This is a genomic window from Arthrobacter pascens, from assembly GCF_017052465.1.
In the GTDB taxonomy this organism is placed as follows: domain Bacteria; phylum Actinomycetota; class Actinomycetes; order Actinomycetales; family Micrococcaceae; genus Arthrobacter; species Arthrobacter pascens.
The window spans coordinates 1-230686 of record NZ_JAFHKT010000152.1 but is presented as its reverse complement, the minus strand read 5'-3'; the positions used below and the strand labels follow the sequence as shown (position 1 = coordinate 230686).

Below are 230686 nucleotides of genomic sequence, written 5' to 3'. Positions count from 1 at the left end.
CAGGACCCGCCCAGCGACGACATCTGCTACGCCACCACCAATCGCCAGGTGGCCATCAAGAAGATTGCACCCCAGGCGGACCTGGTGATCGTGGTCGGTTCGGCAAACTCCTCCAACTCCGTGCGTCTGGTGGAAGTCGCGCTCGAGTACGGGGCAAAGGCTTCCTACCGCGTCGACTTCGCCAATGAGGTGGACGAGGCCTGGTTCGAAGGTGTGGCCACGGTAGGCGTCACGTCCGGCGCCTCCGTGCCCGAGGTGCTGGTCAAGGATGTTCTCCGGCTCCTGGCCGACTACGGCTACGGCGCCGTCGAAGAGGTCGTCACCGCCGAAGAGGACTTGCTCTTCTCCTTGCCCAAGGAACTGCGCGCAACCCTCAAGGAAGCCGGCGACGTCTCCCGGGCCCTCGGCGGCCGGCGTTCGAACTAGCCAATAACCATCTAACCAACTAGCCAACGCGCCTCAGGCGGGCGAGCCCTAGGCGGCGTCTTCCTCCGAGGCCTCCTCCCGTCCACCGGCCGACCGCTCCCGGGCCTGCAGTTCGGGAGCGGATACCGAGCGCGGCGTGACCTGGACCGCGGAGGGCGTGGCAAGCCCCGTGGCGTCGAGGGCATTGAGTTTTCGCGCCGTGGGGAGGACCCGCGCCTCGAGGGTGCCCACCATGGAGTTGTACCGGTCCACCGAGGACTTCAGGGAGGACCCCAGCTTGCTGACATTTTCCCCCAGGGTTCCCATCCGTTCGTAGAGCTGCCGGGCCAGTTCGAACAGTTCGCGGGCACTGTCCGTCAGCACATCCTGCCGCCAGGTGAAGGCGACGGATTTGAGGACGGCCAGCAGCGTGCCGGGCGATGCCAGGACCACGTTCCTGGACAGCGCGTGGTCCAGCAGCCCCGGATCGGCAGAGAGCGCCGCCGCGAGGATGGATTCTGCCGGCAGGAAGCAAATGACCAGCTCCGGGGAGTTGCCGGATATGTCCCAGTACTTCTTGCTGCTGAGCGCATCGACATGGGCCTTGAGCGCCTTGGCGTGTGCTGCCAGCAGGGCCTGCTGGCTTGACCGGTTCCCGGCCGTGTCCCTGTCGGTCTGGCCAAGATCCTGGGCCTCGAGGTAAGCGGACAGCGGGACTTTGGCGTCGACCACGAGCTGCTTGTCACCGGGCAGCTGAACCACAAGGTCCGGGCGGACGGAAGCGTCAGCTCCCGCGCTGTGGAGCTGTTCGTGGAAATCAACGTGGCGCAGCATCCCGGACGCTTCAACCACCCGGCGCAGCTGGACCTCACCCCACTGGCCGCGCGCGCTGTTCGAGCGAAGCGCCGCTTCGAGGGCATGCGTTGACCTCATGAGCTGTTCGTCCGAGAGCCTGGCCTCCTGCAGCTGCTGGGCGAGTTGCCCGTACTGCTCCAGCCGGTCACGTTCCAGCAGGGAGACCTGCTGCTGAACGGCCGTCAGCTTCTCAGCGACGGGCGCCAGAGCCCGCAGGACACTGCCCTCCTGCTGGCGTGATTCACCCAGTTCCCGGTTCTGCACGGCGAGCAGCTTCCGCTCGGCCTCGGCCGCAGCGTATTGGGCGGTGACCGCCGAGAGCCGCGCCGAAACGCCGTCGAAGTCCGCTTCCAGCGCCGCGGTCCGGCGGCGCAAAACCGTGTAAGTGAAGGCTGCCCCCGCGAGGGCGCCGAGCAACAGCATCAGGAGGGCCAAAATGACTGCAAAAGAATCCATGCCTTCACTGTGGCACGCAGGTGTGACATTTTTGCCGAAGGCAGCGGCGGCGGAGGGGCCGGAATGTGCAGGGGCGGACGCCTGACGCCTCGTCCGTAGCAGCGGGCGCCCGCGCAACGGGTAGAATCAATGTCCGTGGCTCTTACTATTGGCATCGTCGGACTGCCCAACGTCGGCAAATCAACCCTTTTCAACGCACTGACCCGCAACCAGGTGCTGGCGGCGAACTATCCGTTCGCCACCATCGAACCGAACGTCGGCGTCGTGAACCTGCCCGACCCCCGGCTTCAGCAGCTCGCTGACATTTTCGGCTCGCAGCGGATGCTGCCGGCGGCGGTTTCCTTCGTGGACATCGCGGGCATCGTCAAGGGCGCCTCCGAAGGTGAGGGCCTGGGCAACCAGTTCCTTGCCAACATCCGCGAGGCGGAGGCCATCGCCGAAGTGGTCCGGGTGTTTGACGATCCCGATGTCGTCCACGTCGACGGCAAGGTCGATCCCCGCTCTGACATGGAGACGATCAACACCGAGCTGATCCTCGCGGACCTGCAGACCATCGAGAAGGCCATTCCCCGGATCGAAAAAGAGGTCAAGATCAAGAAGCGGGACGCCGCTGAACTCGCCGCCATCAAGGCCGCACAGGCGGTCCTGGAGCGTGGCGACACCATCTACTCCTCCATCAAGAGCGACAAGCTGGAGATGGAGCACCTCAAGGAGCTTGGGCTCCTGACCGCCAAGCCGTTTATCTTTGTCTTCAACGCCGACGAAGGCATCCTCGGCAGCCCCGAGAAGCAGGAAGAGCTGCGCGCCATGGTTGCGCCCGCTGACTGCATCTTCCTCGACGCCAAGCTGGAGTCCGACCTCGTGGAACTGGACGAGGCCGAGGCCCGGGAGATGCTCGAGATGAACGGGCAGGACGAGTCGGGACTCGACCAGCTTGCGCGGGTCGGGTTCCATACGCTGGGACTCCAGACGTACCTGACGGCAGGTCCCAAAGAGACCAGGGCCTGGACCATCCACCGGGGGGACACCGCCCCGCAGGCGGCAGGCGTGATCCACTCGGACTTCCAGCGCGGCTTCATCAAAGCCGAAGTGGTCTCCTTCGATGACCTCATCGACGCCGGATCCATGGCCGAGGCAAAGTCCCGCGGCAAGGTCCGCATCGAAGGTAAGGAATACGTGATGGCCGACGGCGACGTCGTCGAGTTCCGCTTCAACGTGTAGTTAGGCGTGTTGTCCCTTGCAGACAAAGGGACCAGGCTAGGCCAGTCCGCACAGGGTCCGCAAGAATGCTGAGTGCGTCGTCCATCATGGCGCCGGCAGCGGCCCTTGTGGGGTATTCGGCGGTGGGCCAGAGGTGAGCATACGTGTTGAGTGTCATTGTGGCCTTGGAGTGCCCCAGCGCCCTCTGCACGGTCACTACATCACAGCCGGCCGCGATAAGACCCAGGCTTCCTACCGGAGTAACCGCGCGTTTATGGCCTCCAGTCCTCCTTGTAGTCGGGGTGCGATGTCGCTCATGTTCTTCATCCTGCCATCCGCGCCGCGCCTACACGCGTAACTCGTCGCTAGAGGGCCACGATCTACGCCATGAACGACAACGGCGAGTTCTACACCGTCAAGGAAGTGGCGGCGACGTTCCAACTGACGCCGAACACTGTCCAGTGTATCTGGCTGCAATGGCCTATTCGGGTGCCCCGTTCACTGCAATTGCGTTGAGCGACACCCACAGTGCGCGGAGGAAACCCTCGCTGTCTGGACGGAGAACGGCAGACCTCACACTCCGCCCATCCCAGCGCTCGACCAGTAGGATCCCGCCTTTAAAACGAGTCACGAACACGTCATCAGCCACCCACGCCACGCCATCCTTAAAACCGAACATTGCCGCTGGCAGCATCCCTCGACAGCCCATCACGACAGGCACAGGGATGTCGGCACTTCCGTGATCCTCTTGGTCTCCGCCCATAGCCCGAACTTAAGTGACGGGTGGAGACCAAGACATCAGTACTCAGTACTTGTCTTTCCCCGGCATGAGCACTCGGCTACTCAGGCGGATCCGACAGTGGAATCGACCAGATGAGGGTCCTCACTGAATAACCAGGAAACCCTCGTCAGCTAACCGTGCTGACGAGGGGGGTCCTCCGTGGGGCTAAGCTGCCAGTTCATCCAAAATCCGGATCTCGGTCTTCTTCGCTTCGAGGCGCAGCGCCGCATTATCTGCTGATCGGTCCGGCGTTCATGATCCGGTTGATGCCGGCAACGTCGCTAGTCGTGAAGCTGATGGTGACCCCCTGCCGTGTGTGCGGCCAAGACTGCAAAGCCCGGTAAACCGGCGTCGGCGTGATGCCAAAAGTACGGGCGACATCGGACACAGCAAGGTACGTTCCGCTTCAACGTGTAGGCGGCGATGAAACGTCAGTTGGAGTGGCTGGGGCTGGCGGCGTTGCTCCTGACAGGGCGCCGAACCACACGATGATGCTCTGGCCGACGGCGAGGGTCGTCCCGAGCATTGCGAGTACCGCTTAGAGGTTTGGCTGGTCTACAGCGGAACCCACCTCACGGGAGTGTCTCATGCCCTCAGCCTAGAGGACCAAAGAGCAAAATAGGCGCGCGCTCCACTTGAACATCAGGGTGGCCGCGCCGACTTCAGTGATTGAGAATTAACAACCGAAAGCCTTGGTCCCTTGGATCGGGGCTTTCGCTGTGATTGGCATGCGTAACTGCTGACCCAAACCACTGAGGCAAAGCCTGCCTCGGAACGTCCAGCAGTTCCTGCTAGGTTGCATCTCGATAACAACCTTTACTGAGGGGCAACTTTCGGTCCGCAGCCACGGCCTTCGGGTCTAGGCTACTTCCCATGTGAGACATGCCACATGCTCACTGGGGGGATGTGGCATTATGGCCGGCGTCTACAGCGGCGGTCCTTTCCACACTAAAGAGACATAGGAGGCGGAATGCGATTCGGTCGTATTTCCAAAGCAATAGGCGTCGCCGCGGCAGCGGCGCTGGCACTCAGCGCCTGCGCAAACACCAACACCGGGACAACCCCGACGAGCAACGCGGCGGGCAAGCAGGGGGGAACCGCCACCGTTGTCGAGGTGAACGCATTCAACACATTCAACCCCAACACGGCTGACGGCAATACTGACATCAACTCCAAGGTCAGCTACGCGACCCACTCCGGCTTCTATTACATCGACAACCAGCTCAATGTCGTCCGGAATGAGAAGTTCGGCAAGATGGAAAAGACTTCCGATAACCCGCTCACGGTCAAATACACCATCAACGAAGGCGTTAAATGGTCCGACGGCACGCCCGTCACCGCGGCGGACCTCCTTCTGCAGTGGGCCGCGTTCTCGGGGTACTACAACGACGCCGACGCGGAAGGAAAGGCAGGCACCTCCTACTTCTCGTACGCCGGTGACCCGACGGGCCTCGCCCTCACCGACTTCCCGGAAATCGGTGACAACAACCGGTCCATGACCCTGAAGTACTCCAAGCCGTTCGCGGACTGGGAGATCGCCCTCGGCGGGCCCGGCATCGACATCCCGGCGCACGTTCTGGCGAAGAAGGCCGGCATGGCCGACACCCAGGAGTTCATCGACCACCTCAAGGGCATGCCCCGCGGTGATGCCAAGGCCCCGAAGCCTGTTGACAGCAAGCTCAAGGCCATGTCCGATCTCTGGAACACGGGCTTCGACTCCAAGACCCTGCCGAGCGACCCGAGCCTCTTCCTCTCCAACGGTCCGTTCATCGTCAAGAGCGTCAACCAGGACCAGTCCCTGACCATGGTCAAGAACAAGGACTACAACTGGGGCCCTGAAGCCAAGCTCGACGAAATCACCGTCCGCTACATCGGTTCCGCACCGGCCCAGGTCCAGGCGCTGAAGAACGGCGAGGCTGACATCATCGCCCCGCAGGCGTCCGCCGACACCCTTGAGCAGCTCAAGGCGCTCGAGAGCCAGGGCGTCACGGTGGAGCAGGGCAACCAGCTTTCCTACGACCACATCGACCTGAACTTCTACGGTGTACTGGCCGACAAGAATGTCCGCGAGGCGTTCATGAAGACGGTTCCCCGCAAGGACATTGTGGACAAGATCATCAAGAAGCTGGATCCGGAAGCCAAGCCGCTGGACTCACAGCTCTTTGTTCCCGCCCAGCCCGCCTACGCGGACTCCGTGAAGGAAAACGGCTCGGCTGCCTACCAGGATGTGGATATTGACGCAGCCAAGCAGCTGCTGGCCGGCAAGACTCCGGAAATCCGCATCATGTACAACAAGGACAACCCGAACCGCGTCGACGCGTTCTCGCTGATCCGTGAATCCGCGACCAAAGCGGGCTTCAAGATCGTCGACGGCGGCCTCGGTGCCTCCGACTGGGGGAAGGCGCTAGGCAAGGGCGGCTACGACGCCGCCATCTTCGGCTGGATCAACCCGGGCGTCGGCGTCTCCGGCGTACCGCAGATCTTCCGCACGGGCAACGGTTCCAACTTCAACAAGTTCACCGATCCCGAGGCTGACAAGCTGATGGACGAACTGATCGTCACCACCGACCGCGGCAAGCAGGACGACCTCACCCGGCAGATTGACCAGAAGATCTGGGCTTCCGCGTACGGTCTCCCGCTGTTCCAGTCCATTGGTGTGGACGCTTACAGCGACCGCATCACCGGCGTAAAGTTCATGCCCAACCAGACGGGTGTCTGGTGGAACTTCTGGGAGTGGGCCGAAAAGTAAGCCGATGACCACAACTGCAACAAGCTAGCTGAGGCGCCGGGATCAAGCACCATGGTCCCGGCGCCTCGTGGCGACATCCACCGCCGGTGCCGGCAACACGACAGGCGGGCACGGCCAACCCTGCGACCGGTCCGGGCGATCCCCGGGCCCGAATACTGAGGTTCTATCACGATGGTGACCTACATTGTCCGGCGGCTAGTCACCGCGGCACTCATTCTTCTGGGCGCGTCCTTCCTGGTGTATCTGCTCACCGCCGCGTCCGGTGACCCGCTCGCGGAGTTCCGCGCCAGCAGCTCGCCCAACAAACAGCAGCTGATGGATTCACGCTCCGCGCTCCTTGACCTGGAAACCCCTGCGCCGCTGCGGTACTTCAAGTGGCTCGGCGGCGCCGCCCAGTGCCTCGTCCCCTTTGCCGGCACCTGTGACCTGGGTAAGAACATCGCCGGCCAGCCCATCACCGATGCGTTGGGGCACGCCCTGGTCCAGACCCTCACGCTCGTGACCGCGGCCACCATCCTGGCGATACTCATCGGCATCACCCTCGGCATCATCACCGCCTTGCGCCAGTACAGCAGCCTGGATTACGGCGTGACCTTCATGGCGTTCCTGTTCTTTTCCCTTCCCATCTTCTGGGTCGCCGTGCTGCTGAAGGAATTCGGCGCCATCGGCTTCAACAACTTCCTTAGGAATCCGGAGATCCCCCTGCCGGTGGCCATCGGAGTGGGTGCGGTGTTCGGGCTGGTGGCCATCGTCGTCGCGGGAGGCGATGCAAGGCGCCGGGTGCTGATGGGCGGAACGGTTTTCGCCGCTGTATCGGCCATCCTCGTCTACTTCTCGGTCACCCTCTGGTTCAAGACCCCCGGGCTCGGCCCCGTGGTCATCGCCATTGCGGGAGTCGGCCTCGCCTTTGCCGTGACCCTGCTGACCGCAGGGCTGAGGAACAGGAAGGCTCTGCAGTCAGCGCTCATTGCGGTAGGCGTGGGCGTTGTTGCCTACTTCGTCATCCAGCCGCTGCTGAGCCAGGCAACGTTCCTCATGATCGTGCTGCTCGCGGTGGCCACTGTCCTCGTGGGCATGGGGATCGGCTACCTGGTGGGCGGGTATGACCGAGGCCAATCCATGCGTGCGGCGGCCATCACATCCTTCCTTCTGGGCCTCCTCATCGTCCTGGACAGGTTCATGCAGGCCTGGCCGGCGTACTTCAACAACAGCAGGGTCCGCGGACGCCCGATTGCGACCATCGGCGCCGGCACCCCGAACATCGAGGGCGACTTCTGGATCCTCGGGCTCGACTCGTTCACCCACCTGATCCTGCCCACCACGGCGCTCATCCTGATCTCCCTGGCTGGCTACACGAGGTTCACCCGCGCTTCCATGCTTGAGATCATGAACATGGACTACATCCGGACAGCGCGGGCCAAGGGCCTCTCCGAACGGACCGTGGTCATGCGGCACGCGTTCCGGAACGCCCTCATCCCTGTCGCCACGATCGTCGCCTTCGACATCGGCGGGCTCATCGGCGGCGCGGTCATCACCGAGACGGTGTTCTCCGTCCGCGGCATGGGATTCCTGTTCCTCGACGGCATTCTGCATGTGGACCCGAACCCCGTCATGGGCGTCTTTATCTGCGTCGCCATCACGGCGATGGTGTTCAACCTCATCGCAGACCTTGCCTACTCCGCACTGGATCCACGAGTAAGGGTGAAAGCATGAGCCAGCCGAGCCAGCAGGACGAAATCGTCGCCGAACAGGCCAACCTGAAGGGACAGCAGGCCGCCGGCATCGAGCCCGTCATCGAGGCCAGGGGACTGAGCCAGGGGCAGATTGTCCGTAAGCGGTTCCTCGGCCATTCCGGCGCAATCGTGGGCCTGGTCGTCTTTGCCATCATCTTCCTCATGGCCTTCACGTCCGTGGGATATGCGGGAATCCCGGGATGGTGGAAGTACACCCACGAAGCCGTTTCGCCGCTCGCCAATGACGGCGCCCCGACGGCCTCCCTGTGGCCGCTGGCATGGGGGGAGCATCCCTTCGGCCAGGACCGGATCGGCCGGGACCTCTTCGCCATGACCATGCGAGGTGCGCAGCAGTCCATCACCATCATGGTGGTCATCGGCCTCATCGCCGGGCTGATCGGCGTGGCCGTGGGCGCGCTGGCAGGTTACTTCCGCGGCTGGACCGAAGCCATCCTCATGCGCCTCACCGATATCATCATCATCATTCCGGCGCTGCTGCTGGCCGCCGTCATGGCCCAGTTTGCGGGGCGGAGGGACGAAGGGAGCTGGTTTGCCTCGTTTGCCAGCACCAACGGCGTGCTGGCTCTTGGTATCTTCCTTGGCCTGATCAGCTGGGTGGGCCTGGCCAGGCTGATGCGGGGTGAGTTCCTGACCTTGCGGGAACGTGAATTCGTCGACGCCGCGCGGATATCCGGCGCCAGCAACGCCCGGATTATCTTCAAGCACATCCTGCCCAACGCCGTCGGCGTCCTGATCGTCAACGTCACGCTGACCATGTCCGCGGCCATCCTCACCGAGACCGCACTGAGCTACCTTGGCGTGGGCGTGAAGTCCCCGGACACCTCCCTTGGCCTGCTCATTTCACAGAACCAGGAAGCCTTCACCACCCGTCCGTGGCTGTTCTGGTTCCCCGGCCTGTTCATCGTCCTCATCTGCCTGAGCATCAACTTCATCGGCGACGGGCTGCGGGACGCGTTTGATCCGCGGCAGAAGAAGTTCAATCCCAAGAAAGCCCGGGACACGGGCAGCCCCCTGGCGCCAGGGCAGACCCCGGTCGCCGCCCAGGAGGGCAGCGCGGGGGACAGGGCCGCCGGGGGCGGCGCCGCATCCGGCGACAAGGGAGCCTGACGTGGTCTGCGCCCTACAGCAGGGCCACGCCCCAGATGCTGAACGCGACGAGCGCCGCGGTGGCGCCCAGCTCCAGCCAGCGGACCGTGACCGTCACCGGGGTGTCCTCGGCGTTTCCGGCGTCGAAGGCACCGGATTCGACCTGTTGCTGCCAGCGGGCGCGCACCAGCCGTGCCGCCTGTCCCGAATCGGTGCTCTTAAGATCACCGGGCCGGACGGAATGCCCGGGTCCGTAGGTGCTTCCTGGCAGGCCCTGGAGGTCCTCGGGGCGGGCATTGCGTCCGCCCCAGATTCCCGGCGCCGGCGCAGCCCAGGCACCGTAGCTGCGGGACGGCGTGATCAGCGTCAGGGCGTAGCGCGTGTCCACCTGCACGAGGGCCGCCCACGGCACGGTAACGGACCGGAACGGGTTCTCGAGCCTGACGCCGGCGTCGTGGACCACCACGGACGGGCGCCAGAACAGGAGCCAGCCGAGATAGGCGACAAGCAGCAGCGGCCCGATTCCGGTCATCGCTCCTGCTCCGCCGGTCAGGGCTGTACTGATGAGACCAACGCCGGCTATCAGCCAGGCCAGCCCGGCGAACCACTTATTCGTGCGGGCCTTGAAGATCGCAGCGTTTTCGGCGTGCGGCGCAGTGCTCATGCCCCCCATAATTCAGGATTCGGAGCCGCGGCACTAATCTCAGGTGCCCAGCCGGCCCGCGTGGAAGGAAAATCCCCAAATGTCTGACTTCATCAGCACCGGTCCCGCCATGGCTCGTTCCGGAAACAAGGGCCCGGTGGTCCTTGAGGTGCGCAACCTGAGCGTCGACTTTGGCGTGGACAAAGCGTGGGTGCCTGCCGCCGTCGGCCTCGACTACGAAGTCCGCGCCGGTGAGGTGCTGGCCATAGTGGGCGAATCCGGTTCGGGTAAGAGCGCCAGCTCCATGGCCCTGCTGGGGCTGCTGCCCAGCAACAGCCGCGTCTCCGGCAGCGTGAAGCTGTCCGGAAAGGAGCTGTTGGGCGCGGACGCTTCCAACATCCGCAGCGTCCGCGGCAAGGATGTGGCCGTCATCTTCCAGGAGCCCATGACCGCCCTGAACCCCGTGTACACCGTGGGCGCGCAAATCGTGGAAACGATACGGCTGCATAACGAAGTCTCGCCGGACCAGGCCCGGGAACGGGCACTCCAGATGCTGGACCTCGTGGAACTGCCCGATCCTGAGAAGGCGTTCAAGTCCTACCCGCACCAGCTGTCCGGCGGCCAGCGGCAGCGTGCGATGATCGCCCAGTCACTCTCCTGCGACCCCAAACTGCTCATCGCGGACGAACCCACCACCGCCCTCGACGTCACGGTGCAGGCCGAAATCCTCGACCTCATGAGAAACCTCAGGAACAAGCTGGACAGTGCGATCGTCCTCATCACCCACGACATGGGCGTCGTGGCCGACCTCGCCGACCGGATCGCGGTGATGCGCCGGGGGCTGATCGTCGAAACCGGCACCGCGGACCAGATCTTCCACAACCCGCAGCACCCCTACACGCAGGCACTCCTTGCGGCGGTCCCGCACCTCGGGCAGGGCGGCGCCGGGTCAGAGACGGACGTGGACGTGACTGCCGCACTGGCGGCCGCCACGCACGCGGAACTCGAATCCGTGGACCACGAGGAACTGGCCCGACGGGAGCGCGAGAATGCCGAGGCGCTGGCCGCTGCCGCGGCCGCGAGGCCTGCAGGTGAACCAGTCCTCGAACTCACGGACGTGGCCATCGAGTACCCCAAGCAGGGCCGCGTGCCGGCGTTCCGTGCCGTGGAAGGCGCCAACCTGACGATCTACCCCGGCCAGGTCGTGGGGCTCGTGGGGGAGTCCGGCTCCGGGAAGACCACCGTCGGACGGGCAGCAGTGGGCCTGCTGCCCGTCGCCGCCGGCACGATGCGGGTGGTAGGCCAGGATATTTCCGCGGCCAAGAAGAACGGCCGACAGCTGCACAACGTGCGGCGCCACATCGGGATGGTCTTCCAAGACCCGTCGTCCTCCCTGAACCCGCGCCTGCCCATCGGCGAAAGCATCGGCGAACCCATGTACCTTGCCGGCGTGGCGAAGGGCGCTGACCTGCAGAAGCGGATCGAGGCCCTGCTGGACCAGGTGGAACTGCCGCGCTCATACCGCAACAGGTACCCGCACGAGCTGTCCGGCGGTCAGAAGCAGCGGGTGGGCATTGCGCGTGCCCTCTCGCTGAAGCCGAAGCTGATGGTGGCGGATGAGCCCACCTCCGCGCTCGACGTGTCCGTCCAGGCGAAGGTGCTGGAGCTGTTCCAGAACCTGCAGCGTGAGCTGGGCTTCGCCTGCCTCTTCGTGACCCACGACCTCGCGGTGGTGGACGTGCTGGCCGACAGGATCTGCGTGATGCAACGGGGACGGATCGTGGAGCAGGGGACCCGTGACCAGATCCTCCGGAACCCGCAGGAGCCGTACACGCAAAGGCTGCTGGCGGCCGTACCCTTGCCGGACCCGGAACGGCAGCGTGAGCGCCGCGAACTGCGCGCCCAGCTGCTGGCCGCGGGCGTGGAGTAGGTAGCCGGCGGACCTAGCCGGCAGGCCTAACCGGGGCCGAGGCCGAGGCCCGCGAGCCGGCCGCCCAGCAGGGCTCCCAGGGCGCGGTGGCCGTCGTCGTTCATGTGGACGGCGTCGGCGAGCTGGTTCTCCAGCCCGTAGCGTGTCAGCCAGTCGCCGACGCTGACGAAGGGGATGCCGTGCTCGGCTGCCACGGTCCCCAGCAGCGCGTCTACTTCTGCGCGCCGGCCGCCGCCGTTTCCGGCGCCCTTGCCGAGCGTGCCCACCATGGCGAGTTTGGCACCCGGGTAGCGCTGCTTCAGGGTGGTGATCAGGCTCTCGGCGTTGGCGGCGATTTGCTCGTCGCTGGCTCCCTGCTTGGCGTCGTTCCCGCCGCCTTCGATGACGACGAGCGGAGGAAAGCCGTAGGGCAGGTGCCAGTCGCCCCGCTGCAGGGCATCGACGTAGTTGCCCGTGGTCCCGTTCGAGGCCACAAAGCCCGTTCCCCCCTTGCCGCAGAAGAAAACGTCGTAGCCGAGTCCCGCCAGGGCGCGGCGCGGCCAGCTTGCCTCCGGCTCGGACTGCGAGTCACCGATCAGCAGGGCCGTGCGGCCAATATTGTCGATGATGACTTCGTCCCGGCCGTTGGCAGGGTTCCGGAAGAGGGCTCCCGCCGGCAGGCCGGAAGGATCCACTGCGGTGAAGTCGCCGGTGGCCGGCGAACCGGCGGCGACCGCCTCGCCCGGTGCTGCCGCGGGCGCCGCAGCGCCGGTTACAGATGGGCCGCCCGTGCCGGCAGCGGGCTGGGACGGCAACCCGCACGCACCCAGCAGCAGGGTGGCGGCAATGACAGGGGCAATCAGGACAGCCCGCGCTGAGGCTTCTAGCATCCGTGGACTCCTGGCCTGTTGCATAGTGTTCAAGCAATAGTGAGGGATCAGTTCGGGAAAAGCCAGTGATTCTGCCCACGTGACGCGGCCGCGGACTCACGATTTGGTAACGGGGCGGGGTGCGGTTTCCTGGCGGTTTTAGGCCAATAAATGGCAGAGCGGCTAGACTGGCAATAGGTGCCCTGTGTTAAAGGGTCTGATCCGTCGTGCGTTCCGGTTGGAAATGTCGCGATACAACAGCTGACTTCACCACTGAATCGAGCAATAACGCATGTCTGAAACCACCACCAACACTGCGGTAGCCACTGCATCTCGCAGTGACCTCCGCAACGTCGCGATTGTGGCCCACGTTGACCACGGCAAGACCACCCTGGTCGACGCCATGCTCAAGCAGACCAACTCTTTTGCCGCTCACAACCACCTCGAGGACCGGGTCATGGACTCCGGCGACCTTGAGCGTGAAAAGGGCATCACCATCCTCGCCAAGAACACCACGGTTGCCTACAACGGCCCGTCGTCGGGCGGCGAGACCATCACCATCAACGTCATCGACACCCCCGGCCACGCCGACTTCGGCGGCGAGGTGGAGCGCGGACTGTCCATGGTTGACGGCGTCGTGCTTCTGGTTGACGCTTCCGAGGGCCCGCTGCCGCAGACCCGCTTCGTGCTCCGCAAGGCCCTCGCCGCGCACCTGCCGGTCATCCTCCTGGTCAACAAGACCGACCGCCCCGACGCGCGCATCGAGGAAGTCGTCCACGAGTCCATGGACCTGCTCCTGGGCCTGGCCTCCGACCTCGCCGACGAAGTTCCGGACCTCGACCTGGACAAGATCCTCGAAGTTCCGGTCGTCTACGCTGCAGCCAAGGTTGGCCGCGCCTCCCTCGAGCAGCCGGCCGACGGCACCGCTCCGGAGAACGAGGACCTTGAGCCGCTGTTCAAGGCCATCATCGAGCACATCCCGGCACCGACGTACAACCCGAACGGTGTCCTGCAGGCGCACGTCACCAACCTGGACGCCTCACCGTTCCTCGGCCGCCTGGCTCTGCTCCGCATCTACAACGGCACCCTGCGCAAGGGCCAGACCGTCGCCTGGGCGCGTGCCAACGGCGAACTGAAGAACGTCAAGATCACCGAACTGCTGGCAACGAAGGCCCTGGACCGCGTTCCCGCCGAGTCCGCCGGCCCCGGCGAGATTGTCGCCGTCGCCGGCATCGAGGAGATCACCATCGGTGAGACCCTGACCGACGCCGACAACCCGCAGCCGCTGCCGCTGATCACCGTGGACGATCCCGCGATCTCCATGACCATCGGTATCAACACCTCGCCGCTGGCCGGCAAGGTCAAGGGCGCCAAGGTCACCGCCCGCCAGGTGAAGGACCGCCTGGACAAGGAACTGATCGGTAACGTCTCCATCAAGGTTCTCCCCACCGAGCGTCCCGACGCCTGGGAAGTCCAGGGCCGTGGCGAGCTCGCGCTGGCCATCCTCGTTGAGCAGATGCGCCGCGAAGGCTTCGAGCTGACCGTCGGCAAGCCGCAGGTTGTCACCCGGACCGTCGACGGCAAGATCCACGAGCCGATGGAACACATGACCATCGACGTGCCGGAAGAGTACCTGGGCGCGGTCACGCAGCTTATGGCCGCCCGCAAGGGCCGCATGACCAACATGGCCAACCACGGCACCGGCTGGTGCCGGATGGAGTTCATCGTTCCGGCCCGTGGCCTGATCGGTTTCCGCACCAAGTTCCTCACGGACACCCGCGGCGCAGGCATCGCGTCCTCGATCTCCGAGGGCTACGAGCCCTGGGCCGGCCCGATCGAGTACCGCACCAACGGTTCCATGGTTGCCGACCGCGCCGGTGTGGTGACCCCGTTCGCCATGATCAACCTGCAGGAACGCGGCTCCTTCTTCGTGAAGCCCACCTCCGAGGTCTACGAAGGCATGATCGTCGGGGAGAACTCCCGCGCCGACGACATGGACGTGAACATCACCAAGGAAAAGAAGCTCACCAACATGCGTGCCGCTTCCTCCGACACCTTCGAGAACCTGACGCCCCCGCGCGACCTGACCCTTGAGGAATCGCTCGAATTCGCCCGCGAGGACGAGTGCGTGGAAGTCACCCCGGAGTCCATCCGCATCCGCAAGGTGATCCTGGACTCCAACGAGCGTGCCAAGGCAACGCGCGCCCGCGCCAAGGCATAACCGCAGCAATCCGCCCAAGTACGGATATCGCGTGAATAAGAGAGCTGCCGGCATGGCAGGCGGTCTGGCCGCCGCCGTGCCGGCAGCTCTTTTTGCTGCCTTCGCCGGTACGGCCCTGCACCGCCATCAGCTGCTGGCCGCCGACGTCGTGCTGCCCTGGGGCGCGGTAGCCGCGCTGGTGCTGCTGGGTGCCCTCCAGGTGCTGGTGGCGGCGGCGTTCCGTTCGCTCATGCCGACGGCGGCCACGGGGGTTCTCTGCTACGTCCTGGTGGGCTGGTGGTCGGCCATGGCGCCCGGAAAGCGTCTGATTGCCGGGGATCCGGCCGGGAACATCTGGGTGTACGGGATCGCCGCCGTCACCGTGCTGATGCTGGCCTGGTGCCGGCGGTACCGCCGGCACCAGGCCGCTCCGGCCCCCGGGGTGCCTGTCCCGGCCGCCGCCGCGGGGGCACACGACTAGTCAGCCGTTGGATCCCGGTGGTGGGCGATCATCAGGGAGGTGGCCTCGCCGTCGTCGTCCGCCGGAAGGGCCATGTACTCGTCCAGCACCGCGCGGAGCTTGCCCAGCATTTCCTGCCGCCGGGCGGCGTTGAACTTCACGCCCAGGCGCCACACCTCGATGTCCTCCGGCGGCAGGTCCCGGGTTTCCTGCACGAAGGTCTCGATGAGGATGGGGGCGACGTTGTCCACGGACGTACTCCAGGACTTGCGGCTGGCAATATAGGGCACCTCAGCCGCGCCCCGCCGCCCCTTCCGGCGCTCCTCTGCCAGCAGGAATCCGGTCCGCACCAGGGTGCGCACATGGTGAAGGCTGGAGGCGGGGTTGATGCCCAGCAGTTCGGCGATTTCCTTGTTGGTACGTGCCTGGTGGAGGCACAGCCGCAGGATCCGAAGCCTGATCGGGGAGCTGAGCGCACGGCCCTTCGCCACCAGGTCTGCGTCATCGCTTTCCGGGGCGGGTTTCATAGCGCCAGTCTAGCCAGCAAAAAGTGATTGACATATATCAATCACCACTGGAAACTGATGCGGTGACAGCCGACCCGACCGCCGCAGGTCAAGCATCCAGATCGCTGTTGCTGGACCGTAACTTCACCACTTTCTGGGCCGGGCAGGCGATGAGCCAGTTCGGCGCCCAGCTGGGGCAACTGGCCTTTCCGGTCCTCGCCGTGTCCATGCTGCATGCCACGGAGTTCCAGGTGGGTGTGCTCAACGCCGCCGGCCTCGCCGCGTTCCTCATTGTGGGCCTTCCGGCCGGTGCCTGGGTGGACCGGTGGCTGAAGCGCCCGACCATGATCCGCGCCGACCTCGCCCGGATGACGGCAATGGCTGCGGTGCCGCTGCTGTGGTGGGGCGGAGTGCTTGAGATCTGGCACCTCTACGTCATCGCGGCGATCGTTGGCACGGCGACTGTGTTCTTCGATGTCTCGTACCAGAGCTACGTTCCGGTCCTCGTTGCCCCCGGACAGGTCAACCAGGCCAACTCCAAACTCGAAGGCACGGCCCAGATAGCCAGGATCGGAGGACCGGCCGCCGGTGGCCTCCTGCTGGCGGTGGTCACGGCTCCCGTGCTGTTCGTGGGCGAAGCCGTCGGCTACCTGCTGTCCGCCACCTTCCTCGCCCGCACCCGTGACCGGGAGGTGGCCGCCGAAGTGGATGACAGGCGTCCGCTGCGCGTCGAGATCAAAGAGGGGCTCGCGTTCGTGATCCGGCATCCGCTGATCAGCCGCATCGCGGCCTGTACGGCGGCCATGAATTTTTGCGGCATGATGATTTTCACCATGATGCCCGTGCTGATCCTGCGGAACCTTGGACTCGGGGCGCAGGGGATGGGGCTGGTCATGGCCGTGGGCGCGGCCGGCGGGCTGCTGGGGGCGGTTGCGGCTCCGCGGGTGGCGGCCCGGGTGGGGGAAGGCACGGTCATACCGCTCTGCGCAGTTGCCAGTTCTGTTTTCCTGGTGCCCCTGCCGCTGGCGGCCATGGCCTCCGAGCCGGGGGTTTCGCTGGCACTGCTGCTGCTGTCCGAACTCTGCTTCGGCTTCGTGGTCCTGATCTACAACATCATGCAGCTCAGCATGCGCCAGCGCGTGTGTCCGCCCCGCCTGCTGGGAAGGATGAACGCGTCCATCCGGTTCGTTGTCTGGGGAGTGATGCCGCTGGCCGCGCTGGCGTCCGGTGTCCTTGCCGAGCACCTCGGCCTCATCGCGGTGATCTGGATCGGAACGGCGGGCAGTTTCCTGGCGGCCGCACCGGTGGTGTTCTCGCCGTTGCTGGGAATGCGCACGTTGCCGAGCCAGGTTGAGGGCTCCTGAGCGGACGGGTGCATCTCTCAGCCAGCGGCGCGCGGGCTGCGCCGCGCCGGCCGGGGCGGCACCTGTTTGGCGGCCACCACCAGGTCGAGGTGAATCACGACGTCGGCAGTGCGGGTGCGCACGGTGCAGGCGGTCGCGCTGCACTCCAGGAGGTCTCCCAGCGCGTCCGTGAACCCGCCGTCGATCCTGTAGCGCACCACCACCCGGGTCCCGGGGGAGGTGGCGGCCAGGAATTCACGGGCTGAAGGTGTCGTCGGACTCACCGGTTCATCGTATGCCGCGTCCCGAGTGTGACGCGCCGCTTCGTTCGCGGAGCGGTGCTGGGAGATAATAGGCTCTGAAGTCGATAGTCCGGCATGCAGGCCGGAAGCACCAGCCGGCCAGCCGCCGGTACCAACGTGGAGAGGCAAGGGACGTGACGTACGTAATCGCGCAGCCGTGTGTAGATGTCAAGGACAAGGCATGCATTGAGGAGTGCCCCGTCGATTGCATCTATGAAGGCGAGCGTTCCCTCTACATCCATCCGGATGAGTGCGTCGACTGCGGCGCATGTGAGCCTGTCTGCCCGGTCGAAGCCATCTACTACGAGGATGACACCCCGGAGGAATGGGCTGACTACTACAAGGCCAACGTCGAGTTCTTCGACGAACTGGGCTCGCCGGGCGGTGCCGCCAAGGTCGGCAACACCCACACGGACCACCCCATGATTTCAGCGCTGCCGCCGCAGAACCAGGATCACTGAGGCGCGTAGGTGACAACAGCTGTGCGCAGTTTCGGCCTGAGCCTGCCCGACTACCCTTGGGAGGCCATGGCGCCGTATGTCGCCAAAGCGGCCGAACACCCCGGCGGAGTGGTGAACCTGTCCATCGGAACGCCCGTGGACCCGACCCCCGCGGTGATCCAGGACGCGCTCCGCGCCGCAGCGGACGCCCCCGGCTATCCCACGGTCCACGGGACAGCGGCGCTCCGGGAGGCCATTGCAGCCTGGTTCGCACGGCGCCGCGGCGTGGAAGGCCTTGACCCGCACGATGTCATGCCAACCGTCGGTTCCAAGGAACTGGTGGCATGGCTGCCGTTCCTGCTGGGACTGAAGCCGGGCGACGTCGTGGTCCGCCCCACGGTGGCCTATCCGACCTACGACATCGGAGCCACCTTTGCCGGCGCCACCGCCGTGGCCGCGGACGATCTCGATGAACTGGACGCGGCCACCCGCTCGAGGGTCCGCCTGGTCTGGGTCAATTCACCGGGCAACCCCACGGGAAGCGTCCGGGATGCCGCCTCGCTCCGGAAAATCGTTGGCCAGGCCCGTGAAGTCGGGGCCCTGGTTGCCTCGGACGAATGCTACGCGGAGCTTGGCTGGGGCGAATGGGACCTTCAGCGCGGCGGAGAAGCGGTGCCCAGCATCCTTGACCCGCGTGTCACCGGCGGTTCGCATGACGGGCTTCTCGCCGTGTACTCGCTGAGCAAACAGTCCAACCTCGCCGGCTACCGGGCCGCATTTGTGGCGGGCGACTCGGCCATTATGGCCAACCTCGTGAACAGCCGGAAGCACGCCGGCATGATCGTGCCGTATCCGGTTCAGGAAGCGATGCGGGTTGCGCTCGGGGACGACGCGCACGTGCAGGCGCAGAAAGACCTGTACCGCGGCCGCCGTGAGCGGCTTGTTCCGGCCCTCGAAAGCTTCGGGCTCAGGATTCACGAATCGCATGCCGGGCTCTACCTCTGGTCCACAGCGGGGGAAGCCACCTGGGACACGATCTCCCGGCTGGCAGAACGCGGCATCGTTGCCGGGCCGGGCGTGTTTTACGGGGACGCCGGAAACGGCTACGTGCGGGTGGCGCTGACCGGTTCCGACGAACGGATCGATGCCGCCGTGGCCCGGCTGGCCGAAACCGCGTGACCGGCGCCCGTTCGGGGCCCATGCCCGGCGCCGGGGGTCGGTAATCCACGGACCATAGCCGCGTAACAATGGATGTGACACGCGCCACAACTCGCGTGTTTTGGGGGTCTTTTGGGGCTCCCGGATTAGTGGCAGGGTGAAAGTGGCGGTAACTTTTAACTGACTATCAATGGTGGCTTTCTACAAGAAGGCAGCACGGCCGTTGGACGTCCCGCCGGTGCGGGGGTCCCCGCGCGGCTCACCTGATGTTGGATCAAGCTTTCTACAGAGGCCCAGAAGCCTCATGAAGGGGACTCCATGACTGAGACCACCAGCGCAACCTTGCGCCACGCAGGCGGCGAGCTCGAGCTCCCGCGCATCAAGGTTGTCGAGGGAAACGAAGGATACGACGTTTCCAAACTGCTGAAGCAGACCGGCGCCGTCGCCTTTGACCCTGGCTTCATGAACACCGCTGCCACGACGTCCGCGATCACCTACATCGACGGGGACGCAGGTATCCTGCGGTACCGCGGCTACCCGATCGAGCAGCTCGCACAGCACTCCAGCTTCCTCGAAGTCTCCTACCTGCTGATCTACGGGAACCTGCCGACTCCCGCGGAACTGGAGTCATTTGACCAGCGCATCCGCCACCACACCCTGCTGCATGAAGAGCTGAAGGGCTTCTTCAGCGGCTTCCCGCGCGATGCCCACCCCATGCCGGTGCTCTCCTCGGCCGTGTCGGCGCTGTCCACGTTCTACCAGGACTCGCTGGACCCCTTCAACGCCGAGCAGGTGGAGGTCTCCACCATCCGCCTGATGGCCAAGATGCCCGTCATCGCCGCCTACGCACACAAGAAGTCCATCGGCCAGCCCATGCTGTACCCGGACAACTCCCACAACCTTGTGGAGAACTTCCTGCGCCTGAGCTTCGGCCTCCCCGCGGAGCAGTACGAGATGGACCCGGTCATCGCAAAGGCCCTGGATCTCCTGCTGATCCTGCACGCCGACCACGAGCAGAACTGTTCCACCTCCACTGTGCGCCTGGTTGGCTCCTCCAACGCCAACCTGTTCGCATCGGTCTCGGCAGGCATCAACGCGCTCTTCGGCCCCGCCCACGGCGGCGCCAACGAGGCAGTGCTGAAGATGCTCCGCCAGATCCAGGCCGACGGCACCAAGCCCGAGGACTACATGGAGAAGGTCAAGAACAAGGAAGACGGCGTCCGCCTGATGGGCTTCGGACACCGCGTCTACAAGAACTATGACCCGCGTGCCAAGATCGTCAAGGCGACGGCCCATGAGATCCTCAGCAAGCTCGGCGGCAACGACGAACTGCTGGACATCGCCATGCGCCTGGAAGAGAAGGCGCTCAGTGATGACTACTTCATCCAGCGCAAGCTCTACCCGAACGTGGACTTCTACACCGGCCTGATCTACAAGGCCATGGGCTTCCCGGAGAAAATGTTCACCGTGCTGTTCGCGATCGGACGCCTGCCGGGCTGGATCGCTCAGTGGCGCGAAATGATCAGCGACCCCACCACGAAGATTGGCCGTCCGCGCCAGCTGTACACAGGATCGCCGGAGCGCGACTACCCGGCCAGCTAAACGGTCCGGAGACTGCAACGACGGCGGCGGCCGCCCACCCTCTAGGGTGGGCGGCCGCCGTTTCTGTGTCCGCCGGTCGAGCCGGTGGGGCTGCTGCGCGGCGGGCCTGCAGGTCTCGCCAGCACATGCGTGCTAAAAACGAGGAGTGCCGAAAATTGTGGATCCCGCCGCCCGGCGCCGGGAGATCGTCGATGCTGTCTGCCGGATCATTGCTTCTGACGGGCTGGAGCGGGCGTCCCTCCGTGAAGTCGCGGACGAGGCAGGGCTGGCGGTTGGCTCGGTGCGGCACTACTTTTCGAGCAGCGAGGAGCTGCTGCATTTCTCCTTCGCGGCCGTCGTGGACCGCATCGTGGCACGACTGGACAGTGCTTACGCTGACCTTGCGGCGACCCCCGCCGGCAGTACGGAACACCATGCGGCCGTTTTAACCCTGCTGGGCGAATTCCTTCCGCTGGACGAGGAACGGGCACTGGACGCCTGCGCGTGGCTGGCCTTCAAGAACGCTGCCAGGATCCGGCCTTTCCTGGCCGGGGAAGCGGACCGGAGCCACCGGACGGTGGCCGCCGTCGTCGGGCAGCTGATCACCCGCCTGATGGATGACGACGGCGGTGACCGGCAGCAGCTGGTCACCGAAGCCGAGCGCCTCCTCGCCACGCTGGATGGCCTGACGATGCATGCGCTCCTGCAGCCGGGATGGATGACCCAGGAAATGTGCCGGGACGTGCTGGAGTCCCATGTGGCAGGGCTGGGGAGGACCGCCGCCGCCAGCCATTAACGTCCCCGGGCTGGGGGAATAGACTGGAGCCGGATAGAGCGGGTAGCACGGGGCGAACATCAAAAAGCCAAGGAGGCATGCGGATGCAGCACACAGGCGGTCCAGGCTGGCGGATCACCATGGACACGTCGGGGCCCATGCTCATTGCCCTTTACATACGTGACGTCGCCGGGCTGGACGGCGCGGGCTTCCCCGCGCTCTCCCATGCAGCTCCGAAAATCAGGCACGCGGACCATTCGCACCTGACCGCAGAGGTGGGCGGGATCAGCGCCCTCAAAACCGAATGGGAAGCCTGGTGGGAGCAGCTGCTGAAAGCGCATCCGCAGATGTCCCCGGAGATGTCGCCGCCGGGATTTCGGTCCTTCGCCAATTCCCCGGCCCTGCGGCGGGTCCTGCAGGCACACTTCGGCGCCGCCCTGACCTGGGCGCGCGAACGCCGCACGGAGTACGCCGAGCTGGAGGCCGAACGGGTTGCCGGCGGCTCTGCGCACCTCTTGGAGGACATCGTGGAGGACCGGCTGCTGGAAGTGGGCAGGAACTCACGGGACTTCGACCTGACCATCATCGAACTGCCCCTCGACGAGCAGCGGGCATGGTTCCTGGAACCGGACAAAATCATCATGAGCCACGACCTGCTGCAGCAGCCGGAGGTGTTCCGCAGCTACGTGCAGCCGGTAGTCGAAATGCTGGTCTGAGCAGGACGTTATCCCGCCGGAGCCTCGGCGAACGTTACCGCCACGGTGCCACCGCCGCCGGCCGACTCCTGCCACCCTTTGCGCATCTGCCGGTTCCAGCTCATTCCGTCGACGTCGACCTGCACCACGGCAAACTCCTTGGCGTTCGCCACCGCCCAGTGCGCGAGTGACCATGCCATGTCATCCGTGGCTTCCAGCGTCAGCGTCGAGCCGGCCGCCGAGGAGGGAATGCTTCCGTACTCGGACTGCAGCTCCTCGAGCAAAGCCGCCGGGTCGCCCGGCTGCTCAGGCGAGCGAAGCGTGCAGTCCAGCGCGGCGTGGGTCTGCCCGCTCAGGGCAGAGGCGAACGAGCGGCCCATCGCCTCGTGCTGGGCGTACGCGCGGGGATACGCTGAGCGCTGCACCCGCTGCGCGGCCTGCGTGACATCCATCCCTTCGTAGCCCGGCACCTTCACCAGCGCGTCGTAGAAGGCATTGGTCGCGTAGTGCGGATCCATGACCTGCTCCGTGGTGCCCCAGCCCTGGGACGGGCGCTGCTGGAAAAGCCCCCGGGAGTCCGGTCCGGCGAGGTCGCCGTGGTCGATGTTCCGCAGCTTGGACTCCTGCATGGCCGTGGCCAGTGCGATGCTGGCGGCGCGCGGCGGCAGTCCCCGCCGAACGGAGATGGCCGTGATCAGGGCGGCGTTTGCAGCCTGGTCAGTGGCGAGTTCCGCCTGCTGCGATCCAACGGCGGCTGTGCACCCTTCCATGATCAGCCGCTCCGAACGTTGCAGCAGGGCCGCCGCGGTGTAGATGCCGCCGCCGACAAGCGCAACGGTGAGCGCCCCAACGATCGCTCCGCGCAGCTTGCGTCGGCGTGTCACGTGGATAACTCCCTCAGGACCGGTGCCGGCCGGCAATAGTGCCGGCCGGCCCCGGACGGTCAGTTGGCATGCAGGGCGTCGTTGAGCTCCACCGTCTGGCCCTTGCGGGGGAGTACTTCCACCTCGCCGGAGGTGGAATTGCGGCGGAACAGCAGGTTCGGGACGCCCGAGAGCTCCACGGCCTTGATGATCCGGCTGGTGTCCTCGCCGTCGGCGTCCTGGCCGCCGACAACACGCACGCGGGTGCCGGCCGTGATGTAAAGCCCGGCCTCGACGACGGAATCGTCGCCGATGCTGATGCCCACGCCCGAGTTCGCGCCCAGCAGGACCCGCTGGCCCAGGGCAATCTTTTCCTTGCCGCCGCCGGAAAGGGTGCCCATTATCGATGCGCCGCCGCCAACGTCGGTGCCGTCGCCGGCCACCACACCGGCGGAGATACGGCCCTCCACCATGGAGGTGCCCAGCGTTCCAGCATTGAAGTTGACGAAGCCCTCGTGCATGACCGTGGTGCCCTCGGCGAGGTGGGCACCCAGGCGGACGCGGTCGGCGTCGGCAATGCGCACGCCGGCCGGTACAACGTAGTCCACCATGCGCGGGAACTTGTCGACGCCGAAGACCGTCACGGCGCCACGCTTGCGCAGTTTGGCGCGCGTCAGCTCGAAACCGTCCACCGCGCACGGACCGAAGTTGGTCCACACGACGTTCGGCAGCTTGCCGAAGATGCCGTCAAGGTTGATGGTGTTGGGGCGGACAAGCCGGTGTGAGAGCAGGTGCAGGCGAAGGTAGGCGTCTGCCGTGTCTGCCGGTGCTTCATCCAGGTTGATCTGGACGAACACCACTTTCTGCTCGGTGCCGCGGTCGGCGTCGGTGCCGGCAGCGGCGATGTCGGCGAGCGTTTCATCGGCGTTTTCGATGGCGCGGAGCGCTTCGGCTGCCACGCCGAGGGCGGGCGCCGGGAACCAGACGTCCAGCACCGTGGCGTCACCAATGCGGGTGGCGACGGTGGCCACCCCGAATCCGTAGGCCGAGCGGGAATCATCGGACAGTGTCTGGGCAGCGGGCACTGCGGAAGAAGCGGTTTCAGTCATGGCCCAAGTCTATCGAGCCGATGCGCAGCCGCCGAAACGCGCCCCGGGGATAGAGTTGGATGGTGATTGCCGAAACCGCACCCGTAACCCTCGACCTCCGCCAGGACGTGGCGCTGCTGACAGCCGCGCTGATTGACATCAACAGCGTGTCGGGCAATGAAACGGAGCTGGCCGACGCTGTCGAGCTGGCCCTCCGGCAGCTCCCCGGCCTTGACCTGGTCCGCGACGGGGACGCCATCATCGCCCGCACATCCCTCGGACGTCCCGAGCGGGTCATCCTCGCAGGTCATCTGGACACGGTGCCGTTGCCGGTCACCGGCGGATCGCTGGGGACGGTGCCGTCCACCTGGCCTTCCGGGGTAGCAGGCGACGGCGTCCTGTACGGCCGCGGCGCCACTGACATGAAGGGCGGCGTGGCGGTCCAGCTGGCGCTGGCGGCGTCCCTGTTCGACGGCGGCGCGGAGCCATCCAAGGACGTCACCTTCGTCTTCTACGACCATGAGGAGGTGGAGGCCGTCAAGAGCGGTCTCGGCAGGCTGGTGCGCAACCACGGGCCGCTTCTCGAAGGCGATTTCGCGATCCTCCTGGAGCCGACGGACGGCACCGTGGAAGGAGGCTGCAACGGCACCATGCGGTTCGAGGCCACCACGCTGGGTGAGGCCGCACACTCGGCGCGCGCCTGGATGGGAAGCAATGCCATCCACGCCGCCGCGCCCATCCTTGAACGCCTCGCGGCCTATCACCCGCAGACCATCACTGTGGACGGTCTGGAGTACCGCGAAAGCCTGAACGCCGTGAGGATCCAGGGAGGCACGGCGGGCAACGTGATACCGGACCGCTGCGTCGTCGAGATCAATTACCGCTTCGCACCCGACAAAACGCCCGATCAGGCCGAGGCCCATGTGCGCGCACTGCTCGAGGGTTTCGACGTGGTCCGCACCGACGCAGCAGCAGGGGCGCGGCCAGGCCTCAACCACCCGGCCGCCTCCTCTTTCGTGGCCGCCGTGGGGGCCGAGCCCAAACCCAAATACGGCTGGACCGACGTCGCGCGTTTCAGCGAACTGGGCGTCCCGGCGGTGAACTTCGGGCCGGGCGATGCGTTGCTGGCGCACAAGGACAACGAGCACGTCGAGGCTGAAGCCGTTCGGGCCTGCCTGCGGGCGCTGCAGAAGTGGCTGGCCTGACGCCCGGAACCCCATTAACGCAGAAGGTCCGCAACCGTCAGGTTGCGGACCTTCTGCGTAGGATCCCGGAGGCTACTTGATGACGGTGGTCACGCCCGCGGTGGGGGCCTTCGCCACGCCGCCCGCAGCCTTCTTGGAGCCGTGGCGCTCAATCCAGATGGCGAGACGCGACACAGCCAGGTTGATGGCGATGTAGAGCGCCGCAGCAACGAAGAACACGGGGAACAGGAACTGCGGCCCCAGGAAGTCAGCCATCACCTGCACGGCGCGCAGGAGCTCGCCGTACGCGACGATGTAGCCCAGTGAGGTGTCCTTCAGGAGGACCACGAGCTGGGCCACCAGGGACGGAAGCATGCGGCGGATGGCCTGCGGCAGTTCGACGCTGAGCCGTGACTGGAAGCTGGTCAGGCCGATCGCCAGACCCGCCTCGCGTTGTCCCTTGGGGAGGGACTGGATGCCGGCGCGGATGATCTCGGCGAAGATCGCCGCGTTGTACAGGACAAGCCCGGCCACGACCGCGATGAAGGGACTGGTGGCGAACACCAGCAGGACAAACAGCATCATCAGCACCACGGGCATGCCACGGAAAAATTCCAGCACGATTCGGGTGGGAACCCGGATCCATGCAACGTCCGAGATGCGCATGAGGCAAAGCAGGAGCCCCAGCGGGAAGGCGATCACCGCTGCGATGGCAGCAGCACTCAACGTGGCGCCCATGCCGTTGAAGATCAGTGACCAGACATCCGCCTGCCCGAAGATGGCCCATCTCCGCGCCTCGAAGATTCCCTGCTGGGCGAGGGTGACAAGGGCAAGTGCGAGGAGGCCGCCGATGAGGATGACACCGATGACCGAGCCGATCAGTGAGATTCTGCGGGCTTTGGGCCCCGGGACGTCGTAGAGAACGGAAGTCATCGCGCGATCGCCACCTTTCGTTCGACCTGGTGAGCGATGTAGCCCAGCGGCACAGTGATCAGGAGATAGAAGAATGCAACGCCCGCGAGGACCCACATGACGGCGTCGCCGTGGTCATTAGCCAGCTGCTTGCCGTAGCCGAACAGTTCCAGCACAAAGAATGCGCCGGCCACGGACGAGTTCTTGACCAGCGCGATGAGGATGTTGATCATCGGCGGGATCACCGTGCGCAGGGCCTGGGGCAGGATGATCAGGGACAGCACCTGGCCGAAGGTCATGCCGATGCTGCGCGCAGCCTCAGCCTGGCCCACAGGAACGCTGTTGACGCCCGAGCGCACTGCCTCGGCGATAAAGGCGGCCGTGTAAGCGCTGAGGGCGATGATGGCGGCGATTTCGAACTGCTGGAACGTGACGCCAAGCCGGGGCAGCACAATGGCGGCAAAGAAGAAGGCGATGGTCAGCGGAGTGTTACGCACCACCTCCACGTAGGCCATGCTGAATCCGCGTAGCGCCGCTACCGGGGACACCCTGGCGGCCGCCAGGAGCGTGCCCACGACGAGGGCAATGATGCCGGAAACGACGGCCAGGAACAGGGTTCTGAGAAAGCCGTCCCAGTACTGCGGGAGGCTTTCAATGATGACGTCCATAGGGTCCTTCAGCTGCGTTTGTGGGGAATGTGCGGTAAATGGAAGCGGCGGCCACCGGTGCCGGGGAATGCCCGGTCACCGGTGACCGCCACGCCTGTTCTAGTAGCGGTCGATGGCGGGAAGTTCAGGTGCCGTCTTGATGACCGCACCGGCTGTGTCCTCCCAGGCCTTCTTGTAGGATCCGTCCTTGGCGAATTCCTCAAGCTGGTCATTGATCCAGTTACGGAAGACGGTGTCGTCCTTCTTCAGGCCGATGCCGTAGGGCTCCTTGGTGAAGGTCTCGTCCGACGCCAGCTTGAAGGCATCCGGCTCCTTGTTCACGAAGCCGGCAAGGATCACGTTGTCCGTGGTGATGGCCTCCACCTGCTTGTTGCGCAGCGGCTCAAGGCAGGCGGAGTACGTGGCGGCCGGCACCAGGACGGCGCCGTACTTCTCCACGATCGTGCCGGCGGGGGTGGAACCGGTCACGGAGCAGACGTTCTTGCCCTTGACGTCCTCAGGCTTGGTGATGGACGTATTGTCCTTGTTCACCATGAGCGCCTGTCCCGCTTCGTAGTACGGACCGGCGAAGTCGACCTCTGTCTTGCGCTTGTCATTGATGGTGTAGGTGGCGACGATCAGGTCCACCCTGCCCTGCTTGATGAACTGCTCGCGGTTGGCTGAGACCGTTTCAACCCATTCGATCTTGTCCGCGGGGATACCGAGCTTGGCTGCGAGGAGCTTGCCGATTTCCACGTCAAAGCCGACGGGCTTGCCGTCCAGGCCCTTCTGGCCGAACAGGGGCTGGTCAAACTTGGTGCCGATGGTCACCTTGCCCGCGGAGGAGAGCTTCTCCATCGTGGAGCCTGCGGCGAAACTCGGCTTCTCCACGGGAGAAGGGTTGGTGCCGGTGCCGGTGCCGCCGCCGCCGCAAGCGCTCAGAGTCAGCGCCAGGGCTGCGGATGCTGCTACGAGAAGGGATTTCCTTCGGGTCAAAAATGCCTTCATGACATTCCTTTCATTGGGCGGCCGAAGACGGCCAGGTGCGAACCTGGGGGGTTCAGTGAGTGAGGAGCTTGGACAGGAAATCCTTGGCCCGGCTGCTCTGGGGATTGGTGAAGAATTCTTCAGGCGTGGCATCCTCCACGATCTGGCCGTCCGCCATGAACACGACGCGGTCCGCGGCCTTGCGGGCGAAGCCCATCTCGTGGGTCACCACGATCATGGTCATGCCCTCCTTCGCCAGCTGGATCATGACGTCCAGGACTTCGCTGATCATCTCCGGGTCCAGCGCCGAGGTGGGCTCGTCGAAAAGCATGACCTTGGGCTTCATGGCCAGTGCGCGTGCGATGGCCACGCGCTGCTGCTGACCACCGGAGAGCTGGGCCGGCAGCTTGGGTGCCTGGTGGCCGACTCCGACGCGCTCCAGGAGGGCCATAGCGTCCTTGTCAGCCTCCGCCTTGGACATTCCCTTGACCTTGATGGGCCCAAGGGTCACGTTCTCCAGGATGGTCTTGTGCGCGAAAAGGTTGAACGACTGGAAAACCATTCCGACGTCGGCGCGGAGGTGCGCGAGCTCCTTGCCTTCCTCTGGCAGGAGCTTTCCGTCAATCGAAATTTCGCCGTCGTCAATGGTTTCGAGGCGGTTGATTGCTCTGCACAGTGTGGACTTGCCCGAGCCTGACGGCCCGATGACCACAACGACCTCGCCCTTGCGGACCTGGAAGTTGATGTCCTTCAGAACGTGCAACTGGCCGTAGTGCTTATTGACGGCATTCAGGGAGACGAGGGCATCGCCGGGCACTTGAGTAGTCATGACTACGAATCTAGCGAACATTTGCCACATATGACGGCAATCACTCCAACTTCCTGCTGATCGTAATTCAAGAGATACCTGCAGGTCAGCAGGTTAGCCTTGGACGATGAGCATCAACGCAGATCCGTCTAAATCCACCCAGCCCCGCCGCAAAGGGCCCCTCGAACTGCGCCGCAAGCAGGCTGCCGTGGAGATGTCGGACCAGCGGCTGCTTGATACCAAGGGACCGGGCCACTTCATCCATACCGACCCGTGGCGCGTCATGCGGATCCAGAGTGAATTCGTTGAAGGCTTCGGCGCGCTGTCCGACCTCGGACAGGCCGTCAGTGTTTTCGGTTCGGCACGCACCAAACCGGGCAGCATGTACTACGAAATGGGCGTTGACGTGGGACGCAAGCTGGCGGAAGCGGGCGTTGCCGTCATCACCGGCGGCGGTCCGGGATCCATGGAGGCCGCCAACAGGGGAGCGGTGGAAGGCAACGGGGTCTCCGTCGGCCTCGGAATTGAGCTCCCGTTCGAGCAGGGCCTGAACCAGTGGGTGGACCTGGGCATCAACTTCCGGTACTTCTTCGCGCGGAAGACCATGTTCGTCAAGTATGCCCAGGGCTTCATCGTCCTTCCCGGTGGCCTTGGCACGCTGGATGAGCTGTTCGAGGCAATGGTCCTGGTCCAGACGCAGAAGGTGACGTCGTTCCCCATCGTCCTCCTCAGCTCAGCCTTCTGGGGCCCCATGATCGAATGGATCAAGGGCACCCTGGTGGCGGAAGGCATGGTGTCCGAGAAGGACCTGGACCTGATTCAGGTGGTGGACACCGCGGAAGAAGCCGTCGACCTGGTCCTCCACGGACACGTCCGCCCGCCCTCGACCAACGGAGACCAGCGGCCTGAGTAGCGGCGGCACCAAGGTCTGGCACCATGGGTGATGTGAGTTTCTTCCTTGTCTTCCTTGCGATCGTCCTGATCGGCGTCACGGCTGTCATCGGGACGGACCTTGGGGCTCGGATCTTCCGACGAAATCGCCCCGGCAGCACGGTGTTCGACGACGGCTTCGACGAGCCGGTAGCCTCGCTGCCGCCGGTCCTGCTGCCCGCCGAGGCCAAGCCGGCCGACGTCGATCATGTCCGGTTTGCCCTCGGGCTGCGGGGCTACCGGATGGATCAGGTGGACCAGGTTCTTGATGAGCTCAGGGATCAGCTGGCCTTCAAGGATGCTGAAATCGCCGGGCTGCGCGCCCACCTTAGAGGCCAGGCCCCCGGCGGTGCAGCAACGGACGATGCAGTAAAGCACGGTTCTGCAAAGGACGGCTCGGTTAAGGACGGTGCGGCAACGCAGGAGCCTGCGGCGCCGGAACGCAGCCGCGTGGCAGAGGAGCAGCCTTGACCGGTGCTGCCTCCGGTCCCGGCCCCCGTCCCGCCGCGGACAGCAGTGAACGAACGCCGGCCGGAACCCTCGAAGCCCGCTCTTCGTCTGTGGTGACAGGTGCGCTGAGCACGGCGGCGGCCCGTCTCTGGGCGGTGGCCGCCAGTTGGCCGTGGTGGGTCCAGGTCGTGATGATCTATGCGGCTGCCAGGCTCGTCAGCGCCTGCATCTTCATGTCGGCCGCGCTGCACCAGGGCGTCAACCCATGGTTCCCGGCCAAGCCCGATTACTGGCACTTCATCAACATCTGGGACGCCCGCTGGTACGGCGAGGTCATCGCCAATGGCTACCCTTCAACGCTCCCGGTCGACGAAGCGGGGAACGTGCAGGAAAACGCCTGGGCGTTCTATCCGCTCTTCCCGCTGCTGGGACGGACGGTCTCGGCCGCCACGGGCATCATCCCGGCCGTCTCCCTGACGCTGATCGCAATGCTCGCGGGCCTTGGTGCATCGCTGGTGATTTACGCGTTGTTCCGCCACCGGGCGGCGCATGTACCGACGCTCTGGGCTGTGGCCCTCTTTGCCTGCTTTCCCGTCTCCCCGATACTGCAGGTTCCGTACGCCGAATCGCTGAACCTCCTCCTGCTCGCGTCGGCGCTCCTGCTGGTACTCCGCCGGCAGTACCTGGCTGCCATTCCCGTGGCCGTGCTGATGTGTCTGTCCAGGCCGACAGGCGTTCCGTTCGCAGCCATGGCCGGGATCCTGTTCCTTTACCGTCTCTGGGAGGCGTGGCGTGGCGGCAGGCAGCAGGCCGCAGCCGGTTTCCAGCCAGGAACGCCGGCCCACAGCCCGCGTGAACTGTGGTCGCTGGCCGGGCTGACCGCTGCCGTCGGGGCGGCTGCGCTCCTGTGGCCGGCCATCGCCTGGGCAGCAACCGGCGACATGGAGGCGTACACCAAGACCGAAACCGTGTGGCGCGGGCACGACCTCGTGCCGTTCAAACCCTGGTTCGACACCGGTGTGCTCCTGTTCGGGCCGGTGCTGGGCCTTGCGGCACCGTTCGTTTTCGTTGCCGTGTTCGCCCTGTTCATGCTGTCGCGTCCCGTGCTGCAGCTGGGCGTAGAGCTGCGGCTGTGGTGTGCCTGCTACATGGGGTACCTAGTGGTGTTCCTGCACCCGCAGACCAGCACCTTCCGCATGCTGCTGCCGCTGTTTCCGCTGGCCCTGGGTGCGGCACTGGTCTCGCGGTCGAGGGCCTACCGCGGAGCTGTCCTGGCCATGTTCGTCCTGCTGCAGATCGTCTGGGTGGCCTGGCTGTGGGCCTGGGCCGAGCTGCCCGGCGGCGGGGACTATCCGCCCTGACAGCGTTTGCCATGCCTGTGCCGCCGCCGCGGGAATCCGCGCCGCATCGAATATCCATCGATTAGCTACAGACGGGTAATTACAGGATAATAGGAGCTAAGCAAGGACAAGAAGCATTCGAAGAGTTCAGTCTTGGCGGCTGCCGAACCGGCCGCCATAGCGGCTTGTTTGACCATGCGGACTCAGCCCGTCCGGGCTGCTCAGTCCTGGGACTACTGGAGGGGATTTTCCTCATGGCGGCTATGAAACCACGCACCGGCGACGGCCCTATGGAAGTAACCAAGGAGGGCCGCAGCCTGATCATGCGTGTGCCGCTCGAAGGTGGAGGGCGGCTGGTGGTCGAACTCAATGCCGCGGAGGCGGCGAACCTCAAGGAATGCCTTGTAGGCGTTACCGAATAGATTGCCAGGCAGGGCCTGCAGCCGGAAGGCTGTGCGCCCTGCCTTACTTCTTAACCGCGACCCTACTTCTTAACCGCGACCAGCAGGCCGTCGCCGGTGGGCAGCATGGCGGAAGCGAGCCGGTCGTCGTCGCGGACGGCCTTGCCCACCTGGCGCAGCACCACCGTGGTTGCGTCGCGGGCGGCCGGGTTGGAGACGCGGTCCTTGTCCAGGGCGTCGTTGACGATCAGGAGGCCGCCGGACTTGAGCAGGCGTACGGCCTGGTCCACGTAGCGCGGGAAGTTGGGCTTGTCCCCGTCGACAAACACAAGATCGTACGCGGCGTCTGTCAGCCTGGGCAGGACGTCCCCCGCCCGGCCGGAAATGGTGCGGGTCCGGTTCGCGGGGCTGCCGGCTTCCTGGAAGGCCTCGCGTGCGGCCTTGAGGTGTTCGACATCCACGTCGATGGTGGTCAGCACCGCCTGAGGACCCAGCCCGCGAAGCAGGCAGACGCCGGACACCCCCGCGCCTGTGCCAATTTCGACGGCAGTCTGGGCCTTTGATGCAGCCGCCAGCACGGTCAGCACGGCCCCGACGCCGCGGCCGATGGGCGTGACACCCAGTTCGAAGGAACGTTCCCTGGCGCGCAGCAGGACCTCATCCTCGGCAGGCAGATCTTCTGCGTAGGACCAGCTCGTGGACTTATCGGCGCTCATGGGTTTTCGCTTTCTGGGCGGCGGGTGGATGTTTCTTACAGCGTACTGTGTCCGGCGGCGTGTCGCGGGAAGGTGACGGGCGGACGGGCTGTGATGGCGGATACCAGCGGGCTCCGGAATGGCAGCGCCGGTGACCTGCTCCGGCACCGGGCCTGTTGCCGTTGCGCCTACGGCTAAAGGGGGCCCCACGGTCAGGAAATTCCCAGCGAAATTTGAAATGATAATTATCCGCTCATCCAAGTGGTGATCGGCGCCGAACCAATGATGTAAACCGCATCAGGCGTTAGTACATCCACGAGGGGAGTGGACGATGTCAGGATCAGTTGTGGCACCTGTCCCTGCAGTTGAAGAGCCAGGGGCTGACTGGGTCATGCCCACCTGGGAAGAAGTGGTAACCAACCACTCAGCCAAGGTCTACCGGCTGGCGTATCGTCTCACCGGCAACAAGTACGACGCCGAGGACCTCACCCAGGAGGTGTTCGTCCGGGTTTTCCGTTCCTTGGAGAATTTCAAGCCGGGAACGCTCGACGGCTGGCTGCACCGCATCACCACGAACCTGTTCCTCGACCAGGCCCGGCGCAAGAGCCGGATCCGCTTCGATGCGCTGGCGGAGGACGCCGAGTCCCGCCTGCCCGGGCGCGAGCCGGGACCCGAGCAGAGTTTCGAGCTCAACAACCTGGACCTCGATGTCCAGGCTGCGCTGGAGGAGCTTCCCCCGGACTTCCGGGCAGCCGTGGTGCTCTGTGACCTGGAGGGCCTGTCCTACGACGAGGTTGCCGAAGCGCTGGGGGTGAAGCTCGGGACGGTCCGTTCCCGCATCCACCGTGGCCGCACCATGTTGCGTGAAAAGCTTGCCCACCGCGATCCGCGGCCCCAGCAGTCCCGCAAGCCGCGGCTCAAGATGCCCCGCATCGCCAGCGTTCTCTGATCGGCGCCATGCGTCCACTGAATCGTTTGCTGCTGGTCGTCAGGAAATCGGCCGCGTCGCTGCCGATAGCAGGACGGCGGCACCCGGGCACCCCCGAGCACGTCCGCCGGTGCGCCGACTGCGCCGCCGCGGTCCGCCGGCAGCGCGAGTACCTTGAACGACTTCGGAAAGCGGCTGTCCCGGCAGCCAGCGATGAGCTGACGGCGCGGCTGCTGCTCCGCACGCGGGAACTCGCCATGGCACCGGCCGCGCCGGCGCCGCAGCCACGCCCGTTCAGGCTGGCCGGCTTGGCCGCCGGCGGCGTTGCCATGGCGGCTGCCGGTGCCGTCATAGCGGGCGCGTACATCTCCGCAGGGGAACCGCGGCAGTATGCGGCTGCTGCTTTCTCAGGACAGGCCGGGCCTTCCGCGGACGCCGCCGGCAGCGGCGGGACGGCGGCCGGGGGCAGCCCCGGGGCAGTGTCGGCAGACCCGGCAGCGGATGCGAGCGTGGCGGCCCTGCGTTCGCACGGCTGGGCCTGCCCCGATCTCCAGGCCATGGGCTTTCACATCGTGTCGGCCACGTCAAAGGTCTACGCCGGACGGCCGGCCGTTGAGCTGCGCCTCTCGGATGGAAAGCACACGGCAACCGTCCTGGAACAGCACTCCGCACCGGCAGCCGGCAGCCCGGAGGCGCCCGCCTCGCCGGCTGAGCCCGTCAACCCGCTGACGGGACACTCCGCCGGCAGCGACGGCTTCGTGGCAGTAACCGCCGCCGTTACCGCAGGTGCGGGCAGGCTCTGGATCAAGGCCGCCGCGCCGTGGAGCGCCATTTACCAGACCGGCAGGAGCACCTTCACCTACGTGTCGGACCTGCCCGCGAACGCTGCAGACGATGCCGTCGCGGCCTTGGCAGCGGCCGGAGGCACAGCGGGCCAAGGCGCCGCGGACCAGGGCGCAGCGGACCGGAGTGGCGCGCACCCGGTTGGCCTGGACTACGGCGCCGGTGCGGCCTCCCGTCCGGACACACCCCGCGCCGGCGACGAATCAGTGGCGGAAAGGCTGGAACGCGGACTGCGCAAACTGGCCCTGCATCTGGACAAGATGACCGGGCACCTGGCGCGGTGACGCGGCGCTGCTCCGCCAGAACGGCGGCCAAATCGTCAGTGCCGCGCTGGAGAGGGTAATCTTCCTAAAGTGTTTGGAATCAACGGCCCGGAGTTTCTCCTACTGCTGCTCATCGGCATTATGGTGATCGGCCCCCAACGGCTGCCCGAATACACCCAGAAACTGACGAACCTCGTCCGGGAAGTGCGGCGGATGGCGTCCGGCGCGCGGGAACAGATCAAGGAAGAAGTCGGCATCGACATCGATGAAGTCGACTGGAGGAAGTACGATCCCCGCCAGTACGATCCCCGACGCATCATCAAGGAAGCCCTGCTCGAAGACACCACGAAGGCCGTCAGCCCCGGCGGGCCAGCGAGCGCTGCTGCGGCCGGAGCGGCCGTGTCAGGGGCCGTGGACCAGTCAGCTGCGACGCGGCCGGCCCGAACCTTTGAACGGCTGTCCGACGGCGAGGCCGCACCGTTCGATACGGAAGCCACCTAGGCTCCGCGCACCAGGGTTACCGGGGCTGCAGGCCCAGTGATATTCCCGTCAGGCCGCGCGGCCTGGATGCCAGTTTGTCCGCGATGCCGGCCAGCGCTGCCGCAGCGGGCGTCTCGGGGCGGCCCAGGACGATCGGCTGTCCCGAGTCCCCGCCTTCCCGCAACAGGATGTCGAGCGGGATCTGTCCCAGCAGCGGCACAGGCGTGCCCGTCGTGGCGCTGAGCCGTTCGGTGAGCAGTTGCCCGCCGCCGCTTCCAAACAGCTCCATCCGCCCGCCGTCGGGCATTTCGAGGTGGGACATGTTCTCGATGACGCCGGCCACTGTCTGCCCGGTCTGGGTCGCAATCGCTCCGGCGCGTTCGGCGACGTCGGCGGCCGCCGCCTGCGGGGTGGTGACCACAAGGATCTCGGCCTTGGGGAGCAGCTGGGCCACGGAGATGGCGATGTCCCCGGTGCCCGGGGGCAAGTCGAGGAACAGGGCGTCAAGGTCGCCAAAGTAGACGTCGGTGAGGAACTGCTCCAGCGCACGGTGCAGCATGGGACCGCGCCAGGCCACCGGCTGGTTGCCGGTGACGAACATGCCGATGGAGATGACCTTCACGCCGTACGCCACCGGCGGGAGGATCATGTCGTCCACCCGGGTGGGTGCCTGTGTAATGCCCATCAGCGCAGGTACGGAGAAGCCGTAGACGTCCGCGTCCACGATCCCCACACGCAGGCCCTGGGCGGCCAGCGAGCAGGCCAGGTTGACCGTCACCGATGATTTGCCCACGCCGCCCTTGCCGCTGGCCACGGCGAACACCTTGGTCAGCGATCCCGGCTGGTTGAACGGGATTCCCCGCTGGCCCCCCGGGCCGCGGAGCTGCTCCTTCAGCGCATCGCGCTGGGCCTGCGTCATCACCTTGAGCTCGACGTCCACGGCGGTGACACCGGGAACGCCCAGCAGGGCCGCCTCCGAATCCTTCGTGATGGTGTCCCGCAGGGGGCAACCGGCGATGGTGAGCAGCACGGACAGGTGCACCGCGCCGTCGTCGGAAATTTCCACCGAATCAACCATGCCGAGCTCCGTGATGGGACGGCGCAACTCGGGATCGATAACGGTAGCCAGGGCAGCGTTTACTGCCGGGGCGAGGGACGTGCTCATGCTGTGGATGCTCAGCTTTCCGGGGTGGTGGGGTGCGGCTCGGCTGACCGGCCCTGGCGGGGCTTGTCCTGCTTGACCTTGGGGATCTGCTGGGTCCGCGGACTGCGCTGCCGCTTTTCCTTGAGCTTCTCCCGGACCAGCTCCCGCGGCGACTCGTGGCTGCCCTGCCCGGACGCGTCGTGGCTGCGGAGTTCCTCCTGCGCCTCAACCAGGTCCTCCAGGAGGCTGCGCAGTTCGGCCCGGACGTAGTCGCGGGTGGCCACTTCCCGCAGCGCGATCCGCAGCGACGCCAGCTCCCGGGTCAGGTATTCGGTGTCGGACAAATTGCGTTCGGCGCGCTGGCGGTCCTGCTGGAGCGAAACACGGTCGCGGTCATCCTGGCGGTTCTGCGCCAGCAGCAGCAGAGGCGCCGCGTAGGAGGCCTGCAGCGACAGCATCAGGGTCAGGAGGGTGAAGCCGAGCTCCACCCTGTCGAACTGCCAGTCGGTGGGCGCGAACGTGTTCCAGACCAGCCAGAACAAACAGAACACGGTCATGTACAGCAGGAACTGCGGCGTGCCCATGAAGCGGGCAAACCCCTCTGTGGCATGGCCGAAGGCATCGGGATCCGGCTTGAACTTGGGCAGGATGCGCTGCCGGCCGCTCAGCGGAGTGTCCAGGCTGCCTTTGCCGGCCGCCTTGTCCCGTCCCCGTGGGCCGGAGCCCTTTGCCGTCATATCAGCCAATGCGGCCTCCAAGCCTTCTGATCGGAGCCTCGCCGTCATTGGCCCGCCAGTCATCCGGCAGCAGGTGGTCCAGGACGTCGTCGACGGTCACTGCCCCCACCAGCCGCCCGGCCTGGTTGACCACCGGAAGGGAGTTCAGGTTGTAGGTGGCCAGGGTGCGGGCGACTTCGCTGATATGGGCCTGGTCCGAGAGCGGTTCCAGGTTCTTGTCGACCAGGTTGCCCAGCGGTTCGAACGGTGGGAAACGCAGCAGCTGCTGGATGTGGACGACCCCCAGGAACCGGCCGGTGGGGGTTTCCAGCGGTGGCCGGGCGATGAAGATGGAGGAGGCGAGGGCAGGGGACAGCTCTTCGCGGCGGACATGGGCAAGGGCCTCGGCCACGGTGGCCTCGGGCGGCAGGATGACGGGAACGGGGGTCATCAGGCCGCCGGCGGTGTCCTCGTCGTATTCGAGGAGGCGGCGCACGTCCTCTGCGCCTTCCGGTTCCATCAGCTGCAGCAGCTCCTCGGCCTGGGCGGACGGGAGTTCACCCAGGAGGTCTGCGGCGTCGTCGGGGTCCATCTCCTCCAGGACATCGGCCGCGCGCTGGACGTCGAGTGCGGAGAGGATCTCCACCTGGTCGTCTTCCGGCAGCTCCTGCAGGACGTCGGCAAGCCGTTCGTCCTGGAGTTCGCTTGCGACCTCGAACCGCCGCTTGTCGCTCATCTCCTGCAGTGCCTCGGCGAAGTCGGCGGGCTTGAGGTCCTCGTGGTTGGCGACGAACTGGGTGGCGGCCTGGGGCTCGGTCTTGGCGCCCTGGTGTGCGTCCGCCCAGTCGATGATCATGGTTTCGTTGCGCCGGAGCCTGCTGAGCGGGGCCAGCGAATGGCCGCGCCGCACGAACAGCTTGCTGACGAACCAGTCGCCCGAGCGGTGCTGGTCCATGGCGATGTCCTCGATGGTGGCGTCGCCGCTGCCGTCACGCAGCGTCACGCGCCGGTCGAACATCTCCGCAACCACGAGGGTCTCGGCGCCGCGCTGTTCGAAGCGCCGCAGGTTGACCAGCCCGGTGCAGATGACCTGCGTCTGGTCGATGGACGTAATCCGGGTCATGGGAACGAAGACCCGCTTCTTGCCGGGCACTTCGACGACGATGCCCACCACGTGTGGTGCTCCGCGGGTTCCCCGGGAGAGCACGACGACGTCGCGAAGCCGCCCCAGGCGGTCGCCCAGGGGGTCGAAGACGTCCAGTCCCAGAAGGCGCGCCACGAAGACGCGGGTAGGATTTGTGCTCACCCCTACAGGCTACCGAGTCTGCTCTCTTTTAGCTGAATTTCAGCTCGCACACATCCTTATGGGCAAGAATGGGTGTATGTCAAACATTTTTGGTGGCCCCAAGGGCGTCCCGAACGGCTCCGACGAAGCGCGGACTGTCCCCACCGGGGACACCGTCGGCACGTATACCTCCTACCTGGACGCCCAGAAGGCTGTCGATTATCTTGCCGATCAGCAGTTCCCGGTGCACATGGTGTCCATCGTCGGCAATGACCTGAAGATGGTGGAGCGGGTGACGGGACGGCTCAGCTATCCCCGCGTGGCCCTCTCGGGTGCCCTGAGCGGCATGTGGTTTGGCCTCTTTGTCGGTGTCATGCTGTCGTTCTTCACCCCGGCCGGAGGGACGTTCTCGATCATCAGCTCGGTCCTCATGGGCGCGGCGTTCTTCATGCTGTTCGGGATCGTCACCTACGCCATGCAGCGTGGAAAGCGTGACTTTACGTCCACCAGCCAGGTGGTGGCGACCAACTACGACGTCGTGGTCTCCTTCGAGGCTTCCCACGAGGCCCGCCGGCTGCTGCAGCAGCTGCCGATGACACCGTCGGACGCCACCGCCGGCGCAGGGCGGTCGAACTATACCGGTCCGTCGAACTACACGGGGCCGTCTAACTACACCCAGGGTGACTACCACAACCAGCCGTACCAGCAGCCTGGCCAGTACCAGCAGCCCGACCAGCACGAGCAGCCCGGCCGGCACCAGGGTCCGTACCAGGGCCAGGCGCCCCAGCGGCCCGCGGGCTGGAACGACCCCTACGGCCAGCGGACCCAGGATGTCCAGGGACACAACCCCGAGGCTCAGGGCGCACCGGTTCCGGGTGCAGCACCCCAGTATGGGGCCGTCGAGGGCCAGCCCGGCCAGCCCGGCCAGCCCAGCCGCGCTCCGGAGGGCGCCGGGGCCCCGGACGCCGAGCAGCGAGCCGGCCAGCGTCCCGCGACTGTCCGCTACCCCGACCTGCCGGATGGCCGCCCGCAGTACGGCGTGCGCGTGAACGACGCCAACCAGCCGCCGGAAACCAAGGACGAACCGCAGCGGTAGCGTGGCGCCAAACGAAAGGGCCACCGGAGAAATCCGGTGGCCCTTTCGTTTGCCCTTTTTGCGCTGGACGCTGTGCCGCTGCGGCAACCGCCCAACCCGGCGCCGGCTAAGCCTTGCCGTTGGCCTCGTGCCAGATGCCCGCCATCCACGCTTCGACGTCGTCGGCGGTGCGGGGGAGCGCGGCGCTGAGGTTGACGGGGCCCTCGGCGGTCATCAGGATGTCGTCCTCGATCCGGACGCCGATTCCGCGGTACTCCTCCGGGATGCCGAGGTCCTCGTTCTTGAAGTACAGGCCCGGTTCGATGGTGAAGACCATGCCTTCAGCGAGCACCCCGTCGAGGTACAGCTCCCGCTTGGCCTGCGCGCAGTCGTGGACGTCGAGGCCCAGGTGGTGGCTGGTGCCGTGCGGCATCCAGCGCCGGTGCTGCTGCCCCTCGTCACTGATCGCCTCCGCGACCGGAACAGGGAGCAGCCCCCATTCGGCAAGCCGCTCCGCGAGGACGGTGGTGGCGGCGGTGTGGATGTCCCGGAAGCGCGTGCCGATCCGCGCGGCAGCAAACCCGGCGTCAGCGGCGTCGAGGACGGCTTCGTAGATCTTGCGCTGGATGTCCGAGAACGTGCCGGTGGCGGGCAGCGTGCGGGTGATGTCCGCGGTGTACAGGGAATCGGCCTCGACGCCGGCGTCCAGCAGCAGGAGATCGCCGGCTTTGATCTTGCCGGTGTTCCTGGTCCAGTGCAGCACCGTGGCGTTGTTCCCGGCAGCGGCGATCGTGTCGTAGCCGAGCTCATTGCCCTCCTCCCGGGCGCGGGCGAAGAAAGCACCCTCCACGACACGCTCTCCGCGGAAGTGGGTCAGGGCGCGGGGAAGGGCCTTAACCACTTCGGCGAAACCTTCCACCGTGGCGGCCACGGCTGTCTGCAGCTGCTCGACCTCCCAGCCGTCCTTGATCAGGCGGAGCTCGGACAGGGCCTCGGACAGCTTCTCGTCGAGGGCATCCAGCACACCGAGGTCCAGGTTGTCCGGGTCCTTGGCGGTGTTGTAGCGCGCGGTGTCCACGAGCGCGTCGATGTTCTCGTCCACCTTGCGCACCAGACGGATCGAAATGCCGCCGATTTCCGGTGCACCCACGTTCTTGGTGACGGCCGTTTCCAATTCATCGACGTGGGCCGTCGGAAGGCCGAGACGGGCTTCGAACTCGGCCAGCGTGGGGCGGGCACCGATCCAGAACTCGCCCGACCGCGAGTCGGCGTAAAACTGCTCGGAGTCCCGTCCGGCCAGCGGGCGGAAGTAGAGAGTGGCGCGGTGGTTGCCGCCGTCGTCCCCGGTACCTTCCTCGACGGGCTCGAAAATGAGGACGGCGTCAGGTTCGTGGTCCAGGCCGAGGCCCGTCAGGTGCGCGAAGCCCGAGTGGGGCCGGAAGCGGTAGTCGCAGTCGTTGGAGCGGACCTTGAGCGGCCCGGCCGGGACCACCAGGCGTTCACCTTTGAACTGGCCGGAGATGATGCGCCGACGGCGGGCGGCGTGGTCGGCAACGGCGTCCCGTTCGGGGGCCACCTGCGGGGACGGTGCCCAGTTGCTGGCCATAAAGGCCTTGAAGGCCTCGGAACTGGGCCGCTGCGAGCGGTTGTTGACCCGCTCCTCGAGAGGCTGGGAGGCTGTCTTTTCACCGTTGTAGGTGTTGTCTGCGTCGTTCACCGTCCCATCGTCTCACCAGCCCTGCGGCTGAGGCCAACACCGGCCCCGTCCAGGCCGCGGATGCCCGCCCATCTACTAGGCTGGGCTGGTGAAGATAGATCTGCACGCCCACTCAAATGTTTCGGACGGCACGGAGGCGCCGGCTGCCGTCATGGCTGCCGCTGCGGCGGCGGGGCTGGACGTCATCGCACTGACCGACCACGACTCCACCGACGGCTGGGCCGAGGCGGCCCGCGCGGCGGTCGACAACGGCGTGGCCCTGGTGCCCGGCATGGAGATCTCCTGCCGGACGGCGCAGGGCATCAGCGTGCACCTCCTCAGCTATTTGCACGACCCCGCCCACGCGGGCCTGCTGGAGGAGATCACCAAGGCCAAGGATGCGCGGCTGACACGGGCCGAGCGCATGGTGACGCTGCTCGCCGAAGACTATCCGCTGAGCTGGGACGATGTGATTCACCACGTGGCGCCGGGGGCAACCCTGGGACGGCCGCACATCGCCGACGCGCTCGTTGCCGCCGGCGTGGTATCAGACAGGTCCGAAGCCTTCACCTCGATCCTGACCTCGCATTCGCGGTACTTCGTGCAGCACTACGCGCCCGAACCGGCGCTCGCCGTCGAGCTTGTCCGTGCGGCCGGAGGTGTCCCCGTCTTTGCCCATCCGGTGGCGTCGTCACGCGGGCGCGTCGTGGGGGAGCGCACCTACCGGGAAATGATCGATGCCGGACTCGCCGGCCTCGAAGTGGACCACCGCGACAATTCCGAGGAAGGCAGGGAATTCCTGCGCGGGCTCGCGGCCAGGCACGGACTGCTCATTACGGGCTCGTCGGACTACCACGGCACGGGCAAGCCGAACCGGCTGGGGGAATACCTGACGGCGCCGGAGGTCTTCGCCCAAATCGAGGAGCTCGGCACCGGCACCGCGGTTATCCGTTGACCCGCGACTAGTCGCGCGGGTAGGACGCAAACTCGGCGTGCGCGCCGAGCCGCTTGGCCATGACGTCGATGGCCGGCTGGTTCTGGTCGACGCACACGAACCGCCGGCCCATCTTCGCTGCCACGGCACCGAGCGTGCCCGAGCCGGCGAAGAAATCCAGGCACCAGTCACCCGGGCGGCTGGAGGCAGCCACGACCCGCCGCACCAGGCCCTCGGGCTTCTGCGTGGGGTAGCCGGTCTTCTCCTTGCCCGTGGGGGACACGATGGTGTGCCACCAGACGTCCGTGGGCAGCTTGCCCAGCTCACGCTTCGCGGGCGTCACGAGCCCCGGGGCCATGTACGGCTCCCGGTCCACCTCGGCGCTGTCGAAGTGGTACTTGGCCGGGTTCTTGACGTAGACGAGGATGTTGTCATGCTTGGTGGGCCAGCGGTATTTGGCGCGTGCGCCGTAGTCGTAGGCCCAGATGATCTCGTTGAGGAAACACTCGCGGCCGAAGATGGCGTCCAGCATGACCTTCGCGTAGTGCACCTCGCGGTAGTCCAGGTGCAGGTACAGGGTGCCGTCGTCGGCCAGCAGGCGCCAGGCTTCCACCAGCCGGGGTTCAAGGAAAGACCAGTAGTCGCTGAACGCGTCATCGTAGCGGTGCAGGGCGCCTTTGATGGTGTCGTAGGAGCGGCCCTTGAAACCGACACGGTCGCCGTCACCGACGGCGTTCAGCACCATTTTGGTTTCCTGGCGCTGCTGGGCCCGGCCGGTGTTGAACGGCGGGTCCACGTAAATGAGCGTGAAGGCGCCGTCCGGCAGCGTGGGGAGGAATTCCGCGTTGTCCGCGTGTACCACCAGGTTGCTGCCGTCCGGCGCCCAGACAGGTTCAGTCATTGAGGCTATGAGGCCTCGGTGCTGCCCGGCTGCGAGCCCGTTGATGCGGACTCGCCGCCTGCCACGACCTCGCCGTTGCGGCGGCGCGTACGGGTGCGGTTGCGCCGGGCGCGCGGGGGCTGGTCCCCGCCCGCTGCGGCGGAGCCGGCTGCAGCTGCCGAAGCCGCGTCAGGTGCCGTGCCGGCGTCGGCAGCGGTATCAGAGGAACGACGACGGCGGTCCCCGGACCGTCCGCCTGCTTCGCCGCTGCGGCGGCTGTCGGAGCGCCCGCCGTCGCGTCCGCCCTCGCGCCCGCCGGAGCGGCTGCTGTCGCGTCCGCCGCGGGTCACCTTCTTGCCGGTCTCGCCGAGGTCCTCCAGGACCTCGGCGTCCACGCCGGCCAGCGTGCGCTTGCTGCGCGGGAGACGGCCCTTGGTGCCTTCCGGAATGTCCAGGTCCTCGAAAAGGTGCGGCGAGGAGGAGTACGTTTCGATGGGCTCGGGAACACTCAGGCCCAGCGCCTTGTTGATGAGGCCCCAGCGCGGCATGTCGTCCCAGTCCACGAACGTCACGGCGGTGCCCTTGTTGCCGGCACGGCCGGTGCGGCCCACACGGTGCAGGTAGATCTTCTCGTCCTCGACGCACTGGTAGTTGATAACGTGCGTGACGTCATCAACGTCGATGCCGCGGGCGGCAACGTCAGTGGCAACGAGGACGTCCACCTTGTTGTTGCGGAAGGCCCGGAGAGCCTGTTCGCGGGCGCCCTGCCCGAGGTCGCCGTGAATGGCTGCGGCGGCAAATCCGCGGTCAACGAGTTCCTCTGCGACCTTGGCCGCCGTCCGCTTGGTCTTGGTGAAGATAATGGTGCGGCCGCGTCCGCGGGCCTGCAGGATGCGGGCGACAACCTCGGTCTTGTCCATGCTGTGCGCACGGTAGATGAGCTGGCGGATGTCGCGCTTGGTCAGGCCCTCATCGTCCGGGTCGGCGGCGCGGATGTGGGTGGGCTGCGTCATGTACCGGCGGGCCATGGCGATCACAGGGCCGGGCATCGTGGCGGAGAACAGCAGCGTCTGGCGGACCGGGGGAGTGCCGGCAATCAGGGTCTCAACATCGGGCAGGAAGCCAAGGTCCAGCATCTCGTCGGCCTCGTCGAGGACCACGATCTTGACGTTCTTGAGCACCAAGTGCCGCTGCTTGTAGAGGTCAATCAGGCGGCCGGGCGTGCCGACAACGACCTCCACTCCCTTCTGCAGCGCTTCGATCTGGGGCTCGTACGCACGGCCGCCGTAGATGGTGGCGATCCGGGCGTTGCGCTTGCGGGACGCGGTCTGCAGGTCGTTGGCAACCTGCACGGCGAGTTCGCGGGTGGGGACAATGACCATGGCCTGCGGGGCGCCGGGCGCGGGCAGCTTGCTGAAGCCCTCATCGTCCGGGCCCACGACGCGCTGCAGGGCGGGAATGCCGAAGCCGAGGGTCTTGCCGGTGCCGGTCTTGGCCTGGCCGATGATGTCGTGGCCGGACAGGGCCACGGGCAGGGTCATCGCCTGGATGGGGAAGGGATGGGTGATGCCGGCGTCGGCAAGGGACTCGACGATGTCGGGGCGCACGTTGTAGTCCACGAAGGACTTCTCCGCGATCTCGTGCGGCTTCTCGTCCGAGATGATGGTCTCTTCGGGCTCGATGGTTTCGGTTCCGGAGTCATCGGAGAGCAGTTGGTGCGTATGCAATTCACTCACAGTGGAGTTTCCTTATTCATTTGGGCATTGGCGCCGCATGCTCAACGGCCGGCCAAGGGGCCGATCCGGAGCACGCTCTGCGCGCAAGCGGTTCCAGTGGAAGCCGATCGCGGGCTATCTAAATGCTGGCACTGGGGACCAACGGGTCTGTCTCAAGATCGCGTAGGGGCGGGCTTGTTGATTCAAAATAAACGAAATCAACGACCGGGCATCCATTTCTACCTCTTCAGTCTAACCGGGAAAACAGGTTTCCCTGACTGGAGCGGCTGCGGAGGGCGGGACCGGGAGTCAGTCGACCAGCTCGAGGTGCACTTCCCGTGTGGCGATGTCCGAGGAAATCAGCCGGACCCGCACCCGCGTGCCGGGTTCCATTTCGCCGGCGCAGCGGGCGGTGACCGCCGGCTCGGCAATCTGGACTATGCCGGACGGGCCATTGCCGTTGGAGCTCTTGCCGTTGCCGTTGCCGTTGGTGGTGCTGCCGTTGCCGTTGTTCTTGGCGGGTTTCGACCCGGAGATCACCACGGCGTCGAACTCCTGGCCGATGTGGTTGATGAGCAGCGCCGCCTCCACCGTGTCCAGCGCCAGGCGCTCCATCTTGGCGGCGAGCTGGTCGGAGGTTGCCATGATGTCCGGCAGGGACGGCAGCGCCTCCCGTGCCCACGCGGGCACGGGGCGGTTGTTGCTCAGCGCCTCGCAGATGACCAGGACGAAACGGTCGATTAGCCGGCGCAGCGGTGCCGTGGTGTGGGCGTACGCCGTGCCGATGGCGGACTGGATGGCGTCGTCCGGAACCGCTCCGTCAAAGTACGTGTAGCCGGCCCCGCGGAAAAGCATGCCGGCCGAATGCATGATGGCCAGCTGCCGGTGGTCGGTGGGATCCAGCGTCCGCAGGTACTCGCCGTAACTGACCTTCCCGTCCCACGGTTTACCCAATGCGGCCGTCTGGCGCCGGAAATGGCCGAGGGACCGCTCGTCCGGGGCCGGCATCGTACGGAGGATGCCCACCTTGCCATCGAGCATCAGCGAGGCGGCGGCCATGCCGGTCATGAGGGAAATCTGGGCGTTCCAGTCCTCCACGGGAAGCTGCGGCGCCGCCACAATCCGGTAGCCGCCGTCGGGAAGCTGCACGATCTCCTGCTCAGGCATGTTCAGGCTGGCGCCGCCGCGGGCACGCTCGAGCTCAACGCGTTTGAGCCCCACTTCGCGCAGGAGCTGCAGCAGGGGTGAGGCGGTCCCGGCATCCAGCTCTGCCTGGACGCCCTTGTAGTTGAGCTTGGCCCGGCTGCGGACCATGGCCCGCCGCACCAGTACGGAAACGACTTCGGCCGCGGCATCGAGCTCGAACTCCCAGACGAACGCCGAACACAGCTGACCGGCCAGCAGGCTTCCCGCGTTCTCGCTGATCACCTCCGGGTGCAGGGGGATGCGGCCGTCCGGAGCGTAGAACGTCTGTCCGCGGCGGCGGGTTTCGGCGTCGAGGGCACCGCCGGGAACCACGAAGGACGGAACGTCAGCGATGGCGTACAGGATCCTGTAGCCCTCCCCGGACCGTTCGATGAAGAGGGCCTGGTCGAGGTCCGTGGACGACGGCGGATCGATGGTCAGGAATTCGACGCCGGTCAGGTCGAGCCCCGGGAGCCGGCGCTTCGCCACGGCCGCCTCCGCCTCCCTGAGCACGTGGTCGGCGAACTGCCCGGGGAGTTCCAGCTCGGTCCGCAGCGCACTCAGGGCCTCGGCCAGGGCGTTGGTCTGTTCGTGGACGCTGGGGGACAGGCGATGATGTGGCACGAAAATCAGGTTAGTCCGATTTCCGCAGTTAGTCTTGGGTTATGGGCACATCCTCGGCTGACACCGCTCGCTATGACCGCTTCGTCGCTGACCTGTTCGGTGTGATGGCGTACGGCGAGCTTTCCGCCTTCGAACGGCTCTCGTCCGACGCCCGCTACTCCCCGACGCTCCATGACCGCGCCGTGCTCGGCCGGATTGCCGTCATCGAGTTCCAGCATTACGAGCTGGTGAGTAAAAAGCTGGCGGACATGGGCGTGGACGTCGAGGACGCGATGCTGCCGTTCCAGGCAGCCGTGGACCACTTCCATGAACGGACGCGGCCGGCGGACTGGTACGAATCCCTGATGAAGGCCTACGTGGTGGACACGGTGTCGGCCGATTTCTACCAGGCCGTGGCCCGCTACGTGGATCCCGGAACCAGGGAGCTGATCCAGCAGATCCAGGCGTCCGAGGACGCAACAGCCGTGCTCAGGGAGCGGCTGCGGGTGGCCCTGGCGGACGACCCCCGGCTCGCCTCCCGGCTGGCGTTGTGGGGACGGCGGCTCCTGGGCGAGGCGCTCACCCAGGCCCAGCGCGTGGGCTACGAAAACGCCTTCCTGACGGAACTGATCACGGCAGCTGACAGCGGTGCGGATGACGCTGCCGCCAGGGAGCGCGTGCAAAGGCTCACCGCGGAGCTTGCGGAGAACCATTCCAAGCGGATGGTGCAGCTCGGGCTGAGCGGCTAGCCCCCAACCTGCGCTGCGCTGCCGGAACGGGTGCCCGCGCCCGGTGCCCCCGCGTCAAGCGCTGCGAGCAGTTCGGCCGCGGCAGCCGTAGGGTCCGGAGCCTCGGTGATGGCCCGCACCACGACGATCCGGCTGGCTCCCGCCGCCACCACCTGCTCGACGTTGGCCAAGTCAATCCCGCCGATGGCGAACCACGGAAGACGCCGGATGCTTTCCTCGTCGGCACTGCCGACAGCCCCGGCTGCATAACGGACAAGGTCAAGCCCGACGGCGGCACGGCCGGGTTTGGTGGGAGTGGCCCACACCGGGCCGACGCAGAAGTAATTAAGGCCTTGGGGTGCCTGTGCGGCCGCGATGGCGGCATCAACCTGGTCGGGGGAGTGGGTCGACAGTCCGATCGCCGCGGAGTCGTTCAGCAGCGTCCGTGCCGAGTGCAGCGGCAGGTCCTTCTGGCCGATGTGAAAGACAGGTGCCCCGGCCAGTGAGGCGATGTCCGCCCGGTCGTTGACGGCCCAGAGCCGGCCGTGCCTGGCGGCGGCCTGGCGCAGGACTGCCAGGAGTTCGAGTTCCTCGGCCGCCTCGATGTTTTTGTCCCTCAGCTGGATGATGTCCACTCCGCCGGCAAAGGCAGCATCGACGAAGTCGGCGAAGTCGCCGCGCTCCTTACGGGCATCGGTGCAAAGGTACAGGCGGGCTTCATGGATATCAGGCGCGGTCATGGCAACCAGCCTAGTTCCTCTAAACTGGGCTGGTACCGCGGGAGCCCGCTGCAGCTGTCACAAAAGGCGCAGGGCTGAGAGGGCGTCAGAGCCGACCGCTTGACCTGATCCGGTTAGTACCGGCGTAGGGAAGGAATTCCATGAACCTTGGATCCGGCGGGAAGACCTCTGCCGCAGCACGGCTCCACGCCGACGTGGCCGTGATTGGCGGCGGCGTTATCGGCCACGGAATCGCCTGGGAGGCGAGGCGCTCGGGACGCTCCGTGGTCCTCATCGACAAGGCGCCCGGGACAGGTGCCAGCTGGGCCGCCGCGGGGATGCTGGCCCCGGTCAGCGAACTGCATTACCAGGAGGAGGAACTCCTGGAGCTCATGCTCGAGTCCTCTGCGCGGTGGCCCGAATTCGCGGCGGCGCTCGCCGGTGGCGGCGCCGGCCGCGACGCAGGGTACCTCGCCACGCCGACCATCGCCGTTGGCGCGGATCCCGCCGACCGCCGCGCACTGATGGACCTGCGCGAAGTCCAGCGGGCCGCCGGCCTGGCAGTGGAACCGCTGACTATCCGTGAGGCCCGGCTGCGGGAGCCGCTGCTTAGCCCGGGCATCTCCTGCGCACTGGACATCCCGGCCGACCACCAGGTTGATCCGCGGAAGCTGGTGGCTGGCATCGCCGCTGCACTGGCCTGCCACGCGCCCGGTTCGCGGACCGCCGTGGCCGGCGCTGAAGACGGCTACGCGGTCCGCGACAACGCCGCCGGGCTGCTCTGGGACGGCGGACAGGACGGCGGACAAGACGGCGGGCGGGTCAGCGGTGTCCGGCTTGCGGGAGGCGGCGCCGTGCTGGCCGCCGAAACGGTGGTGGCCAACGGTCTCGGGGCCGCCTCGCTGGACGGACTGCCGGAGGGGCTGAGACTGACCCTGCGCCCCGTGTACGGCGACATTCTCAGGCTCAGGGTTCCGGAACGGCTCCGTCCGCTGCTGACCGCCACGGTCCGGGGCATGGTCCGCGGAATCCCGGTCTACCTGGTGCCGCGGCAGGACGGCACCGTGGTCATTGGTGCCACCCAGCGGGAAGACGGTCAGGCCGCACCCAGCGCCGGCGGTGTCTACCAACTGCTCAGGGACGCCCAGGCCCTGGTGCCCGCAGTGGCCGAACTGGAGCTGATCGAGGCAACGGCCAGGGCACGGCCCGGCACACCGGACAACGCGCCCCTGCTGGGCCGCGTGGCTGCCGGGCTCATCATCGCCACCGGATTCTTCCGGCACGGAGTCCTGCTGACACCCGCCGCCGCCGTCATCTGCCGCGAGCTGATGGACGGCGTGAAGGACAGTCGCTGGGATGCCTTCCGTCCCGGGCGGTTCTCCACCGAACGCACCGCTTCGAACACAGTCACATTTGACCAGGACAAGGAACCCGCATGAACATCACACTGAACGGCAACGCCCACGCCATGGGGGCAGGCGCCTCCGTCACCACTCTTGTCAGCCAGGTCACCGGCCGGAAGCTGGCTGCCAACGGGCAGGCCGCCGACGGCCAGCGGCTCGGGGTGGCAGTGGCACGCAACGCGGAGGTGGTGCCCCGCAGCCAGTGGCACAGCACAGCACTCGCCGAGGGCGACGAGATCGAGCTTGTCACGGCAGTTCAGGGAGGATGAGGACGATGACTGAAACAACCACGCAGGCTGATACCGCAACGCACGCCGCTGACCGCCTCGTCATTGACGGCGTCGGACTGACCTCGAGGCTCATCATGGGCACGGGAGGCGCCCCAAGCCTGGACGGACTGGGGGCGGCGCTCCTGGCGTCCGGCACCGAACTGACCACCGTGGCCATGCGACGTTATTCGCCGGCGGAGGCGGGGTCCCTGTTCCAGCTGCTCCTGGACCACAACATCCGCGTCCTCCCGAACACCGCCGGCTGTTTCACAGCCCGCGACGCCGTCATGACGGCGGAGCTCGCGCGCGAGGCCCTGGAGACGGACTGGGTCAAACTCGAAGTCATCGCCGACGAACACACGCTCCTGCCGGACGCGGTGGAACTTGTGGAGGCCACCGAACAGCTCGTCAACCGTGGATTCAAGGTCTTCGCCTACACCAACGACGATCCCGTTCTGGCACTGCGTCTTGAAAACCTGGGCGCCACGGCGGTCATGCCGCTGGGCTCGCCCATCGGGACCGGGTTGGGAATCCTCAATCCCCACAACATCGAGCTGATCGTCTCCCGCGCCTCCGTGCCGGTAGTCCTGGACGCCGGCATCGGCACGGCCTCGGACGCCGCCCTGGCCATGGAACTGGGCTGCGATGCCGTGCTCCTGGCCACTGCCGTGACCCGGGCGCAGAACCCGGCACTCATGGGGGAGGCCTTCAAACACGCCGTTATCGCCGGTAGGCTGGCCAAAGCGGCCGGGCGGATACCGCGCCGCGAGCATGCGCTGGCGTCATCGGCCATGGAAGGCCGGGCGGAGTTCCTCTAGCCCGGACACCCGCGGTAGACCGGTCGGCAGGGCAGGCCCACCCACGAACCCCGCCAAGGAGGCAGCCGTGGCCGCCAGGGACGACATCCTCACCCGACCCCAGATCGACGCGGCGCTCGCTGACCTGCCGGACTGGCGTTACCGCCTCGGCGGCCTGGTCACCGTCTTCAAGACGCCGACGGCGGCCGGCGCGCTTGGGCTGATTGCCGCCGTCGGGCGCGTTGCCGAGGAACGTGACCACCATCCCGACCTGGACTGGCGCTATAACCGGGTGTTCATCCGGTTCAGCTCCCATGACGTCGGCGGGGAGGTAACGGCGCGTGACACCGGCGCTGCCGCCTCCGTCAGCAAAGCCGCCGCGGCGGCAGGCGCGGAGGCCCAGCCCGGCCTCTACCGGACGGTGGACATCGGCATCGACACGCCGGACGCGGACGGGATCTCCGAGGTCTGGCGCGTCGCGCTCGGCTACCGCAGGGGCCGGTTCGGGAATCTCGTCGACCCGTACGGCCGTGGACCGGGCGTGTCCTTCGAGCAGGCGCCGGCGGCGGACGGGAACCGCCTCCACCTGGACATCCACCGGTCCAAGGCAGAGTCCGGCGCTGCCCTGGAGAAGACGGCGGCCACCGGCGCCTTAATGAACAGTGACCACGCACCCGAACGGGTGGTGGTCACTGATGCCCAAGGAAACCGGTTGTGCCTATGCACCGAAGAAGGCCACGGACCCGACCTCTAGAGATCGGGCCCCGCATCGGGCACCGGGGACTAATCGCTCGGAGCCCAAGCCGCCCGGCCGGTCAACTGCCGGCAGGGCTGGCCGCTATTTCTTCAGGGCGGCCGTGAGCCGTTGTGTGTCCCGTTTGGTGCGCAGCCTGCCCAGGTAGCCAGCCACCGCCACGGCCGCTGCGGAGCCGGCCACCATCGGAAGAATCCACGGTATCCAAGTCAGGCCCGGCTGGTAGCCAAGGCCCGCCGCCATGCAGATAATCCAGGCAAGCATTCCCACGACCGTGGCCACGCCTGCCGGCAGGAACATGCCGTACTTGGCATGGCGCCGGTCATTGGCCCAGACGATGAAGCCCGCGGCCACGGTGACCAGTACGACGATAACGAGGGACAGCACTGCTGGTCCTAGAGTGCGCCGAAGCCGACCCGGCGGACTTCCTCCGCGCCGATCTCCACGTAGCCCAGGACGTTGGCCGGCACAATGATCTGGCGGCCCTTCTCATCGCTCAGGCGCAGCTCGGTGCCTTTGGCGAGGGACTCCGCCACGACCTTGGCCACCGCGTCAGCATCCTGGGCCGATTCCAGCACAATTTCGCGGCCGATGTTCTGAATGCCGATCTTTACTTCCACAGCAAGGCCTCCCAGCCAATCAATGTTGATGCACCTACAAAGGTAGTTCTCCCTTTGTAGTCTAGGTCTCCTTGGGGAAACGAGAGATTCCGCGCCAAGCTAAACGGTAGATGAGGTCGCTGGCCACATCCAGGTCAAGGTTTCCGTCCGTTTCGAGCCAATAGCGGGCACTTACCTGCGCCATGCCGGCAAGTCCCCGCCCCAGGAGCTGCGCTTCCAACGGCGGCAGCTTGGTGTCTTCGGCGATGACACGTGCAATGGCGTCGGCAAAGGCCTTGTTGAAGGTCTCCAGGCGCGAGCTGACGTCGGGATCGTTGATCAGGTCTGATTCGAAGACCAGCCGGTGCGCCTGGTCGTCGCTGTCGATGAAGCGGTAATAGGCCCGCATGACGGCCTGGACCCGCTCCTTGTTGTCCGAGGTGGAGTTCAGCGCCCCCATCATGAGGTCGGTGAGGACGCCGAGGTGGCTGTCCAGGAGCGCCAGGTACAGCTCACGCTTGGAAGGAAAGTGCTGGTAGAGCACCGGTTTGCTCACATGGGCCGTTTCCGCGATCTCATCCATGGCGGCGCCGTGGTAACCGTTGGCAACGAAGACCTCCTGGGCGGCAGCCAGCAACTGGGCACGGCGTTCATCGCGGGGCAGCCTGGCCGACCGCTGCCCGGCCGGGCGGGATGCGCCCGCAGGCGGGTGCGCACCCTGAGGGCGATCAACCGGTGCATCGTGAACCACTGTTGGCCTTCTTTCCATTTCAGTTAACTTCACTTTACCCGGAGGTAATATGACCCAGCGGTATCTTCAGGCATACATTGAAGTATGGCTTCTCTGTCCACCGCAAATGCAACCCGCACTTCACCGGCCCCCCTCGTCGATCCGGCGGCCGGACTTACGCCCGAAGAGGTGGAGCGGTACTCGCGGCACCTCATCATTCCGGAGATCGGCGCACTCGGCCAACGCCGGCTGAAGAACGCCCGCGTCCTGGTGATCGGAGCCGGCGGGCTCGGCTCGCCGGCCCTCCTCTACCTTGCCGCTGCCGGCGTGGGGACCATCGGGATCATCGACGACGACGATGTTGACCTGAGCAACCTGCAGCGCCAGATCATCCATGGCGTGGCAGATGTGGGGCGGCCCAAGATCGAGTCGGCGCGGGATGCCATCGCCGCCCTGAACCCGCTGGTGGACGTTCGCCTCCACGATGCCAGGCTGGACTCCTCCAACGCACTGGAGCTGTTCTCCGGATACGACCTCATCCTTGACGGGGCCGACAACTTCGCCACCCGCTACCTGGTCAACGATGCCGCGGCCATCCTCGGGAAGCCCTACGTCTGGGGCTCGATCTTCCGTTTCGACGGCCAGGTCAGCGTGTTCTGGGAAAAGCACGGCCCCACCTACCGCGACCTGTATCCGGAGGCTCCGCCGGCGGGTTCGGTCCCGTCCTGCGGCGAGGGCGGCGTGTTCGGGATGCTGTGCGCGGCGGTCGGATCCCTGATGGTGACGGAGGCCGTCAAGCTGATCACCGGCGTCGGGCGTTCCCTGCTCGGCCGCGTGGCGCTCTACGACGCCCTGGGCGGCAGCTGGCGCGAGATCAGGGTGGCGAAGGACCCCGCAGCCCCTCCGATTACCGAACTGACGGACTACGAGGCGTTCTGTGGCATCACCCCGCCGGCAGCCACCGACGCGGACCACTCCGTGACTGCCACGCAACTGGCCGAGATGCTGGCCTCCCGCGACGCCGGGACGAAGGACTTCGAGCTTGTTGACGTCCGGGAATCGGGCGAGTTCGACATTGTCAGGATCGACGGCTCCGTCCTCATCCCGCAGGGCAGGATCCTGTCCGGGGAGGCGTGGGCCGAGCTGCCGCAGGACAGGGACATTGTCTTCCACTGCAAGTCGGGGGCGCGGTCCGCCGCCGTGCTTGCTGCGGCCAGGAAGGCCGGCTACCAGCGCGTGAGCCATCTCGACGGCGGCATCCTCGCCTGGGTGAGGGACGTGGAGCCGCAGAAGCCCGTTTACTGACGGGAGCAGCACGCGGGGGAAAGCGCTCACGGCCGCTGCATGCTGCTCGCCAGCGGCGGCAGAGACAGCCCCTGTGTCCGGTCCTGCCACGGATCGGTGTACTCCAGCTCTATGCCTGCGGAGCCGGAGGGTGCCAGATAGCTGATCCAGTGATGGTGCATCGCCCCCGGCGGGATCGTGCCGGTGGTGCGGTCCGCGTCCTGGGGAGTGACCGTGGTGGCCGAGGAGGCCAGTTTCAGGCGGAGCTGGCCCGGGCTGAACAACACCGGCTCCGGACCCGAGTTACTCAGCTCCACCTCGACCAGGACGACGTCGCCCCACGTCAGGTTCACCGGCTGGGGCCACCCCGCCTCCGCCGGAGCTCCGCCGTCGTGGCCATGGGAGCCGGTGACGGCGGTGGCCAGGCTCGCGGTCCGCTGGAAGGTTCCCGCGGCACTCCCGGCCGATGCAACGGGCCCGCTGAGATGTGCAGCAGCGGCTGCCACGGACCGGAAGGCCTGGCGGCCCTGCGCATCCAGCCGGGCGAGGCGGCCCGCCCTGGTGACGGACAGGGAACCAAAGGCCGTGTCCATGCGCGCGGCTGCATGGGGCGAGCTGCGGGACACCGCCCCGTACGTCCCGCCGGCAACCAGCAGGGCGGCGCCGCCACCGACAATCAGTCCGAACTGACGGCGGCTCAGGACCGGGACGGAAATCGTGCGGAAATCAGGATTCACTGCTCGCACCCCCAATAGGATTCACAAGTTCCATCCATGCTCCGCAAGGAACCTAGGGAAACCTTGCAGGATCCTTGGGGCGCGGCTCTGGAACCGGGGACTGGCCCGGAGAGGGGGGTGGGGACTGCGCCTTAGGCGGAGTTCCTCCGGGAGTCCGCTTCGGGAAGCCCCGCGGGGGCAAGCTGGGTGTGGTCGACCGGGCATTCGGCCTTGGAAGCGGCGGCGGGCTGCTCCACTGTGATGCCGTACAGGGTTTCCAGCGCGGCAACATAGTCGTCCTGCTGGCCGTTGGCGGCAAGCTCCCGGGCCCGGACCGTGGGGACGTGGAGCAGCTGCTTCACCATGCGGCGCAGGGCGAATTCGACTTCCTCGGCCGCGGCGGTGCAGCCGTGACGGGCCCGCACCTTCTCCATCTCCGCATCCAGCACATTCATGGTGTGGCGGCGGAGCGCCACGATGGCCGAGTCCACAGACCGTGCCTCGCGCTCCTGCTCAAAAGCCTGCGCGGCGCCGGACACGATGCTGCTGGCCTGGGCCAGGGATTCGGCCTGTTCCTCGGGAGCGGCCAGTCGGACGGATTCCAGCGTGAGGAGCTCGACGCCGTCGAGTTCTCCCACGGCCGGATCAAAATCGTGGGTCAGCGCCAGGTCGATGGCGATCAGCGGACGGGTGGAACCCGATCGCACTTCGGCGAGTTCCGCTGCCTCCACCCTGGTGTCCGATCCGCTGCAGCCGATCATGACGTCGGCGGCGGCGACGGCGGGGTGGAGGGTATCGCCGTCGAGCGCGGTTCCGCCGCGCGTTGCCACGAAGGTGGCCGCGCGGCCGGAGGACGAAAAGACGGAGATGTCGCGGCAGCCGCGCTCGCGCAGGAGGGCCATGGTGGCTCCTGCATAAGCGCCGGTGCCGAACACCACAACTTTCTTCGTGGTCCAATCGGGGTCTTCAGAGAGATCGGTCGCGAGGTCAAGCGCCACGGAGACGATGGACAGGCCGCGGGATCCGAGCGCGGTCTGCGCGCCGACGTCCTTGGCCGTCTTGGACGCGGCCTGGAACAGCCTCACCAGGCCGGAGCTGGCCGTGCCCTCGTGCTGCGCCGTGATCAGCGCCCGCCGCACCTGCCCGGCGATTTCACGTTCGCCGACGACGGCGGAGTCCAGGCCGGAGCTGACCGCAAAGAGATGTTCGCTGACCTCGGGGCCCGTCCGCGTATTAAAGGAGCGCGACACGAGCTGTTCGCTGAGGCCGCTCATCTCGCTGATCTGCCCGACCAGCGCGGCGCGGGCGGCTTCGACGTCGTCCGCGTGCGCTGCCTCGCCATAGATTTCGTAGCGGTTACAGGTGGCAAGGACAACCGCACCCGTCACTGCCGGCGATCCGGCGAGGGCGGATGTTGCTATGCCTGAAGAACCGTTGCTTAGTTGAGCGACGGTTTCGAGGTCGATGTCGGCGTGTGTAGCCACCAGTGAAAAAAGAACCACAGCAGGACAATCATAGCTTTTTCGCAGCCGCGTAGAACAACCCTTGGCCGGGATGCCGCGTCCGAGGTCCTGTGATTCCCGCCACGCAGCCAGTCCGGGGCCCTGGGATGACAGGCTGTCGTTATCTTTTGGGGGCGATTTTGGGCACAATCAAAGGCATGACTTCTAGCGCTGCAACATCAGATGGCACGGTTCTTGACGCTGGCCATCCGCTCAAGGACGGGCGCACTGCCGACTCGCCGCTCATCACTGCATACCGTGGCGGCAAGCCCAGCCGCAGGCCGGTGTGGTTCATGCGCCAGGCCGGCCGGTCGCTGCCGGAATACCTGAAGGTGCGCGAGGGCGTGGCCATGCTTGACTCGTGCCTCCGGCCGGAACTCGCTTCGGAGATCACCCTCCAGCCTGTGCGCCGCCACGACGTTGACGCGGCTATCTTCTTTTCCGATATCGTCATTCCGCTCAAGCTGGCCGGCGTCGGCGTGGACATTGTTCCGGGCGTGGGCCCCGTGCTCAGCAAGCCCGTGCGCACCGCTGAAGACGTCGCGGCGCTGCCCACGCTCACCTGGGAGGCGCTGGAGCCGATCCGCGAAGCCGTCCGCCTGACGGTGGCCCAGCTAGGCAAGACGCCGCTCATTGGGTTTGCCGGAGCACCCTTCACCCTCGCCGCCTACATGGTCGAGGGCAAGCCGTCCCGCGACCACCTCGGTCCGCGCACCATGATGCATGCTGACCCGGAGACATGGACGGCCCTGGCCAACTGGGCTGCCGACGCCTCGGGGTTGTTCCTGCGGGCACAGCTGGAAGCGGGAGCCTCGGCAGGGCAGCTGTTCGATTCCTGGGCCGGGTCCCTCGGCCTGGCTGACTACACCCGCTTCGTGGCACCGGCGTCGGCCCGGGCGCTTGACCACGTCCGGCACCTGGGCGCACCGCTGATCCACTTCGGTACCGGAACGTCGGAACTCCTGGTCGCGATGCGCGACGTCGGTGTCGACGTCGTTGGCGTCGACTACCGGCTGCCGCTTGAGGAAGCCAACCGCCGGCTGGGCGGCACGGTGCCCCTGCAGGGCAACATCGATCCGGCCCTCCTGTCCGCCCCGTGGGAGGTGCTGGAAGCCCATGTCCGGGAGGTCATCGCGTCCGGTTCCTCTGCACCAGGCCACGTCCTGAACCTTGGCCACGGCGTGCCGCCGGAAACTGACCCGGACGTGCTGACACGCGTCGTGACGCTGATCCACTCCATCTCCCCGGAGTAGGACATGGAGGCGGGAACCCCTCCGGCGGCCGGACAAACAGCCCTGGTGGTGGGCGGCGGCATCTCGGGCCTCCTTGCGGCACGGGAACTTGCCCAGGCCGGAGCGGCCGTCACGCTGCTGGAAGCCACCGACTCGTGGGGCGGCTGCGTCGGCCGGCATGAGGTCGCCGGACTGACACTGGACAGCGGTGCCGAATCGTTCGCCACGCGCTCCGGCGCAGTGGCCGACCTCGCCCGGGAGCTGGGTCTCGCCGAAGCCATCGTCGCCCCCCACCCCGGCGGTGCCTGGGTGCAGCTGCCGGACGGCCCCCGTGAGCTTCCCAAGACCGGCATCCTCGGCATTCCGGCAAACCCCTGGGACCCGGAGGTGCGCCGCTCACTGGGGATCGCCGGATCCCTCCGGGCGTCGCTGGACAGGATCCTGCCCTCCTCCGTGGGAACCACTGCCGACGTCGCAAGTGTCTCCGCCCTGGTCCGGGCCAGGATGGGGCGGCGCGTCCTCACTCGGCTCGTCGAACCGGTGGTTGGCGGTGTGCACTCGGCCGACGCCGCTCTCCTGGATGTGGACATGGTCGCTCCCGGCCTCCGCGCCGGAATCGCCCGGCACGGGTCGCTGGCGGCGGCCGTGGCCGCACAGCGCCGGGCGCCGGCAGAAGGTGCCCGGGGCGCCAAGGCAGGCTCCGCCGTCGCCGGGCTGAAGGGCGGCATGCACACCATGGTGTCCGCCCTTGTGGCGGACCTGCGTCGCCGGGGCGTGGAGATGGTCACCGGAAGCCAGGCCCGCTCGGCCATGCGGACCCCGGATGGCTGGCGGATCGCTACGGGCAGCGGCAACCTCCCTGCGACGACGTACGACGCCGGCGTACTGGTGGTCGCGCTCGACGGCCCCGCAGCCGTCGGACTGCTTGAGGAGGCGGTGCCTGCCCTGGCCGGCCACCGGCCGGGCCCCGGACCGGAAGTGAAACTGGTGACGCTCGTCGCCGACCTTCCGGAGCTGGACCGGCGCCCGCGCGGAACGGGGATCCTGGTGGCTCCGCAGACTCCCGGAATCCGGGCCAAGGCGCTTACGCATGCGACGGCCAAGTGGGACTGGCTGGCTGCGGCAGCGGGACCGGGCCGGCATGTTGTGAGGCTTTCGTACGGCCGCCGCGACAGCGCCGCGGCTGGCGGGGAGGGCCGAGGATCCCACGACGCGGCTGGCTTGCCGGATGCGGCCTTGCTGGAACTCGCCCTCCATGACGCCTCCGCCCTGCTGACAGTGCCAGTGACCGCGGACAGCCTGGTGGGCTGGGACGTGGTCTCGTGGGCCGGCGCCCTTCCGTTCGCCGCAGTGGGGCACCGGCAAAGGGTTGCCGAAGTGCGCCGGATCTGCGGCGACAGCAGCGGACTCGTGCTGGTGGGCGGCTGGCTCGCCGGAAACGGACTGGCCGCCGTGGTGGCAGACACCAGGAAGCAACTGCGCCGTTTTCTGGAGTAATCCACTGCTCCGGCGCCACAGTCCGGTCCTTAGTAATAGCGAGCATTGGCGCCCGCAATACCCGCTCGCCCTGCCGGAAGCAAGTTTTTCATCCCGGCGTTTTGTGTCTAGGGTCGAAACTATGGTCGATCAGAAGTCCGAGAATTTTCGTACGCTGACCGGTAACCATGGGGGACTTCGGCGTGGCACGGCAGCAGCTGCGCTCGGAGCGGTACTGGTCTTATCCGCAGGCGTCCCTGCATCCAACGCTGCAGTGCCGGCATTGCTGGCCGACACAGATGGCGCGCCCGCTCCGGAACCGGCTGTGAGCCAGCTCAGCGCCACCGTGTCCGGGACCCTCAGCCTCGACGCCTGGGCAGGTTCCGTCCTTGGCGATGAGGACGACGACGAGTCGTCCGCCTCGCCCACGCCGACGCTGTCCCCGACGGTCTCACCCTCCGCCACCCCGTCGCCCATCGTTCCGGTGCCGACGCTGCCTAAAACGCCCCTACCGACGACACCGCCGGCGCCCACCCCGACACCTTCGCCCTCCAGCACATCCACGTCCGGCCCGTCCCAGACGCCGTCGCCGACGCCCACCGAGGCCCGGCCTGGCTACTCACCGGCGGCCACCGCTCCCGTGCCTGCCGGGCAGGGCACGCCGGCGGCCGGGCCCGGAGGGGCAACCCAGCCGGCAACACAGCCGGCACCGGCAGTGCAGCCTGCGCCGGCGGCCCCGGCAACCGTCCCGTCAGCCGAAAGCCCGGTGCCCGCTGCGGCGGGGGGTGCCTCAGTGGACCGCAGGACGGACGGCACATTGGATGCGGCTGCCGCCCGGCCCGGTGCCGCCGGCATCGCGTCCGGCGTCTGGGGCTCGGCGCGCCTGTCCCGTCCGATGAACATGGGAACAGTGGACTACCGGTATTCGGCGGTCAAGCCCAACAGTGCCATTCTTGGCTCCTCGCAGACCGGCCCGGTTTCGCCGCTGGTATGGGTAGGCGCCGGGCTCGTGCTGCTTGCCGGTGCAGCCGGCCTGGTGGCATACAAAATGCGCAAAGCCCTGTAGCCCCGTAACGAAGCGACGAACAGTCCGCCGAGATCCGACCCTGTGAAATACCCCACTTCTACACGCTGTAGAAGTGGGGTTTTTCGACTTGGGCGCATGGAACGGGCAGTATGGTATCCATGAGCCACACTCCTGCCGAATCTGTCACCAAAACCGAAGAATCAGCCGAGCAGTTCTTCACCCTCTGGACCGTATTCAAGCGCTCCGCCGAGGTCCTCCGCAGCGCAGATGCCGCCGAGGATTTCGATGCCCTGGTTGCGCGCCTGGCCGAGGGCGGGGTGACCTACCGCGGAAGCTATGACGTCTCCGCCATGCGTGCCGATGCCGACGTCATGGTCTGGCTGCACGGGCCAAAGCCCGAGGCGCTGCAGCAGGCGATCCGGGATATCCGCCGGAGCAAGCTGTTCGCCGGAACCGAACTCGTATGGTCCGCCATGGGCGTGCACCGGGAAGCGGAGTTCGCCAAGAACCACACGCCGGCCTTTTCCCGCGGGGTGGCGCCGGCCGAATGGCTCTGTGTCTACCCGTTCGTCCGGTCCTACGAGTGGTACCTGCTGCCCGAAGAAGAGCGCGGCAAGATGCTCCGGGACCACGGCATGCTGGGCCGCGACTTCCCGCAGGTCATTTCGAACACCGTGTCCTCGTTTGCGCTCGGGGACTGGGAATGGATCCTCGGGCTGGAAGCCCCCGAACTCGTCGACCTGGTGGACCTGATGCGCCACCTGCGGTCCACGGAGGCCCGCAACCACGTACGCGAGGAAATTCCGTTCTACACCGGCCGGCGCATTACCGCGGGGGAGATTGCCGAGGTACTGGCATGAGCCCGCTGGATCCCCAGGAGTCTGGCATTGCGGTAAACCCCGTGACGGAGGCCGGCAGGATGGCCCCCAAGAATTATGACGCGGTTCTCCTCGCATCCTTCGGCGGCCCAGAAGGGCAGGACGATGTCATCCCCTTCCTGCGCAATGTGACACGCGGCCGCGGCATCCCGGATGAGCGGCTCGAAGAGGTATCCCACCACTACCGCGCCAACGGCGGCATCAGCCCGATCAACCAGCAGAACCGCGAACTCAAGGCGGCGCTGGAGGCAGAGCTGGCCCGCCGGGGCATTGGCATGCCGGTGCTTTGGGGCAACCGCAACTGGGATCCCTACATCCCGGAAACCCTCCAGGACGCCTACGACGCCGGCCACCGCAAGCTGCTCATGGTCACCACGAGTGCCTACTCCTGTTACTCCAGCTGCCGCCAGTACCGCGAAGACATCGGCATGGCGCTGACCGAGACGGGCCTCGACGGCAAGCTCGAGGTGGACAAGGTCCGGCAGTACTTCGACCACCCCGGTTTCGTCGAGCCCTTCATCGAGGGGACGGCCGCCGGGATTGCCGACGTCCGTGCCCAGCTCGCCGCTGCCGGAACGCCGGACGCACCCGTCCACGTTCTCTTTGCCACGCATTCCATCCCCACCCGCGACGCCGACGCCGCCGGAAAGTCCCCGGATGAGCCCCGCGAATTCGCCGAGGGCTCTGCCTACGTCGCGCAGCATCTGGCAACGGGCACCGAAGTCATGCGCCGGGTGGAAGAGGAATCCGGCCTGTCCGCGCCCTGGTCCCTCGTGTACCAGTCCCGGTCCGGCGCTCCCCACGTGCCCTGGCTCGAGCCCGACATCAACGATGCCATCGAGGACCTGTCCAAGCAGGGGGCCAAGGGCATCGTCATCGTTCCGCTGGGCTTCGTCAGCGACCACATGGAAGTGGTCTGGGACCTTGATACGGAGGCGCTGGAGACCTGCGCTAACCTTGGGCTCGCGGCCACCCGTGTTCCGACGCCGGGCACCCACCGCCGTTTTGTCAACGGACTGGTGGACCTCATCTGTGAACGTACTGTGGCGAACAACATCGGGGACCGCCCGGCAGCCACTCCGCTGGGTCCCTGGTACGACGTTTGCCGTCCCGGCTGCTGCGCCAACTTCCGCGGCGAAAAGCCGACCATCGCCGGCGCTGACACCACCGTGGGAACCGGCCACGACCCCTACCCATCAGTGAGGCAGGACACGCAGTGACTGTTCGGATCGGCACGCGGGCAAGCAAGCTCGCCCTTACCCAGACGCAGCAGACCGCTGACCTGCTGGCCGCCGTCGGGGGCTTTCCCGTGGAACTCGTGCACATCAGGACCGAGGGGGACGTCCTCAAGGGATCGCTGTCGCAAATGGGAGGCACGGGCGTGTTCGTGGCGGCGCTCCGGGACGCCCTGCTGCGCAATGAGTGCGATGTTGCGGTGCACTCCCTGAAGGATCTCCCCACGGGCCCGGCTGTCGGCCTGGCCCTTGCGGCGACTCCGCCGCGGGTGGACGTCCGCGACGTCCTGTGCGCCCGCGACGGCCTCAAACTGGCCGACCTTCCGAAAGGTGCACGGGTGGGCACCGGATCACCCAGGCGCGCCGCGCAGCTCCGGGCTGTCCGTCCCGACCTGGACATCGTGGACATCCGCGGCAACGTGGACACCCGCCTCGGGCGCGTTCCTGGCCTGCCGGGCAACGCCACCGACGAGGTGGTGGCCGGCAAGTCCGGTGACCTGGACGCGGTTGTCCTCGCCGCCGCGGGCCTGGAGCGCATCAGCAGGCTGGACACCGTCACGGAATACCTGGACACGGACATTATGCTGCCGGCCGCCGGCCAGGGGTCCCTGGCCATCGAATGCCGCACGGCTGATGCCCCCCGCCAGGCAGGCTCCACCGCGGGATCGCAGGGCGTCCTCGCGCAGGCACTCGCGGCGCTTGATGACCAGGACACCCGGCTGGCCGTTACCGCGGAGCGGGCGCTGCTGGCGCGGCTCGAGGCTGGATGCGCAGCCCCCGTGGGCGCCTACGCCTACCGCAAGGGCAGCATGCTGCACCTCGAAGCTGTGGTCTGCGCCGTCGACGGCACGGCAACCGTGCGCGACAAGCGCGCCACGGACGGCCTGACTGAAGTCGGTGCCACACTGCTGGGCATTGAGCTGGCCGAGGTCCTCCTGGCCGCCGGGGCCGCCGACATCGCGGACCTGACGGCGTCCTGAGAGGCCGGCAGGGAACGACTTCATGGGACAGAGGGGCGAAGGTCCGGCCACCGGCCGTGCCGGGCACCGGCACGGGGCGGAACGCACAGCGACGGAACCGACGGGCCCGCGGCCGCTCGAGGGCGACCGCATTCTGGTCACCCGCAGCCCCGACCGTGCCGGAACGTTCGTCGCGCAGCTGCGGCTCGCCGGCGCCGATCCGCTCCTGCTTCCGCTGAAAGACTTCGAACGCGCGTCGGACCAGGCAGCCCTGGACGAGGCCTTCAATGCCCTCGGCTCCGGGCAGTATGCCTGGCTCGTGGTCAGCAGCGCCACCACGGTCCTGGCGCTGCAGATCAAGGCCGCCGAGCGGCAAGTGGCCTTGCACCAGTGGATTCCCGCCGCCACGCGCGTCGCTGCGGTAGGCCCGTCCACCGCGAACGCCCTTGAGGACGCCGGAGTGGCAGTCCACCTGGTACCGCAGCACGAACATTCCGCGGCCGGTCTCGCCGGGGAATGGCCCGCAGGTCCCGCCACGGTGCTCCTGCCCCAGGCGGACATTGCCGCCCCCACCCTCGCCCTCGGCCTCAGCGCCAAAGGGGCGGACGTGAGGACAGTCGTGGCCTATCACACGGTGGATTACCCGGCGGAGCCCGGCCGCCGGCTTGCCGCACCGGGAACGTCCGGCGGCGTGGCGAAGACGCTCACGCCGGCGGAAGCCAAAGCCTGCATATCCGACGGCGGGATTGCCGCCGTCGTCGCTGCTTCTCCAAGCGCCGCCCGCCGCATCCATGCGGCGCTTTCCCCGCTGGGCGCCTGCCGCTTTGTCGCCGTCGGCAAGACAACGGCCGCCGCAGCGGAAGCGCTCGGGCTGACGGTCGCCGCCACGGCAGTCGAAGCCACACCTGCGGGGCTTGTCGCTGCCGTGGTCCGGGCCGTTCATCCCGGGACAGCACCCAATCCCGACATCCATTCGTCAGCATCAGGCACCCAGTGAAGGACAGGACATGAGTTTTCCGAACCACCGCCCGCGGCGGCTCCGCACCACCCCCGCGATGCGCAGGCTCACTGCCGAGAACCGGCTCGCCCCCGCGGATCTGATCCTCCCCGCCTTCATCCGCGAAGGCCTCTCGGAGCCCAACCCGATTGCCTCCATGCCCGGCGTCGTGCAGCACACCACTGAGACGCTGAAGCGTGCCGCGTCGGAGGCCGTGGAACTGGGCGTGGGCGGAATCATGCTGTTCGGCATTCCGGCGCAGCGCGACGCCGAGGGCACCGCCTCCCTCGATCCGGACGGCGTCCTGAACAAAGCCATCCGCGACGTCCGGGCCGAGGTGGGCGACGACCTGGTGGTCATGAGCGACGTGTGCCTGGACGAATTCACCGACCACGGCCACTGCGGCGTCCTGGACGCCAACGGGTATGTGGACAACGACGCCACGCTGGACATCTACGCCAGGATGGCGGTGGCCCAGGCCGACGCCGGGGCGCACGTGCTGGGCCCGTCCGGCATGATGGACGGCCAGGTAAGCGTCATCCGGCAGGCACTCGAAGACGCCGGGCACGTCAACACGGCGGTGATTGCCTACGCTGCCAAATATGCGTCGGCGTTCTACGGACCGTTCCGGGAAGCGGTGGACTCCCAGTTGAAGGGGGACCGCCGGACCTACCAGATGGACGCCGCGAACCGGCGCGAGGCCATCCAGGAAGTGGAGCTTGACCTAGCCGAAGGGGCCGACATGGTGATGGTCAAGCCCGCCATGAGCTACCTCGACATCCTGAGGGACGTTGCCGAGATGAGCCCCGTGCCCGTGGCCGCGTACCAGATCTCGGGGGAGTACGCCATGATCGAGGCGGCGGCCGGGAACGGCTGGATCGACCGCCGGGCGGCCATCACGGAGTCCGTTCTGGGCATCCGCCGCGCAGGGGCCAACATGGTCCTCACGTATTGGGCGAGCGAGCTGGCCGGCTGGCTGAAGGAATCCTGATGAGCGAAACGCCGGAGGATTCTTCCACCCAGGATTCTTCCACGAGGGCTTTTTCCACCCAGGCGGGTCCCACCGAACCGGTTGGGCCCGGCCGGATCCTGCTGGGGGTGAACACCTTCGGGGACACCGGAACCGGGGCGGACGGACGTCCGGTGCCGCACGCCCAGGTGCTGCGGCAGCTGCTTGAACAGGCAGAGCTGTCCGACGCCGTCGGACTTCACGCCTTCGCCGTGGGTGAGCACCACCGCCGGGATTTTGCGGTCTCCGCGCCCGAGGTCTTCCTCGCGGCCGCCGCCGGGCGGACCAGGCAGATCCGGCTCGGCTCGGCCGTCACGGTGCTGAGCTCCGACGACCCCATCCGGGTCTTCCAGCGCTTCGCGACGCTGGACGCGCTCTCCAACGGGCGGGCTGAGGTGATGCTGGGCCGGGGCTCGTTCGTCGAGTCCTTTCCGCTGTTCGGCTTCGACCTGGCGGACTATGACGTCCTCTTCGAGGAAAAGCTTGAGCTGTTCGACAAGGTCCGGGCGCAGAAACCCGTGCACTGGGAGGGCCGCACCCGGCCGGCCCTGAGTGGGCTGAACGTTTATCCGCACCTTGAAGGCCACCTCCTGCCGACCTGGATCGGCGTGGGCGGCACACCCGAATCCGTGCTGCGGTGTGCCGAGTACGGCTACCCCATCATCTTCGCGATCATCGGCGGGCAGCCGAGGTCCTTCGCGCCGCTGGCCAACCTCTACCGGGAAGCCATGGCCAAGTACGGCCATTCCATGCAGCAGATGGCCACGCACTCGCCCGGACATGTGGCCGCCACTGACGAAGAAGCACGCGAGGAATACTTCCCGCACTGGCTCGAGCTACGGAACCGGATCGGCGCCGAACGCGGCTGGGGCCCGGCGAGCCGCGGCGAATTCGACGCAATGTGCACGCCCGAGGGGGCCCTGTACGTCGGCTCTCCCGAAACCGTGGCGCAGAAGATCGTGAGGCTGAAACACAACCTCGGCGTGGACCGTTTCGATCTCAAGTACAGCAGCGGGTCCCTGCCGCACGCCGCCATGATGCGCTCCATTGAGCTGCTGGGCACGGCCGTGGCACCCCGCGTCAACGAACTCCTGAAAGAATAGGACGCATGACTTCCACCATGCCTCACAATGAGGAACTCTTCGACCGCGCCCGCCAGCTGATGCCGGGCGGCGTGAACTCCCCTGTCCGTGCGTTCGGCTCTGTGGGCGGAACCCCGCGGTTCATGGTCTCGGCCAGGGGCCCGTACCTGACGGATGCCGACGGCAACGAGTACGTCGACCTGGTCTGCTCCTGGGGCCCGGCGCTGCTCGGCCACGCCCATCCGGCCGTCCTCGAGGCCGTGCACGCAGCGGTGGACCGCGGGCTGTCCTTCGGCGCGTCCACCCCGGACGAGGCCAACCTTGCGGCAATCGTCAAGGAACGCGTTTCCGCGGTGGAGCGGATCCGGATGGTGTCCACCGGCACCGAGGCCACCATGACGGCCATCCGGCTGGCCCGTGGCTTCACCGGCCGCAACCTCGTGATCAAGTTCGCGGGCTGCTACCACGGCCACCTGGACGGCCTGCTCGCCTCAGCCGGCTCTGGTGTGGCCACGCTGGCCCTGCCCGGCTCTGCCGGGGTCACGGCGGCGACGGCCGCCGAAACACTGGTCCTGCCGTACAACGACCTCGGCGCCGTCGAGGCCGCCTTCGCCGAGCACGGCCCCAACATCGCTGCCGTGATCACCGAAGCGGCCCCTGCCAACATGGGCGTGGTCACCCCGGGCGAGGGCTTCAACGCCGGGTTGTCCCGCATCACGGCCGCCCACGGCGCGCTGCTGATCGTGGACGAGGTCCTCACCGGCTTCCGCACCGGCTACGCCGGCTACTGGGGCCTTACGGGCGGCGCCGCGGATGCCACGGAACAGTGGACCCCTGACCTGCTCACCTTCGGAAAGGTGATCGGCGGGGGCATGCCGACGGCGGCCCTCGGCGGCCGTGCGGACGTCATGGACTACCTCGCGCCGATTGGCCCGGTCTACCAGGCCGGCACGCTCTCCGGCAACCCGGTGGCCATGGCCGCCGGCGTGGCCACCCTCACGCACGCCACCCGCGATGTTTACTCGTTTATCGATGCGCGGTCGCTTGAGCTGTCCTCGGCCCTGTCCTCGGCACTGGACGACGCCGGCGTGGACCACTCGATCCAGCGCGCCGGAAACCTGTTCTCGGTGGCCTTCGGCACCTCGGAGCACGGCGTCCACAACTACAGCGACGCCCAGAAGCAGGACGTGTTCCGGTATGCGCCGTTCTTCCACTCCATGCTGGACTCCGGCGTCTACCTCCCGCCGTCAGTCTTCGAGGCCTGGTTCCTCTCGGCTGCACACGACGACGCCGCAATGAACAGGATCTTCGACGCACTGCCCGCCGCCGCGCAGGCGGCCGCCGCAGCGAAGGCCTGACCCGCCGTCGTCCGTCCTGGTGCCGGCCGCCAGGACGGCCGGGTGGCAACAAAAAACTCCGGACCCGCGAGGCGGGTGCCGGAGTTTTTTGTCGTCTCCCGGTGTAGCGGGCAGACGCGGCTTTCCTAGAAAGCCGGGGTTACATCACCGTTGGGCCATTCCTTCTCGATGAAGGCCTTGACCTCGGGGGAGTGGAGGAGTTCGTCCAGCTTCTTGATGCGGGCGTCGTCCTTCGACTCCTCCCGCCAGGCCAGGAAGTTGGCGTACGGGTTGTTGTCGGTGGACTCAACAGCCAGCGCATCCTTGGTGCTGAGGCCCGCCTTGAGGATGAAGTTGCCGTTGATGAGCGCAAGGTCCACGGAAGGGTCCTTGAGGTCGTTGATCAGCAGTTCCGGCTGGTTCTCGGAGAACTTGAGCTTCTTGGGGTTCTGCTCATCGGTCAGCGCGATCACGGAGGTGTCGTCCTTGATGTCCTTGACCAGGCCGGCCTTTTCGAGGACACGGAGGGCGCGGACCTGGTTGGAGGGATCGTTGGTGATGGCGATCTTCGCGCTGTCCTTGATCTCGCTGATGTCCTTGACCTTCTCGGAGAAGGCGGCGTACGGCTCGATGTGGACGCCCTCGCCGTGGCCGAACTTGTAGCCCTTGGTCTTGACCTGGTCGTCGAACCACGGCTTGTGCTGGTAGTAGTTGGTGTCCAGCGAGCCGTCGCTCAGCGCGGTGTTGGGCGTCTGGTAGTCCTCGATCTCCTTGATGTCCAGCTTGAGGCCGGCCTTCGGGGCGAGGTCCTGGTTGATGAATTCCAGGATCTTGGCCTGCGGCACCGGGCTCGCGCCGACGCTGAGCGTCGCGGGCTTGGCCGGATCCAGCGTCTGGGTCTCGGCGCTAGGGGCGGACGAACCGCCGCATGCGGTCAGCGTCAGGGCAGTGACGATGCCCGTCGCCAGGAGGGTGAGTGATTTACGCATCGGATGCGTTCCTTTCGAAATAGCCTGGAGCCCGACGGCGGTGCCGGGGGATCCGGTTCAGATGCAGTGAGCGGCTACTCGCTGCGTTGAAGATTTGGCGGTGGCCCGCCGTCCGGCGGGTTGTCCCCGTCTAACGGTGGTCAAGGCTCCGGGAGATCCATTCACCGGTCAGCTGGATGACCTGCACCAGCACGATGATGAGCACAATGGTGACGAGCATGACCGTGACGTCGAAACGCTGGAACCCGTAGTTGTACGCGAGCTTTCCCAGTCCGCCGCCGCCGACCAGGCCGGCCATGGCGCTGTAGCCCACCAGGGTCACCACCGTGGTGGTTGCGGCCGCGACAAGGGCCGGGAGGGATTCGGGCAGCATCACCTTGTTGATGACCTGCATCCTCGTGGAGCCCATGACCTGTGCGGCATCAATCTTGCCGTGGTGGACATCCCGCAGGCACGCTTCAACGAGACGGGCGAAGAACGGAATGGTCCCGATGGACAGCGAAACGGACGCCGCGACCGGTCCGAGGCTCGTGCCCACCAGCAGCCGGGCCAGCGGGATCAGTGCCACCATCAGGATGGCGAACGGGATGGAGCGGGTGATGTTGACGACGATGTCGCTGACGATCCGGTTCACCACGGGCATGGGACGGAGCCCGCCCGGTGCCGTGGCGTGCAGGAAGACGCCGAGCGGAAGCCCGACCAGCACAGTGAAGAAGCCGGAGATCCCCACCATCTGGAGCGTTTCTACGATCGCCTCGGGAAGGGCCTTGGCCAGGACGGGGTTGCTGAAGATGTCGTTCACTTGGAGTCTCCCGTCTCGACGGCAAAGTCAGCCGTGTCTGAGGCGAAGTCCGACTCGTCGGACCGGTCGGTGGCGTCCGCCAGTTTCGCGCTGATGCCGCGGTCGCGGAGATACCCCAGCACAGCGTCGTAGTCCGCGTGGTCAGCCAACTGGACCCGCAGATGCCCGAACTGCTGTCCGCCGAGCGTCTCCACGCTCCCGGCGAGGACGTTCAGGTCGATGTCGAAATGCCGCGCGACGCTCGTGAGCACAGGCTCCTTGGCGCTTTCGCCGGAAAACAGGATCTCCAGCACGGGGCCGGCCTGGAGGGCTCCCTTGATCGGTTCCGACGCCGGCAGGGGCAGGAGCGCCCGAGCGAGTTTGCTGTCGAGTTCCGCAGCGACGTCGGCCAGTTCGCCGGCTTCAACCACGCGGCCCTTGGCCAGGAGGGATACCGATCCGCAGACACGCTTCACCACGTGCATCTCATGGGTGATGATCAGGACGGTGAGCTGCAGCCGCCGGGTCAGGTCCTGGATGAGGTCCAGGATCTCGTCGGTGGTGGCCGGGTCGAGCGCTGACGTCGGCTCATCGCAGAGCAGGACGTCGGGATCGGACGCGAGTGCCCGGGCGATGCCCACGCGCTGGCGCTGGCCACCGGACAGCTGTGACGGGTAGGCGTTTTCGAAACCCTCCAGGCCCACGAGCTTCAGGAGTTCCGCCACCTTCGTCCGGACCGTGTCCTTCGGTGTCTTGACGAGCTCCAGGGGATGCGCGACATTGCCTGCCGCGGTCCGGGAATCCATCAGGTTGGCGTGCTGGAACACCATGCCGATCCGGCGTCGGGCCGCACGGATCTCGGAGTCCCTGACGGAACTGAGTTCCGTGCCATCAATGTTCACAGAGCCGGACGTGGGGCGGTCCAAGAGGGTCAGGCACCGGACCAGCGTGGACTTACCGGCCCCGGAATGGCCGATGATGCCGTGGATGGAGCCTTTGGGGACGGAAAGCGAGACCCCGTCGAGGGCCACTACTTCCTTTTTCCCCTGACGGTAGACCTTGCGCAGGTCTGTAACTGTGATCATGTATCCTCAGGCGGTAGGGGCCGGGCAGGGCATAGCACAAGCGCGCTTCTGAACTAAATTATGTCAGCGCTGGGATATGGCAGCCAGTTCCGAAGATTCTTCGGAACTCACACATGTTTGACGCATGATCGGGAGCCGCCCATGGGCGCTGGCCGCGAGATGCGCACTGTATCCGCCTGTCCGTGAATCGCAGCCGGGCGGCTTGGCTCCCGTGTCGACCCCGGGCACTGTGATCTTTGTCCCAGCTGCCGGGCGGAATAAGGCTAAAAGTCGCCCCGGCTGGCATCTTCCGGAGGCAGGACGGGCCAGTCGCCCTCGATGACCGCGGCCGGTTTGGTCTTGCGGAGGTATTGCTGGAAGTCCGCCGCCTGGCTGACCGCCCAGTCGACCTGCAGCTGATGCAGCTGGCTGGCCGGAAGCTTCAGCTTCGGGAACTTGCCTGCCATCGCGTCCAGCATCCGGAGCGTGGCCAGGGCATCCGCGGCGGAGGTGTGGGCGTTTTCGAGGTCGACGCCGTATTCCTCGCAGAGTGCTGTCAGCGTGCGTTTGCCCTTGCGGTAGCGGTCCACCTGCTTGTTCATGATGTACGGATCGAGAACGGGAAACCTGCTGAGCTGAGGGACGCCGTAGCGGGCGGATTCGGCCGCCAGGACGGTGAAGTCATAGCTGGCGTTGAAGGCGATCACCGGCACCCCCGTATCAAAGAGCTGCTGCAGTACGGCGGCGACTTCCCGGGTGACCTCCGCGGCAGGCCGGCCGTTGCTGCGCGCATGCTCGGTGGTGATCCCGTGAATGTCACTGGCCTCCGTCGGAATCTCGACCCCGGGGTCCGCCAGCCACTCATGTTCCTCGATGACACCCCCGGCCGCGTCCACCACGGTCACGGACGCTGTCACGATCCGGGCGGCGCGGGAATTCCGGCCCGTCGTTTCAAGGTCGAAGGCGGCCCGGGGGAGGGTGTTCCAAGTGCTCATGGGACCCACGCTACCGGGTGGCACCGACAGTTTTTTGCACGTGCCGTGCGTGTCCGCGGGGGCGGGCTGCCGCCGGATCCGCGGTCGTCGGCACGGACGGCTCACCGATAGTCTGAAGCCATGCGGACGGAGTATGTCGAGGCGGTGTTGGCTGTGGTGGAACTCATACCGGCTGGCTCGGCCGTCGCCTATGGGGATGTCGCAGAACTGATCGGGTCCGGGGGTCCGCGGCAAGTGGGTTCGGTCATGAGCCACTATGGCAGCGGAGTGCCCTGGTGGCGCGTGCTCAGGGCAAACGGCCAGGCCCCGGAGGGCTTGGAAGCTGAAGCACTGCAGTACTACGTGCAGGAGGGCACACCGCTGCGAGGTGACTTCCAGCGCTTTGCCAGGACAGGCGAGGGCCGCTGGCGCGTTGACCTGGCGGCCGCCCGGTGGGCGCCGTCCGACGCCGACTTCGACACCTTGGACGCCATCGCCGAACGGCTGGAAGCGTCGCTGCGTAAATTGTCAGCGGCAAATGATGGAATGTCTGAGTGACCGCAACTATCCAGCAGCCCGCCGAGCTGTTCCCAGACGCGCCGTTTCCCGGGGCAACGGAGCACCGGGAGTCCTACGCAGCATCCCAGCCGCTCGCCGGCGCCGGTCTCCGCCTCTTGCCGCCGCGCCAGGTCCACAGCGCCGTTCCTGTGCTTTCCGAAGACCAGGTCGCGGCGGTGGAAGTACCGCAAGGCTCTGGTCCCGTGCTGGTCCCCGGAGCGCCGGGCACGGGCAAGTCGACCGTCCTCATCGAAGCGGCAGTCCGGCGCGTGGAGATGAATGCCGCGGACCCGGAGCGGATCCTGATCCTTGCCCCGGGCAGGCTGGCCGCGGACACCCTGCGTGACCGCTTCACGGCACGGCTGAACCGAAGCCTGAGTACCACTCCCGCGCGGACCTGGGCGTCCTACGCCTTCGATCTGATCCGGCGCGCCAAGGCTGAGGGGATCTTGCCGCTGCCTCGTGCGCCGCGCCTGCTGTCCGGCCCGGAACAGGACCTCATCATCAAGGAGTTGCTGGACGGCCACGCCCTCCCGGGGCTGGGACTGCCCTGGCCGGCAGACCTGAACGCCGCCCTGTCCACCCGCGGTTTCCGGCAGGAAGTCCGGCAGCTGTTTGACCGCATCATCGAATCCGGACGAACGCCGCAGGACCTGGAACGCCTCGGGCATGAGTGCGGCCGGCCGGACTGGATCGCAGCCGCTGCCCTGTATGCCGAATACCGCGATGTCCTGGACCTCCGCATGCCTGAAGCCTTTGATCCGGCCGGCATCATCACGGCTGCGCGGCAGCTGTTCCAGGATTCAACCGATTTCCTGGCGGCGGAGCGGGAACGCCTCCAGTTGATCCTTGTCGACGATATTCATGAAGCCAATCCTGCGGTCTTTGAGCTGTTGGCTGACATTGCCGGCGGCAAAGAGGTTTTTGTCACATCCTCCCCGGACACCGTCGTCCAGGGGTTCAGGGGCGCGCGGCCGGACCTTGTGGCAGAGCTGCCGCGCCTGCTGGCGGGCGGTGACAGCGGCGGAGTTGTGGAACGGCCGCTGCGGTATTCACACCGGCACCAGCCGGCGGTGGCGCAGGCCTGGATGGGTGTGGCCAGCCGGATCGCCCTGCGCGCGGGCGGACAGCTGGCGCGGCGTCTCGATGCACCCGACACCGGCCAGCGCCCTGGCGGGGAACCGGCTGGGCATGCACGCCGGAGCACCGGAGGAACTGTCGAGGCGCACCTGTTGCCCTCCGCGGTTCACGAGCTGCGGTACGTGGCCCAACGGATCCTCGAAGCCCAGATTAACGATGGCCGCGAACTCGGGGACATGGCTGTGATTGTCCGCAACGGCGGCCAGCTCAGCCAGCTCCAACGCTATCTGTCCGGCCAGGGCATTCCGGTGCGGATTCCCGTGGCGGAGTCCGCGGTCCGGGACGAAGTAGCTGTGCGCCCGCTGCTCGATGCCTTCGCCGTGGCCCTTGACCCTGACCTGTTGACGCCGGAATCGGCGGTATCGCTGTTGACCTCGCGGATCGGTGGAGCCACCTCCCTGGAACTCCGCAGGCTCCGCCAGTCGCTGCGCCGGGAGGAAATCCTCGGCGGCGGCGGACGCTCCAGCGACTCCCTGCTGGTGGAGGCTCTCACCGAGCCCGGCGCGCTCGCTTCCCTGGGCATCGAGGGCCGGTCGGCCCGCCGTGTCGCGAGGATGATCGACGCGGGGCGCCGTGCAGCAGCCGAAGCCGGTGCGAACGCCGAAACCGTGCTGTGGGCGCTGTGGAGTTCCACCGGCCTGGCAGGGTCCTGGACGGCGGCTGCACTGTCCGGGGGGCTCGTGGGCGCGAGGGCGGACCGCGACCTGGACGCCATGATGGCGCTGTTCCACACGGCCGAACGCTACGTCGACCAGATGCCGGGTTCCGGTCCGGTGCAGTTCCTTGAGTACTTGCTCAGCCAGGAGTTGCCAATGGACACCCTGGCGGCGCGTGCGCAGGTCGATGACGCCGTGGAACTGATGACACCTGCCAGCGCTGCCGGGAGGGAGTGGCCGGTGGTCATCGTGGCAGGACTTCAGGAAGGCGTCTGGCCGAATACCCGGCTGCGCGGCGAGCTGCTGGGCAGCACACTGTTTGCCGACGCCGTGGAACATGGCGTGGAGTACGCGCTCCAGCTCGACCCGCTGAGCAGGCTCCGCGAGATCAGGTACGACGAACTCCGGAGTTTCTCGACGGCGGTGTCACGCGCCAGGGAAATCCTGATTTGCACTGCCGTGGCCTCGGAGGATGAACAGCCGTCCTCGTTCCTGGACTACGTCGCTCCGCTGCGGCCGGACCAGGACGGGAGGGGATTCACCTCCGTGGAGCGGCCACTGACGCTCCGGGCACTGGTGGCGGAACTCCGCCAGTACGCCCAGCTTGACGGAAGGTTTCCTGCGGAGTCTGACGAGGCCGTTAGGGTCCTCGCACGCCTCGCAACCGCAGATCCTCCGGTTCCCGGGGCACACCCCCATACCTGGTGGGGGCTGGCGCCCCTGACGTCCGAGGAGCATATTGTGCCGCCTGGCGGCACCGTCTACGTGTCGCCCTCGAAGGTGGAGTCCGTCCAGAAATCGCCATTGGACTGGTTCATCCAGGCTGCCGGCGGCGAGGCAGCCACCGACTTCTCCAGGAGCCTGGGCACGCTGGTGCACTCCATCGCCCAGGACATTCCGGACGGTTCGGGAGCCGAATACCTCGCCGAGCTCGTCCGGCGCTGGCCCGCCCTGGGCATGAAGGACAACTGGGAAGGAAAACTGGACTTCCAGCGTGCTGAATCGATGGTGCGCAAACTTGCGCAGTACATCCTGGTGATGCGCAGCGAAGGCCGGCGGCTGGCCGGTGTGGAGCAGGACTTCGAGGTGCAGCTGACCCGGGCCGCGGACGGGCCTGACCCTGACCAGGAAGCCCGTTCCGCCGTACTGCGCGGCCAGGTGGACCGGCTGGAAATCGACTCCCAGGGGCGGCTGGTGATCGTTGACCTCAAAACCGGCAAGCGGCAGCCGGGGAAAGCCGAGCTCGGCCGGCACCCGCAGCTCGGCGCCTATCAGGCGGCGGTCCTGGCGGGGGGATTCGACGGTCCGGATATTCCTCCCGGCGCCCAGCCGGGAGGGGCCGTGCTGGCGCAGCTGGGCACCACGGCGAAGAGCCCCGGGGTCCAGCACCAGGATCCGCTGGACCCCGGGGACAACTGGGCGATGGACATGGTGACGGAGGCCGCGGACGTCATGTCCGGACGTGAATTCGAAGCACGGCACGATCCCTCAAAGGGCGGCTTCGGCGGCCACGGCTGCAGGCTTCCGGAAGTCTGCCCCCTCTGTGCCCGGGGAAAGCAGGTCACAGAATGAGCGCCCTCCCCGAACTCCCTGTCCTCCCCGAACTCCCCGTCCCCAGGTTCAGCCCGGAGGAGCTCTCGGGCCTGCTGGGGGAGAAGAACCTGCCCACGGCGGAACAGTCGGCCATCATCTCCTCGCCGCTGACCCCGCGGCTGGTGATTGCCGGTGCCGGGTCGGGCAAGACCGCCACCATGGCGGACCGTGTTGTCTGGCTGGTCGCCAATGGCTGGGTCAAACCCGAGGAAGTCCTCGGCGTCACCTTTACCCGGAAGGCCGCCGGCGAATTGGCGAGCCGCATCCGGGCCAAGCTTGGTTCGCTGCAGCGGATCGCGGCAGCCGACACGGGCCACTCGGTCTTTCCGGCCGGGATCCTCAGCACGGACGCCCTGGAACCGAAGGTGTCCACCTACCACTCCTTTGCCAGCGGCATCGTGTCCGACTACGGCCTCCGGCTGGGCATCGAGCGCGACGTCGTTCTGCTGGGCGGGGCCCAGGCCTGGCAGCTGGCGAGCGAAGTCGTCGAATCGTTCGACGGCGAATACTCCCACTTCCGGGTGGCCAAGTCCACGCTCGTCAAAGCCGTCATCCAGCTCGCGGGCGAATGCGCGGAGCACCTCCGGGAACCGGCCGAGGTCCACGACTGGCTGATGGAGCGGCTTGCCGGCTTTGAAGGCCTGCCGTACCTTGACGGCGCGAAGAAAAACCCCACCCAGGCCGCCGCCGAGCTCGGCGCGATGCTGCGGACGAGGGCCAGCGTGGCCGACCTCGTGGGCCGGTACTCCGAGGCCAAGAGGGCGCGGGGCGCACTGGACTTCGGCGACCTCGTCGCCCTGGCCGCGAAAGTGTCCCGGGAGGTCCCGCTTGCCGCCGACATGGAACGGCAACGGTACAGGGTGGTGCTGCTGGACGAGTTCCAGGACACGTCGCACGCGCAACTGGTCCTCTTCTCGCGGCTCTTCGGCGACGGGCATGCTGTCACTGCCGTGGGGGACCCCAACCAGTCCATCTACGGATTCCGCGGCGCGTCGGCCGGCCAGCTGTTCCACTTCGTCAGCGAATTCCCCGTCAAAGTCGCGGGGCAGGCATCAGGAGCCGGCGCCCGGTTCAGCCCGGCCCCCGTGTCCTACCTGACCACTGCGTGGCGGAACGGGCGCAACATTCTCGCGGCGGCCAACGTCATTTCAGCGCCGTTGAGCGCCGCGGCCGCGGCGGCAGGACCCGCCGGCCAGCGGACGTCGGCGGCCGCCGTCGAGGTTCCGCCGCTACAGCCCAGCCCGGCCGCATCCCAAGGGCGGGTGGTGATGGGACGGTTCGACACCGATGAAAACGAAGCGGCAGCGATTGCCCGGGACCTCCTGAAGTTCCGGGTGACCGATTTCGAAAAGCAGTCCGCCGCCGCGCCCGTCCCGCCTGCCATGGCGGTGCTGTGCCGCCGGCGGGCCCAGTTCGAGTGCATCCGCAAGGAATTCGACGCCAACGGGATCCCCTACGAAATCGTGGGACTCGGCGGCCTGCTGGACACTCCGGAAATCGTCGACCTCGTCTCGACACTGCGTGTCCTCGCCGATCCTGCACGGTCAGACTCCCTGATGCGGCTGCTGGCCGGCGCCAGATGGCGGATCGGCCCCGCAGACCTCATGGCGTTCCGTGACTGGGCGTCCTATCTCGCGCGCCGGCGCGGCCAAAATGCGGCCGATGCTGCCATCGCGGACGAGGAGCCAGGGTCCTCCGATGACGTCGTCATCGAGGGGGACCTGACAGACGCTTCGAGCCTCGTCGAAGCCCTGGACTGGTTGCCCAGGGACGGCTGGACGTCCGCGCAGGGGCGAAGCCTGACGGCGGCGGCCCTGGAACGCCTGCACAGGCTGGCCACCGAGCTGCGGCACCTGCGCGCGCTCATCGGGGACGACCTCACCACGCTCCTCGGCGAGGTGGAACGCGCCATGCTGCTGGACATTGAGGTCGCTGCCCGGCCCGGACTCAGCATCCACCAGGCCAGGCGGAACCTTGACGCGTTCCAGGACGCCGCCGCGGGCTTCCTGCAGACCTCGCACCGCGTGGATATCCTCGCCTTCCTGTCCTGGCTTGAAGCGGCGGCAGCAGAAGAGGGCGGCCTCGATGTACCGCCGTCCGACGTCAACCATGAAGCCGTCCAGCTGCTCACCGTCCACGCCTCCAAGGGACTTGAGTGGGATGTCGTATTCGTGCCGGGCCTGAATTCCGGGGCTTTCCCCAGCAGCCGTGACTCCCGGTGGAGCAGCGGTTCGGCTGCCTTGCCCTGGCCGCTCCGCGGGGACCGCGCTGACCTTCCCCAGTGGGATCTGGACCAGCCGGACCAAAAGGGGTGGCTCGACGCCGAGAAGGACTTCAAGGCGGCCGTGCAGGCACACGGGGAAGCTGAAGAGCGGCGGCTCGCCTACGTGGCGTACACGAGGGCAAAGCACGTGCTGTGGATTTCCAGCGCTGCCTGGGTCGGTGCCCGCGGGGGAATGGCCGAGATGTCGCCTTTCCTTGCCGAGCTTGCGCCCCTGGCGGGCATTGGCGAAACGGCAGGTGCAATAACGGCAGGCGGCACCGCGGCGGAAATCCATCCCGACTCCGTGGACGAAGCCTCGCTGCCGCAGGAAAGCCCCCTGACCCGCGACCTGGAAGTGGCCACCTGGCCGTACGATCCCCTGGAGGGGCCCGTTGACCCCCGAACGGGGACGCGGCTCCGGCTAGTCCCGGGACGGCGCACCGCAATGGACCGCGCCGCCTCCCGCCTGCTGCAGGAAATTGCCCTCCAGCGTTCCCAGACGGTCCAGGGCGCAGCCGCTGCGGAGGCTGCGGGCGGCAACAGCCGTGAACTCCGGCCGCTGGCTGCTGACTGGTCGCGGGAGGCCGCCCTGCTGCTCGAGCGGCGCGCCCGCCGGGCAAGCAGCCGCGACGTGCACCTGCCGGGACACATTTCCGCTTCCACGCTGGTTGCCCTTGACGAGGACCCCGCAGGAGTACTGCAGCGGCTCAGGCGTCCCGTCCCCCGGGAACCCGGAATGTCCGCCCGGAAAGGCACGGCATTCCACGCGTGGGTGGAAGAGTACTTCGGGACGTCCGGCATGCTGGACATCGATGAAGCCCCGGGATCCGATGACCATATTGACGAGGCATACGGCCTTGAGGACATGGTTGCCACGTTCAAGGAATCCGCATGGGCGCACCGGTCGCCAGCCCACGTCGAAGTGCCTGTCGAAACCCGGATCGGCGACGTCGTGGTCCGCGGCCGCATCGACGCCGTGTTCCGGGACGCCGACGGCGGCTGGGATCTCGTTGACTGGAAGACCGGGCGCCGGCCCTCGGCGGGGCAGCTGAAAACCAAGAGCGTCCAGCTCGCGGTATATCGGCTTGCCTGGGCCAGGCTCAAGGACGTTCCCGTTGACGCCGTTCGGGCCGCCTTCTACTACGTGGCTGACAACCAAGTGGTGCGCCCGCACGACCTCGCATCCGGCGAAGAACTTGAGTCCATCGTGGCCGCCGCCCTCGCCGATCCGGAGGGGTAGGAGGGGCAGGCCACCGGCGGGTACTCCGGAGACGGCAGTGCCGGGCCCAGCCCGGCACTGCCGCTCAGTTGGCCTTGGAGTCGACGATCGTGAGCGCCGTGGTGGACGTGTCGTCCGCCGAAAGCGCGGGCCGGTGCACTGCCGTGCTGTCTGGCGCTGCCGCGTTGTCAGAATCGGCTGCGTTGTTGGGCCCAGCCGGGCTGTCCGTGCTCTGCTGGCCGGGTTCCTCGACGGGAATGGGCGTGACATGCACCGCGGGCACCTGCTGGGAGACATCGGTGGCGGCGAAATCATTGGCGGCGGCGTCGGCTGGAGCCGGATCCGGGATGGGTTCGACGGAGACTGCGCCGGGTCGAGCTGCTGCCGGCCCGTCAGCCCCCTGCCCGGCAGGGAACGCGGCGGGACCTGTCGGCGCGGGCGGCGCCGACGGCTGCGGCAGGGGCTCCACGCTAATCGGCTGTCCGCCGTGCTCGGCGATGTCGTCCGCCAGGGTGTTGAGCATGGACTCCGCTTCGGCGATCATGCCGCGGTCGTCAGCCGCGATCCCCTTGACGAGGTATTGGGCCAGGGCGAATTCCGCCGAGAGAGCCGCCCGCCGGAGCAGGTGGATGTCCGGGGCGTCCCGTCGCTGCTCCCTGTAGTGGCGCACCACCGCATCCACGAAGTCCTGCTCGTTGGAGGCGACGAGCCACGCAAGGTCGTCGGCGGGATCGCCGATCCGGAGGTCCGTCCAGCCGGTGACGGCAGTGACCCGGTCCTCCTCGACCAGCAGGTTGTCCTCGTGAAGGTCGCCGTGGACCACACAGGGGTTGAAACGCCACAGCGAGACGTCTTCCATGGCGTGTTCCCAACGGCGGAGCAGCAGCGGCGGGATTTTTCCTGTGGTTGCCGCCATGTCGAGTTCATTGAGCCTGCGCTGCCTGAACTCATTCGGCGTGTAACTGGGCAGGTCCGCATTGCTGACCAGCGCACGCGGAAGGTCATGGATGGCAGCCAGCGCGGTGCCGATCTCCTTGGCGAGCTCCTGCGAGCCTGAGGTGAGCTCCTCGACCGTGCGCGTGGCGCCGTTCAGGTGGGAATACACGAACGTTGTCAGGTTCTCCTGCCGGACCGTTCCGGCCACGGTAGGCATCAGAAAAGGCAGTTCCGCCCGGATGGCCGGGGCGAAAGCACGGAGCACCAGGAATTCCGTCTCAAGCCGGGTGCTGGCTTCTGCATGCCGGGGCGAGCGCACCCGCCAGCGCTTGCCTTCGGAGTCGAGGAGGAGTGCCGAGTCGAAGTCCGCGGGGTCGTCCGGGGCGGAACTCACTGCGGTCGGGCTCAGTCCGGGGACTGCCGCGGTTGCCACAGCTGCCAGTTCGATCGGTTCTCTTCTCACGCTTCCACGGTAGATTGACTCGCGTCCAAGACAACGATGTGTCCCGGCGAGTCTTGAGATCCGGCGGAAATAACAGCGTTCCGGAGCAGGTGGGGTCCTCCAAAACCGCCTGGGGAAATGTGAATTGTCACCCCGAGTCAGTACGGTGGATACATGAGTCATGCGGAGGCCGCTGCGCCTGTTATTCAGCCATCCGGCAAGGCGCGGCAAAATCACCTGCCAGCGGGTGATCTCCCCGCGAATCACTTGTTCGACACCGTACTTCCCGTGCATCCCGCCCTCGTGAACCGCGGGTCCGTGGAGCGGATGAAACCGGGCCTTGTCGACGAACTGCTGGCATCGGGCCAGGCAAAAGCCATGGTGCTCTCCGGCCGGCAGGCCCTTGTCCATGACGATGCACTGGTGCTGGCGGATGCCACGCAGCTGCGGGGACGGCTTCGGGACGTGGACTCGGGGCCCTCGCTCGTCGTCTACCTCGGGGCAGCCCTCAGTTCCAGCGCGCTGCCGGAGGGAACCAGGATCCTTCTTTTCATCCTGCCCGCACCGGTGGATCCCGGCACCGCGGGACTGCCCGCGGATGCCTCGTGGGAAGGCTTCCGGGACGTCGCCGCCCGGCTGGACGCCACCCACACGGCCCTCTTTGTCGAGGCCAGCGCCATTTCCAACTGGCATGCCTCCCATACGCATTGCCCTAGATGCGGTACTCCCACCAACGTCGAGGCGGGCGGCTGGGTCAGGCGCTGTCCGGCTGACAACTCCGAGCACTATCCCCGCACCGATCCCGCGATCATCGTCACCGTGGTGGGCCCGGACGGCCGCCTGCTGCTCGGCGGCGGAGGGCCCCTCGATGCCAAGAATTACTCCACGCTGGCGGGATTCGTGGAACCGGGAGAGGCCCTTGAGCAGGCGGTGGTCCGCGAAATCCACGAGGAAGTGGGCGTGCGGGTGAAGGCGTGCCAGTACCTGGGCTCCCAGTCCTGGCCATTCCCCGCCTCCCTCATGCTCGGCTTCACCGCCGTCACGGATGACACCGACGCACAGCCCGACGGCGTCGAGGTCACCCGTGCGCGCTGGTTCAGCCGGGACGAACTCCAGGCGGCCGTGCTGAGCGGAGAGATCGTCATTTCCACCAGACTGTCCATCGCCCGGTCCCTCATCGAGCACTGGTACGGCGGAGTCATCCAGGACCGGCCCGCAGACGCGTGACGCTGGTAACAGCGCCAGGGCAGCCTGCCTGCCCCTCTCTCGCCGTCGCCCGTCACCGGCGCGGTACACCATCCCTCCTTCTACTGAGCAGCAGACGTGACTATAGAAATTCCTGACGACAATGCCTCCCTGGAGGACCGCATCCTGGGCGGCCTCGACGCCGAGCAACGTGAGGTGGCCAGCACCCTCGCCGGGCCGCTGTGCGTCCTTGCCGGGGCCGGCACCGGCAAGACCCGTGCCATCACGCACCGGATCGCCTACGGCGTACACTCCGGGGTCTACAGTCCGCAGCGGCTGCTGGCCGTGACGTTCACCGCCCGGGCCGCGGCCGAAATGCGCAGCCGGCTGCGCGACTTGGGCGTAGGCAACGTCCAGGCCCGGACTTTCCATGCCGCGGCGCTGCGCCAGCTTCAGTTCTTCTGGCCCCAGGCAGTGGGCGGCACGCTGCCGAACCTGCTAGACCACAAGGCGCAGATGATTGCCGAGGCAGCCCGGCGGCTCCGCCTGAGCACGGACCGAGCTTCCATCCGGGACTTGGCCTCCGAGATCGAGTGGGCCAAGGTTTCCATGCTCACGCCGGCCAACTACCTTGAGAATGCCCAGGACCGGGGAAACCCGGGCGGCTTCGACCTCACCGCCGTCGCAAGGGTGTTCCAGTCCTACGAGGACGTCAAAACCGACCGCAACGTGATCGACTTCGAAGACGTCCTGCTGATCACCGTCGGCATCCTGCAGGAGGACCCCAAGGTGGCTGCCACGGTGCGGGAGCAGTACCGGCACTTTGTGGTCGACGAATACCAGGACGTGTCCCCCCTGCAGCAGCGGCTCCTCGAGCTCTGGCTGGGCGGACGGGACGAGCTGTGCGTGGTCGGCGACGCGAGCCAGACCATCTATTCCTTCACGGGCGCATCGCCCAAACACCTCTTGGGGTTCAAGGCCATGTACCCCAACGCCAATGTGGTCAAGCTGATCCGCGATTACCGCTCCACGCCCCAGGTCGTCCAGCTGGCCAACGATCTCCTCGCGGGCCGTCGCAGCGGAGGGCCGGTCGCTGATGCCGCCTGGGCGGCGCCGCTGAAGCTGGTTGCCCAGCGGGACGCGGGCCCCTTGCCGCAGTTCACCGAGTGCTCGGACGACGAAGCCGAGGCCGCGACGGTGGCGCAAAAGATTCGGGCACTGCTGGATGCCGGTGTTCCGGCGAGTGAAATCGCGGTCCTTTTCCGCACCAACGGGCAGTCGGAAGCCTACGAGCAGGCCCTGGCCTCGGCGGGCATCGGCTACCAGTTGCGCGGCGGCGAGCGCTTCTTCGCGCGCAAGGAGGTCCGTGACGCCATCCTGCAGCTGCGGGCTGCCACACGGGCAGTGGCCGAATCGTCGCCGCAGCCCCTGGGCCAGATCGTCCGGGACATCGTGGCGTCCCTTGGCTACACGGACTCCGCCCCGCACAGCGGCGGGGCCCTGCGGGAGCGCTGGGAATCGCTGGCTGCCCTGGTGGCACTGGCGGATGAGCTGGCTCTGAGCCGGGGGAGCGGATTCAGCCTCGCGGACTTCGTCAACGAACTGCAGGAACGCTCGCTCGCCCAGCATGCGCCCACCGTGCAGGGGGTCACGCTGGCCTCGCTGCACGCAGCGAAGGGCCTCGAATGGGATGCGGTTTTCCTCGTGGGCCTCTGCGAAGGCCTGATGCCCATTTCCTTCGCGGATACTCCGGAGGCAGTGGACGAGGAGCGCAGGCTCCTTTACGTGGGCATCACCCGCGCGAGAGAGCATCTGGCGCTGTCGTGGTCCACGGCGCGGACGCCGGGAGGTCGGGCCAACCGCAAACCCTCCCGCTTCCTGGACGGCCTGCGGCCCGACTCCGTGGCAAGCTCCGCCGCAAGGGGCAAGGGTCCTGCGCCGCGCCGCAAGGCAGCTGTCCCGGCGTCCTGCCGGGTCTGCGGCAGCATGCTGTCCACCGGAGCCGAGCGGAAGGTGGGGCGCTGCAGCCAGTGCCCGCCCACATACGAGGAGCAGACCTTCTCCGCGCTGCGGGAATGGCGCCGCGAAGTTGCGCTGTCCGCCGACGTGCCGGCCTTCGTCGTCTTTACCGACGCGACCCTGACAGCCATCGCCGAGGCCCGGCCCACCTCCCTGGAAGAGCTGGCACGGCTGGCAGGGGTCGGCCCGTCCAAACTGGAGCGTTACGGCGAAGCCGTCCTGACCGTCCTCGCGGAAAGCGGTGCCCTCTGATGGCGGACGTGCAGTTGAAAACGCACGACGGCGCGCCCGTCGTCGTCCGCCGGTCGGCCCGGCGGCGGCGCACGGTGGCCGCGTTCTGGGAGGACGGCACGGCCGTCGTGGCCATCCCGGCAAACTTCAGCAGGGCGCAGGAAGCCGAATGGGTGCGCCGGATGCTGGACAAACTAAAGGTCCAGGGCGACCGAAGGTCCAAAGGCGGGCGGCGTCCTGCGACTGATGCCGCCCTTGCCAGCCACGCGGCTGATCTCTCGGCACGGTATCTCGGGGGCAGGGCCGCACCGACGTCCGTGCGCTGGGTCAGCAACCAGAACTCGCGCTGGGGTTCGGCGACCCCTGCCGACGGGTCCATCCGGCTCTCGGACAAGCTCCGGCCCATGCCGCAGTGGGTCATCGATTACGTGCTGCTCCATGAACTGGCACACCTGCTGGTCGCCGGACACAACGCTTCCTTCTGGCGGCTGCTGGAGGCCTACCCTGAAACCGCGCGGGCCAAGGCCTTCCTGGAGGGCGTATCTTTCGCCACGTCGCGCGGATTAACTGCCGACGGGCCAGTCCCAGGGGACTGACCCGTCGGCAGTGGCGAGCGGCTGCCCTACTGGCCGCCGTCGTTCTTCTTTGTACCGTCGTCGTCCTTCGTCCCGCCCTCTGTCCCGCCCTCTGTCTCGGGCTCTGTTCCTGCCTCGGGGGCGTCGAAGCCGCCATCCAGCAGCTTCACCAGGGCGTCATCCACTTCGCTGTCGCTGGCCTCCGCCAGCTGGCGGCGTTCGCTGAAGCCCTTGGGGTCGTCCAGGTCCTCGGCGGTGGGCAGCAGGTCAGGGTGCTTCCAGATGGCGTCGCGGCCCTCGATGCCGCGTTCCTGCTTGAGCGAGGCCCACAGCGTTGCCGCTTCCCGGAGCCGGCGCGGGCGCAGCTCAAGCCCCACCAGCGAGGCGAAGGCATGTTCGGCCGGACCGCCGGTGGCGCGGCGGCGCCGGACCGTCTCACGGAGCGCCGCGGCGGAGGGGAGGACCTTCTCGGTGGCCGCTGCGGTGAGTTCATCAACCCAGCCTTCAACGAGCGCCAGCGCGGTTTCCAGCTTCTGCAGGGCCTGCTCCTGCGCCGGCGTCCGCTTGGGCATGAAGACCCCCTGTGACAGGGCCTCCTGGATGCCCTCCGGGTTGCTCGGGTCCAGGTCCCGGGCCAGCTCCTCGATGCGGGATGTGTCAATGTGGATGCCACGGGCGTAGGCCTCGATGGCGCCCAACAGGTGCCCCCGCAGCCAGGGGACCTGGACGAACAGGCGGGCGTGGGCGGCTTCGCGGACCGCCAGGAACAGGCGGATGTCGTTTTCCGGCAGGCTGAGTCCCTCGCCGAATTTGGCCACATTGCCGGGCAGCAGCGCCATTTCCAGGTCGGCCAGGGGAACGCCGATGTCCGTGGAACTGACCACCTCGGCGGAGAGGGCACCGATGGCCTGTCCCAGCTGCATGCCGAAGATGGCGCCACCGATGTTCTGCAGCATCGAGGAGGCGCCGCCCATCATGGACTTCATTTCCTCCGGCATCTGCTCGGTCATGGCAGTGGAGAGCGCGTTGGCGACGCTGTTGGCTACCGGCTCGGTGAGCCGCTTCCACGTCCCGAGCGTCTCCTCGACCCACTCAGCCCGGGACCAGGCCTTGCCGATCAGGCCGGTGGCGGGGAGGTCTGTCACCTGGTCCAGCCACAGCTCAGCCAGCCGCAGGGCCTCGTCCACCTCCCTGGACTGGGCCGCTGTCACCGACGGGTCGGTGCTGCTGGCGGCCACCCGGCGGGCATTGTCATGGGCGAGCTTCCAGTTCACGGGACCCTCGGAAGGGGCGCTCATCATGGCCTGGACCTGCGAGAACATCTGAGCCAAGAGGTTGGGGTCATCCGGGAGCCCCGCGGCCTTGGCCAGTTCGGAGGGGTCGATGTCGCCCATGCCCTTGCCGCCCATGAGGTTCTGCAGCATCTCCGCCAGCGGATCCTTCGGATTTTCGTCGCCGTTAGACGGATTGAGTGGGTTGGAGGTCATGATCCCGCCGATCGTCGGTGTGACTATTGATCACCTTCACGCTACCCCTGCGCGAGAGCGGCTGTCTGCCCAAAGGCGGTCCGTTCGCTGTAGGCAAAGAGCTTTAGCTGCGCCCGGACGCGTAGTGTTAGTAGTCGGAATGTTTGCAGGCTCCAGCGGGCTGTCCGCCTGCTGCAGCCCCAGCACTGTGTAGGCCGACAGCGTAAGACGACTGCGCAGGTTGACCGCAGTGCGGAGAGGTCCTTCAGTGACGATAACCAAGGGCGACCAGCCCTCAGACGAGTCCGCGGCTCCTGCTGCCGGCGGCGAATCGGCGGACCCGGCCGGGTCACGCCCTGCCACAGCGCGTGATCCCCGCGTTTCCGCGATGACGCTGTCAGGGCTCATTGCCCTGGTCCTCGGTGTCACGGCCGCCGTGCTGCCTGTCCCGTACGTCGTAGAGTCACCGGGACCCACGTTCAACACGCTGGGCCAGGACAACGGCAAGCCCGTCATCAGCATCACGGGGCGCGATACCTACCCGGCGGAGGGGAACCTGAATCTCACCACCGTCTATGTCGACGGCGGCCCCAACGGCCCGGTCAGCGTTTTCGAAGCCTTCTCGGCATGGATCGACGGATCAAAGGCCGTCTATCCGCAGGAGCTGATTTTCCCCACGGGCGTCACCAAGGAGCAGTCCCAGCAGGAGAGCGCGGTGGCCATGACCACGTCGCAGGAGAATGCGGTGGCTTCGGCACTGAAGGAACTCGACATACCCTTCGGGCAGAAGCTGGAGGTCGCTGAACTCTCGGAGGGCTCTGCCTCGCAGGGGAAGCTGAAGCCCGGCGACGTCTTCACGTCCATCAACGGCAAGCCAATCACCTCGCTCTCCGTTGTCCAGGACGAATTGGCTGCCGGAACGGGCAAGCCCGCCGTCATCGTCGTGGAGCGCGAGGGCAAGGCCGTCACGGAAACCGTGACCCCCGCCCGGAGCGATTCCGGAAGGTTCATCCTGGGGGTCCTCCTCAAATACCGCTTCACCTTCCCGTTCGACGTTAAGATCTCGCTGGAAAAGGTCGGAGGCCCGAGCGCCGGAATGATGTTTGCCCTGGGCATCATCGACACCGTTACCCCCGGGGACCTCACCGGCGGCAAGCACATCGCCGGAACCGGAACCATCTCCCCGGACGGCGTGGTGGGACCCATCGGCGGCGTCGCGGTCAAGATGCACGGCGCCCGGGCGGACGGCGCCACGATGTTCCTCGCCCCGGCGGCAAACTGCGCCGAAGTTTCAGGGCATGTCCCAGAGGGCCTGCAGGTGGTCAAAGTCGAAAACCTGGACGAGGCGAAGCGCGCGGTGGAATTGGCTGCGAGCGGAGGGGACACATCGGGCCTTCCGGCCTGCGCAAACAACTAGACTAAAGGCAGGAACTAAGGCCCGCCGCCGCTCGTGGCATTAATTGACAGCCGCTGCGCGTGGCGGGCCGAGCAAGCTGACACGTGCTCTGCGCCGCTGGTGCAACGCGCCATGCATGTTGTCCCCGGAAACTTAAAAATATGATCAGCAAATGACAAAGCTATGAGGTACCGAGTTTGTCCCGTCCTGCCAGCCCCACCCCGCCCGGAAGACTCCAGCCAAAGCGCGGTGCCTTGACGCCGACGCTCATTGTCGTTGCGCTGGTCGTCGTCGGCTTCATCTTCTTCGCCAACGTGTGGACGGACGTCCTCTGGTACCAGCAGTTGGGCTTCTTTGAAGTCTTCCTGACGGAAAACGTGGCAAGAATCAGCATCTTCGCCGCGGGTTTCGCCGTCATGTTCGCAGGCGTGTTCTACGCCATCCGGATCGCGTACCACGCCCGCCCGGTGTACGCCCCGGATTCCGAAATCCGGGACAACCTCAACCGCTACCAGGCTCAGCTTGAACCGGTGCGGCGGGTGGTCATGATCGGACTCCCGGTGCTGTTCGGGCTCTTCGCCGGAAGTGCCGCCTCAAGCCAGTGGCAGAAGGTGCTGCTGTTCTTCAACCAGGAAGCCTTCGGCCAGAATGACCCGGAATTCGGGCTGGACATCAGCTTCTACCTGATGACCCTGCCGTTCCTTGGCTTCATCGTCGGATTCCTCATCAGCGTGGCGGTTGTTGCCGGCATCGCGGGCATCCTGACCCACTACCTCTACGGCAGCATCCGGATCATGGAACGCGGGATCTTCACCAGCCGCGCCGCGCAGATCCATCTGGCCGTGACAGGCGCCTCGTTCCTGGTGCTGCTGGGCATCAACTTCTGGCTGGACCGCTACGCCGCCGTCCAGAACAACAGCGGCCGATGGGCAGGTGCGCTCTACACGGACGTCAACGCCGTCATTCCCACCAAGTCGATCCTGGCTGTCGCCGCGATCCTCGTCGCTATCCTGTTCATTGTTGCCGCTGTCATCGGCAGGTGGCGGCTGCCGCTCATCGGTACGGCAATGCTGGTCATCACCTCCATCCTCGCCGGCGGTGTCTACCCGTGGGTCATCCAGCAGTTCCAGGTGCGTCCGTCGGAACAGACCCTCGAAAACGAATACATCAAACGGAACATCGGCATGACCCGGGCGGCCTACGGCCTCGACCAGGTGCAGGTGGACCGCTATAACGCCACCACGAATGCCGCCTCCGGTGCGCTGGCAAAGGACGCGCAGACCACTGCCAATATCCGCCTGCTGGATCCGAACCTCATTTCGGATGCCTTCTCGCAGCTTGAGCAGTACCGTCCCTACTACCAGTTCCCGAACTCGCTGAACGTCGACCGGTATCTGGTCGACGGCAAGGTCCAAGACACCGTCATCGCCGTGCGTGAACTGAACCCGGAGGGATTGAGCCCAGACCAGCAGTCGTGGCTGAATACCCACGTCGTTTACACGCATGGCTATGGTGTGGTTGCGGCGAAGGGCAACAAGTTCACCGCCGACGGCAAGCCGGAGTTCCTGCAGTCGGGGATTCCGTCCACCGGTGTCCTGGGCAACGATGAAACGTACGAACCCAGGATCTACTTCGGCGAGGATTCCCCGGAGTATTCGATCGTGGGGGCTCCAGAAGGCGCCCCGCACCGCGAGCAGGACCGTCCCTCTGGCAAGGACACGGGCGGTGAGACGCAGTACACGTTTACGGGCAACGGCGGCCCGAACGTCGGCAGCTTCCTCAACCGCGTGCTGTACTCGATCAAATTCCAATCCTCGGACCTGCTGCTGTCCGATGGTGTGAACCCGGCCTCGCAGATTCTCTACGAACGCAATCCCCGCGAACGCGTGCAGAAGGTGGCACCGTACCTGACGGTCGACGGGAACGCCTATCCCGCCGTCGTTGACGGCCGCGTCAAGTGGATCGTGGACGGCTACACCACCAGCCAGTACTACCCGTACTCCCAGCAGGAACAGTTGTCGGATGCCACCACCGACTCGCAGACCGCTGCGCAGCGCACCGTGGCTCTGCCCAACACATCGGTGAACTACATCAGGAACTCCGTGAAGGCCACCGTCGATGCGTACGACGGGTCCGTCACGCTGTATGCCTGGGATGACCAGGACCCACTGCTGAAGGCCTGGCAGAAGGTTTTCCCGTCGTCATTGAAGCCGTACTCCGAGATGTCTGCCGCCATCATGAGCCACGTCCGGTACCCCGAGGATCTGTTCAAGGTGCAGCGCGAGCTGCTGGGCCGCTACCACGTGACTGACCCGGTCAGCTTCTACAAGAACGACGACGCCTGGAGCGTTCCGAACGACCCCACAGTTTCGGAGGACGTCAAGCAGCCGCCGTTCTACATGTCCCTGCAGATGCCCGGCCAGGAGAAGCCCGCATTCCAGCTGACGTCGTCGTTCATCCCGCAGGTGGTTGACGGCAACGCGAGGAACGTCCTGTACGGCTTCCTGGCGGCCGACTCGGATGCCGGCAGCCAGAAGGGTGTGAAGGCCGAGTCCTACGGAAAGCTCAGGCTCCTCCAGGTCCCGCCGGAAGCACAGGTGCCCGGACCGGGCCAGGCGCAGAACAAGTTCAACTCCGATCCGACCGTTTCGCAGGCACTTAACCTGCTCCGCCAGGGTGCCTCGGATGTCTTGAACGGCAACCTCCTCACGCTTCCTGCCGGCGGCGGTCTGCTGTACGTCCAGCCGGTATACCTCCGGTCGACCGGCGAGACCTCGTACCCGACCCTCCAGCGCGTGCTGGTTGCCTTCGGCGACAAGATCGGCTTTGCCCCCACCCTGGACGAGGCCCTCAACCAGCTCTTCGGCGGTGACTCCGGAGCCGCGGCCGGTGACTCTGCCAACAACGGGCAGACTCCTCCGGCGCCGGGCGGAGGAGGAACCCCTGCCCCGGGCACAACCGACGCCCGCGCCGAACTGAAGGCTGCCTTGGCGGAAGCCAACGCCGCCATCAAGGCCGGACAGGAAGCACTGGCCAAGGGCGACTTCGCGGCCTACGGCGAGCAGCAGAAGAAGCTGAACGCGGCACTGCAGAAGGCCATCGACGCCGAGGCGAAGATTGCCGCCACCACTCCGGCTTCGGAGGAGTCCCCGTCGGCGACGCCGGCGCCGACCCCCAGCAGCTGACGTGGTGGGCGGCTGCGGCTTAGCAGCCTGGCACCCGCCCGGACGGCAAGTGCCAGGACGCTGAGCTGAGGCCCCGGGCACCAGGGCTGAAGGCCCGCCGACCGCTCCCGTAAGGGGAGCGGACGGCGGGCCTTCCTCATGGGCCTGAAAGCCGCCTGGCGGAGAGGCGCGCTGCCGAGACACAGATCACGTCTCCTCGATTTGGCCTGCTGTTCACCGGACGGTAGAGTTGTTCTTGCGACGCGGGGTGGAGCAGTTCGGTAGCTCGCTGGGCTCATAACCCAGAGGTCACAGGTTCAAATCCTGTCCCCGCAACTGAGAGAAGGCCCGGATCACCGTCAGGTGGTCCGGGCCTTTTGCTGTCTGGTGACGGGGCCGGGCTGGCTGTACGGGGCGTGGCATTTACGGCCGCGAAAGTAGGGTAGAGTTGATCAAGCGACGCGGGGTGGAGCAGTTCGGTAGCTCGCTGGGCTCATAACCCAGAGGTCACAGGTTCAAATCCTGTCCCCGCAACCACAGAAGAAGCCCTGGCCGGTGATGAACCGGCCGGGGCTTTTCGCTTCCCGGTAGCTTTTGTTCACGTTCTGGCAGTTCCTAGTATTCTCTTTCGCAGGGCCCGGAGTGTTTCGGCCGGGGCAGTTGCCCGTCTCAGTCATTCTCGAGAGGAATGTAGTTTCGATGTCCACAACGAAGAACAAATCCGGCACGGCGAAAGGCAAGCGGTCCAGACTGTACTGGACGGTGCCGGCGGTCCTCGTGGCCGCAGTGCTGGTGGTTCTGCTCGCAAAGTGGGCCACGGGCCTTTCCGGTGTCCAGTCCTTCCTGACGGACTACCCGGGACATTCCGAACTCCCCGAGGGCGCACCGGTCGGCTTCCCGGCCTGGCTCGGCTGGCAGCACTTCCTCAACGCCTTCCTGCTGCTGCTCATCATCCGCACGGGCTGGCAGGTGCGGACAACCACGCGCCCCGGCGGCTACTGGACGCGGAACAACAAGGGCCTCATCAAGACTAAGAACGCCCCCACCAAGATCTCCCTGGAACTCTGGTTCCATCTGACCCTCGACGCCCTGTGGATCCTCAACGGCCTGGTTTTCGCCGTGCTGCTCTTCGCCACAGGCCAGTGGGTGCGGATCGTGCCCACCAGCTGGGACGTCTTCCCGAACGCCCTGTCGGCCGCCCTGCAGTATGCGTCGCTGGACTGGCCCACCGAAAACGGCTGGGTCAACTACAACGCCCTGCAGCTGCTGGCGTATTTCGCCACGGTCTTCATTGCCGCCCCGCTCTCCTTCATCACCGGCTTGCGGATGTCAGCGGCCTGGCCCAAGAAGGCGGCCGGGCTGAACAGGGCCTTCCCGATCGAAGCGGCGCGCGCCGTCCATTTCCCCGTGATGGTCTATTTCGTCGGGTTCATAGTGGTGCACGTGTTCCTCGTGCTGGCCACGGGGGCTCTCCGGAACCTCAACCACATGTACGCCGCGAGCGACGACGCCGGCTGGACCGGCGTCTGGATCTTTGCCGCGTCCGTCGCAGTGATGATCGCGGCCTGGTTCCTGGCCAGGCCGCTGTTCCTGCGCCCGATTGCTTCCCTGATGGGGAAGGTCACCAGCCGCTGACCGCAGACGCCGTACGCGTCCGTCAGCCCTCCTTCAGCTGCTGGTACGCGTCCAGGGCCCTGGCACGTGACTCCTGCAGCCCCACCAGCGGCGCAGGATAGGCATCCGCTGCCGTGCTGTCCTTCCACGGCTCATGGACGGCTTTGTCGTCCAGATCAGCCAGTTCGGGGATGAACCTGCGGAGGTACCGTCCGCGGGAATCAAACTTCTTGCTCTGGGTGACGGGGTTGAAGATCCTGAAGTAGGGCGAGGCATCCGCCCCGGAGCCGGCCACCCACTGCCAGTTGGCGGGGTTGCTCGCGGCATCGGCGTCCACGAGTGTGTCCCAGAACCACGCTTCGCCCAGGCGCCAGTCGGCCAGCAGGTTCTTCACTAGGAAGGATGCCGCGGCCATGCGGACGCGGTTGTGCATCCAGCCCGTCTGCCACAGCTGACGCATGCCGGCATCAACGAGCGGATAGCCGGTGCGGCCCTGGTGCCACGCCGTGAGTTCGGCGTCGGACGGCGTTTGCCAGGCAAAGCGGTCAAATTCGCGGCGATAGTTGTCCGTGGCGAGGCCAGGGTTCTCATAGAGCAGGTGCCAGCAGAATTCCCGCCAGCCAAGCTCGCTTCGAAAGATGCCGACGTCGGCAGGAGCGTTCCGTGGATAGCGTTGGCGAAGTGCCTGCCAGACCCGGAACGGGCTGATTTCACCAAACCGGAGGTGCGGGGAGAGCCGGCTGGTGCCTTCCACCCCCGGCAGATCCCGTCCGGTCCCGTACTCCTCGACGGGTCCGTCCAGGAAATCCTCCAGCCGCAGGCCTGCGCCCCGTTCCCCGGGCGTCCAGGTTTCCGCGAGCCCGGTGCTCCAGTCGGGCCGGCGGGGGAGCAGCCCCCAGCTATCGAGGCTGTCACTGACGGGCAGCGAACCGCTGGCATCATGTGCCGGCTGGGGGAGGCGCTGCGGGGCATCAGCGGGCATCCTTGGCTCCGCGCCGGCCAGGCACGACCGCCAGAACGGCGTGAAAACCTTGTACGGTCCGCCAGTGCCCGTCCGGACGGTCCACGGCTCGAAGAGAAGGTTCGCCTGGAAGCTGGTGGCGGTGATGCCCTGCCCGGCGGCCCATTCCTTGATGCCGGCGTCCACGGTCCGCTCGGCAAGCCCGTAGCGCCTGTTCCAGAGGATCGACCCTGCGTCCGTCTCCTCGGCCAGGCCACGGAGTTCGGCGGAGGCGGCACCGCGCCGGAGCAGCAGGCGCGAACCCTTGGATTCCAGGTCTGCGGAAAGCGCGGCCAGCGAATGATGGAGCCACCATTTGGCCGCGCCGCCCAGCGGACGGATGCCGGGGGAGTCTTCGTCCAGGATGTACACCACAGTCATCCGGTCCGGGCCTGCAGCTGCCGCCGAAAGGGCTGGGTGGTCGTCGAGGCGAAGGTCGTCCCGGAGCCAGACAATCGTGGAAGACATGGCTCCACGCTACATGCCGCGGATACGAAGAAGGCCGGGATCCACGGGATCCCGGCCTTCTTCCTGCGTCCGCTGACGCAGCTACAGCTAGGAGTTCTTACAGCTTGTCGAAGTCAGCCTCGTCGACGGTCGAACCAACGGCTGCCGAACCGGAAGCCGCCGTCCCGCCGGCACCGATGGCCGGCTTGGCCCCGCCGGACTTCAGCGCAGCCAGGCGGGCATCAATCTCGGTCTGCTCGCCAAGGTCTTCAAGCTGGTTGAACTGCGCGTCGAGGCTGGACGCGGCGAGCTCCTGCTGGCCGAGCACTTTCGCTTCCTCGCGGCGGATCTTTTCCTCAAAGCGGCCCACCTCGCTGGTGGGATCCATGATGTCAATGCTCTTGAGGGCGTCGTGAACCTGCGACTGGGCGGCTGCGGTCTTCGAGCGGGCCACCAGCTCATTGCGCTTGCTCGTAAGCTGGTTCAGCTTGCCCTTCATCTGGTCCAGGCCGGTCTTGAGACGGTCCACAACGTCCGTCTGTGACGCGATGCTGGGCTCGGCGGCCTTGGCCTCGTTTTCAGATGCGATCTGCCGCTGCAGCGCCACCTTGGCCAGGTTGTCGAACTTCTGGGCGTCAACCGTGTCGCCGGCGCTGCGGTACTCGTCGGCCTTCCGCGAAGCCGCCAGGGCCTTGTTGCCCCAGTCCTGGGCGTTCTTCACGTCCTCGTTATAGTCGGCCTGCAGCATCCGAAGGTTACCGATGGTCTGCGCCACTGCCGACTCCGCCTCGGCGATGTTGTTGGAATAGTCCCGCACCATCTGGTCGAGCATCTTCTGCGGGTCCTCGGCCTGATCGAGCAAGGAGTTGATGTTCGCCTTTGCGAGCTGCGCCATGCGGCCAAAAATGGACTGCTTAACCATGGTGTTACCTTTCGTCCTGCTCAGTTTTCCCACTGAATCCGGTGATCAGTTGATGTACCGCTTTTACCCGCCGGCCGGAAGGTCCGGCCGGCGTCGTCTTTGTTCTGGCTAGAAGTCCCCGCCTCCGCCGAAGTCGCCGCCCCAGTCTCCGCCGCCGGAATCTCCGCCTCCAAAGCCGCCGGAATCACCGCCCCAGCCTCCGCCGTCGCTGTGGCCGCCGCCCCAGCCGCCGCCGCTTCCGCCGTTCAGGATGGAGTTGATCAGGATGCCGCCCAGAATGGCGCCGCCGAGGCCTCCGCCTCCGCCGCCTCCGAACATGCCGCCACGGCCGTACCCCTGGTTGGCGTAACCGCCAAAGTTGTCGACGTCGGACTGGGCCAGCTGGGCCGCCTGCGCAGCCAGTGCGTGGGCCTGCTGCGCATACGTCAGTGCCGTGACGGGGTCATTGCGTGAGATGGACAGCGCGTAGTCGAGATTGCGCTGTGCTTCGGCGAGGCGTGTCCTGGCTTCCGTTCCCACGCCGCCCCTCCTGGCGGTGATGTAGTCCGAGGTGGCGCTGATCTGTGCCTGCGCGGACATGATGGTCTGCTGCAGTGAGGCCTGCGCACGGCGGGACTGCTCCTGCTGGTCACGTATGCCGCCCAGCGAACGGTCCAGCGACTGGTGGGCTGTTTCCACCCGTTCAAGGGTGGCGATCGGGTCAATCCGGCCACCCTGAATCTCGGCTTTCACCTGGGCGAGTGCGGCCTCGACGCCGGCCACGGGCCCGGCGAGCTCCGGATGGGCACCGGACTGGATGATGGCTTTCGCCTGGGCCAGGTCCTGGGAGGTGTCCACGACGGCAGTCTCAAGTCCCTGCCGGGCCTCATCCAGGCTGCCGGACACCTTCGAAATGGCGTCCAGGAGCACATTGGTCTGGTGCAGGCTCTCCTCAGCAGCGCGGACCGCGACTGCGGCCAGGCTTCCCTCACCCGCATCCAGCTTCTCGCGTGCGGTGCTGCTTGCGTTCTGCACGAACGCGAGGCGCTCCTTGGCCTGCGTGATGTTGTCCGCCACCTGGACGAGTGCGCTCTCGGCGTACTTGCCGCGCAGCTCCGCGAGCGTACGCTCAGCGTTGGTGATCTTTGCGTCGGCAGCGGCCGCGCCGGAATCAACGGCGGCCAGCGCCTGCGGGGCGTTCTTTTCGAGCTCACGGAGGGAATCGAAGTCCGCCTTCTGCTCCTGCAGGGATGCCAGGGCTGCCTCGGACCGGCGGATGATCTCGCCCAGCCAGGTGCGCTGCTGCTCTTCGGTGTCGGGGATGTGGTCGTCCAGCTGCTGCTGCAGCTTGAACGACTCGGACATGTGGGCCTTGGCCTCCTGGAGTGCCTTCGTGAAGTTTCCGACGGCGGCCTCGCCGTACTGCGCCTCGGCGAAGCCCAGTTCCTGCTCGCTCGACTTGATGGCGTCGTCGGCTTCGATGAGGAGCGAACCGCTCTTGCGGCGGAGTTCCTCAACGCTCAGCGAGGCGAGCGGATCGAGTTCGGCGCCCTGCGGACCGTAGCTGCCGCTGGAGGCCAGGGCGGCCTTCTTGCGACGGTTGCGGAGGTAGAGATACGTTCCCGCTCCGCCGGCGGCCACCACACCCACACCAACGAGAACCGCCGTGCCCGCACCAGCGCCAGACGGAACGTTTCCGCTTCCGCCGCCGGCGGCGTCACCGATGGCGGCCGCGGTGTCGATGGCGGCCTGGGCGTAGTCACCGTTGCGAAGCTGGGGATCGACCGCACTCTTGATGACGGACTCGCGCTGTGCGTTGGTGATCTTGCTGTTCGACGGTTTGCTCAGCTGGTATTGCCGGGTGTCAGTCGCGACGGTCAGCAGCATGGCGTTCGGGCCCAGGCTCGCCTTTTTGGCAACATCGGCGGCCCATGCCACCCGGTCCGACGGGTTCTCGAATTTCTTGACGTACACGACATGCAGCGTCATGGCGTGGTCGGTGCCGAGCTTCTTAATGGCCGTTTCGACGTCGGCCTTCTTGCCGCCGAGTACACCGGCGGTATCGACAATCTTGGAGACAGGATCGAGTGTGACCGGATTCTCGGCCCAGGCTGCTGAGGCAGGAAGCGCCAGCATTCCAGTCAGGCCGATCACGGCGAATACACGTTTCAACATTGACCGCATGGCAACCCTTCAGCACGCCTGCGACTGGTTCAGGATGAAACAGCCGTCCAGAATGCAGCAGCGCCCCCACGCCGGGTGTAAAGCCGCAGGTCGCTGTGGCAATTCTTCTTGATTCTATGGTGCACCAAGGGGGCCGTCCACGGCCGGGAATATGCCACCAGCGAAAAGCGCTGCCACCCTTGAGCGGACGGCCGCACCGCAGGGCCCAGCGCGTTCAGGAAGCTCCCAGCAAACGTCCGCCCTAGTTTCAGTCGCATCGTCCATAGTTAATACAGACGAGGATGAAAGGAAATCCAATGACTGAGAACCCAGCACCGGGGTCAGCTCCCGAGAACCGAGATCCTGCAGGGCGGCCCGCTGATCCAACGGCTCGGCCGGAGCGCCCGGAGGGTCTCCAGCGGGGGGAAAGCCAGCCGGAAGGCGGGACGGCCAGCGAAACCGAGCGCGTGCCGGCGCAAGAGCCGGGCACCCAACAGCAGGGCACCCAGGACCAGTCCGCCCCAGCCGGGCACGGCCAGGAAAACCCCACCCTGCGCATGGACCGTCCGGGCGACGCGGGGGATGCGCCGGGCAGCAACGGGCAGCATGAGCCCCACACCGGAGCGCGTCCCGTATACCCCCAGCATGCTCCGTTCTACGGCCAGCACTCCGGACCTGCCACCCAGCAGTTCGCCTCCGCGCCGCAGCATTCACCCCAGCACGCCGGAGAACACAGCCACCAGCCGGTCCACGCCCAGCACGCCGTCCACTCCGCATTTCAGGACAACCGGGCCAACGCGCCCAAGCGCAAGGCCACCTTTGGCGTCGGCACCCTGGTTGCCAGCATCCTCGCCGCCGGCCTCGTGGGCGGCGGTGTGGCAACCGTGGGATCCGGTAATTTGTTCGACGGCGGGACCGCGCCGACAGTCAGCACGGGAAACCAGCCCGAAACCGTCATCATCAACAACAAGGATGACGTCAACGCCATCACGGCGGCGGCAACGAAGGCATCGCCGAGCGTTGTCACCATCAAGGCCACCAGCGGCAGCGACGGCGGCACCGGCTCCGGCGTCATCATCGACGACCAGGGGCACATCCTGACGAACACCCACGTGGTGACGCTGGACGGCACGGTCGCCAACGCGGACATTGAAATACGCACCAACGACGGCCGGGTGCTGTCCGCGAAACTCGTTGGAACGGATCCCCTGTCCGACCTCGCCATCATCAAGGTGGACAATCCCTCAGGACTCACCCCCGCCACGCTGGGCGATTCGAGCAAGCTGAATGTCGGCGACACCGCGGTGGCCATCGGCTCGCCGCTGGGCCTGAACGGCACCGTCACCGACGGCATCGTCTCCACCCTGAACAGGACCATCAGCGTCGCTTCCTCGGCAGCGCCCAAGGACGGCCAGGACAGCTCCCAGGGCGGCGGCCAGGGCTTCGAGTTCGCTCCCCCGGGGCAGGGACAGGGCCAGAGCTCGGCGAACAAGGGCTCAATCGCCATCAACGTGATCCAGACAGATGCGGCCATCAACCCGGGCAACTCCGGCGGTGCACTGGTGAACAGCAAGGGCGAGATCATCGGCGTCAACGTCGCCATCGCTTCGGCCGGCGGCAGCTCGGCGGCGACCGGGACGGGCAACATCGGAGTCGGTTTCAGCATCCCGATCAACCACGCCAAGCGCGTCGCCCAGGAAATTATCGACAACGGCAAGGCCTCGCACGGCCAGCTCGGAGTCAGCGTCAAGGAGAAGTCCTCCTCGGATTCCACGTCGGGCTTCTCCATTGGCGCGGATGTCGCCACGGTCGAGGCTAATTCCGCGGCCGCCAAGGCAGGCATCAAGGTCGGCGACGTCGTCACACGCTTCAACGACCTTGCCATCAGTGACCCGAACCAGCTGACCGCAGCAGTCCGCGAGCAGCCGGCGGGTGCCTCCGTGAAGATCACCATCCAGCGCAACGGCCGCGAACAGCAGCTGGATGTGACACTCGGCGCCGCAGCCGAACAGTAGGCAAACCCCAACTAAACCTCAACTCCGCAGCACACACGACGGCGGGACGCACCGGGAAGGTGGGTCCCGTCGTCGTCTCCTGCTCAGAAACCGGCGCTGTTCTGACACAGGCGTTAACACGGGACGGCGCCGGCACGCCCCGATATGGTTAGCTAGGAGCTACCCGTACCCCGGGCGTTCCGCGGCCATGACCTCACCCGGCTGGCTATCCACAAGCATGGAAGGCTGCTGTAAATACAGTGGAAGAGACATTGAAGATCATCGTCCTGGTCAAGCATGTGCCGGACGCCCAGTTCGACCGGCACCTCAGCGGCGAGGGCCACACGACAGACCGCGACGAGAGCATCCTGTCCGAGCTGGATGAGTACGCGCTGGAGGCCGCGCTGCAGCTGATCGAGGCGCGCGGCGGCAGCAAGGCAGGCAATAAGGTCATCGCCCTCAGCATGGGGCCGGCCGGGGCCGTGAACGCCATCAAGAAGTCCCTGCAGATCGGAGCCACCGAGGGCGTTCATCTCACGGATGAAGCACTGACCGGTTCGGACGCCGCCGCCACGTCCCTGGCGCTCGCGGCCGCGGTCCGGCATCTGGGCGGCGACGGCCCGGTGGACCTGGTCCTCACGGGCATGGCGTCCACCGACGGTGAAACATCCCTCGTGCCGGCCCAGCTCGCCGAGCGCCTGGGGCTTCCCCAGGTGACGTTCGCTTCCTCACTGGAGGTCGACGGCGGAAGGGTCACCGCACGCCGTGACGCAGACACCCACTCCGAGACCGTCGAGGCGTCCCTGCCCGCAGTGGTTTCGGTGACGGACCAGATCAACGAACCCCGCTACCCCAACTTCAAGGGCATCATCGCTGCCAAGCGCAAGAGCATCACCACGCTTTCGCTGGCTGACGTCGGCGTCGATCCGTCCCAGGTGGGCCACGCCGGGTCGTGGACCACCGTGACGTCGGCCGAGGAACGGCCGCCCCGCACGGCAGGCACCATCATCACGGACGAAGGCGACGCCGGCATCAAGCTGGTGGACTTCCTGGCCGCCCAGAAGCTGCTCTAAGAGGGATCACAACACATGGCAAACGTACTCGTATTCATTGACAACCCGGGCCAGGTCCTCAAGAAGAGCAGCCTGGAACTCCTGACCATCGCCCGCTCCCTCGGGGAGACTGCCGTCGCAGTCAACGGCGAACTGCACGACGACGCCGCCACCACCCTGGGTGCCTACGGCGCCGCCGCCGTCTACCGCCCGTCCGCCGATGACCTGGACGACTACCTGGTGGCCGCCAAGGCGGCCTTCGTGGCGGCGGCAGTGGACAAGTCCGGCGCCACGTCGGTGCTGCTGGACAACTCGCCCGAGGGCAAGGAAATCGCGGCCCGGCTCGGAATCCGCCTGAGCGCCGGCGTGATCACCGACGTCGTCGCAGTCGACGCCGACGGCACCGCCCACAAGTCGGTGCTGGCAGGGTCCTACGCCACCGCGGCAAAGGCCACCACGCCCGTCAGCGTGTTCTCGGTCAAAGCCAACAGCGTGAACCCGGAACCGGCCGCAGCGCTTGCCACGCCCGAAACCGTGACGGTGGACGTTCCTGCCGATGCGGCCGCCACGGCTGCCCGGATCACCGCCCGCGAGCAGAAGGTCGCGAGCGGACGCCCCGACCTCACGGATGCCCGGATCGTGGTGGCCGGCGGCCGCGGCCTGGACGGGGACTTCACCCCGGTCGAGGAACTGGCGGACGCCCTCGGTGCAGCGGTGGGGGCCTCCCGCGCAGCCACCGATGCCGGCTGGATCAGCCACGACGCCCAGGTGGGCCAGACCGGCAAGGTTGTCTCCCCGCAGCTCTACATCTCAGCGGGAATCTCCGGCGCCATCCAGCAGAAGGCCGGCATGCAGACGGCCAAGGTGATCGTTGCCGTGAACAAGGACGCCGAATCTCCGGTTTTCGAAATCGCGGACTTCGGCATCGTCGGTGACCTCTTCAAGGTACTCCCGCAGGCCACTGCAGAAATCAAGAAGCGCAAGGGCTGAATCCTTGACCGCCCACGCTCCAGCGCAGAGCCCGTTCAACCCGGACAAGCACCGGGTTGAGCGGGTGCTCTGTTTCGCGGCCCACCCTGACGACATCGACTTTGGTGCTGCCGGCACCGTCGCTGCCTGGACCGCCGCCGGCGTCGAGGTCAGTTACTGCATCATGACCGACGGCGATGCGGGCGGGTTCGATCCTGCCCACCGGGAAGAAATCATTGCCCTGCGGGCTGCCGAGCAGGAACGCGCGGCAGCACTTGTCGGGGTCACGGACATCCACTACCTCCACGAGCGGGACGGGTTCCTCGAACCAAACCATCTGGTGATGTGGGGAGTCGTGAAGCTGATCCGCGAACTCCGTCCCGACGTCGTGCTGTCCATGCATCCCGAGCGAAACTGGAACCGCATCCAGAAGAGCCACCCCGACCACCTTGCCGTGGGCGAGGCTGTCACGCGTGCCATCTACCCCGCCGTTGAAAACCCCTACGCGTACCCTGAGCTCGCCGAGTCCGGGCTGGAGGCCTACAAAGTTCCCTGGCTCTGGCTGTTTGCCGGGCCGGAGGAACGGGAAAACCATTTCGTCGACGTCACCGAGCATGTGGAAAGCAAACTGGCGGCGCTGCACGTCCACGTCAGCCAGCATCCCGATGCCGCCGCCATGGAGAACACGGTGCGGAACGGCATGGTGCTGAACGCACAGCGGGCCGGCCTGCCCGAAGGGCGAAGCGCCGAGGCCTTCCATGTCGTAGCCGTCAACGGCCCGGGTACGATCGCCGGGTTCTAGGCTAAAGCGTCAACACGGCGCCTGCCCAGGTGCTGCGCGCCGCTCACGTACTGAGCGGCGCCGCAGCGACCGTGGCGGATGTCGGGGCAGACGAGCCGCCGGCCGGTTCCACAGTGATGCCCAGCGAGGCAGCGGAACTGATGCCCTTGACGACGGCGGGCTTGGACAGTGCCTCCGCATCCATCAGCCCCTGGGAGACCGGAGTGGACCCGTCCTTGGGAATCAGCCACATCTGGTACACCTTGCCCGGGGGAGGTGCCGGCACGTCCTTCATCCGCACCACCAGGGCGTCCTTCGACGGCGATATGGACACCGTGGCGGTGCCGCCGCCGCTGACGTCGACCGTCGCCTGGCGCACGTCCTGCGCCTGGAGGACCTGTGTCAGGGGATCATTCTGGTTGGCCATGTAGGCGCCGACGCCCACGCCGCCCAGGGCGATGACGGCGGCGGCAGCAACGCCGATGAGCCAGTTCCGCATGCCGGAGGCCCGGCGTCGGACGTCGCGGCGTTCCCGGGCGGCAGCAAGATCATCCGCCGCGGGCGGCTGCGCCGCCTGTGCCTCATAGTGCTCCGCGGCAGGGTTGACCGGAAGCTGGGCGACTATCCGCCCGAACAGGTCCGCCGGAGGTTCCTCCTCGGCGGTAAACGCGACGGCCAGTGTTTCCCTGGCCTGGCGGACGCGTTCGTTGAAGGATTCCCGCTCCGCCTCCGGAGCGGTCTTAACGTACTCTTCGATGGCGCTCCGCTCCGCGTCGCTGACGGCGTCCAAGGCATAAACCTCGGCAAGTTCCACAGCGCGGCCGGCGGTCAGGTCAGTGGAAATGTCGGCAGCGAACGCCCGCGGCAACCGGCGGCCGTTCGGATCGTGCGATTCGTTCATTTCAACTCACCCCCAAGCAATTCTTCAGTCGGATCAGTCCGTCGCGGATGCGGGACTTGATGGTAGGTATGGCAGCGCCGAGCTTTTCGGCGACTTCCCGATACGTCAGTCCGCCGTAGTAGGCCAGCCGCACCGACTCCTGCTGTGTCTCGGTAAGCGTTCCCAGGCACCGCACCACGGCGTCGGCTTCCAGCCGGCTGTCCACTTCATCAGCCACGGAGTCATGGTCGATGTCCTGGTTGCCGGCACCGTACCTGGCCTCTCGGTCATTGGAAGACTGCGAGGATCTCACCTTGTCCACGGCACGGCGGTGGGAGATGGTCATGAGCCATGCCAGCGGGCTTCCGCTGGCGGCGTCGAATTTGGCGGCATTCTGCCAGACCTGCAGGAAAACCTCTTGTGTGGCGTCTTCGCTGAGCTCCGGATCAATCAGGACGCGCCTGGCCATGCCGTACACCCGGCGTGAGGTCAGCCGGTAGAACTCGGCGAATGCAGGCTGGTCACCGTTGGCGATGCGTTCCAGCAATGCTGCCAGCTGGCGGTTAAGATCGACGGCGGTGCCCGGCGGCGCTGGGGCGTCGAAGTTCGGCGCGTTGGGAGTTTCCATCACAGTCAAGCATAGGTCGCCGGACGGCCCCTGGGCGCACATTCCGGGGACGGCAGCACTGTTTCGGGCAATACCGGATGCTGGCCTGCCCGCACGCACTGTTCTCACCTGTCGCTCCTCATCCCCGGGATTTGACCTCAGCAGTGATTCGCTGCGGGCTGCGCATCGGATGGGTGCCCCCATGCGGGAATATGAATTGCCGGGCCGGTGCGGGCCGCCTGTCAGACCTGTGCGCCGGCGAAGCCCTGCTGGCGCCACGCCTCGTACACGGCGATGGACGCCGCATTCGCCAGGTTCAGTGACCGCAGCGAGGGCAGCATGGGCAGCCGCACCCTCGAGGTTACGTGGGGATCGTTCTTGACGTGCTCCGGCAGGCCCACCGACTCCGGGCCGAACAGCAGGACGTCGCCCGGCCGGTAGGCGATGTCCGTATACGACTTTTCGCCATCGGAGGTGAAGGCAAATACCCGGTCCGGCTGCAGGGCCTTCCATGCAGACTCGAGGTCCGGATGCACGGTCACGACGGCAAGATCGTGGTAGTCGAGCCCCGCCCGGCGCAGCTTGGCATCCGAGAAGTCGAAGCCCAGCGGTTCAACGAGGTGGAGTTCGGCGCCGGTAATGGCGGCAAGCCGTATTGCGTTGCCGGTATTGCCCGGGATTTCAGGGGTGTGGAAGAGGATGCGGAACACCGTTCCATCCTAGTGCCGGGCGCCTAGTACCGGGGCGCCTAGTACCGGGACGGGGTTTTGTCCGGTGCAGTCTCAGTGCATCCCCCGCAGCAGCCTGGCCAGCACCGGGACATTGACAGTGTTCGGGGCCGGACCGGCAGCGAGGAACTGCTTCAGTCCCCTGGCGAGCCCCGCGGCGTTGACCACCTGCATCACGTCGGAGGAGGCGCGGGACCGGCGGTGGTGGTCAATGACCGGCTCGTGAAGGTTGCCGTCCGGGCTGTGGACCACCGTCCATCCGGTCACGTTCAGTTCGGGGAAGATGTCCTGCATCGCCCAGACCACCTGCGTCAGCTGCGGGGGAGCGATGGACCGGCTGCCGTGCTTCAGGGTGGCACCGTCCCAGGCGTAGGCGCCCTTGGGCAGGAGCATGGATCCGATAAGAGCCAGCCGGTAGCCGGACAGCAACGCGTGGTCGATGTGGCTGTTGTCTGCCGGGGACTGCAGCCCGTTGATGAGCCGGGCTGCCGGAATGGCCGGAAGAACCTGCCGACTGATCAACTGGACAGTGCGCATCTCGCGCTGGATCCGGGCCTCGGCCCCGAAGATGCCGCGCTTCCTTGGCATCCCGTGGACCTGCTGGCTGGCTACGTCAAAGGGGATCAGCGGGACGGCCCCGGGCAGGTCGAACGGAGGCACGTAGACAGGATCGTCGCCGGAGGTGTTCCGTGGAGTGCCGGGCCGGTGGATCGTCGCAGAGGCATGGCTTCCTGCCGCCGGTGCATCAAAATGGGCCTCGTCCGCGCCTGCCCTGCTCCGGTGCCGGGGACCCGTGGCGTACGAACGGTCGTAGGCAGCCCTTCGCCGCGGATCGATCAGGGTTTCATACGCAAGCGTGACCTGCCGGAAGGTGGCGGCGTCACCGCCGTGGTCCGGATGCGAGACCCGTGCCGCCCTGCGGTAGGCAACCTTGATCTCTTTGTCCGTTGCGGTCACGGGGACGCGGAGTACCTCGTAGTGGGAGCTGTTTCCCTCGGTCAAGCAAGGTCCTTCGGTTGAATGTTGCCGGCGCGCACGCCGCCGGGTCTGCCAAGCATATCGGGCGGCAATGCCCGACTAGTCAGACAACGTCCGTGCCTGTCTCCCTGGTTCCCTGCCGGCCAGGAAGGGGCGGCCGGCGCCGTCTAGACTCTTCGAAGGACCGTGGCGCCCGGGCTTCTGCCGGATGCCAGTCGCATACGTAAATTTGTGAGGTGGAGATGGCAGGGGTAGGCGAACTGGGCCGGACCGGCCAGACAGGCAGGGGGGACGGGCAGACCGGACTGGCGCGTTCCACCCGGGTAGTGCTGGCCGCCGTCGCTGCCGCAGTGCTGGCCGGCTGCAGCGTGGGCGTCCCTGATCCCAGTGTCCGGCAAACTACACCGGCCACCCCCCAGCCGGCTGCTCCCACCGTCACCCCCGGTCACGACGCCGGCGCCGTCGCCGCGCGCAGCATGCCATTTTCCGCCGGGGCCACGTTGGCCCGCGGTGTTCCGGTGCAGGTGTCCGAAGGGCTGGCGGCAGCGCCGGGGTGGCGGAGTGCCGGGAACTCCGCCGGAGGCGCCAGCGAATACCGGAATTCCGGAGGCTGCCTGGCCGCGGCCAAGGTTCGGACTAACCAGTGGCCGCTCGTGGCAGGCAACGACCGGGAATCGACGGAAAAGCTCTTCGCCTATCTCGATCCCACGATCCTGCCGAAGTACCTGAAACCGGCGGTCCTCCGCTGGGGTGGGGAGCCGGGCAAGCCAGGACCTACCGTTGACGTCCTGGTCTTTGAGCGTGCGGCCCTGCCCAAGGGCAAGGCCGCCATGCTTGCCAGGGTATTCGGGCAGGCGGGTTCATCCGTCTTCGTGACGGTTGCCTGCCCATCGGCGTCGGCCCTTACCGCCGCCAGGGGAGACGTTGAGCGCTGGCTGGCCGTCGTGCCGCCTGCGGAGTAAGGGCCGGGCCCACCCCCTGCTGCGCTACTTTCCAGCGGCCGTGGCGAGCCGGTTCAGTGCGACTGCGCCCACGAAGAGGCCGAAGTCGCGCAGGGCAACGTCATAGAAGTTGCCCAGGATGAGCAGGTTCACGATGATCCCCACCAGCCAGGCGGCCACCACCAGCGAGCCGATCCGCGGACGGACGGCAACCAGGATTCCCGCGAGGATCTCAATGATCCCCACCGCATACATGAAGGTCTGCGCCGACACCGGGATCACCGACGTCGCCACCGGAGCGAGATACGTTGTCCAGTCGGTGAGGAGGTTGGCGAATTTATCGAGGCCAAAGAGGATGGGCGCCACCGTGAAGACGGTGCGCAACAGCAGGAACGCCTGACGGGTCGGCTCCGGCGCCACAGTTTGGCTCCCCGCAGTTCCGGTCAATGCTGACGTTTTCATGACACACACTCCTTCTAAAAGTAGATAGTTTGATTTTAGATCTCTGCCAGCTATTTAGCAATGAATCTTGTTTTTAGAGATACGCTGGAGTCATGACCCGTGAACCAGGAGCGAAGTTGTCGTGGGCGGAACGGCTGGCTGCGCTGGCGTCGCTGGGGGATGCTACCCGGCGGCGCCTCTTTGAATACGTCGCCTCGGCCCAGTCGGCGGTCGGTCGTGACGACGCCGCAGGCGCGCTGGATCTTCCGAGAAGCACGGCGTCGTTCCACTTGGACCGGTTGGTGCGGGACGGCCTCCTCGCCGTCGAATTCAGGAAGCTCGGCGGCAAGGCCGGGCCCGGTTCGGGCCGGCCAGCCAAGCTGTACCGTCCCGCACTTGAGGAAGTGGGCGCGTCCGTCCCGGACCGGAGCTACGATCTGGCGGGGGAGCTCCTGGCGTCGGCGATCGAGTCATCGATGTCAGGCCGAGGTCCCGTCGGCGAGGCGCTCGTTGCCACGGCCTACGCCCGCGGGCAGGCTGCCGCCGGCGGGGGAGTGTCGCTGGAGCAACTGCTGACACGCGTCGGCTACCGTCCCGCTCCCGACGGTCAGGGAGGAATGGTCCTCCTGAACTGTCCGTTCCACCGGCTGGCGGAGGGCCACGCGGACGTCGTGTGCGCCATGAACGGCGCTTTCCTCAGCGGTGCCGCGTCCGCCTGCGGGGTGCCGGAAGAGAAGGTGGAGGAGGACCGGTCCGCCGGACGCTGTTGCGCCAGGATCAGGCCCTAACCAGAGCTTTGTAGAATTAACCCGTGCCTGCTTACCTGGATCATGCTGCCACCACGCCCATAGCCGCCGAGGCGCTGGCTGCGCTGACCCGCGAGTTGGCTCGGACCGGAAACCCGTCATCGCTGCACGGCGCAGGACGGCGGGCACGCCGCTCCGTCGAAGACGCCCGGGAAACCCTTGCCGCGGCCGCAGGCGCCCATCCGTCGGAGGTCATCTTCACCTCGGGCGGAACCGAGGCCGACAACCTTGCGGTCAAGGGACTTTACTGGTCCAGGCGCAGCGAAGACCCGGGGCGGCACCGGATCCTCTGCTCCGCCGTCGAGCATCACGCCGTTATGGACACGGTGGAGTGGCTGCAGCGGCACGAAGGTGCCGACGTCACCTGGCTGCCCGTGGACTCGAACGGGGTGCTGGACCTCGGCGTCCTCGAAGCCGAACTCCTCCGCGATCCACAGTCAATCGCCCTAGTGACGGTCATGTGGGCAAACAACGAGGTGGGCACCATCCAGCCGGTGCAGCGAATCGTCGAGCTGTCCCACGCCGCAGGCGTGCCTGTCCACTCCGACGCCGTCCAGGCATTCGGTTCCATTCCGGTGGACTTCAAGGAGTCCGGCCTGGACGCCATGTCCATCTCCGGCCACAAGATCGGCGGGCCAGTGGGTGTGGGCGCACTGCTGCTGGGACGTGCGGTGAAGCTCACGCCGGTCCAGCACGGCGGCGGCCAGGAGCGGGACGTCCGCTCCGGCACCCTGGATACAGCATCCATCGCGGCTTTTGCCGCCGCCGCCCAGACAGCGGCGAAGAACCTGGCCGCGGAGTCCGCCCGGATCTCCGGCCTGAGGGACCGGCTGATCGCAGGCGTCCACGACGCCGTCCCGTCGGCTGTGCTGCGTGGAGCACCCGGGCCGGGCAGGCTGCCCGGGAACGCACACTTCACCTTCCCGGGCTGCGAAGGTGATTCACTGCTCTTCCTCCTGGACCTTGCCGGCGTCGAATCGTCCACCGGCTCGGCCTGCACGGCTGGTGTGCCCCGCCCGTCCCATGTACTGCTTGCGATGGGACTGGACGAAGAAACAGCCCGCGGAGCCCAGCGTTTTACGCTCGGCCATCCCTCGACCGACGCGGACGTCGACGCACTCCTGGCGGCCCTGCCCGAAGCGTACACCCGTGCCCGGCAGGCAGGAATGGCAGGCCATGAGTCGTCTATCCAGACGGCCGGAACCGTGGCGCGTCAGGATTCCGGCATCAGCTGATCGAAGGGCACCGCCGGGTCGGACAGCGCTGCGGCTGCGACGTCCGAGCGGGCTGAGATGAGTGCTTTGATGGTCTTCTGTGCGCTTGGCTTACTGGACTTGGGCCAGTTGACGCTCATCCCGGCCACCACCTGTCCCTTCCGCTGCCAGAAGGCCACGAATTCTTTCGATTCCAGGGACCCGCGGATGACTGGCGCGGCATCTGCTGCGAGCGAGGGAAAGCCGGAATACTCCATGCTGACGTCATACTGGTCGGTGTAAAAGTACGGGACGGCGTCCAGAACGGCGTCCTGGCCGAGCATGGCTTTGCCCGCCACCTTGCCCCCGTTGAGGGCGTTGGCCCAGTGCTCGCTGCGGTAGTGCTCCCCGGTGAACGGGTGCAGGGCGTTCGCAACATCGCCGGCCGCGAAGATGTCCGGTGCGCTCGTCCTCAGCGAGGCGTCCGTCAGGATCCCGTTCCGGAGCTCCAGCCCGGCCGCGCCTGCCAAGGCAGTGTCCGGCACCACGCCTACGGCGATGACCACGATGTCCGCCGGCAGCCGCTCGCCCGAATCGGTGAGGACCCCCGTGACTTTGCCCGCGTGGCCGGTGATTTCGCGTGCCGAGCCGGGCAGCACGAACCGTACGCCGTTGCCCTCATGCAGCGTCCGGAAGAACCGGCCCAGCTCAGGCCCTATGGCACCTCCGAGCGGTACCTCCTCCAGCCCCAGGAGGGTGACGTGGTTGCCGTAGCTGCTCGCCGCGGCCGCCAGCTCCATGCCGATCCAGCCGGAGCCGATCATGACAACGTTGCGGCCGCCGTCTGCGAGCTGCTCCCGCAGGTGCCGGCTGTCATCGAGCGTCCGGAAAGTGCTGACGCCGTCGAGCCCGCTGCCTGGCAGCTTCAGGGGCCGGGGGAGCGCGCCCGTGGCGAGCAGCAGGGCGCCGTACCCCTCGGACGTGCCGTCGGCGTACCGGACGGTGTGTCCGGCGGGGTCCACTTCGGTCACCGGAACGCCCAGCCGGAGGGTGACATTGTTCTCCGTGTACCAGGTCTCCGGCACGACCTCCACGGCGTCCTCCCCGGCTTTGCCCAGCAGGTATTCCTTGGACAGCGGCGGCCTGATGTAGGGGTGGTGGGACTCCGCTCCGGCGATGATGATGTCGCCGTGGAAACCTTCGGTGCGCAGCGTGCGGGCGGCCGTTGCCCCGGCCAGCCCCGCGCCGGCAATAACGATGTTCTCAGGGGACATTGTCCGCTCGATTCGTCAGGCAGGCCACGCGGCCCGGCACTCTAAAACCAGTTCTTTTGACGTTAGAAGAGTACAGAGTGGCCGTCAAGGCAATTTAGGTCAGATTCCGCCGGGCGATAGAATAAGGAGGCGTGCAGTGCAACTTGTTTCGCCGCACTGCTCCCAAGAGCGGCAGGGACACCCCGCCGCCCCCTATATCAGCCCACAGAAAGCATCAATGCGAGTTCTAGCAGCCATGAGCGGCGGAGTTGACTCCGCCGTTGCCGCCGCCCGCGCCGTCGAGGCGGGGCACGACGTCGTCGGGGTCCATCTGGCGCTGTCCCGGATGCCCGGCACCCTGCGTACGGGAAGCAGGGGCTGCTGCACCATCGAGGACTCCCGCGACGCCTGGCGTGCCTGCGACGTTTTGGGCATCCCGTACTACGTGTGGGACTTCTCCGAGCGGTTCAAGGAGGATGTGGTCCAGGACTTCATCGACGAATACGCCGCGGGCCGCACCCCGAATCCCTGCATGCGGTGCAACGAACGCATCAAGTTCGCTGCCCTGCTGGAGAAGGCCATCGCCCTCGGGTTCGATGCCGTGTGTACGGGGCACTATGCCAAGGTGATCAACGACGCCGACGGCAACCCCGAGCTGCACCGCGCCGCTGACTGGGCCAAGGACCAGAGCTACGTACTGGGCGTGCTGACGCATGAGCAGCTCAAGCACTCGATGTTCCCCCTCGCCGATACTCCGTCCAAGGCCGAGGTGCGGGCAGAAGCCGAACGGCGCGGGCTCTCCGTGGCCAACAAGCCGGACAGCCATGACATCTGCTTCATCCCCGACGGCGACACCGCCGGCTGGCTTGCGGAGAAGATCGAGATGACCTCCGGTGACATCGTGGACGAGTCCGGATCCAAAGTGGGCGAGCACCCCGGGGCCAACGCCTTCACCGTGGGACAGCGCCGCGGCCTGAAGCTCGGCCGGCCAGCCGCCGACGGAAAGCCCAGGTTCGTCCTCGAAATCCGGCCCAAGGAGAACAAGGTAGTTGTCGGGCCGGAGGCTCTCCTCGCCATCGACGAGATCCGCGGCATCAAGGTTTCCTGGGCCGGGCTGCCCATCGGCGAAGTGGGCACGGGTGCCGACTTCGACTGCTATGCGCAGGTCCGCGCGCACGGCGATCCCGTTCCCGCGAGGGCACGGGTGGAGCGCGTTGCCGATGACGGCGGCGTGGAACGAGACAGCCTCGTGGTCACACTGACTGAGCCGCTCCGGGGGGTTGCTCCCGGCCAGACGGTGGTGCTGTACCAGGGCAGCCGGGTCCTTGGCCAAGCCACGATCGACGCCGCCCGCTCGCTGCAGCGCGCCGAGCTGAAGTAGCCCACTGATTTGAAATAACCAGACCCCATTTCGGACCACAGGACGGCCGGCGGATTTTCCGCCGGCCGTCTTTCGTACCCGCGAGTAGGTTCCGAGCCTCCCTATGGTAAATTTTGTGTCTCATCTCACAAGATGCAACGTTTCACCGGGCAACCGTCTGATTCAATCAAGGCATCAGGCCAGCGCGCCGCCCGCACTATTCATGCCGGGCTCCGCGCGTCTTCATCGAACAGAAAGTTCACAGATGGCAATGAACAACAAAGCCGTGCGGAGCGCTATCGCGTTCGCGGGCATGTCCGCTTTCGCACTGACTGCCTGCACGGGCCCGTCCGGTGGCGGAACGTCCACCGGCGAAGCCGGCGGTGGCACCATCACCTACGGGACCACCGACAAAGTAGTCAGCCTTGACCCGGCCGGTTCCTACGAGGCCGGATCGTTCATGGTGATGAACCAGATTTACCCGTTTCTCCTGAACGCCAAGCCGGGGAGCGCTGACGCGTCCCCCGACATCGCGGAATCGGCATCATTCACGAGTCCCACGGAATACACCGTGAAGCTCAAGCCGGACCTCAAATTCGCCAACGGCCACGCCCTGACGTCCTCGGACGTCAAATTCTCCATCGACCGGGTGGTCAAAATCGCCGACCCCAACGGACCGGCTTCGCTGCTGGGCAACCTGAAGTCCGTCGCGGCCAAGGATGATTCCACTGTGGTCTTTACGCTCAAGGCAGGCAACGACCAGGTCTTCCCGGGCGTTCTCGCCGCCAACTCCGGACCGATCGTCGACGAAGAGGTCTTTCCGGCAGACAAAGTCATGAGCGATGACGAGATCGTCAAGGCCAGGCCGTTCGCAGGCCAGTACACCATCGAGAGCTACAAGAAGAACGAACTCGTAAGCCTCAAGGCCAACCCGGACTACAAGGGCCTGCTGGGCAAGCCTGCCAACGACGGCGCCAATATCAAGTACTACGCCGACTCCAACAACCTGAAGCTGGACGTGCAGCAGGGCAACATCGACGTTGCCGGCCGAAGCCTCACCGCCACCGACGCCGCCGACCTGGAAAAGGACTCCAAGGTCAAGGTGCACAAGGGCCCGGGCGGCGAGCTCCGCTACATCGTGTTCAACTTCGACACCATGCCCTTTGGCGCCAAGACATCCAACGCCGATCCCAAGAAGGCCCTCGCGGTACGCCAGGCCATGGCCCACATCGTTGACCGTGAGGCCCTTGCCACGCAGGTCTATAAGGGCACCTACCTGCCGGCATATTCGGTGGTGCCGGATGGTTTCGCCGGAGCGGTCCAGCCGCTCAAGGAGATGTACGGCGACGGCACCGGAAAGCCCAGCCTGGACAAGGCCAAGAAGGCCTTCGCCGATGCCGGGATTTCGGGCACCGTCAACATCAAACTCCAGTACAACCCGGACCACTACGGCAAGTCCTCCGGAGACGAATACGCCATGATCAAGGAACAGCTGGAGAAGTCCGGCCTGTTCAAGGTTGACCTACAGTCCACGGAGTGGGTCACCTACTCCAAGGCCCGCACGGCGGACGCCTACCCGGTGTACCAGCTGGGCTGGTTCCCCGACTACTCCGACGCCGATAACTACCTCACGCCCTTCTTCGTGCCGGGCAACTTCCTCAAGAACCACTATGAGAACCCGGCCGTCACGGACCTGGTGAAGAAGCAGCTCACCACTGTGGACAAGGCCGAACGCGAGAAGGTCCTTGGGGACGCCCAGACGGCCGTGGCCCAGGACCTCTCCACCCTGCCGCTCCTCCAGGGCGCGCAGCTCATGGTTGCCGGGGCCGACGTCAAGGGCGTTGAGCAGACGCTCGACGCGTCCTTCAAGACCCGGCTCGGAGTGATCTCCAAGTAGGTCCGTCCCTGCAGGATTCAGCCAGCCAACGGGGCGGGGCGCCAACCCGGCGTCCCGCCTCCGCGGCCACTGCATGCATGGCCGGCTCCGGCCGGGACCGCAGTGCACCCAAGACTTAGGTAAGTATGACAACTCTCATTGAGGCGCCGCCCAGCGACGCCGACGGACTGCTACCGTCCAAAAAGAAAACTGGCGGCGGGGGACTCGGCCAGTACATGATCATCAGGTTCCTCCTGATCATTCCCACCATTTTCATCCTGGTCACCATGGTGTTCTTCCTGATGCGGATCACCGGCGATCCCATCACGGCTGCGCTGGGTGGCCGGCTTCCCCCGGACCAACTGCAGGAGCGCATCCACGCCGCGGGCTACGACCGCCCCGTGTTCGTCCAATACTTTGAATATCTTGCACAGCTCGTTACGGGCAACTTCGGCACCACGCTCTCGGACAACCGCCGGGTGGTCGAGATGCTGGCCACCTACGGTTCGGCCACGCTGGAACTGACCGTCAACGCCCTCATCGTCGCGCTGCTCGTCGGTATTCCGTTGGGCATGGTTGCGGCTCACCGCAGGGACCATGCCCCCGATGCGGTGCTGCGTGTCTTCGCCATCCTCTGCTACGCCACCCCGGTGTTCTTTGCGGGGCTGCTGCTCAAGCTCACCTTTTCGGTGTGGCTTGGCTGGCTTCCGGTGGCGGGACGTGCCAGGACTTCCAGTGAACTGGCCCTCACGGGGCTGCAGGCGCCAACCGGGATCTATTGGCTGGATGCGGTCCGCAGCGGGAACATGGCCGCGCTGGGAGACGTCATGGCACATGCGGTCCTGCCTGCGGTCGCCCTGGGGCTGCTGACGGCAGGAATTTTCCTCCGGCTCGTCCGGACCAATGTGATCGGCACCCTCGGCAGGGACTATATAGAAGCCGGACGGTCGCGGGGCGTCAGTGAATACCGTCTCGTCACCAAGCACGCCTTCAAGCCCGCCCTCATCCCCATCATCACGGTGATGGGGCTGCAGATCGCGGTGCTCCTGGGAGGCGCCGTGCTCACGGAAACCACCTTCGAGTGGAAAGGCCTGGGGTACCAGCTGGTCAACTACCTGACCGCCCGGGATTTCGTGGCGGTGCAGGGCATCGTGGTGCTCCTGGCCGTCATCGTGGCCGTCACCAACTTCATCGTGGACATCGTGGCCGCGCTGATCGATCCCCGCGTGAGGTACTGATATGAGCACGAACACTCCTGTGGAGGCCACCGTTGACCGCAGGGCGCCCCTGATCAAGAGGCTTCCCGTCATTTCGCATTTCAACAAGAGCGTAGGACTGCAACGCGGCATGCTGGTCACGGGCCTCGTCCTGACCGGAATTTTCCTCCTGACAGCCCTCTTCGCGCCGCTTATCGCCCCCTACGGTTACTCGCAGCTGTCCGACGCCGCCGGCAGCTTTCCTGCGCAGCAGGCACCCGGCGGGAAGCACTTGCTGGGCACGACCGTTGGCGGGTACGACGTCTTTTCCCGCGTTGTGTGGGGCTCCCAGACCGCCGTACTCGTCATTGTGGCGGCCGTGGTGCTGTCCATCTTTGCGGGCGTCATCCTTGGCCTGGTAAGCGGCTACCTTGGCGGCTGGCTGGACCGCGTCCTCGTGGTCATCGCGGACGCCATTTACGCGTTTCCGTCGCTGCTCGTGGCCATCGTCATGGCGATTGTCATCAGCGGCGGGCAGTCGAGCCTGTTCGGCGGGGTGCTTGCGGCGGCCATCTCGATCACCGTGGTGTTCATCCCGCAGTACTTCCGCGTCATCAGGGCGGAAACCATCCGGCTCAAGGCGGAGCCATTCGTCGAGTCGGCCAAGGTGGTGGGTGCCTCCAATATCCGCATCATGAGCAGGCACATCTACAAAAATGCCACGCGGACACTGCCCCTGATCTTCACGCTCAACGCCTCCGAAGCGATCCTCACGCTGGCAGGGCTGGGCTTCCTGGGCTTCGGCATCGAGCCCAGCTCGGCCGCCGAATGGGGCTTCGACCTGAAGCAGGCGCTCGCAGACACAACCTCCGGCATCTGGTGGACGGGCGTGTTCCCCGGTCTCGCGATCGTCTGGACCGTCCTTGGCCTCACGCTCGTCGGGGAAAGTATCAACGACCTCAACGATCCCCGCCTGCGCGGCCGCAGGAAGGCAGCTTCCGGCGCCGGCGGCCCGGACTCGACCGCAGCCGCCCAGGCGGCCCCGCAAGCAGAATCGAGAGTACTTTGACCATCAACCTGGGTCCGTTCACGGACCAACCCAAGCCGGTGGGGCAGCCCGTTCTGGATATCGACAACCTCAAGGTCACGTTCGCCACCGACGCCGGCGACGTCCACGCGGTCAAGGACGTCAGCCTCGAAGTACGGGCCGGCGAGGTGCTGGCCATTGTTGGCGAATCCGGCTCCGGCAAGACCGTCACAGCCAAGGCGATCCTCGGCCTGTTGCCGGAAACAGCCACCAGCGGCGGCGCCGTGCTCATCAACGGCAACAACATCATCAGCATCAGCGCCGCCAAGCTTCGGCAGGTCCGGGGACGCGACGTGGCGATGGTGTTCCAGGAGCCGTCAACGGCGCTGAACCCCGTCTTCACCGTTGGCTGGCAGATCGCTGAGGGTATCCGTGCGCATGGAGGCGGCCCCGGCGGCAAGCGTGTCTCCGCCAAGGAGGCGAAGGCCAGGGCCATCGACGCACTCCGCAAGGTGGGGATCCCCGATCCGGAGCACCGCGTGAACTACTACCCGCACCAGTTCTCGGGCGGGCAGAAGCAGCGCGTGGTCATCGCCGCGGCGCTTGCCCTGAACCCCGGCCTGATCGTGGCGGACGAGCCTACCACCGCACTGGACGTCACGGTCCAGGCAGAGATTCTGGAGCTCCTGCGGGATTTGCGGGACAAGTACGGGACGTCCATCGTGCTCATCACGCACAACATGGGCGTCGTGGCTGACCTGGCCGACCGCGTGGTGGTGATGTACCAGGGCGACGTCGTAGAAGAGGCTTCGGCCAAGTCGCTGTTCGCCGAACCCCGGCAGGCCTACACCAAGAAGCTGCTGGCAGCCGTTCCCCACCTTGGCCGTCATTCGGCCTCCGAAGGAATGGTGGAGCGCGCTCACCAGGGCGGAAAGGTCCTGGTCGAGGCCAAGGGCCTCACCATCGAGTATCCCGGCCGGCTGGGCACCCCCTCCTTCAGGGCCGTGGATGGCGTCAGCTTCACCGTCTCAGAGGGCGAGGTCTTCGGCCTCGTGGGGGAATCCGGCTCCGGCAAGACCACCATTGGACGGGCGATCGCGGGCCTGAACCGGACTACCGGCGGCAGCCTGAACGTACTGGGCTACGAAATGCTGCACCTGAAGGAGAAGACGTTCAAACCGCTCCGCAAGGAAATAGGTTTCGTCTTTCAGGACCCCGCAGCATCCTTCAATCCCCAGCTGACCATCGGGGACTGCGTGGCTGAGCCGCTCATCATCCACACGAACCCAACCCCGGCCCAGGCGCGCAAGCGCGTAGGGGAACTGCTCGAATCGGTCCAGCTGCCGGCGTCGTATGCCGACCGCTTTCCGCACGAGTTGTCCGGCGGACAGCGCCAACGGGCGTCGCTGGCCCGGGCGCTGATCCTGAACCCGAAGCTGCTGATCGCGGATGAGCCGACGTCTGCCCTGGACGTTTCGGTGCAGGCGAAGGTCCTCGAGCTGTTCAAGGACATCCAGCAGGAGTTCGGTTTCGCGGCGCTGTTCATCAGCCATGACCTTGCCGTCGTGGACATGCTCTCGCACTGGGTGGGCGTGCTGTACAAGGGCAAGTTGGTGGAGCAGGGGATCGGCAACCACGTGATGGGAGCACCGCAGCACGACTACACAAGGCGGCTGATCGCGTCGCTTCCGGTGCCTGATCCCACCGAGCAGGCGAGGCGCAGGGAAGACCACCGGGCCTTGCTGGGCATCTAGTCCCGGAGCAACATTTAGGAGTGACAAGGGAGTGCCCACCCTGGCGCCGGCGGGGGTGGGCACTCTCCCGTTCTGCGGACATGGGGGCGGCGCTAGGCGGAAACCACCTTGATGTTGAACGGGCTGTTGCCCTGCGTCATGAAGATCCGCAGCCACAGCGGCAGCCACATTTCCATTCCGCGTGCTGCATCGAGGGAGCCCAGGTCCCGGATGTGCTCCGGCCGCCAGCCGAATTCCGCGAGCAGCCCCCGCACCACTTCCTTGGCGTCCGCGTCGTCGCCGGCCAGAAAAGCATCATGGTCACCGCCGGCCAGCCGCTCCGGAGCCACCATGACGTCGGCACGCATGGTGTTCAGGGCCTTAACCACCCTGGCGGTGGGAAAGTCCCGCTGGATGGTTTCCGCCAGGCTGTCCGTATTCGCTATGGAGAGCGACGGCGGGAACCCCGCCGAATGATCCAGCGGATTGGCCACGTCAATCAACACCTTGCCGTCGAGGTTCCTGGTGCTCGCGGCCGCCAGCACGTCGAGGGACACCGTGCCCGGTGTTGCGTTGATCACCACCTCCCCATCCGCAGCTGCATCGAAAAAAGTGGCGGCTTTGGCCAGCGGCCCGGCGCCGGCAGCCCAATGCACGGCTGCCTCGTTGGTGGCAGTCCGGGACCCCATGGTGACGGCGTGCCCAATCTCCACGAGTTTTCCCGCCAGGGTCCTGCCCGCAACGCCCGTACCCAGCACTGCGATCCTCATGTCCAACCTCCGTCATCGGTCTGTTGCGGAACACTTACATTGTCCGTCCGGCGCCGGCGCGGAGGGCAGCTTAACACCGGCAGAGATTCCAGCCGTGCCCATAGACTGGAATCATGACCGAGCTAAACCATGATCTGCCTGACAGTGAGTCCTACCATCCCGCCGCGAGTTCGCTGGCCGGGCATGTGGATCCCGCAGTGATGGCGGAGCTGTTGTCGATCCGGTCCAGCATCGACAACATCGATGCAACCCTCGTGTATCTCCTGGCGGAACGCTTCAAGGCAACGCAGAAGGTGGGGTTCCTGAAGGCCGCGCATAGGCTCCCTGCGGGGGACCCCGGCCGCGAAACGGCCCAGATCGCCAGGCTGCGGCGGCTCGCCGAAGACGCCCAGCTGGACCCCGCCTTCGCGGAGAAATTCCTCAACTTCATCATCGGCGAGGTCATCCGTCACCATGAGGCCATCGCCGAGGATCACCATAATGCCGCCGGCCGGGGGCCCGGAGGTGACGGTGGCGGGCCGGCCAGCTCCGCCGCAGGCCCGACGACGCCGCTCAACGCCTAAGCCGTGCCTGCAGCAGAAGAGCCCCAGCAGCGTGAGGTCACAGCCACCGCGCTCGGACCATGGCCCGGGCAGGATCCGGTTGAAGCCACCCGCAGCATCCGCGGCGAACTTGGCAGCCCGCACCTTCCGTATCTTGCCGAACTGCCCGGCCGCGGAGTGGGCGCCGACGCCATCGGCCGTACAGCGTCCCTGCTGGTTGAGATGGCAGTGGACGTGCAGCCGCACGGCTGGCGCATTGTTGACCGTCCGGGGCGGGACCTTATCCGGGCGAAGTCGGCGCTCTCCACTGACATCAACGTGCTCGCGGACGTCGCCGGCGAAGAGGACAATCCGGCTCAGGACTTCAAGGTCCAGCTGCGGGGGCCGTTGAGCCTGGCGGCCGGGCTCCACCTGCACAACGGTGAGCGCGCGCTGATTGACTACGGTGCCCGTCGCGATATTGCTGCTTCCCTTGCCGCCGGAGTGGGGGAGCACCTGGCCCGGGTGGGGGCTGCTGTTCCCGGCGCCCGGCTGGTAGTCCAGCTTGACGAACCGGACATTGCCTCCGTGCTGGGCGGCACCATTCCTACGTCCAGTGGCTACCGGACGCTGCGTTCGGTCCCAGGCCAGGAGGTGTCGGAGCTTTGGCGCGTTGTGGTTGACGCCCTCCGCGCAGCCGGCGCCACCGAGGTGGTCATTTCCGTGCCCGAAATTGAGGCGCCCATTGATCGGATCCTCGCGGCCGGTGCAGACGGCATCGCCGTCCCCCTCAAAGCGCTCACGTCACGCCAGTGGGAGCAGTTGGCGGAGGCCGTTGAGGGAGGCAAACGACTGTGGGCGGGCGCCCTGGCCGTGGACAACCCCGCGGCGGACCTCGCGAAGGCCGGCGAGGTTGCCGACGCGGTGTGGCGTCCCTGGCGGCAGCTCGGCCTACCTGCGGCGGCGCTGTGCACGCTCAGGATCACCCCGTCCGGGGGCCTCGACGGATTCACGCCCGCGGGCGCCACCGCAGTGCTCACGCGGCTGACCCACGGTGCCGACGCCCTGAACCAGCTTGCGCTGGGCTGAACAACCCGCCGCGACGTCAGCTCCGCTGTTCCCAGCGATCGGGAGCGGCATATCCAGGCAGGAAGCCCGGCGTCGCATTGCCCTCCGCATACGATTCAAGCCGGTATTCGAAGTGCCCGGCATAGACCAGCACCAGTCCGACCTGCGGCTGGATCACTTTCACCTGGATGCGGTGACGGCCACGGTCCCCGTCTGACGGCTCCCACCACTGCTCGGCATAGGCCTTCGCGTCGAGTGCAGCAGGCAGGGGCAGGCGGAGCGGACCCAGGAACAGCCGGGATGCTTCGGAGACGCCGCGAAGCCTGCCCTCCGGGGTTGCGCTCAGGTTGAGGTCGGTGACCAGCCGGCGGTACCTGCCCACATAGTCAACGAGCCTGGCCTGCCCGCCGGAGACACCGGACGCCGCCGAAGACACGCTGGTGGTGTCCTGGAAGATCCTGGTGCGGCCGGGAAAGAAAATCTCCCGCCGGGCGGTCAGGCTGGAACGGCCGAACGGGTCAAGATGCGCGTGGTTTTCGATCCGGAACGGCACGCTTTCGCCGTATTCGGGGAAAAAGGCCTGTTCTCCTGCCGTCATCCGGAGCAGCGGCCGCAGCCATTGTTGCCGGCACCCAACGACGTCAAAGGTGCCTTCGCCCACGCCATATGTGCCTGAACCCGGGGCGAGCGAAAAGTAGTCCTGGAGTTCAGGCTGCAGCCGGGCGAACCCGGCGCCCATCGCCTGTTCGTAGATCGGCATGGTCATTGGAACCTCCTGGTGGGCTTGGCGTGTCCTGCTGCATCCTAGCGGGCTGCCCCGCGGCCCGGGTCGCGGGGCTGTGCCACAGCCCCGCGACGCCATGCCGAGAATGCCGTCAATAGGACAAAGCAAGGGCAATAAGGGAATATATAACTATGAAGGCACGCATTCTGGTAGTGGACGATGACGAGGCATTGGCTGAAATGATCGGCATTGTTTTGCGCAATGACGGCTTTGAGCCGGTCTTTTGCGCGGACGGCGGGCAGGCCCTGGATATCTTCCGCTCCTCGAAGCCGGACCTGGTGCTGCTGGACCTGATGCTCCCGGGGACAGACGGCATCGAGGTATGCCGCCAGATCCGGTCGGAGTCCGATGTCCCGATCGTCATGCTGACTGCCAAGTCGGACACCTCCGACGTCGTCCGGGGACTGGAATCCGGTGCCGACGACTACGTGCCGAAACCCTTCAAGCCGGCTGAACTGGTGGCCCGCGTGCGGGCCCGGCTCCGGCCCGGCGATCAGAAGGCTCCGGAGACGCTCCGCATCGCGGACGTCACCATCGACGTCGCGGGCCACGCCGTGAGCCGCGGCAGCGAGCGGATCTCACTGACACCGCTGGAGTTTGACCTGCTGGTCGCTCTGGCGCGCAAACCCTGGCAGGTTTTCACGCGCGAGCTGCTGCTCGAACAGGTTTGGGGCTACCGCCACGCAGCGGATACCCGGCTGGTCAATGTCCATGTCCAGCGACTGCGGTCGAAGATTGAACGTGATCCGGAAGCGCCGGAAGTAGTATTGACGGTTCGTGGTGTCGGCTATAAAGCAGGTTCCTGAACCCCAGGGCCAGAATCCCTCCGAAGCCCCCGAGGGCCCCGGCGGATCCGACATGCCGCGCGGCACCGACGGCCCCCACGCGCAGGCTGCCCACCCAACTCCCGAGCACATCGCTCCGGAGCATACCGACGCCCTTTCAGGCGGACTGGCCGGGTTGCCGCTGAGGGTGCGGATCTGGAAACGGCGCGCCCTGATCGTCTCGCTGCGCGTCCTGCGGCTCGTGCGTACCGGGCTGGACAGGGTCTTTCCCGGGATCCGGTTCCTGCTGCGCACCCTCCAGCGCAGGTGGCGGCGTTCCCTGCAATTCAGGACAGTCCTGACTACCCTGCTGCTGTCAATAAGTTCCTTTGCGATCGTGGGGGCGTACCTCTCCAACCAGATTGCCAACAACCTCTTCCAGGAGCGGCTGACGCAGGCGGAGTCGGAGACCCGGTACAACGTCAAGCAGGTGCAGGATACGTTCGACGGCGCCCAGGTCACCGACCAGTCCAGCGTGATCACCCTCGTCTACGACACGCTGAATGCCGTCGAAGGCAGAGGATCTGTGATCCAGCGGCGCTACGTCTTTGAGGCGATGCCCGAGCAAACCAAGCCCCGGAACCGCTGGGTGGAGTCCCGGGCTTCGGACCAGCTGACCGTCAGCGTCATTCCCAAGGATCTTCGGGCCGCCGTCCAGGATTCGGGTAAGGACCAGTTCTGGGCGTCCATGCAGTTTCCGGTGGGCACTGAGGACCGTCCTGGCATCGCCGTCGGCAACAAGGTGACATTCAACGGCACCGTCTACGAGCTCTACCTGATCTACGACCTGGACACCGCCCAGCAGACCCTGGACGAGATCCAAAACGTCCTGTGGGCTGGCGGCGCCGCCCTGATCATCATGATTGGCGGCATCGCGTGGTACGTCACGCGGAATGTGGTCAGCCCCGTCAGCCATGCTGCTGTAGTGTCCGAAAAGCTCGCGGCCGGGCAATTGCAGGAGCGGATGGTGGTCAAGGGTGAAGACGAAGTGGCGCGGCTCGGGGCATCGTTCAACCACATGGCGGCCAGCCTCCAGGAGCAGATCACCCAGCTTGCCACGCTGTCGCAGATGCAGCAGCGCTTCGTCTCCGACGTTTCCCACGAGCTGCGGACGCCGCTGACCACCGTGCGAATGGCAGCTGAGGTGCTGTACGACGCCCGCGACGATTTCGACCCTATTAACAAGAGGTCCGCGGAGCTGCTTTACAACCAGGTTGAACGCTTCCAGTCCCTGCTCGCCGATCTGCTTGAGATCTCCCGCTTTGACGCCGGCGTTGCCATGCTGGACGCGGAGGCCACGGATATCGTGCAGCTCGTTTCCCACGTCATGGAGGGCGCCGCGCCAGTGGCCGAGGAATACGGTTCGGCCATGACGCTGAACGCCCCGGAGGGAAGCACCGTGGTGGAGATGGACGCCCGGCGGATTGACCGCATCCTCAGGAACCTCGTGCTGAACGCCCTGGAGCACGGTGAGGGGAAGCCGGTGAACATCTCGGTGGCGTCCAACGCGACGGCGGTGGCCGTCACCGTCCGGGACCACGGCATAGGCATGACCCCGGCGGAAGCGGCGAGGGTCTTTGACCGTTTCTGGCGCGCGGACCCTGCCCGGGCGAGGACCACAGGAGGCAGCGGCCTCGGCCTGTCCATCGCCACAGAGGACACCAAGCTGCACAGCGGCTGGCTCCAGGCCTGGGGAAACAAGGGTGTGGGCTCCAACTTCCGGCTCACCCTTCCCCTGAAACAGGGCGGCACGATCACGAAGTCACCGCTGCAGCTTGAACCCGCGGATGTCGCCCTGCCCGGTGCCGTTGACCGCACCGTCCTCGTACTGGGCAACCCGGACACGGACGGGGTCCCCGAGGGGCGGCAGGGAACGGCTGCGCCCCGCGACACCGACGTCGCGCCTGCCGGCGATGTTGCACCGGAAAGAGCCGCCACGGGGGAGAGGTCGTGAGGGTGAGGCCGCCGGTGGTGCGCCGCTTAGGAGCGGCGATCGTCGCCGTCGTACTTCTTTTCGTGGCATCGTGCGCCCAGATCCCCCGGTCTGGTCCGGTGGGAAAGAGCACCGATGAGAGCGCGGGTAACCCCAACGCGCCGGTCTTCTTCCCCGTTGCGCCGCGCACCGGATCCAGCCCCGAAGCGGTCATCGAGGATTTCTATCTGGCGGGCAGCGGCTACGAGGATGACTACGCCGTGGCACGCCAGTACCTCACCCAGGCGTCGTCGGTCGCTTGGAAGCCCGACCAGCGCACGCTGGTCTTCCGTTCCGAGCGGGTGGTGAGGACCGGCGTCGAGGGGGTCTTCAACTACGAACTGGATGTTGCCTATTCCGTGGACGCCGACGGCGTGGCCACCCAGATGCCGGAAGGAACCAAGGAGAGCATCCCCGTCACCCTGGCCCAGGTCGACGGGGAATGGAGGATATCCAAGCTTCCGGACGGCACCGCCATTCCCGAAGAGACGTTCAAGGTTATCTACGGCGCGTATCCCATCTACTTTTACGACCCCACGTTCACCTATGCCGTCCCCGACGTGCGCTGGTTCATCAAGAAGAAAACCGTCAAGTCGATGACGAGCGCCCTGCTGGGCGGGCCTGCACCGTATCTCAAGGGCGCCGTGGTCAGCGCCTTCCCGTCCGGAATGAAGCTGGCGCGGGAATCCGTGCCCGTTGTCTCGGGAGCGGCACAGGTGGATCTGTCTGCCAAGGAACTCACCGAAGCCTCCACTGAAGACAGGCTGAGGATGCAGACCCAGCTGGCGCTGACGTTCCGCAGCCAGCCGGATGTCATCAACGTGGAGCTCAGGGCCAATCAGGACCTGGTGCGCGTTGAGGACAACGGTTCGGTGCTGCCGCCGGTTCAGAACAGGAACGTTCCGGCCCGCCAGGTCGCCATCAGCAACAACGAGCTGGTGCGCTACGAAAACAACAGAATCTCGCCGCTGCCCGACATGCAGTCCGTTGCGGGGCTTAAGCCGCGGGCGCCGGCCGAATCGCCGGTCTCGCAGTCCGTGGCATTCCTGGACAGCACCCGGAGCACGTTGTATTCCATGGTTCCGGGGCAGGCCCCGCGTGCCCTGATCACCCGGCGCACGCTGTCCCACCCGTCGTTCGGCCTGCAGGACTGGGTCTGGACCGCCGGTCCCGGCGCGCAAGGAGTCACCGAGCTCACGGCATTCCGGCCCACCGGAATAGCCCAGGGTTCCACGGTGCCGTCCGTGACGCTGACTCCGTCCTGGCTGGCAGGCCGTACCGTGAAGGATTTCCGCATCTCCCGCGAGGGCGTGCGCGCGCTGGTCGTTTCCGAACAGAACGGTGTGACCCGGGTGCAGGTGACCGGCATCATTCGAAGCGCAGACGGGACCCCCAAGGAGCTGACCTCGCCGATCACCCTGCAAACGAGCGCCAGCCCGGACCAAGGTGTCTGGGTCAGCGACACGACGGTGGCGGTGATGGAGGGTTCGGCCTCGGCGAACGTCGCTCCGGAACTGCTTTCCCTCACTTCCACCCAGCCACAGAAGCTCGCTCCGTGGCGCGGCCTGGTGTCCCTCAGCGCCGGGAACGGATCCGAGGAGATTTACGCCCAGTCCGCGGACGGCATCTTCCAGCGGCTGGGTAACGGCTGGTCACCACAGCTGAAGGGACCCACGGATCCCTCGTTCCCGGGCTGATTCTTTCCGGGGTTTTCCACAACGGCGCGGGGGCGTCTTCCATGGCTTCCTTCTCCAGGCAATGCTTGCTGCGTGGAGACCCGACGTGCGGAACCCGTCCGCGGCGCGGCAGGGGACCCTGACCTGGTGCCCCAGCCGCTCAGACGTGCCAAGCACCGCAGTGAACACCGGCGGCGGCTGCTGAGGGCGGCGGATCTGTTGACTGAAGCGGCGGCCGACGTGCTGGCGCTGGCCGTGCCCGTCGAGTGCGTGTGCTGCGGTAACGAGGACAGGGCCATCTGCTCCGGCTGTGAGAGGCAGGTCCGGCTGCTCACCCGGCTGCCGTTCCGGGCCGAGTCCTCGGCTCCGGCCCTGATGGGCACTGACGGCTCCGTCCTGTTGCCGGTGGTGGCGGCGGGCATCTACCGCGAGGAGCTGGCGCAGTCGGTGCTCTCCTTCAAACGCCATGGCCAGGGCCCCCTGACTGCGTCGCTGGCCATGGCGCTGGGAAGGGCGATCCGCGCCGCCGTGGGCGGGGGCCGGGACATCTGGCTGGTGCCGGTCCCCAGCAGCAAGGCCGCCTACCGGAAACGCGGGTTCACGCCGGTCCTCCTTTTGCTCCGCCACCTCCATCGCCACCGCGTCCTCGACGGCCTGGAATGCCATGACGTCCTCCGGAAAATCAGGGCGCCCGCGGCGGCCACAGGCAGTTCCAGCGGACAAAAGGGGCTGAACCGAGGGGCGAGGGCCAGCAGGGTACGCGGCTCGATGCGGGTTGGCTGGGCCGCAGGCGGAAGCGGGCTCGCGGGGCGTCCCTGCATTATCGTCGACGACGTCCTGACCACCGGTTCGACGCTCGCCGAGGCCGCCCGGGCACTGCACCAGGCCGGGGCGGTGGTGCGCGGCGCCGTGGTCCTGGCGGCCACCCGTGCGCCCGACGCAGCACCTCCACGGGGCCCCAAGCCGGGTACCGGAGTCATAGAAAAAAATAAAGGGCGAAAGGATGAATAACTCGTTGCTATGAACTAACGTCGGGTATGGGTACCAAGATCAGTTGTACCTTTCGATAGCGGCTCGGAAAGGGGCTCGACTGTCAATCAGATCGTCCCCACGAAGTGCCGCCGTCGTGTCACCGAAGTCATTTGGAGGGCACCATGGAGTTCATGATCAGCGGACGAAATCTGACGGTCTCGGACCGATTCCGCGAATACGCCGGCGAGAAGATCTCAAAGATCGAGTCGCTTGGGGACAAGGTTCAGCGGGTGGATGCGAAGGTTTCCAAGGAAACGAATGCGCGCCAGACCGGCGACCAGCTCACAGTTGAAGTGACAGTCCTGGGCAGGGGCCCCGTAATCCGTGCCGAAGCAAGCGCCGCAGACAAGTTCGCCGCGTTCGATCTCGCCTACAACAAGCTGCTGGAACGGCTCCGCAGGGCAAAGGACCGCAAGAAGGTCCATCACGGGCGGCACACGCCCAAGGCGGTACGCGAGGCGACGGCATCCCTGGAGCCCGCCAGCGCCAATGAGCCTATTTACGTCGAAGCGAGCAACCGCGCCGAGCCTGCGCCGGAGCCGGCCGAGAAGTCGCCCTACGACGTCGAAAATGACATTCCTGCCGGAGATTCTCCGGTTTTGATCCGCCGCAAGGTATTCCCGGCTTCCTCCCTCACACTGGACGACGCCGTGGACAACATGGAGCTTATCGGGCACGACTTCTACCTCTTCGTGGACAAGGCCACGAACGCGCCCTCAGTTGTGTACCGCCGCCGCGGCTGGACGTACGGCGTCATCACCCTGGACCACTACTGCGAGCCCGGCGAGAACACCTTCGAAGAGAAGATCCACGCCTACCGCTCTGATGATGCGGCCGCAACCGCCTAGGATGGTGCCCTTACAACGAAAGGGCTGACATGGTTGCAACGCTGAGCCTTACACAGGCCCGGCGGATCGCCCTGGCAGCCCAAGGACTGGACAAAGGACGGCCCACCGGACCCGTGACCTCACGGACGGTGGGCCGGACCTTTGCCCGGATCCAGCTGGTCCAGATCGACTCAGTCAATGTCCTGGCCAGGAGCCACTTCCTGCCTTTTTTCTCCAGGCTGGGCAACTATGACCGCGCCATCCTGCAGCAGATGGCGGGCAGGCATCCGCGGCGCATGGTCGAGTACTGGGCCCATGAGGCGAGTTTCATCCGGCCCGAACACTTCCGGGACCTCGTGACGTGGCAGAACCGCACCTGGGTGGGAGCGTCGGCCATGGATCCCGCGCTGCGCTCCGGCGTGACCCGACTCGTGCTGGAGGCCCTGGCCGCCGGAAAACCCATGACGGCAGCGCAGCTTACAGCGACCATCGGCCATGTGGAGGACCGCAAACACGGCAACTGGGGCTGGAACTGGAACGCGGTCAAGCGCGTCCTGGAACACCTGTTTGAAGAGGGCGTCGTCGCTTCCGCATCGCGGACGGACCAGTTCGAGCGCCGGTACGCCCTGACCAAAGACGTGCTTCCGGCCGCGGCCTTGGAGGCGGCCCCTGATCCCCAGGCGGCCATGGACAGGCTCATCGACGCAGCGGCGAAGGCGCACGGCATCGGGACGGTGCGCTGCCTTGCCGATTATTTCAGGGTACCGATGAAGGCTGCGGCCGTATCCATCCAGCATCTCGTCGATAGTGGACGTCTGGAGCCGGTCACTGTTCGCGGCTGGGACCGTACAGTGTTCCGCCACGTCGATGCCCGGCTGCCGCGGACCGCAACGGGCAGGGCCCTGCTGAGCCCGTTCGACTCCCTGGTTTTCGAGCGGCGAAGGCTGGAGGAGCTATTCGGGTTCCACTACCGGATCGAGATCTATACCCCTGAGCCGAAGCGCCGGTTCGGCTATTACGTTCTGCCTTTCCTGCTGCGTGACCGCATCGTGGCCAGGGTCGACCTGAAGACCGACCGCGCCGGCGGCAGGCTGCTGGCCAAGGCATGCTTCGGCGAGCCGGACGCTCCGGCAGACACCGCCGTCGAGCTCGCCGCCGAACTGCTCCTGATGGCCGAGTGGCTGGGACTTGACGAGGTAATCGTGTCACCGGCCGGAGACCTCGCCGCGGCAGTGGGCTCGGCCATTCACGGCGTAGGACGGCAGTATCCGCTCTGAGGGAACAGGACTACCTCCTTTGCGTCTCTCCCGTAGACTGAACACGCCAGAATTCGGCAGCATGAGACTGGGAGCAACTTCACGTGGCATCACTAATCGAAAAACTTCTCCGCACAGGTGACAAAAAAACCCTGAGGCAGCTGCGGAACTATGCCGATTCCATTAACGCCCTTGAAGACTCATTCAAAACATTTTCCGACGCAGAGCTCCGGGAAGAAACAGATCGGCTCCGGGCGCGCCACCTGGGCGGCGAAAAACTCGATGATCTCCTGCCGGAAGCTTTCGCCGCCGTCCGCGAGGCGTCCTCACGAACCCTTGGCCTGCGCCACTTCGACGTCCAGCTCATGGGTGGTGCTGCACTCCACCTCGGGAACATCGCCGAAATGAAAACCGGTGAAGGAAAGACGCTCGTCGCCACGGCCCCTGCCTACCTCAATGCCCTTGCCGGAAAAGGCGTGCACGTCGTCACGGTTAACGACTACCTGGCCGACTACCAGTCCGAGCTGATGGGCCGCGTCTACCGGTTCCTGGGACTCACCAGTGGCTGCATCCTTTCCAACCAGGACCCGGCCATCCGCCGGCAGCAGTACGCCGCGGACATCACCTACGGAACCAACAACGAATTCGGCTTCGACTACCTGCGCGACAACATGGCCTGGGACAAGTCGGAACTCGTCCAGCGCGGGCACCACTTCGCGATCGTGGACGAGGTCGACTCCATCCTCATTGACGAAGCCCGGACCCCGCTCATCATCTCCGGTCCGGCGCAGGGGGACACCAACCGGTGGTACAGCGAGTTCGCCAAAGTGGTGCTGCGGCTGCAGGCGGAGAAGGACTATGAGGTCGACGAGAAGAAGCGCACCGTCGGCGTCCTCGAAAGCGGCATTGAAAAGGTCGAGGACTACCTGGGCATCCAGAACCTCTACGAATCCGCCAACACCCCGCTGATCGGCTTCCTGAACAACGCCATCAAGGCCAAGGAACTGTTCAAGCGCGACAAGGACTACGTCATCCTTGACGGTGAGGTCCTCATCGTCGATGAGCACACTGGCCGTATCCTCGCAGGCCGGCGGTACAACGAGGGCATGCACCAGGCGATTGAGGCCAAAGAAGGCGTCGAGATCAAGGCCGAAAACCAGACGCTCGCCACCGTTACGCTGCAGAACTACTTCCGCATGTACCAGAAGCTCTCAGGCATGACCGGTACGGCAGAGACGGAAGCCGCTGAGTTCATGAGCACGTACAAGCTCGGAGTCGTTGCCATCCCCACCAACCGGGACATGCAGCGGAACGACCGGCCGGACCTGGTCTACAAGAACGAAACCGTCAAGTTCGATGCCGTGGTCAAGGATATAGCCGAGCGCCACGAACAGGGCCAGCCCATCCTGGTCGGCACCACCAGTGTCGAGAAGAGCGAGTACCTTTCGCGGCTGCTGGCCAAGGAAGGCATCCGGCACGAGGTGCTGAACGCCAAGAACCATGCCCGGGAAGCGGCGATCGTTGCACAGGCCGGCCGCAAGGGCGCCGTGACGGTGGCCACCAACATGGCCGGCCGCGGTACGGACATCATGCTCGGCGGCAACGCCGAATTCACCGCAATCGCGGAACTCTCCAGGAAAGGGCTGGATCCTGAGGAGAACTCCGAAGAGTACGAGGCCGCGTGGCCGCAGGCGCTTGACGCCGCCAAGCAGGCCGTCAAGGAGGAGCACGAGGAAGTGCTGAACCTCGGAGGGCTTTACGTGCTGGGCACCGAGCGGCACGAGTCACGCCGGATCGACAACCAGCTCCGCGGCCGTTCGGGGCGCCAGGGCGACCCCGGCGAATCGCGCTTTTACCTCTCGCTGACTGATGACCTCATGCGGCTGTTCAACTCCGGGGCAGCCGAGCGCCTCATGAACAGCTCGGTACCCGATGACGTGGCCCTCGAATCCAAGCTGGTTTCCCGTGCCATCGCCTCGGCCCAAGGCCAGGTAGAAGGCCGGAACGCTGAACAGCGCAAAAACGTCCTGAAATACGACGACGTTCTCAACCGCCAGCGCGAAGCCATCTACGGCGACCGCCGCCGGATCCTCGAGGGTGACGACCTGCACGAAAAGGTGCAGTTCTTCCTGGAAGACACCATTAATGCGCTCATCGACGAAGCAACCGCCGAGGGCAACGGAGACGACTGGGATTTCGACCAGCTCTGGACGAACCTCAAGACGCTCTACCCCGTTACGGTGACCTCGCACGATGTGATCGATGAGGCAGGCGGAAAATCGCGCATCACGGTCGAGTTCCTGAAGGAAGAGATCCTCTCCGACGCGAAGCTGGTGTACCAGGCCCGCGAGGAGGCAATTGGCTCCGAAAGCATGCGCGAGCTCGAGCGGCGCGTTGTCCTCTCCGTCATTGGGCGGAAGTGGCAGGAACACCTGTATGAGATGGACTATCTCAAGGAGGGCATCGGACTGCGCGCCATGGCTCAGCGTGATCCGCTGGTGGAATACCAGCGCGAAGGCTTCACCATGTTCCAGGCCATGATGGAAGCCATCCGCGAGGAAAGCGTTGGATTCCTGTTCAACCTTGAGGTTGAAGTCACTCCCGCCGAGGACGTGGTGGTGGCCGATGCCGCCGGCGGCCACACCGAACATCACGAGCCCCAGATCCGCGCCGCCGGCCTGGAAGCGCCGGAAAAGCCGGCGCAGCTGCAATACACGGCGCCCGCGGAAGGCGGCGGGACCCAAACCCGCGTCGAAGGCCGGGCCTCAGGACGCTCCGGGAATCCGGCGAAGGCCGCCTCGCAGGCCCGCCGCGACGGCAAGAAGAAGCGCTAAGGGCCGAACGTACTGACGACAAACAGCAAGGGACCCGGGCAACGTGCCGGGTCCCTTGCTGTTTGCGGATCCTTCGCCGCTGGATGCTCACCCGATTTCCAGTGCCGTGACCCGCCAGACCTGTTTGCTGCGTTCGAGCCGGACGGCGACGGCGCGTGCCCTCAGCTCGTCGATGACCACCGCGCTGGCTTCATAGATGTCCGGCGTAATTTCGCAGGCCCGGACCGAGCGGACGGCCGGGTTCCGGTGGAGGCGTCCCAGCTTCCGGGGCGCACGCGCAGCTTCCCGCCGCGTCAGGCAGGCGCGATGCTGGAGCGCCAGCAGGCATCTTTGGTCCAGCCGCCGTGCCAATTGATTGATCGGCCTGGTGCCGGCAAGGACTTCTATGGCTGCCTGGACGGTAGACCTGGTGATGGCACAAATCTCCCGCACCTCTTCACTCGCATCAGGCCCCATCGAAGGGACGGCCTGTGGCGCTGTGGTGCCCGCGCTCCGGATAGTGGTTGCAGCGGTCATGATTCGGTCCTTTGGCTTGAAATGGATTGACGGCACGCCATGGAATGCCAGGCACGATGTAGGGCGGGAGCTGAGAGGCGGTGCGGTGCCCGTCCTGCTCAGGGAGCCCTGAGGATCTGGCCCGGCAGGAGGAGATCTGGACTGCTGCCGATGACCGCGCTGTTGACTGCAAACCAGCGTGGCCATTCCCGGGCTATTTCGACGTCGGTGGCTTCCGGGCCCAGGTGCCTGGCAGCGATCGTCCACAGGGAATCGCCCGATCTGACCACGAGTTCGCGACGGGACGGCAGCTCGTTCGCGGCCCTGGCCGGCGCTGACGTGACGAACCTGGGCGCCGGAACAGGCGGACTGGCCTGCCACTGCGGCCGCACATCAGACGTTCCGGCCACCACCGGGCCCGTGGCGAGGCCTTCCTGTGCCGGCTCCGTGGCTAACGCCAGGCTTACGGGCGACAGGACCGGCTTGTCGGCGCACTGGTCGTGGGTCGGCGCCCATGCAGCAGATAGTGCAACCGTGTGGCTGGGGACGAGTCCCGGTCCCTGCGAAGCATCCGCGTGGGCGAGGGGTGCCGCCACCAGCTGCATCCCCAGCACACCCAGGGCGAGCCGACGCATGAACACCGGGCTGAGGCGCCGGCTGACGGCAGCGGCGCGCCTCCTGCCGGACCGTTCCAGTAGGGCAGCCGCGAAAGCCGCCGCAAGCGAAAGCACCCACCAGGCGACTATGACGAGCCCTGCGGCTGCAGCCACGAAGCCGAGCAGATCCTCGAAGGCGAGGGACTGCCGCCGGGAGGCGGAATGCTGCCACTGCTCCATGAGGCCTGCCCCGGTGAAGGCCAGAAAGCACCCCAGTCCCAAGATGACGAACGCCAAAGCAGCGTCCGAGCCGGCTGGCTTTGAAGTGGAGGGATCCATGCCTCTTATCCTTACTTCTGCTCTGTAATGCCGTTTAGTGCAGTTTGATGCTATTTGATGCGTTTGATGGCCATAAGGTCAGTTTGCGGTACGTTGATCGCTGCTGTCTAGAGCCGACCTGCCTTGATTTGCATTGACCGCTTCCGCCGGCCCGCTTATGGTTGCGCCATGCGATGGAATGCCTTGTTTGATGACCTGGAGGCGCAGTTGGCCGAGGCCGAGGTCCTGGGCCGTGAGTCGGAAGTGTCGGAGCGGGCACGGGCGGAGCTGGCATCCATCGGCATGGCCGATCGGCTCCGTGGATCATTGGGACGGAGCGTCGGCGTTCACCTGGTGTCCGGAACGGACTTCCTGGGGACCTTGAGCCATGCGGGCGCAGAAAGTCTGGTGATCGATGAGGCAGCGCACCAGATTCTGATTCCCTACGCGGCCGTGTCCCATTACAGGGGGATTGGCCGGTATGCCGTGGCCGAGCCATCGGCAGTGCGGAGAAGACTGGGCCTGGCAAACGCCCTTCGGAGCCTCGCGCGGGACAGGGCGCCGCTCACAGTCCTGCTGGCCTCAGGTACGGCCGGCGAGGCGCGGATTTCAGGCGTCATCGATCGCGTGGGGCGGGACTTCCTGGACCTTGCTGTGACGCCTCCTGGTGAAGCCCGCAGGGCGTCGAACGTCGTGGACGTTGCAACCGTTCCCTTTGGGTCTTTGCTTGCACTTCGTTCAATGCGGCCCGGGGAACTGTAGCTTTTTCGGAGGAGCGGGGGATCAGTCCGACTTCGACTTGGACTCTTGGATCATCCGGCTGGCCTCGGCATAACGCTCTTCTATGTACTGTTCGAGCATCTTCTCTTCGACGCGCCATTGACCGCGGCCACCCACCTGGATGGCCTTCAGTTCGCCGCTGCGCACAAGTGCATATGCCGCGGGCGAGTTGATCTGAAGCTGCTCGGCTACATCTGCAAGGGTGAGGAAACGGGGCATAGCTCAATTCTGCCACCTGCGTTTCCCGATGGTGCCGTTATCCACAGTTTGATGATGTTTGGTCCCGTGACTTCCCGATTGGCCAAGGATGCCGTATCAATAATCATGACTGGCGCACCCAAGGCGCCTGACGCTTCAAGGGGGAGCAAGCACGCATGAGTTCCAGCGCCGTGGCCTCAGGGGCCCGTCTCAAAAAGCCTTCGTGGAAGGATCCAAGACTGCTGGTGGGGGTGCTGCTGATCCTCGCGTCGGTGGTGGGGGTGATATCTCTCCTCGGCAGTGCGGACAAGACTACTGAGGTCTTCGTCGCCCGCGAGGCGATTGCCGTTGGAGAGAAGCTCAGCCCGGATAACGTCAGCCGCGTCAAAGTGCGGCTGGGGGAAGTGGAGTCCCACTACATCACGGCGGAGTCCGGCATGCCGGACGGTTTGGTGGCTGTCCAGCGGATCGGAAAAGACCAGCTGCTGCCCCGGGAAAGCCTGGGCGCTGTGGACGTGCTGGACAGGAAGCCGGTCGCCGTCACCGTGCAGGAAGCGCTGCCGGAACAGGCTGTGGCCGGCACCCGTGTTGACGTATGGGTGTCGATGCCCGACGCGCGAAACGGTTTCGCCCAGCCCAAGCTCCTTCTCCCTGGCGCGGAAATTGCCCAGGTCTCACCCGGTTCGACCGCTCTGGGATCCTCGAAATCCACTGTCCTGATGGTTCTGGTGGGCGACGAGCACATGCCTTCCCTCCTCGGAGCGCAGGCAAATGATGCCAAGATTTCCGTGGTGTGGAATCCTGGCGGGGCCCCGAAATGAGTATTCCAGTGGTCACCGTCGGACAAGCCCAGGAGGATCTGGTCGGCGGCCTGGAGAGGCTTCATGGGCCCGTCACTGTCGTGCGGAGATGTGCCGAGTTGGCGGAGTTGCTGGCCGCCTGCCAAAGCGGACTCGCCCGCGCAGCCGTCGTGTCCCAGGGGAGCGAGGAATTGACAGCATCCCTCGTCGACCGGCTCGGCGCGGTGGGTGTCGCTGTCATCGCATTGACGGACAGCGAGGGAGAGTCTTCCCGGCTGCGCGGCATTGGCGTGTCCGCGGTCATTTCGACCGTGGAATCCGCAGCATTGGCCGAGCGCATCTCTGAGGCAGTTGCCCAGTTCTCAGCGCGGGGGATCCTTGCCAAGGAGCCAGGGGAGCCGGGTGTCGCTGAGGCAAGCCCTGTCCCGCAGCCGGGAGCCGACGACGCCGGCGGCCCCCGGGCCGAGGCCGGCACAGGAAAGATCATCGCGGTGTGGGGTCCTGCCGGGTCACCCGGACGGACCCTGCTGGCTGTGAACATTGCCGGCGAACTGGCTGCAGAAGGAAAATGCGTCCTGCTGGTTGACGCCGATAGCTACGGGGCGAGCATTGGCGCGGTTCTGGGACTCCTGGACGAAGCCGCCGGCCTGGCGCAGGCCTGCCGCCTTGCCGACCAGGGGCTCCTCGACACGGCATCGCTGCTTCGGGTGGCAGTGCCTGTTTCCACGAAATCAGGGACCCTCCGCGTCCTGACCGGCATAACGCGGGCAGACCGTTGGACTGAACTTCGGGCCGCCGCGCTCGCGCTTGTGCTCGAACGGGCCAAGGAGGTTGCAGACGTTGTGGTCGTTGACACGGGATTTTGCCTTGAGGCCGACGAAGAGCTCAGCTTTGACACCATGGCGCCACGCCGCAACGCCGCAACGCTCAGGAGCCTGGAACTGGCTGACACCGTCCTTGCCGTCGGCTCCGCGGACTCCATCGGAGTTCCGCGGCTGGTCCGCGGCCTCGCCGAACTGGATGCCGCGGTGCCGGGCATACGGCCGGAGGTGGTGATGAACAAAGTGCGCGCCGCAGCGGTGGGCCGCTCACCTGAACGGCAACTCCGCGAGGCCTGGGACCGCTATGGCCCGGCAACAGGCATCAAAGCGTTCCTTCCGTCCGATCCGGAGGCGGCTGACACGGCACTGCTGTCGGGGTCGTTGCTGCTGGAGGCGGCTCCGAATTCACGCCTCCGGTCCGGCATTGCCGCTTTGGTTTGTGCACCTGCCCAGCAAAAGCGGCGATCCTCTGTCTTTACTTCCACAGCAAAGCGTTCGCTGAGGGGCTAGGCTCACGATTAGGGCTGCAACGGTGCGGCCATGAACTTGTGATGGAGGCGTTTATCAATGTCGTCTGGGTCCAGCGTGGAGGATCAGTCCCGTCCGATTGAAGCCGAAGAGGGCTTCTTCGCGGATTACTATGAGCACCTCGCGGAGGAGGATGTTCGTGCCTATCCAAAGGATGTCCTGAGTCAGCGGGCTGAGACGCATAAGAAGGTCGCGGGGAGCCGCGAGCCGGGCACCGCCAACATCTCAATTGTTGATGAAGCGGACCGGAGCGTCGTGTACATCGTCACGGATGACATGCCCTTCCTGGTGGATTCCGTGAACGCAGAGCTGGTCCGCCAGAATTCGGCCATCCAGCTCGTCATCCACCCCATGTTCGTCGTCACACGCAACCGCCAGACCCATGAACTCGTCAAGGTGAGCAGGGTTCCGTCCAGCGTCGGGATTTCCAGCGGTGACACGGCTGCACTACCCAGTCTGTCCCACCTGATCGCCCAAGGTGACAACACCACCCACATGGAATCGTGGATCGCCGTGGAGATTGGCCGCGCCAGCGAGGAAGTAAAGCCGCGCCTGGCTGAAGGCCTGGAACGGGTATTGGGAGACGTCCGGGCAGCCGTTGAGGACTGGCCGAAAATGCGCAACAAGGCGAGGCAGATAGCCGAATCCCTCGACAGGGTTGCCCATCCCTCCCAAATCGCCGAGTTGCGACAGGCCCAGGACCTGCTTCGATGGCTGGACGAAGGCAACTTCACCTTCCTCGGCTACCGCGAGTACGACCTCATCAATGAGGCAGGAGAAGATGTCCTGGAACTCCGGGAGGACAGCGGTCTCGGGTTGCTGCGGGCCCACCGTGACACACCCCATGTCCAGCACCTGACGGACGCCGGCAGGCGGAAGGCGCGCGAGAAAAAGGCCCTGGTCATCACCAAGGCCAACTCGCGCTCGACTGTGCACCGTCCGGCCTACCTCGACTACATCGGTGTGAAGAGCTTTGATGCGGCAGGCAACGTCAACGGCGAACAGCGCTTCATCGGCCTTTTTGCGACCAGCGCCTACACCGGGTCAGTCCGGAACATCCCCATCGTCCGGGAAAAGGTGGAAGCCGTCCTCCGGGGCGCCGGGTTCCCGCCCGACTCCCACTCGGGCAAGGACCTGCTCGGCATCCTGGAAACGTACCCCCGGGACGAGCTCTTCCAGATCGAAATCCCCGACCTCGCCGCGACGGCCACCGGCATCCAAAGGCTGCAGGAACGCCGCCGCACCCGGCTGTTTTTGCGTCCCGACATCTACGGGCGGTTCATGTCCGCCGTGGTGTACCTGCCACGCGACCGGTACACCACCAACGTCCGGCTTCGGATCGAACAGGAACTGCGCGAGACTTTCCACGCCCAGTCCATCGACTACGAGGCGAGGATGACGGAGTCCGCCCTGGCCCGGCTCTTCTTCCGGATCCGGCTGCCCAAGGGCGCCGACGTCAGCGATGCCAACACCGAGGATCTGGAGAAGCGGCTCGTCCGGGCAGCGCGGTCCTGGGGCGAGGGCATCAGCGAGGTCCTGCGCGACCGGAGCAACGGCGAAGGATCCAAAGAACTCGCCGATCTCTGGGCTGAGGCCTTTCCCGCGACGTACCGGGTGGACTACGAGGTTGAAGACGCCCTGGAGGACATCGAAAGGTTTGAAAAGTACGGGGCCGCGGCAGAGAGGAGCGTCGGAGCGAAGCAGGAGCGCCCCGGCGTGCATGTCTACCTCCCGGAAGGTGCAGGGGCAACACTCGAAGAGGATGCGCGGGTCAAGCTCTACATGCTCGAACCCAAGAGCCTCAGCCAGATCCTTCCCTACTTCCACAACCTCGGGCTGGAGGTCCTGGACGAGCGGCCCTTCGAAATCGAAACGGCCGACAGCCGCGACTTTTTCCTGTACGACCTCGGGCTGAAATTCCCGGCCGGGGTGGACCCGCTGTCCACCGGCCAGCTGCTCGCTGATTCCTTCGGGGCTGCAGTCACCGGTGCCGCGGAATCGGACAGTTTCGACCGCCTGGTGCTGCGCGAAGGCATGAACTGGCGCCAGGTCGTTGTGCTGCGGGCCTATGCCAAATACATGCGCCAGATGGGCAATACAAACTCCTTCGAATTCCTGGCTGACACCCTGCTGGCCAACCCGGAGGTCACCAAAGGGCTCAGTGCGCTGTTCGAAGCCCGGTTCGATCCTGCTCTGACCGAGCTGGAACGGGAGGAACGGCAGGAAAAGGTTCGCGCCGAGCTGGCCGCGTCCATTGAAAGTGTCGCGACGCTCGACGCCGACCGCGCCCTCCGGACCTTCACCAATCTGATCGAAGCAACCCTGCGCACAAACTTCTACCAGGAAAAGCCCTACCTGAGCTTCAAACTGAACCCCGCAGGCATCGATGGCCTGCCCTTCCCGCGGCCGCAGTTCGAAATCTGGGTCTACTCTCCGCGGGTTGAGGGCGTCCACCTGCGGTTCGGCAAGGTCGCCCGCGGCGGTCTTCGCTGGTCCGACCGGCGGGAAGACTTCCGCACGGAGATCCTGGGGCTGGTCAAGGCCCAGACAGTCAAGAATGCGGTGATTGTCCCCACCGGCGCCAAGGGCGGTTTCTTCGCCAAACGGCTGCCCGATCCGGCGGCCGACCGGGCCGCGTGGATGGCGGAGGGCGTCGAAAGCTACAAGACGTTTATCCGTGGACTGCTCGATCTCACCGACAACCTCGTGACCGGCCCTGACGGTGAGCGGCTCGTTGCGCCCGAAAATGTTGTCAGGCACGACGACGACGACTCGTACCTTGTCGTGGCGGCGGACAAGGGCACTGCGACGTTTTCCGACATCGCAAACGCGCTTGCGGCCGACTACGGCTTCTGGCTGGGTGACGCCTTCGCCTCTGGCGGGTCCGTGGGGTATGACCACAAGGCCATGGGCATCACGGCCAGGGGTGCGTGGGAGTCGGTCAAGCGCCACTTCAGCGAACTGGACCTCGACACACAGTCGGAACCGTTCTCCGTCGTCGGCGTCGGCGATATGTCCGGTGATGTCTTCGGAAACGGGATGCTGCTGTCAAAGCACATCCGGCTGCTGGCTGCCTTCGACCACCGCCACATTTTCCTGGACCCCAACCCCGACGAGGCAAAGTCCTACGCAGAGCGCCAGCGGCTTTTCGAGCTGCCGCGGTCGTCGTGGGACGACTACGACAAGGGGCTCATCAGTGAAGGCGGCGGGGTCTACCCGCGGCAGGCCAAGTCCATTCCAGTGTCTCCCCAGGTGCGGGCGGCGCTCGGTCTGCCTGAGGAAACCACCCAGCTGAGCCCGCCCGAGCTGCTGCGGGCCATCCTCCTCGCGCCGGCAGACCTGCTGTACAACGGAGGCATCGGCACGTATGTGAAGGCGAGCACCGAGACCCACGCGATGGTGGGGGACAAGGCCAATGACGCCATCCGTGTTGACGGGCGCGACCTTCGCGTGAAAGTGGTGGGCGAGGGCGGCAACCTGGGCATGACGCAGCGGGGCCGCATCGAGGCTGCGCTGCAGGGCGTCATCCTTAATACGGACGCCATCGACAACTCAGCTGGCGTCGACTGCTCGGACCACGAGGTCAACATCAAGATTTTCGTGGACCGCATGGTCGCGGCGGGGAAGCTTGATCCGGAAGAGCGGGCAGAGTTCCTGTCATCGATGACCGACGAAGTGGGCCGGCTTGTCCTGGAAGACAACATCGACCAGAACATACTGCTGCTCAACGACCGTCAACGTGTGGCCGAATGGAGCCCAAGCTACGAACGGCTGATGGACTGGCTGGAAAAGTCCGCGGACCTGAACCGAGACCTGGAAGCGCTGCCCTCAACCACCGTCCTCCACGAACGGCTCGAGCAGGGGCAGGGGCTGACCTCACCCGAGCTGTCAGTGCTGGCCGCCTACGCCAAGATCGAACTGGCCACGGCCCTGCGCGACAGCGACCTCGCTGATGATCCCTGGTTCCGTCAGACTCTGCGGGGATACTTCCCGAAGCAGCTGCGGGAACGGTTCGATGCCGAACTGGACACGCACCCGCTGCGCCGCGAAATCATCGCCACAATTGTCGCCAACGACATGATCAACATGGGCGGGATCACCTTCACCTTCCGGACCATGGAAGAAACTTCCGCAAGCGAAGTGGCGGTGGCGAAGGCGTTCGTGGCGCTCCGCGAGGTTTACGGGCTGGACAACATGGTGTCCGAACTCAATGACCTTCCGGCGTCATTCCCCACGGAACACTGGAGCACGGTTCACCTCGACATCAGGCGGCTGTTGGACCGGGCGGTGCGCTGGGTCCTCGGACAGGGCAACGCGTCGCGGCCCATCGCGGACATCGTCGCAGAATTCAAGCCGCTGATGGATCCCATGCGTGCCCGGCTTCTGGACTACCTGCGCGGGGACGACCGCGAGCGGGTGGCGGAGTGGCTTGAAAAGGCACGGTCCTGGGGGCTGCCTGACGACATTGCCCACCGCTGGGCTGAGCTGTTTGAGAGCTTCGTCCTGCTGGACATCGCCAAGATCACGCACACCCGTGCGGAGCCGGTGGGCGAAATCGCCCACGTCTACTACACGGTGTTCAACCGCTTCCATGCGGACTCCCTGCTCGAACGGATCAGTTCGCTGCCCCGCCAGGACAGGTGGCAGGCGCTCGCTCGCGCCGCGTTGCGGGACGACCTTTACTCGACCGTTTCGGACATGACGACGGCGGTGCTGGAGTCGACTGACGCAGGGGCGCCGGCAGAGGACCGGCTCAAGGCCTGGGAGGCGCTCAACGCCGAGCAATTGGGACGTGCGAAGAGCATGTTCGATGAGGTCAACGCCCTCGAAGCGGACGACATGGCCTCGCTGTCGGTAGCATTGAGGCTCTTGAGGTCAATCGTCCGACGCTAGGACTTCGGTCCGGCGTCGAAAACTGGAGGTGCAGTGGCAATCTTTACGGACCCCATCAGGGAACATGCTGATTTTGGGCCGGGGGATGCCGAGTGGCTGCACCTCCTGGTGGGTGACTGGCAGATGGTGGCCGATCTCGCCTTTGCCGACCTCGCCCTCTGGTTTCCGCACCCGGACTATGGCTACGTGGCACTTGCACACGTGCGGCCCTCCACGACGCATACGGTATTCCATGCCGACTTCGTCGGGGAGGGCATCCGGTCCGACCTTCAGCTCCTCGTGGACAAGGCGTGGGCCAGCCGCACGATCGAGCGCTCCAGTGAAACCAACTGGAGCAGTGACATGGCGTTGCGGGTGGAAGCCGTGCCCATGGTCAGGAACGGCCGAACCCTTGCCGTGGTCACGTCCCATATGGACCTCTCAAGTTCGCGCATGCCGTCCCGGCTGGAGCTGACGTACCGCCAGTGCGCCTACGACCTGCTGCGCATGGGCACCCTGGGCCTCTGGCCCGACTTTGCCTCGCCTACGGGCTCCCGCCGCGGGGCGCCGCGTGTGGGCGACGGACTGATCCGGCTCGACGCCGAGGGGATCGTGCAGTACGCGAGCCCGAACGGGGTCTCCGCGTTCCGGAGGCTGGGTGACGGCGAGTCGCTGGAGGGGCGTTCCCTCGCGGAAGTCACGGCCGGCCTGCTCAGGGACCGCCGCATGGTCGATGAAACGCTGCCCCTGGTTGTCACCGGCCGCATGCCGTGGCGCAGCGAGATCGAGTCCCGGGGCGTCAGCCTGTCACTCCGGGCGATTCCACTCCGCGACGAGCAGCAGCGGTTCGGGGCGCTGGTGCTGTGCCGCGATGTGTCGGAGCTGCGACGCCGGGAAATGGAGCTCGTCACCAAAGACGCCACCATCCGTGAAATCCATCACCGGGTCAAGAACAATCTCCAGACGGTGGCCGCTCTGCTGAGGATGCAGTCCCGCCGCATGGTCAGCGACGAAGCGAAACAAGGACTGGAACAAGCCATGCGGCGTGTTGCCACGATTGCCCTGGTCCACGAGACGCTTTCGCAGGGGCTCACCCAGAGCGTCGATTTTGACGAGCTGATCGGACGGCAGTTCCGGCTTTCGGCCGAGGTTGCCTCACCGTCCCAGCAGGTGAAGACCCAGAGGTCGGGGCAGTTTGGAGAGCTTCCCAGCGACTTTGCCACCCCGCTGGCGCTGGTGATCAACGAACTGGTGACGAACGCCGTCGAGCACGGGCTGGAAGGGAGAACCGGAACGGTTTGGCTGCTGGCCGACAGGTCCGAGGCCGAGGATGGCGCTGAACTGCTCACGGTGACGGTGGCGGACGACGGCGTGGGACTGCCGGACACTCCACACGTCGAGGGCCTCGGACTCCAGATCGTCCGGACCCTGGTCACGAGCGAACTGGGCGGGACCATCCAGTGGAAGCCCCGGGAGGGCGGCGGAACGGCGGTCCAGATCGTGTTGAGCCTCGCGAACCGCTAATGCGGGCGGGCCGTGCGACGCGCCGAAGCCATGGATAACAGCAAAGGCCGCGGACCCTGGGTCCGCGGCCTTTTGCCGAAACTGGTGAAGGGGCGCTAGGAGGCCCGGCGGGCGCGGGCCGCCCGGCGCTTGAGCGCACGGCGCTCGTCTTCGCTCATGCCGCCCCAGACGCCGGCATCCTGGCCGGACTCCAGCGCCCACTGCAAGCACGTGTCGACGACGGGGCACCGACGGCAGACGCTCTTGGCTTCCTCGATCTGAAGAAGGGCTGGGCCCGTGTTTCCAACCGGGAAGAAAAGCTCCGGGTCCTTGTCGAGGCACGCTGCGCGGTTACGCCAATCCATGCTGATCAGTCACTCCATTCCTGGTAAGTCAATCGCCTCTTGTGAAAATATTCACTAGGGCCTACATAGGAAAGGGGCCCTGAGGGGCCCCCTTGGTCATCTGGATCAAGCGTTTCATGTTAACGCTGTGTAAACAAGGGGTAGTGGTCCACGAAATGCGTCCGAAACGTGAGCGATGCATCACACCGGGCAACCGCCCCCCACCGTGTGTCGACTATGTCCGGTAGGGTGCCAGTGTGTCAAGACCCCCAGCAAGCCCCTCCGACCCGTCCCCCGAGCCTGGTGACGGCGGCGGCTTCCAACATCCGAGCACGCCGGAGACGTCATCATCCCCCGGCGGGCGACCCCGTGCAATCGCTGCAATCTCGGCTATTGTCGCGGCCGAGGCCACTGCACTGCTGGCCGCTGCCGGTTGGTACGGCCTCCAGCTGGTGACCGGCGCCCCTGTCCTGTCCTTCTGGGGCGCGGTCTTTACCCTTGCTTTACTGCTGGCATTCGCGTCGTGGCTGTATGCGGTTGCCGTCTTCCTGTTCCGGGGCTTCCGCTGGCCACGGGCAGGTGCCCTGGTGGCGCAACTGTTCGTGCTCACCATTGGGTTCCCGACGCTGACCGGCGGCTATCCGCTGGCGGGCCTGGCCATGCTTCTTCCCGCCGCGGTAGCCATCGTGCTGCTGTTCGATAAGCGCGTTATCCGGTTCGCCTCCCGAGCGGCCGGCTCGCCTCCTGCGCTCTGATCACTGACCGGCCGGGTCGGGCTGCGGAGCGTCGGTGCCCATCACTGGACCGGCCAGCTGGACCGGCACTGACGCGCCGTCCGAAAGAAGGACGGCGCGTCCCGGAGGCGGATTCGGTTCCAGCTCGAACCTCACTCCGAAGAGGTCTCCGTCCATCGGACTCCTTGGAGCAATGAGTATCCCGGTGCCGCAACTGCGGGCAGCCATGGTCAGGGGCACCCGCTGCACCAGAGTCTGGCTAAAGCCCGCGGACACGATGACGGCCCATCCGAGGGCATTGATGTCCAGCAAAAGCTTGTTAACGGAAGCGGGCAGCACATCCGCGTCGTCCACGAGCAGCACACCATGCCGGGCCAGGCGCCCCGCGAGTGCTTCGCGGTGTATTTCCGCCCAGTATTCTGCAGGGCTGATCTCGGCATGGGGACGAAGCCAGGCTGCCGCTGAATGATTAACGACGGGAATAGCGTCGAGCAACGCGCTTTTTCCCGAGCCGGCGCCTCCCAGGATTGCAAGGACGCCCCCTGACGGGAGGCGCACAGCAACTGGCCGAAGATCATCGCCACCCACACCGATGAAGAGTTGCCGGGCCCGGCTGGAACTTTGCTGGGAGCTTTCCGCGCTTTGCGCGCTTTGGCGGTGACTGGACGACTCCGGGGCCGCCGGGCCGTGCCCGTGGCGGATCAGCGCGAGCAGGTTTTCTACCGGAAGGCGGGAAGGCAGTGCCTCCACCCTGAAAGGCGGGGCCTGCGGGCTGGGCGGCATCTCGGAGCGGTGGCGCACCAGTCCGTCGTGGGCATGGAACTGGCACGCCGCGGGGTGGCCGCCGGATATCGATCCGAAGGCCACCGCACGTCCGGGGACATCCTGGACCTCAGGCATTTTGGGCCATGTCAAGCGGCTCTCATCGCTGGCACCGCGGGGAAAATAGACCCGGCTTGGTATGGCGGACAGAAACCGCGACATGGCCAGTTCGCGCTCACCCGACATGACCACGGTGATACCGGCACGGCACCCGTCGCGAACGATGTCCTGCACCAGGTCTTCAGCCCATATCAAGGGGCAAGCCCGCAGGGCGGAGACCCAGGATCCCCACCCGGAGACCGCCAGGACCAGGGGAGTGGCCTGGGCCGCTCCGGCACCGCTCAGCCGCTGGGACATCTCCTGACGAAGCCGTTCCAGCACCCGTACTCCCCGGCGCAATTCGTGCAGTCCGACCACTGCGCCGGTCCGGGCCGACGCCTTCATTCCGGACAGCGAACCGTCGGCATCCAGGACGTAGAGATGGGACTCATCCGGATGCACCGCCAGCTGGTGCAGAACCAGCGACATGGCGCGGGCTGCATCACCGGCTGTGCCGCCCACCAGCGCAAGATGTCCATCGCTGGCAGGGCTCCACAAGAGCCGGATGACCTCCTGGCGGCGGGGCAAATCCAGCCAGCCGAGCTCCACGCAGCAGCCTTCGCCTGGAGGGGAACCGGTGCCGGACTGTGCGGCCATGCTGGGAAAGGTCGGAGCGACCGGCAGCGGCGGGGCGACAGGGCTTCTGACGGCGGGGCCACCCTGTGCTGCCCACAACGACGCCGCCGTGCCGACCAGCGGACCGGCCGCTGCGGCCGGCGTGGGCGGGGCGGAGGGGGCGTCGCCGTCCACCACCGGGGCCGCGGCTATCCGGAGGGCCTCCGTCGTGGGGCGAACGATGGCCATGCCGTGCCCGGGCTCCGCGGCCGTGACGGAGAGGGACGCCGCCTGGAATTCCTCGGGTTCTTGTGTTCCCCGCGCAAGATAGGCCCGCCCCGGCGTCTCAACCCTGATCGCGGCCGCAGCGTTGGTGCCGATGATGTCGGCCGATTCATGGGCGGACTGGACCCGCAGGGCGATGCTGGTGGTGACGTTGGCCCGGATATCGGCGTTGAGTGCCCCCTGCGGACGCTGCGTCGCCATGATCAGGTGGATTCCCAGCGAGCGGCCGATGGTGGCAATTCTCATCAGTTCGTTCAAGGATGCGGGGGCGTCGTCCACCAGCATCCGGAACTCATCGATGATGAGGATCAGCTGCGGGAGAGGAGACGACTCATGGGCCCTGAACAGGCGGTAGGCTGCGAGGTCGGGCGCCTGGGCCTCTGCGAGGAGTTGCTCCCGGCGCCGGACTTCCGCCCGCAGTGACGCCATGGTCCGGTCAAGTTCGCTCCTGGAGAGGTCGGTCAGCATCCCCACGCAGTGGGGGAGCGGCGTCAGCGGGCCCAGCCCCGACCCGCCCTTGAAATCGAAGAACAGGACGTTAACACGGTCTGGAGGAAAGCTGAGCGCCAGGGCCACGGTCAGGCTTCGCAGGAGCTCCGACTTCCCGGAGCCCGTGGTGCCGGCAATGAGGATGTGCGGACCGTCAGCCTCAATGTCGAGGATGCGCGGACCATCTGCACCCAGTCCAATAGGGATGGCCAGTCCGGGGGCAAGCCTTCTCTCGGACCACCTGAGGTCTGTAGCCTCTGCTGACAGATCAAGAATGTCACTGAGCGGGCAAGCGGCGGGTACGGAGCGTCCCGCAGCCGTGGATCCCCTTTGGCTGAACTGCCGGCAGTACCGGTCAAAGACGTCATGGGGTACGAGGTCGGCCGTGAAGCGTTGGCTGGTGCCGGCGGAGCGTAGTACGGCCCGGTGCCCGGCAAGCTCAATATCCGTCCCAGGCGGCCCGTGGCCGTCCGGGCTGGTTGAACCGGCCGAAGCCGCCGAACCGCAATCCGTGAACCTCATGACCCGCCACCGGTGCCGCCGTGCCGTTTCGACCACGTGGCCCGGCCAGCCCGTCCCCGCACGGGCCGCCAGCAGGAGGACTCCGGCGGGGCCTCCGTCTGGGCTGCAGGCGAAGATACTCTCAACGTCGCCGGAAGCAGCATGCAGCGTGACGTTGGGAAGGTATCTCGCAGTCAGCGGCAGCGATGAGACAGGTCCGCAGACAGCAACCCGTGTTCCCCGGGCCATTGGATATCCCGTGAGCTGCATGAGAAATGAGCGCATCAATCCGGACACCTCAGGGTCAGGCCCGCGCACAGTGACATCGGGAATTTGCGGGTCCAGCAGCAGCGGCACCGACCCAAGCGGCGGCGGCCGAAACTCCGCATCCGGCGGGTCCACCCTGACGTTCGCGTCCTGCTCTGCCAAGCCGAGGCGGAGCCAGACTCCGGAGGCATCCGGCGGGGTTTCGGCGGTCATCACCGCCCCCGCGGCGTTCAAGGCCAGCTGTGCGGCTGACGGCGCGGACCGCCGTCGTCGTTCCCGGTCTTTGGCCGCGGCCTCGGCAACCGCTGATCGCACGCCGCGCCGCTGCCGCCGGCCCGTCAATAACGGCACCAGGAGCATCACCACCGAGACTGCCGTGAACGCCAGAAACATCCACATTCCGGTTAGCAGAGCCAGCCCAACACCGACAGCAACCGGAAGCGCAGCGCTGAGAAACAGCATTCCCCGGTTTTCCTGCCCCGGCGGCCGCGGTACCGTCAACGGCTCGGCCACCGACTGACCGGCGGAGTCAAGGCCTGCGTTCGGGGAGCCTGGCGGTGCGGCCACCACAACGGACAGCGTGGAACGCCCGCAGCGGATGAGGGAGCTTGTGGAGATGGCAGCATTCCGGACGAATCTACCGTCCACTTCCGTGCCGTTGACGCTGTCGAGATCCTCAATGATCAAGGCCGTTTCCGACACCTCGATCCGTGCGTGTCCGCGGGACAGGTCCACGTCAGGAATGGTCAGTTGAGCGTTGGTGCGTCCGATCAGATAGCTCCCGCGGCGCAGCGGCAGCACCGTTCCGGCGGCAGGGCCGCTGTGCACAGCCAGCAGCAATGCAGCGGGGGCATCGCGTGCAGGCCGGTCCCGGCGCCCTCCCGGGTGTTGCCCGCCGTCCACGATGACAGCGCCGGTGACCAGAGGGGCCTGACCTATGGTCAAGGAAGAAATCGGCAGGCCATTGAGGGTCAGCCGCCGGGTCTGAAAGCACCGGGAGAGCTCCCGGTCGAGCGCTGCCCCGGACGATCCGTCGGCGACCGACGCGGTCAGTTCCAGCGGCCCGGCGGCCACTGCGGAGCCGGGGCCGCGAACCAGGGTGAAGTGCAGATCCACCTGCCGGGCCTCCGTTCTTGAGGGCAACTTCCGGAACCACGCTAACGCCGGCGCCGCCGTAGGTGTGCCCGCGCAGGGGCCTATGTGGATAACCGGGCGGGCTGCCGCCAAACGGGCGAGCGACCAGACTCAGGTAGGCTAGAGCAGCAGGCAATGCACAACATTGGCCTGCCCGAATTCGAACCAGGAGATTTAGTGACTGCTGACCTCGTCATCGTAGGATCAGGTTTTTTTGGCCTGACAATCGCAGAACAGGCCGCCACTGAGCTGGGCTTGAAGGTCGTCGTCCTCGACCGCCGCCACCACATCGGCGGAAACGCCTACAGCGAAAAAGAAGAACAGACGGGAATCGAGGTCCACCGTTACGGTGCGCATCTCTTCCACACCTCCAACGAGCGGGTCTGGGATTATGTGAACCGCTTCACGACGTTCACGAACTACGTCCACAAGGTCTATGGCGTTCACAAGGGCGAGGTCTTTTCGCTGCCCATTAACCTGGCCACGATCAACCAGTTCTTCCGCGCCAACCTCACCCCGGGGCAGGCAAAGGCCCTCATCCAGGAGCAGGCCGGCGAACTGGCCGGAACGGATCCGCAGAACCTGAACGACAAGGGCATCCAGCTCATCGGGCGGCCGCTCTACGAAGCGTTTATCAAGCACTACACGGGGAAGCAGTGGCAGACGGATCCCAAGGATCTCCCTGCCGGCATTATTTCCCGGCTTCCCGTCCGCTACAACTACGACAACCGCTACTTCAACGACAAGTATGAAGGCCTTCCGACCAACGGTTACACGGCGTGGATTGAGAAGATGGCGGAGCACCCGAACATCGAAGTCCGGCTGAACACCGACTTCTTCGACGACTCCCACGAGTACAGCAAGGACAAGGTCGTCGGCAACATCCCGGTCATTTACACGGGGCCCGTGGACCGCTACTTCGACTTTGCCGAGGGCGACCTGTCCTGGCGGACCATCGACTTCGAAGAGGAAGTCCTCGACGTCGGCGACTTCCAGGGGACCTCTGTGGTCAACTACAACGACGATGACGTTGCCTTCACCCGTATCATCGAACCGCGGCACTTTCACCCGGAGCGGGATTACCAGAACGAAAAGACGGTCGTCATGCGGGAATTCTCCCGCGCCGCGGAGAAGGGCGACGAGCCCTACTACCCGATCAATACCGCTGCGGACCGGGAGCGGCTGCTGAAGTACCGCGACCTGGCGGCGGCCGAGAAGGATGTCCTGTTCGGTGGACGCCTCGGCACCTACAAGTACCTCGACATGCACATGGCCATCGGATCGGCCCTGACGATGTTCGACAACAAGATCCGTCCGCATTTTGAAAGCGGAGCAACACTTGAAAGCGGAGGTGTGGACGCATGAGCACAGCTACCAAGACCGAGGACTTGCACGTGAGCGAAGAAGGCCAGCCCTGGCGGGTCCTGCAGCGGGTTATCCTGCCGAGCCAAAGCCAGATGGACACCGTGCCCCTGTACCTTGACACGGGGACGGCCACCGGCGTGCAGCTGCCGACGTCGAACCTTGAGGCAAACAGCAGGACCCTGACCCAGACCGTAAGCGCTCCGAGCAAGGAAGCGCATGTGGAGGACTTCCTGACGCGTCATTCGACGTCGGTCCGTCCCGGTGAGCGCGTCTCGTTCGGTACCTACTTCAACGCGTTTGCCGCCAGTTACTGGCGCCGCTGGACGACCGTTAATAGTGTCCGGCTGTCGGTGTCCACTTCTGGTTCCGGCTCCGTTATCGTCTACAAGTCGAACGCCCGCGGTGCGCTCCAGCGCGTTGATTCCCGGAACGTCGACGGCGGCTCGGTAAGCACGTTTGACCTCACCCTCGCCCCGTTTGGCGACGGCGGCTGGTACTGGTTCGATCTCGTGGCAGGTTCCGAGCCTCTCGTGCTCCGGAATGCCGAGTGGCTGACGGAGGGCGACGACAGCCAGCAGGGCAGCGTGACGCTGCAGATCACAACCCTCAACAAGACCGAATTCTGCATCAACAACCTCAAACTGCTGGCCGAGAACCCGGATGCCCTGGAGCACATCAAGGAACTCGTGGTTGTCGACCAGGGGACGCAGAAAGTGTCCGATGCCGACGGTTTCGCCGAAGTGTCTGCGGCGCTGGGCGGCAAGCTGCGGATCATCAACCAGGACAACCTGGGCGGTTCCGGCGGCTTCGCCCGCGGCATGTACGAGGCAGTCGAGAACGGCAGCGACTACGTGCTGCTGATGGATGACGACGTCGTGGTGGAGCCCGAGAGTATCTCGAGGATGCTCACGTTTGGAGACCTGTGCAAGACGCCGACCATCGTCGGCGGCCACATGTTCGACCTGTACAACCGCACGGTGCTCCACACCTTCGGTGAGGTTGTGAACCCCTGGCGCTTCCTCTGGGAACAGTCCCGTGAGGACATGCTGCTTGGCCACGACTTCCAGTCGACGAACCTGCGCCAGACCAGCTGGCTCCACCGCCGGGCCGACGTTGACTTCAACGGCTGGTGGATGTCACTGATCCCCACGCGAATCATCCGTGACATCGGCCTTGCGCTTCCGGTATTTATCAAGTGGGATGACGCCGAGTATTCCCTCCGGGCCAAAGAACATGGCTACCCGACGGTTTCCATGCCCGGTGCGGCGGTGTGGCATGTTTCCTGGATCGACAAGGACGATCTCGTGGGGTGGCAGGCTTACTTCCACGCCCGCAACAGGTTCATTGCGGCGCTGATCCACAGCCCCTACGAGTTTGGCGGCCGGATCGTCCGCGAGTCGCACTACGCAGACATCAAGCACCTGGTGTCCATGCAGTACGCCACCGCGCGGGGACGCAACATGGCGCTGCGGGACCTCCTCCAGGGACCCGGGCAGCTGCATGACCAATTGGACACGAAACTGCCTGAAATCCGGGACATGATGAAGAGCTACCCGGACTCGGTGATCGCGACTGATCCGGACACGTTCCCGGCCGCGAAGCTGGACAAGCCCCCGAAGCACGGGCACGGTGTCCGCGAGCCGAACAAGCTCGGTCTGATCCCCATCGCGGCGAAGACCGTGCTGCGCCAGCTGGTGCAGCCCGTTTCGCCGTCGAGCAGGGTCCGGCCCCAGGCGAATGTGGCTCACCAGGACAACCGCTGGTGGCGCATGTCCCAGTATGATTCCGCCGTGGTCACGAACGCCGAGGGCACTGGCTCTGCATGGTACAAACGTGACCCGAAGCAGCTCCGGTCCATGCTCGCTGAGAGTGCACGCCTGCACTCGTTGCTGCTGAAGGATTGGAAGAAGCTCAGTGCGGAGTACAAGGCTGCGCTGCCGGAGATTACTTCCATCGACACGTGGAAGAAGACCTTTGACGCACATAGCGACCGTGTAGATGAGCGTTAGCACGGAGGAGCTGGCCCGCCCCGGAGTCGGCGGCGGGCTCGCCGAGGTCTTCCGCACGAGGTTCCTGCTCAAGCTGCTGGTCCGCAAAGAGCTGAAGGTCAGGTACAGGGGTTCCGTGCTGGGGCTGCTGTGGTCGTATGTGAAGCCCGGTGTGCAGTTCATTGTGTTCTACATTGCGCTCGGTGTGTTCCTGGGCCTGGAGAACAGTCCCCGGAACCCGGGCGGCCTTCCCAATTATGCGATCTACCTGTTCTCCGGAATCGTGCTGATCAACTTTTTCAACGAGGCACTGGGGAACGCTTCCCGCTCCATCGTGAACAACGGGGGGCTCATCAAGAAGATCTATCTTCCGCGGGAGCTGTTCCCGGTGGCCTCGGTATGGGTCTCTGCGGTGCATTTCTTTCCGCAGCTCGTCATCCTCGTCGGTGCGTGCCTTTACGCGGGATGGCACCCGTCATTCCTGCAGTTGGCCGCGGCCTTGGGCGGGTTCGCGATAGTCGGCTTGCTGGCGACAGGCCTCGGCCTGCTCTTCGGCGCAGTCAACGTCTACTTCCGGGACTCGGAGAACTTCGTCGACATGCTGCTCATGGTGGCGACCTGGGCTTCGCCCGTGATGTACGCCTGGACCATGGTTGCGGACAAACTGGGTGAATTCTGGTTCACCGTTTACCAGTTCAACCCCATTACGGTGGGCGTGGAATCGTTCCACTATGCGTTTTGGCTCCCGACGACGGACGGCAGCGCTCCGTTACCCCCGAACCTGCTCTCTGTCTGGATGCCAGTGGCGCTGCTCGTCTCTGCCGGCATCCTGCTCATCGGGCAGCTGACTTTCCGACGGCTTGAGGGCCGTTTTGCACAGGAGCTCTAACTTGACCACCGCGATCGAAGTCAAGAACATCAACAAACAGTTCGTGCTGCGCCACACACGGTCCATCAAGGAAGCCATTGTCTGGCTGGCCAAAGGCCGTAAGGGCGATCTTTCGGAGAAGTTCCACGCACTGCATGACGTCTCACTGGAAATAGACCAGGGTGAGGCCGTGGCCCTCCTGGGCTTCAACGGATCCGGCAAGTCGACACTGCTGAAACACATTTCCGGTGTCATGGTGCCCGACAACGGAACCGTCCGGACACGGGGCCGGGTTGCCGGGCTAATCGAGGTCGGTGCAGGTTTCCACCACGACCTGTCGGGCCGGGACAACGTGTACCTCAACGGGGCAATCCTTGGCATGACCGAGGAACAAATCAAGGAGCGCTTCGACTCCATCGTTGAATTCGCCGAAATCGGCAAGTTCATTGACACCGAGGTGAAGTTCTATTCCTCGGGCATGTACCTGCGGCTCGCCTTCTCAGTAGCCGTCCACACTGACCCCGAGGTGTTCCTGGTGGACGAAATCCTGGCGGTCGGCGACGAGCCTTTCCAGAGGAAATGCATCGCGAAAATCCAGGAGCTCGCCGCGGAAGGGAAGACCCTGGTCGTGGTGAGCCATGACTTGGATCTCGTGTCACGGATTTGTGACCGCGGCATCCTGCTCGACCGCGGAAACGTCACGTTTGACGGCCCGATCGAACAAGCTGTGGCCACCCTGCGCGCGTAGAGCGCGCAGCCTGCCACCCATCACTTTCAGCGCAGCCGGCATCCCAACAACCAACGCAGCCGGCATCCCAACGGCCTGAGCCGTAGGGATGCCGGCTGCGTCTTGATGTGGAGAACGCCTACTGGTTGCCCAGCGGGCCGCAACCGGTCACCTGGTAAAGCCGGGCCGCTCCTTGCTCATCAACGAGCTTCAGCCCCGGCGCGCTGTCAGCCTTGTCCATGGCGGTGTTGGGGTGGGCTCCGCCGTGCACCTCGTGGTCGTCGAAGATGAGGGCGAACTGCACGTTTAGCTTCTTCACGGCCGGGCAGACCACCGGATTGACCCCCGCCTCGTCGACTCTGCTCAGGATGACCAGTTCTTCCGGTGTGCGGCGGCCGACGATGTGCGGGGATACAGAGCGGCGCAGCGACAGTCCCTCCGTCAGGGAAGCCCCGGTCCAGGGATCGCCGTAGACGCTGGCCCCGGCTGGAACGTGGCTGGGCAGGCGGTCCAGGAGTGCCCGCTCATCGGTAGAGACGAGTGGGGCATGTGGCCCTGTCCTGTAGTTGGCTGATGCAAGGACCTGTTCTTTTCCAACAGCACCGAACTGTGCACCCACGGCGATGGCGAAGACCCCCGCGAGCAGAACAGCGGCGGGCGCAATCTTGTCCAGGGCCGTGGCGCCGGGAAGGCGCAGCATCCTGCTGGCCGTCTCGCCTACCCGCTGCTGCGTGGCTATGGCGGCAGCTCCGCGCAGAATGCTTTCGCCTCCCAGGACGGCCAAGGGCAGCAGGACTACGGGCAGCATCGCGGCGAGGCGGAATGAGTCGTTGTACCAAACTCCGGTCAGGAAGTGCCGGGTGTCGCTCGCGGGAAGTGCGGACGCCACGACGAAGAGTCCGGCGGCAATAAAAGCCATGCCCAGCACCCATACGAGCTTGCGGCGCGCGATGGAGGCGACAAGTCCCGCCACGAGCATCACGAACATCACCAGGGAAACATGCCTTCCCTGGGGGCCGGCGCCAAGAACCTCACCGATGGCCTGGGAAACTGTCTGATACGGCTGCCAGCGTGACGACGTGAGGCTCTGGCCGGCCATGTCCCACACGATGAAAACCAGCGGAATGAACACGGCCGTCAGAACTGTAAAGCCAACCAGCTGCCGGCCCGAGGCCTCTCCGCGCCTGAAGCCGGCGGCGAGCCGGACGAGCTTTGTCAGCAGCAGGGGGAGGGCCAGCCCAAACAGGGCAACAACGAAACTCGGATGCGCCAGGGCCAGGCCGGGGAGGATGAGAATGCCCTGGCAGAGGACAGGCACGATCCGCCGCTTGGTCGGATTGAGGCCGAGGAGGTCAATGGTCAGCGCCAGTGCCACCGGCATGATGGCGATCGCCAACAGGTTGGGGTAGAGAACCCCGAAGTCAATCATGAGGTAGGGAAAGGAGCTGAAGCCCGCAGCCAGTGCCCCCGTCAACAGCATGGGCAGGACGTGTCCACTGGAGATCCGGCTGATCAGGTACATCATGCCCAGGGGCCACATGACGGCGGCAATGACGATATTGCCGGCGCTGATGGCTTCCGGGACTGAGACTGACGCTGTTGACGCGACGAGTGCGATCAGATCGTGCCACGCGGCCGGGTAGAACGCCGCGGAAGCTGTGGTCAGGTTTCCGAGCGTCAGGGATGACCCCGACCCGGTGATCAGGATGTGACCGATGGCATTCAGATGGAAAATGTTGTCGTACGTTTGCGAGATGTTGCCTGGCGCGCCGATGATCCGTGCGAACCGCACCGCGATGATGACCGCCGGTATGGCAAACGCGGCAACGATCGCGCCGCGCCTGACCCACTCCTGCGCCGGCGTCAGGATTGGCCCCGTGCCGGCACCGTCCTGCGCGGCGTTTAAGAACGACTTCCGGGGCTGGGCGCCGAACACAATGCCCCGCATGGCCAGGACGTAGCGCAGCACGAGAGCTGTGACCGTGAGGACCAGGGCACAAGCGGCAACGGGGACGATCCCGTAGCCGACACCGGCGTAGGGGGCTGCCACGGCAACGGCGCTGGCGATGGTGACCGTCGTCGGACCGGAGACCGCTAAGAGGGGAAGACCCCTTACCCCGGCCCCGCGCATGACCAACAGTCCAGGCCCGAGGAAGATCACTGCGGCAAGCAGCAGAACGGGCACGAATGTCACCCAGGGCATGGAGGCTCCTCGACGGTTTCAGGGAAATAAGGCCAGTTGCCAACAATACTGTAAGCAGCACGGGCGCTCAGCGCCGTCCCCGGCCCCTGTCCCCAATGTGGGAGACTAGTCCAGTGAATCGAACGTGGATTGTCATTCCTATGTACAACGAAGGCACCGTTGTCGCCGATGTAATCCGAGGTCTCCTGCCCGTTTTCCCGTACGTGGTGTGCGTGGATGATGGCAGCTCGGACAAGTCGGCGCAGATCGCCCGGGAGGCGGGTGCCGTGGTGGTGCAGCACCCCATCAACCTTGGCCAAGGGGCCGCGCTCCAGACCGGCATCGAGTACGCGCTGCAGGATCCGGAGCTCGGGTGCATTGTGACCTTCGACGCCGACGGGCAACACAAAGTCTCCGACGCGTTCGAGATGGCGAGCCGCGTCCTTAGCGATGAGGCGGACATCGTGCTTGGCTCCCGGTTCCTCGATGACCGGACCAAGTTGTCGCCCATGAAGCGGATCGTGCTCAAAACAGCCGCGCTGCAATCCAAACTGTCCACCGGTCTGGACCTGACGGACGCCCACAACGGGCTGCGTGCCTTCAATCCCTACGTCGCCCGAAACATCAACCTGACCCAGAACCGCATGGCCCACGCCTCGGAACTGGTGAACCGGCTGGCCACGATGAAGCCCCGCTATGTGGAACACCCCGTGGAGATCATCTACACGGATTACTCGAAGGCCAAGGGCCAGTCCCTGCTGAACTCGGTCAACATTCTCGCGGAACTGTTTTTGAGGTAATAAATGCTAATCGTCATCCAGGTCATCCTGGTCCTCGCTGTCGTCCTCGTCGCGATGATCCTCATGCGGGGCGGGTCCAACGCAAGGCACCTGGCAATCCGCCGCCTCATGCTGATGGTCTTCACTTTCGTGGCCGCCCTGTCCATTTTCTTTCCGCAGTTGCTCACCACCGTCGCGGGATGGTTTGGGATCGGCAGGGGCACCGACCTCGTGCTGTACGGCGTTGTTGTCTGGCTGCTGATCTTCATGGCCACCACGTACCAGCGGTTTCGCCAGACCGAGATCTCGCTGACCAAGCTGTCGCGGAGGATTGCCATCGACGAGACTCCGAGAGTCTGGGAAACGGACGGCAAATAATATGGCCGCAGAACCGGCAGAACCCACGGTGGATGTCTCGCTGATCATTCCGACCAACAGCATGCACCGGTGGCTGGACCGGGCGGTTACCTCCGTTCTAGACCAGACCGGCGCCAGCTTCGAGCTCATCCTCTACCTTGACGGCGTGGAACTGACCCCGGGCACGGAATGGGCCTCCGACCCACGGGTGCGGCTGGTCCACGGTACGAATTCCCAAGGCGTGGGGCATGCCCTGCGCGAGGCGTGCAAGCACGCCCGGGGCGAATTCATTGCCCGGCTGGACTCCGACGACGTCGCACTGCCCGGCCGATTCGCCCGGCAGGTCGCGTACCTGCGTGAGCATCCGGACACCGTGGCCGTGACCGGCCAGGCGCCGTGGATTGACGAGGATGGTGCGCGAATCGGAGCCTTCGGACACGCATCAGGCACTGACGTGCGGGGGAAGTTGCTGGAGCAGAACGTTCTCGTCCAGTCGGCGATCATGTTCCGTGCCGCTGACTACCGGGCGGCGGGCGGGTATAAGCCGCTGCGGCAGATGGAAGACTACGACCTTTGGCTGCGCCTGGCGCTGCGCGGACGCATGGCGGTCCTCGACGCCGATGTCGTCGAGTACCGCATCCACCCCGACCAAACCAGCCGGGGCGTCCATCCCCGCGCGTCCTACGTCAAGACTGTTTATGCCGGGCGCAAGGATCTCGCCCTGCTGCTGGGGAAGTCGGCGGGCAGCCAGCTGATCCGCAACACGGCATTCCGTGCGGCCCTGTACATGATGTACTACCTGCCGCCGTCCCTGATACGGCGCATCCGAACCGCAGCCTCCCGCTAGTCCGCCGGACACCCGCTAGTCCGCCGCAAACGCGGGGCGCCTACCAGGCGCTCCAGCCGCCGTCGACCGCAATCGTTTGGCCGGTGACGTACCGGGAAGCGTCCGAGGCGAGCCAGGCGACAACGCCGCGGAAGTCGTCCTCCGTGGCCATCCGCTGCAGCGGGGTCAGCTTCTCGTACCGTTCGGTGAACTCCCCGGCCTGGCCCCGGGCGATCCCTCCGGGCGCGAAGGCATTGACGCGCACGGCAGGGGCCATCACGGTGGACAGGTACCTCGTGAGCTGGACGATGCCGCCCTTCGTGGCGCCGTAAGCGGCGGGGTTGCCCATGACCGTGCCTTCGTAAAGGCCCATGTTCGGTCCCACGATCCCGTAAATTGACGACACGTTGATGATCGAGCCTCGTCCATCCGCCGAGAGCTTCGGCGCGAGTTCGCGGGCGAGCGAAAACGGCACGCGAAGGTTCAGTTTTGACGCCAGCTCAAAGGCCTCGTCGGTCTGTTCCGCGAAGGGGACGGCGTAGCCGGGGATCCCCGAGGTGCCCGTGAAGGCAGCATTGTTCACCAGGATGTCCAGCGGCCCGTCAATGGCCCCGGCCAGTTCGTTCGTGCCGCCGTCTTCCAGCAGGTTGACCGCTACCGCCGTGGCCTTCACGCCGTACTGGCGCGCCAGCTGATCCGCTACTTCTTCGCAGGCGTCGGCGGCGACGTCCGATACAACGACGTCGGCCCCCTGGGCGGCGAGAGTCCCGGCCAGCACCCGGCCCAGGGGACCGGCGCCTCCGGTGACCAGTGCCCGGCGCCCTTCAAGGCTGAAGAGGCCGTCCAGCCCGTCCAGGCCGGTCACTTGGCCGGCTCCGTGGCGGCCGCGCCGGGGGCATTGTCGGGCTGGTAGCCCGGCAGCGGGGCCAGTCCCGCTCCGACGACCGCCTCAACGAGGCGGAACTCGTGTTCGTCGTCGATGCTGAAAGCATGCGTTTCCGGTATTTCCACGAACCCGTGGCGGCCCTCGTCGAACCAGCTGGTTTCCAGCCGGCGGATGAAGTCTGCCCGCCAGACGTAGAAGCTTCCATTGATGCGCATGTACCGCGGCACGTCCTGGCGGCGGACGACGCCTGTTCCTTCCTCGAAGTACCTCACCAGGCCGGGGCCGTCGGTTTCAGGCCGCACGCCCACCCAGGTCGGGTTGAAGAAAGGCTCGGAGACTGCAACGACGCCGTCCAGTTCCGGCGTGGCCACGAGGGCGTCGATGGCCTCGCGCACCCGCTCGGGCGTGCGGGTCGGGCTTGTCGGGTCCAGCAGCAGCACCATGTCGTAAGCCACCGAGTCGATTTCCTCCATGGCGGCCAGAGCGTGGCGGAGCACCACGCTCATGGGTGCCGTGTCCGACGCCAGCTCGGCGGGACGCAGGAAAGGGACCTCTGCGCCGGCTGCACGGGCCGTTTCGGCGATGGTCTCGTCATCGGTTGACACGATGCACCTGACGGAATCGCCCAGGAGAGCTGCCAGCGCGACGGAGTGGGCCAGGAGCGGCTTGCCCATCAGGGGGCGGATGTTCTTGCCGGGTAGCCCTTTGGATCCTCCGCGTGCCGGGATGACCGCCAGGACGCGGGGGCGGATGGAAGTATCAGTCATGGTGTTGTTGCCCTCGGGAGTCGTACCTAGCGTGCCGGATCGGACGCTGAAGTTGTCTGCAGCTGAAGCTGATTACCACACTATCGGTTCTTTCCCGCCGGAGGAGTGGGCGGCCCGGGCCGCGTCGCAGATGGCCACGGCACGGATTCCGTCCGCAAGCGCTGCCGGCACAAACCGGGCCATCAGGTTGCCGGTGGACACGCCGGCCTGCTCCAGAACAGCAAGGGTCTGGCGGGCGAGGGCCACATCGACCGAAGCATCATCCGGAAAGCGGATCGAACTCCGCTGGACGCCTGCCGCCGTCGCAATGTCGACGGCGATCTCGTTGTGTACCACGTCCCAGCACAACGCGCCGTCGGTGGTGCTGATGCGGATGCTGCGGGTCTTGACCGGGCTGACGTAGTCCAGCCGGATGTGGACGGCTCCGTGGCCGCCCCACAGCAGGTCGGCCGATTCTTCGGCCTCGATGCCGAGCACCCCGTGCCCCAACGTGGCCTGCAGGGAGGAGGGCGCGCCGAGCAGCATGACGGGGTAGTCGATGTCGTGGACGAGGTCGCGCAGGGCCCCGCCCTCGGCAGCGCGGGCCGAGTAGCTGTCGCGGTAGTCGCGGTTGGGGCGCCACGCCGGCAGCCAGGACTGGGAGCGCACCTGGGCGCTGGTGACCTGGCCCATGCGCGGAAGCAGGTCGGCCAGGACCGCGAGTCCCTGATGGAACCGCAGCGGCGCGCTCACGGAAATGGTGTCGGCCCTCGCGTGCGCCGAAAGGGTGCGGGCACTCGCCGCATCCTGGCTGACCGGCTTCTCCAGCAGGAGTGCCTTGGGGCTATGGTCCAGGGCCTCCAGGGCGTCATCGACGTGCCGCGCCGTGTCGGTGGCGATGATCACCAGGTCCATGTCTGTTTCCGGGTACTTGGTGAGCAACTTGACGGAGGCGGGAATGTCGCTCCGGCCGGCAAGGCTCGTAGTCGGACGGACGGGGAGTGCGAAGATGTCGTCGACACCCATCTCCTCCAGCACACGCAAGTGCCGGGCGCCAATGGAGCCGGTGCCCCTCACCAGAGCGGACGTCCTGCGGCCCCCCTCCGGCCGCCCGGCCAGCCGGGCCGAAGGCACCGGAGCCAAGGCGGGAGAGACATCCAAGTATGATGTGAGCGTCATCTGCTCAACTCTATTGCTCAAGGCGCCGCTACTCTAAATGGATATCCAGAATCACTATTACGGTCACTCTGCGGCATTCGCGCACCACTGCGGAATGAACAGGATCCACCACATTCCGGGCTTGGTGCAGCACGGATGGACGGTCAAATCGCCTGTCCTGGCCCAGTTTGCAGACTTCAATGACCGTGGTGCCAACCGGAAGCGGCTGGTCTGGACGTCGGCGTCGCGGGGATACTCGCCCGAAGGGCCCGAGAACCTTTTCCCGGACGGATCCAGCATGATCACCGCCGTCGGGGCGCCGTTCCTGTATCTCCAGAAGGCGGTGCGGGATAAGGGCGGCCTGCCGGACCGGACGCTGGGCCCCCTGGTGCTGCCCCTCCACGGAACAGCACTGGTGAAAGTCAGCGGCGACCACGACGGGTTCGCACAGGAGGTCCTCCGCCGTGACGGACCGGCCACGGTGTGCCTCCATATCGAGGACCTCGAGCACCCTGAGATCTACAGCGCCTGGACGGACGCGGGGCACAGCGTCATCAGCGCGGGCGACCGCCGGGACCCGCAGTTCTTGGGGCGGATTCTCTGGATGATGGCTTCCGCGCAGAAAGTGGTCTCGAACCGCATGTCTACGGCCCTCCTCTACGCTGCGGCTGCCGGCGCTGACGTGGAGATCTACGGACCGGACTTCCAGCTCGGCCAGAACGCGGAAACCGATCCCGGACTCCGGATGCGTGAGCTGTGGCCGGAATTCTATGAGCCGTCCCCGGACAATGCGGAGCTCAAGCGCATAGCCGACATGGAACTCGGTGTGCAGGACATGAAGTCCCCGACCGAACTGAAGAGCCTGCTCGGCTGGAACAGCCGCTCGGTCGGCGCGTTCTGGGATTATTGGGCCAGCGGTCCCCTGGAGAAAGCCCAGGCGGTCCTCGGGCTGCGGAAACGCCCCGAAGGTGCCCACAGCGGCGAAGCCGGCCTGTCCCCGATCCATTTCCTCCGCCACCCGCTCAAACACCTGCCCTCCCCGCTGCCGAAGCTCACGCCTGCGGTCGCGGTCGAGGCGGTCAGGCTCAAAGAGTCGGGCCGGCTCTAGGGGTGGGCGCCTGGCTGATCATCGGGGCGTCCGGGCACGCGCGCAGCCTCGCGTCGATCGTGAACGGCCGCGGAGACCACGTGGCCGCCGTTTCTGACGCAGGCCTGGCCGGAGCGGCCCGGGACTCCGCAGCGTCGGAACGGAGCCTCAGCCCGTTCGCCGCCGCCGACGGCCGCACCCCGCGGGTGTTTTTCGACGACGACGAAGCGCTGAGGTTTGCCGCCGAATCGTCCCTGTCGATCGCCGTCGGCATCGGGGACAACGGCGTCCGGAGCCGCATCGCGGAATCGATCATCGCCTCGCCGGAACTGAGCCGGCTCACCGGTCCGTTGGTCGCAGCAAGTGCAACCGTTGACCCGACCGCCCGCCTCGGGGCCCTGTCACAGGTCTGCGAGCACGCCCACGTAGGCCCGTTGGCGGACATAGGCTCAGCGGTCATCATCAACACGGGCGCGATTGTCGAACACGAGTCCGGAGTCGGAGCCGGCACGCACCTCGCCCCCGGTTCGGTGCTTTTGGGGGCCTCGTTCGTGGGCAATAGAGTATTTGTTGGGTCAGGCGCCCGTGTCCTTCCCGGCTGCACCGTGGGAGGACTGTCTGTGATCGGTGCGGGCGCTGTCGTGACGCGTGATCTCGCCGGGGGAGCAACCTACATTGGTGTTCCGGCCCGGGAATTGACATCCAAGAAAGGCGCAACCCTGTGACCATCGAATCCAAAGCCCAGCATGTGACGTTCGGTCCGCACCGCATCGGCCCTGACGAGGAAGTCTTCATCATTGCCGAGGCGGGAGTGAATCACGACGGTGACGTGGCAGTTGCCCATGAACTTATCGACATGGCTGCCGACACCGGCGCCAACGCAGTGAAGTTCCAGACCTTCAAGCCTGAATCCCTGGTCACGGAAGCGGCCGACACCACGCCGTACCAGAAGAAGGCCGGGTTCGCGGAGTCCCAGTCCGAGATGTTGCGGCGCCTGACGCTGCCCGAGACCGCCTGGGTTGAGCTGCGGGACCACTGTTCCGAGCGGGGGATCACGTTCCTCTCCACCCCCTTCGACTACGACAGCGCACGGATGCTTGCGGACATTGGCGTTCCGGGACTCAAGATCGGCTCGGGAGAGCTGACGAACACTCCCTACCTGGCCGCCATTGCGGAATTCGGCATTCCGATGATCGTGTCCACGGGAATGGGAACCCGGGAAGAGATCGCCGCGGCGCTCGAGGCGACGGCCAAAGCGCCCGCGACCGTCCTGCTGCACTGCGTCTCTGCCTACCCCGCACCCCTGGACGAGGCCAACCTGCTCGCCATCCCCGCGATGCGGAAGGAATTCGGCGTCGAGGTCGGCTGGTCCGACCACACGCCGGGCTCCCTGACGGCCATCGCGGCCACGGCACTGGGCTCGACGCTGCTGGAAAAGCACATCACCACGGACAAGACACGCAACGGTCCGGACCATTCCGCGTCGCTTGAGCGGGACGAGTTCGAGGACTACGTGCGCTCCGTCCGCGACGTCTACCGGGCACTGGGAGACGGCAACAAGCGCAGGATGCCCAGCGAGGAAGCCAACGCCGGGCTGGTGCGGCGCTCCTTCCACGCCGCACGGGACATCGCTGCAGGTGCCGTGATCACGGAGGCCGACGTCGCCATCCTCCGCCCAGAAGGCGGACTCCTGCCGTCCGCCCACGTTGTGGGCCGCTCCGCAGGCCGTGCCATCAAGGCCGGAACGCCGATGACCGCCGAAGACCTGGCCTGACATGCGGGTGCTGGGGTTCGTAGGGACGCGGGCGGATCTCTTCCCACTCGCCCCGGTCCTTGTCCAGCTGGCCGGAAATCCTGACGTCGAGTTGCACGTGGCAACTGCTGTCGGTTTCCCGGCCGGGACAGCAGCCAGCCGGCTGCGGGAGGCAGGACTCCAGGACGGCGCCTTCGTGCACCATGACCTGGGGCTCCACCTGGATGATGCCTCCGCTCCGGGCCAGCTGGCGCTGGGCCCGAAACTGTCCGGGAACATGGCCGAGCTGATTCAGCGGAGCCAGCCGGACGCCGTCGTTGTTCTTGGCGACCGCTGGGAGCTGCTCTACGTGGTGCCGGCAGTTGTTGTCTCAGGCGTGAGGCTGGTGCATCTCCATGGCGGGGAAGTCACCGAAGGGGCGCTCGATGAGCGAGTCCGGCACGCGGTGACCAAACTGGCGGACCAGCACTGTGTGAGCACGGCCGGGGCCGCACGCCGGGTGGCCCAGCTTGGCGAATCGCCGGAACGGATTCATCAGACAGGTGCCCCGGGGCTCGACCGGTTCAGGGAGCCGAACCCCCTGACAGAGGAAGAGTTCCAGGCAGAGTTTGGCCGGCCCCTGGTCCGTCCGCTGCTGATGGTCACGTACCACCCGCCCACAGCCGAGATGTCCGGGAACGCCGGCGCGTTGGCACGGCAGGTATTCGACGAGTCCATTGCCGCCGCAGGCACCGCGATTCTGACATATCCGGGCTTTGACGCCGGGCGGCACGAAATCGTGGCAGAACTTGAAGAGATTGCCGCCGGCGGCACCGCGATAGTGCGGGAAAGCCTGGGGCCGCTTTACCCGCGCGTCATGGCCACCATCGATGCCCTGGTGGGTAATTCCTCCTCGGGCATTCTCGAGGCTGCAACGTTCTCCGTGCCGGTCGTCAACGTCGGAGATCGGCAAAAAGGCCGCGAAAGCGGCGCCAACGTCATCCACTGCCGCGACGAGCGTCCGGGGATCCACGCTAGTATTGAAAAGGCTTTGAGCGCGGAGTTCCAGGATTTGTCCCGTCAGGTGGTCAATCTGTACGGGGACTCGCATTCGTCAGAACGGATCGAACGCGTAGTGGTTGGCAGCGGACGGACGCCGCTGACCAAAGCCTTCATTGACATCGGCGCTGGAGAATGACACGTATGAGTATTGACGGGCCCCTCGGCAACGTCTGCATCGGGCAGGACGCCACCGTTAGGCAGGCGCTGGAGACCATCGACCGCGGTGCGTCCGCGATCGCCCTCGTCACCGACGAGGCAGGCAAGCTCCAAGGCGTGCTTACCGACGGCGACATCCGCCGCGGCCTGCTTAAGGGAGCCGAACTCGACGGACTCGTCCACGAGTACGCCAACAGGGCACCGCACGTCGTTGGGCCGGATGCCACCCGCGCCTCGGTGCTGGACCTGATGCGCAGTCTGCGGATCAGCGAAGTTCCGGTGGTTGACGATTCCGGCAAGCTCGTCGGGCTGCATACCCTCAACGACATCGTCGGGCGGACGTCGCTGAACAACATTGCCGTCATCATGGCCGGAGGCAAGGGCACGCGCCTGGGCGCGCTGACCAAGGACACCCCGAAGCCGCTGATGACCGTCGCCGACCGGACCATCATCGAGTGGATCATCCTTGGCCTGGTCGAATCGGGCGTCACGAACATCTATGTTTCCGTGGCGTATCTGGCCGAAAAGATCATGGATCACCTGGGCGACGGCTCCCGGCTCGGCTGCACGATCAAGTATCTGCATGAGGACCCGGCCAAGCCCCTCAACACCGCCGGCGCGCTGGGGCTGCTGTACCACGAGCGGCCTGACATCTCCGAGCCGGTGCTCGTCACCAACGCGGATCTCATGGTGCGCTACTCTGCGGCGGAACTCCTCGCCTTCCACGCGTCCAAGAACGCCAGCGTCACCGTCGCTGCCCGCCCGTACGTCCACCAGGTGCCCTTCGGCGTCCTGGACATCGGCGAAGGGCGCTCCATCTCGGCCGTGGTGGAGAAGCCGAGCATTGAATTCGAAATCAGCACGGGCATTTACGCCGTGTCGCCGGAGGCACTCGCGCTGGTGCCCTACCTTGAACCTTTTTCCATGCCGGAACTCGTTCAGGCCTGCATTGAGCAGTCCAAGACAGTGGCCGCATGGCCGATCGAATCCGACTGGATCGACGTCGGAACTCCCAAAGACCTAGCAACAGCGAAAGGCCAGTGATCACCTTGATTCAGCAGAACCTTACGGGCAAGACCGTGGTTGTTACGGGCGCGGACGGCTTCATCGGAAGCCATGTCACCCAGCGGCTGATCGCCCAGGGTGCCAACGTGCGCGCCCTTTGCGTGTACAACTCCAACGGTTCCTACGGGTGGCTTGATGACCTGAGCCCCGAAGAGCGTGACTCCGTCGATCTGCGCCTCGGCGACATCCGGGACGCGGAGTACGTCTCCGACCTGGTTGCCGGTTCGGACGTCGTCCTCCACCTCGCAGCCCTCATCGCAATTCCCTACTCCTACGAGGCGCCCCGCTCGTACGTGGAAACGAACGTCGTGGGCACGCTGAACGTCCTCGAGGGCGTGCGCCGCCACAACGTGCCGCGGCTGGTCAACACCTCCACGTCCGAGGTCTACGGCACCCCCAAGACCGTGCCGATCACCATTGAAAACGAGCTCCGCGGCCAGTCCCCGTACAGCGCGACGAAGATCGCCGCCGACAAGCTCTGCGAGGCGTGGGCGAGCTCCTTCGAGACGCCCGTCGTGGTGCTGCGCCCGTTCAACACCTATGGTCCCCGGCAGTCCGCGCGTGCCGTGATCCCCACGGTGCTGCAGCAGATGGTTGCCGGAGCCGACAAGATCCACCTCGGCTCGCTGACCCCACGCCGCGACTTCACCTACGTCACGGACACTGCCGACGGATTCCTGAAGGCAGCCAGCGCGGACATCCCGCTGGAGGGCCAGGTCATCCAGCTCGGTACCGGCTACGACGTCTCCATCGGGGAACTCGTTGAAATGGCCCGCAAGGTCACCGGATCGACGGCGGAAATCATCACCCAGGACGAGCGCGTCCGCCCGGAAGCCAGCGAAGTCATGCACCTTCTGTCGGACCCGTCGCAGGCGCTGGCCGAACTGGGCTGGGCACCGCAGGTCAGCCTCGAAGAGGGCCTGCGCGAATCCGCCGAGTGGATCAAGGCCCGCGGCGTGGACCTTTCCGCAGCCGCACGTTACTCCCGATAAGTGTTGCCAGAAAGGTCAATTGTGGCGAGCCGTATCCCACTAGCTGTCCCCAATATCGGCGAGCGTGAAGCCGAACTCGTCAACGAAGCCGTCGCGAGCGGGTTTGTCTCGTCCGTGGGGCAGTTTGTCTCCGAATTCGAAGAGAAGTTCGCTGACTACGTCGGCGCCAAGCACGCCGTGGCATGCGCTTCGGGAACGGCGGCGCTGCACATTGCGATGCGCCTCGCCGACGTTCAGCCGGGGGACCTGGTTGCCGTGTCGGACTTCACCTTCATGGCAAGTTCCAACGCGGCGTCCTACCAGTTCGCCGACCTGCTGCTCGTGGACTCGCTGGCCGAGACCTGGTGCATGGATGTCGATAGCCTGCGCCGCGAGATCGAACGCAGGACGGCGGCGGGGGAGAAGCTGCCCAAGGCCATCGAGATCGTGCACATCCTGGGCCAGCCCGCCGATGCCCATGCCGCGCGGGAACTTGCGGATGAATACGGCATCATCCTGATCGAAGATGCTGCCGAGGCCCTCGGCGCCATGTGGACCGAGGGGCCGCTGGAAGGCCGCCACGTCGGGACTGTCGGCCACATGGGTGCGTTCTCGTTCAACGGAAACAAGATCATGACCACCGGTGGCGGCGGGATGTTCACCACCGACGATCCTGAACTGGCGGCGAAGGCGAAGCACCTGTCGACGCAGGCCCGGCTCCCGGACCGCGGTTACCTGCATGACGAAATTGGCTTCAACTACCGGCTGACGAACATCGCCGCTGCCCTCGGGGTGGCGCAGTTGGAGCGGTTGGACGGGTTTGTTGCCACCAAGCGCAAAATCGCGGCACGGTACGCTGACGCCTTTGCCGGTACCGGCATCCAGACACCGCCCAACCTTCCCGGGCAGGAGTCCACGTACTGGCTGTACTCGGTGCTCGTCCCTGCATCGCGTGGTGCCGGGGCCCGGGATGAACTGCAGGACTTCCTGGCCGAGGTCAACATCGAATCGCGTTCCCTGTGGCGGCCGCTGCACATGCAGCCGCCCCTGAAGGATGAACTGACCCTCGACGGCGCCACCGGTGAAGACCTGTTCGCCCGCGGCCTTTCGCTCCCTTGCTCGACTGACCTTACGGATGACGACCAGGACCGGGTCATCGAGCGTGTCCACGAATGGCTACGACTCAACGGTGAGTAGCGCCGGGCGGGCAGATGTTGCCGAGTCCGGGAACAGCAGCGCCATGGAAAGAACCGGCAGGAACTCGGTCCTGTATCTGGCGGGCGCACTCATGCAGGGCCTGGGCATCTTCCTGGTGCAGCCGTTCGCCCTGCGCGTGCTCAACAGCGATGCCGAGTGGCAGGAACTCTTCCTGGCCGTCTCCGTCATCCAGGTCGGCGTCGTGCTCGGAGCCGCGGGACTTCCGCTGGCGATCACCAAGACGTGGTTCGACCATAACGGCGCCGCCAAAGCACGCTCGATCAGCGGCTTCCTCAGCGTGTTCGGCGCGGTTGTGGGCATCCTCGCGGCAGCCGTGTACTGGTGGCTGGCGCGCGACAGCGAAGGAACATTCAGCTTCACCATTGCGCTCCTGACCATGGGCCTGCTGGCCACCGTGTTGGCTGCCCAGGCCTTGCTGCGGGCGCAGGGACGTCCGGTTGCTTTTGTCATGCTGAGCCTTGGTTCATCCGTGGCCGCCTACGGCGTGGGACTCATTGCGATGCTCCTAGTGGGTGCTTCGGCCAGTGTCTTCATGGTGGGCTTCGGCGCCGCTGTCTGCCTGACAGCCCTTGCGGCGCTGTTCGTCGCCCCGCCGTCACAGCCTTTCGCCGTGCCCGGCGCCGCGAAAGAGGCGCTGCTTATTGGCCTTCCCGTGCTTCCCCACACGGGATCGATGATGCTCCTCACCCAGGGGGCGGCCTTTCTCCTGGCAGCCGTGGCAGCGGAGGGCGTCTCCGGCGACTACGGCAAGGTGCAGATCTTTGTCCTGGGAACGGTGACGCTGCTGGGGGCACTGAACAACGCCTGGGTGCCGGCGATCATGTCGGCGAAGCCGGATGAGCGGCCGGAACGCATGCGTTCAGTGATGAAGACCGCAAGTTTCGCCGGCCTGGCCATCGTCGTGGTGGCGAGCGGCGGGGCCAACGTGGTGACCCATGTCATGGCCGTCGGGCGGGAAGACCTGATTCCGGTGGCGCAGATCATGCCCCTGATCGCCCTGGGGTACCTGCTGTACCTGAACGCCTCCTCGCTACTGTTCGCCGACAAGGTGACGTGGATTTTGGCGGTCGTGACGCCGTCGGTGCTGGTCATTTCAGCCCTGGGGGCCCTCTGGCCGGCCTCCAACGGGAACCTGGTGCTCATGGCTGCAACGTCTGCTGTGTCGTTTTTCCTGCTGGGCGGCGTCTACTTCCTGGTGGCACGACGACGGGCCCCCGGCGGGTGGCCGATGCGCACTTATGCGCTGTGCTGTCTTGCCGCGGTCGGGTATGTCGTGGTGCTCTTGATGGTGCCGCGGGACATCGTGTCCGGCATCATCACGGCAGGCGTATTGGCCGTGGCGTCGGTGTGCGGACTCGCACTATGGCACCGGCGCAGGGCAAAGCGGACGGGAAAGGCTTCACAATGACTGGCACCAGCAGCCTGGAAACTGCGGCACCGCCAAAGACGGCCACGGAACACAAGGCGGCAAAGCCGGCACCGCGGACGATTGTCTTCTTCGACTTTGCCCGTGGCATTTCCGCACAGGCCGTCGTCCTGGGTCATGCACTCAACATCTTCGTGCCGGGCATCTTCATGGTCCCCGGGCAGCGCGTCTTCTACATCCAGTCCTTCGCCGTGGTCATTTTCTTCGTCCTCTCGGGGTATCTGATCACCAGCGCCGTGCTCAAGAAACGGAGCCACGCAGGGTTTACGTTCGGCAACTACCTGATGGACCGGGTCGCACGGGTTGTCTACCCCCTCCTGCCGGCCGTTGCACTGATCGTTGCCTTCGATTTCCTCGTGTTCCAGGGTTCCAGGCGCCTGCCCTTCATCAATATCGATCTCAGCCCCCAGGCCATTGCCGGCAGCTTCACGATGCTGTTCAACCACCCGGTGCTCCAGGAGGTTGCCGTCCGGACCTCGACCACCTGGATCGACGTCGGTCCCGTGGGGACGGGCGCACCGCTCTGGTCCGTAACGGCGGAATGGTGGATCTATGTGGCGTTCGGGATCCTGGCGCTTACTGTGCTCAGCGGCAAGCGGATGGGGATCCTGCGGGTGGCCCTCCTGCTGTTCGCCATCGCCGTCCCCGTCGGTTACATGGCCCACGGATCCTACGAATCCCTGGCCTGGATCATCGGCATGCTGTACGCCATCGCGGCCCCGACCCTGCGGAGGATACGCGTGTCGGCGCACCTGTGGCTCTTTGGCCTGGCTTCTGCCGTGTTCGCGGCGGGCCTTCACTACACCGGGCAAAACCTCCACGCAGCCGTGACGGTCGCGGCGTCGGCCGTGGCGTTCTGCCACCTGTTCTTTGCGCTGGAAGGAAGGGCTGCGCGTACCGCCGACGCCGGGAACGTCCCCGCCCAGGGCGGCCTTCGGGCGTCTGCCGGCAAGTGGTTTGTCTCCGGCAGCATCTTCCTCTCCAGCTTCAGCTACTCCCTGTATCTCGTGCACTTCTCGGTGATTACGTACATCTGGTTCCACCTGCACTCCGTGCTGTCGGCGTGGCAGCTGATTCTCCTGTCGCTGATCCTCTGCAACCTCCTTGCCTACGCGTACTATCTCCTAGTCGAGCGCCACTTCCACAAGGTCGGCAAATGGCTGAAGCGGCACTTCCTCCCTCGCAGCAAGGACGCAGCACCGCTGCAGAAATAACCCGCTCCTGGGGGCGGCACGGAGCGCTGCACGCCCCGTGAGCCGGCCGCCGCGGCGGCACTGGAAATGCGAGGGCGGGGTCCCACCGGGTATCGTAGATGGGATTGCCTTGCCCGAAAACTGCCACCCTGACCCGAAAAGTAGGAGCTTCCCACGTGACCGCAGATCCCGCAACGCTCCAACGAGCCGCTTCTGCAGCGGGGTCCAAGTCCGGTAAGGGCGCGGGCTCTCCAGGGCGAATCCGTGCTGATATCCAAGGACTCAGGGCGTTGGCGGTGGGCATGGTTGTCATCTACCACCTGTGGCCGAACCGGCTGACGGGCGGTTTCGTGGGTGTGGATGTCTTCTTTGTTATTTCAGGCTTCCTGATCACGTCCCATATTCTCTCGAGTCCACCAGTGACTGGACGTGACCTGGCAGTTTTCTGGCGGCGTCGAGTGCGGCGTCTCCTTCCGGCGTCGCTGCTCGTCCTTGGAGTGACGGCTGTTGCAACGCGGATCGTAGCTCCCGCATCGCGCTGGGAAGACACGGCCGCCCAAATCATCTCCTCAGCACTTTATGTCCAGAACTGGACCCTGGCCTCCGGCTCCGTCGATTATCTGGCGGCGGAAAACGCTGCCTCTCCGGTGCAGCATTTCTGGTCCCTGTCGGTAGAGGAGCAGTTCTACCTGGTCTGGCCCGTCCTGTTTTTCGCAGTCTTTTATCTTGCGGCCCGGCTCCGGTGGAGCCGAACAACGTCGGCACAAATGCTCGTTGGCGGAGTCTTCGCCATTTCCCTGGCTTACTCCATCTATGCGACCGCGTTCACGCCTGCCAGCGCGTACTTCGTCACCCCCACGCGCATGTGGGAGCTGGCCGCGGGCGGCCTCGTCGCAACGTTCGCCGCCTCGCGAACGGCGAGGGAGGCGCGTTCCTGGGACTCGCTGCTTGCCTGGGCCGGCATCGCGGCCATCGTGGCAGCGGGAGTCCTGTACAGCGGCAGCACGCCATTCCCCGGCTATACCGCTCTTCTCCCGGTGGCGGGAACGGCGGCTGTTATCTGGGCTGATGCCCAGCAGCGGCATTCCCCGACACAGGTCCTCAAGCAGGCGCCGGTTCGGGTCCTGGGCGACCTCTCCTACTCGGTCTACCTTTGGCATTGGCCGCTCATTGTTTTGGTCCCCTACGTCAGCGGAGGAAGCCTGAGCCTCTGGGACAAGTGCTTCATCCTGGCCCTCACAGTGGTTTTGTCCTGGCTGACCAAGAAGTTCGTTGAGGACCGCTTCCGTACCGCCCCGCGCGGCCAGAAGCTCAGCTCCACATTTCTGGCGGCAACGGCCGGCATGGTTGTGGTCGTCCTGCTGGGGGTGGGGCAGATTGCCGAAGTCCGGCACCGCAGCGATGTGTCGGCCGGTCAGGTGGCGGCTCTTTCGCAGGAAGGAAACGAGTGCTTCGGCGCAGCTGCCTTGGCAAACACTGCGGCGGGGTGCTCGGCTGAGCCCAGCGGACCCGTGACTCCGGCTCCTGAAGCCGCCATCAACGACAAGTCTGACGCCTACGCCGACAATTGCTGGTCGTTCGAGCCGACGTTCGAAGAACATCCGGTGTGCACGTACGGGTCCGGGCCCACGCGTGTGGCCCTGGTTGGAAACTCGCATGCGGGCCACTGGCTGCCGGCCCTTCAGGCCCTCGCGGATGAACGTGGCTGGACGATTACGACGTACCTTGCTTCTGCCTGCAACGCCACCGACGCGAGGCTGAAGTTCTCGACGGCCGAGGCCGGGGCGGGTTGTGCGGAGTGGGGAAAATGGGTCCTTCAGGAGACGTCGGGTGACGCCTACGACCTCGTCGTGACGTCAGAACGCGTCGCCCGGCCGGTGGAAGGGGCTCCGGGCGGCGCCGGCAACCTCGCGGCCGCCGCAGCAGGGTATGAAAGTTATCTGAAAAAGTGGGCCTCGTCAGGAACCCGTGTCCTGGTCCTCAAGGACACGCCTAACCCCCTGGCCACCACAGGCTCCGTGCCGGACTGCCTTTCCCTCCATGAGCCTGACTACGCGGCGTGCTCCGGCACTGTCGGACAGTGGCACCAGCCGGATCCCCTCAGCCAAGCTGCGGCCAAGCTGAAACTGCCGAGTATCGCCACCGCCAACATGGACAAATACTTCTGTTCCAGCGGGCGCTGCCAGAGCGTCATCGGCAACGTAGTCGTCTATTTCGACGGCCACCACATGACATCGACCTACGCTCGGACGCTGGCTCCGTATTTGAAGGACGTCATCGAACGTTCCCTGCGATAGAAACGGTGGCGCGGGCGCTACCGTTTGGAGGGCGTTGTCATCGACACGGTGGTGGCTGAGCCGAGTACCGCTGACTGTGTGCGGGCTCCCCACGTGCCGCCGGGCAACACGGGATAGTAGTAGGTGAGTCCTGAAGGTTGGACCGCAACCAGTCCTGTGGTTCCGCTGCCGCCGATCCCCGTTGTTCCTGAGTATTGCCGGAACGACTGCCATCCGGCCCCGACGACTTTCCTGGGTTCCGCAATGAAAGCCTGCTGCCCGTTGGAGCGGTAGAGGCGCATTGCTCCAGACGGGTCGACGGCCAGCAAATCCTGGTTGCCGTCGGCATCGAAGTCAATCATGGCCAGCGTCAATGAGTTCCACCCACGGCCGATCCTCACGGGGGCTCCGAGGACGGTGCCGGATGTGTTGGCCCAGTAGTGCAGGACCCCGTCAGCTCCATAGCCCACCAGCCCTGGATAGCTGCCGGATTTCAGCCAGGGGCCGGCAACGATGGTGGTCCGGTCAAATCCGCTGGCGGCGAGTGTCTGAGCCCCGGCGAAGCCTCCGGAGGCCCAGCCCAGGTAAACAGCCAGAGAACCCGCAGTGCGCTGCGCAAGCACATCGGCGACGCCGTCTGAGTTCCAGTCGACAACGTGCAGGGACTTGATGCCGGACCATCCGGCGCCGATGAGATAGGCGCTTGTCGCCGACCCGCCGCTGCGTGCCGGATTGTTCCAGAGCTTTCCTTGAGCATCTATCGTGAGGATGTCGGCGGTGCCGTCAAGCGAGGGCCTGGCCACGAGGTTGGCGCTTCCGGATAGCAGGCGATCATTCCAGTTTCCTGCCTGGGGACTCCGCGTTCCGAACCTGGCTGCAATAAGTGGGTAGTACGACAGCTCGCCTGATCGGTCCCGGGCGAGCAGGCCATTGGATGTAGCCGAGGCAAAGGCCCGTGCCGGGCTGATGCTGCTCATGGTGTTCCAGCCTGAGCCTATGATCGTCCGGGGCTCGTCGATGAAGGATCCTGTGCCGTTGGAGCGGTAGATCCGCATCTGCCCCGCGTGGTCCACGGCAAGGATGTCCTGGTTGCCGTCCCCGTCCGCATCTGTCATCACGACGTGCACGCGGACGAAGCCCGAGCCGGCAACGCTTGGCTGGCCGAGCATCCGGCCGGCATCGTTCGGATAGTACTGGAGTGTGCCATTTTCCCCGCGGACCATGACCCCCGGGTAGTTTGCTGCCCGCTGCCAGGGCCCTATCGTCACTACGGCGTCCGACAGCCCGGAGAGCACCTGGACCGGGGCAGCGAAGCCGCCGCCTGGCAGCGCGAAATGGATACTCAGGGCTCCGCCGGTGCTGACTGTCGCCAAATCGTAGAGCCCGTCTGAATTCCAGTCGATCACGTGCGTGGAGGACAGACCCGTATACCCTGCACCGATCTTGGTTCCCGCGCCGACGGTGCCGGTGCCGGTCGCATGGCGGTAGAGGTCACCCGCCGAGTCCACGGTGACGACGTCGGTGGAGGCCTGGATCGATGGTGTCGGCTGGGCAGGCGGAGCGGCAACCTCGAGGTTGATGTTCTCGCCACCGGCAATGAGGTAGCCGTTCCACCCTGTGCCGATGGACGTCGGCGTTCCCCAGGCCGAGTTGCCCGGCACGGGGTAGTAAACAAGCTGTCCGGCGGAGCTCCTCGCCATGAGGCCATTGGTGCCGGAGCTCTTGAAATTGGTGGTGACGGTGACGCTCGTCATTTTGTGCCAGCCGCCGCCCAGTGACTTTCGAGGCTCTGCCAGGAAGGCGCCATTTCCCCCGGAACGGTACAGGCGCAGCGCTCCGGCCGGATCTTGGCCCAGGATGTCCTGATTCCCGTCGCCGTCAAAATCGATCATTGTCAGGTTGATCTTGCTCCAACCGTTGCCGATCGTGGTGGCCGTGCCGAGTCCCGCCCCTGAGCTGTTGCGCCAGAGCCTCAGCACGCCTGAGTCGTCGCGGGTGATGATGTGCGGGAAGTAGCTGCCTCTCAGCCAATAGCCGATGGTCAGTTGGTACTTGCTCCAGCCGGATGCCGCAAGAACGGGGCCGGTGGCAAATCCGCCGGCCGCCACGCCGAGGTAGACGTTGACGCGGCCGGACGTCCATTGGGCAACGAGATCAAGGACGCCGTCGGCGTTCCAGTCGATCGCGTTGACCGACCGGATCCCGGTCCAGCCCTTGCCGATCTGCTTCCTTGGCTTGAGAGCACCGTTTCCGGTGGCCGGGTAGTCCCATAGAACTCCGGCACTGTCCACTGCGACAACGTCCCCGAGGGATGTGATGGAGGGAGCCGGTATCGCGCCGTCTGCGGTTGCCGCGAATTTCTGCAGGGTGGCCAGCGTGCCGTTCCAGGCATTGGAATCGCCGGCAAACGGACCGGTAGCGCTGTATTGCCACACGCTGTATGTGGCCCAGCCGCTGGGCATGCTGCCAACGTACTGCGAGTACGCGGCAAGATGCAGCGGCTGCCGGGAGAACGCGGACGAGTTTCCGGTGCACGTCTTCCACCAGTCCGTGGTGGTGTAGATCATCGGAAGGCGCCCGGTCCTGGCCAGAACCTGACTGGAGAAGGCCTTGATCCAGTTGACCATCGCCGTTTGGCTCATGTTGTAGCAGGAGTTTCCGAGGGAAGCGTACGGGTTGTATTCGATGTCGAGGAGGGGCGGCATGGTTTTTCCATCCCCGGTCCAGCCGCCGCCGTTGTTCACGAAATAGTTCGCCTGCTCCACTGCGCTGGAAACATTGGGGAGGGCGAAGTGGTAAGCGCCGCGGATAAGATTCGCGCTCGACGCACCCGCATACTGGGATCCGAACACCGGATTCCGGTAGGTAGTTCCCTCGGTCGCCTTGACGTACGCGAACCTGGCGCCCATGTTGTATTGGGCAGGCCAGTTAACTGTGGACTGGTGGCTGCTGACGTCCAGGCCCTGAATGCCCGGCGCCATCCACGTGTTGGCTGCTTCCATGGACGGCGTGTCCGCGGACCGCGTCCCGTACCGCTTCTCGAGGATGGCAGCACGGGTCTTGGCGCCCTGGCCCATGTAGGCGCCGTCTCGACCGATTTCCGCCCGGAGTGCTTCCATGTCGACTGCCGGGGCCGCGGATTCTTCCGCCGGCGCCGCGGTTCCATCCGATTCGGCAGTTCCATCTGCTGCCGGGGCAGGAGCTGTGGCACTGCCGCTCAAGGGTTCGTCCGGCGACGGGGCGGCGTGGGCAGGAAGGACACCGCCGATGCAAAGCATTGCGCACAATAGCGCGGAGATGCCCAGCCGACCCAGGCGTCTGGCTCCCGCCAGCGCTGCGGACTGCGTGCATGTCGAGGAACGGTTCATTGTTCTAACCCCCAGCTTTAAACTGCGGGCCGAAGTGGCCCCAGATGCTGGACTTCCCCGAGCTGAGCCCTCTTCACACCTGCAGCGATGTTCGGAAATATCGTAGCATTTGTGGTAATGAAGTGACGACTGGGACTCTTGTGGCATCTGAGGACCTTGGTGGCATTGGGAGTCCTGAGGACGATGGGGCCGTCATGGACCAGCGGTAGCGGCTGGCTGTCCTAGACTGGGGGCCATGAAGGTTTTGGTCACCGGCGGGGCCGGGTACATCGGATCGCACACTGTGCTTTGTCTGCTCGAGGACGGACACGAGGTGGTGGTGCTGGACAACCTCATGAACTCCAGCGTCGAGGCCGTGCATCGCGTTGAAGAGCTTACGGGCAGGAAAGTGGCATTCCGCGAGGGCGACCTGTTGGACGCTGCCGCCGTCGATGAGGTGTTCGCGGAAGGCGGCTTCGACGCCGTCATCCACTTCGCGGGGCTGAAGGCGGTGGGGGAGTCGGTCGAGAAGCCGTTGTGGTACTACAGGAACAACGTCGTCGGCACGCTCAACCTGCTGGAGAGCATGGAGAAGGCAGATGTGCGCCGGCTGGTGTTCAGTTCGTCCGCCACGGTGTACGGCGCTTCCGAGCACGTCCCGCTGATTGAAAAATCGCCCCTGGACGCCACGAATCCCTATGGCCGCACCAAGGAACAGATCGAGGACATCCTCTCTGACCTGAGCGACGCCGATCCGCGCTGGAGTATCGCGTTGCTCCGCTACTTCAACCCGGTCGGCGCGCACGAGTCCGGACGCATCGGGGAGGACCCGCGCGGCATCCCCAACAACCTGTTGCCGTTCGTGGCGCAGGTGGCTGTGGGCCGGCGGGAGAAGGTGCGGGTGTTCGGCAACGACTACCCCACGCCGGATGGCACGGGAGTCCGGGACTATATCCACGTCATGGACCTCGCGGCAGGCCACCTCGCGGCGCTCCGCTACCTGGAAACCAAGACCGGTTCCTTCCGCTGGAACCTCGGCACCGGGCGGGGCTCGTCCGTGCTTGAAGTGATTGAAGCCTTCGGCACGGCAGCCGGACACCCGATCCCGTACGAGTTCGCGCCGCGGCGGCCAGGCGACGCAGCCGTCAGCTACGCGGATGCCTCGGCTGCGCTGGCCGATCTGGGCTGGTCCGCACACCGGGACCTCGCGCAGATGTGTGCGGACCACTGGCGGTGGCAAAGCTCCAACCCTTACGGCTACGACGGGGAAGCGTAGCCCCGCAGCCAGGGCATTCCCCCACTTATCCACAACTTGGCACGTTTGACTATGCCTGGTGATCCGCATCCCTTAGCTTTAACCCAGTTGCACTGCCTCCGCTGGGGGTGGCAGGCGTACGGGGGGCGTCATGGATGCTGTGCGGATAGTCGAGGACGAAGTTCGGGAGCTCATCCGTCGGCGGGGGCTGGACCCCCTCCGGCAGGCAGGGGAGGTCAGGCGGCTCGTTGACGCGGCTGTCAGCGATTATGACGAACGCGCCCTGATGGGTCCGCTGCCTCCGCTTGGTTCCGCTGACACCGCACGGAGGTTCGTCTTTGACGCCGTGGCGGGTTTCGGCGTCCTGCAGCCGCTGCTCGACGATCCGGCCATCGAGGAAGTCTGGATCAACGCGCCCAACGAGGTCTACGTGGCCCGGAACGGCGAATCCGAGCTCACGTCGCTCAACCTTACTGACCAACAGGTGCGCGATCTCGTAGAGCGGATGCTCAAAAGCTCGGGACGGCGCCTCGACATGTCTTCGCCGTTTGTGGACGCGGCACTGCCGGACGGTTCCCGGCTGCATGTGGTCATTCCCGACGTGACGAAGCGGCACTGGGCCATAAATATCCGCAAGTTCGTCGTCAAGGCGAGCCGTCTCGAGCACCTCGTCGACCTTGGAACCCTGACACCGCAGTCTGCGCGGTTTCTCGGTGCGGCGGTGGCCAGCGGACTGAATATCCTGGTATCGGGCGCCACCCAGGCGGGCAAGACCACCATGCTGAACTGCCTGGCCGCCAGCATCGGCAGCCGCGAGCGGGTTATCACCGTTGAGGAAATCTTTGAGCTGCAGTTTCCGCTGCGTGACGTGGTGGGACTTCAGTGCCGCCAGCCAAATCTCGAAGGCGAGGGGGAGATCCCGCTGCGCCGGCTGGTCAAGGAGGCGCTGCGGATGCGCCCGGACCGCCTGGTGGTCGGCGAGGTACGGGAAGCGGAAAGCCTCGACATGCTGATCGCCTTGAATTCAGGGCTTCCCGGAATGTGCACCGTCCATGCGAATTCGGCCCATGATGCCGTGACGAAGATCTGCACCCTTCCGTTGCTGGCCGGAGAAAACATTTCAAGTGCCTTCGTTGTCCCCACCGTTGCCTCCTGCATCGACCTCGTGGTCCACTGCAGCCGGCAGGTGAACGGTCGCAGACGGGTGACCGAGATCCTGTCCCTGGGAAGGAGGGTCGAGAACGGCGTCATAGAGTCGTCGATGGTCTTTTCCCTGGTCGATGGACAGCTGCAGCCAAGTGCCAGCTCGATGCCTGCGCCTGAGAAGTTCGCGAGAGCGGGTTACGACGTTGCGGCATTACTGGAGTCACGGTGATGGCCCCGCTACTTGGCGTGCTGGTGGGAGCAGGACTCTTCCTCGTCTGGTGGTCGGCCTGGGCGCAGCCGGAAACCGTCAGGCGTGAGCCGAGGAGCAGCCGCCTCCATGACCTGCTGCTCGCGGCCGGCGTTGAAAAGGTTACAGGCGCCGGTCTCATCGGCAGTTGCCTGGGGCTTGGCCTTTTCGTGACGTTGGTCTTCTTCGCCGTCAGCAAGTCATGGCCGGTTTCATTGTGTTTCGGGCTGTTCGGAGCCTGGCTTCCCGTCGTGGCAGTCAGATGGCGTGCCCGACGGCGGACTGCCGTTTTGCGTCGGCTCTGGCCGGATGTCGTGGACCACCTCAGATCTGCCATCCGGGCAGGTCTCTCGCTGCCCGAAGCCCTCATCCAGCTGGGTGAGAAGGGGCCGGAGGAACTTCGTCACGTGTTTCGTGACTTCGGCTCCGACTACAGGGCGGGTGGCCAGTTCGATGCTTCACTGAACAAACTCAAGGAACGTCTTGCTGATCCGGTGGCCGACCGCATCATCGAAGCGCTGAGGCTCACGAGGGAAGTGGGCGGTTCCGACCTCGGCAGGCTCCTGGGGACGCTTGCCGAATTCCTCCGCGAAAGTGCCAGGACCCGAAGCGAACTCGAAGCCAGGCAGTCCTGGACGGTGAACGCGGCCCGGCTCGCCGTCGCGGCCCCCTGGATCGTCATGGTCTTACTGGTGAGCCGTCCGGAGGCAGTGGCCGCCTACAACACGCCGATGGGTGCCGGGGTCTTGGTCGGAGGGCTGGTGGTTTCCATGGTGTGCTACTCGATCATGCTGCGGATCGGTGCGCTTCCTGAAGAGGAGAGGGTCCTGCGATGACGACCGTCCCGGCAGCAGCGATCGCGTGCGGCATACTCCTCGGCGCGGGACTGTGGCTACTTCTCGTCCGCCTTCCGTTCATGCGGCCCGTCTCCTTTGTGGAGCGGATAGAGCCGCAGCTCAAGGCCCAGAATGTGGAATCCCGGCTGCTTATGGCAGCTGACCACAATCTCACGCCCTTCGGCCCGCTCGAGCGTATCGTCCGTCCCCTGATCAGGGACGGGCTGGCGAAGCTGGGCAGGTTCAACCTGGGATCCTCGGTCCTGGCACGCAGGCTGGCGCAGGCAGGAATCAGCAAACTGCCGGTGCATTTCCGCGCTGAACAGCTTCTCTGGGCCGTGGGCGGCTTCTTGGCCACCGTCGGGTTGATAGCCCTGGGTGCCATGGCGGGGCGGTTCAGCCCGGTGCTGGCTGTCGTAGTAGCGGCCGGAAGCGCTGTCGGCGGATTCCTCTTCCGCGATTACTGGCTGGGAGTGCAGATCAGGAAACGGGAGGGCAGAATGATGGCCGAGTTTCCGAGCCTTGCTGAGCTGATGGCGCTGGCGGTGGGCGCAGGGGAGAGCGCCACCGGTGCATTGGACCGGGTTTGCAGGAGTGCCCGCGGGGAGCTCGCCAAGGAGTTTGAAAAGGTGCTCGCTGAAACGCGTGCGGGAAAGCCCCTCGTGGAGGCCCTGCAGGAGTTCTCTTCCCGGACCGACCTCGGGCCGCTCATCCGTTTCGTGGACGGAATCATCGTCGCAGTGGAGAGGGGCACGCCCTTGGCCGACGTACTGAGGGCCCAGGCCCAGGATGTCCGGGACACCGCAAAACGCGATCTGATGGAGTCCGCCGGAAAGAAAGAAATCGCGATGATGGTGCCGCTTGTCTTCGGGGTGTTGCCCCTCACCGTGGTATTTGCCGTGTTCCCTGGCCTGGCCGCGCTGAGCCTGAATCTGTGAAGTTCGCGGTGGCCACCAGATCCCTGCCCCTGACCGCCTGCGGAAATCCGCATCGTCCTTAGCCAGTACTCACCATCTCAAGGAAACGGAAACCAAATGACACTCATGGCCAGGCATGGAATTGCACTAGTGCGCGCGCTCGGGTTGGGCATCGGGCGAGCTGCGGCCTCGATCGGGCAGCACCGCCGCGGCGACACCCTCGGCCGTGATCACGGTGAGCGGGGAGATGTTCCGGGCTGGGTCATGATCACCCTCATGTCGGCGGTGCTGGTGGCGGCGCTGCTCGCCCTCGCCGGACCGGCGCTGGAAGCCATGTTCAACCAGGCAATGGACACGGTCGGAAAATAGGCGATGATGCCGGTCGCTGGCCGTTCCGAGCGCGAGAGAGGTTCCGCGGTCGTCGACTTCGTCCTGGTGGGTGGGCTGCTCACGATGTTCTTTCTCGCCATCATCCAGCTGGCGCTCGTGCTGCACGTCCGGAACACGCTGATCGATGCCGCGGCCTCGGGCGCTCGGTATGGGACCTTGGCCGACCGCAGCGTCAGCGACGCGCGGCAACGCACGGGTGAGCTCATCCACACCGCGCTCAACGCTGACTTCGCGCAGGACATTCAGACACGCGAGGTCACTTTTCAAGGGCTGCGCGCGCTGGAGGTGACCGTCAGGGCGCCGATGCCGGTAATCGGTTTGATCGGCCCGCGGGGTTTGTTGGAAGTAAGTGGACATGCAGCGATCAACAACTGAACTCCGGCACTCGCCGTGTCCTGCAGGACAGCCAAGGGCCGGCCGACCCGGCGAAGCACCGGGCGTCGACCCTGGATATCCGGGCGAAGACCCGGGCGAGCGGGGGAGCGCAGTCGTGGAGTTCACTTTCCTGGGGCTGCTGCTCATGGTGCCCGTGGTGTACTTCATCATTACTGTCGGCCAGATACAGGGAGGTTCGTTTGCCGTGGTTGGAGCGGCAGACCAGGCGGCGAAGATATTCGTGGCCCAGCCCGACGAGTCGTCCGGCAGGGCAGCAGCAGAGCAAGCGGCCGTGATGGCCATAGCCGACTACGGCCATCCTGCCGAAAACGCCCGGGTTGAAGTGACGTGTGACCGTAGCGACTGCATGGCCGCAGGGTCTGCGGTCACCGTGACGGTGCACCTCAGTGTGCCGCTGCCCTTTGTCCCCTTCAGCGACGCGTTGCACCTCAGTGCCGGCCAACTGAACGCCACGGCAACCCAGATCGTGGGCAGGTTCCGTTGATCCATCGCGTGCCCCGCCCGCCATCCGCCGGCCCGCCCGGGAGCGCGCCCGCCGAAGACGGGCAGATAACCGTGCTCGTCATCGGCTTTGTCATGCTGGCGCTACTGGTCAGCACCGTGGTGATGGCCGCCTCCAGCCTGTACATCGAACATAAGAAGCTCCTGTCCCTGGCCGACGGAGCGTCCGTTGCTGCCGCGGGCAGCTTCACCCTGGGCCAGGTGGAAACGGCCGGCGGCACTCCCAGCGCCGCACTGAGCGGTGAGCGCGTCAGAAGCGCGGCCAGCGACTACCTCAACCGGAACGGCGCGTTTGGGCGCCACTCCGCGCTGACCGTCGCTCCGGCAACGGGCACGCCCGACGGCTCCACCGCCGTCGTGGTTCTCAGCGCGGCAGTCCATCCTCCGGTGGTGAACTTCCTGGTGCCGGACGGCATAAGGATAGAAGCGTCATCCACTGCCCGGTCCAGGCTCACGCGCTGAAGCGTACGCGCTCACGGTCCGGCCGGAGGAGGTGGATAGCGTAGGCTTAAACAACCATGGCTCAAATTGATTTTTCTGCAGAGATCCGCGCCTTGCGCGCCACCTACACCTCCATTGAGAACGTCACCAATGTCGAGGCGCTGAAGGAAGACATCGCAGAACTGAGCGAGCGTGCCGGCGAACCGAATCTTTGGGACGACCCCGCGGCCGCGCAGATCATCACCTCGCGCCTTTCCCACCGCCAGTCCGAACTCGAGCGTTTGACCAAGCTGGTCTCCCGCATCGACGACCTCGAGGTCCTGGTGGAACTGGGCCAGGACGAGGACGACGCCGACTCCATGGGTGAGGCCGCGGCGGAACTCGAATCGATCCGCAAATCCCTGGAGGAGCTGGAAGTCGTCACGCTGCTGTCCGGTGAATACGACGAGCGCGAGGCCGTGGTGACCATCCGTGCGGGGGCCGGCGGCGTCGATGCCGCAGATTTCGCGGAAATGCTGCTCCGGATGTACCTGCGCTGGGCCGAACGCCACGGCTATCCCACCACCGTCATGGATACGTCCTATGCGGAGGAGGCTGGGCTCAAGTCCGCGACCTTCGAAGTCAATGCGCCGTACGCCTTCGGCACGCTGAGCGTTGAAGCAGGCACACACCGGCTAGTCCGGATCAGCCCCTTCGACAACCAGGGCCGCCGGCAGACGTCCTTCGCCGCGGTGGAGGTCATCCCGCTCATTGAGCAGACCGACTCCATCGAGATCCCGGACAACGAGATCCGCGTGGACGTCTTCAGGTCCTCGGGCCCGGGCGGGCAGTCGGTCAACACCACGGACTCCGCGGTCCGGCTGACCCACATCCCCACGGGCACCGTCGTGTCCATGCAGAACGAGAAGTCCCAGCTGCAGAACCGTGCCGCCGCACTGCGCGTGCTCCAGTCCAGGCTGCTGCTGCTTAAGAAGGAGCAGGAGGACGCCGAGAAGAAGGCGTTCGCCGGCGACGTCAAGGCATCCTGGGGCGACCAGATGCGCTCCTACGTCCTGAACCCGTACCAAATGGTGAAGGACTTACGGACCGAGCACGAAGTCGGCAACACCTCGGCCGTGTTCGACGGCGCCATCGACGACTTCATCGAAGCTGGAATCCGATGGCGCACAGACAACCGTAACGCCGAAAAGTAGGCTCCGTTGGACGGCCTGCCGACGTGTCAGCAGACATTCGCCCGCAATCGGGCGACACGCCCTCCTGACTCCCCCGGGAGCGCCGTTCCCCGTAGGTATAGTCGAGGGGCCGGAGCTCTACTTCCCCAAGCGAAAGCCCCCGCACCGGTTGCAGACCAGGCTAACAAGGCCCTGCAGGGTTCATAGGATCATGATCCGTTTCGAAAATGTCACCAAGGTCTACGACCAGACAACCCGGCCCGCGCTGGACTCTGTCACCCTTGAAATTGACCGTGGTGAATTCGCCTTCCTCGTCGGCGCATCCGGATCCGGCAAGTCGACCTTCCTGCGCCTGGTGCTCAAGGAAGACCGCGCCACGTCCGGCGCCGTCTACGTCGCGGGCCAGAACGTCGCCAACATCTCGAGTTGGCGGGTGCCGAGGCTGCGCCGCGGAATCGGGGTCGTGTTCCAGGACTTCCGCCTGCTTCCGCAGAAGAATGTGTTCGCGAACGTCGCCTTTGCCATGCAGGTCATCGGCAAGAGCCGCAGCGTCATCCGGGACACCGTCCCCGAGGTCCTCAAGACGGTCGGCCTGGAGGGCAAAGAGAAGCGCATGCCGCATGAGCTTTCCGGCGGCGAGCAGCAGCGCGTTGCGATCGCCCGCGCCGTGGTCAACCGGCCCGGCATCCTGCTGGCTGACGAGCCCACCGGCAACCTGGATCCCACAACGTCCATGGGCATCATGGGTGTCCTCGACAAGATTAACCAGAACGGCACCACCGTGGTGATGGCCACGCACGACGACGACATAGTCAACGAGATGCGCAAGCGAGTTGTGGAACTCAAGAACGGCGTCGTCATCCGCGACGAGGCCCGTGCCCTCTATACGTCCATGATTCCCGTTGTCGGCCAGTCCCGCAGGCTCAAGGACGCCAGCGGACGCGACGATGCCGGCGTGACGCCGGCGGGACCGATGCCCGGCCAGTCGCCCGACAGTGACGCCGCCGCGCGTTCAGGGGAGAGCCGGCTGTGAGGCTCCAGTTCATCCTCGGAGAAATCGGCAGCGGACTGCGGCGGAACCTGTCCATGGTGGTTTCGGTCATCCTGGTCACGTTCGTCTCGCTGACGTTCGTCGGTGCTGCAGGCATGCTCCAGCTGCAGATCAACCAGATGAAGGGCTACTGGTACGACAAAGTCCAGGTGGCCATCTTCCTCTGCGGTGAAGGGTCGACGGCGGCCGGTTGCGCTTCCGGTACAGCGACACCCGAGCAGCAGGACAATTTGCGGACGCTTCTGGAATCACCGGCCGTGTCCCAGTACATCAACGACTTCCAGTTTGAGTCCAAGGAAGATGCCTACAAGCACTTCAAGGAACAGTTCTCGAACTCTCCGATCGTCGATTCCGTCACCCCGGACCAGCTTCCCGCATCCTTCCGGATCAACATGAAGGATCCGGAAAAATACCAGATCATCAGTGAGACTTTTTCCTCCCAGCCGGGTGTGGAGACGGTGATCGATCAGCGTCAGGTCCTGGAGCGGCTGTTTTCCGTCATGAACGCAGCCTCCCTCGTCGCGGTGATCATCGCGGGTGTCATGACGGTTTGCGCCATCCTGCTCATTGCCACCACCATCAGGCTGTCGGCGTTCAGCCGGCGTCGCGAGACGGGCATCATGAGGCTCGTGGGCGCATCCAAGACAGTCATCCAGCTGCCGTTCATCCTGGAGGGCGTGATCGCCGCGGTCATTGGAGCAGCCTTGGCGTCGGGCACGCTTTGGGCGGTGGCCCATTTCTTCCTTGGCGAATACATGTCAAAGCAGTACCCTGACACGGCGTTCATTTCCCCGGCCCAGACGCTGTTGATCGCTCCAGCCCTCGTTGGACTGGGCGTTGTTCTGGCGGGCACTTCATCTCTGTTGACTCTCCGCCGATACTTGAGGGTGTAGTCCATGAATACAGAAGGAATCCCCATGATCGCGAAGCCCGGCCGGTTCCTGCCGAGCGTTCCGGCGGGGCGCCAGCACAGGATCATCAGCGCCGCCCTCGCGGTGGTGCTGGCAGCCGGGCTGGGAGCCTCAGCCCCGGCTTTCGCCGGTGACCTGGAAGACCAGCAGGCCGCGCTCAAGGCTGAAGCCTCCCGTGTCCAGCAGTCCCTCGAATTCGTGGATGCCAAAATCTCCAAGGCCGCCGCCGATCTCGTGATGTTCCGTGGCCAGCTCCCGGGCGCCCAGCAGGCACTGCTTGAGGCCCAGGGCCGGGTGGCGAGCGCGGTGAAGGAAGTCGAGGCCCTGGCCGCCCGCGTCGATCTAGCCCAGCAGAATAAGGCGAAGATCACCCAGCAGCTCGATGCGGACAAGCAGAAGATCGCCAGCACCAAGAAGTTGATCGGCCAGATCGCCACGCAGGCCTACAAATCAGGCGGCGTGCCTTCGAACCTGACCCTTTTCTTCGGCTCCAACAACACCGGCAGCCTCACCGACACGATCGACATGGCGGACCAGGCCATGCGGAGCCAGAACTCGGCCATGGACAAGCTGTCACAGCAGAACGCCACCAACGTGAATTCCCAGGCCCGCCTGGAAGCCGTCGAAGCCGAGATCAAGGACCTTAAGGCCAAAGCCGATGCCGCGCTGGCAAAGGAAAAGGTTGCCCGTGACGAAGCAGCCGCCAAGAAGGCCAAGGTGGATAAGCTCATCGCGGACACGGCGCGCCTTAACAAAGAACTTGAAGCGGCCAAGCCCGGAATCCAGAAGAAGCTGGCAACCGTCCAGGCCCGGCAGCAGGCTGTCGCCGCCGAAATTGTCGAACGGGACCGGAAGCTGCGCGAAGCCTGGCTGGCTGAGCAGCGCCGGATAGCCGAAGCTGCCGCCGCTGCTGCCCGGGCCCGCGCCGAGGCCGAAGCCCGCGCCCGCGGTGATGCCGAAGCCGCTGCCCGCGCCCGGATTATCCAGCCTTATGTGCCGCCTGTGGCAGGTCCGCCGTCGGCCTTTGGCCTGCGCCACCCGTTCTCGGACGGTGTCCCGATCACGTCAGGGTTCGGCTGGCGGGCAACTCCGCCCGGCACCGTGGATTTCTACGGCTCCGGCGGCTACATGCACACCGGCATCGACTTCGGAGCAGGCTGCGGCACACCGGTTTATGCGCCGGCAGCGGGCACCGTGTTCTCCGCAGGATGGGCTGACGACGGCGGCGGGAACAATGTGAAGATCTCCCACGGCGTGGTGCAGGGCAACTCGCTCACCACCATCTACTACCACAACTCAAGCGTCGTGGTGTCGGTGGGGCAGCAGGTCAGCCAGGGGCAGCTGATCGCATACTCGGGCACCACCGGCAACTCCACCGGCTGCCACTCGCACTTCGAGACGTGGCTGAACGGTGAAGCGGTGGACCCCATGCGCCTGCTCTGACGGGTGTGTCCGAGGCACCTGCGACCCCGGCCTGGTCCACTGCCGTAGACTGGAATGACTTTCCTCCGGGGCACCCGGGGCAGCCAAATTTCAAGACCTGAGGAGTTCTACCGTGCCGAAAGAAAGTGGCCGTAAGGTAGTGGCCACCAACCGGAAGGCCCGGCATGACTACCATGTCCTGGATACCTACGAGGCAGGCATAGCCTTGATGGGTACCGAGGTGAAGTCCCTCCGGGAGGGCCATGCGTCCATGGTCGATGGTTTCTGCACCTTCTACAATGACGAGCTGTGGATGGAGGGCATCCACATCCCTGAGTACAACCAGGGGAGCTGGACCAACCACGCCGCCCGGCGCCGCCGTAAACTGCTGCTGCACCGCGAGGAGCTCATCAAGATCTCCCACAAGATCAGGGAATCGGGCTTCACAATTGTGCCGCTCCAGCTGTATTTCCTGGACGGCCGCGCCAAGGTGGAGATCGGCATTGCCCGCGGCAAGAAAGACTATGACAAGCGCCAGACGCTCCGCGAACAGCAGGACAAGCGCGAGGCGCTTCGGGTGATGAGGGAACGCAACCGCCGCTAGGAATTATCCGCGGCACGGATGCGTTATGCTAGGTAGTCCGGCAGGAATCCAGTTCCCGCCGGGTTTGGTAACAAAATACGGGGATGATCGGTTTCGACGATGTTAGTCGCGACAGGTGAAGCGGGCCGAGGATGCAGAATTATCTCGTAAACGCTGTCTGCAAACCAATAAGTGCCGAATCTAAGCGCACTGACTTCGCTCTTGCTGCCTAAGCAGTAAGACAGTCCGTCAGCCCGAGGTTGCTATCGCCCCGGATCCTGGCGTCATTTAGATAGCCACTGCTGTTTGCCCCCGTCATCGGGGCAAGCGGGACTCTTAGATGACTGGGCCCGGATCAGCCGCCTGTTTGCAGGACGGCTGGGGCCGAGAAAATCCGACGCAAACTGCGCCCGGAGAAGCCCTGACAACACGACATCGGACGGGGGTTCAATTCCCCCCATCTCCACTGTTTCAGTACCGAACAGCTACAGCCCGGACTTCGGTCCGGGCTGTAGCTGTTTAACCTGCCCGGCCTCTGAATTGTTTATCACGCAGGCTGTTCACCGAGGGCGTAGCCTTCCGGGGACTAGCCTTGGAGCCCGAGGAGTTGTGACATGTAGCACCTAATTCGCGGGAGCTACGCAGGCAAGGGAGGTGCGCCATGTCCACGGCGCGAGCAGAGGCATCAGGTCCTGACAGGGGCGACGACGCCCTGGACTCCTACTCCGAAACGGTGATCCGGGTGGCCAGTACCGTCACACCACACGTCGCGGCCATCGAAATGACCGGAATCCGGCGCGGGGGACGGTTCCGCGTGGGCGCCGGGTCCGCTGTGCTGTTTACCGAGGACGGGTACCTGCTGACAAACGCCCACGTTGTCGCCGGGACGCAGAAGGGCCGCGCCGTCTTCGCCGACGGCTCCGCTACCGATCTTGAGATGGTGGGGGCGGATCCTCTGTCCGACCTTGCCGTGGTCCGCGGCCGTGCGCCGCGTGTGGCACCGGCGGAATTCGGGGACGCGGAATCCCTCCGCGTAGGGCAGCTGGTTATCGCTGTGGGCAATCCCCTCGGTCTCGCAGGCTCGGTGACCGCAGGGGTGGTCAGCGGCCTGGGCCGTGCGATTCCCGTCTGGGCCGGCCGCAACCGCCGCGTCATTGAGGACGTCATCCAGACCGATGCCGCCCTCAACGCCGGCAGCTCGGGCGGTGCCCTGGCGGACGCCCGCAGCAGGATCGTCGGAATCAACACCGCAGTAGCCGGTGCCGGGCTGGGACTGGCCGTACCGATCAACAAGACGACCCGGCGGATTATCTCCGCCCTCCTGGCAGATGGACGGGTGCGCCGCGCCTACCTTGGCGTTGTCAGCACACCCATCAGGCTTGGCCCCAACGCGGTGGTCCGCACCGGACAGCGCGAGGGCCTCCGGGTCGTCGAAGTGCTCCCGGGTTCCCCCGCCGAGAAGGCCGGCGTCAGGGTGGGGGATGTGCTGCTGAGGGCGTCCACTCGTCCGGTGAGCAATGCCGAAAGCCTCCAGAAGCTCCTCTTTGCCGATGCCATCGGCGCACCCATGACCCTGGTCGTCCTCCGTGACGGCCACGAGCTGGAGATAACAGCAGTGCCGGCTGAAATGGCCGAAACCGCCTAGCCCGCCATGAGGGCGAACAAAAGAACGGGACCGGATCCGGTCCCGTTCTTCCTGCTGCATGGATGCTCGGCTATGACCGTTTCTTCAGGTGCGCAACAGGATCCGGAGCACCCTCGATGGGCCCCTTCGCTTTCTTGTCCGCACGTTTTTGTTTGATGGTCTTGCCCGCTTTTTTCTGCTGATGCGTATGTGGTGACTTGTCCGGCATGGCGCGCTCCCTCGTCCGAGGGGTCGGAGTGAGCCCCTCGTACGTAAAATTACGCCTGTTTCGCGCCGAATGTAATGCCCCCTCCAGGGAGGCGCCGATGAAGTCCGGGGCTCACACCTTTACGTCGGAGATGCCCACGAAACGGCTCCCGACGCCGTCGAACTCGCTCCTGACGCAACCCGGAGCAGGCGCCGGGATGTCGGCCGGGCTGTGGTGGTTGCAGCTGACGTACGTGAACTCGGGCCACCATTTCTTGGGCCTGGCGGCCTCGGTGTAGCCGCAGACATCGCAACGAAGATGGACCCAGACCGGGCGCTTCCCCGTCCGGTTTGCCCTGGACTGGAGCAGCCACTGCGGGGGATTGTCGAGGATATCGGCCAGCTGGGCCTCGGTCATCCGGCTGGGAATGCCGTGGCGCTGGGCCATTTCCAGGGGTACATCAAGGGCAATTGCCGCATCGCGTCTGCTTATCATCACAGTCCACGATACGGTAAGCCGTGACAGCCGGGCTTACCCGCCGCTGAGCGCGATTCCGGCCGCGGCGGCCAGGAGCCCGGCCAGCAGGTTACTGCCGATGTTAAGCGCTGCGGCGGCGTGGCGGCCTTCGCTCACGAGCCGGACCGTGGCAGTGGTCCAGGAACTGAAGGTCGTCAGTCCGCCAGCCAGGCCGCTGGCCAGGGCGGCATGCCATTCACCTCCGAGCCTGCTGCTCAGGCCAAGGGAAATTCCGATGACGAAACATCCCGCGATATTCACCAGCAACGTGGCCCACGGCCAGTGGCGGCGGCCCGACGGCCGGCCCGCCAGCCACCCGTCCACGGAAAACCGTATGAGGGCACCGGCGGTGCCGAAAAGCCCCACCAGCAGCGGTGCCGCGAGTGCCGCCGTCACGGATGGCCAGCATTTCCGGCGAAAGCCTTGCCGGCCTTCCAGCCAGCCGCAGCGGCACCAAGTCCCAGCAGGACGGAGAGCACAAGGTAGGCAAGCCATACGGTGTGCAGCCCGCCACGTGCCAGCTGGTCCACCGACGCGACGAGTGCCGAGAACGTGGTGAAGGATCCGAGCAGTCCCGGCCCGATGCCGGCACGGAGCCAGAAGGCAGTACGTGGCCGGGCAATCCATAGGGTGGTGAGCAGGCCAAGGACGAAGCTCCCGGCGACATTGATTGCAAGGGTGGTCCACGGCACGGCGCCGGCCTGCTCAGGAAACAGCACCCCGAGCCCGTAGCGCAGTTCGGTACCCACCAGCCCTCCCGCAGCGACGGCTGCCCAGACCCTCCAGCCGTGGCGGCCGGTGGCCGTCGCCGCGCGTTGGTTCGCTGCGGCCGGGATCTTCATGGGGAGGCGTCCGCCGCCACCGGGAGTCCGGCCGGGCCGGGCCCGCTCACAGGACGCCGGCCATCCGGCACCCCGGGTGCACCGTGTCGCTGTGCACCCACAGTGCGGAGGCGACTTCATCTGCAAGGTCAACCTCGCGGATTGTCCCGTGCCCGGGGGGACCGATGCGCACCACGAGCGCGCCGCCGAACGGCCTGCGGCCCCTGACTTCCACGTCGGCGTCGAGGTTGATCTTTTCCGAGGCGAGGTATCGCAGCAGCTCGGGATTCTCGTCGCTGATCCGGGTGATCCGGCCCGTGTGACCCTCGTCGAGCTCACTCATCCGGTGTGCAAGCGGTACCTGCACGGTGCCGTCCGCGGCGGGGATCGGATCGCCGTGGGGATCCCGTGTCGGGTTGCCGAGCTTGGCGGCCATCCGCTCGATGAAGGTATCGGAGACCGCGTGCTCGAGGAGTTCAGCTTCGTCGTGCACTTCATCCCAGCTGTACCCGAGGTCCTGCACGAGGTAGGTCTCGATGAGCCGGTGCCGCCGGACCATGGAAAGGGCGAGGCGCACTCCCTCCGCGGTCAGCGTGATGGCACTGTATGGCTTGTGCAGGACCAGGCCCTGGTCCTTGAGCTTGCGCACCATCTCTGAGACCGATGAATTCGCCACGCCGAGGCGCTGTGCCAGCTGCGTCGACGTGATGGGCTTGTCCTGCCACTCCGTGAAAGAGTAGATGACCTTGACGTAGTCCTCGATCGAGGAGGATGGCGTGCTGGTCTTCACGGGTCCAAGCCTACCCGCTGCACGGGAGACATCATGCCTTGACGGCCCGCCACGTCTGGGTGAGGTACGGAAGCTGCAGCAGCTCGCCTTCGGCATGCCCCAGATGTTCGTGGAGGTACCAGTCAAGGTTTGCGGTGACCTTGGCCCGGGTGGCCGCGTTGGCTGCGAGGTAGTAGCTGCGCGACTTGGCCAGCTCGACGACGTCAGCCGTGGTGACCGGGTCCTCCCAGCGCGTGAGATGGCTTTCCAATCCGGCGAATTCGGGACCCAGCGGAGGCCGGAAGTGTGGCTTGTGGACGTCACCGGCATGCATGATGCGCGAGAGCCTGTGCACCCAGGGCACGGACGTGTCCAGCTGGTTCCAGATCAGGCCAAGCACACCGGCGGGCCGCAGGATCCTGGCGATTTCGATGCTGGCCCGCAGGGGGTCGCACCAGTGCCATGCCTGCGCCACGGTGACGACGTCGAACGCCGAACCGGGAAGCCCCGTGTGCTCCGCGGTTCCCACCAGCGCCTCCACCGCGGGGTAGGCGCTGCGGAGCTGCTCGAGCATGTCCGGGGAAGGGTCGACAGCGCTGACGCGCAGGCCGCGCGCCACGAGCAGCGCGGTGTACTTGCCGGTGCCGGCTCCGATGTCGGCCGCAGTCCGGGCGCCGGCGGGAACCAGCCAGTCCGCCGACTCAGCCGGGTAGCCGGGCCGTACACGGTGGTAGTGCTCGCCGCCGTCCTGGAAGCTTTGACCGAGCTCCTGCCGCCGACCGTGGTCGAGTTTGGGGCCACCGCGAGCCACGCGCCGTCTCCTTAGGGCAGGGTGAAAATTGACCCTTCGAATTTACCGCAAACCCAAGGGCACCGCATGCCGGCGCAGCTCAGCGCAGGCTGCAGCTCAGTCCAAAGTGCAGGGCGCAGCGCCTGCCGTGCCGGGAGTGTTCGGTGCCCAACTCGGGTAGACGCGGGCGTCGTTGGACGGAACCCAGCGCCCGGAATCCACCACGTAGTCCCAGCCGAGGCCGCTGCGGCGCAGCTCCTCGATGCCGGCGAGGAGCCGCTGGGCGTCCTCCAGCCGCGATCCGAGGCCGAAGCTGGCGCGGAGCGAGCCCGAGGGCAGGCCCAGGCGCTTGAGGAGCGGGTGGGCGCAGAAGCGGCCGTCGCGCAGCCCGACGCCGTGCTCGGCAGACAGGTAGGCAGCCACGAGACCGGCGTCGTAGCCCTCCACTGAAAAGTTGACCACGCCGATGGTGTCGGTGTCCGGGTCCGTGTCCGAGAAGATCTGGTGGACCGTGACGCCGTCGATCTTCTGCAGGCCCTCAACGAGGAAGGACCGGATGGCGGCCTCGTGACGGTGCCATTGCTCCTGGTCCAGGGCGGCGATCACCTGGGTTGCCCGGGCGAGGGTGGCTGCGCCCAGGACGTTGGGCGAGCCGCCTTCATGACGCGCCGGGCCGGTGGTCCAGCTGACGCCGTCGAGCCGCGCTTCACTGACGGCGCCGCCGCCGGCAAGGTGCGGTGTTCCGGCGTCGAGCCAGTCGGCGCGACCTACCAGGACGCCGGAGCCGAAAGGCGCGTACAGCTTGTGGCCCGAGAAGGCGAGGTAGTCGACGTCGTCCGCGGCAATGTCGATGCGGCGGTGCGGCGCGAGCTGTGCGGCGTCCACCACGATCCGGGCGCCGAATTCGTGGGCCAGCGCGGCAAGGCGGCGGATCGGAAGGATTTCGCCGGTGACGTTGGAGGCGCCGGTGACGGCAAGGAGGCTGACGTCGCCGTGCTCGAGTTCAGCCCGGAGGCTGTCGATGGTGGCCTCGAGGGTGCCGGACGCCACCACGCTGCGGTGGGGGACGCCCTGCCACGGCAGCAGGTTGGCGTGGTGCTCGATATCCAGGTAGAGGACTTCCCCTGTGTGGTTGTGGTCCACCACGGGAAGGCAGCCCGCCAGCAGGTTCAGTGAGTCCGTGGTGTTCCGCGTGAAGATTACGGAGTCGTCCGGGCGGCCGCCAACAAAGTCGCGGACGATGTTCCGGGCATTTTCGTAGACAGAGGTGCTGATCTGCGAGGCGTAGCCGGCGCCGCGGTGCACGCTGGCGTAGAACGGCAGGATCTCGTTGAGGTAGGCCGAGACGACGGACAGCGCCGGTGCAGATGCCCCGTAGTCGAGGTTGGCGTAGCGCACGTGGCCGCCCTGGATGAGCGGGGCCTGGATCTCAGCACCGGTCACTGCCGCCAGCGGCCGTCCGGCAGCGGCAAACCGATCGTCGAGCAGCCCGGTGCCGGTGTTGGAGGAGAAGGTTGCAGTAGTCATGGGACCTCGCTGTGAAAGGACCCCTTGTGACGGGGATCCGCGCTTGCCGGGTCCGTTCCGGACCGGCCTGGTCGTCACCCGGGGCACCCCACCGCGAATGGAGGGTTGCCGGCCAGCAAACCGGGGTTTCACGCTGGCACTCGTGACCTGTAAAGAGCCTAGAACACCGGCTCGCTGATGAAAAAGACGCGCGCAATTATTAAGCCGTTTGTTACAGCCGCGCGATATTTGGGCCTGTGGCCGAACATACGACGTCGGACTCCTGCCTGGGGCGGAGTCCGACGTCGAATATTTCCCGAAAGCCTGCTGGGCCGAACTACAGCAGATCGTCCAACTGCGGATTGAGGCGCTTGAGGACCTCGGAATGAAGGATGGAGTTGGTGGCCAGGGCGTTGCCGCCGAAGGGGCCGTCGGTTCCCTCCAGCGAGGTGAAGCGGCCGCCGGCTTCCGTGACGATGGGCACCAGCGCAGCCATGTCGTAGAGATTCAGCTCCGGTTCGCAGGCAATGTCCACGCAGCCTTCGGCCACCATGCAGTAGGACCAGAAATCCCCGAAGGCGCGCGTGCGCCAGACGTCTTCGGTGAGGGCCAGGAATTCGTCCAGGTTTCCCCGTTCCTTCCAGCCGCCGAGGCTGGAGTAGGACAGCGATGCGTCCGAAAGCTTCGAGACGTTGGAGACTTTGAGCCGGGTGGCTGCCGCCAGCGAACGGCCCATGTAGGCGCCAGCGCCCTTGGCCGCCCACCAGCGCTTGCCGAGCGCCGGTGCGCTCACCACGCCCACCACGGGTTCACCTTCGTCGACCAGGGCTATCAGCGTGGCCCAGACCGGAACCCCGCGGACGAAGTTCTTGGTTCCGTCGATGGGGTCGATGATCCAGCGCCGGGAGCCGTGGCCGGAACTGCCGAACTCCTCGCCGAGAACGGCGTCGCGGGGCCGGGACCGGGACAACTGGCCCCGGATGGACTCTTCGGCGGCTTTGTCGGCATCCGTGACCGGCGTCAGGTCGGGCTTGGTCTCGATCTGAAGGTCAAGCGCCTTGAACCGGCTCATGGTTTGGTCATCCACGGAATCCGCCAGTACATGGGCCAGGCGCAGGTCATCGTTGTAGCTCGAAGCGGGTTGGGTCATGGTTCCAAACTACCGTCAAAGGACCGGCGGGGCGGGGATGTCCGCACCCCGGAGGCGCCGTGCGGCTCAGCTGACGCTTCCCAGTTCCTTCGTTTCTTGGGCTTCCATGCGCGGATCGGTGCCCAGCAGCCGGCGCAGGGAGGCAAGGCGGGCCGGGCCGGAGGGTCCTGCATTGCCGGCCTCTACCCAGGCGTCCACGCCGCAGTTCACGGCGGACGCGTCGTGCTTGCAGCCCCGCTCGCAGGCCTCCGTGCCGGGCTCGAGGTCGGGGAAGGAATGCAGGATCCGGTCCGGGTCCACATGGGCCAGCCCGAAGGAACGGATGCCCGGGGTGTCGATGATCCAGCTCCCGGTGGGCGCATCGGCAAGTTTCAGCGCCAGGGCCGACGACGACGTGTGCCTGCCGCGTCCCGTGACGGCGTTGACGCCGCCGGTTGCCCGCTCCGCGCCGGTCAGCGCGTTCACCATGGTGGATTTGCCGACGCCGGAGTGGCCGAGCATGACGGTGACCTTGCCGTCCAGATAGGCGCGCAGCTGCGAGACCGCCTCTATGTCGAGCCGTGCGGACAGTCCGTCATCGGAGCGGGCGTCGATGCCGGAGGCCGCCGAGTCGGCCGTTCTGCTGATGATGACGGGGAAGTCGAGGTGGCGGTAGTTGTCCAGCAGGTCCGAGGGGTCCTTGACGTCCGCCTTGGTGACGAGCAGCAGCGGCTCGATGCCGGCGTCGTACGCGGCCACCAGTGCACGGTCGATAAACCCGGTACGGGGTTCCGGGTTCGCCGCGGCCACCACAACCACCAGCTGGTCCGCGTTGGCCACGACGGCACGTTCGATCGGGTCAGTGTCGTCGGCGCTGCGGCGCAGCAGTGTCTTCCGGCCCTGGATCTTCACGAGCCGGGCCAATGTGTCGGGGTCGCCGGACACATCGCCCACGAGGGACACGAAGTCGCCGGCCACCACAGGGGAGCGGCGGAGCTCCCGGGCGCGGGCGGCAATGACGGTGCGCTCGTCGCCGGAGTCCTCGCCCACCACGGCCGTGTAGCGCCCGCGGTCAACCGTGACGATGCGGCCGGTGACGGCGTCCTCATAGGCGGGCCGGTCCTTGGTGCGGGGCCGCGTCCCCTTCTTGTTGGGGCGGATCCGGACGTCGGACTCGTCCCAGGAGTCAGTGCTGCGTGCCACCGGGGGTCCCTGCGCTGCTATGGGCAGGGGCGCTGCCCTGCGCGAGCATGTCTGCCCACAGCTGCGGGAAGTCCGGCATGGTCTTGGCAGTGGTGCCGATGTCCTGGACCTCGACGCCTCTAACGGCCAGCCCGAGGATGGCGCCCGCGGTGGCCATCCGGTGGTCAGCGTAGCTGCGGACCACGCCGCCATGGAGCTTTGCGGGCCGGATGACCAGTCCGTCGTCGGTCTCCTGGGCGTCCCCGCCAAGCCCGTTGATTTCCGCGACCAGCGCCGCCAGACGGTCCGTCTCGTGGCCCCGCAGGTGCGCGATGCCGCTGAGCCGGGACGGGCCGGTGGCGAGCGCGCAGAGGGCGGCCACGGTGGGGGCGAGCTCACTGGTGTCAGCGAAGTCCGCGCCGCGGATCGCGTCGCCGCCTGTGACGGTCAGGGTTCCGGCGTCCAGCGTGACGTCGGCACCCATGTCCGTGAGGATGCTCCGCCACAGGTCGCCGACCTGGGTGGTGTGTTCCGGCCAGTCCGGAATGCGAACGGTGCCGCCGGAAGCCAGAGCCGCCGCGAGGAAGGGCCCGGCGTTGGACAGATCCTGTTCGATGCGTTCGTCAAAGGCACGGATAGGTCCCGGGCTGACAATCCAGTGGTTCGGGGTAGAGTCGTCCACCTCCACGCCGACGCCGCGCAGCACAGCCACTGTCATGTTGATGTGGTCCAGGCTCGGCACGGAGTCGCCCGAGTGTTCAAGGTGCAGGCCTTCGGTGAAGCGTGCGCCGACCAGCAGCAGGGCGGAGACAAACTGGGACGACGCGCTCGCGTCGATCACCAGATGGCCACCCCTGACCTCTCCCGTCCCCTCAACGCGGAAGGGCAGGGACGACGGCGTTGCGCCGGCTTCGCCGCGGACGGTGACGCCAAGCGCAACCAGCGCATCGATGATGGTGCCCATCGGGCGCTCGCGGGCGTGCGGGTCGCCGTCGAAAACGGATACACCCTTGCGGAGCGCCGCCATGGGCGGCACGAACCGCATGACCGTGCCTGCGAGGCCGCAGTCGATGGCGGCGTCCAGTACACCGGAATCTGACGGGATGGGTGTCACTTCGAGGTCCGGCCCGAAGGGGCCGTCACCCGGCACCTCGCGGACGTCGGCGCCCAGCTGACGCAGGGCCCCCACCATCAGGGCTGAGTCCCGCGAGTGCAGCGGCGCCCGCAGACGGGACGGACCGTCCGCCAGGGCTGCGAGCACGAGATACCTGTTGGTCAGTGACTTCGAACCGGGGACGCGCACGGTGGCGTCGATGGGCCGCTCCGCATAGGGCGCGGGCCAGTGCCCGGCATCGCCGATGTGGCCAGCGGTCGCGTCCGTGATGGATCCTGTCATTCCTGCCTATGCCCCCACTGCATGGTCTACTGCCTTGCGGACGGCCTTGTCAGCCTTGTGCAGCTTTTTCCCGGTGGTTTTGCGTGCGTCCGAAGCGAGGTGGCTCGCGGTCTTCCGGGCATCCGCGGCGAGGTGCTCGGCGCGCCAGGCCAGGCTCGGCTTGCCGGCGGTGTCCACGGAGGCCAGCAGCACGCCGCCGGTCAGGGTGACGTTCTTGAGCAGCTGGGTGCGGCGGGCATCACGGCCTTCCTTGCTGCTGATGTCGGCGCTGCGCCATTCAACGAAGGCATTGAGGGCTGAGATGACAGCCAGGAGGCTTGCCGACAGCCGTGCGGCCTTGCCTGTAGCGAACAGGACGCCGGCGCCCACCTGGGTACCGCCGATGACCCGGGCCAGGACCTTCTCGTCGGTCTGGAAGGGGAGTGCATCGGCAGCGCGCCGCAGGAGGGGGGACAACTGCTCCACAGTGTCGTCCGCATTCCTGAGCTTGTCCACGCCGGCGAGGACGAAACTTGAAGCCAGCATAGGCCGGGCGAGAAAACGGACTAAGGACATGAATTTCCTCCTGAATGGACGAGCCGCGGTGACTGCGGCGGAGTCGGTTCTAGTCTTGCACTTTTGCGGAATATTTGCCCGCCGGACGTCGTTGTGCTGTGCAGGTCCGGAATGGCCGGGACAACAGTCCGTGTCCATTACCGGGATAACAGCGGGATGACAGCGGGATGACAGCTTGCCGGGCACCGTCCCGGCCGCCGCGTGCCGCGGAATCCGGAACACAGGATTTCAGCGGCCAGCCATGCGGGAAATGTGAAGTGGAGATGGAGCTTTGACTTTGGTGAAAGACGCTGTGGAGTTGCGGGGGCCAATCGACGTAGCCGCCTTTGAGGTGCGCGAGTTCGGCATGCCGCGGGAGGAGCCGGCCGCTGTTTCCTACGGCGCCGGACCCCGTGCCGCCGGCGTCTCCCGGCCGGTCCGGCCGGTGACAGTAGACTTGAAGGCAATGAGCACCGTGGATCCGGCCGTAGAGGCCACGCAAGAGGACGCCGGGAACGGCGCCGAGGACATCAGCACCCCACACTCCGCGTCGCCGGCGGAGGAAATTGATGTCGCCGCCGAAAGCCCGGAAGAGCGCCGGGTACGGTTTGAACGCGACGCCATGCAGTACGTGGACCAGCTGTACTCGGCAGCGATGCGGATGGCACGAAACCCGTCCGACGCCGAGGACCTCGTCCAGGAGGCCTACACCAAGGCCTTTTCGGCGTTCCACCAGTACAAGCCCGGCACCAACCTGAAGGCATGGCTGTACCGGATCCTGACCAACACGTACATCAACCTCTACCGGAAGCGGCAGCGCGAGCCGCTGCAGTCCAATTCGGACACCATAGAGGACTGGCAGCTTGCCCGGGCCGAGTCGCACACCTCGAGCGGACTCCGTTCGGCCGAGGCCGAAGCCCTGGACCACCTGCCAGATTCGGATGTCAAGCGCGCGCTGCAGGCGATCCCGGAGGAGTTCCGGCTGGCTGTCTACTTCGCGGACGTCGAAGGCTTCGCCTACAAGGAAATTTCAGACATCATGAACACTCCCATCGGCACTGTCATGTCGCGGCTGCACCGCGGCCGCAAGATGCTGCGCGACATGCTGGCTGACTACGCCGCCGAACGGGGATTCAAAGCTGCTGCCGACCCCAATGCAGCAGCAGAAAGCAACAAACAGGAGAACAGGAAATGAGCGACTGCCAGGGATTGGGCGATTGCGACGACGCCCGGATGCAACGTATCTACGAGTATCTGGATGGTGCCCTGACCCGCAGTGACATTGCGGAGATCAAGCATCATCTTGATGAGTGTCCGGAATGCACGGAGCAGTACGACCTTGAGTGCGTCATCCGCAACATGGTCAAACGGTCGTGCACCGAAGCCGCTCCGGCGAATCTGAAGAACGCGATCCTGGACAGAATCCACAACATCCGGCCAGTGGACGCCTGACGCAGGCCCCGTCCTTAAAGCACGGTAAAAAACACAGTGCCCCCGCAACCGTCAGGTTGCGGGGGCACTGCGTTTAAGCTTCGGTTCAAGCCGTGGCTTAGGTGTTGGGGCGCTTCCCGTGGTTAGCGCCGCCACGCTTACGGTCACGACGTTTACGTGCACGCTTGCTCATAGCTGGCCTCCTTAATATCGGTACTCGAAAGAGCTGCCCTCAAGTCTCCCACATCACGGGACGGGCCGCGAACCGGCGGCATCAGGGGACGCGGGGGCGGCCGGGCGGCTTAATCTTTCAGCGAATTCCGGATCGAAATGCGTGCCTGGTCGAGGACCGTCCTGACGGTTTCGAGCGTCACCGGGGTGATGGGGTGCGCGACTGCCTGCCTGCGGAGCTCCACGCGCAGGTCGTCCCTGAACGTCTGGAGCAGCATTTCCGCTTCCCTGAGCATGACCTGGGCATCGGGGGAAGGCCGGGAGGCAGAAGCGCGCGAGGCAGCCGGCATGGCGGCGGACCGGGCCGCTTCCGCGGATGCCGCCAGATCCGCTCGCAGGCCGCGCATATTGCTGCGGATGTCAGCGCGGAGGTCATCGGCCAGCCTGCGCACCGACGCCGAAATGTCCTTTTCCACGCCTGCGAGTTCGTCCCTCCGGCTGTTGAGCTCGGCCAGGCCGGCGGCCGTGATGCGGTAGTTGGTGCGGCGGCCTTCCGACTGCGTGGCCACCAGTCCCTCTTCCTCCAGCTTGCCCAGCCGCGGATAGATGGTCCCGGCGCTGGGGGAGTACGTGCCGCCGAATCTTTCGCTGAGCGCCTTGATCAGTTCGTAGCCGTGTTTGGGGCCGGACTCCAGGAGGGCGAGGAGGTAGAGTCGCAGAGCGCCGTGGGCAAAGACCGGTGGCATTAGAGTCCCGCTTCTGCGTCCGCCGAAGCCGGGCTGTGGAAGATGGACGTCTTGCCGGACACCGAGTTGGTCCGGACCAGCATCAGCTTCGCATCGGGACCGGCGATGGTCTGCACTGTGCCTCCGGGCTGGGTGTACCTCTGGTCATCGATCACCACCGCGCCGCTGGCCGATTTGGCCACGATGTCGACGCCGACGTCGTGCGGAAGCCGTATGGTGAGGTCGCCGGAAACGGAGTTTGCCCCGAAATCGTGGGTGAAGTCCTGGAGGTCAAAGCTCATGTCGCCGCTGACGGTGTTGGCCCGGATGTTGCTGAACCGGCCCGACGCCGTGACCTCGCCTGAGACACTCTTTGCCGTCAGCACACCCCGGTGGTTCCGGGTTATGACTTCACCGCTGACCGTGTTGACGTGGAGGTCACCGGACGTGCCGTCCGACATGACGGATCCGGAGACAGTGTTGAGCCTGGTGTGGCCAGTGATCCCCGAAACCAGTCCGTCGCCGCTGACGGTTCCGGCCTCGACCTCGACACCGGACGGCAGGGCGATGCTGATCACCACCGTATTGTCGCTGCTGTTGTTGACGGCGCCCATCAGGTTCTTGAACCAGCCCTGCGGGCCGTGCAGCTGGTGCCTGACTTCCAGCCGGCCATGGGTCAGCGTCACAGCGAGCGGGTCACCGTGAACGTCCGAGACCTCGAGCCGGGCCACGTCTTCCGCGTGGGTGACGATGTCGAACCGGCCCCTGACAATACCCAGCTTCAGCGCTTTGACGCCGTCGATATCGATGGTTTGCGGGCTGGTGACCGTCCACGAGCGTTCTTCCATGATTCCCTCCACTTGCGATATATCGTGACTATGCGGCAACCCTACATCCGGCCGTGCACAAGATCAAGATATATCGCGAGTGGATCTTCTATTCCGGAGCGTCGATGCCCAGCCACTGGAACCAGCCGCGGTGGAGGACAAGCCACGCCATCAGCCCGTACCCCGCCTGGCCGGGAGTTCCACCGTTTGCCGCGAGGTCCTGACGCCACTGTTCATGGTTGAGCAGCGGCGTGAACGTGTCCACGTAGTGGTGCTTGCGGCGGGTCGTCACGTCGGCGAATGCGGTGTTCAGTTCACCGAGCCGGCGGTTGTGGGCAGGATCCAGCGTCGGCGGCGGCCCAACGACAAAAACCTCAAGCCGCTTCTGTGTGGCCGAATCAAGAATGTTGGCCAGATTGAGCCGGCTCCGGGCGGTGGACAGGCCGAACTCCACATCGCGCCCCGAGAGGCCAATGACCAGCCGGTTTTCATGCAGGTCACTGAACCGACGGCCGGCTTCCTCGAGCCAGCGGGCCGCCAGGCCTTCGGTGCCCTCCTGCGGGCAGGGTAGGGCGTAGCTCTCTACGGACATGCCGTCCTGCGGAGTGCGGGCCAGCACGCGGCCCAGCCAGCCCAGTGCCCGGGGATCCCCGAGGCCGGCCAGCAGTTCATCTCCAACAGCTGCGATGCGCAGCTTCCTGTCTTCCACTACTACCTCTTCACTTATATTGAGGACGTGCCCTGCGTGCCGGATACGCCCGCACGGCGGCCCGATCCGGCGCCTGCGCGGACGTCCCCGCCTGTGTCCATTAACTCATGCCGATTAAACAGAACTGCCCGGCTGGAACGGTATGTCACCGTCCGGCCGGGCAGTTGCACTGCTACTTGCGCGCGAAGGCCTGCTTCAGGAGCGAATCCTGCTCGGCGGCGTGCCGCTTCATGGAGCCGGCCGCCGTGGATGCCGACGCCGGCCGCGAGATCAGGCGGATCTTGCGGTCCAGTGCCTGGGGCAGGTTCAGGCCCATGAACGGCCACGGCCCCTGGTTCGCGGGTTCGTCCTGCGCCCAGACCACTTCGGCGTTGGGGTACTTGGCCAGTTCCGCTTCGATTTCCGCCTGCGGCAGCGGGTAGAGCTGTTCCACGCGGACGATGGCGGTTGTCTTGTCGCCAGTCTTCTGCCGGGTGGAGAGCAGATCGTAGTACAGGCGGCCGGAGACGAGGAGGACGCGTTCGACGGCGTCCGCCTGCAGCTGCTCATGCTCACCGATGACCGGCCGGAAGCCGCCAGTGGTGAAGTCCTCCACGGCCGACGCGGCGGCCTTGAGGCGCAGCAGCTGCTTCGGGGTGAAGATGATGAGCGGCTTGCGCGGACGGCTGTACGCCTGGCGGCGCAGCAGATGGAAGTGCGAGGCTGCCGTCGTGGGGTTGGCCACGATCATGTTTTCCTCTGCGCACATCTGCAGGAAGCGCTCGATGCGGGCGGAGGAGTGGTCCGGGCCCTGGCCCTCGTAGCCGTGCGGAAGCATCAGCACCAGCGATGAGCGCTGGCCCCACTTCTGCTCGGCGGACGAGATGAACTCATCGATGATGGTCTGGGCACCGTTGACGAAGTCACCGAACTGCGCTTCCCACAGCACCAGGGCATCAGGGCGCTCCACCGAGTAGCCGTATTCGAAGCCCATGGCCGCGTATTCGGACAGCAGGGAGTCATAGATCCACAGCTTGGCCTGGTCGTCGGAGAGGTTGCCCAGGGGCAGCCACTCGTTGCCGTTGGCGCGGTCGTGGAAGACGGCGTGGCGCTGCACGAAGGTGCCGCGGCGCGAGTCCTGGCCGGCGAGGCGTACGGGCACGCCCTCCATGATCAGCGAGCCGAAGGCCGCGATCTCGCCGAAGCCCCAGTCGATGCCGCCTTCGCGGGACATCTGTTCGCGCTTCTCCAGCAGCTGCTTGAGCTTCGCGTGGACGGTGAAGCCTTCGGGGATTTCCACGTGCGCCTTGCCGATCCGGGCCAGCGTGTCGGCCGAAATCGCGGTGGACGCCGGGGCGTTGGTGCCGAAGTCCGACTGCTGGGCCTGCGGCCGCTCGATGTCCGACACTGCGGCGGAGTCCGCCGTGATGATCGGGATCGGCGACGTCTGCGCCGCATGGGTTTCGGCGAAGACGCGCTCGAGGCGCTCCTGGTAGTCGCGAAGCAGCTGCTCCGCTTCTTCCTCGGTGATGTCGCCGCGGCCGATCAGGGACTCGGTGTAGAGCTTGCGGACCGAACGCTTGGCTTCGATGAGGTTGTACATCAGCGGCTGGGTCATCGAGGGGTCGTCGCCCTCGTTGTGGCCACGGCGCCGGTAGCAGACCATGTCGATGACAACATCCTTGTGGAACTTCTGCCGGAACTCGTAGGCGAGCTGGCCGATGCGGACCACAGCCTCGGGATCGTCGCCGTTCACGTGGAACACCGGTGCCTGGATCATCTTCGCGACGTCCGTGGAGTACGTGGACGACCGTGACGAGGACGGCGCGGTGGTGAAGCCGACCTGGTTGTTCACCACGACATGGATGGTGCCGCCGGTGCGGTAGCCGCGCAGCTGGGAGAGGTTGAGGGTCTCAGCCACGACGCCCTGGCCGGCGAACGCAGCGTCACCGTGCACCATGATGGGCAGCACGGGGAACGCCTCGCCCTGGTCCAGGCGGTCCTGCTTGGCGCGGACGATGCCCTCAAGCACGGAGTCCACCGCCTCGAGGTGCGACGGGTTGGCGGCCAGGTAGACCTTGGTCTCGTTGCCGTTGTCCGAGGTGAACGTGCCCTCGGTGCCCAGGTGGTACTTGACGTCGCCGGAGCCCTGTACGGAGCGGGGATCCTGTGTGCCTTCGAACTCGCGGAAGACCTGGGCATAGGTCTTGCCGGCGATGTTGGTGAGCACGTTGAGCCGGCCGCGGTGGGCCATGCCGATGGCAACCTCGTCCAGGCCGTCGTCGGCGGCATCGGAGATGATAGCGTCGAGCAGCGGAATCAGGGACTCGCCGCCCTCAAGGGAGAAGCGCTTCTGGCCAACGAACTTGGTCTGCAGGAAGGTCTCGAAGGCCTCGGCAGCGTTGAGCTTGGAGACGATGCGCAGCTGCTCTTCGCGGCTCGGCTTGGAATACGGGTGCTCCAGCTGGTCCTGGAACCACTTGCGCTCGGCGGGCTCCTGGATGTGCATGTACTCGATGCCGGTGGTGCGGCAGTAGGCGTCACGGAGTACGCCGAGGATGTCGCGGAATGCCAGCTGCGGCTTGCCGCCGAAGCCGCCCGTCGGCCATTCGCGGTCCAGGTCCCACAGCGTCAGGCCGTAGGTGAGGACGTCGAGGTCGGGGTGCTTGCGCTGGACATACTCCAGCGGATCGGTGTCCGCCATCAGGTGCCCGCGGACACGGTAGGAGTGGATCAGCTGCTGGATGCGTGCGACCTTGTTGATCTGGTCGGACGGATCCACCTGCAGGTCCGGGCTCCAGCGGACCGGCTCGTAGGGGATGCGCAGCGCTTCGAAGATCTCGTCGTAGAAGTTCTGGGCACCGAGCAGGAGCTGGTGGACCAGCTTGAGGAACTCGCCGCTGCCCGCACCCTGGATGACGCGGTGGTCATAGGTGGAGGTCAGCGTGAGGACCTTGCTGATGGCGTTGTGCGCGATGATCTTCTCGCTGGCACCCTGGAATTCAGCAGGGTAGTCCAGGGCGCCGACGCCGATGATGGCGGCCTGGCCCTTGGAGAGGCGCGGCACGGAATGCACGGTGCCGATGCCGCCGGGGTTGGTCAGGGAGACCGTGGTGCCCTGGTGGTCGTCAGCTGTCAGCTTGCCGTTGCGGGCGCGCTTGATCAGGTCCTCGTACGTGTGCCAGAACTCCGAGAAGTTGAGCGTCTCGGCCTTCTTGATGTTCGGAACCATGAGCAGCCGCGTACCGTCCGGCTTCGGCATGTCGATGGCGATGCCGAAGTTCACGTGGGCGGGCTGCACGGCAACCGGCTTGCCGTCCACTTCGTCGTAGTACACGTTCATGGACGGGAACTGGGAGAGCGCCCGGATGACTGCGTAGCCAATGAGATGGGTGAACGAGACCTTGCCGCCGCGTGCACGGGCCAGGTTGGAGTTGATCACGACGCGGTTGTCGATGAGGAGCTTGGCCGGAATCGCCCGGACGGACGTGGCGGTGGGCACCTCAAGGCTGGTGACCATGTTGGACGCGATGGCCTTGGCAGGACCGCGCAGGACGGAGACAACGTCTTCCTCGGGCGCGGTGGGCGCCTTCACGTTCTTCGGCAGCTGGGCCGGAATGGGCTGGGCGCCGGTGCCCGCCTCAGTCTTCTTCGCGCCGTCGCGGGCCACCGTTGCCGGGGCCTTCTTGGCAGGTGCCGCTGCCGGCGACGATGCCGGTGGAGCTGCAGGTGCATGCGGGGCAGGGGCCGCAGAGGCCGGGGCATGGGCCGGGGGAGCTACAACGGGCATTTCGCGGGTAGCCGGGTGGGCCGGCGCCGCTGCCGGGCCCGGGGCACCGTTGGAGGACGGGCCGTTGCTGCTGTCAAAGGATTCGAACAGGGGCCACCATTTTGCATCGACCGTATTCTTGTCCTGCTGGTAACGCTCGTACAGTTCGTCAACGAGCCACTCGTTTCCGCCAAATTCCTCTGGTAGACGGTGGCTAGGCTGCTCTGGCACTTGAAATACGCCTCTTCCATGAGTTTGAATTCCCTCTGGTCGCCACGGTGCCACGGCACAACAATCGAACCAGTTTCTGTGTCCTATGAACCCAGACCTCTGCCAGTCTAGTGACGATCGATGGTTAACTGCCAATAAGGGTGACTCAAATCATGTAGCCGCTGAATTGTGGCGTGGGTCCGGCTTAAAACCGGCTGAATCTGTTCGTTCGCGGCGGCTGTGGGCGCTGTTCCGGAATCCCCTGAAACGGGCCGCGTCCTGGGCGCTTCCTGCCGACGGAGGGTGGCGATGGCACCCCCGGACCCGCCAGTGCTCCTGTAGACTGCAATTCTTATGGACAGTAAATCTAGGTGCCGGCCTGGGGGCTGTCAGCGGAGCAATATCAGCAGTCCCGCGCAGCCCGACCACAGAGCCGGCAAACCCCGTTCACGATCCCGTCAAAGTCCCTCGCTGCCGCCCCAGGCAGGCCGCTAAATGGAGTGGCTTCTTCTCGCAGCAGGCTTCCTGCTGATTTTCGGCACCGGCTTCTTCGTCGCCGTCGAATTCTCCCTCATAGCTCTTGACCAGCCCACTGTGCAGCGCGCCGTGGACGACGGCGACACGGCGGCAGTCCCGCTCCTCAAGTGCCTGAAATCGCTGTCCACGCAGCTGTCCAGCTGCCAGCTCGGCATCACCATGACAACACTGTTGACCGGCTATGTCATGGAACCGTCGGTCGGGGTGCTGCTGCATGCTCCGCTCACCCTGCTGGGACTCCCGGAAGCAGTGGCAGGATCTGTCTCGCTGGTGCTCGCCATGGTGATTGCCACATTGCTCTCCATGCTGCTCGGCGAGCTGGTCCCCAAGAACATGGCGATCGCCCTGTCGTTCCGGATGGGACGGGCCCTGGCGAGGCCACAGCTGATGTTTACGGCCATCTTCAAGCCAGCCATCATCGTCCTCAATGGATTTTCCAACAAGGTGCTGAACGTCTTCGGGCTTGAAGCGAAAGAGGAGATCTCAGGGGCGCGGACGCCGGCAGAGCTTGCTTCCCTGGTCCGCCGGTCGGCGGCCATGGGGACCCTTGACCCGGGGACCGCGAACTTTATCGCCCGGACACTTAATTTCTCGGGCCGGACGGCCGCCGATGTGATGACGCCCCGCATCCGCGTCGAGACCATCGACGCCGACCAGCCCGTCTCGGATATCGTTGACGCCGCACGCCGCACCGGATATTCGCGCTTTCCCGTTATCGGCGATTCCGCAGACGATATCCGCGGACTGGTCCACGTGAAGAAAGCGATTGCAGTGCCTGCCGGACGCCGGCCGAACCTGGAGGCCGGGGCGATCATGACGGATGTTCTCCGCGTCCCTGAAACCATCCACCTCGACGGCCTGCTGGCGGAGCTCAAGGAAGGCAACCTGCAGCTTGCTGTGGTGCTGGACGAGTACGGCGGAACAGCGGGCATCGCCACCCTGGAGGACCTCGTCGAGGAGATCGTGGGTGAGGTGGCCGATGAACACGACAAGGTACGGCCGGGCCTGCTGCAAAGCGCCTCCGGCGACTGGTACTTCCCCGGCCTGCTGCGGCCGGATGAACTGTCCGAACAGATTCCCGGGCTCAGCGTTCCGGACGAAGCAGCATATGAAACGGTAGGCGGCTACGTCATGAGCGAGCTCGGGCGCATAGCGTCAGTGGGGGACACCGTCACGGTGGGCGGCGGAACGCTCAGCGTCACCCGCATGGACGGTCGCCGGATCGACCGCATCTGCTTCAAGCCGGACCGCGAGCCCAGCGAAGGCGCCACCCTGGACGGCACCGCGGCGAACAACCACGCCCGCAAGGGGAGCGCCAGGAACGGCTCGGCCAGGAATGGCTCGGCCAAGCACGGTTCATCCAGGGATGGCGGAGCGGCATGAGTGACTGGGCTGGAATTCTCTGGCTGGTCCTGCTGCTCATCGGCAACGCATTCTTCGTCGCGGCCGAGTTTGCCGTGATGTCTGCGCGCCGAAGCCAGATCGAGCCGCTGGCGGACGCCGGCTCCGTGCGTGCCCAAACCACCCTGCGCGCCATGGAGAACGTCTCGTTGATGTTGGCCTGCGCCCAGTTGGGCATCACCGTCTGCTCCCTGCTGATCCTGCTCGTTGCGGAACCGGCAATTCACCACCTGCTGGCTGTTCCCCTGGAGTCGCTCGGCGTGCCCATGGAAATTGCCGATGTGGCCGCCTTTGGCGTGGCTCTGATGGTGGTGACGTTCCTGCACGTGACCTTCGGGGAGATGGTGCCGAAGAACGTTTCCGTTTCCGTGGCCGACAAAGCTGCCCTGCTCCTGGCCCCGCCGCTCATGTTCATCGCCCGGATCGTGAACCCTGTGATCGTTGCGCTGAACTGGTCCGCGAACCACGTCCTCAAGCTGATGCGGATCGAGCCCAGGGACGAGGTCAGCTCCTCCTTCACGCTGGAAGAAGTCCAGTCCATCGTGCAGGAGTCCACGCGGCACGGGCTGGTGGACGATGATGCGGGCCTCATTACCGGCGCGCTCGAGTTTTCGGAGTACAAGGCCGCGGACGTCATGGTTCCGCTGGAACGGCTGGTCATGCTGAAGACCTCGGCGACGCCGGTCGAGTTTGAGAAGGCCGTGAGCCGTACCGGCTTCTCCCGGTTCCCGATGGTGGACGACGACGACATGCTGTCGGGCTACCTGCACATCAAGGACGTGCTCTCGATTCCTGACTCGGGCTATCAGCATCCCATTGCCGAAAGCAGAATCCGGTCGTTGGCCAACCTCCCGCGGGACGCGGAGATAGAAAATGCCATGTCCGTCATGCAGCGCACCGGTTCGCACCTTGCCCGCGTGATCGGCCCCGACGGCCAGACGGAGGGCGTGCTGTTCCTGGAAGACGTCATCGAGCAACTGGTGGGCGAGATCCGTGATGCCACCCAGGCCAAGGGCATACGCCGGCTGGGACAGCCCGATGGCGAATAGCAGAGGGGACCTGCCTCGACCAATCCTAAATAGGAATCATTCCTATTTAGCGGTACACTCGTAGGGTTGCACGTTCCGTAAAGCCGTACCCAGAACCGAGGTTTTTCCCTTGCGCCGTACCCTCCGCACCTCCCTGACCGCAGCCCTCGCCGGTGCCTGCCTGATGCTGACAGCCTGCGGATCACCGGCGGCTTCCCAAGAACAGGCTGACGCCGGCGTCTCCGTGGTCACGTCCACGAATGTGTACGGAGACATCGTTAAGGCGATCGGCGGCGACAAGGTGGACGTCAAGGCCATCATCACCAAATCGAGCCAGGACCCGCACTCGTATGAGGCCACCGCCCAGGACAGGCTCGCGATCTCCAAGGCGGACCTCGTCGTGGAAAATGGCGGCGGCTACGACGACTTCATCCACAAAATGGCGGATGACAGCAAGATCTCCCACGACAACGTCGTCAGCGCCGTGGAGGTTTCAGGCCTCGCGCCGGAGGAGGCCGGGGGGCACTCGGAAAGCACTGAAGGCGGCCACGCACACGATCACGGCGAGTTCAATGAACACGTCTGGTACAGCGTGCCTGCTATGGGACGCCTGGCCGACGCCGTCGCCACCAAGCTTGGCGCGCTCGCACCCGGTTCGTCAGCGGAATTCACCGCCAATGCCACTGCCTACAAATCGCGGCTGAGTGACCTGGAGGGCAAGCTTGGCGCGGTCAAGGCTGCCCACAGCGCCGCCCGCGTCGCGGTTACGGAACCTGTCCCGCTGTACCTGCTGGAAGCGGCGGGCCTGGAAAACCGCACTCCGGCCGAATACACGGCCGCCATCGAAGAGGGCAGCGATGTGCCTCCGGCAGTGTTGCGGGCCGCGACCCAGCTGGCGGCTTCGCCGGACGTGAGCTTCCTCGCCTACAACGAACAAACCGAAGGACCGCAAACGGAGGCACTGAAAAAAGCCGCCGACGCCGCCGGCGTCCCGGTGGTGCAATTCAGCGAAACCTTGCCCGACGGCAAGACCTACCTGGAGTGGATGACGGACAATGTTGAGAACATCTCTACTGCCCTGGAGAAGAAGAAACCTTGAATCCAGTGATCAGCCTGCGGGACGCTTCCCTGAAGTTCGGCAGGCGGGCGCTCTGGGAAGATCTGAACCTGGACATCCGCCCGGGCGAGTTCTTCGCAGTCCTGGGACCTAACGGGAGCGGAAAGACCAGCTTCCTCAAAGTGCTGCTCGGGCTCCAGGAACTGCATTCCGGCACTGCTTCCCTCGGCGGGCATCCGGTGGAACGGGGGAGCCACCTGATCGGCTACATCCCGCAGCAGAAGCCCTTTCCTCCGGACACACCCATGCGCGCGAGGGACCTCGTGGGGCTCGGCGTCGACGGCCACAGGTGGGGCATCCGGCTTGGAAAAGCAAAGGCAGACCGCCGGATCGATGAACTGCTTGATCTCGTGGGAGCCGCCGAATATGCCAAGGTCCCCGTGGGGCAGCTCTCGGGGGGAGAGCAGCAACGGCTGCGCGTGGCGCAGGCCCTCGCCACTGACCCGAAAGTGCTGCTCTGCGACGAGCCGCTGCTGTCACTTGACCTGCACCACCAGCAGGCCGTCAGTGCACTCATCAATGACCAATGCCATGAGCAAGAGAGCGCCGTGGTGTTCGTGACCCACGAGATCAATCCGATCATCGACTACGTCGACAGGATCCTTTACCTGGCCGGCGGCCGGTTCAGCGTGGGCACGCCCCACGAGGTGATGACCACCGAGGTCCTGTCCGAGCTGTACGACAGCCACGTCGATGTGATCCATGCGAACGGAAGGATCGTCGTCGTCGGACTGCCGGATGCCACAACGCACCACCATGACGATGCCCGCGCCGCAGCGGGAGAGGGCGCCTGATGGATCTGGAAGGCATCCTGCAGTCGGTCTTCAACTTCGAAAACTACGGCGAGCTGCTGGTCCTTGTCCAGAACTCCCTCTGGGCCGGGGCGGTGCTCGGCCTGCTTGGCGGACTGGTGGGCACCTTCGTGATGAAGCGCGACCTCGCCTTCGCCGTCCACGGCATCTCAGAGCTCTCCTTTGCCGGGGCAGCCTTTGCGCTGCTCATCGGCGCCGACGTCGTGTTCGGCTCCCTGATCGGTTCGGTGGCGGCGGCGCTGCTGCTCGGGTTCATGGGCGTCAGGGCACGCGACAAGAACTCCATCATCGGCGTGATCATGCCCTTCGGGCTGGGACTGGGCATCCTGTTCCTGTCCCTCTACGAGGGGCGGGCCGCCAACAAGTTCGGCCTGCTCACGGGGCAGATTGTCTCGGTGGATACGGTGCAGCTGCAGGCGCTGGCCGGAACCGCCATGGTGGTGATGGCCGGCCTGATCTCTATCTGGCGGCCACTGAGCTTCGCGAGCGTCGACCCCGAGCTCGCCGAGGCGCGCGGCGTTCCCGTGCGGTCCCTCGCGCTGGCCTTCATGGTGCTCCTGGGCGTCAGCGTGGCCCTGTCGATTCAGATCGTGGGGGCGCTCCTGGTCCTGGCCCTGCTGATTACGCCGGCCGCGGCTGCCCTGCGCGTGACGTCCTCGCCACGGCTGGTGGTGGTCCTCAGCGTGGTGTTCGCCATGGTCGCCACAGTGGGCGGCATCCTCCTCGCCCTGGGCGGCCGCATTCCCATCAGCCCCTACGTCACCACGCTGTCTTTCCTGATCTACGTGGTGTGCCGGGTCATCGGCAGCGTCCGCGCGAAGCGCGGGCTCAACGGCAGGGTGCTGCGGACCGCCTAACGGCCTGGCAGGCTGCCTCCTACTGCGTAGCGCCGGCCTTCCGCGCCGAGCAGTCGGGGCACAGGCCGTAGATCTCGACGGTGTGCGCCACCTCGGTGTAGCCGTGTTCCTGGGCGGTGCGGGCGGCCCAGGTCTCCACGGCGGGCGCTTCCACCTCCACGGCCTTGCCGCAGCTCCTGCACAGAAGATGGTGGTGGTGCCCGGTGACGGCGCACCGGCGGTAGACGGCCTCGCCTTCGCCGTTGCGGAGCACGTCCACGAGGCCTTCGTCGGCAAGGGACTGCAGGATTCGGTAGGCGGTGGCCAAGGAGACGGAGACGCCCTGGTTCTGCAGGATCCGGTACAACTCCTGGGTGCTCACGAAGTCGTGCAGCTCATCCAGGGCGGCGCTTACCGCCAGCCGTTGCTTCGTGACCCGTTGCTCTTTCCCGCCAGCCGCTACCAGAGGGGTCAGCGGCCTGCCTTCAGCGCTGGCGCCGTGTGGCATGAATGGACTCGCTTCGCTTAGGGATACTTGCGTGTTCAAGATTACCAGCCGGAGGCCCGTGGACACTGATCGGCCGGTTCCCTAGGCTGGCCGGATGAAGCTGACCAAATTCACGCACGCCTGTGTCCGCTTGGAAAAAGACGGACACGTCCTGGCCATTGACCCCGGAGGGTATTCCGAATCCGCCGAGGCGCTCGACGGCGCCCATGCCGTCCTCATCACCCATGAGCATCCTGACCACATCGATGTGGCTGCGGTGACGTCGGCCCTCAAGGACAACCGGGAACTGGAGCTGTTCGCACCGGAGGGTGTTGCGGAAAACCTGCGGAGGGAAGCGCCTGAAGCCGCGTCCCGCGTCCACACGGTTAAGCCCGGAACGTCCTTCGACGCTGCCGGGTTCGGGATCAGGAGCTTCGGCGGGCAGCATGCCCTGATTCATCCGCACGTTCCCGTGGTGGCCAACATCGGCTACCTCGTGGAGGAAAATGTGTACCACCCCGGCGACTCCTTCATCATTCCGGACGGCATCAGCGTCAGGACTCTCCTGGTTCCGGTTCACGCGCCGTGGAACAAGGTCAGTGAGGTGGTGGACTTTGTGATTGGAGTCCGCGCGCCGCGGGCCTTTCCGATCCATGACGGACTGCTCAACGGCACGGGCCTGGACCTCGTGGAAGGCCACGTCAAGCGGCTGGGTGCCAGGTACGGAACGGAGTACGCCCGGCTTTCGGCCCGGGAATCGGTGGACGTCTAGGGGTTCCAGATCCCGGAATCGAAAAACTCCCGGAGGGTTTTTTCATGCGGCTCGGGGTCCAGCCCCTGCGCTGCGAGCCACGCCGGGCTGTAGTAGTTACCCGCATAGCGGTCACCGCCGTCGCACATGAGCGAAACAATACTGCCGCGCTGCCCCTCGGCGATCATCTCCGCCACCAACTGCCAGACTCCCCAGAGGTTGGTTCCCGTGGAGGGTCCCGCATGCAGCCCTGCCAGCGCCCGGAGGTGCCGCATGGCGGCGACGGAGGCGGCGTCCGGCACCTGGATCATGCGGTCGATCACGGTGGGCACGAAGCTGGGCTCCATCCGCGGCCGTCCGATGCCCTCGATCCGCGAGGGGCGGCCGGTGCTGAAGTCAGCAGCTCCGCTGCGCCAGCCCGGGTAGAACGCCGAGTTCTCCGGATCCACCACCGTCAGTCCCGTGTCGTGCCGGTGGTAGCGGAGGTACCTCCCGATGGTTGCGCTGGTGCCGCCCGTTCCGGCACCGACCACGATCCAGCGGGGGACCGGATGCTCTTCCAGCGCGAGCTGCCCGAAGATGGATTCGGCGATGTTGTTGTTGCCGCGCCAGTCCGTGGCCCGCTCGGCGTAGGTGAACTGGTCCATGTAGTGGCCGTTGCTCGTGGCGGCCACCTCTGCCGCGGCCGCGTAAACCTCGGACGCATGGTCCACCAGCAGGCACGCGCCGCCGAACTGCTCGATCAGCGCAATCTTCTCGGGGCTCGTGGTGCGCGTCATGACGGCAATGAACGGCAGCCCCAACAGCTGCGCGAAGTACGCTTCGGAGACTGCGGTGCTGCCGCTGGACGCCTCCACGATGGTGGTGCCTTCGGCGATCCAGCCGTTCACGAGGCCAAACAGGAACAGGGAACGGGCCAGCCGGTGCTTCAGGCTTCCTGAGCGGTGCGTGGATTCGTCCTTGAGGTACAGCTGGACGCCCCAGTGCTCCGGCAGCGGCACCGAATAGAGGTGCGTGTCCGCCGACCGGTTGTTCTCCGCATTGATTTTACGGATGGCTTCGTCAGCCCAGGCCCGGGCGCCGCTGCTTACATTGCTCACCGGATCAGCCTACCGGCGACCGGACAGCCGCGGCGCTAGAGTTGGTGCTGCCGGCAGCGGCCGGTCCAATCCGAAGGAGACCCGGTGGATACCCTCATGGACGTGTCTGCGCTGAACGCCCGGATGGCCTCCGGCCAGCGCACTGTACTGCTCGATGTCCGCTGGGCGCTGGGCGATCCCGACGGCCGGCGGCACTACCTTGACGCCCACATTCCCGGTGCGGTGTACATTGACCTTCCCACTGAGCTGGCCGCACCGGCGGAGCCCGCCCGCGGGCGGCACCCGCTGCCTTCGCTGCCCAGCTTTCAGCGCGCCGCCCGCCGCTGGGGCATCCGTGCAGGTGACGTGGTGGTTGCCTACGATGACGCCGGCAACACATCCGCGGCCCGCGTCTGGTGGATGCTCCGCAACGCCGGATTCCGCAGCGTCTGCCTGCTCGACGGCGGCCTGGCCGCCTGGCGGCGGGCCGGTTTGCCGCTGCAGGGCGGGCAGCAGGAAGCGGTCCCTGGCGATGTGACGCTCACCGACGGCGCCATGCCCGTTATCGACCGCGCACAGGCAGCGGACTGGGCCAACCACGGTGTGCTGCTCGATGCGCGTGCCGGCGAACGGTACCGCGGTGAGGTGGAACCGGTGGACCCCCGCGCGGGCCACATCCCCGGTGCCGTCAGCGCCCCCACCACCGAAAACCTCGACGACGCCGGACGATTCCTTCCGGCACAGGATCTCCGGCGCCGGTTCGCAGGGCTGGGCGCGGGTGCAGAAACGCCGACGGCGGTTTACTGCGGCTCCGGCGTCACCGCCGCCCACCAGGTCGCGGCACTGGAAATCGCGGGAATCCCCGCAGCACTGTTTCCCGGGTCCTTCTCGGAGTGGTCCAACGATCCTTCCCTGCCCGTCGCCACCGGCGCTGGTCCGACTGGCACCGGTCCGACTGGCACTGGTCCGGCAGCGGAGGGTAGCGTCGCAGTATGACTCCTGGACGCCCCGTACCCCCGCCGCTTGCCCTGCACATTCCCCGTGCCGACGAAATTTCTCCGGACACGGCCACGGATGAAACTGCGGGCCTCCCGGAGGGACGCACGGAGGGACGCACGGAGGGACGTTTGGCCGCCGCCCGCGGCGCCGTCTCCAGCACCAGCGGCCTGGTGCCGCTCACGGTGGCGCGGCGCGCCCCGAAGGCGGACGACGTCGAAATCGCCATTGAGTTCTGCGGCCTGTGCCACTCAGACGTGCACGCCACCCGCGGGGAATGGGGCACGCAGAATTATCCGCTGGTCCCGGGCCACGAGATTGTGGGCCGCGTCAGCCGTGTGGGTTCGGACGTGGACGACTTCGCCCCCGGCGACCTCGTGGGCGTGGGCTGCATGGTTGACTCCTGCCGCGAATGTGAAAGCTGCCTTGACGGACTGGAGCAGTACTGTGAGCGGGGCCTGACCGGCACCTATGGTGCGAAGGACGCCCGGAACGGCGATGCCGTGACCCAGGGCGGCTACGCATCGTCCGTGGTGGTGGACCGCCGCTACGTCCTGCGCGTCCCGGAAAACCTCGACCCCGCGGCAGTGGCGCCGCTGCTGTGCGCCGGCATCACCACATTCTCGCCGCTCCGCCACTTCGGCGTCGAGGAAGGCGACGTGGTGGGCGTCGTGGGCCTGGGCGGCCTGGGCCACATGGCCGTCAAGCTCGCCAAGGCCATGGGGGCCGAGGTGAAGGTCTTCACCACTTCGGAGTCCAAGGTTTCGGCTGCCCTGGAACTCGGTGCCGACAGCGTCATCCTTTCCCGCGATGAGGACGCCATGGCGGCCGCTAACCGCAGCATCGACCTGATCATCGACACTGTGGCGGCACCGCATGACCTGAACCCGTTCTTCCGCACGCTGCGCCGGGACGGGGCGCTCTTCCAGCTGGGGCTGCCCTCCGACGCCATGCCGCCGGTGAACCCCGGTGCGCTGATCCGGCGTCGGATCGCGTACGCCGGTTCCCTGATCGGCGGCATCGCGGAAACCCAGGAGATGCTCGATTTCTGCGCCGAGCACGGCGTGGTGTCCGACGTCGAGATTGTCCGGGCGGACCAGCTCAACGACGCGTATGACCGGATGGTCGCGGGCGACGTCAAGTACCGTTTTGTCCTGGATACAACCACGCTGCAGGCACCGTCGGAAAGGGCTGACGCATGAGCACGCTGTTCACCAAGATTCTCAACGGGGAAATCCCCGGGCGGTTTGTCTGGCGCGAACCGGACGTCTCGGCGTTCCTGACCATGGGGCCCCTGGCCGACGGGCACACGCTCGTCGTGCCCACCGAGGAGGTGGACCGCTGGACGGACGCACCACCGGAAACCCTGGCCAAAGTCATGGAGGTGGCCCGCCGCATCGGCGCGGTCCAGGTTGAGACGTTCGGAGCAGCCCGGGCGGGCCTCATCGTGGCAGGCTACGAGATCAACCACATGCACGTGCACGTCTGGCCGTCCAACAGCATGGCGGAGTTTGATTTCACCACCGCGGACCACAACCCGGACCCTTCCCGGCTCGACGCCAACGCGGAAAAGCTCCGCGCGGGGCTCCGCGACGCGGGCTACGGCGAGTACGTACCGGACGCCTAAGCGGCGAGGGCCTTGTTCAGCACGGCACGGATCCGCTTTTCCGAAACGGAGTAGGCGGTGCCAAGTTCGACGGCGAACAGGCTCACCCTCAGTTCCTCGATCATCCAGCGGACCTGGGTGAGCTCTGCCCCCGCCCGGCGGCCGGGCAGCAGGGCCGACACGGCGTCGTCATACTCATCCTCCAGCCGCTGCACCGCGGCCATGTGCAGGGCGTCGCGCTGCACATTCCCCGGCAGTTTCTCGAGGCGTTTTTCGATGGCGGCGAGGTAGCGCGGCAGTTGGCTCAGCTGGGCGTAGCCCGTCCGGGCCACGAATCCGGGAAACACCAGCTGCTCCAGCTGGCTCTTGATGTCGTTGAGCGCGCTGATGAGAGCCAGGCTGGTGGTGCCCTTGAGCTGCCTTTCGATCCGCCGGGTGCTGGCGAGGATGCGTTCCACGACGGCGGTAACACTGAAGACCGTGTCGATCAGCTCCGCACGCACTTGCTCATACAGGGCGTCGAATGAGGCCTTGTCCCACGGAAGCTGCGCCGGGGTGAGCTTGTCGACCGCCGCGAGGGCGCAGTCGGCGATCAGGGCTGACACCGAGCCGTGGGGGTTCTGGCTGAAAGTCAGTTTCTCCGTGTTGTTGAGGTGTTCCAGGACATAGCGGTCCGGCGAGGGCACCCTGAGGGCCAGCAGGCGGATGACGCCGCCGCGCATGGCCTCCTGCCGCTCGGACGCGGACTGGAACACGCGCAGTGCCACGGACGTCCCCTCGTCCACGAGCCCGGGGTACCCGGTCACAGTGTGCCCCTTGACCGTAACGGTGACTTCGCGCTGCACTGTGCCGAAAGACCACTCGGTCAGGCCGGACTGTTCCGTGAAACCCTGTGGTGACTGCGGCCGGTCTTCACGGGCCGGAAGGGCCGAAGCCTGCGAGCCCTTCTTGGGAGTGCGTGGCCCAGCCGTGGCAGGGGTGGCCCCGAGCGATTCCGCGATGGCACGCCGTGTGGCCGGCGCGAGCCGCTCCTGCAGCGCTTCCAGGTCCTTGCCCTCGTCCAGCACCTTGCCGCGGCTGTCCACCACTTTGAAGCTCACGCGAAGATGCTGCGGAACCGCGTTCCAGTTCCAGGAGCCCGGCGGAATGATATGCCCGCGGAGCCGCCGCAGCACCAGTTCAAGGGCAGGCTCAAGATCGTCCCCGGCAGGATCGAAGTCGGCCTCCAACGCCGCTACCGCGTGCCGGGCGACGTCCGGAGCGGGAACAAAGTTCTTCCGCACCTGCTTTGGCAGTGACTTGATAAGCGCGGTGACCAGCTCCACGCGCTGGCCGGGAATCAGCCAGCGGAAGGGGGCGTCCTCGAGCTGGTTCAGGAACAGGACCGGCACCTCGGCGGTGACGCCGTCGGAGGGGTTGGGCGGTGACCCGGGCGCCACCGGGTGGAATTCATAGCTCAGTGGCAGCTCGAAGCCCTTGTGCAGCCAGGTCTTGGGATAGGCGGATTCGTCCAGGGTGTCGGCGTCTTCACTGAGGAGCAGCGATTGGTCGAAGTCAAGGAGGGACGGGTCCTGCTGCCGCGCGTCCTTCCACCACCTGTCGAAGTGCCGCTCCGAGACAACGTCCTTGCCCACGCGGGCGTCATAGAACTCAAAGAGGGTTTCGTCGTCCACCAGCAGGCCACGGCGGCGCATCCTCGCCTCGAGTTCCTCGACTTCCTGGAGCAGCGCGCGGTTGCGGTGGAAGAACTTGTGGTGGGTTTTCCAGTCGCCCTCGACCAGCGCGTGCCGGATGAAGAGCTCGCGGGCCAGAACGGGGTCAACTTTGCCGTAGTTGATCCGGCGCTGGGCGATGATGGGCACGCCGTACAGCGTGACCTTCTCATAGGCCATCACCGAGCCCATCTTCGTGGACCAGTGCGGTTCGCTGTAGGTGCGCTTCACCAGGTCCGGGGCTACCTGTTCGGCCCATGCCGGGTCAAACTTTGCCGCAACCCGGGCCCACAGCCTGCTGGTTTCCACGAGCTCCGCTGCCATGACGAACGTGGGGGATTTCTTGAACAGGGCTGAGCCCGGGAAGATCGCGAAGCGGCTGCCGCGCGCCCCGGCGTATTCGCGCTTGCGCTCATCGAGGATGCCGATGTGGCTCAGCAGCCCGGACAGCAGGCTGATGTGGACGCCCTCGTGATTGCCGACGGGGTCGGCCAGCCGTTTGTTGTCCAGGCTGATGCCCAGGGGCCGGGCCAGCTGCCGCAGCTGGGCGAACAGATCCTGCCATTCGCGGACACGGAGGTAGTTGATGAATTCAGTGCGGCACAGCCGTCGGAACTGGGTGGAGGACAGCTCCTGCTGCTTTTCCTGGAGGTAGTTCCACAGGTTCAGGAAGCCCGTGAAGTCCGAGTTCTCGTCGCGGAAGCGGGCATGCTTTTCCGCGGCCAGCTGCTGCTTGTCGGTTGGGCGCTCGCGCGGGTCCTGTATGGTAAGCGCGGCCGCCAGGATCATGACCTCGCGGACACAGCCGCGTTTTCCCGCTTCTACGATCATCCGGCCAAGCCGGGGATCAACGGGGAGCTGGGCGAGCTTCTGGCCGACGGCGGTCAGGCCTCCGCTCTTGGCGTCCGCTTGTGCGTTTTGCGGTCTAGCGGCAGTCAAGGCACCGAGCTCCCGAAGCAGTGTCACGCCGTCGTTGATAGCCCGCGAGTCCGGCGGTTCCACGAAGGGGAAGTTCTCCACGTCCTTGGGACCGCGGGCCACGCCCATGGCCGTCATCTGCAGGATGACGGCGGCGAGGTTGGTGCGCAGGATCTCGGGATCCGTGAACTGGGGCCTGGACTCGTAGTCCTCTTCCGAGTACAGCCGGATGGCGATGCCGTCGGAAACACGGCCGCAGCGCCCGGAACGCTGGTTGGCCGACGCCTGGGACACACGCTCGATGGGCAGCCGCTGCACTTTGGTGCGGTGCGAGTACCGCGAAATGCGCGCGGTGCCCGTGTCCACGACATATTTGATGCCGGGCACGGTGAGGGACGTTTCCGCGACGTTGGTGGCCAGCACGATCCGCCGGTTGCGGCCGGGGTGGAACACCTTGTGCTGCTCCTGCAGGCTCAGCCGGGCGAACAGGGGGAGGACCTGGGTGCCGGCCAGCCGCCGGTTGGACTGGATACGGGCGTTGAGGGCCTCGGCGGCGTCCCGGATTTCGCGCTCGCCGGAGAAGAAGATGAGGATGTCGCCGGGCGCTTCGAGGGCCAGTTCGTCGACGGCGTCGCAGACGGCGTCGAGCGGGTCGCGGTCCTCCTCGAGTTCGTCGTCGGAGGAGATGTCCTCATCGTCACCCGCAGACGGGCCGCCCGCCGGCTGTGACAGCGGCCGGTAGCGGATCTCCACCGGGAAGGTGCGTCCGGACACCTCGATGATGGGGGAGGGGTCCTCCTCGGTCCCGAAGTGCTTGGCGAACCGGTCCGGATCGATGGTGGCCGAGGTGATGATCACCTTCAGGTCGGGCCGCTGCGGCAGGATCCGCTTCAGGTAGCCGAGGATGAAGTCGATGTTGAGGCTGCGCTCATGGGCTTCGTCGATGATGATCGCGTTGTACTTGCGCAGCAGTTTGTCGCGCTGGATCTCCGCGAGCAGGATGCCGTCGGTCATGAGCTTGACCTTCGTCGAACGGCTGACTTCGCCGGTGAAGCGGACCTGGAAGCCCACTTCCTGGCCGATCTCGACGCCGAGTTCCTCCGCGATCCGCTCAGCCACCGTCCGGGCGGCGAGCCGGCGCGGCTGTGTGTGGCCGATCAGCCCGTTCTCGCCCAGGCCCAGCTCAAGGCACATCTTGGGGATCTGGGTGGTTTTCCCTGAGCCGGTCTCGCCGGCAATGATGGTCACCTGATTGGCCGCGATGGCGGCCATCAGGTCCTCGCGGCGCTCGGAGACCGGCAGCTCGGCGGGGTAGGAGATATGAAAAGTCATGGCTGGAACCAGTCTACTGCGGCAGGCGCGGGCGTTACGGCCTGTTGAGCGGGGCCGCAGACCTGCCGGGGTACGTTGCTGCCAGTCCCGACCGGGACGTGACACCGAGCTTGGAGTAGATCCGGGTGAGGTGGTACTGCACCGTCTTGACGGACACATACAGCTCAGCGGCGGCTTCCTTGTTACTCAGGCCCGATGCGACGAGGTCAGCCACTGCCTTTTCCTGTTCTGTGAGATCCGGCTGGCCCGGACCCTGGCCGGCTGCCGCCCGGCCCGCCCCTCCCGACGTGTCGTCGGGGCTGACGCCGGTGGCGCGCATCTCCCGCAAACAGCGGTCCACATACGCGCCGGCGCCGAGCACAGCGAAGAGGTCGCGGGCCTCTGTCAGGACGGCCGCGGCCTCCCGCCGTTTGCCGGCGCGCCGGAACGACTGCCCGTAGGCGAACTTAACCCTGGCGCGGGCATAAGGCAGGGGAAGTCCGTCAAGCTGGGCCAGGGCGCCCAGGAAGCTGGACCGGGCGGCATCAAGGTCGCCCCTGGCAGCGTGAATCCGGCCCCGGACGTAGGCCAGGCGCGCCCGGCTGGACCGGTGGCCGCGCAGCTCCGCAAGCTGTTCATGGGGGGCCAGGAAGGAGTCCGCTTCCTCCACGCGTCCGACCATCACCAGGGCGTTGGCGTAGTGGTCCTGCCACGGCCAGAACCCCGGTTCATCGATGCCCGCGGCGCGCTGCATGCGCAGCACGGGCGCCAGGGCGCGGATGACGCCGTCGTAGTCCGCCTTTGTTTCGGCCACCTGGGCCTGGGCGAGGGAATACGGCAAGAGCATGGCGGGGTAGCTGTCGCCCGCCGCGGCACCCCGTTCCAGGTGGCCGGCTGCCGCGTCCCAGTTTCCCCGAAGGGCCTGGATCTGGGCGCCGCTCCAGTGCAGCAGCGGCCGCAGCAGTTCAATGCCGGACTCTTCCTGCATGACCACTGCCGCCTGAACCGTCCGCAGCGCCTCGTCCCACGCGCCGAGGGCGAAGTCCGCCCTGGCAAGCCACCCCTGTGCCCACAGCGAGATGCGCTGCGAACCGTGGGCGAATTCCGTGGGGACCGCTCCGGACAGTTCGGCCCTGGCCTCTTCGACCCGGTCCATGGCCAGGTGCAGCCAGCCTTTGCCCATCTCAAGGCGCTGGCGCTGGGCCCCGAGTTCCGGGAGGCCATCCGCATTCCGATAACTCTGCTCCGCCTCGGCATAGCGGCCCACGAAGCCCAGGCCGAGGCCTTCGATGGCCTGCGCCTCCACAGCTGCCGGGCTGCCCGGCGGGGCAAGTCGCTTCGCGCGCTCCGCCCACGTTACGAGGTCCCTGCCATTGAGGCGGGCCAGCGCGTGGAGCACCTGGCGCTGGCATATTCCGGCCGCCGCTCCGGGATCTGTCGCGGAGTCGACGGCGGTCCAAGCCTTGTGGAGCAGCGCGTCCGCCTGCGCCGGACGGCCGTGAAGAATGGCGAGGTGGCCGCGGACGGTCTCGCTCCGCGGGCTGGGCGCGAAGGATTCCAGGGCATCGAGCGCGGCCACGGCCCGGGGCAGCTCGCCCGCCCCCACCATGGCATCCACCGCCCTGACCAGAAGGGATTCGCGGTCCTCGGGCCGCGGATTCAGGCGCGCTGCCTGCACGTAGGCGTCGGCGGCGGGGTGCCAGGCCCCTGTCGAGGCGAAGTCTTCGGCGGAGGCTTCAAGCTCGGCGGCCAGGCCGGAGTCGGGCATCAGGGCTGCGGCGGCCCGGTGCTTCAGCCGCTGCACAGGGGCGGTCACGATTCGGGAAGCGGCAGCGTGCAGTGCCGCACGCCGCGCCGGGCCGAGGTGCTGGTAGACGGCGGCACGGTATACCGGCAGCGGGAATTCCAGCCGGGTCTCCGCACCCGTGGTGCTGACGCGCAGCAGTCCGGCAGCGTGAGCGGCGTCCGCCGCGGCAACGGTGTCGTCGATGCCGGCCAGTTCTGCGGCAAGGGCAAGCTGTGTCCGGATGCCCAGCACCGCCGCCGCCTGGGTCAGCGCCGCACCCTCGGCGGACAGTCGCCGAAGGGCGGCCGCGACGAACGAGACACATCCGGAGGGCGCCGGCAACGTCTCCGTGCTGGCAGACCAGGCGGAGGCAGGAAACTCTTCAAGCAGGGCCCCGATGAGGGATGGACGTCCGCCGGTGTGTTCCACCAGCGCGCGGGCGGCGGGGAGCGGGAGGTCCGGAGCGGCGGTGCCTCGGCCCATGGTCCGGACTTCATCGGGCGCCAGCGGACCCAGCGGGATGGCGGCCGCCCCTGGAAACCGGAGCAACCCGGTGATCCCGGGGTCCGTCGGTCCGGAGCTTGCCTGGAACTTGTGCTGGTCCAGCGGGTCCGCCGCGAACGGCTCCGGATCGAGGGAAAGGATCGTCAGGCAGGGGAGCTGCCCTGCCCGGCGGAGCGCGTAGAGGAGGGCCTGCAGCGAGGGAGTGTCGGCGAGCTCGATGTCGGTGAGGCACAGGATCAGGGTCTGGCCCGTGCCCGTAATAGTCTTCATGGCGGTAAGGAGGGCGTCACCGGCCTGCTGCACGGATTCGGAGAGGTCCCCCTCTCCAGGGCCGGCCGGACTCGCTGCGAGCAGCTGCCGGATGACGCCGAAATCCACGTGCTGTTCCCACAGCGCGCCGGCTGCCCTGAGAACCGTCGTGTCCTGTCGCGCTACGGCAGCGTCGGAAAGGAACGACTCCAGCAGCGTGGTCTTGCCCATGCCCTGGGCGCCGCTGATGACAGCCAGGGAAAGTTCTCCCGCGCGGGCGGACCGCAACAGTCCCAGCAGGTGCCGGGCCTGTGCGGTGCGTGCGCCACGGAAGGGTCCGGCGTCATTGTCAGGCATCGTTTCCAACAGTAGCGGACCGGTTCAGGCCGCCGTCGTCACGATCCCCGGCGACGGCTCCGCCGGGGATGCGGCCCGGTGCTGGCGGACAAAGGCGGTGACAAGGCCGCCGGCCAAGGCGACGCCGGCAAAAACCAGGAAGGCCACGTGGCTGGGGGCAGAGGCGCCCAGCAGGAAGCCGCCCACCAGCGGACCGACGATGCCGCCCAGCCGGCCGAATCCGGCGCACCAGGCGACACCGGCAGTGCGGGCGGCAGTGGGGTAGTAGTTGGACACGAAGCCGTAGACAAGGACCTGGGTTCCCAGGCTGCCCACACCGGCGAAGGCGACCGAGATCAGCAGCACGGGCAGCGGGAAGCTCAACGTCAGCAGCAGAAGGGAGACCGCCGCGATGACGAACGTGGTGGACACGATGGCCTTGGGGCCAAAGCGGTCCGCGGCGCGCGATGCCACCAGGCCGCCGATCACCGCGCCGGCATTGAGGGCCAGCAGGAAGGTCAGCGAGTAGGTCTTTCCGTAGCCGTGCTGCCCCATGATCTCCGGAAGCCAGGTGTTCAGCCCATAGGTGAGCAGCAGGCCGCAGAAACTCATGAGCCCCAGCAGGACGGTCGGCCTGCGATAGGTGCCCGAGGCGAGCGCCGCGAAGCCGGCGAGAGGGCGTCCGTCCTTGCGCACAGCCGGCGGTGGCACGGAGGTGCGGGACAGCGAAGAGGCCGGGCCGCCGTCGGGCGTGCTGTCTTCGAGCGGAATGCCGGTTTTCACGGAGAGGCGGAGTGCCTCTTCGGTACGGCCCCGGGCGAGCAGCCAACGGGGTGATTCCGGCAGCTTCAGGAGTGCCAGCGGAAACAGGATGACCAGGGGGAGGGCGCCGATCAGAAAGAGGCCCCGCCAGTCGGTGATGCCGGTCAGCACGATGGCCAGCAGGGACGCGAGCAGGCCGCCCGCGGGCACGCCCGAGTAGACGATTGCGTTGTAGAAGTTGCGCTTCCCGGCGGGTGCGAACTCGGCCACCACCGCACCAGCGGTGGCAACCAGCGCGCCCACGCCGATTCCCGTCAGGAACCGCAGGACGCCGAACACAGGGACGCTTGTGGCCAGGGCCGTGAAGGCCATGCCGAGGGAGAACCAGACGATGTTGATCAGCATGAGCTTTCGGCGGCCCAGGAAGTCACCCACGGCGCCAGCGGTGAGCGCGCCGACCATGACCCCCATCAGGGCGTAGCTGCCCAGGGCGCCTGCCTGGGCCGGATCCAGCGGACCGATGTGGCTGGGATCGCGCAGCAGCGACGGGACGACGGTTCCGTAGACCACGAGGTCGTAGCCGTCAAAGAGCAGGGCAGCGGCCGCGATGGCCATCACCCAGCGGACTGTTTTGGTGCGGGCCGCATCGGTTGACGGGGTGTCGGTTGTTGAGGGCACACGTGTTGAGGGCAGAGCATTCATGGCGGGCTCCATTGGCCTGGGCCGCGTCATTGCGGCCGATGGGAATACTGCTGGTGGGTGGTTGGTGCCGGCGGGCGCGGGTTAATTCCCGCGGCCGCGCCGGGATCAGCCGAGGTCGCCGCCTGCGACGGCGAGGACACTGCCGGTGATGTAGGAGGCTTCGTCGGAGGCCAGGAAGGCGATCGGTGCGGCCTGCTCGTCGAGGGTTCCGTAGCGCTTCAGAAGCGACGAGCCGATGCTCTGGTCCACGATCTGCTGGTACCAGGCCTTCTCCCTGTCGGTGTCGGGCTGGGGGCCCCGTGCCACTTTGCGCGGCGGTGCCTCGGTGCCGCCGGGCGCGGTGGCCACCACACGGATCCCATGCGGGGCGGCCTCCAGGGCCAGGGCTGCCGTAATGGCTTTCACCCCGCCCTTGGCCGCGGCGTACGGGACCCGGTTGACGCCGCGCGTGGCAACGGAGGCCACGTTGACGATCACGCCGCCCCGCCGGCTGATCATGTGCGGCAGCACCGCCCGGCAGGCCCAGAGGGTGGGGAAGAGGGACCGCTGTATTTCACGGCTGATCTCGTCCGGTTCGTAGTGCTCGAACGGCTTGGCCCAGATGGTGCCGCCCACGTTGTTGATGAGGACATCGATGCGGCCGCGGAGCTGGAGTGCTTCGGTGATGGCGCCGCTCGCGCCGTCGTACCTCTCCAGGTCGGCCGTAACGCCGACGGCGGTCCCGCCGGCTGTGCCCGTTCCGGCTGCGGAGTGATCGGCGGCGAGGGCGGCGGCCGCTTCATGGACGAGCTCGGCACGGTCCACGAGGATGGTGTCGGCGCCTTCGGCGGCCACGCGCGAGGCCACGGCGTGGCCGATCCCTTGGGCCGCTCCCGTGACGACCACGACCTTCCCGGCGAAGCGGCCCGGGCTGACGCGGTTCAAGCGGAGGCCCCTGCCAGTGCCGGCGCTGCGGCGGTGCTTCCGACGGCAAAGCGTTCGTAGTAGAAGTTGGCCGGGGTGATGCCCTGGGCGTCCCAGTACTTGCGCACGGCATCCACCATCGCGGGCGGGCCGCACAGGTACACGTCGACGTCGCCGTCGTTCAGCTGGGCGGCGGTGATGTACTGGGTCACGTAGCCCTTCTTGTCCGCCGTGCTTTCGGGGTCAGCCACGCAGTAGTCGAAGGTGAAGTTGCCGATGGCCTCTGCGTACTGCCGGAGCTTGTCCAGCTCCACGAGGTCCTTGTCGAATGTGACGCCGTAGGCGAGGTGAACCGGGTGGGCCGGGGCCTCTTCAAGTCCTGTGGCGATCTTTTCCAGCATGGACAGCAGCGGTGCGATGCCGGTGCCGCCGGCCAGCATCAGCACGGGACGCTTGATGTCCCGGAGGAAGAAGCTCCCCATGGGGCCGGTCAGGGGGAGCGCATCACCGACGGCGGCGCGCTCCTTGAGGTAGGTGGTCATGGCGCCGTCCGGCGCCGTGCGGATGAGGAAGCGCAGCTCGTCCGACGACGGGCCGCTGCTGAACGAATAGGACCTCACGGCGTCGGTGCCGGGGACCGCAAAGTTCATGTACTGGCCGGGCAGGAACTTGAGGTCCCCGCGGTTCTCCACGGCCAGGGTGACGGCTGCGGTGTTGTCTGCGAACCAGGTCAGTTCCTTGACGGTGGCGTCGAAGGTGGACGCTCCCGCCTTGGCCATCTCGGACGTGCCGGAGATCTGGAGGACGAGGTCGGTTTCCGGAACCATCTGGCACGGGAGGCAAAAGCCCTTCTCGGCTTCGTCTTCCGTGAGCGCCTCGTCGATGTAGTCGCCGCCGTCGTATTTTCCTGATTCGCAGAAGGCCTTGCAGGTGCCGCAGGCACCGTCGCGGCAGTCGAAGGGGATGTTGATGCGGGATTTGTACGCGGCGTCGGCAACCGTTTCGTTCGGGTTTGCGGTGACAAAGCGGGTGACGCCGTCCTCGAAGCTGAGGGCAATCTGGTAACTCATGGGGGCTCGATTCCAGTCGTTTCGGAGGTTTAGATGTGGTAGATGTCCACGACGTGGTGGATGTAGTCGTTCTTCAGGACGACTTTCTTCTTGGTGATGACGGGCTGCGTGCCGGAATAGTCGATGGTGTAGAACGACGTTCCGAAGTACGGATCGATGTTCTGGTAGCGGTAGTAGAGCGTCTGCCAGTTGAAGCGGACGTCTACCTCGCTGCCGCGCCATCCGATGATTTCCACGTTGGTGATGTTGTGGCCGGTGCGCGGTTCCGGCAGGCTCGTGGCGCTGGAGCGGTCCGTCTTGATGCGGAAGACGCGGTCTTCCAGCCCGCCGCGGTTGGGGTAGTAGATGAGCGAAATTTCGCGCTGGGGATCGCTGGTGAGCTGGTCGTCGTCGGCCCAGGCGGGCATCCAGAACTCGGCCTCCGGGTGGTAGCAGTCCAGCCAGCGGTCGAATTCGCGGTCGTCCAGGAACCGGGCTTCGCGGTAGAGGAAGGACCGGATGTCGTCCAGGGTGGCGGGGCCGGACCCGGTGTTCCGGTCTACGTTCACGGTGTCGGTGTCGGTGTCGGTGTCGGTGTCGGTCGTTTGTGTCATGAGGTGCTCCTGCTGTGGTCCGGGCTAGTTGCTTGCTGCTGATTCGACGTCGACCGCCTTGCGCATCGTCTCCACCCAGTAGCCGTGCTGGATGGGGTACAGGCCTTCGTCCTCGGTCCGGGCGCCGCTGGAAATTGGCGTGAGCCCGATCTTGTCGGCATTGGCGTCCGGGCCCTGGATCTGGTGCATCACGCCGCGGCTGAGGTCGTTCCAGGGGGCCGCGGTGGCCAGGTAGGTCTTCTGGCAGGAGCGGAACTCTTCGAGGTCGTCCGGCGTGGCCATGCCGGAGGCGTTGAAGAAGTCCTCGTACTGGCGGATGCGGTTGGCCCGGGCTTCCGCGCTTTCGCCCTTGGGCGCGATGCAGTAGATGGTCACCTCAGTCTTATCGACCGAGATGGGGCGGAAGTGCCGGATCTGTGAGCCGAACTGGTCCATCAGGTAGACGTTCGGGTACAGGCAGAGGTTGCGGGAGATGTTGATCATCCAGTCCGCCTTGGCCTCGCCGTACTTCTCCACGAGTTCGTCGCGGCGGTCGAACAGCGGGCGGTTGGCCGGGTCCAGCCATTCGGTCCAGAGCAGCAGGTGGCCGTGGTCGAAGGAGTAGTAGCCGCCCTTTTGCTTGGCCCAGCCGCCGGCATCCATGTTCTTGGTTTCATTGGCTGACTCGCCCGTGGTACGGCGGGCGGTGGTGGCGGCGTAGTTCCAGTGCGTGGCGGAGACGTGGTAGCCGTCGGCGCCGTTTTCGGCCTGAAGCTTCCAGTTGCCGTCATACGTGTAGCTGGAGGCACCGCGCAGGACTTCCAGGCCGTCGGGGGACTGGTCCACGATCATGTCGATGATCTTGGTGGATTCGCCGAGGTGCTCTTCGAGTGGCTTCACATCCGGATTGATGCTGCCGAAGAGGAACCCGCGGTAGCTTTCGAACCGTGCCACCTTCGTGAGGTCGTGCGAACCCTCCTTGTTGAACTGCTCCGGATAGCCGGCCTCGCGGGGGTCCTTGACCTTGAGCAGCTTGCCGGTGTTGTTGAAGGTCCAGCCGTGGAAGGGGCAGGTGAACGTGGTGCGGTTGTCCGTCTTGCGCCGGCACAGCATCGCCCCGCGGTGGCTGCAGGCGTTGATGAGGGCGTTCAGTCCACCCTGCTTGTCACGCGAGATGATGATCGGCTGGCGGCCGATGTAGGTGGTGAAGTAATCGCCCACGTTGGGGATCTGGCTGTCGTGGGCCAGGTACACCCAGTTGCCCTCGAAGATATGCTTCATTTCCAGTTCGAACAGGTCCTCGTCCGTGAAGATGCTCCGTTTGGCGCGGTAAACGCCGTTCTCGTGATCCTCCACGAGGGCCTGGTCAAGGTGGGCTCGGATGCCCGCCAGCGTCTCTGTCATGTTGGCTCCTATCAATGTCGGGCAGCGTTGCCCGTGTGCCGGGATCTGGGCCCGTGCGGACCGCCGAACGTTCGGTCGGTCAATCGAATGCAGCCAACTCTGCCAGCGGGTGGCGCCCGTCACACTAGGCATTTGCCTAGGCCTGCCTAGGCGCTTATTGAGACTTCAAAAGTCTCAAAGTAGGGTAATTAGATATTTGTTGAATACTAGTTTCAGGCCTACGCTGTTGAACAAACAACCATTGACGTGGCACAGACCACACAGCGAAGGAGCGGACCGGCATGGAACTGCGGCACTTGCGTTATTTCGTTGTGCTGGCTGAAACCTGCCACTTCGGGCAGGCCGCCGAGCGCCTGAAAATGGCACAGCCACCGCTGTCCCAGCAGATCCGGCAACTGGAGGCCGAGCTCGGAACGGAGCTTTTTGCCCGGACCACCAGAAGTGTGAGCCTGACCCCGGCTGGCGAGGCATTCCTCGCCGATGCGCAGCGCATCCTCAGCAGTGTCGAGGAAGCCGCCCGCCGGGCGCGCCGGTTTGCAGACGGAAAGGCCGGAACGCTTCGCATCGGACTGACGGGGACCGCGTCCTACACCCAGCTTCCTGTCCTGGCGCGGCTGGTCAAGGAGCAGCTCCCCGAGGTGGTGCTGGACATCCACACCGAGATGCTGACGCCGGCCATTGAACTGGCCCTGGCCGCCGGGGAACTCGACGTCGGCGTCCTCCGGCCGCCCGTCCGGGATCCAGGACTGGAAGTGCGGCCAATAGCGCGTGAAAAGTTCGTGGTCGCCCTGCCGAACGGCCACCGCCTGGCTGCCGCGGACAGCCTGACCATTGGCGAGCTCCGGGCGGAGGATTTCATCATGTACCCGGCGGGCTCCCGGTCGGTCGTCCATGAAGCGGTCATCCGCGCGTGCCGTGCGGCGGACTTCTACCCCCGAGTGGTCCACGAATCCGCTAAGACGTCCACCCAGCTGTCACTCGTCGCGGCCGGGCTTGGCGTCGCCGTCCTGCCGGAATCAGTCCGCGGCATCGCCCTGGCCGGCGTCCAATACCGGGCTGTGTCCGGCGCGGACGACGTCGAGCTGGCGCTGGCCTGGTGCCGCACCGGCCCGTCGCGGCTGATCGACTCGTTCCTCGCCACTCTCGAGGACAACAACATATTCCTTGACTCAAGCAACCCCGGAGGACCTCCGTGAAAATCACGTCCATCGAGGCGATTCCGTTCGCCATCCCCTATTTGAAGCCCTTGCGCTTCGCCAGCGGAGAGGTGCACACGGCATCGCATGTGCTGGTCCGTGTCCACAGCGACGACGGCATCGTCGGTGTTGCAGAGGCGCCGGCGCGACCCTTCACCTATGGTGAAACGCAGGAATCCATCGTGGCCGCGATCCGGACGCTGTTCGCGCCCCAGCTTGCGGGAATGTCCATCCTGGACCGCGAGGCAATGCATGCCGTCATGGACAGGACCGTCGGGAACCCCACCGCCAAGTCGGCGGTGGACATGGCGGTCTGGGACGTCATCGGCAAGACCCTTGGCCAGCCCGTTACGTCACTGTTGGGCGGCTTTTCCGACAGCATGCGCGTCAGCCACATGCTCGGCTTCGCCGAACCCGCCGTGATGGTGGCCGAGGCAGAGCGCATGCGCGACACCTACGGGATCACCACCTTCAAGGTGAAGGTGGGCCGCAGGCCGTACGGCCTGGACGTCGATGTCTGCCGCGCCCTGCGTGAGGAGCTCGGCAGTGGCATCGAACTGTACATCGACGGCAACCGGGGCTGGACGCCGTCGGAATCCCTGCGCGCCCTCAACGCCATGGCGAATCTTGACCTCACGCTGGCCGAAGAGCTGTGTCCGGCGGATGACGTCCTCGGACGCAAATGGCTGGTGGATCACTGCCCGGTTCCGTTCGTGGCGGACGAGAGTGCCACGAACCCCGCGGAAGTGACCCGTGAACTGCTCAGCGGTGCCGCTAATGCCGTCAGCATCAAAACGGCACGTACGGGGTTCTCGCACTCCCAGCGTGTGCTGTTCCAGTGCGACGGCCTGGGCGTCGAGGTGGTGATGGGGAACCAGATTGACGGTCAGCTCGGCACCCTGTGCACCGTCACCTTCGGCGCGGCCTTCAAGTCCACCACCCGGCGCGCGGGGGAGCTCTCCAACTTCCTCGACATGAGCGATGACCTCCTGGCTGAGCCTCTCGAGATCGTGGACGGCCGGCTCGCGGCCCGGCAGGTCCCGGGGATCGGGACAGAGATCGATCCCGAAAAACTGGCCAAATACCGGCTCGACCTCAGCAACTGACCTGATACCCAGCTCCACTCCATCCAACCAAAACCCCGCGGCGCCCGCACTGAGGCAGGCGCCGGCTGCAGAAAGTGAGTCGACGATGACAACCCACCTGAGCGAATTCGATGCCAAGGCCGCCGAGTCCGGCAACGCCGCCACGGAGCGCTTCCGTGACAGCGGCAAGACCGCGGCGCTCGCCGTTCCCAAAGAGCGCGTGTCACTGCTGGCGAACGAGGTTCTTGGCGCGGTCTACGACGCCATCCGCAAGCACAAGGTGACCTACGACGAGTTCAACGCCCTCAAGGCCTGGCTGATCGGCGTGGGCGAGGACGGCGAATGGCCGCTGTTCCTGGACGTCTGGGTGGAGCACGTTGTCGAAGAGGTCGCCACGGAGGACCGCGAAGGCAACAAGGGCACCATTGAAGGACCGTACTATGTGCCGGGTTCGCCGCAGCTCGACACTCCCGCCACCCTGCCCATGCGGGAAGACGAAGGCGGCACGCCGCTGCTGTTCCAGGGCCAGGTCCGTGCCGTTGACGGCACCCCGCTTCCTGGCGCGCACGTGGAAATCTGGCACGCGGACGACAACGGTTTCTACTCCCAGTTCGCGCCTGGCCTGCCGGAGTGGAACCTGCGCGGCACTGTTGTGGCGGACGCCGCAGGCAACTTTGCCTTGAACACCGTGCAGCCCGCTCCGTACCAGATTCCCACCGACGGCGCCTGCGGCAAGCTGATCGCGGCGGCAGGCTGGCATGCCTGGCGCCCGGCCCACCTCCACCTGAAGGTCTCCGCCCCCGGCTACCAGTTGCTGACCGCACAGCTCTACTTCGACGGAGACCAGCACCTCTCGGACGACATCGCCTCGGCCGTCAAGCCGGAGCTCGTCCTGAGCCCGGCGGAACGTCCGGACGGCACCGGCAACGAGGTCACGTACGACTTCGTCCTGGACGCCGAACGCGTCTAGCCCGCGATCAGCGAACACCAATAGGAAGGGGCAACCCCGTGCTTTTTGCCGTGCGTATGGACGTCAGCGTTCCGCAGGACATGGACGCGCAGGCCAAGGCTGAACTGCTGGCCGCCGAGAAGGACTATTCGCAGGACCTGCAGCGCAAGGGTGAGTGGCAGAGCATCTGGCGCTGCGTGGGCGAATACGCCAACATCAGCATCTTCGACGTTGCGGGCAACGAACGCCTGCACGAGATTCTCTGGGGATTGCCGCTCTTCCCCTACATGACGATGGATATCACGCCCCTGGCGGAACACCCTTCGGACATCTCGCTGGACTGACGCCCTGTAACAGCAATGGACCCGGCTCGTGTGAGCCGGGTCCATTGCTGTTGGCGGTGGGTTGTTGGCGGTGGGTTGTTGGCGGTGGGTTGTTGGCGGTGGGTTGTTGGAGGGAGCGGGCACGCCTAGAAGTTGCGCACCGTGTAGTTGCGGCTGGGCAGGTCCAGCGCGGACCAGTCCCGGATCGAGTATTCCGGCGGCGTGTGTCCGCGCCCGTCCCGCACGACGGCGGTAAGGGACGCAACCACTGAGACGAGGATCAGGACAACGAGGGCGATTCCGAAGATTTCCATACCTCTATGGTTCTCTTGGGGAGGGTAGGAAAGAAGTGGCAGAAATGCCCAAAAAGGACAAATTTCTGCCATACTGGATGCATGCTCAAATCAGTGGCAGTGATTGCGGTTCCCAACTTCTCGATCTTCGAGTTCGGCACCGCGTTTGAGGTGTTCGGTATCGACCGTTCGGACCGCGGGACGGGTGTGCCGAAGTTCGATTTCCGGGTCTGCACGCCCGTGCCGGGAGACATACCGCTGAAAACCGGCCTCACTATGAACGTGAGCCTGGGTCTTGAGGCCGCAGCGGATGCAGACCTCGTGGTGATGGCGCCGTACGGCCGTGAGGAAGACGTTCCGGAGGAAGTCCTCGAGACCCTTCGCGCCGCCCATGAACGGGGCGCCTGGGTCATGTCCATCTGCTCCGGTGCCTTTGCCCTGGCACGGGCAGGTCTGTTGGACGGGCGCCGCTGCACCACGCACTGGCATTATTCGGGTGAACTGGCAGCGAAGTTCCCCAAGGCGTTGGTGGATGAGAACGTCCTGTACGTCCAGGATGGCAAGATCATTTCCAGCGCCGGAACGGCGGCAGGGATCGATGCGTGCCTCCATTTGGTCCGTGTCGAGTTTGGCGCCGCGGTGGCGGCAGCCATAGCCCGGGACATGGTGGTTCCGCCACACCGCGACGGCGGGCAGGCCCAGTTCATCGACCGCCCCATGCCGGAATGCGGCTCGCAGCCCATGGAGGAACTGCTGCGGTGGATGGTCCAGAACCTGGATGACGAACATCCTGTCCACGAACTCGCCGCCCGCGTGCACATGTCGCCCCGGACCTTTGCCCGCCGCTTCCGTGCCGAGACGGGCGCCACGCCGGCTGCATGGCTGAATTCCCAACGGGTGCTGAGGGCGCAGGAACTGCTTGAATCCACCGAGCTGAACATCGACGAAGTGGCCAGGCAGTCCGGATTCGGCCACCCCGTGCTGCTCCGCCACCACTTCGCCAAAGTGCTGGACACCAGCCCGCAGTCATACCGCAGGGCGTTCCGCGGCCAGTTGACGCCGGCTGGCTAGGTCTGTCGCGCGACTGAGGTAGCCCGGCGGGCAGCGGAACGCTTAAATGTCAGACCCCACAGCGACACTTGAGTTATGGACGGTAATGGGGGGTCTGAAGCGGTTCCGGCCGCAGCGGGGTGCGGTTGCGCCGACAGCTGCTCTCAGGCGACGGCAACGGACGATGCGGCCCTAGCCCTGTCCGGAGGCGCGGCCGCTCTGTGCGGAGGCGCGGCCGCTCTGTGCGGGGGGATGGCCGAGCAGGAGGGTGCCCGGCTGATTGATGAGATCCGGGCACTGGAAGTGGAAAAGTCTGCCTTGGCTGCCCGCCAGGCCCGCTTGACCGTCGCATTTGATCAGTTGCAGCGCCGGCAGCAGGCCGACGCCGGGATCCCTGCTGATGAGCTCGGGGCGGGCATCGGAGCGCAGATCGCCCTGGCGCGTGGCGAATCCCCGGCCAAGGGGAACCGGTTGTTGGGCCTGGCCAAGGCCCTGGTGGCCGAGATGCCGCACACGCTCGCTGCCGTGGAGACGGGGCAGCTTAACGAGTGGCGGGCCACGTTGCTGGTGCGCGAAACGGCGTCCCTGTCCGCCGCGGACCGGTCCAGCGTCGATGAGGAACTCGCCCCCGACACCGGAACGCTGACCGGTGCAGGAGACCGGGCCGTCGTGGCCGCCGCCCGG

General features: G+C 65.9%; 202 protein-coding genes, 2 tRNA genes, 1 other RNA gene, 1 pseudogene and 2 riboswitches (1 of these 208 cut by a window edge). Of the genes and pseudogenes, 128 read left to right on the top strand and 78 right to left on the bottom strand.

The genetic code is table 11. The features are described from left to right. On the top strand, positions 1-426 hold the end of the coding sequence (locus JYA52_RS21855) for a 4-hydroxy-3-methylbut-2-enyl diphosphate reductase (protein ID WP_205655474.1). The gene continues 651 nt to the left of window position 1, outside the view; the window shows 426 of its 1077 coding nt (coding positions 652-1077); the start codon falls outside the window, past its left edge; it ends in the stop codon at positions 424-426. Between the two features lie 48 nt (positions 427-474). Here JYA52_RS21855 and JYA52_RS21850 read toward each other — a convergent pair whose 3' ends face one another. Beyond that, positions 475-1716 (bottom strand): DNA recombination protein RmuC, encoded by a 1242-nt coding sequence (locus tag JYA52_RS21850; RefSeq protein WP_205655473.1) that lies wholly within the window; start codon positions 1714-1716, stop codon positions 475-477. 135 nt (positions 1717-1851) lie between these two features. Between JYA52_RS21850 and ychF the strand changes: the two genes are divergently transcribed. The 5 genes from ychF to JYA52_RS21830 all read left to right on the top strand — a co-directional run bounded on the left by ychF (position 1852) and on the right by JYA52_RS21830 (position 9307). Further along, complete coding sequence (gene ychF, locus JYA52_RS21845; protein WP_205655472.1) at positions 1852-2937, top strand: redox-regulated ATPase YchF; 1086 nt, start codon at positions 1852-1854, stop codon at positions 2935-2937. Between the two features lie 366 nt (positions 2938-3303). Beyond that, entirely contained in the window at positions 3304-3432 is a 129-nt protein-coding gene (locus JYA52_RS22870; protein WP_276208612.1) for a hypothetical protein, read from the top strand. A gap of 1235 nt (positions 3433-4667) precedes the next feature. Then, positions 4668-6446: an ABC transporter family substrate-binding protein gene (locus JYA52_RS21840; protein WP_205655471.1), complete on the top strand. Its 1779-nt coding sequence runs from the start codon at positions 4668-4670 to the stop codon at positions 6444-6446. Between the two features lie 171 nt (positions 6447-6617). Further along, entirely contained in the window at positions 6618-8159 is a 1542-nt protein-coding gene (locus tag JYA52_RS21835) for an ABC transporter permease (protein WP_205655470.1), read from the top strand. Next, positions 8156-9307, top strand: coding sequence for an ABC transporter permease (locus JYA52_RS21830; protein ID WP_240460655.1), 1152 nt, complete (start codon positions 8156-8158; stop codon positions 9305-9307). The genes JYA52_RS21835 and JYA52_RS21830 overlap by 4 nt, the downstream gene beginning before the upstream one ends. Positions 9308-9320: 13 nt before the next feature. On the opposite strand, the gene JYA52_RS21825 is transcribed toward JYA52_RS21830, so the two are convergent. Beyond that, positions 9321-9950 (bottom strand): PH domain-containing protein, encoded by a 630-nt coding sequence (locus JYA52_RS21825; protein WP_205655469.1) that lies wholly within the window; start codon positions 9948-9950, stop codon positions 9321-9323. Positions 9951-10029: 79 nt separating this feature from the next. Here JYA52_RS21825 and JYA52_RS21820 point away from each other — a divergent pair, with 79 nt between their 5' ends. Next, positions 10030-11859 (top strand): ABC transporter ATP-binding protein, encoded by a 1830-nt coding sequence (locus JYA52_RS21820; RefSeq protein WP_240460654.1) that lies wholly within the window; start codon positions 10030-10032, stop codon positions 11857-11859. A gap of 26 nt (positions 11860-11885) precedes the next feature. Here the strand turns inward: JYA52_RS21820 and JYA52_RS21815 are convergent, their stop codons facing one another. Continuing rightward, on the bottom strand, positions 11886-12728 hold the full coding sequence (locus JYA52_RS21815; protein ID WP_205655468.1) for an SGNH/GDSL hydrolase family protein: 843 nt from the start codon (positions 12726-12728) through the stop codon (positions 11886-11888). 271 nt (positions 12729-12999) lie between these two features. Between JYA52_RS21815 and typA the strand changes: the two genes are divergently transcribed. Both typA and JYA52_RS21805 read left to right on the top strand, forming a co-directional pair. Continuing rightward, complete coding sequence (gene typA, locus JYA52_RS21810) at positions 13000-14928, top strand: translational GTPase TypA (protein ID WP_205655467.1); 1929 nt, start codon at positions 13000-13002, stop codon at positions 14926-14928. Positions 14929-14959: 31 nt separating this feature from the next. Next, positions 14960-15388 (top strand): hypothetical protein, encoded by a 429-nt coding sequence (locus tag JYA52_RS21805; protein ID WP_307869504.1) that lies wholly within the window; start codon positions 14960-14962, stop codon positions 15386-15388. Here the strand turns inward: JYA52_RS21805 and JYA52_RS21800 are convergent. Then, a complete protein-coding gene (locus JYA52_RS21800; RefSeq protein ID WP_205655466.1) occupies positions 15385-15894 on the bottom strand; it encodes an ArsR/SmtB family transcription factor in 510 nt (169 codons plus the stop codon). The two genes, JYA52_RS21805 and JYA52_RS21800, sit on opposite strands and share 4 nt — an antisense overlap. 62 nt (positions 15895-15956) lie before the next feature. On the opposite strand from JYA52_RS21800, the gene JYA52_RS21795 reads away from it, so the two are divergent. Beyond that, on the top strand, positions 15957-17237 hold the full coding sequence (locus tag JYA52_RS21795; protein WP_205655465.1) for an MFS transporter: 1281 nt from the start codon (positions 15957-15959) through the stop codon (positions 17235-17237). Positions 17238-17254: 17 nt separating this feature from the next. Here JYA52_RS21795 and JYA52_RS21790 read toward each other — a convergent pair whose 3' ends face one another. Then, positions 17255-17500: a putative acetyltransferase gene (locus tag JYA52_RS21790; RefSeq protein WP_307869502.1), complete on the bottom strand. Its 246-nt coding sequence runs from the start codon at positions 17498-17500 to the stop codon at positions 17255-17257. Between the two features lie 152 nt (positions 17501-17652). Between JYA52_RS21790 and fdxA the strand changes: the two genes are divergently transcribed. The 5 genes from fdxA (at position 17653) to JYA52_RS21765 (ending at position 22188) form a co-directional block, all read left to right on the top strand. After that, entirely contained in the window at positions 17653-17979 is a 327-nt protein-coding gene (fdxA, locus tag JYA52_RS21785) for a ferredoxin (RefSeq protein ID WP_205655464.1), read from the top strand. Between the two features lie 9 nt (positions 17980-17988). Further along, the gene (dapC, locus tag JYA52_RS21780) at positions 17989-19137 is read left to right on the top strand and encodes a succinyldiaminopimelate transaminase (RefSeq protein ID WP_205655463.1); all 1149 of its coding nucleotides are present in this window, start codon (positions 17989-17991) and stop codon (positions 19135-19137) included. Between the two features lie 297 nt (positions 19138-19434). Next, the gene (locus tag JYA52_RS21775) at positions 19435-20718 is read left to right on the top strand and encodes a citrate synthase (RefSeq protein ID WP_205655462.1); all 1284 of its coding nucleotides are present in this window, start codon (positions 19435-19437) and stop codon (positions 20716-20718) included. Between the two features lie 145 nt (positions 20719-20863). Further along, positions 20864-21493 carry a TetR/AcrR family transcriptional regulator gene (locus JYA52_RS21770; RefSeq protein WP_205655461.1) on the top strand — a complete coding sequence of 210 codons (630 nt, stop codon included), beginning with the start codon at positions 20864-20866 and terminating at the stop codon, positions 21491-21493. An 83-nt stretch (positions 21494-21576) separates the two neighbouring features. Further along, positions 21577-22188, top strand: a complete 612-nt coding sequence (locus tag JYA52_RS21765) for a hypothetical protein (protein WP_205655460.1) — start codon at positions 21577-21579, stop codon at positions 22186-22188. Positions 22189-22196: 8 nt separating this feature from the next. Here JYA52_RS21765 and JYA52_RS21760 read toward each other — a convergent pair whose 3' ends face one another. Beyond that, complete coding sequence (locus JYA52_RS21760) at positions 22197-23051, bottom strand: transglycosylase SLT domain-containing protein (RefSeq protein WP_205655459.1); 855 nt, start codon at positions 23049-23051, stop codon at positions 22197-22199. A 59-nt stretch (positions 23052-23110) separates the two neighbouring features. Continuing rightward, on the bottom strand, positions 23111-24139 hold the full coding sequence (gene dapD / locus JYA52_RS21755) for a 2,3,4,5-tetrahydropyridine-2,6-dicarboxylate N-succinyltransferase (protein ID WP_205655458.1): 1029 nt from the start codon (positions 24137-24139) through the stop codon (positions 23111-23113). Between the two features lie 59 nt (positions 24140-24198). Here dapD and dapE point away from each other — a divergent pair, with 59 nt between their 5' ends. Then, positions 24199-25323 (top strand): succinyl-diaminopimelate desuccinylase, encoded by a 1125-nt coding sequence (gene dapE / locus JYA52_RS21750; RefSeq protein ID WP_205655457.1) that lies wholly within the window; start codon positions 24199-24201, stop codon positions 25321-25323. Positions 25324-25395: 72 nt separating this feature from the next. Here dapE and JYA52_RS21745 read toward each other — a convergent pair whose 3' ends face one another. The 4 genes from JYA52_RS21745 to JYA52_RS21730 form a co-directional block, all read right to left on the bottom strand. Continuing rightward, the gene (locus JYA52_RS21745) at positions 25396-26235 is read right to left on the bottom strand and encodes an amino acid ABC transporter permease (RefSeq protein WP_205655456.1); all 840 of its coding nucleotides are present in this window, start codon (positions 26233-26235) and stop codon (positions 25396-25398) included. Beyond that, a complete protein-coding gene (locus JYA52_RS21740) occupies positions 26232-26882 on the bottom strand; it encodes an amino acid ABC transporter permease (RefSeq protein ID WP_205655455.1) in 651 nt (216 codons plus the stop codon). Before JYA52_RS21740 ends, JYA52_RS21745 begins: the two co-directional genes overlap by 4 nt. A 99-nt stretch (positions 26883-26981) precedes the next feature. Beyond that, a complete protein-coding gene (locus tag JYA52_RS21735) occupies positions 26982-27869 on the bottom strand; it encodes a glutamate ABC transporter substrate-binding protein (RefSeq protein WP_205655454.1) in 888 nt (295 codons plus the stop codon). A 52-nt stretch (positions 27870-27921) separates the two neighbouring features. Next, a complete protein-coding gene (locus JYA52_RS21730) occupies positions 27922-28677 on the bottom strand; it encodes an amino acid ABC transporter ATP-binding protein (protein WP_205655453.1) in 756 nt (251 codons plus the stop codon). A gap of 106 nt (positions 28678-28783) precedes the next feature. Between JYA52_RS21730 and JYA52_RS21725 the strand changes: the two genes are divergently transcribed. The 4 genes from JYA52_RS21725 to JYA52_RS21710 all read left to right on the top strand — a co-directional run bounded on the left by JYA52_RS21725 (position 28784) and on the right by JYA52_RS21710 (position 31798). Then, positions 28784-29569 carry an LOG family protein gene (locus JYA52_RS21725; RefSeq protein WP_205655452.1) on the top strand — a complete coding sequence of 262 codons (786 nt, stop codon included), beginning with the start codon at positions 28784-28786 and terminating at the stop codon, positions 29567-29569. A gap of 23 nt (positions 29570-29592) precedes the next feature. Further along, positions 29593-30057: a DivIVA domain-containing protein gene (locus JYA52_RS21720; RefSeq protein ID WP_205655451.1), complete on the top strand. Its 465-nt coding sequence runs from the start codon at positions 29593-29595 to the stop codon at positions 30055-30057. Between the two features lie 170 nt (positions 30058-30227). Next, on the top strand, positions 30228-31397 hold the full coding sequence (locus JYA52_RS21715; RefSeq protein WP_240460699.1) for a putative hexosyltransferase: 1170 nt from the start codon (positions 30228-30230) through the stop codon (positions 31395-31397). Between the two features lie 233 nt (positions 31398-31630). Beyond that, a complete protein-coding gene (locus tag JYA52_RS21710; protein ID WP_009357720.1) occupies positions 31631-31798 on the top strand; it encodes a DUF3117 domain-containing protein in 168 nt (55 codons plus the stop codon). A 62-nt stretch (positions 31799-31860) separates the two neighbouring features. Here the strand turns inward: JYA52_RS21710 and JYA52_RS21705 are convergent, their stop codons facing one another. Further along, positions 31861-32493 (bottom strand): O-methyltransferase, encoded by a 633-nt coding sequence (locus JYA52_RS21705; RefSeq protein ID WP_205655450.1) that lies wholly within the window; start codon positions 32491-32493, stop codon positions 31861-31863. Between the two features lie 310 nt (positions 32494-32803). Between JYA52_RS21705 and sigE the strand changes: the two genes are divergently transcribed. The 3 genes from sigE to JYA52_RS21690 all read left to right on the top strand — a co-directional run bounded on the left by sigE (position 32804) and on the right by JYA52_RS21690 (position 35007). Then, positions 32804-33421 carry an RNA polymerase sigma factor SigE gene (gene sigE, locus JYA52_RS21700; RefSeq protein ID WP_205655449.1) on the top strand — a complete coding sequence of 206 codons (618 nt, stop codon included), beginning with the start codon at positions 32804-32806 and terminating at the stop codon, positions 33419-33421. A gap of 8 nt (positions 33422-33429) precedes the next feature. Continuing rightward, the gene (locus JYA52_RS21695; protein ID WP_205655448.1) at positions 33430-34527 is read left to right on the top strand and encodes an anti-sigma factor; all 1098 of its coding nucleotides are present in this window, start codon (positions 33430-33432) and stop codon (positions 34525-34527) included. A 69-nt stretch (positions 34528-34596) separates the two neighbouring features. Then, entirely contained in the window at positions 34597-35007 is a 411-nt protein-coding gene (locus JYA52_RS21690; RefSeq protein WP_205655447.1) for a twin-arginine translocase TatA/TatE family subunit, read from the top strand. A gap of 16 nt (positions 35008-35023) precedes the next feature. Here JYA52_RS21690 and JYA52_RS21685 read toward each other — a convergent pair whose 3' ends face one another. From JYA52_RS21685 to JYA52_RS21675, 3 genes are read right to left on the bottom strand one after another with little or no spacing between them, the layout of a single operon-like run. Next, a complete protein-coding gene (locus tag JYA52_RS21685) occupies positions 35024-36151 on the bottom strand; it encodes an Mrp/NBP35 family ATP-binding protein (RefSeq protein WP_205655446.1) in 1128 nt (375 codons plus the stop codon). An 11-nt stretch (positions 36152-36162) separates the two neighbouring features. Then, the gene (locus JYA52_RS21680) at positions 36163-36867 is read right to left on the bottom strand and encodes a DUF1003 domain-containing protein (RefSeq protein ID WP_205655547.1); all 705 of its coding nucleotides are present in this window, start codon (positions 36865-36867) and stop codon (positions 36163-36165) included. A gap of 1 nt (position 36868) precedes the next feature. Next, entirely contained in the window at positions 36869-38152 is a 1284-nt protein-coding gene (locus JYA52_RS21675) for a magnesium transporter MgtE N-terminal domain-containing protein (protein ID WP_205655445.1), read from the bottom strand. A 76-nt stretch (positions 38153-38228) separates the two neighbouring features. Between JYA52_RS21675 and JYA52_RS21670 the strand changes: the two genes are divergently transcribed. Next, positions 38229-39227 carry a YflT domain-containing protein gene (locus JYA52_RS21670; protein WP_205655444.1) on the top strand — a complete coding sequence of 333 codons (999 nt, stop codon included), beginning with the start codon at positions 38229-38231 and terminating at the stop codon, positions 39225-39227. Between the two features lie 106 nt (positions 39228-39333). On the opposite strand, the gene JYA52_RS21665 is transcribed toward JYA52_RS21670, so the two are convergent. Further along, positions 39334-40923 (bottom strand): aminopeptidase P family protein, encoded by a 1590-nt coding sequence (locus tag JYA52_RS21665; RefSeq protein ID WP_205655443.1) that lies wholly within the window; start codon positions 40921-40923, stop codon positions 39334-39336. 88 nt (positions 40924-41011) lie between these two features. On the opposite strand from JYA52_RS21665, the gene JYA52_RS21660 reads away from it, so the two are divergent. Next, complete coding sequence (locus JYA52_RS21660; protein WP_205655442.1) at positions 41012-41857, top strand: PHP domain-containing protein; 846 nt, start codon at positions 41012-41014, stop codon at positions 41855-41857. Positions 41858-41864: 7 nt separating this feature from the next. On the opposite strand, the gene JYA52_RS21655 is transcribed toward JYA52_RS21660, so the two are convergent. From JYA52_RS21655 to JYA52_RS21645, 3 genes are all read right to left on the bottom strand, one after another. Continuing rightward, entirely contained in the window at positions 41865-42737 is an 873-nt protein-coding gene (locus JYA52_RS21655; protein WP_205655441.1) for a DNA-methyltransferase, read from the bottom strand. 5 nt (positions 42738-42742) lie between these two features. Then, a complete protein-coding gene (locus JYA52_RS21650; protein WP_205655440.1) occupies positions 42743-44452 on the bottom strand; it encodes a DEAD/DEAH box helicase in 1710 nt (569 codons plus the stop codon). A 288-nt stretch (positions 44453-44740) separates the two neighbouring features. Continuing rightward, the gene (locus JYA52_RS21645) at positions 44741-46240 is read right to left on the bottom strand and encodes an RNB domain-containing ribonuclease (RefSeq protein ID WP_205655439.1); all 1500 of its coding nucleotides are present in this window, start codon (positions 46238-46240) and stop codon (positions 44741-44743) included. Positions 46241-46281: 41 nt separating this feature from the next. Between JYA52_RS21645 and JYA52_RS21640 the strand changes: the two genes are divergently transcribed. Beyond that, positions 46282-46968, top strand: coding sequence for a ferritin-like fold-containing protein (locus JYA52_RS21640; protein WP_205655438.1), 687 nt, complete (start codon positions 46282-46284; stop codon positions 46966-46968). Here JYA52_RS21640 and thiE read toward each other — a convergent pair. After that, positions 46965-47687 (bottom strand): thiamine phosphate synthase, encoded by a 723-nt coding sequence (gene thiE / locus JYA52_RS21635; RefSeq protein WP_205655437.1) that lies wholly within the window; start codon positions 47685-47687, stop codon positions 46965-46967. The two genes, JYA52_RS21640 and thiE, sit on opposite strands and share 4 nt — an antisense overlap. 27 nt (positions 47688-47714) lie before the next feature. Then, a riboswitch (TPP riboswitch) is annotated at positions 47715-47836 on the top strand. Here thiE and JYA52_RS21630 point away from each other — a divergent pair. The 4 genes from JYA52_RS21630 to JYA52_RS21615 all read left to right on the top strand — a co-directional run bounded on the left by JYA52_RS21630 (position 47828) and on the right by JYA52_RS21615 (position 50889). Then, positions 47828-49105: an FAD-dependent oxidoreductase gene (locus tag JYA52_RS21630; RefSeq protein ID WP_205655436.1), complete on the top strand. Its 1278-nt coding sequence runs from the start codon at positions 47828-47830 to the stop codon at positions 49103-49105. It overlaps the preceding riboswitch by 9 nt. After that, complete coding sequence (thiS, locus tag JYA52_RS21625; protein ID WP_205655435.1) at positions 49102-49338, top strand: sulfur carrier protein ThiS; 237 nt, start codon at positions 49102-49104, stop codon at positions 49336-49338. The genes JYA52_RS21630 and thiS overlap by 4 nt, the downstream gene beginning before the upstream one ends. Positions 49339-49343: 5 nt before the next feature. Beyond that, positions 49344-50156, top strand: coding sequence for a thiazole synthase (locus tag JYA52_RS21620; RefSeq protein WP_205655434.1), 813 nt, complete (start codon positions 49344-49346; stop codon positions 50154-50156). Between the two features lie 67 nt (positions 50157-50223). Further along, positions 50224-50889: a 4a-hydroxytetrahydrobiopterin dehydratase gene (locus JYA52_RS21615; RefSeq protein ID WP_205655433.1), complete on the top strand. Its 666-nt coding sequence runs from the start codon at positions 50224-50226 to the stop codon at positions 50887-50889. An 84-nt stretch (positions 50890-50973) separates the two neighbouring features. Here JYA52_RS21615 and JYA52_RS21610 read toward each other — a convergent pair whose 3' ends face one another. From JYA52_RS21610 to JYA52_RS21600, 3 genes are all read right to left on the bottom strand, one after another. Then, a complete protein-coding gene (locus JYA52_RS21610; protein WP_205655432.1) occupies positions 50974-51276 on the bottom strand; it encodes a hypothetical protein in 303 nt (100 codons plus the stop codon). A gap of 8 nt (positions 51277-51284) precedes the next feature. Next, complete coding sequence (locus tag JYA52_RS21605; protein WP_205655431.1) at positions 51285-51509, bottom strand: DUF3107 domain-containing protein; 225 nt, start codon at positions 51507-51509, stop codon at positions 51285-51287. Positions 51510-51570: 61 nt separating this feature from the next. After that, positions 51571-52257 (bottom strand): TetR/AcrR family transcriptional regulator, encoded by a 687-nt coding sequence (locus tag JYA52_RS21600; RefSeq protein ID WP_240460653.1) that lies wholly within the window; start codon positions 52255-52257, stop codon positions 51571-51573. A gap of 66 nt (positions 52258-52323) precedes the next feature. Between JYA52_RS21600 and moeB the strand changes: the two genes are divergently transcribed. Beyond that, complete coding sequence (moeB, locus tag JYA52_RS21595) at positions 52324-53523, top strand: molybdopterin-synthase adenylyltransferase MoeB (protein WP_205655429.1); 1200 nt, start codon at positions 52324-52326, stop codon at positions 53521-53523. Positions 53524-53549: 26 nt separating this feature from the next. Here moeB and JYA52_RS21590 read toward each other — a convergent pair whose 3' ends face one another. Together JYA52_RS21590 and JYA52_RS21585 are read right to left on the bottom strand one after the other, a co-directional pair. Next, positions 53550-54239, bottom strand: coding sequence for a DUF4352 domain-containing protein (locus JYA52_RS21590; RefSeq protein WP_205655428.1), 690 nt, complete (start codon positions 54237-54239; stop codon positions 53550-53552). A 131-nt stretch (positions 54240-54370) separates the two neighbouring features. Next, positions 54371-55720 carry a glutamyl-tRNA reductase gene (locus JYA52_RS21585; protein ID WP_205655427.1) on the bottom strand — a complete coding sequence of 450 codons (1350 nt, stop codon included), beginning with the start codon at positions 55718-55720 and terminating at the stop codon, positions 54371-54373. Between the two features lie 158 nt (positions 55721-55878). On the opposite strand from JYA52_RS21585, the gene hemE reads away from it, so the two are divergent. The 10 genes from hemE (at position 55879) to hemL (ending at position 66973) form a co-directional block, all read left to right on the top strand. After that, the gene (hemE, locus tag JYA52_RS21580) at positions 55879-56973 is read left to right on the top strand and encodes a uroporphyrinogen decarboxylase (protein WP_205655426.1); all 1095 of its coding nucleotides are present in this window, start codon (positions 55879-55881) and stop codon (positions 56971-56973) included. A 3-nt stretch (positions 56974-56976) separates the two neighbouring features. After that, positions 56977-58449: a protoporphyrinogen oxidase gene (hemG, locus tag JYA52_RS21575; RefSeq protein ID WP_205655425.1), complete on the top strand. Its 1473-nt coding sequence runs from the start codon at positions 56977-56979 to the stop codon at positions 58447-58449. 121 nt (positions 58450-58570) lie between these two features. Beyond that, on the top strand, positions 58571-59494 hold the full coding sequence (locus JYA52_RS21570) for a hypothetical protein (RefSeq protein WP_205655424.1): 924 nt from the start codon (positions 58571-58573) through the stop codon (positions 59492-59494). Between the two features lie 119 nt (positions 59495-59613). Beyond that, the gene (gene hemQ / locus JYA52_RS21565) at positions 59614-60315 is read left to right on the top strand and encodes a hydrogen peroxide-dependent heme synthase (protein ID WP_205655423.1); all 702 of its coding nucleotides are present in this window, start codon (positions 59614-59616) and stop codon (positions 60313-60315) included. Further along, entirely contained in the window at positions 60312-61553 is a 1242-nt protein-coding gene (locus JYA52_RS21560; RefSeq protein ID WP_205655422.1) for a ferrochelatase, read from the top strand. Before hemQ ends, JYA52_RS21560 begins: the two co-directional genes overlap by 4 nt. Then, positions 61550-62548 (top strand): hydroxymethylbilane synthase, encoded by a 999-nt coding sequence (hemC, locus tag JYA52_RS21555; RefSeq protein WP_205655421.1) that lies wholly within the window; start codon positions 61550-61552, stop codon positions 62546-62548. Before JYA52_RS21560 ends, hemC begins: the two co-directional genes overlap by 4 nt. A gap of 22 nt (positions 62549-62570) precedes the next feature. Next, positions 62571-63524 (top strand): uroporphyrinogen-III synthase, encoded by a 954-nt coding sequence (locus tag JYA52_RS21550; RefSeq protein WP_205655420.1) that lies wholly within the window; start codon positions 62571-62573, stop codon positions 63522-63524. 10 nt (positions 63525-63534) lie between these two features. Then, entirely contained in the window at positions 63535-64515 is a 981-nt protein-coding gene (hemB, locus tag JYA52_RS21545; RefSeq protein ID WP_205655419.1) for a porphobilinogen synthase, read from the top strand. Further along, positions 64515-65636, top strand: a complete 1122-nt coding sequence (locus JYA52_RS21540; RefSeq protein WP_205655418.1) for an LLM class flavin-dependent oxidoreductase — start codon at positions 64515-64517, stop codon at positions 65634-65636. Before hemB ends, JYA52_RS21540 begins: the two co-directional genes overlap by 1 nt. A gap of 5 nt (positions 65637-65641) precedes the next feature. Continuing rightward, positions 65642-66973, top strand: coding sequence for a glutamate-1-semialdehyde 2,1-aminomutase (hemL, locus tag JYA52_RS21535; RefSeq protein ID WP_205655417.1), 1332 nt, complete (start codon positions 65642-65644; stop codon positions 66971-66973). 125 nt (positions 66974-67098) lie between these two features. Here the strand turns inward: hemL and JYA52_RS21530 are convergent, their stop codons facing one another. The 4 genes from JYA52_RS21530 to JYA52_RS21515 form a co-directional block, all read right to left on the bottom strand. Continuing rightward, entirely contained in the window at positions 67099-67941 is an 843-nt protein-coding gene (locus JYA52_RS21530; RefSeq protein WP_205655416.1) for a MetQ/NlpA family ABC transporter substrate-binding protein, read from the bottom strand. A gap of 130 nt (positions 67942-68071) precedes the next feature. After that, a complete protein-coding gene (locus JYA52_RS21525; RefSeq protein ID WP_205655415.1) occupies positions 68072-68743 on the bottom strand; it encodes a methionine ABC transporter permease in 672 nt (223 codons plus the stop codon). After that, positions 68740-69807 (bottom strand): methionine ABC transporter ATP-binding protein, encoded by a 1068-nt coding sequence (locus JYA52_RS21520; RefSeq protein WP_205655414.1) that lies wholly within the window; start codon positions 69805-69807, stop codon positions 68740-68742. Before JYA52_RS21520 ends, JYA52_RS21525 begins: the two co-directional genes overlap by 4 nt. 263 nt (positions 69808-70070) lie before the next feature. Beyond that, the gene (locus JYA52_RS21515; RefSeq protein ID WP_205655413.1) at positions 70071-70781 is read right to left on the bottom strand and encodes a 3'-5' exonuclease; all 711 of its coding nucleotides are present in this window, start codon (positions 70779-70781) and stop codon (positions 70071-70073) included. 120 nt (positions 70782-70901) lie between these two features. On the opposite strand from JYA52_RS21515, the gene JYA52_RS21510 reads away from it, so the two are divergent. From JYA52_RS21510 to JYA52_RS21500, 3 genes are all read left to right on the top strand, one after another. After that, positions 70902-71318 carry an MGMT family protein gene (locus tag JYA52_RS21510; RefSeq protein WP_205655412.1) on the top strand — a complete coding sequence of 139 codons (417 nt, stop codon included), beginning with the start codon at positions 70902-70904 and terminating at the stop codon, positions 71316-71318. A 116-nt stretch (positions 71319-71434) separates the two neighbouring features. Beyond that, positions 71435-74686: an ATP-dependent helicase gene (locus JYA52_RS21505; protein WP_240460686.1), complete on the top strand. Its 3252-nt coding sequence runs from the start codon at positions 71435-71437 to the stop codon at positions 74684-74686. Further along, entirely contained in the window at positions 74683-78210 is a 3528-nt protein-coding gene (locus JYA52_RS21500) for an ATP-dependent helicase (RefSeq protein ID WP_205655411.1), read from the top strand. The genes JYA52_RS21505 and JYA52_RS21500 overlap by 4 nt, the downstream gene beginning before the upstream one ends. A gap of 64 nt (positions 78211-78274) precedes the next feature. Here the strand turns inward: JYA52_RS21500 and JYA52_RS21495 are convergent, their stop codons facing one another. Beyond that, positions 78275-79588 (bottom strand): macrolide 2'-phosphotransferase, encoded by a 1314-nt coding sequence (locus tag JYA52_RS21495; protein ID WP_205655410.1) that lies wholly within the window; start codon positions 79586-79588, stop codon positions 78275-78277. A 153-nt stretch (positions 79589-79741) separates the two neighbouring features. Between JYA52_RS21495 and nudC the strand changes: the two genes are divergently transcribed. The 3 genes from nudC (at position 79742) to JYA52_RS21480 (ending at position 83598) form a co-directional block, all read left to right on the top strand. Beyond that, the gene (nudC, locus tag JYA52_RS21490) at positions 79742-80794 is read left to right on the top strand and encodes an NAD(+) diphosphatase (protein ID WP_205655409.1); all 1053 of its coding nucleotides are present in this window, start codon (positions 79742-79744) and stop codon (positions 80792-80794) included. Positions 80795-80890: 96 nt separating this feature from the next. Further along, on the top strand, positions 80891-83023 hold the full coding sequence (locus tag JYA52_RS21485) for an ATP-dependent DNA helicase UvrD2 (protein ID WP_205655408.1): 2133 nt from the start codon (positions 80891-80893) through the stop codon (positions 83021-83023). Next, positions 83023-83598 (top strand): M48 metallopeptidase family protein, encoded by a 576-nt coding sequence (locus JYA52_RS21480; protein ID WP_205655407.1) that lies wholly within the window; start codon positions 83023-83025, stop codon positions 83596-83598. Before JYA52_RS21485 ends, JYA52_RS21480 begins: the two co-directional genes overlap by 1 nt. A gap of 26 nt (positions 83599-83624) precedes the next feature. On the opposite strand, the gene JYA52_RS21475 is transcribed toward JYA52_RS21480, so the two are convergent. Next, a complete protein-coding gene (locus tag JYA52_RS21475; protein WP_205655406.1) occupies positions 83625-85064 on the bottom strand; it encodes a zinc-dependent metalloprotease in 1440 nt (479 codons plus the stop codon). Between the two features lie 247 nt (positions 85065-85311). On the opposite strand from JYA52_RS21475, the gene JYA52_RS21470 reads away from it, so the two are divergent. The 5 genes from JYA52_RS21470 (at position 85312) to JYA52_RS21450 (ending at position 91238) form a co-directional block, all read left to right on the top strand. Next, positions 85312-86460 carry a YlbL family protein gene (locus tag JYA52_RS21470; RefSeq protein WP_307869498.1) on the top strand — a complete coding sequence of 383 codons (1149 nt, stop codon included), beginning with the start codon at positions 85312-85314 and terminating at the stop codon, positions 86458-86460. Between the two features lie 176 nt (positions 86461-86636). Next, positions 86637-89624: a UPF0182 family membrane protein gene (locus tag JYA52_RS21465; RefSeq protein ID WP_205655405.1), complete on the top strand. Its 2988-nt coding sequence runs from the start codon at positions 86637-86639 to the stop codon at positions 89622-89624. Positions 89625-89865: 241 nt separating this feature from the next. Continuing rightward, positions 89866-89939: transfer RNA gene (locus tag JYA52_RS21460), tRNA-Met, on the top strand. 124 nt (positions 89940-90063) lie between these two features. Further along, positions 90064-90140 (top strand) — tRNA-Met (locus JYA52_RS21455). 162 nt (positions 90141-90302) lie between these two features. Further along, entirely contained in the window at positions 90303-91238 is a 936-nt protein-coding gene (locus JYA52_RS21450) for a cytochrome b/b6 domain-containing protein (RefSeq protein WP_205655404.1), read from the top strand. A gap of 22 nt (positions 91239-91260) precedes the next feature. Here JYA52_RS21450 and JYA52_RS21445 read toward each other — a convergent pair whose 3' ends face one another. The 3 genes from JYA52_RS21445 to JYA52_RS21435 all read right to left on the bottom strand — a co-directional run bounded on the left by JYA52_RS21445 (position 91261) and on the right by JYA52_RS21435 (position 95749). Beyond that, positions 91261-92685, bottom strand: coding sequence for a cryptochrome/photolyase family protein (locus JYA52_RS21445; protein WP_205655403.1), 1425 nt, complete (start codon positions 92683-92685; stop codon positions 91261-91263). 97 nt (positions 92686-92782) lie between these two features. After that, positions 92783-93586 (bottom strand): PspA/IM30 family protein, encoded by an 804-nt coding sequence (locus tag JYA52_RS21440; RefSeq protein WP_205655402.1) that lies wholly within the window; start codon positions 93584-93586, stop codon positions 92783-92785. Between the two features lie 108 nt (positions 93587-93694). Next, positions 93695-95749 (bottom strand): TPM domain-containing protein, encoded by a 2055-nt coding sequence (locus JYA52_RS21435; RefSeq protein WP_205655401.1) that lies wholly within the window; start codon positions 95747-95749, stop codon positions 93695-93697. Positions 95750-96045: 296 nt separating this feature from the next. On the opposite strand from JYA52_RS21435, the gene JYA52_RS21430 reads away from it, so the two are divergent. From JYA52_RS21430 to JYA52_RS21415, 4 genes are all read left to right on the top strand, one after another. After that, positions 96046-97743 carry a S1C family serine protease gene (locus tag JYA52_RS21430; RefSeq protein ID WP_205655400.1) on the top strand — a complete coding sequence of 566 codons (1698 nt, stop codon included), beginning with the start codon at positions 96046-96048 and terminating at the stop codon, positions 97741-97743. A gap of 251 nt (positions 97744-97994) precedes the next feature. Then, positions 97995-98795, top strand: a complete 801-nt coding sequence (locus JYA52_RS21425) for an electron transfer flavoprotein subunit beta/FixA family protein (RefSeq protein WP_205655544.1) — start codon at positions 97995-97997, stop codon at positions 98793-98795. Between the two features lie 15 nt (positions 98796-98810). Continuing rightward, positions 98811-99764 (top strand): electron transfer flavoprotein subunit alpha/FixB family protein, encoded by a 954-nt coding sequence (locus tag JYA52_RS21420; RefSeq protein ID WP_205655399.1) that lies wholly within the window; start codon positions 98811-98813, stop codon positions 99762-99764. A 4-nt stretch (positions 99765-99768) separates the two neighbouring features. Continuing rightward, a complete protein-coding gene (locus JYA52_RS21415; protein ID WP_205655398.1) occupies positions 99769-100545 on the top strand; it encodes a PIG-L deacetylase family protein in 777 nt (258 codons plus the stop codon). Positions 100546-100588: 43 nt separating this feature from the next. Here the strand turns inward: JYA52_RS21415 and JYA52_RS21410 are convergent, their stop codons facing one another. From JYA52_RS21410 to JYA52_RS21395, 4 genes are all read right to left on the bottom strand, one after another. Beyond that, entirely contained in the window at positions 100589-101425 is an 837-nt protein-coding gene (locus JYA52_RS21410; protein ID WP_205655397.1) for an anti-sigma factor, read from the bottom strand. Position 101426: 1 nt separating this feature from the next. Continuing rightward, positions 101427-102032 carry a sigma-70 family RNA polymerase sigma factor gene (locus JYA52_RS21405; protein ID WP_205655396.1) on the bottom strand — a complete coding sequence of 202 codons (606 nt, stop codon included), beginning with the start codon at positions 102030-102032 and terminating at the stop codon, positions 101427-101429. 221 nt (positions 102033-102253) lie between these two features. Further along, positions 102254-102721, bottom strand: coding sequence for a tRNA (cytidine(34)-2'-O)-methyltransferase (locus tag JYA52_RS21400; protein ID WP_205655395.1), 468 nt, complete (start codon positions 102719-102721; stop codon positions 102254-102256). A gap of 72 nt (positions 102722-102793) precedes the next feature. Then, the gene (locus tag JYA52_RS21395; RefSeq protein ID WP_205655394.1) at positions 102794-103741 is read right to left on the bottom strand and encodes a J domain-containing protein; all 948 of its coding nucleotides are present in this window, start codon (positions 103739-103741) and stop codon (positions 102794-102796) included. A 218-nt stretch (positions 103742-103959) separates the two neighbouring features. On the opposite strand from JYA52_RS21395, the gene JYA52_RS21390 reads away from it, so the two are divergent. Continuing rightward, a complete protein-coding gene (locus JYA52_RS21390) occupies positions 103960-104679 on the top strand; it encodes a hypothetical protein (protein ID WP_240460682.1) in 720 nt (239 codons plus the stop codon). Between the two features lie 24 nt (positions 104680-104703). Here the strand turns inward: JYA52_RS21390 and JYA52_RS21385 are convergent, their stop codons facing one another. Then, on the bottom strand, positions 104704-105120 hold the full coding sequence (locus JYA52_RS21385) for a hypothetical protein (RefSeq protein WP_205655393.1): 417 nt from the start codon (positions 105118-105120) through the stop codon (positions 104704-104706). A gap of 92 nt (positions 105121-105212) precedes the next feature. On the opposite strand from JYA52_RS21385, the gene JYA52_RS21380 reads away from it, so the two are divergent. Both JYA52_RS21380 and JYA52_RS21375 read left to right on the top strand, forming a co-directional pair. Continuing rightward, positions 105213-105887, top strand: coding sequence for a helix-turn-helix transcriptional regulator (locus JYA52_RS21380; RefSeq protein WP_205655392.1), 675 nt, complete (start codon positions 105213-105215; stop codon positions 105885-105887). A 23-nt stretch (positions 105888-105910) separates the two neighbouring features. Beyond that, positions 105911-107140: a cysteine desulfurase family protein gene (locus JYA52_RS21375; protein WP_205655391.1), complete on the top strand. Its 1230-nt coding sequence runs from the start codon at positions 105911-105913 to the stop codon at positions 107138-107140. Here JYA52_RS21375 and JYA52_RS21370 read toward each other — a convergent pair. Further along, positions 107119-108372 carry an NAD(P)/FAD-dependent oxidoreductase gene (locus JYA52_RS21370; protein WP_205655390.1) on the bottom strand — a complete coding sequence of 418 codons (1254 nt, stop codon included), beginning with the start codon at positions 108370-108372 and terminating at the stop codon, positions 107119-107121. The genes JYA52_RS21375 and JYA52_RS21370 overlap by 22 nt on opposite strands. 217 nt (positions 108373-108589) lie before the next feature. On the opposite strand from JYA52_RS21370, the gene mnmA reads away from it, so the two are divergent. The 5 genes from mnmA to JYA52_RS21345 all read left to right on the top strand — a co-directional run bounded on the left by mnmA (position 108590) and on the right by JYA52_RS21345 (position 115564). Then, positions 108590-109732, top strand: coding sequence for a tRNA 2-thiouridine(34) synthase MnmA (mnmA, locus tag JYA52_RS21365; protein WP_205655389.1), 1143 nt, complete (start codon positions 108590-108592; stop codon positions 109730-109732). A gap of 244 nt (positions 109733-109976) precedes the next feature. Then, positions 109977-111608: an ABC transporter substrate-binding protein gene (locus JYA52_RS21360; RefSeq protein WP_205655388.1), complete on the top strand. Its 1632-nt coding sequence runs from the start codon at positions 109977-109979 to the stop codon at positions 111606-111608. Positions 111609-111733: 125 nt separating this feature from the next. Further along, positions 111734-112825: an ABC transporter permease gene (locus JYA52_RS21355; RefSeq protein ID WP_205655387.1), complete on the top strand. Its 1092-nt coding sequence runs from the start codon at positions 111734-111736 to the stop codon at positions 112823-112825. Position 112826: 1 nt separating this feature from the next. Beyond that, positions 112827-113852, top strand: coding sequence for an ABC transporter permease (locus JYA52_RS21350; protein WP_205655386.1), 1026 nt, complete (start codon positions 112827-112829; stop codon positions 113850-113852). Then, positions 113849-115564, top strand: a complete 1716-nt coding sequence (locus JYA52_RS21345; RefSeq protein ID WP_240460651.1) for an ABC transporter ATP-binding protein — start codon at positions 113849-113851, stop codon at positions 115562-115564. The genes JYA52_RS21350 and JYA52_RS21345 overlap by 4 nt, the downstream gene beginning before the upstream one ends. Before the next feature lie 92 nt (positions 115565-115656). Here JYA52_RS21345 and JYA52_RS21340 read toward each other — a convergent pair whose 3' ends face one another. Then, the gene (locus JYA52_RS21340) at positions 115657-116313 is read right to left on the bottom strand and encodes an NADPH-dependent F420 reductase (RefSeq protein WP_205655385.1); all 657 of its coding nucleotides are present in this window, start codon (positions 116311-116313) and stop codon (positions 115657-115659) included. Positions 116314-116426: 113 nt separating this feature from the next. Here JYA52_RS21340 and JYA52_RS21335 point away from each other — a divergent pair, with 113 nt between their 5' ends. Continuing rightward, on the top strand, positions 116427-116876 hold the full coding sequence (locus JYA52_RS21335) for a chorismate mutase (RefSeq protein ID WP_205655384.1): 450 nt from the start codon (positions 116427-116429) through the stop codon (positions 116874-116876). Positions 116877-116879: 3 nt separating this feature from the next. Beyond that, positions 116880-117923, top strand: coding sequence for a uroporphyrinogen decarboxylase/cobalamine-independent methonine synthase family protein (locus JYA52_RS21330; RefSeq protein ID WP_205655383.1), 1044 nt, complete (start codon positions 116880-116882; stop codon positions 117921-117923). Positions 117924-117939: 16 nt separating this feature from the next. Here JYA52_RS21330 and JYA52_RS21325 read toward each other — a convergent pair whose 3' ends face one another. Continuing rightward, complete coding sequence (locus tag JYA52_RS21325; protein WP_205655382.1) at positions 117940-118668, bottom strand: DUF4166 domain-containing protein; 729 nt, start codon at positions 118666-118668, stop codon at positions 117940-117942. A 149-nt stretch (positions 118669-118817) separates the two neighbouring features. On the opposite strand from JYA52_RS21325, the gene mtrA reads away from it, so the two are divergent. From mtrA to secA, 7 genes are all read left to right on the top strand, one after another. Continuing rightward, on the top strand, positions 118818-119492 hold the full coding sequence (gene mtrA, locus JYA52_RS21320) for an MtrAB system response regulator MtrA (RefSeq protein WP_205655381.1): 675 nt from the start codon (positions 118818-118820) through the stop codon (positions 119490-119492). Then, positions 119467-121464: an MtrAB system histidine kinase MtrB gene (gene mtrB / locus JYA52_RS21315; RefSeq protein ID WP_372433970.1), complete on the top strand. Its 1998-nt coding sequence runs from the start codon at positions 119467-119469 to the stop codon at positions 121462-121464. Before mtrA ends, mtrB begins: the two co-directional genes overlap by 26 nt. A gap of 14 nt (positions 121465-121478) precedes the next feature. Further along, complete coding sequence (locus tag JYA52_RS21310; protein ID WP_372433969.1) at positions 121479-123179, top strand: LpqB family beta-propeller domain-containing protein; 1701 nt, start codon at positions 121479-121481, stop codon at positions 123177-123179. 72 nt (positions 123180-123251) lie between these two features. Then, positions 123252-124169 carry a ComF family protein gene (locus JYA52_RS21305; RefSeq protein ID WP_205655380.1) on the top strand — a complete coding sequence of 306 codons (918 nt, stop codon included), beginning with the start codon at positions 123252-123254 and terminating at the stop codon, positions 124167-124169. A 143-nt stretch (positions 124170-124312) separates the two neighbouring features. Then, a complete protein-coding gene (gene hpf, locus JYA52_RS21300) occupies positions 124313-125038 on the top strand; it encodes a ribosome hibernation-promoting factor, HPF/YfiA family (protein ID WP_205655379.1) in 726 nt (241 codons plus the stop codon). Positions 125039-125067: 29 nt separating this feature from the next. Continuing rightward, positions 125068-126294, top strand: a complete 1227-nt coding sequence (locus JYA52_RS21295) for a winged helix-turn-helix domain-containing protein (RefSeq protein WP_205655378.1) — start codon at positions 125068-125070, stop codon at positions 126292-126294. 83 nt (positions 126295-126377) lie between these two features. After that, positions 126378-129107 carry a preprotein translocase subunit SecA gene (gene secA / locus JYA52_RS21290; RefSeq protein WP_205655377.1) on the top strand — a complete coding sequence of 910 codons (2730 nt, stop codon included), beginning with the start codon at positions 126378-126380 and terminating at the stop codon, positions 129105-129107. An 87-nt stretch (positions 129108-129194) separates the two neighbouring features. Here the strand turns inward: secA and JYA52_RS21285 are convergent, their stop codons facing one another. After that, complete coding sequence (locus JYA52_RS21285; RefSeq protein ID WP_240460650.1) at positions 129195-129623, bottom strand: Rv3235 family protein; 429 nt, start codon at positions 129621-129623, stop codon at positions 129195-129197. Between the two features lie 98 nt (positions 129624-129721). Further along, positions 129722-130537, bottom strand: coding sequence for a LysM peptidoglycan-binding domain-containing protein (locus JYA52_RS21280; protein WP_205655376.1), 816 nt, complete (start codon positions 130535-130537; stop codon positions 129722-129724). A gap of 168 nt (positions 130538-130705) precedes the next feature. Between JYA52_RS21280 and JYA52_RS21275 the strand changes: the two genes are divergently transcribed. After that, the gene (locus JYA52_RS21275; protein WP_205655375.1) at positions 130706-131278 is read left to right on the top strand and encodes a hypothetical protein; all 573 of its coding nucleotides are present in this window, start codon (positions 130706-130708) and stop codon (positions 131276-131278) included. A 21-nt stretch (positions 131279-131299) separates the two neighbouring features. Here JYA52_RS21275 and JYA52_RS21270 read toward each other — a convergent pair whose 3' ends face one another. Beyond that, entirely contained in the window at positions 131300-131515 is a 216-nt protein-coding gene (locus tag JYA52_RS21270) for a helix-turn-helix domain-containing protein (protein ID WP_205655374.1), read from the bottom strand. A 155-nt stretch (positions 131516-131670) separates the two neighbouring features. Between JYA52_RS21270 and JYA52_RS21265 the strand changes: the two genes are divergently transcribed. From JYA52_RS21265 to JYA52_RS21250, 4 genes are read left to right on the top strand one after another with little or no spacing between them, the layout of a single operon-like run. Beyond that, positions 131671-132315, top strand: a complete 645-nt coding sequence (locus JYA52_RS21265; protein WP_205655373.1) for an SAF domain-containing protein — start codon at positions 131671-131673, stop codon at positions 132313-132315. Then, positions 132312-133625: a CpaE/TadZ family protein gene (locus JYA52_RS21260; RefSeq protein WP_205655372.1), complete on the top strand. Its 1314-nt coding sequence runs from the start codon at positions 132312-132314 to the stop codon at positions 133623-133625. Before JYA52_RS21265 ends, JYA52_RS21260 begins: the two co-directional genes overlap by 4 nt. A 57-nt stretch (positions 133626-133682) precedes the next feature. Further along, entirely contained in the window at positions 133683-138536 is a 4854-nt protein-coding gene (locus JYA52_RS21255) for an NAD-glutamate dehydrogenase (RefSeq protein ID WP_205655371.1), read from the top strand. A 33-nt stretch (positions 138537-138569) separates the two neighbouring features. Next, the gene (locus JYA52_RS21250) at positions 138570-140039 is read left to right on the top strand and encodes a sensor histidine kinase (protein WP_205655370.1); all 1470 of its coding nucleotides are present in this window, start codon (positions 138570-138572) and stop codon (positions 140037-140039) included. A 95-nt stretch (positions 140040-140134) separates the two neighbouring features. On the opposite strand, the gene JYA52_RS21245 is transcribed toward JYA52_RS21250, so the two are convergent. Beyond that, positions 140135-140383 (bottom strand): WhiB family transcriptional regulator, encoded by a 249-nt coding sequence (locus JYA52_RS21245; RefSeq protein ID WP_003804966.1) that lies wholly within the window; start codon positions 140381-140383, stop codon positions 140135-140137. Between the two features lie 362 nt (positions 140384-140745). Between JYA52_RS21245 and JYA52_RS21240 the strand changes: the two genes are divergently transcribed. Continuing rightward, on the top strand, positions 140746-141117 hold the full coding sequence (locus tag JYA52_RS21240) for a hypothetical protein (RefSeq protein ID WP_372433968.1): 372 nt from the start codon (positions 140746-140748) through the stop codon (positions 141115-141117). On the opposite strand, the gene JYA52_RS21235 is transcribed toward JYA52_RS21240, so the two are convergent. Further along, positions 141118-145230, bottom strand: a complete 4113-nt coding sequence (locus JYA52_RS21235; protein WP_205655369.1) for an FtsK/SpoIIIE domain-containing protein — start codon at positions 145228-145230, stop codon at positions 141118-141120. A 195-nt stretch (positions 145231-145425) separates the two neighbouring features. Between JYA52_RS21235 and glf the strand changes: the two genes are divergently transcribed. Genes glf through JYA52_RS21215 form a run of 4 tightly spaced genes read left to right on the top strand, consistent with a single transcriptional unit; the run spans position 145426 to position 150217 of the window. Then, complete coding sequence (gene glf, locus JYA52_RS21230; protein WP_205655368.1) at positions 145426-146613, top strand: UDP-galactopyranose mutase; 1188 nt, start codon at positions 145426-145428, stop codon at positions 146611-146613. After that, complete coding sequence (locus JYA52_RS21225; RefSeq protein WP_205655367.1) at positions 146610-148622, top strand: glycosyltransferase; 2013 nt, start codon at positions 146610-146612, stop codon at positions 148620-148622. The genes glf and JYA52_RS21225 overlap by 4 nt, the downstream gene beginning before the upstream one ends. After that, complete coding sequence (locus JYA52_RS21220; RefSeq protein ID WP_205655366.1) at positions 148612-149490, top strand: ABC transporter permease; 879 nt, start codon at positions 148612-148614, stop codon at positions 149488-149490. The genes JYA52_RS21225 and JYA52_RS21220 overlap by 11 nt, the downstream gene beginning before the upstream one ends. A gap of 1 nt (position 149491) precedes the next feature. Beyond that, positions 149492-150217 (top strand): ABC transporter ATP-binding protein, encoded by a 726-nt coding sequence (locus tag JYA52_RS21215; RefSeq protein WP_205655365.1) that lies wholly within the window; start codon positions 149492-149494, stop codon positions 150215-150217. Positions 150218-150335: 118 nt separating this feature from the next. Here JYA52_RS21215 and JYA52_RS21210 read toward each other — a convergent pair whose 3' ends face one another. Next, the gene (locus tag JYA52_RS21210) at positions 150336-152399 is read right to left on the bottom strand and encodes a DUF6541 family protein (protein ID WP_205655364.1); all 2064 of its coding nucleotides are present in this window, start codon (positions 152397-152399) and stop codon (positions 150336-150338) included. 95 nt (positions 152400-152494) lie between these two features. On the opposite strand from JYA52_RS21210, the gene JYA52_RS21205 reads away from it, so the two are divergent. The 3 genes from JYA52_RS21205 to JYA52_RS21195 are packed head-to-tail and all read left to right on the top strand — an operon-like array spanning position 152495 to position 154361. Continuing rightward, positions 152495-153178, top strand: coding sequence for a glycosyltransferase family 2 protein (locus JYA52_RS21205; RefSeq protein WP_205655363.1), 684 nt, complete (start codon positions 152495-152497; stop codon positions 153176-153178). Between the two features lie 3 nt (positions 153179-153181). After that, positions 153182-153535 carry a DUF2304 domain-containing protein gene (locus tag JYA52_RS21200; RefSeq protein WP_205655362.1) on the top strand — a complete coding sequence of 118 codons (354 nt, stop codon included), beginning with the start codon at positions 153182-153184 and terminating at the stop codon, positions 153533-153535. A 1-nt stretch (position 153536) separates the two neighbouring features. Then, entirely contained in the window at positions 153537-154361 is an 825-nt protein-coding gene (locus tag JYA52_RS21195) for a glycosyltransferase (RefSeq protein ID WP_205655361.1), read from the top strand. Between the two features lie 40 nt (positions 154362-154401). Here the strand turns inward: JYA52_RS21195 and JYA52_RS21190 are convergent, their stop codons facing one another. The 3 genes from JYA52_RS21190 to JYA52_RS21180 form a co-directional block, all read right to left on the bottom strand. Beyond that, complete coding sequence (locus JYA52_RS21190; protein ID WP_307869492.1) at positions 154402-155205, bottom strand: SDR family oxidoreductase; 804 nt, start codon at positions 155203-155205, stop codon at positions 154402-154404. Next, on the bottom strand, positions 155202-155993 hold the full coding sequence (locus JYA52_RS21185) for an acylneuraminate cytidylyltransferase family protein (protein ID WP_205655360.1): 792 nt from the start codon (positions 155991-155993) through the stop codon (positions 155202-155204). Before JYA52_RS21185 ends, JYA52_RS21190 begins: the two co-directional genes overlap by 4 nt. A gap of 72 nt (positions 155994-156065) precedes the next feature. Further along, positions 156066-157151 carry a Gfo/Idh/MocA family protein gene (locus JYA52_RS21180; protein ID WP_205655359.1) on the bottom strand — a complete coding sequence of 362 codons (1086 nt, stop codon included), beginning with the start codon at positions 157149-157151 and terminating at the stop codon, positions 156066-156068. A 37-nt stretch (positions 157152-157188) separates the two neighbouring features. Here JYA52_RS21180 and JYA52_RS21175 point away from each other — a divergent pair, with 37 nt between their 5' ends. From JYA52_RS21175 to JYA52_RS21130, 10 genes are all read left to right on the top strand, one after another. Beyond that, positions 157189-158238: a hypothetical protein gene (locus JYA52_RS21175; protein ID WP_205655358.1), complete on the top strand. Its 1050-nt coding sequence runs from the start codon at positions 157189-157191 to the stop codon at positions 158236-158238. Between the two features lie 2 nt (positions 158239-158240). After that, complete coding sequence (locus tag JYA52_RS22990; RefSeq protein WP_205655357.1) at positions 158241-158942, top strand: PglD-related sugar-binding protein; 702 nt, start codon at positions 158241-158243, stop codon at positions 158940-158942. Next, positions 158939-159991 (top strand): N-acetylneuraminate synthase family protein, encoded by a 1053-nt coding sequence (locus JYA52_RS21165; RefSeq protein ID WP_307869491.1) that lies wholly within the window; start codon positions 158939-158941, stop codon positions 159989-159991. The genes JYA52_RS22990 and JYA52_RS21165 overlap by 4 nt, the downstream gene beginning before the upstream one ends. A 1-nt stretch (position 159992) precedes the next feature. Further along, positions 159993-161147 carry a UDP-N-acetylglucosamine 2-epimerase gene (gene neuC / locus JYA52_RS21160; protein WP_205655356.1) on the top strand — a complete coding sequence of 385 codons (1155 nt, stop codon included), beginning with the start codon at positions 159993-159995 and terminating at the stop codon, positions 161145-161147. A 5-nt stretch (positions 161148-161152) separates the two neighbouring features. Continuing rightward, positions 161153-162211 carry a sugar phosphate nucleotidyltransferase gene (locus tag JYA52_RS21155; protein ID WP_205655355.1) on the top strand — a complete coding sequence of 353 codons (1059 nt, stop codon included), beginning with the start codon at positions 161153-161155 and terminating at the stop codon, positions 162209-162211. Then, on the top strand, positions 162208-163224 hold the full coding sequence (locus JYA52_RS21150) for an SDR family NAD(P)-dependent oxidoreductase (RefSeq protein WP_258006490.1): 1017 nt from the start codon (positions 162208-162210) through the stop codon (positions 163222-163224). Before JYA52_RS21155 ends, JYA52_RS21150 begins: the two co-directional genes overlap by 4 nt. A 21-nt stretch (positions 163225-163245) precedes the next feature. Next, the gene (locus JYA52_RS21145; protein WP_307869490.1) at positions 163246-164400 is read left to right on the top strand and encodes an aminotransferase class I/II-fold pyridoxal phosphate-dependent enzyme; all 1155 of its coding nucleotides are present in this window, start codon (positions 163246-163248) and stop codon (positions 164398-164400) included. Between the two features lie 43 nt (positions 164401-164443). Beyond that, a complete protein-coding gene (locus JYA52_RS21140; RefSeq protein ID WP_205655353.1) occupies positions 164444-165829 on the top strand; it encodes a lipopolysaccharide biosynthesis protein in 1386 nt (461 codons plus the stop codon). After that, the gene (locus tag JYA52_RS21135; protein ID WP_205655352.1) at positions 165826-167061 is read left to right on the top strand and encodes an acyltransferase family protein; all 1236 of its coding nucleotides are present in this window, start codon (positions 165826-165828) and stop codon (positions 167059-167061) included. The genes JYA52_RS21140 and JYA52_RS21135 overlap by 4 nt, the downstream gene beginning before the upstream one ends. A 98-nt stretch (positions 167062-167159) precedes the next feature. Continuing rightward, complete coding sequence (locus tag JYA52_RS21130) at positions 167160-169337, top strand: acyltransferase family protein (RefSeq protein ID WP_276208611.1); 2178 nt, start codon at positions 167160-167162, stop codon at positions 169335-169337. A 17-nt stretch (positions 169338-169354) separates the two neighbouring features. Here the strand turns inward: JYA52_RS21130 and JYA52_RS21125 are convergent, their stop codons facing one another. Next, entirely contained in the window at positions 169355-172684 is a 3330-nt protein-coding gene (locus tag JYA52_RS21125; RefSeq protein ID WP_205655350.1) for a GH25 family lysozyme, read from the bottom strand. Between the two features lie 235 nt (positions 172685-172919). On the opposite strand from JYA52_RS21125, the gene galE reads away from it, so the two are divergent. The 15 genes from galE (at position 172920) to JYA52_RS21050 (ending at position 185576) form a co-directional block, all read left to right on the top strand. Then, complete coding sequence (galE, locus tag JYA52_RS21120; RefSeq protein WP_205655349.1) at positions 172920-173939, top strand: UDP-glucose 4-epimerase GalE; 1020 nt, start codon at positions 172920-172922, stop codon at positions 173937-173939. Positions 173940-174069: 130 nt separating this feature from the next. After that, a complete protein-coding gene (locus JYA52_RS21115; RefSeq protein WP_205655348.1) occupies positions 174070-175293 on the top strand; it encodes a TadA family conjugal transfer-associated ATPase in 1224 nt (407 codons plus the stop codon). Next, entirely contained in the window at positions 175293-176147 is an 855-nt protein-coding gene (locus tag JYA52_RS21110) for a type II secretion system F family protein (protein ID WP_205655347.1), read from the top strand. The genes JYA52_RS21115 and JYA52_RS21110 overlap by 1 nt, the downstream gene beginning before the upstream one ends. Then, entirely contained in the window at positions 176144-177085 is a 942-nt protein-coding gene (locus tag JYA52_RS21105; RefSeq protein ID WP_205655346.1) for a type II secretion system F family protein, read from the top strand. The genes JYA52_RS21110 and JYA52_RS21105 overlap by 4 nt, the downstream gene beginning before the upstream one ends. A gap of 96 nt (positions 177086-177181) precedes the next feature. Beyond that, on the top strand, positions 177182-177433 hold the full coding sequence (locus JYA52_RS21100; RefSeq protein ID WP_205655558.1) for a hypothetical protein: 252 nt from the start codon (positions 177182-177184) through the stop codon (positions 177431-177433). Positions 177434-177436: 3 nt separating this feature from the next. After that, positions 177437-177829: a TadE family protein gene (locus JYA52_RS21095; RefSeq protein ID WP_205655345.1), complete on the top strand. Its 393-nt coding sequence runs from the start codon at positions 177437-177439 to the stop codon at positions 177827-177829. 115 nt (positions 177830-177944) lie between these two features. After that, positions 177945-178334, top strand: a complete 390-nt coding sequence (locus tag JYA52_RS21090) for a hypothetical protein (protein WP_307869488.1) — start codon at positions 177945-177947, stop codon at positions 178332-178334. 8 nt (positions 178335-178342) lie between these two features. After that, positions 178343-178813, top strand: a complete 471-nt coding sequence (locus JYA52_RS21085) for a pilus assembly protein TadG-related protein (RefSeq protein WP_307869487.1) — start codon at positions 178343-178345, stop codon at positions 178811-178813. Positions 178814-178869: 56 nt separating this feature from the next. Further along, on the top strand, positions 178870-179985 hold the full coding sequence (prfB, locus tag JYA52_RS21080; RefSeq protein ID WP_205655343.1) for a peptide chain release factor 2: 1116 nt from the start codon (positions 178870-178872) through the stop codon (positions 179983-179985). Between the two features lie 190 nt (positions 179986-180175). After that, entirely contained in the window at positions 180176-180997 is an 822-nt protein-coding gene (gene ftsE / locus JYA52_RS21075; protein WP_205655342.1) for a cell division ATP-binding protein FtsE, read from the top strand. Continuing rightward, entirely contained in the window at positions 180994-181908 is a 915-nt protein-coding gene (ftsX, locus tag JYA52_RS21070; protein WP_205655341.1) for a permease-like cell division protein FtsX, read from the top strand. Before ftsE ends, ftsX begins: the two co-directional genes overlap by 4 nt. Before the next feature lie 24 nt (positions 181909-181932). Continuing rightward, a complete protein-coding gene (locus JYA52_RS21065; RefSeq protein ID WP_205655340.1) occupies positions 181933-183369 on the top strand; it encodes a M23 family metallopeptidase in 1437 nt (478 codons plus the stop codon). Positions 183370-183481: 112 nt separating this feature from the next. Next, a complete protein-coding gene (smpB, locus tag JYA52_RS21060) occupies positions 183482-183952 on the top strand; it encodes an SsrA-binding protein SmpB (protein ID WP_104136293.1) in 471 nt (156 codons plus the stop codon). 79 nt (positions 183953-184031) lie between these two features. Next, positions 184032-184400: a transfer-messenger RNA gene (ssrA, locus tag JYA52_RS21055) on the top strand. A gap of 192 nt (positions 184401-184592) precedes the next feature. Further along, positions 184593-185576 (top strand): S1C family serine protease, encoded by a 984-nt coding sequence (locus JYA52_RS21050; protein ID WP_205655339.1) that lies wholly within the window; start codon positions 184593-184595, stop codon positions 185574-185576. Positions 185577-185646: 70 nt separating this feature from the next. On the opposite strand, the gene JYA52_RS21045 is transcribed toward JYA52_RS21050, so the two are convergent. The 11 genes from JYA52_RS21045 to JYA52_RS20995 all read right to left on the bottom strand — a co-directional run bounded on the left by JYA52_RS21045 (position 185647) and on the right by JYA52_RS20995 (position 194427). Next, positions 185647-185784: a hypothetical protein gene (locus JYA52_RS21045; protein WP_205655338.1), complete on the bottom strand. Its 138-nt coding sequence runs from the start codon at positions 185782-185784 to the stop codon at positions 185647-185649. 111 nt (positions 185785-185895) lie between these two features. Beyond that, positions 185896-186258 carry a hypothetical protein gene (locus JYA52_RS21040; RefSeq protein WP_205655337.1) on the bottom strand — a complete coding sequence of 121 codons (363 nt, stop codon included), beginning with the start codon at positions 186256-186258 and terminating at the stop codon, positions 185896-185898. A gap of 36 nt (positions 186259-186294) precedes the next feature. After that, the gene (locus JYA52_RS21035; RefSeq protein WP_307869485.1) at positions 186295-186675 is read right to left on the bottom strand and encodes a fluoride efflux transporter FluC; all 381 of its coding nucleotides are present in this window, start codon (positions 186673-186675) and stop codon (positions 186295-186297) included. Then, the gene (locus tag JYA52_RS21030; RefSeq protein WP_205655335.1) at positions 186672-187121 is read right to left on the bottom strand and encodes a fluoride efflux transporter FluC; all 450 of its coding nucleotides are present in this window, start codon (positions 187119-187121) and stop codon (positions 186672-186674) included. Before JYA52_RS21030 ends, JYA52_RS21035 begins: the two co-directional genes overlap by 4 nt. A 46-nt stretch (positions 187122-187167) precedes the next feature. Continuing rightward, a complete protein-coding gene (locus JYA52_RS21025) occupies positions 187168-187890 on the bottom strand; it encodes a metal-dependent transcriptional regulator (RefSeq protein WP_205655334.1) in 723 nt (240 codons plus the stop codon). Between the two features lie 31 nt (positions 187891-187921). Further along, a complete protein-coding gene (locus JYA52_RS21020; protein WP_205655333.1) occupies positions 187922-188680 on the bottom strand; it encodes a class I SAM-dependent methyltransferase in 759 nt (252 codons plus the stop codon). A 96-nt stretch (positions 188681-188776) separates the two neighbouring features. Next, positions 188777-190186, bottom strand: a complete 1410-nt coding sequence (locus tag JYA52_RS21015) for an aminotransferase class V-fold PLP-dependent enzyme (protein WP_205655332.1) — start codon at positions 190184-190186, stop codon at positions 188777-188779. Positions 190187-190220: 34 nt separating this feature from the next. Continuing rightward, positions 190221-190334, bottom strand: a riboswitch (SAM riboswitch). A 168-nt stretch (positions 190335-190502) separates the two neighbouring features. Continuing rightward, on the bottom strand, positions 190503-191315 hold the full coding sequence (gene hisN, locus JYA52_RS21010) for a histidinol-phosphatase (RefSeq protein WP_205655331.1): 813 nt from the start codon (positions 191313-191315) through the stop codon (positions 190503-190505). A 66-nt stretch (positions 191316-191381) separates the two neighbouring features. Further along, entirely contained in the window at positions 191382-192497 is a 1116-nt protein-coding gene (rsgA, locus tag JYA52_RS21005) for a ribosome small subunit-dependent GTPase A (protein ID WP_205655330.1), read from the bottom strand. Beyond that, positions 192481-193872 (bottom strand): 3-phosphoshikimate 1-carboxyvinyltransferase, encoded by a 1392-nt coding sequence (aroA, locus tag JYA52_RS21000; RefSeq protein ID WP_205655329.1) that lies wholly within the window; start codon positions 193870-193872, stop codon positions 192481-192483. Before aroA ends, rsgA begins: the two co-directional genes overlap by 17 nt. A gap of 6 nt (positions 193873-193878) precedes the next feature. Continuing rightward, positions 193879-194427, bottom strand: a complete 549-nt coding sequence (locus tag JYA52_RS20995; RefSeq protein WP_205655328.1) for a DoxX family protein — start codon at positions 194425-194427, stop codon at positions 193879-193881. Between the two features lie 445 nt (positions 194428-194872). On the opposite strand from JYA52_RS20995, the gene JYA52_RS20990 reads away from it, so the two are divergent. Beyond that, positions 194873-195601: a sigma-70 family RNA polymerase sigma factor gene (locus tag JYA52_RS20990; protein ID WP_205655534.1), complete on the top strand. Its 729-nt coding sequence runs from the start codon at positions 194873-194875 to the stop codon at positions 195599-195601. Next, positions 195598-195858, top strand: coding sequence for a mycothiol system anti-sigma-R factor (gene rsrA / locus JYA52_RS20985; RefSeq protein WP_205655327.1), 261 nt, complete (start codon positions 195598-195600; stop codon positions 195856-195858). Before JYA52_RS20990 ends, rsrA begins: the two co-directional genes overlap by 4 nt. A 97-nt stretch (positions 195859-195955) precedes the next feature. Here the strand turns inward: rsrA and JYA52_RS23135 are convergent, their stop codons facing one another. From JYA52_RS23135 to JYA52_RS20965, 5 genes are all read right to left on the bottom strand, one after another. Continuing rightward, positions 195956-196030 carry a 50S ribosomal protein bL37 gene (locus JYA52_RS23135; RefSeq protein ID WP_369299106.1) on the bottom strand — a complete coding sequence of 25 codons (75 nt, stop codon included), beginning with the start codon at positions 196028-196030 and terminating at the stop codon, positions 195956-195958. Positions 196031-196139: 109 nt separating this feature from the next. Continuing rightward, the gene (locus tag JYA52_RS20980) at positions 196140-196754 is read right to left on the bottom strand and encodes a PadR family transcriptional regulator (protein ID WP_205655326.1); all 615 of its coding nucleotides are present in this window, start codon (positions 196752-196754) and stop codon (positions 196140-196142) included. Beyond that, complete coding sequence (locus JYA52_RS20975) at positions 196754-197581, bottom strand: DUF4097 family beta strand repeat-containing protein (RefSeq protein WP_205655325.1); 828 nt, start codon at positions 197579-197581, stop codon at positions 196754-196756. The genes JYA52_RS20980 and JYA52_RS20975 overlap by 1 nt, the downstream gene beginning before the upstream one ends. Positions 197582-197669: 88 nt before the next feature. Continuing rightward, positions 197670-198269 carry a GDSL-type esterase/lipase family protein gene (locus JYA52_RS20970; protein WP_205655324.1) on the bottom strand — a complete coding sequence of 200 codons (600 nt, stop codon included), beginning with the start codon at positions 198267-198269 and terminating at the stop codon, positions 197670-197672. A gap of 172 nt (positions 198270-198441) precedes the next feature. Next, positions 198442-202248 carry a multifunctional oxoglutarate decarboxylase/oxoglutarate dehydrogenase thiamine pyrophosphate-binding subunit/dihydrolipoyllysine-residue succinyltransferase subunit gene (locus tag JYA52_RS20965; RefSeq protein WP_205655323.1) on the bottom strand — a complete coding sequence of 1269 codons (3807 nt, stop codon included), beginning with the start codon at positions 202246-202248 and terminating at the stop codon, positions 198442-198444. Positions 202249-202722: 474 nt separating this feature from the next. Here JYA52_RS20965 and JYA52_RS20960 point away from each other — a divergent pair, with 474 nt between their 5' ends. The 5 genes from JYA52_RS20960 to JYA52_RS20940 all read left to right on the top strand — a co-directional run bounded on the left by JYA52_RS20960 (position 202723) and on the right by JYA52_RS20940 (position 207979). Beyond that, the gene (locus JYA52_RS20960) at positions 202723-204147 is read left to right on the top strand and encodes a hemolysin family protein (RefSeq protein WP_240460649.1); all 1425 of its coding nucleotides are present in this window, start codon (positions 202723-202725) and stop codon (positions 204145-204147) included. Then, complete coding sequence (locus JYA52_RS20955) at positions 204144-205214, top strand: hemolysin family protein (RefSeq protein WP_205655322.1); 1071 nt, start codon at positions 204144-204146, stop codon at positions 205212-205214. Before JYA52_RS20960 ends, JYA52_RS20955 begins: the two co-directional genes overlap by 4 nt. Positions 205215-205323: 109 nt before the next feature. Then, positions 205324-206292: a metal ABC transporter solute-binding protein, Zn/Mn family gene (locus JYA52_RS20950; protein WP_240460648.1), complete on the top strand. Its 969-nt coding sequence runs from the start codon at positions 205324-205326 to the stop codon at positions 206290-206292. Beyond that, the gene (locus JYA52_RS20945) at positions 206289-207104 is read left to right on the top strand and encodes a metal ABC transporter ATP-binding protein (RefSeq protein ID WP_205655321.1); all 816 of its coding nucleotides are present in this window, start codon (positions 206289-206291) and stop codon (positions 207102-207104) included. Before JYA52_RS20950 ends, JYA52_RS20945 begins: the two co-directional genes overlap by 4 nt. Then, a complete protein-coding gene (locus tag JYA52_RS20940) occupies positions 207104-207979 on the top strand; it encodes a metal ABC transporter permease (protein WP_205655320.1) in 876 nt (291 codons plus the stop codon). Before JYA52_RS20945 ends, JYA52_RS20940 begins: the two co-directional genes overlap by 1 nt. 19 nt (positions 207980-207998) lie before the next feature. On the opposite strand, the gene JYA52_RS20935 is transcribed toward JYA52_RS20940, so the two are convergent. After that, positions 207999-208466, bottom strand: coding sequence for a Fur family transcriptional regulator (locus JYA52_RS20935; RefSeq protein ID WP_240460647.1), 468 nt, complete (start codon positions 208464-208466; stop codon positions 207999-208001). A 94-nt stretch (positions 208467-208560) separates the two neighbouring features. Between JYA52_RS20935 and JYA52_RS20930 the strand changes: the two genes are divergently transcribed. Continuing rightward, positions 208561-209217: an MBL fold metallo-hydrolase gene (locus tag JYA52_RS20930; RefSeq protein ID WP_205655319.1), complete on the top strand. Its 657-nt coding sequence runs from the start codon at positions 208561-208563 to the stop codon at positions 209215-209217. Here the strand turns inward: JYA52_RS20930 and JYA52_RS20925 are convergent. Continuing rightward, positions 209214-210296, bottom strand: coding sequence for a PLP-dependent cysteine synthase family protein (locus JYA52_RS20925; RefSeq protein ID WP_205655318.1), 1083 nt, complete (start codon positions 210294-210296; stop codon positions 209214-209216). The two genes, JYA52_RS20930 and JYA52_RS20925, sit on opposite strands and share 4 nt — an antisense overlap. Before the next feature lie 84 nt (positions 210297-210380). Between JYA52_RS20925 and JYA52_RS20920 the strand changes: the two genes are divergently transcribed. The 3 genes from JYA52_RS20920 to JYA52_RS20910 are packed head-to-tail and all read left to right on the top strand — an operon-like array spanning position 210381 to position 212898. Then, complete coding sequence (locus JYA52_RS20920) at positions 210381-211271, top strand: sulfurtransferase (RefSeq protein WP_205655317.1); 891 nt, start codon at positions 210381-210383, stop codon at positions 211269-211271. Continuing rightward, positions 211268-212473 carry an NAD(P)-dependent alcohol dehydrogenase gene (locus JYA52_RS20915; protein WP_240460646.1) on the top strand — a complete coding sequence of 402 codons (1206 nt, stop codon included), beginning with the start codon at positions 211268-211270 and terminating at the stop codon, positions 212471-212473. Before JYA52_RS20920 ends, JYA52_RS20915 begins: the two co-directional genes overlap by 4 nt. Continuing rightward, on the top strand, positions 212470-212898 hold the full coding sequence (locus JYA52_RS20910) for an HIT family protein (RefSeq protein ID WP_205655316.1): 429 nt from the start codon (positions 212470-212472) through the stop codon (positions 212896-212898). Before JYA52_RS20915 ends, JYA52_RS20910 begins: the two co-directional genes overlap by 4 nt. On the opposite strand, the gene hrpA is transcribed toward JYA52_RS20910, so the two are convergent. The 7 genes from hrpA to benA form a co-directional block, all read right to left on the bottom strand. Continuing rightward, positions 212895-216839 (bottom strand): ATP-dependent RNA helicase HrpA, encoded by a 3945-nt coding sequence (gene hrpA / locus JYA52_RS20905; protein ID WP_205655315.1) that lies wholly within the window; start codon positions 216837-216839, stop codon positions 212895-212897. The two genes, JYA52_RS20910 and hrpA, sit on opposite strands and share 4 nt — an antisense overlap. 34 nt (positions 216840-216873) lie before the next feature. Then, a complete protein-coding gene (locus JYA52_RS20900; RefSeq protein ID WP_205655314.1) occupies positions 216874-219714 on the bottom strand; it encodes a helix-turn-helix transcriptional regulator in 2841 nt (946 codons plus the stop codon). A gap of 24 nt (positions 219715-219738) precedes the next feature. Next, positions 219739-221157: an MFS transporter gene (locus tag JYA52_RS20895; RefSeq protein WP_205655313.1), complete on the bottom strand. Its 1419-nt coding sequence runs from the start codon at positions 221155-221157 to the stop codon at positions 219739-219741. Positions 221158-221262: 105 nt separating this feature from the next. Beyond that, entirely contained in the window at positions 221263-222081 is an 819-nt protein-coding gene (locus JYA52_RS20890) for a 1,6-dihydroxycyclohexa-2,4-diene-1-carboxylate dehydrogenase (protein WP_205655312.1), read from the bottom strand. Beyond that, positions 222078-223130, bottom strand: a complete 1053-nt coding sequence (gene benC, locus JYA52_RS20885; protein ID WP_205655311.1) for a benzoate 1,2-dioxygenase electron transfer component BenC — start codon at positions 223128-223130, stop codon at positions 222078-222080. The genes JYA52_RS20890 and benC overlap by 4 nt, the downstream gene beginning before the upstream one ends. 29 nt (positions 223131-223159) lie before the next feature. Next, positions 223160-223723, bottom strand: a complete 564-nt coding sequence (gene benB / locus JYA52_RS20880; RefSeq protein ID WP_205655310.1) for a benzoate 1,2-dioxygenase small subunit — start codon at positions 223721-223723, stop codon at positions 223160-223162. A 24-nt stretch (positions 223724-223747) separates the two neighbouring features. Then, positions 223748-225106: a benzoate 1,2-dioxygenase large subunit gene (benA, locus tag JYA52_RS20875; RefSeq protein ID WP_205655309.1), complete on the bottom strand. Its 1359-nt coding sequence runs from the start codon at positions 225104-225106 to the stop codon at positions 223748-223750. A 281-nt stretch (positions 225107-225387) separates the two neighbouring features. On the opposite strand from benA, the gene JYA52_RS20870 reads away from it, so the two are divergent. The 4 genes from JYA52_RS20870 (at position 225388) to catC (ending at position 228680) form a co-directional block, all read left to right on the top strand. Further along, entirely contained in the window at positions 225388-226302 is a 915-nt protein-coding gene (locus tag JYA52_RS20870) for a LysR family transcriptional regulator (RefSeq protein WP_205655308.1), read from the top strand. After that, the gene (locus JYA52_RS20865; RefSeq protein ID WP_205655307.1) at positions 226299-227408 is read left to right on the top strand and encodes a mandelate racemase/muconate lactonizing enzyme family protein; all 1110 of its coding nucleotides are present in this window, start codon (positions 226299-226301) and stop codon (positions 227406-227408) included. Before JYA52_RS20870 ends, JYA52_RS20865 begins: the two co-directional genes overlap by 4 nt. A gap of 85 nt (positions 227409-227493) precedes the next feature. Further along, complete coding sequence (gene catA, locus JYA52_RS20860; RefSeq protein ID WP_205655306.1) at positions 227494-228357, top strand: catechol 1,2-dioxygenase; 864 nt, start codon at positions 227494-227496, stop codon at positions 228355-228357. 38 nt (positions 228358-228395) lie between these two features. Beyond that, positions 228396-228680, top strand: a complete 285-nt coding sequence (catC, locus tag JYA52_RS20855) for a muconolactone Delta-isomerase (protein WP_205655305.1) — start codon at positions 228396-228398, stop codon at positions 228678-228680. A gap of 125 nt (positions 228681-228805) precedes the next feature. Here the strand turns inward: catC and JYA52_RS20850 are convergent, their stop codons facing one another. Then, the gene (locus JYA52_RS20850; RefSeq protein WP_205655304.1) at positions 228806-228973 is read right to left on the bottom strand and encodes a hypothetical protein; all 168 of its coding nucleotides are present in this window, start codon (positions 228971-228973) and stop codon (positions 228806-228808) included. Positions 228974-229054: 81 nt separating this feature from the next. Between JYA52_RS20850 and JYA52_RS20845 the strand changes: the two genes are divergently transcribed. Then, the gene (locus tag JYA52_RS20845) at positions 229055-230023 is read left to right on the top strand and encodes a helix-turn-helix domain-containing protein (protein WP_205655303.1); all 969 of its coding nucleotides are present in this window, start codon (positions 229055-229057) and stop codon (positions 230021-230023) included. A gap of 231 nt (positions 230024-230254) precedes the next feature. Then, positions 230255-230686: pseudogene (locus JYA52_RS20840) on the top strand (HNH endonuclease); the annotation flags it as partial.

What these genes read in the sequence shown, in the direction of transcription:
- JYA52_RS21550 (WP_205655420.1), top strand. Translation starts at nt 62,571, where the DNA reads ATGGGACAGAGGGGCGAAGGTCCGGCCACCGGCCGTGCCGGGCACCGG.
- galE (WP_205655349.1), top strand. Translation starts at nt 172,920, where the DNA reads ATGAAGGTTTTGGTCACCGGCGGGGCCGGGTACATCGGATCGCACACT.
- JYA52_RS21110 (WP_205655347.1), top strand. Translation starts at nt 175,293, where the DNA reads ATGGCCCCGCTACTTGGCGTGCTGGTGGGAGCAGGACTCTTCCTCGTC.
- JYA52_RS21200 (WP_205655362.1), top strand. Translation starts at nt 153,182, where the DNA reads ATGCTAATCGTCATCCAGGTCATCCTGGTCCTCGCTGTCGTCCTCGTC.
- JYA52_RS21280 (WP_205655376.1), bottom strand. Translation starts at nt 130,537, where the DNA reads ATGGATCCCTCCACTTCAAAGCCAGCCGGCTCGGACGCTGCTTTGGCG.
- dapE (WP_205655457.1), top strand. Translation starts at nt 24,199, where the DNA reads ATGGTGATTGCCGAAACCGCACCCGTAACCCTCGACCTCCGCCAGGAC.
- JYA52_RS21520 (WP_205655414.1), bottom strand. Translation starts at nt 69,807, where the DNA reads ATGATCACAGTTACAGACCTGCGCAAGGTCTACCGTCAGGGGAAAAAG.
- JYA52_RS21570 (WP_205655424.1), top strand. Translation starts at nt 58,571, where the DNA reads ATGGTCGATCAGAAGTCCGAGAATTTTCGTACGCTGACCGGTAACCAT.
- JYA52_RS21180 (WP_205655359.1), bottom strand. Translation starts at nt 157,151, where the DNA reads ATGACGCTCACATCATACTTGGATGTCTCTCCCGCCTTGGCTCCGGTG.
- JYA52_RS20975 (WP_205655325.1), bottom strand. Translation starts at nt 197,581, where the DNA reads ATGGAAGAACGCTCGTGGACGGTCACCAGCCCGCAAACCATCGATATC.
- JYA52_RS21765 (WP_205655460.1), top strand. Translation starts at nt 21,577, where the DNA reads ATGCAGCACACAGGCGGTCCAGGCTGGCGGATCACCATGGACACGTCG.
- catA (WP_205655306.1), top strand. Translation starts at nt 227,494, where the DNA reads ATGACAACCCACCTGAGCGAATTCGATGCCAAGGCCGCCGAGTCCGGC.
- JYA52_RS20955 (WP_205655322.1), top strand. Translation starts at nt 204,144, where the DNA reads ATGAGTGACTGGGCTGGAATTCTCTGGCTGGTCCTGCTGCTCATCGGC.
- JYA52_RS21245 (WP_003804966.1), bottom strand. Translation starts at nt 140,383, where the DNA reads ATGGATTGGCGTAACCGCGCAGCGTGCCTCGACAAGGACCCGGAGCTT.
- thiE (WP_205655437.1), bottom strand. Translation starts at nt 47,687, where the DNA reads ATGACCGCGCCTGATATCCATGAAGCCCGCCTGTACCTTTGCACCGAT.
- JYA52_RS21480 (WP_205655407.1), top strand. Translation starts at nt 83,023, where the DNA reads ATGGCGGACGTGCAGTTGAAAACGCACGACGGCGCGCCCGTCGTCGTC.
- JYA52_RS21210 (WP_205655364.1), bottom strand. Translation starts at nt 152,399, where the DNA reads ATGCCCTGGGTGACATTCGTGCCCGTTCTGCTGCTTGCCGCAGTGATC.
- JYA52_RS20895 (WP_205655313.1), bottom strand. Translation starts at nt 221,157, where the DNA reads ATGAATGCTCTGCCCTCAACACGTGTGCCCTCAACAACCGACACCCCG.
- JYA52_RS21745 (WP_205655456.1), bottom strand. Translation starts at nt 26,235, where the DNA reads ATGACTTCCGTTCTCTACGACGTCCCGGGGCCCAAAGCCCGCAGAATC.
- hisN (WP_205655331.1), bottom strand. Translation starts at nt 191,315, where the DNA reads ATGACCCAACCCGCTTCGAGCTACAACGATGACCTGCGCCTGGCCCAT.
- JYA52_RS21695 (WP_205655448.1), top strand. Translation starts at nt 33,430, where the DNA reads ATGCGTCCACTGAATCGTTTGCTGCTGGTCGTCAGGAAATCGGCCGCG.
- JYA52_RS21630 (WP_205655436.1), top strand. Translation starts at nt 47,828, where the DNA reads ATGAACCTTGGATCCGGCGGGAAGACCTCTGCCGCAGCACGGCTCCAC.
- JYA52_RS21440 (WP_205655402.1), bottom strand. Translation starts at nt 93,586, where the DNA reads ATGGTTAAGCAGTCCATTTTTGGCCGCATGGCGCAGCTCGCAAAGGCG.
- mtrA (WP_205655381.1), top strand. Translation starts at nt 118,818, where the DNA reads ATGAAGGCACGCATTCTGGTAGTGGACGATGACGAGGCATTGGCTGAA.
- JYA52_RS21155 (WP_205655355.1), top strand. Translation starts at nt 161,153, where the DNA reads ATGAGTATTGACGGGCCCCTCGGCAACGTCTGCATCGGGCAGGACGCC.
- JYA52_RS21735 (WP_205655454.1), bottom strand. Translation starts at nt 27,869, where the DNA reads ATGAAGGCATTTTTGACCCGAAGGAAATCCCTTCTCGTAGCAGCATCC.
- JYA52_RS20935 (WP_240460647.1), bottom strand. Translation starts at nt 208,466, where the DNA reads ATGCCACACGGCGCCAGCGCTGAAGGCAGGCCGCTGACCCCTCTGGTA.
- JYA52_RS21385 (WP_205655393.1), bottom strand. Translation starts at nt 105,120, where the DNA reads ATGAAAACGTCAGCATTGACCGGAACTGCGGGGAGCCAAACTGTGGCG.
- JYA52_RS21350 (WP_205655386.1), top strand. Translation starts at nt 112,827, where the DNA reads ATGAGCACGAACACTCCTGTGGAGGCCACCGTTGACCGCAGGGCGCCC.
- JYA52_RS21335 (WP_205655384.1), top strand. Translation starts at nt 116,427, where the DNA reads ATGACCGAGCTAAACCATGATCTGCCTGACAGTGAGTCCTACCATCCC.
- JYA52_RS20940 (WP_205655320.1), top strand. Translation starts at nt 207,104, where the DNA reads ATGGATCTGGAAGGCATCCTGCAGTCGGTCTTCAACTTCGAAAACTAC.
- dapD (WP_205655458.1), bottom strand. Translation starts at nt 24,139, where the DNA reads ATGACTGAAACCGCTTCTTCCGCAGTGCCCGCTGCCCAGACACTGTCC.
- JYA52_RS21775 (WP_205655462.1), top strand. Translation starts at nt 19,435, where the DNA reads ATGACTGAGACCACCAGCGCAACCTTGCGCCACGCAGGCGGCGAGCTC.
- JYA52_RS21405 (WP_205655396.1), bottom strand. Translation starts at nt 102,032, where the DNA reads ATGGAAACTCCCAACGCGCCGAACTTCGACGCCCCAGCGCCGCCGGGC.
- JYA52_RS21220 (WP_205655366.1), top strand. Translation starts at nt 148,612, where the DNA reads ATGAGCGTTAGCACGGAGGAGCTGGCCCGCCCCGGAGTCGGCGGCGGG.
- JYA52_RS21655 (WP_205655441.1), bottom strand. Translation starts at nt 42,737, where the DNA reads ATGACTGAACCTGTCTGGGCGCCGGACGGCAGCAACCTGGTGGTACAC.
- JYA52_RS21270 (WP_205655374.1), bottom strand. Translation starts at nt 131,515, where the DNA reads ATGCCCCGTTTCCTCACCCTTGCAGATGTAGCCGAGCAGCTTCAGATC.
- JYA52_RS21510 (WP_205655412.1), top strand. Translation starts at nt 70,902, where the DNA reads ATGCGGACGGAGTATGTCGAGGCGGTGTTGGCTGTGGTGGAACTCATA.
- JYA52_RS21710 (WP_009357720.1), top strand. Translation starts at nt 31,631, where the DNA reads ATGGCGGCTATGAAACCACGCACCGGCGACGGCCCTATGGAAGTAACC.
- JYA52_RS22870 (WP_276208612.1), top strand. Translation starts at nt 3,304, where the DNA reads ATGAACGACAACGGCGAGTTCTACACCGTCAAGGAAGTGGCGGCGACG.
- JYA52_RS21050 (WP_205655339.1), top strand. Translation starts at nt 184,593, where the DNA reads ATGTCCACGGCGCGAGCAGAGGCATCAGGTCCTGACAGGGGCGACGAC.
- JYA52_RS21600 (WP_240460653.1), bottom strand. Translation starts at nt 52,257, where the DNA reads ATGGAAAGAAGGCCAACAGTGGTTCACGATGCACCGGTTGATCGCCCT.
- JYA52_RS21125 (WP_205655350.1), bottom strand. Translation starts at nt 172,684, where the DNA reads ATGAACCGTTCCTCGACATGCACGCAGTCCGCAGCGCTGGCGGGAGCC.
- JYA52_RS21715 (WP_240460699.1), top strand. Translation starts at nt 30,228, where the DNA reads ATGATCTATGCGGCTGCCAGGCTCGTCAGCGCCTGCATCTTCATGTCG.
- JYA52_RS21390 (WP_240460682.1), top strand. Translation starts at nt 103,960, where the DNA reads ATGGCAGGGGTAGGCGAACTGGGCCGGACCGGCCAGACAGGCAGGGGG.
- hemL (WP_205655417.1), top strand. Translation starts at nt 65,642, where the DNA reads ATGACTTCCACCATGCCTCACAATGAGGAACTCTTCGACCGCGCCCGC.
- JYA52_RS21355 (WP_205655387.1), top strand. Translation starts at nt 111,734, where the DNA reads ATGACAACTCTCATTGAGGCGCCGCCCAGCGACGCCGACGGACTGCTA.
- rsrA (WP_205655327.1), top strand. Translation starts at nt 195,598, where the DNA reads ATGAGCGACTGCCAGGGATTGGGCGATTGCGACGACGCCCGGATGCAA.
- JYA52_RS21105 (WP_205655346.1), top strand. Translation starts at nt 176,144, where the DNA reads ATGACGACCGTCCCGGCAGCAGCGATCGCGTGCGGCATACTCCTCGGC.
- JYA52_RS21820 (WP_240460654.1), top strand. Translation starts at nt 10,030, where the DNA reads ATGTCTGACTTCATCAGCACCGGTCCCGCCATGGCTCGTTCCGGAAAC.
- JYA52_RS21260 (WP_205655372.1), top strand. Translation starts at nt 132,312, where the DNA reads ATGAGTATTCCAGTGGTCACCGTCGGACAAGCCCAGGAGGATCTGGTC.
- JYA52_RS20900 (WP_205655314.1), bottom strand. Translation starts at nt 219,714, where the DNA reads ATGCCTGACAATGACGCCGGACCCTTCCGTGGCGCACGCACCGCACAG.
- JYA52_RS21100 (WP_205655558.1), top strand. Translation starts at nt 177,182, where the DNA reads ATGACACTCATGGCCAGGCATGGAATTGCACTAGTGCGCGCGCTCGGG.
- JYA52_RS21670 (WP_205655444.1), top strand. Translation starts at nt 38,229, where the DNA reads ATGTCAAACATTTTTGGTGGCCCCAAGGGCGTCCCGAACGGCTCCGAC.
- JYA52_RS21500 (WP_205655411.1), top strand. Translation starts at nt 74,683, where the DNA reads ATGAGCGCCCTCCCCGAACTCCCTGTCCTCCCCGAACTCCCCGTCCCC.
- mnmA (WP_205655389.1), top strand. Translation starts at nt 108,590, where the DNA reads ATGCGAGTTCTAGCAGCCATGAGCGGCGGAGTTGACTCCGCCGTTGCC.
- JYA52_RS20980 (WP_205655326.1), bottom strand. Translation starts at nt 196,754, where the DNA reads ATGCCACCGGTCTTTGCCCACGGCGCTCTGCGACTCTACCTCCTCGCC.
- JYA52_RS21705 (WP_205655450.1), bottom strand. Translation starts at nt 32,493, where the DNA reads ATGAGCGCCGATAAGTCCACGAGCTGGTCCTACGCAGAAGATCTGCCT.
- JYA52_RS21295 (WP_205655378.1), top strand. Translation starts at nt 125,068, where the DNA reads ATGGTTGCAACGCTGAGCCTTACACAGGCCCGGCGGATCGCCCTGGCA.
- JYA52_RS21620 (WP_205655434.1), top strand. Translation starts at nt 49,344, where the DNA reads ATGACTGAAACAACCACGCAGGCTGATACCGCAACGCACGCCGCTGAC.
- JYA52_RS21015 (WP_205655332.1), bottom strand. Translation starts at nt 190,186, where the DNA reads ATGACTACTGCAACCTTCTCCTCCAACACCGGCACCGGGCTGCTCGAC.
- JYA52_RS21420 (WP_205655399.1), top strand. Translation starts at nt 98,811, where the DNA reads ATGGCAAACGTACTCGTATTCATTGACAACCCGGGCCAGGTCCTCAAG.
- JYA52_RS21515 (WP_205655413.1), bottom strand. Translation starts at nt 70,781, where the DNA reads ATGAGCACTTGGAACACCCTCCCCCGGGCCGCCTTCGACCTTGAAACG.
- JYA52_RS21130 (WP_276208611.1), top strand. Translation starts at nt 167,160, where the DNA reads ATGGGATTGCCTTGCCCGAAAACTGCCACCCTGACCCGAAAAGTAGGA.
- JYA52_RS21430 (WP_205655400.1), top strand. Translation starts at nt 96,046, where the DNA reads ATGACTGAGAACCCAGCACCGGGGTCAGCTCCCGAGAACCGAGATCCT.
- JYA52_RS21175 (WP_205655358.1), top strand. Translation starts at nt 157,189, where the DNA reads ATGGATATCCAGAATCACTATTACGGTCACTCTGCGGCATTCGCGCAC.
- JYA52_RS21370 (WP_205655390.1), bottom strand. Translation starts at nt 108,372, where the DNA reads ATGTCCCCTGAGAACATCGTTATTGCCGGCGCGGGGCTGGCCGGGGCA.
- JYA52_RS21380 (WP_205655392.1), top strand. Translation starts at nt 105,213, where the DNA reads ATGACCCGTGAACCAGGAGCGAAGTTGTCGTGGGCGGAACGGCTGGCT.
- JYA52_RS21850 (WP_205655473.1), bottom strand. Translation starts at nt 1,716, where the DNA reads ATGGATTCTTTTGCAGTCATTTTGGCCCTCCTGATGCTGTTGCTCGGC.
- JYA52_RS20850 (WP_205655304.1), bottom strand. Translation starts at nt 228,973, where the DNA reads ATGGAAATCTTCGGAATCGCCCTCGTTGTCCTGATCCTCGTCTCAGTG.
- hpf (WP_205655379.1), top strand. Translation starts at nt 124,313, where the DNA reads ATGGAGTTCATGATCAGCGGACGAAATCTGACGGTCTCGGACCGATTC.
- benA (WP_205655309.1), bottom strand. Translation starts at nt 225,106, where the DNA reads ATGACAGAGACGCTGGCGGGCATCCGAGCCCACCTTGACCAGGCCCTC.
- JYA52_RS21720 (WP_205655451.1), top strand. Translation starts at nt 29,593, where the DNA reads ATGGGTGATGTGAGTTTCTTCCTTGTCTTCCTTGCGATCGTCCTGATC.
- JYA52_RS21325 (WP_205655382.1), bottom strand. Translation starts at nt 118,668, where the DNA reads ATGACCATGCCGATCTACGAACAGGCGATGGGCGCCGGGTTCGCCCGG.
- hemB (WP_205655419.1), top strand. Translation starts at nt 63,535, where the DNA reads ATGAGTTTTCCGAACCACCGCCCGCGGCGGCTCCGCACCACCCCCGCG.
- JYA52_RS21445 (WP_205655403.1), bottom strand. Translation starts at nt 92,685, where the DNA reads ATGTCTTCCACGATTGTCTGGCTCCGGGACGACCTTCGCCTCGACGAC.
- benC (WP_205655311.1), bottom strand. Translation starts at nt 223,130, where the DNA reads ATGAGTTACCAGATTGCCCTCAGCTTCGAGGACGGCGTCACCCGCTTT.
- JYA52_RS20870 (WP_205655308.1), top strand. Translation starts at nt 225,388, where the DNA reads ATGGAACTGCGGCACTTGCGTTATTTCGTTGTGCTGGCTGAAACCTGC.
- JYA52_RS21045 (WP_205655338.1), bottom strand. Translation starts at nt 185,784, where the DNA reads ATGCCGGACAAGTCACCACATACGCATCAGCAGAAAAAAGCGGGCAAG.
- neuC (WP_205655356.1), top strand. Translation starts at nt 159,993, where the DNA reads ATGCGGGTGCTGGGGTTCGTAGGGACGCGGGCGGATCTCTTCCCACTC.
- thiS (WP_205655435.1), top strand. Translation starts at nt 49,102, where the DNA reads ATGAACATCACACTGAACGGCAACGCCCACGCCATGGGGGCAGGCGCC.
- JYA52_RS21265 (WP_205655373.1), top strand. Translation starts at nt 131,671, where the DNA reads ATGAGTTCCAGCGCCGTGGCCTCAGGGGCCCGTCTCAAAAAGCCTTCG.
- sigE (WP_205655449.1), top strand. Translation starts at nt 32,804, where the DNA reads ATGTCAGGATCAGTTGTGGCACCTGTCCCTGCAGTTGAAGAGCCAGGG.
- JYA52_RS21740 (WP_205655455.1), bottom strand. Translation starts at nt 26,882, where the DNA reads ATGGACGTCATCATTGAAAGCCTCCCGCAGTACTGGGACGGCTTTCTC.
- JYA52_RS21840 (WP_205655471.1), top strand. Translation starts at nt 4,668, where the DNA reads ATGCGATTCGGTCGTATTTCCAAAGCAATAGGCGTCGCCGCGGCAGCG.
- moeB (WP_205655429.1), top strand. Translation starts at nt 52,324, where the DNA reads ATGGCTTCTCTGTCCACCGCAAATGCAACCCGCACTTCACCGGCCCCC.
- JYA52_RS21435 (WP_205655401.1), bottom strand. Translation starts at nt 95,749, where the DNA reads ATGCGGTCAATGTTGAAACGTGTATTCGCCGTGATCGGCCTGACTGGA.
- JYA52_RS20995 (WP_205655328.1), bottom strand. Translation starts at nt 194,427, where the DNA reads ATGTCCTTAGTCCGTTTTCTCGCCCGGCCTATGCTGGCTTCAAGTTTC.
- hemE (WP_205655426.1), top strand. Translation starts at nt 55,879, where the DNA reads ATGACTTCTAGCGCTGCAACATCAGATGGCACGGTTCTTGACGCTGGC.
- JYA52_RS21450 (WP_205655404.1), top strand. Translation starts at nt 90,303, where the DNA reads ATGTCCACAACGAAGAACAAATCCGGCACGGCGAAAGGCAAGCGGTCC.
- JYA52_RS21815 (WP_205655468.1), bottom strand. Translation starts at nt 12,728, where the DNA reads ATGCTAGAAGCCTCAGCGCGGGCTGTCCTGATTGCCCCTGTCATTGCC.
- JYA52_RS21115 (WP_205655348.1), top strand. Translation starts at nt 174,070, where the DNA reads ATGGATGCTGTGCGGATAGTCGAGGACGAAGTTCGGGAGCTCATCCGT.
- aroA (WP_205655329.1), bottom strand. Translation starts at nt 193,872, where the DNA reads ATGACAGGATCCATCACGGACGCGACCGCTGGCCACATCGGCGATGCC.
- JYA52_RS21095 (WP_205655345.1), top strand. Translation starts at nt 177,437, where the DNA reads ATGATGCCGGTCGCTGGCCGTTCCGAGCGCGAGAGAGGTTCCGCGGTC.
- JYA52_RS21285 (WP_240460650.1), bottom strand. Translation starts at nt 129,623, where the DNA reads ATGACCGCTGCAACCACTATCCGGAGCGCGGGCACCACAGCGCCACAG.
- JYA52_RS21640 (WP_205655438.1), top strand. Translation starts at nt 46,282, where the DNA reads ATGGGCACATCCTCGGCTGACACCGCTCGCTATGACCGCTTCGTCGCT.
- JYA52_RS21255 (WP_205655371.1), top strand. Translation starts at nt 133,683, where the DNA reads ATGTCGTCTGGGTCCAGCGTGGAGGATCAGTCCCGTCCGATTGAAGCC.
- JYA52_RS20845 (WP_205655303.1), top strand. Translation starts at nt 229,055, where the DNA reads ATGCTCAAATCAGTGGCAGTGATTGCGGTTCCCAACTTCTCGATCTTC.
- JYA52_RS21685 (WP_205655446.1), bottom strand. Translation starts at nt 36,151, where the DNA reads ATGAGCACGTCCCTCGCCCCGGCAGTAAACGCTGCCCTGGCTACCGTT.
- JYA52_RS21225 (WP_205655367.1), top strand. Translation starts at nt 146,610, where the DNA reads ATGAGCACAGCTACCAAGACCGAGGACTTGCACGTGAGCGAAGAAGGC.
- typA (WP_205655467.1), top strand. Translation starts at nt 13,000, where the DNA reads ATGTCTGAAACCACCACCAACACTGCGGTAGCCACTGCATCTCGCAGT.
- JYA52_RS21360 (WP_205655388.1), top strand. Translation starts at nt 109,977, where the DNA reads ATGGCAATGAACAACAAAGCCGTGCGGAGCGCTATCGCGTTCGCGGGC.
- JYA52_RS21800 (WP_205655466.1), bottom strand. Translation starts at nt 15,894, where the DNA reads ATGAAACCCGCCCCGGAAAGCGATGACGCAGACCTGGTGGCGAAGGGC.
- JYA52_RS21135 (WP_205655352.1), top strand. Translation starts at nt 165,826, where the DNA reads ATGACTGGCACCAGCAGCCTGGAAACTGCGGCACCGCCAAAGACGGCC.
- hemG (WP_205655425.1), top strand. Translation starts at nt 56,977, where the DNA reads ATGGAGGCGGGAACCCCTCCGGCGGCCGGACAAACAGCCCTGGTGGTG.
- JYA52_RS20990 (WP_205655534.1), top strand. Translation starts at nt 194,873, where the DNA reads ATGAGCACCGTGGATCCGGCCGTAGAGGCCACGCAAGAGGACGCCGGG.
- JYA52_RS21410 (WP_205655397.1), bottom strand. Translation starts at nt 101,425, where the DNA reads ATGAACGAATCGCACGATCCGAACGGCCGCCGGTTGCCGCGGGCGTTC.
- JYA52_RS21530 (WP_205655416.1), bottom strand. Translation starts at nt 67,941, where the DNA reads ATGCGTAAATCACTCACCCTCCTGGCGACGGGCATCGTCACTGCCCTG.
- JYA52_RS21725 (WP_205655452.1), top strand. Translation starts at nt 28,784, where the DNA reads ATGAGCATCAACGCAGATCCGTCTAAATCCACCCAGCCCCGCCGCAAA.
- JYA52_RS21065 (WP_205655340.1), top strand. Translation starts at nt 181,933, where the DNA reads ATGATCGCGAAGCCCGGCCGGTTCCTGCCGAGCGTTCCGGCGGGGCGC.
- JYA52_RS21275 (WP_205655375.1), top strand. Translation starts at nt 130,706, where the DNA reads ATGCGATGGAATGCCTTGTTTGATGACCTGGAGGCGCAGTTGGCCGAG.
- JYA52_RS21830 (WP_240460655.1), top strand. Translation starts at nt 8,156, where the DNA reads ATGAGCCAGCCGAGCCAGCAGGACGAAATCGTCGCCGAACAGGCCAAC.
- benB (WP_205655310.1), bottom strand. Translation starts at nt 223,723, where the DNA reads ATGACACAAACGACCGACACCGACACCGACACCGACACCGACACCGTG.
- JYA52_RS21540 (WP_205655418.1), top strand. Translation starts at nt 64,515, where the DNA reads ATGAGCGAAACGCCGGAGGATTCTTCCACCCAGGATTCTTCCACGAGG.
- prfB (WP_205655343.1), top strand. Translation starts at nt 178,870, where the DNA reads ATGGCTCAAATTGATTTTTCTGCAGAGATCCGCGCCTTGCGCGCCACC.
- JYA52_RS21195 (WP_205655361.1), top strand. Translation starts at nt 153,537, where the DNA reads ATGGCCGCAGAACCGGCAGAACCCACGGTGGATGTCTCGCTGATCATT.
- hrpA (WP_205655315.1), bottom strand. Translation starts at nt 216,839, where the DNA reads ATGACTTTTCATATCTCCTACCCCGCCGAGCTGCCGGTCTCCGAGCGC.
- JYA52_RS20915 (WP_240460646.1), top strand. Translation starts at nt 211,268, where the DNA reads ATGACTCCTGGACGCCCCGTACCCCCGCCGCTTGCCCTGCACATTCCC.
- JYA52_RS21680 (WP_205655547.1), bottom strand. Translation starts at nt 36,867, where the DNA reads ATGACGGCAAAGGGCTCCGGCCCACGGGGACGGGACAAGGCGGCCGGC.
- JYA52_RS21205 (WP_205655363.1), top strand. Translation starts at nt 152,495, where the DNA reads ATGTGGGAGACTAGTCCAGTGAATCGAACGTGGATTGTCATTCCTATG.
- JYA52_RS21730 (WP_205655453.1), bottom strand. Translation starts at nt 28,677, where the DNA reads ATGACTACTCAAGTGCCCGGCGATGCCCTCGTCTCCCTGAATGCCGTC.
- JYA52_RS21040 (WP_205655337.1), bottom strand. Translation starts at nt 186,258, where the DNA reads ATGATAAGCAGACGCGATGCGGCAATTGCCCTTGATGTACCCCTGGAA.
- JYA52_RS21140 (WP_205655353.1), top strand. Translation starts at nt 164,444, where the DNA reads ATGGAAAGAACCGGCAGGAACTCGGTCCTGTATCTGGCGGGCGCACTC.
- nudC (WP_205655409.1), top strand. Translation starts at nt 79,742, where the DNA reads ATGAGTCATGCGGAGGCCGCTGCGCCTGTTATTCAGCCATCCGGCAAG.
- JYA52_RS21835 (WP_205655470.1), top strand. Translation starts at nt 6,618, where the DNA reads ATGGTGACCTACATTGTCCGGCGGCTAGTCACCGCGGCACTCATTCTT.
- hemQ (WP_205655423.1), top strand. Translation starts at nt 59,614, where the DNA reads ATGAGCCACACTCCTGCCGAATCTGTCACCAAAACCGAAGAATCAGCC.
- JYA52_RS21030 (WP_205655335.1), bottom strand. Translation starts at nt 187,121, where the DNA reads ATGAAGATCCCGGCCGCAGCGAACCAACGCGCGGCGACGGCCACCGGC.
- JYA52_RS20930 (WP_205655319.1), top strand. Translation starts at nt 208,561, where the DNA reads ATGAAGCTGACCAAATTCACGCACGCCTGTGTCCGCTTGGAAAAAGAC.
- JYA52_RS21475 (WP_205655406.1), bottom strand. Translation starts at nt 85,064, where the DNA reads ATGACCTCCAACCCACTCAATCCGTCTAACGGCGACGAAAATCCGAAG.
- JYA52_RS21340 (WP_205655385.1), bottom strand. Translation starts at nt 116,313, where the DNA reads ATGAGGATCGCAGTGCTGGGTACGGGCGTTGCGGGCAGGACCCTGGCG.
- JYA52_RS21560 (WP_205655422.1), top strand. Translation starts at nt 60,312, where the DNA reads ATGAGCCCGCTGGATCCCCAGGAGTCTGGCATTGCGGTAAACCCCGTG.
- JYA52_RS20960 (WP_240460649.1), top strand. Translation starts at nt 202,723, where the DNA reads ATGGAGTGGCTTCTTCTCGCAGCAGGCTTCCTGCTGATTTTCGGCACC.
- ftsE (WP_205655342.1), top strand. Translation starts at nt 180,176, where the DNA reads ATGATCCGTTTCGAAAATGTCACCAAGGTCTACGACCAGACAACCCGG.
- JYA52_RS20910 (WP_205655316.1), top strand. Translation starts at nt 212,470, where the DNA reads ATGAGCACGCTGTTCACCAAGATTCTCAACGGGGAAATCCCCGGGCGG.
- JYA52_RS21185 (WP_205655360.1), bottom strand. Translation starts at nt 155,993, where the DNA reads ATGACTGATACTTCCATCCGCCCCCGCGTCCTGGCGGTCATCCCGGCA.
- JYA52_RS21825 (WP_205655469.1), bottom strand. Translation starts at nt 9,950, where the DNA reads ATGAGCACTGCGCCGCACGCCGAAAACGCTGCGATCTTCAAGGCCCGC.